This is a genomic window from Geodermatophilus siccatus (assembly GCF_900103785.1).
Taxonomy (GTDB): domain Bacteria; phylum Actinomycetota; class Actinomycetes; order Mycobacteriales; family Geodermatophilaceae; genus Geodermatophilus; species Geodermatophilus siccatus.
The window spans coordinates 1-230,686 of record NZ_FNHE01000007.1 but is presented as its reverse complement, the minus strand read 5'-3'; the positions used below and the strand labels follow the sequence as shown (position 1 = coordinate 230,686).

At 75.4% G+C, this 230,686-nt stretch carries 205 protein-coding genes, 3 pseudogenes and 2 riboswitches (1 of these 210 cut by a window edge); of the genes and pseudogenes, 124 read left to right on the top strand and 84 right to left on the bottom strand.

Annotated features, from left to right (window positions below):
* Both BLS21_RS14825 and BLS21_RS14820 read right to left on the bottom strand, forming a co-directional pair.
* Window positions 1-323, bottom strand: the 5' portion of a protein-coding gene (locus BLS21_RS14825; RefSeq protein ID WP_139177128.1) for a hypothetical protein. Its footprint begins 280 nt before the window's first position; only the first 323 of its 603 coding nucleotides appear in the window; the start codon lies at window positions 321-323; its stop codon lies beyond the left edge, outside the window.
* Window positions 324-703: 380 nt separating this feature from the next.
* Window positions 704-1,609, bottom strand: a complete 906-nt coding sequence (locus BLS21_RS14820; RefSeq protein ID WP_091219952.1) for a LysR family transcriptional regulator ArgP — start codon at window positions 1,607-1,609, stop codon at window positions 704-706.
* A gap of 72 nt (window positions 1,610-1,681) precedes the next feature.
* On the opposite strand from BLS21_RS14820, the gene BLS21_RS14815 reads away from it, so the two are divergent.
* Window positions 1,682-2,314, top strand: a complete 633-nt coding sequence (locus BLS21_RS14815) for a LysE/ArgO family amino acid transporter (RefSeq protein WP_091219739.1) — start codon at window positions 1,682-1,684, stop codon at window positions 2,312-2,314.
* 25 nt (window positions 2,315-2,339) lie between these two features.
* Window positions 2,340-3,215, top strand: coding sequence for an MOSC domain-containing protein (locus BLS21_RS25585; RefSeq protein ID WP_217636136.1), 876 nt, complete (start codon window positions 2,340-2,342; stop codon window positions 3,213-3,215).
* Window positions 3,216-3,249: 34 nt separating this feature from the next.
* On the opposite strand, the gene BLS21_RS14805 is transcribed toward BLS21_RS25585, so the two are convergent.
* Both BLS21_RS14805 and BLS21_RS14800 read right to left on the bottom strand, forming a co-directional pair.
* Window positions 3,250-3,540: a hypothetical protein gene (locus tag BLS21_RS14805; protein WP_091219736.1), complete on the bottom strand. Its 291-nt coding sequence runs from the start codon at window positions 3,538-3,540 to the stop codon at window positions 3,250-3,252.
* A gap of 171 nt (window positions 3,541-3,711) precedes the next feature.
* Window positions 3,712-4,386, bottom strand: a complete 675-nt coding sequence (locus tag BLS21_RS14800) for a response regulator (protein ID WP_175479572.1) — start codon at window positions 4,384-4,386, stop codon at window positions 3,712-3,714.
* A 108-nt stretch (window positions 4,387-4,494) separates the two neighbouring features.
* Between BLS21_RS14800 and BLS21_RS25925 the strand changes: the two genes are divergently transcribed.
* On the top strand, window positions 4,495-4,935 hold the full coding sequence (locus tag BLS21_RS25925; protein WP_245700430.1) for a response regulator: 441 nt from the start codon (window positions 4,495-4,497) through the stop codon (window positions 4,933-4,935).
* 48 nt (window positions 4,936-4,983) lie between these two features.
* On the opposite strand, the pseudogene BLS21_RS26335 reads toward BLS21_RS25925, so the two are convergent.
* Window positions 4,984-5,670, bottom strand: a pseudogene (locus tag BLS21_RS26335) (sensor histidine kinase); the annotation flags it as partial.
* A gap of 1,096 nt (window positions 5,671-6,766) precedes the next feature.
* Entirely contained in the window at window positions 6,767-7,372 is a 606-nt protein-coding gene (locus BLS21_RS14785; protein ID WP_091219727.1) for an ERCC4 domain-containing protein, read from the bottom strand.
* Between the two features lie 406 nt (window positions 7,373-7,778).
* Between BLS21_RS14785 and BLS21_RS14780 the strand changes: the two genes are divergently transcribed.
* The 7 genes from BLS21_RS14780 to BLS21_RS14750 all read left to right on the top strand — a co-directional run bounded on the left by BLS21_RS14780 (window position 7,779) and on the right by BLS21_RS14750 (window position 23,694).
* Window positions 7,779-9,242, top strand: a complete 1,464-nt coding sequence (locus tag BLS21_RS14780) for a protein adenylyltransferase SelO (protein WP_091219724.1) — start codon at window positions 7,779-7,781, stop codon at window positions 9,240-9,242.
* 83 nt (window positions 9,243-9,325) lie between these two features.
* Entirely contained in the window at window positions 9,326-10,291 is a 966-nt protein-coding gene (locus tag BLS21_RS14775; RefSeq protein WP_091219944.1) for an NAD(P)/FAD-dependent oxidoreductase, read from the top strand.
* 103 nt (window positions 10,292-10,394) lie between these two features.
* Window positions 10,395-11,672 carry a multidrug effflux MFS transporter gene (locus BLS21_RS14770; RefSeq protein ID WP_217636135.1) on the top strand — a complete coding sequence of 426 codons (1,278 nt, stop codon included), beginning with the start codon at window positions 10,395-10,397 and terminating at the stop codon, window positions 11,670-11,672.
* Window positions 11,673-11,762: 90 nt separating this feature from the next.
* Complete coding sequence (locus tag BLS21_RS14765) at window positions 11,763-12,965, top strand: MFS transporter (RefSeq protein ID WP_091219722.1); 1,203 nt, start codon at window positions 11,763-11,765, stop codon at window positions 12,963-12,965.
* A 65-nt stretch (window positions 12,966-13,030) separates the two neighbouring features.
* The gene (locus BLS21_RS14760; RefSeq protein WP_091219719.1) at window positions 13,031-15,370 is read left to right on the top strand and encodes a lysylphosphatidylglycerol synthase transmembrane domain-containing protein; all 2,340 of its coding nucleotides are present in this window, start codon (window positions 13,031-13,033) and stop codon (window positions 15,368-15,370) included.
* Window positions 15,371-15,606: 236 nt separating this feature from the next.
* Window positions 15,607-19,893, top strand: coding sequence for a PKD domain-containing protein (locus tag BLS21_RS14755; protein WP_091219717.1), 4,287 nt, complete (start codon window positions 15,607-15,609; stop codon window positions 19,891-19,893).
* A gap of 300 nt (window positions 19,894-20,193) precedes the next feature.
* Window positions 20,194-23,694: a PKD domain-containing protein gene (locus BLS21_RS14750; RefSeq protein WP_245700428.1), complete on the top strand. Its 3,501-nt coding sequence runs from the start codon at window positions 20,194-20,196 to the stop codon at window positions 23,692-23,694.
* An 89-nt stretch (window positions 23,695-23,783) separates the two neighbouring features.
* Here the strand turns inward: BLS21_RS14750 and BLS21_RS14745 are convergent, their stop codons facing one another.
* Complete coding sequence (locus tag BLS21_RS14745) at window positions 23,784-24,077, bottom strand: hypothetical protein (protein ID WP_091219712.1); 294 nt, start codon at window positions 24,075-24,077, stop codon at window positions 23,784-23,786.
* Window positions 24,078-24,215: 138 nt separating this feature from the next.
* Here BLS21_RS14745 and BLS21_RS14740 point away from each other — a divergent pair, with 138 nt between their 5' ends.
* From BLS21_RS14740 to BLS21_RS14700, 9 genes are all read left to right on the top strand, one after another.
* A complete protein-coding gene (locus tag BLS21_RS14740; RefSeq protein WP_091219710.1) occupies window positions 24,216-24,887 on the top strand; it encodes a prepilin peptidase in 672 nt (223 codons plus the stop codon).
* A gap of 231 nt (window positions 24,888-25,118) precedes the next feature.
* Window positions 25,119-25,364: a Flp family type IVb pilin gene (locus BLS21_RS14735; RefSeq protein ID WP_091219708.1), complete on the top strand. Its 246-nt coding sequence runs from the start codon at window positions 25,119-25,121 to the stop codon at window positions 25,362-25,364.
* A gap of 98 nt (window positions 25,365-25,462) precedes the next feature.
* Window positions 25,463-25,858: a TadE/TadG family type IV pilus assembly protein gene (locus BLS21_RS14730; protein ID WP_091219706.1), complete on the top strand. Its 396-nt coding sequence runs from the start codon at window positions 25,463-25,465 to the stop codon at window positions 25,856-25,858.
* Window positions 25,846-26,838, top strand: coding sequence for a pilus assembly protein TadG-related protein (locus BLS21_RS14725; protein WP_245700427.1), 993 nt, complete (start codon window positions 25,846-25,848; stop codon window positions 26,836-26,838). The genes BLS21_RS14730 and BLS21_RS14725 overlap by 13 nt, the downstream gene beginning before the upstream one ends.
* Window positions 26,839-26,847: 9 nt before the next feature.
* Window positions 26,848-27,582, top strand: a complete 735-nt coding sequence (locus BLS21_RS14720; RefSeq protein ID WP_091219703.1) for an RcpC/CpaB family pilus assembly protein — start codon at window positions 26,848-26,850, stop codon at window positions 27,580-27,582.
* Complete coding sequence (locus BLS21_RS14715) at window positions 27,579-28,769, top strand: CpaE/TadZ family protein (protein ID WP_091219701.1); 1,191 nt, start codon at window positions 27,579-27,581, stop codon at window positions 28,767-28,769. Before BLS21_RS14720 ends, BLS21_RS14715 begins: the two co-directional genes overlap by 4 nt.
* A 28-nt stretch (window positions 28,770-28,797) precedes the next feature.
* On the top strand, window positions 28,798-30,204 hold the full coding sequence (locus BLS21_RS14710; protein ID WP_091219699.1) for a TadA family conjugal transfer-associated ATPase: 1,407 nt from the start codon (window positions 28,798-28,800) through the stop codon (window positions 30,202-30,204).
* Window positions 30,204-31,133: a type II secretion system F family protein gene (locus BLS21_RS14705; protein WP_245700426.1), complete on the top strand. Its 930-nt coding sequence runs from the start codon at window positions 30,204-30,206 to the stop codon at window positions 31,131-31,133. Before BLS21_RS14710 ends, BLS21_RS14705 begins: the two co-directional genes overlap by 1 nt.
* Window positions 31,133-32,023 (top strand): type II secretion system F family protein, encoded by an 891-nt coding sequence (locus BLS21_RS14700; protein WP_091219697.1) that lies wholly within the window; start codon window positions 31,133-31,135, stop codon window positions 32,021-32,023. Before BLS21_RS14705 ends, BLS21_RS14700 begins: the two co-directional genes overlap by 1 nt.
* Window positions 32,024-32,104: 81 nt before the next feature.
* Here BLS21_RS14700 and BLS21_RS14695 read toward each other — a convergent pair whose 3' ends face one another.
* Window positions 32,105-32,449 (bottom strand): DUF8129 domain-containing protein, encoded by a 345-nt coding sequence (locus tag BLS21_RS14695; protein WP_091219693.1) that lies wholly within the window; start codon window positions 32,447-32,449, stop codon window positions 32,105-32,107.
* Between the two features lie 151 nt (window positions 32,450-32,600).
* Between BLS21_RS14695 and BLS21_RS14690 the strand changes: the two genes are divergently transcribed.
* From BLS21_RS14690 to BLS21_RS14660, 7 genes are read left to right on the top strand one after another with little or no spacing between them, the layout of a single operon-like run.
* Window positions 32,601-33,734: a baeRF2 domain-containing protein gene (locus tag BLS21_RS14690; protein WP_091219692.1), complete on the top strand. Its 1,134-nt coding sequence runs from the start codon at window positions 32,601-32,603 to the stop codon at window positions 33,732-33,734.
* Between the two features lie 11 nt (window positions 33,735-33,745).
* On the top strand, window positions 33,746-34,003 hold the full coding sequence (locus BLS21_RS14685; RefSeq protein ID WP_091219690.1) for a DUF2795 domain-containing protein: 258 nt from the start codon (window positions 33,746-33,748) through the stop codon (window positions 34,001-34,003).
* 1 nt (window position 34,004) lies between these two features.
* A complete protein-coding gene (locus BLS21_RS14680) occupies window positions 34,005-34,235 on the top strand; it encodes a hypothetical protein (RefSeq protein ID WP_091219688.1) in 231 nt (76 codons plus the stop codon).
* On the top strand, window positions 34,232-34,624 hold the full coding sequence (locus BLS21_RS14675) for a hotdog domain-containing protein (protein ID WP_091219685.1): 393 nt from the start codon (window positions 34,232-34,234) through the stop codon (window positions 34,622-34,624). The genes BLS21_RS14680 and BLS21_RS14675 overlap by 4 nt, the downstream gene beginning before the upstream one ends.
* 1 nt (window position 34,625) lies before the next feature.
* Complete coding sequence (locus BLS21_RS14670) at window positions 34,626-35,510, top strand: alpha/beta fold hydrolase (protein WP_091219683.1); 885 nt, start codon at window positions 34,626-34,628, stop codon at window positions 35,508-35,510.
* A 48-nt stretch (window positions 35,511-35,558) separates the two neighbouring features.
* The gene (locus tag BLS21_RS14665; RefSeq protein WP_091219680.1) at window positions 35,559-36,008 is read left to right on the top strand and encodes a cupin domain-containing protein; all 450 of its coding nucleotides are present in this window, start codon (window positions 35,559-35,561) and stop codon (window positions 36,006-36,008) included.
* Between the two features lie 29 nt (window positions 36,009-36,037).
* Window positions 36,038-36,463 (top strand): ChaB family protein, encoded by a 426-nt coding sequence (locus BLS21_RS14660; protein ID WP_091219678.1) that lies wholly within the window; start codon window positions 36,038-36,040, stop codon window positions 36,461-36,463.
* A gap of 25 nt (window positions 36,464-36,488) precedes the next feature.
* Here BLS21_RS14660 and BLS21_RS14655 read toward each other — a convergent pair whose 3' ends face one another.
* On the bottom strand, window positions 36,489-36,911 hold the full coding sequence (locus tag BLS21_RS14655; protein WP_091219675.1) for a hypothetical protein: 423 nt from the start codon (window positions 36,909-36,911) through the stop codon (window positions 36,489-36,491).
* 298 nt (window positions 36,912-37,209) lie between these two features.
* Here BLS21_RS14655 and BLS21_RS14650 point away from each other — a divergent pair, with 298 nt between their 5' ends.
* Entirely contained in the window at window positions 37,210-38,196 is a 987-nt protein-coding gene (locus BLS21_RS14650) for an SDR family oxidoreductase (RefSeq protein ID WP_091219672.1), read from the top strand.
* Here BLS21_RS14650 and BLS21_RS14645 read toward each other — a convergent pair.
* Both BLS21_RS14645 and BLS21_RS14640 read right to left on the bottom strand, forming a co-directional pair.
* Window positions 38,126-39,487 (bottom strand): M24 family metallopeptidase, encoded by a 1,362-nt coding sequence (locus tag BLS21_RS14645; protein WP_091219669.1) that lies wholly within the window; start codon window positions 39,485-39,487, stop codon window positions 38,126-38,128. The two genes, BLS21_RS14650 and BLS21_RS14645, sit on opposite strands and share 71 nt — an antisense overlap.
* 150 nt (window positions 39,488-39,637) lie before the next feature.
* Entirely contained in the window at window positions 39,638-40,774 is a 1,137-nt protein-coding gene (locus BLS21_RS14640) for a GGDEF domain-containing protein (protein ID WP_091219667.1), read from the bottom strand.
* A 117-nt stretch (window positions 40,775-40,891) separates the two neighbouring features.
* On the opposite strand from BLS21_RS14640, the gene BLS21_RS14635 reads away from it, so the two are divergent.
* From BLS21_RS14635 to npdG, 3 genes are all read left to right on the top strand, one after another.
* Window positions 40,892-41,365 (top strand): cupin domain-containing protein, encoded by a 474-nt coding sequence (locus tag BLS21_RS14635; protein WP_091219664.1) that lies wholly within the window; start codon window positions 40,892-40,894, stop codon window positions 41,363-41,365.
* 421 nt (window positions 41,366-41,786) lie between these two features.
* On the top strand, window positions 41,787-41,972 hold the full coding sequence (locus tag BLS21_RS14630) for a hypothetical protein (RefSeq protein ID WP_091219661.1): 186 nt from the start codon (window positions 41,787-41,789) through the stop codon (window positions 41,970-41,972).
* A gap of 165 nt (window positions 41,973-42,137) precedes the next feature.
* On the top strand, window positions 42,138-42,833 hold the full coding sequence (gene npdG, locus BLS21_RS14625) for an NADPH-dependent F420 reductase (RefSeq protein WP_091219659.1): 696 nt from the start codon (window positions 42,138-42,140) through the stop codon (window positions 42,831-42,833).
* Between the two features lie 131 nt (window positions 42,834-42,964).
* On the opposite strand, the gene panB is transcribed toward npdG, so the two are convergent.
* The 3 genes from panB to BLS21_RS14610 all read right to left on the bottom strand — a co-directional run bounded on the left by panB (window position 42,965) and on the right by BLS21_RS14610 (window position 46,572).
* On the bottom strand, window positions 42,965-43,795 hold the full coding sequence (gene panB, locus BLS21_RS14620; RefSeq protein WP_091219656.1) for a 3-methyl-2-oxobutanoate hydroxymethyltransferase: 831 nt from the start codon (window positions 43,793-43,795) through the stop codon (window positions 42,965-42,967).
* Window positions 43,792-45,627, bottom strand: a complete 1,836-nt coding sequence (locus BLS21_RS14615) for an NAD+ synthase (protein ID WP_091219653.1) — start codon at window positions 45,625-45,627, stop codon at window positions 43,792-43,794. The genes panB and BLS21_RS14615 overlap by 4 nt, the downstream gene beginning before the upstream one ends.
* 111 nt (window positions 45,628-45,738) lie before the next feature.
* A complete protein-coding gene (locus tag BLS21_RS14610; protein WP_245700425.1) occupies window positions 45,739-46,572 on the bottom strand; it encodes a slipin family protein in 834 nt (277 codons plus the stop codon).
* A 276-nt stretch (window positions 46,573-46,848) separates the two neighbouring features.
* Here BLS21_RS14610 and BLS21_RS14605 point away from each other — a divergent pair, with 276 nt between their 5' ends.
* From BLS21_RS14605 to BLS21_RS14565, 9 genes are all read left to right on the top strand, one after another.
* A complete protein-coding gene (locus BLS21_RS14605) occupies window positions 46,849-47,544 on the top strand; it encodes a helix-turn-helix transcriptional regulator (protein WP_091219650.1) in 696 nt (231 codons plus the stop codon).
* Window positions 47,545-47,604: 60 nt separating this feature from the next.
* Window positions 47,605-48,033 carry a DoxX family membrane protein gene (locus tag BLS21_RS14600; protein WP_091219647.1) on the top strand — a complete coding sequence of 143 codons (429 nt, stop codon included), beginning with the start codon at window positions 47,605-47,607 and terminating at the stop codon, window positions 48,031-48,033.
* Window positions 48,030-48,659: a GTP cyclohydrolase I FolE gene (folE, locus tag BLS21_RS14595; RefSeq protein ID WP_245700424.1), complete on the top strand. Its 630-nt coding sequence runs from the start codon at window positions 48,030-48,032 to the stop codon at window positions 48,657-48,659. Before BLS21_RS14600 ends, folE begins: the two co-directional genes overlap by 4 nt.
* Window positions 48,660-48,682: 23 nt before the next feature.
* Window positions 48,683-49,912 (top strand): NAD(P)/FAD-dependent oxidoreductase, encoded by a 1,230-nt coding sequence (locus tag BLS21_RS14590; protein ID WP_091219645.1) that lies wholly within the window; start codon window positions 48,683-48,685, stop codon window positions 49,910-49,912.
* A 95-nt stretch (window positions 49,913-50,007) separates the two neighbouring features.
* Window positions 50,008-51,348 carry a type I glutamate--ammonia ligase gene (glnA, locus tag BLS21_RS14585; RefSeq protein ID WP_091219930.1) on the top strand — a complete coding sequence of 447 codons (1,341 nt, stop codon included), beginning with the start codon at window positions 50,008-50,010 and terminating at the stop codon, window positions 51,346-51,348.
* Between the two features lie 163 nt (window positions 51,349-51,511).
* Window positions 51,512-52,252 (top strand): type 1 glutamine amidotransferase, encoded by a 741-nt coding sequence (locus BLS21_RS14580; RefSeq protein WP_091219642.1) that lies wholly within the window; start codon window positions 51,512-51,514, stop codon window positions 52,250-52,252.
* The gene (locus tag BLS21_RS14575) at window positions 52,249-55,383 is read left to right on the top strand and encodes a bifunctional [glutamine synthetase] adenylyltransferase/[glutamine synthetase]-adenylyl-L-tyrosine phosphorylase (protein ID WP_091219639.1); all 3,135 of its coding nucleotides are present in this window, start codon (window positions 52,249-52,251) and stop codon (window positions 55,381-55,383) included. Before BLS21_RS14580 ends, BLS21_RS14575 begins: the two co-directional genes overlap by 4 nt.
* Before the next feature lie 104 nt (window positions 55,384-55,487).
* On the top strand, window positions 55,488-55,787 hold the full coding sequence (locus tag BLS21_RS14570) for a hypothetical protein (RefSeq protein ID WP_091219636.1): 300 nt from the start codon (window positions 55,488-55,490) through the stop codon (window positions 55,785-55,787).
* Between the two features lie 62 nt (window positions 55,788-55,849).
* Window positions 55,850-56,170: a CDGSH iron-sulfur domain-containing protein gene (locus BLS21_RS14565; RefSeq protein WP_091219633.1), complete on the top strand. Its 321-nt coding sequence runs from the start codon at window positions 55,850-55,852 to the stop codon at window positions 56,168-56,170.
* A 4-nt stretch (window positions 56,171-56,174) separates the two neighbouring features.
* Here the strand turns inward: BLS21_RS14565 and BLS21_RS14560 are convergent, their stop codons facing one another.
* Both BLS21_RS14560 and BLS21_RS14555 read right to left on the bottom strand, forming a co-directional pair.
* On the bottom strand, window positions 56,175-57,725 hold the full coding sequence (locus tag BLS21_RS14560; protein ID WP_091219630.1) for a methyl-accepting chemotaxis protein: 1,551 nt from the start codon (window positions 57,723-57,725) through the stop codon (window positions 56,175-56,177).
* Window positions 57,726-57,792: 67 nt separating this feature from the next.
* Window positions 57,793-58,803, bottom strand: a complete 1,011-nt coding sequence (locus BLS21_RS14555; RefSeq protein WP_091219627.1) for an iron-containing redox enzyme family protein — start codon at window positions 58,801-58,803, stop codon at window positions 57,793-57,795.
* Between the two features lie 76 nt (window positions 58,804-58,879).
* On the opposite strand from BLS21_RS14555, the gene BLS21_RS14550 reads away from it, so the two are divergent.
* The 3 genes from BLS21_RS14550 to BLS21_RS14540 all read left to right on the top strand — a co-directional run bounded on the left by BLS21_RS14550 (window position 58,880) and on the right by BLS21_RS14540 (window position 62,383).
* The gene (locus tag BLS21_RS14550; RefSeq protein WP_091219625.1) at window positions 58,880-59,728 is read left to right on the top strand and encodes an SDR family oxidoreductase; all 849 of its coding nucleotides are present in this window, start codon (window positions 58,880-58,882) and stop codon (window positions 59,726-59,728) included.
* Window positions 59,729-59,869: 141 nt separating this feature from the next.
* Window positions 59,870-61,594, top strand: a complete 1,725-nt coding sequence (locus BLS21_RS14545) for a bifunctional metallophosphatase/5'-nucleotidase (RefSeq protein WP_091219622.1) — start codon at window positions 59,870-59,872, stop codon at window positions 61,592-61,594.
* A 192-nt stretch (window positions 61,595-61,786) separates the two neighbouring features.
* Complete coding sequence (locus BLS21_RS14540; RefSeq protein ID WP_091219619.1) at window positions 61,787-62,383, top strand: hypothetical protein; 597 nt, start codon at window positions 61,787-61,789, stop codon at window positions 62,381-62,383.
* Window positions 62,384-62,435: 52 nt separating this feature from the next.
* Here the strand turns inward: BLS21_RS14540 and BLS21_RS14535 are convergent, their stop codons facing one another.
* On the bottom strand, window positions 62,436-62,879 hold the full coding sequence (locus BLS21_RS14535; protein WP_091219615.1) for an Hsp20/alpha crystallin family protein: 444 nt from the start codon (window positions 62,877-62,879) through the stop codon (window positions 62,436-62,438).
* 130 nt (window positions 62,880-63,009) lie between these two features.
* On the opposite strand from BLS21_RS14535, the gene BLS21_RS14530 reads away from it, so the two are divergent.
* Window positions 63,010-64,080, top strand: coding sequence for a s-methyl-5-thioribose-1-phosphate isomerase (locus BLS21_RS14530; protein WP_217636134.1), 1,071 nt, complete (start codon window positions 63,010-63,012; stop codon window positions 64,078-64,080).
* Complete coding sequence (locus BLS21_RS14525; protein ID WP_091219612.1) at window positions 64,077-64,718, top strand: class II aldolase/adducin family protein; 642 nt, start codon at window positions 64,077-64,079, stop codon at window positions 64,716-64,718. The genes BLS21_RS14530 and BLS21_RS14525 overlap by 4 nt, the downstream gene beginning before the upstream one ends.
* Window positions 64,719-64,754: 36 nt before the next feature.
* On the opposite strand, the gene BLS21_RS14520 is transcribed toward BLS21_RS14525, so the two are convergent.
* A complete protein-coding gene (locus tag BLS21_RS14520) occupies window positions 64,755-65,108 on the bottom strand; it encodes a DUF488 domain-containing protein (protein ID WP_091219608.1) in 354 nt (117 codons plus the stop codon).
* Between the two features lie 17 nt (window positions 65,109-65,125).
* Entirely contained in the window at window positions 65,126-65,392 is a 267-nt protein-coding gene (locus BLS21_RS14515; RefSeq protein WP_091219606.1) for a hypothetical protein, read from the bottom strand.
* A gap of 85 nt (window positions 65,393-65,477) precedes the next feature.
* Here BLS21_RS14515 and BLS21_RS14510 point away from each other — a divergent pair, with 85 nt between their 5' ends.
* The 4 genes from BLS21_RS14510 to BLS21_RS14495 all read left to right on the top strand — a co-directional run bounded on the left by BLS21_RS14510 (window position 65,478) and on the right by BLS21_RS14495 (window position 69,857).
* On the top strand, window positions 65,478-66,605 hold the full coding sequence (locus BLS21_RS14510) for a 5-methyltetrahydropteroyltriglutamate--homocysteine S-methyltransferase (protein ID WP_091219602.1): 1,128 nt from the start codon (window positions 65,478-65,480) through the stop codon (window positions 66,603-66,605).
* 336 nt (window positions 66,606-66,941) lie between these two features.
* On the top strand, window positions 66,942-69,107 hold the full coding sequence (locus BLS21_RS14505) for a carbon starvation CstA family protein (protein ID WP_245700423.1): 2,166 nt from the start codon (window positions 66,942-66,944) through the stop codon (window positions 69,105-69,107).
* The gene (locus BLS21_RS14500; protein WP_091219597.1) at window positions 69,104-69,316 is read left to right on the top strand and encodes a YbdD/YjiX family protein; all 213 of its coding nucleotides are present in this window, start codon (window positions 69,104-69,106) and stop codon (window positions 69,314-69,316) included. The genes BLS21_RS14505 and BLS21_RS14500 overlap by 4 nt, the downstream gene beginning before the upstream one ends.
* A gap of 199 nt (window positions 69,317-69,515) precedes the next feature.
* Window positions 69,516-69,857 carry a hypothetical protein gene (locus BLS21_RS14495; RefSeq protein ID WP_091219594.1) on the top strand — a complete coding sequence of 114 codons (342 nt, stop codon included), beginning with the start codon at window positions 69,516-69,518 and terminating at the stop codon, window positions 69,855-69,857.
* 31 nt (window positions 69,858-69,888) lie between these two features.
* Here the strand turns inward: BLS21_RS14495 and BLS21_RS14490 are convergent, their stop codons facing one another.
* From BLS21_RS14490 to glnA (BLS21_RS14480), 3 genes are all read right to left on the bottom strand, one after another.
* The gene (locus tag BLS21_RS14490) at window positions 69,889-71,412 is read right to left on the bottom strand and encodes a phospholipid carrier-dependent glycosyltransferase (RefSeq protein WP_091219591.1); all 1,524 of its coding nucleotides are present in this window, start codon (window positions 71,410-71,412) and stop codon (window positions 69,889-69,891) included.
* The gene (locus BLS21_RS14485) at window positions 71,409-72,947 is read right to left on the bottom strand and encodes an NAD(P)/FAD-dependent oxidoreductase (RefSeq protein WP_091219585.1); all 1,539 of its coding nucleotides are present in this window, start codon (window positions 72,945-72,947) and stop codon (window positions 71,409-71,411) included. Before BLS21_RS14485 ends, BLS21_RS14490 begins: the two co-directional genes overlap by 4 nt.
* 228 nt (window positions 72,948-73,175) lie before the next feature.
* Entirely contained in the window at window positions 73,176-74,609 is a 1,434-nt protein-coding gene (glnA, locus tag BLS21_RS14480; protein WP_091219582.1) for a type I glutamate--ammonia ligase, read from the bottom strand.
* A gap of 165 nt (window positions 74,610-74,774) precedes the next feature.
* Here glnA (BLS21_RS14480) and BLS21_RS14475 point away from each other — a divergent pair, with 165 nt between their 5' ends.
* Complete coding sequence (locus BLS21_RS14475; protein WP_091219579.1) at window positions 74,775-75,197, top strand: RDD family protein; 423 nt, start codon at window positions 74,775-74,777, stop codon at window positions 75,195-75,197.
* On the top strand, window positions 75,194-75,715 hold the full coding sequence (locus BLS21_RS14470) for a GNAT family N-acetyltransferase (RefSeq protein WP_091219576.1): 522 nt from the start codon (window positions 75,194-75,196) through the stop codon (window positions 75,713-75,715). The genes BLS21_RS14475 and BLS21_RS14470 overlap by 4 nt, the downstream gene beginning before the upstream one ends.
* Window positions 75,716-75,771: 56 nt before the next feature.
* Here the strand turns inward: BLS21_RS14470 and BLS21_RS14465 are convergent, their stop codons facing one another.
* The 4 genes from BLS21_RS14465 to BLS21_RS14450 all read right to left on the bottom strand — a co-directional run bounded on the left by BLS21_RS14465 (window position 75,772) and on the right by BLS21_RS14450 (window position 81,328).
* The gene (locus tag BLS21_RS14465) at window positions 75,772-76,581 is read right to left on the bottom strand and encodes a DUF4191 domain-containing protein (protein ID WP_091219572.1); all 810 of its coding nucleotides are present in this window, start codon (window positions 76,579-76,581) and stop codon (window positions 75,772-75,774) included.
* 109 nt (window positions 76,582-76,690) lie between these two features.
* Complete coding sequence (gene lipA, locus BLS21_RS14460) at window positions 76,691-77,665, bottom strand: lipoyl synthase (RefSeq protein ID WP_091219570.1); 975 nt, start codon at window positions 77,663-77,665, stop codon at window positions 76,691-76,693.
* A 78-nt stretch (window positions 77,666-77,743) separates the two neighbouring features.
* Complete coding sequence (locus BLS21_RS25180) at window positions 77,744-78,922, bottom strand: hypothetical protein (protein ID WP_091219567.1); 1,179 nt, start codon at window positions 78,920-78,922, stop codon at window positions 77,744-77,746.
* Between the two features lie 282 nt (window positions 78,923-79,204).
* Window positions 79,205-81,328 (bottom strand): putative bifunctional diguanylate cyclase/phosphodiesterase, encoded by a 2,124-nt coding sequence (locus BLS21_RS14450; RefSeq protein WP_091219564.1) that lies wholly within the window; start codon window positions 81,326-81,328, stop codon window positions 79,205-79,207.
* A gap of 237 nt (window positions 81,329-81,565) precedes the next feature.
* Here BLS21_RS14450 and leuS point away from each other — a divergent pair, with 237 nt between their 5' ends.
* Window positions 81,566-84,454 carry a leucine--tRNA ligase gene (gene leuS / locus BLS21_RS14445; protein WP_091219561.1) on the top strand — a complete coding sequence of 963 codons (2,889 nt, stop codon included), beginning with the start codon at window positions 81,566-81,568 and terminating at the stop codon, window positions 84,452-84,454.
* Between the two features lie 117 nt (window positions 84,455-84,571).
* Here leuS and lipB read toward each other — a convergent pair whose 3' ends face one another.
* From lipB to BLS21_RS14430, 3 genes are all read right to left on the bottom strand, one after another.
* Entirely contained in the window at window positions 84,572-85,219 is a 648-nt protein-coding gene (lipB, locus tag BLS21_RS14440; protein WP_091219558.1) for a lipoyl(octanoyl) transferase LipB, read from the bottom strand.
* A 71-nt stretch (window positions 85,220-85,290) separates the two neighbouring features.
* Window positions 85,291-86,025 carry a Type 1 glutamine amidotransferase-like domain-containing protein gene (locus BLS21_RS14435; protein WP_091219556.1) on the bottom strand — a complete coding sequence of 245 codons (735 nt, stop codon included), beginning with the start codon at window positions 86,023-86,025 and terminating at the stop codon, window positions 85,291-85,293.
* Between the two features lie 2 nt (window positions 86,026-86,027).
* The gene (locus BLS21_RS14430) at window positions 86,028-87,272 is read right to left on the bottom strand and encodes an FAD-dependent oxidoreductase (protein WP_091219553.1); all 1,245 of its coding nucleotides are present in this window, start codon (window positions 87,270-87,272) and stop codon (window positions 86,028-86,030) included.
* 117 nt (window positions 87,273-87,389) lie between these two features.
* On the opposite strand from BLS21_RS14430, the gene BLS21_RS14425 reads away from it, so the two are divergent.
* The gene (locus BLS21_RS14425) at window positions 87,390-89,084 is read left to right on the top strand and encodes a serine/threonine-protein kinase (protein WP_091219925.1); all 1,695 of its coding nucleotides are present in this window, start codon (window positions 87,390-87,392) and stop codon (window positions 89,082-89,084) included.
* A 6-nt stretch (window positions 89,085-89,090) separates the two neighbouring features.
* Here the strand turns inward: BLS21_RS14425 and BLS21_RS14420 are convergent, their stop codons facing one another.
* The 3 genes from BLS21_RS14420 to lpdA all read right to left on the bottom strand — a co-directional run bounded on the left by BLS21_RS14420 (window position 89,091) and on the right by lpdA (window position 93,510).
* Window positions 89,091-89,999 carry a TIGR01777 family oxidoreductase gene (locus tag BLS21_RS14420; protein ID WP_091219549.1) on the bottom strand — a complete coding sequence of 303 codons (909 nt, stop codon included), beginning with the start codon at window positions 89,997-89,999 and terminating at the stop codon, window positions 89,091-89,093.
* 165 nt (window positions 90,000-90,164) lie between these two features.
* Entirely contained in the window at window positions 90,165-92,081 is a 1,917-nt protein-coding gene (sucB, locus tag BLS21_RS14415; protein WP_091219546.1) for a 2-oxoglutarate dehydrogenase, E2 component, dihydrolipoamide succinyltransferase, read from the bottom strand.
* Between the two features lie 49 nt (window positions 92,082-92,130).
* Window positions 92,131-93,510, bottom strand: coding sequence for a dihydrolipoyl dehydrogenase (gene lpdA, locus BLS21_RS14410; RefSeq protein WP_091219543.1), 1,380 nt, complete (start codon window positions 93,508-93,510; stop codon window positions 92,131-92,133).
* A 153-nt stretch (window positions 93,511-93,663) separates the two neighbouring features.
* Here lpdA and BLS21_RS14405 point away from each other — a divergent pair, with 153 nt between their 5' ends.
* Window positions 93,664-93,996: an oxidoreductase gene (locus tag BLS21_RS14405; protein ID WP_091219540.1), complete on the top strand. Its 333-nt coding sequence runs from the start codon at window positions 93,664-93,666 to the stop codon at window positions 93,994-93,996.
* A 39-nt stretch (window positions 93,997-94,035) separates the two neighbouring features.
* Here the strand turns inward: BLS21_RS14405 and BLS21_RS14400 are convergent, their stop codons facing one another.
* A complete protein-coding gene (locus tag BLS21_RS14400; protein WP_091219537.1) occupies window positions 94,036-95,547 on the bottom strand; it encodes a leucyl aminopeptidase in 1,512 nt (503 codons plus the stop codon).
* Between the two features lie 130 nt (window positions 95,548-95,677).
* Here BLS21_RS14400 and gcvT point away from each other — a divergent pair, with 130 nt between their 5' ends.
* Window positions 95,678-96,796 carry a glycine cleavage system aminomethyltransferase GcvT gene (gene gcvT, locus BLS21_RS14395; protein ID WP_091219534.1) on the top strand — a complete coding sequence of 373 codons (1,119 nt, stop codon included), beginning with the start codon at window positions 95,678-95,680 and terminating at the stop codon, window positions 96,794-96,796.
* A gap of 60 nt (window positions 96,797-96,856) precedes the next feature.
* On the opposite strand, the gene BLS21_RS14390 is transcribed toward gcvT, so the two are convergent.
* Genes BLS21_RS14390 through BLS21_RS14375 form a run of 4 tightly spaced genes read right to left on the bottom strand, consistent with a single transcriptional unit; the run spans window position 96,857 to window position 99,141 of the window.
* Complete coding sequence (locus tag BLS21_RS14390) at window positions 96,857-97,981, bottom strand: YihY/virulence factor BrkB family protein (RefSeq protein WP_091219531.1); 1,125 nt, start codon at window positions 97,979-97,981, stop codon at window positions 96,857-96,859.
* 1 nt (window position 97,982) lies between these two features.
* Entirely contained in the window at window positions 97,983-98,261 is a 279-nt protein-coding gene (locus BLS21_RS14385) for a DUF4235 domain-containing protein (protein ID WP_091219527.1), read from the bottom strand.
* Window positions 98,258-98,707 (bottom strand): DUF3618 domain-containing protein, encoded by a 450-nt coding sequence (locus BLS21_RS14380; RefSeq protein WP_091219524.1) that lies wholly within the window; start codon window positions 98,705-98,707, stop codon window positions 98,258-98,260. The genes BLS21_RS14385 and BLS21_RS14380 overlap by 4 nt, the downstream gene beginning before the upstream one ends.
* Window positions 98,704-99,141, bottom strand: a complete 438-nt coding sequence (locus BLS21_RS14375) for a phage holin family protein (RefSeq protein ID WP_091219521.1) — start codon at window positions 99,139-99,141, stop codon at window positions 98,704-98,706. The genes BLS21_RS14380 and BLS21_RS14375 overlap by 4 nt, the downstream gene beginning before the upstream one ends.
* 117 nt (window positions 99,142-99,258) lie before the next feature.
* On the opposite strand from BLS21_RS14375, the gene BLS21_RS14370 reads away from it, so the two are divergent.
* A complete protein-coding gene (locus BLS21_RS14370) occupies window positions 99,259-99,471 on the top strand; it encodes a hypothetical protein (protein WP_091219518.1) in 213 nt (70 codons plus the stop codon).
* Window positions 99,472-99,576: 105 nt separating this feature from the next.
* Here BLS21_RS14370 and BLS21_RS14365 read toward each other — a convergent pair whose 3' ends face one another.
* Entirely contained in the window at window positions 99,577-100,560 is a 984-nt protein-coding gene (locus BLS21_RS14365; RefSeq protein ID WP_091219515.1) for an aldo/keto reductase family protein, read from the bottom strand.
* Window positions 100,561-100,645: 85 nt separating this feature from the next.
* Window positions 100,646-101,254 (bottom strand): DUF3043 domain-containing protein, encoded by a 609-nt coding sequence (locus BLS21_RS14360; RefSeq protein ID WP_091219512.1) that lies wholly within the window; start codon window positions 101,252-101,254, stop codon window positions 100,646-100,648.
* 146 nt (window positions 101,255-101,400) lie between these two features.
* Between BLS21_RS14360 and BLS21_RS14355 the strand changes: the two genes are divergently transcribed.
* Window positions 101,401-101,748, top strand: coding sequence for a HesB/IscA family protein (locus BLS21_RS14355; RefSeq protein WP_072915689.1), 348 nt, complete (start codon window positions 101,401-101,403; stop codon window positions 101,746-101,748).
* Window positions 101,749-101,841: 93 nt separating this feature from the next.
* Here the strand turns inward: BLS21_RS14355 and asnB are convergent, their stop codons facing one another.
* The 3 genes from asnB to BLS21_RS14340 are packed head-to-tail and all read right to left on the bottom strand — an operon-like array spanning window position 101,842 to window position 104,552.
* Entirely contained in the window at window positions 101,842-103,773 is a 1,932-nt protein-coding gene (asnB, locus tag BLS21_RS14350; protein WP_091219509.1) for an asparagine synthase (glutamine-hydrolyzing), read from the bottom strand.
* A gap of 52 nt (window positions 103,774-103,825) precedes the next feature.
* Entirely contained in the window at window positions 103,826-104,197 is a 372-nt protein-coding gene (locus BLS21_RS14345; protein WP_091219507.1) for a DUF3817 domain-containing protein, read from the bottom strand.
* The gene (locus BLS21_RS14340; protein WP_091219505.1) at window positions 104,187-104,552 is read right to left on the bottom strand and encodes a metalloprotease; all 366 of its coding nucleotides are present in this window, start codon (window positions 104,550-104,552) and stop codon (window positions 104,187-104,189) included. Before BLS21_RS14340 ends, BLS21_RS14345 begins: the two co-directional genes overlap by 11 nt.
* A 299-nt stretch (window positions 104,553-104,851) precedes the next feature.
* Here BLS21_RS14340 and ctaC point away from each other — a divergent pair, with 299 nt between their 5' ends.
* Both ctaC and BLS21_RS14330 read left to right on the top strand, forming a co-directional pair.
* Window positions 104,852-105,721: an aa3-type cytochrome oxidase subunit II gene (ctaC, locus tag BLS21_RS14335; RefSeq protein WP_091219502.1), complete on the top strand. Its 870-nt coding sequence runs from the start codon at window positions 104,852-104,854 to the stop codon at window positions 105,719-105,721.
* A 45-nt stretch (window positions 105,722-105,766) separates the two neighbouring features.
* Window positions 105,767-106,168 carry a cytochrome c oxidase subunit 4 gene (locus BLS21_RS14330; RefSeq protein ID WP_091219499.1) on the top strand — a complete coding sequence of 134 codons (402 nt, stop codon included), beginning with the start codon at window positions 105,767-105,769 and terminating at the stop codon, window positions 106,166-106,168.
* A gap of 775 nt (window positions 106,169-106,943) precedes the next feature.
* Here BLS21_RS14330 and qcrB read toward each other — a convergent pair.
* From qcrB to ctaE, 4 genes are all read right to left on the bottom strand, one after another.
* Window positions 106,944-108,608 carry a cytochrome bc1 complex cytochrome b subunit gene (gene qcrB, locus BLS21_RS14325; protein WP_091219497.1) on the bottom strand — a complete coding sequence of 555 codons (1,665 nt, stop codon included), beginning with the start codon at window positions 108,606-108,608 and terminating at the stop codon, window positions 106,944-106,946.
* Window positions 108,608-109,720, bottom strand: coding sequence for a cytochrome bc1 complex Rieske iron-sulfur subunit (gene qcrA / locus BLS21_RS14320; protein WP_091219494.1), 1,113 nt, complete (start codon window positions 109,718-109,720; stop codon window positions 108,608-108,610). The genes qcrB and qcrA overlap by 1 nt, the downstream gene beginning before the upstream one ends.
* Window positions 109,721-109,808: 88 nt before the next feature.
* Entirely contained in the window at window positions 109,809-110,696 is an 888-nt protein-coding gene (gene qcrC, locus BLS21_RS26235; protein ID WP_091219491.1) for a cytochrome bc1 complex diheme cytochrome c subunit, read from the bottom strand.
* 7 nt (window positions 110,697-110,703) lie between these two features.
* Window positions 110,704-111,324: an aa3-type cytochrome oxidase subunit III gene (gene ctaE / locus BLS21_RS14310; RefSeq protein ID WP_342705812.1), complete on the bottom strand. Its 621-nt coding sequence runs from the start codon at window positions 111,322-111,324 to the stop codon at window positions 110,704-110,706.
* A 123-nt stretch (window positions 111,325-111,447) separates the two neighbouring features.
* Between ctaE and BLS21_RS14305 the strand changes: the two genes are divergently transcribed.
* Entirely contained in the window at window positions 111,448-111,864 is a 417-nt protein-coding gene (locus tag BLS21_RS14305) for a hypothetical protein (protein ID WP_091219484.1), read from the top strand.
* Window positions 111,861-112,904 carry an anthranilate phosphoribosyltransferase gene (gene trpD / locus BLS21_RS14300; RefSeq protein WP_091219481.1) on the top strand — a complete coding sequence of 348 codons (1,044 nt, stop codon included), beginning with the start codon at window positions 111,861-111,863 and terminating at the stop codon, window positions 112,902-112,904. Before BLS21_RS14305 ends, trpD begins: the two co-directional genes overlap by 4 nt.
* 80 nt (window positions 112,905-112,984) lie before the next feature.
* Here the strand turns inward: trpD and BLS21_RS14295 are convergent, their stop codons facing one another.
* The 5 genes from BLS21_RS14295 to BLS21_RS14275 all read right to left on the bottom strand — a co-directional run bounded on the left by BLS21_RS14295 (window position 112,985) and on the right by BLS21_RS14275 (window position 121,006).
* A complete protein-coding gene (locus BLS21_RS14295) occupies window positions 112,985-113,272 on the bottom strand; it encodes an Lrp/AsnC family transcriptional regulator (protein ID WP_091219479.1) in 288 nt (95 codons plus the stop codon).
* A gap of 128 nt (window positions 113,273-113,400) precedes the next feature.
* Complete coding sequence (locus BLS21_RS14290) at window positions 113,401-115,254, bottom strand: DEDD exonuclease domain-containing protein (RefSeq protein WP_245700422.1); 1,854 nt, start codon at window positions 115,252-115,254, stop codon at window positions 113,401-113,403.
* Window positions 115,255-115,338: 84 nt separating this feature from the next.
* Window positions 115,339-117,705 (bottom strand): FHA domain-containing protein, encoded by a 2,367-nt coding sequence (locus BLS21_RS14285; RefSeq protein ID WP_091219475.1) that lies wholly within the window; start codon window positions 117,703-117,705, stop codon window positions 115,339-115,341.
* Window position 117,706: 1 nt separating this feature from the next.
* Window positions 117,707-119,416, bottom strand: coding sequence for an N-acetylmuramoyl-L-alanine amidase (locus BLS21_RS14280; protein WP_091219473.1), 1,710 nt, complete (start codon window positions 119,414-119,416; stop codon window positions 117,707-117,709).
* Between the two features lie 24 nt (window positions 119,417-119,440).
* Window positions 119,441-121,006, bottom strand: a complete 1,566-nt coding sequence (locus tag BLS21_RS14275) for a serine/threonine-protein kinase (protein ID WP_091219471.1) — start codon at window positions 121,004-121,006, stop codon at window positions 119,441-119,443.
* A 290-nt stretch (window positions 121,007-121,296) separates the two neighbouring features.
* Between BLS21_RS14275 and BLS21_RS14270 the strand changes: the two genes are divergently transcribed.
* The 4 genes from BLS21_RS14270 (at window position 121,297) to BLS21_RS14255 (ending at window position 125,684) form a co-directional block, all read left to right on the top strand.
* The gene (locus BLS21_RS14270; protein ID WP_091219467.1) at window positions 121,297-121,641 is read left to right on the top strand and encodes a hypothetical protein; all 345 of its coding nucleotides are present in this window, start codon (window positions 121,297-121,299) and stop codon (window positions 121,639-121,641) included.
* A gap of 191 nt (window positions 121,642-121,832) precedes the next feature.
* Window positions 121,833-121,987: riboswitch (cyclic di-AMP (ydaO/yuaA leader) on the top strand.
* A gap of 16 nt (window positions 121,988-122,003) precedes the next feature.
* The gene (locus tag BLS21_RS14265) at window positions 122,004-123,086 is read left to right on the top strand and encodes a C40 family peptidase (RefSeq protein ID WP_091219464.1); all 1,083 of its coding nucleotides are present in this window, start codon (window positions 122,004-122,006) and stop codon (window positions 123,084-123,086) included.
* 187 nt (window positions 123,087-123,273) lie between these two features.
* Complete coding sequence (locus tag BLS21_RS14260; protein WP_091219461.1) at window positions 123,274-124,560, top strand: M48 family metallopeptidase; 1,287 nt, start codon at window positions 123,274-123,276, stop codon at window positions 124,558-124,560.
* Window positions 124,557-125,684, top strand: a complete 1,128-nt coding sequence (locus BLS21_RS14255) for a glycosyltransferase family 4 protein (protein WP_091219459.1) — start codon at window positions 124,557-124,559, stop codon at window positions 125,682-125,684. The genes BLS21_RS14260 and BLS21_RS14255 overlap by 4 nt, the downstream gene beginning before the upstream one ends.
* Window positions 125,685-125,692: 8 nt before the next feature.
* On the opposite strand, the gene BLS21_RS14250 is transcribed toward BLS21_RS14255, so the two are convergent.
* Entirely contained in the window at window positions 125,693-127,513 is a 1,821-nt protein-coding gene (locus BLS21_RS14250; RefSeq protein ID WP_091219456.1) for an AMP-dependent synthetase/ligase, read from the bottom strand.
* A 156-nt stretch (window positions 127,514-127,669) separates the two neighbouring features.
* On the opposite strand from BLS21_RS14250, the gene BLS21_RS14245 reads away from it, so the two are divergent.
* Genes BLS21_RS14245 through BLS21_RS14230 form a run of 4 tightly spaced genes read left to right on the top strand, consistent with a single transcriptional unit; the run spans window position 127,670 to window position 130,588 of the window.
* A complete protein-coding gene (locus tag BLS21_RS14245; RefSeq protein WP_091219453.1) occupies window positions 127,670-128,104 on the top strand; it encodes an SRPBCC family protein in 435 nt (144 codons plus the stop codon).
* 7 nt (window positions 128,105-128,111) lie between these two features.
* Window positions 128,112-129,269, top strand: a complete 1,158-nt coding sequence (locus BLS21_RS14240; RefSeq protein ID WP_091219450.1) for an ArsA family ATPase — start codon at window positions 128,112-128,114, stop codon at window positions 129,267-129,269.
* Complete coding sequence (locus BLS21_RS14235) at window positions 129,266-129,583, top strand: hypothetical protein (protein ID WP_091219448.1); 318 nt, start codon at window positions 129,266-129,268, stop codon at window positions 129,581-129,583. The genes BLS21_RS14240 and BLS21_RS14235 overlap by 4 nt, the downstream gene beginning before the upstream one ends.
* The gene (locus BLS21_RS14230) at window positions 129,584-130,588 is read left to right on the top strand and encodes an ROK family glucokinase (protein WP_091219445.1); all 1,005 of its coding nucleotides are present in this window, start codon (window positions 129,584-129,586) and stop codon (window positions 130,586-130,588) included. It abuts the gene before it with no gap.
* On the opposite strand, the gene BLS21_RS14225 is transcribed toward BLS21_RS14230, so the two are convergent.
* A complete protein-coding gene (locus BLS21_RS14225) occupies window positions 130,585-131,265 on the bottom strand; it encodes a hypothetical protein (RefSeq protein ID WP_091219440.1) in 681 nt (226 codons plus the stop codon). The genes BLS21_RS14230 and BLS21_RS14225 overlap by 4 nt on opposite strands.
* 169 nt (window positions 131,266-131,434) lie before the next feature.
* Between BLS21_RS14225 and BLS21_RS14220 the strand changes: the two genes are divergently transcribed.
* Both BLS21_RS14220 and BLS21_RS14215 read left to right on the top strand, forming a co-directional pair.
* Window positions 131,435-132,199, top strand: coding sequence for a lysophospholipid acyltransferase family protein (locus BLS21_RS14220; RefSeq protein ID WP_245700421.1), 765 nt, complete (start codon window positions 131,435-131,437; stop codon window positions 132,197-132,199).
* A gap of 160 nt (window positions 132,200-132,359) precedes the next feature.
* Complete coding sequence (locus BLS21_RS14215) at window positions 132,360-132,845, top strand: polyadenylate-specific 3'-exoribonuclease AS (RefSeq protein WP_091219437.1); 486 nt, start codon at window positions 132,360-132,362, stop codon at window positions 132,843-132,845.
* A gap of 18 nt (window positions 132,846-132,863) precedes the next feature.
* Here BLS21_RS14215 and BLS21_RS14210 read toward each other — a convergent pair whose 3' ends face one another.
* The 3 genes from BLS21_RS14210 to BLS21_RS14200 all read right to left on the bottom strand — a co-directional run bounded on the left by BLS21_RS14210 (window position 132,864) and on the right by BLS21_RS14200 (window position 137,407).
* Complete coding sequence (locus tag BLS21_RS14210; protein ID WP_091219434.1) at window positions 132,864-134,081, bottom strand: cytochrome P450 family protein; 1,218 nt, start codon at window positions 134,079-134,081, stop codon at window positions 132,864-132,866.
* 191 nt (window positions 134,082-134,272) lie between these two features.
* Window positions 134,273-136,354, bottom strand: a complete 2,082-nt coding sequence (locus BLS21_RS14205) for a methyl-accepting chemotaxis protein (RefSeq protein ID WP_245700420.1) — start codon at window positions 136,352-136,354, stop codon at window positions 134,273-134,275.
* Between the two features lie 165 nt (window positions 136,355-136,519).
* Window positions 136,520-137,407: an NmrA family NAD(P)-binding protein gene (locus BLS21_RS14200; protein ID WP_091219426.1), complete on the bottom strand. Its 888-nt coding sequence runs from the start codon at window positions 137,405-137,407 to the stop codon at window positions 136,520-136,522.
* A gap of 76 nt (window positions 137,408-137,483) precedes the next feature.
* Here BLS21_RS14200 and BLS21_RS14195 point away from each other — a divergent pair, with 76 nt between their 5' ends.
* The 3 genes from BLS21_RS14195 to BLS21_RS14185 all read left to right on the top strand — a co-directional run bounded on the left by BLS21_RS14195 (window position 137,484) and on the right by BLS21_RS14185 (window position 140,970).
* Window positions 137,484-138,506, top strand: a complete 1,023-nt coding sequence (locus BLS21_RS14195) for a 6-phosphofructokinase (protein WP_091219423.1) — start codon at window positions 137,484-137,486, stop codon at window positions 138,504-138,506.
* Window positions 138,507-138,629: 123 nt separating this feature from the next.
* Window positions 138,630-139,967: a class II 3-deoxy-7-phosphoheptulonate synthase gene (locus tag BLS21_RS14190; protein ID WP_091219420.1), complete on the top strand. Its 1,338-nt coding sequence runs from the start codon at window positions 138,630-138,632 to the stop codon at window positions 139,965-139,967.
* On the top strand, window positions 139,960-140,970 hold the full coding sequence (locus BLS21_RS14185; RefSeq protein WP_217636133.1) for a threonine aldolase family protein: 1,011 nt from the start codon (window positions 139,960-139,962) through the stop codon (window positions 140,968-140,970). Before BLS21_RS14190 ends, BLS21_RS14185 begins: the two co-directional genes overlap by 8 nt.
* Window positions 140,971-141,075: 105 nt before the next feature.
* On the opposite strand, the gene BLS21_RS14180 is transcribed toward BLS21_RS14185, so the two are convergent.
* The 4 genes from BLS21_RS14180 to BLS21_RS14165 all read right to left on the bottom strand — a co-directional run bounded on the left by BLS21_RS14180 (window position 141,076) and on the right by BLS21_RS14165 (window position 147,189).
* Window positions 141,076-142,254, bottom strand: coding sequence for a S8 family peptidase (locus BLS21_RS14180; RefSeq protein WP_091219417.1), 1,179 nt, complete (start codon window positions 142,252-142,254; stop codon window positions 141,076-141,078).
* Between the two features lie 201 nt (window positions 142,255-142,455).
* Window positions 142,456-143,358 (bottom strand): deoxyribonuclease IV, encoded by a 903-nt coding sequence (locus tag BLS21_RS14175; protein ID WP_091219414.1) that lies wholly within the window; start codon window positions 143,356-143,358, stop codon window positions 142,456-142,458.
* A 23-nt stretch (window positions 143,359-143,381) separates the two neighbouring features.
* Window positions 143,382-145,376 carry a Stk1 family PASTA domain-containing Ser/Thr kinase gene (pknB, locus tag BLS21_RS14170; protein ID WP_175479571.1) on the bottom strand — a complete coding sequence of 665 codons (1,995 nt, stop codon included), beginning with the start codon at window positions 145,374-145,376 and terminating at the stop codon, window positions 143,382-143,384.
* A gap of 331 nt (window positions 145,377-145,707) precedes the next feature.
* Window positions 145,708-147,189, bottom strand: coding sequence for a glycine hydroxymethyltransferase (locus BLS21_RS14165; RefSeq protein ID WP_091219411.1), 1,482 nt, complete (start codon window positions 147,187-147,189; stop codon window positions 145,708-145,710).
* A gap of 27 nt (window positions 147,190-147,216) precedes the next feature.
* Window positions 147,217-147,301, bottom strand: a riboswitch (ZMP/ZTP riboswitch).
* A gap of 78 nt (window positions 147,302-147,379) precedes the next feature.
* Between BLS21_RS14165 and BLS21_RS14160 the strand changes: the two genes are divergently transcribed.
* From BLS21_RS14160 to BLS21_RS25905, 3 genes and pseudogenes are all read left to right on the top strand, one after another.
* Complete coding sequence (locus BLS21_RS14160) at window positions 147,380-147,703, top strand: Rv2175c family DNA-binding protein (protein ID WP_091219408.1); 324 nt, start codon at window positions 147,380-147,382, stop codon at window positions 147,701-147,703.
* 10 nt (window positions 147,704-147,713) lie between these two features.
* On the top strand, window positions 147,714-148,064 hold the full coding sequence (locus BLS21_RS14155) for a lycopene cyclase domain-containing protein (RefSeq protein ID WP_091219403.1): 351 nt from the start codon (window positions 147,714-147,716) through the stop codon (window positions 148,062-148,064).
* Window positions 148,061-148,270, top strand: a pseudogene (locus BLS21_RS25905) (lycopene cyclase domain-containing protein); the annotation flags it as partial. The gene BLS21_RS14155 and the pseudogene BLS21_RS25905, both read left to right, overlap by 4 nt.
* Here the strand turns inward: BLS21_RS25905 and BLS21_RS14145 are convergent.
* Genes BLS21_RS14145 through BLS21_RS14135 form a run of 3 tightly spaced genes read right to left on the bottom strand, consistent with a single transcriptional unit; the run spans window position 148,267 to window position 151,915 of the window.
* On the bottom strand, window positions 148,267-149,220 hold the full coding sequence (locus BLS21_RS14145) for a phytoene/squalene synthase family protein (RefSeq protein WP_217636132.1): 954 nt from the start codon (window positions 149,218-149,220) through the stop codon (window positions 148,267-148,269). The pseudogene BLS21_RS25905 and the gene BLS21_RS14145 overlap by 4 nt on opposite strands.
* Window positions 149,217-150,788, bottom strand: coding sequence for a phytoene desaturase family protein (gene crtI, locus BLS21_RS14140; protein WP_091219397.1), 1,572 nt, complete (start codon window positions 150,786-150,788; stop codon window positions 149,217-149,219). Before crtI ends, BLS21_RS14145 begins: the two co-directional genes overlap by 4 nt.
* The gene (locus tag BLS21_RS14135) at window positions 150,788-151,915 is read right to left on the bottom strand and encodes a polyprenyl synthetase family protein (protein WP_091219394.1); all 1,128 of its coding nucleotides are present in this window, start codon (window positions 151,913-151,915) and stop codon (window positions 150,788-150,790) included. The genes crtI and BLS21_RS14135 overlap by 1 nt, the downstream gene beginning before the upstream one ends.
* 179 nt (window positions 151,916-152,094) lie before the next feature.
* On the opposite strand from BLS21_RS14135, the gene metF reads away from it, so the two are divergent.
* On the top strand, window positions 152,095-152,997 hold the full coding sequence (gene metF, locus BLS21_RS14130) for a methylenetetrahydrofolate reductase [NAD(P)H] (protein WP_091219915.1): 903 nt from the start codon (window positions 152,095-152,097) through the stop codon (window positions 152,995-152,997).
* Here metF and BLS21_RS14125 read toward each other — a convergent pair.
* Window positions 152,991-153,638 (bottom strand): hypothetical protein, encoded by a 648-nt coding sequence (locus BLS21_RS14125; protein WP_091219392.1) that lies wholly within the window; start codon window positions 153,636-153,638, stop codon window positions 152,991-152,993. The two genes, metF and BLS21_RS14125, sit on opposite strands and share 7 nt — an antisense overlap.
* A 273-nt stretch (window positions 153,639-153,911) precedes the next feature.
* Window positions 153,912-154,652 carry a hypothetical protein gene (locus BLS21_RS14120; protein ID WP_139177120.1) on the bottom strand — a complete coding sequence of 247 codons (741 nt, stop codon included), beginning with the start codon at window positions 154,650-154,652 and terminating at the stop codon, window positions 153,912-153,914.
* A 213-nt stretch (window positions 154,653-154,865) separates the two neighbouring features.
* Here BLS21_RS14120 and BLS21_RS14115 point away from each other — a divergent pair, with 213 nt between their 5' ends.
* The 4 genes from BLS21_RS14115 (at window position 154,866) to BLS21_RS14100 (ending at window position 158,746) form a co-directional block, all read left to right on the top strand.
* Window positions 154,866-155,810, top strand: a complete 945-nt coding sequence (locus BLS21_RS14115; protein WP_091219390.1) for a DUF808 domain-containing protein — start codon at window positions 154,866-154,868, stop codon at window positions 155,808-155,810.
* A gap of 103 nt (window positions 155,811-155,913) precedes the next feature.
* Window positions 155,914-157,020: a LolA-like protein gene (locus tag BLS21_RS14110; protein ID WP_091219387.1), complete on the top strand. Its 1,107-nt coding sequence runs from the start codon at window positions 155,914-155,916 to the stop codon at window positions 157,018-157,020.
* Window positions 157,017-157,937: an ABC transporter ATP-binding protein gene (locus BLS21_RS14105; protein ID WP_091219385.1), complete on the top strand. Its 921-nt coding sequence runs from the start codon at window positions 157,017-157,019 to the stop codon at window positions 157,935-157,937. Before BLS21_RS14110 ends, BLS21_RS14105 begins: the two co-directional genes overlap by 4 nt.
* A complete protein-coding gene (locus BLS21_RS14100) occupies window positions 157,934-158,746 on the top strand; it encodes an ABC transporter permease (protein WP_091219382.1) in 813 nt (270 codons plus the stop codon). The genes BLS21_RS14105 and BLS21_RS14100 overlap by 4 nt, the downstream gene beginning before the upstream one ends.
* Window positions 158,747-158,762: 16 nt before the next feature.
* Here BLS21_RS14100 and BLS21_RS14095 read toward each other — a convergent pair whose 3' ends face one another.
* Window positions 158,763-159,572, bottom strand: coding sequence for a lipase family alpha/beta hydrolase (locus tag BLS21_RS14095; protein ID WP_091219379.1), 810 nt, complete (start codon window positions 159,570-159,572; stop codon window positions 158,763-158,765).
* Window positions 159,573-159,629: 57 nt separating this feature from the next.
* Here BLS21_RS14095 and BLS21_RS14090 point away from each other — a divergent pair, with 57 nt between their 5' ends.
* The 3 genes from BLS21_RS14090 (at window position 159,630) to BLS21_RS14080 (ending at window position 163,509) form a co-directional block, all read left to right on the top strand.
* Window positions 159,630-160,286, top strand: a complete 657-nt coding sequence (locus BLS21_RS14090) for a CDP-alcohol phosphatidyltransferase family protein (RefSeq protein ID WP_091219377.1) — start codon at window positions 159,630-159,632, stop codon at window positions 160,284-160,286.
* Window positions 160,287-160,420: 134 nt separating this feature from the next.
* A complete protein-coding gene (gene ftsH, locus BLS21_RS14085; RefSeq protein ID WP_091219375.1) occupies window positions 160,421-162,403 on the top strand; it encodes an ATP-dependent zinc metalloprotease FtsH in 1,983 nt (660 codons plus the stop codon).
* 131 nt (window positions 162,404-162,534) lie between these two features.
* Entirely contained in the window at window positions 162,535-163,509 is a 975-nt protein-coding gene (locus BLS21_RS14080; protein ID WP_091219373.1) for a carbohydrate kinase family protein, read from the top strand.
* A gap of 66 nt (window positions 163,510-163,575) precedes the next feature.
* On the opposite strand, the gene BLS21_RS14075 is transcribed toward BLS21_RS14080, so the two are convergent.
* The 6 genes from BLS21_RS14075 to BLS21_RS14050 form a co-directional block, all read right to left on the bottom strand.
* On the bottom strand, window positions 163,576-164,226 hold the full coding sequence (locus BLS21_RS14075) for a flavin reductase family protein (protein WP_217636131.1): 651 nt from the start codon (window positions 164,224-164,226) through the stop codon (window positions 163,576-163,578).
* 297 nt (window positions 164,227-164,523) lie between these two features.
* The gene (locus BLS21_RS14070) at window positions 164,524-165,627 is read right to left on the bottom strand and encodes a glycosyltransferase family 2 protein (protein WP_175479570.1); all 1,104 of its coding nucleotides are present in this window, start codon (window positions 165,625-165,627) and stop codon (window positions 164,524-164,526) included.
* Window positions 165,628-165,700: 73 nt separating this feature from the next.
* Window positions 165,701-166,513 carry a carotenoid biosynthesis protein gene (locus tag BLS21_RS14065; protein WP_091219371.1) on the bottom strand — a complete coding sequence of 271 codons (813 nt, stop codon included), beginning with the start codon at window positions 166,511-166,513 and terminating at the stop codon, window positions 165,701-165,703.
* Entirely contained in the window at window positions 166,510-168,144 is a 1,635-nt protein-coding gene (locus BLS21_RS14060; RefSeq protein WP_091219368.1) for a phytoene desaturase family protein, read from the bottom strand. Before BLS21_RS14060 ends, BLS21_RS14065 begins: the two co-directional genes overlap by 4 nt.
* Before the next feature lie 68 nt (window positions 168,145-168,212).
* Complete coding sequence (locus tag BLS21_RS14055; RefSeq protein ID WP_091219366.1) at window positions 168,213-168,800, bottom strand: GNAT family N-acetyltransferase; 588 nt, start codon at window positions 168,798-168,800, stop codon at window positions 168,213-168,215.
* Window positions 168,797-169,309, bottom strand: coding sequence for a YbaK/EbsC family protein (locus BLS21_RS14050; RefSeq protein WP_091219364.1), 513 nt, complete (start codon window positions 169,307-169,309; stop codon window positions 168,797-168,799). The genes BLS21_RS14055 and BLS21_RS14050 overlap by 4 nt, the downstream gene beginning before the upstream one ends.
* A 230-nt stretch (window positions 169,310-169,539) precedes the next feature.
* Here BLS21_RS14050 and BLS21_RS14045 point away from each other — a divergent pair, with 230 nt between their 5' ends.
* The 7 genes from BLS21_RS14045 to BLS21_RS14015 all read left to right on the top strand — a co-directional run bounded on the left by BLS21_RS14045 (window position 169,540) and on the right by BLS21_RS14015 (window position 178,219).
* A complete protein-coding gene (locus BLS21_RS14045; RefSeq protein ID WP_091219361.1) occupies window positions 169,540-169,866 on the top strand; it encodes a DUF6504 family protein in 327 nt (108 codons plus the stop codon).
* The gene (locus BLS21_RS14040) at window positions 169,866-170,351 is read left to right on the top strand and encodes an SAV_6107 family HEPN domain-containing protein (protein WP_091219359.1); all 486 of its coding nucleotides are present in this window, start codon (window positions 169,866-169,868) and stop codon (window positions 170,349-170,351) included. The genes BLS21_RS14045 and BLS21_RS14040 overlap by 1 nt, the downstream gene beginning before the upstream one ends.
* Window positions 170,348-174,154 (top strand): DNA polymerase III subunit alpha, encoded by a 3,807-nt coding sequence (locus BLS21_RS14035; protein WP_091219357.1) that lies wholly within the window; start codon window positions 170,348-170,350, stop codon window positions 174,152-174,154. Before BLS21_RS14040 ends, BLS21_RS14035 begins: the two co-directional genes overlap by 4 nt.
* A gap of 168 nt (window positions 174,155-174,322) precedes the next feature.
* A complete protein-coding gene (locus BLS21_RS14030; protein ID WP_091219353.1) occupies window positions 174,323-174,802 on the top strand; it encodes a VOC family protein in 480 nt (159 codons plus the stop codon).
* 148 nt (window positions 174,803-174,950) lie between these two features.
* Window positions 174,951-175,703, top strand: coding sequence for a class I SAM-dependent methyltransferase (locus BLS21_RS14025; protein WP_091219905.1), 753 nt, complete (start codon window positions 174,951-174,953; stop codon window positions 175,701-175,703).
* Window positions 175,700-176,884 carry an alkaline phosphatase family protein gene (locus tag BLS21_RS14020; protein WP_091219351.1) on the top strand — a complete coding sequence of 395 codons (1,185 nt, stop codon included), beginning with the start codon at window positions 175,700-175,702 and terminating at the stop codon, window positions 176,882-176,884. The genes BLS21_RS14025 and BLS21_RS14020 overlap by 4 nt, the downstream gene beginning before the upstream one ends.
* A gap of 102 nt (window positions 176,885-176,986) precedes the next feature.
* Window positions 176,987-178,219 (top strand): serine hydrolase domain-containing protein, encoded by a 1,233-nt coding sequence (locus BLS21_RS14015; protein ID WP_091219349.1) that lies wholly within the window; start codon window positions 176,987-176,989, stop codon window positions 178,217-178,219.
* A 9-nt stretch (window positions 178,220-178,228) separates the two neighbouring features.
* Here the strand turns inward: BLS21_RS14015 and BLS21_RS14010 are convergent, their stop codons facing one another.
* From BLS21_RS14010 to BLS21_RS25175, 3 genes are all read right to left on the bottom strand, one after another.
* Window positions 178,229-179,170, bottom strand: a complete 942-nt coding sequence (locus BLS21_RS14010; RefSeq protein ID WP_091219346.1) for a ferredoxin family protein — start codon at window positions 179,168-179,170, stop codon at window positions 178,229-178,231.
* A 96-nt stretch (window positions 179,171-179,266) separates the two neighbouring features.
* The gene (locus tag BLS21_RS14005) at window positions 179,267-180,265 is read right to left on the bottom strand and encodes a cupin domain-containing protein (RefSeq protein WP_342705778.1); all 999 of its coding nucleotides are present in this window, start codon (window positions 180,263-180,265) and stop codon (window positions 179,267-179,269) included.
* 308 nt (window positions 180,266-180,573) lie between these two features.
* The gene (locus BLS21_RS25175) at window positions 180,574-180,876 is read right to left on the bottom strand and encodes a BatC protein (protein ID WP_091219342.1); all 303 of its coding nucleotides are present in this window, start codon (window positions 180,874-180,876) and stop codon (window positions 180,574-180,576) included.
* A 256-nt stretch (window positions 180,877-181,132) separates the two neighbouring features.
* Between BLS21_RS25175 and dinB the strand changes: the two genes are divergently transcribed.
* The 3 genes from dinB (at window position 181,133) to BLS21_RS13985 (ending at window position 183,379) form a co-directional block, all read left to right on the top strand.
* Window positions 181,133-182,302 carry a DNA polymerase IV gene (dinB, locus tag BLS21_RS13995; protein ID WP_245700418.1) on the top strand — a complete coding sequence of 390 codons (1,170 nt, stop codon included), beginning with the start codon at window positions 181,133-181,135 and terminating at the stop codon, window positions 182,300-182,302.
* 230 nt (window positions 182,303-182,532) lie between these two features.
* Window positions 182,533-182,943: a DUF3040 domain-containing protein gene (locus BLS21_RS13990; RefSeq protein ID WP_091219902.1), complete on the top strand. Its 411-nt coding sequence runs from the start codon at window positions 182,533-182,535 to the stop codon at window positions 182,941-182,943.
* Between the two features lie 82 nt (window positions 182,944-183,025).
* A complete protein-coding gene (locus tag BLS21_RS13985; RefSeq protein WP_091219337.1) occupies window positions 183,026-183,379 on the top strand; it encodes a DUF2750 domain-containing protein in 354 nt (117 codons plus the stop codon).
* A 123-nt stretch (window positions 183,380-183,502) separates the two neighbouring features.
* Here the strand turns inward: BLS21_RS13985 and BLS21_RS13980 are convergent, their stop codons facing one another.
* Genes BLS21_RS13980 through BLS21_RS13970 form a run of 3 tightly spaced genes read right to left on the bottom strand, consistent with a single transcriptional unit; the run spans window position 183,503 to window position 188,233 of the window.
* On the bottom strand, window positions 183,503-185,896 hold the full coding sequence (locus tag BLS21_RS13980) for a transglutaminase TgpA family protein (protein WP_091219334.1): 2,394 nt from the start codon (window positions 185,894-185,896) through the stop codon (window positions 183,503-183,505).
* Complete coding sequence (locus BLS21_RS13975; protein ID WP_091219331.1) at window positions 185,893-187,251, bottom strand: DUF58 domain-containing protein; 1,359 nt, start codon at window positions 187,249-187,251, stop codon at window positions 185,893-185,895. Before BLS21_RS13975 ends, BLS21_RS13980 begins: the two co-directional genes overlap by 4 nt.
* Before the next feature lies 1 nt (window position 187,252).
* The gene (locus BLS21_RS13970) at window positions 187,253-188,233 is read right to left on the bottom strand and encodes an AAA family ATPase (protein ID WP_091219329.1); all 981 of its coding nucleotides are present in this window, start codon (window positions 188,231-188,233) and stop codon (window positions 187,253-187,255) included.
* A gap of 503 nt (window positions 188,234-188,736) precedes the next feature.
* On the opposite strand from BLS21_RS13970, the gene mraZ reads away from it, so the two are divergent.
* The 19 genes from mraZ (at window position 188,737) to BLS21_RS13875 (ending at window position 209,845) form a co-directional block, all read left to right on the top strand.
* On the top strand, window positions 188,737-189,171 hold the full coding sequence (gene mraZ / locus BLS21_RS13965; RefSeq protein WP_091219327.1) for a division/cell wall cluster transcriptional repressor MraZ: 435 nt from the start codon (window positions 188,737-188,739) through the stop codon (window positions 189,169-189,171).
* A gap of 448 nt (window positions 189,172-189,619) precedes the next feature.
* Window positions 189,620-190,612 (top strand): 16S rRNA (cytosine(1402)-N(4))-methyltransferase RsmH, encoded by a 993-nt coding sequence (gene rsmH / locus BLS21_RS13960; protein WP_091219324.1) that lies wholly within the window; start codon window positions 189,620-189,622, stop codon window positions 190,610-190,612.
* A 94-nt stretch (window positions 190,613-190,706) separates the two neighbouring features.
* Window positions 190,707-191,423, top strand: coding sequence for a cell division protein FtsL (gene ftsL, locus BLS21_RS13955; RefSeq protein ID WP_091219322.1), 717 nt, complete (start codon window positions 190,707-190,709; stop codon window positions 191,421-191,423).
* 2 nt (window positions 191,424-191,425) lie between these two features.
* Window positions 191,426-193,255: a peptidoglycan D,D-transpeptidase FtsI family protein gene (locus BLS21_RS13950; RefSeq protein ID WP_091219320.1), complete on the top strand. Its 1,830-nt coding sequence runs from the start codon at window positions 191,426-191,428 to the stop codon at window positions 193,253-193,255.
* A 207-nt stretch (window positions 193,256-193,462) separates the two neighbouring features.
* Window positions 193,463-195,031, top strand: coding sequence for a UDP-N-acetylmuramoyl-L-alanyl-D-glutamate--2,6-diaminopimelate ligase (locus tag BLS21_RS13945; protein ID WP_091219317.1), 1,569 nt, complete (start codon window positions 193,463-193,465; stop codon window positions 195,029-195,031).
* Between the two features lie 5 nt (window positions 195,032-195,036).
* On the top strand, window positions 195,037-196,446 hold the full coding sequence (locus BLS21_RS13940) for a UDP-N-acetylmuramoyl-tripeptide--D-alanyl-D-alanine ligase (RefSeq protein WP_245700416.1): 1,410 nt from the start codon (window positions 195,037-195,039) through the stop codon (window positions 196,444-196,446).
* Window positions 196,443-197,522, top strand: coding sequence for a phospho-N-acetylmuramoyl-pentapeptide-transferase (mraY, locus tag BLS21_RS13935; RefSeq protein ID WP_091219311.1), 1,080 nt, complete (start codon window positions 196,443-196,445; stop codon window positions 197,520-197,522). The genes BLS21_RS13940 and mraY overlap by 4 nt, the downstream gene beginning before the upstream one ends.
* A 176-nt stretch (window positions 197,523-197,698) precedes the next feature.
* Window positions 197,699-199,225 carry a putative lipid II flippase FtsW gene (ftsW, locus tag BLS21_RS13930; protein WP_245700414.1) on the top strand — a complete coding sequence of 509 codons (1,527 nt, stop codon included), beginning with the start codon at window positions 197,699-197,701 and terminating at the stop codon, window positions 199,223-199,225.
* Window positions 199,222-200,322, top strand: a complete 1,101-nt coding sequence (murG, locus tag BLS21_RS13925; RefSeq protein ID WP_091219309.1) for an undecaprenyldiphospho-muramoylpentapeptide beta-N-acetylglucosaminyltransferase — start codon at window positions 199,222-199,224, stop codon at window positions 200,320-200,322. Before ftsW ends, murG begins: the two co-directional genes overlap by 4 nt.
* Window positions 200,323-200,398: 76 nt before the next feature.
* The gene (gene murC / locus BLS21_RS13920; protein WP_091219306.1) at window positions 200,399-201,856 is read left to right on the top strand and encodes a UDP-N-acetylmuramate--L-alanine ligase; all 1,458 of its coding nucleotides are present in this window, start codon (window positions 200,399-200,401) and stop codon (window positions 201,854-201,856) included.
* On the top strand, window positions 201,853-202,665 hold the full coding sequence (locus tag BLS21_RS13915) for a cell division protein FtsQ/DivIB (protein ID WP_245700412.1): 813 nt from the start codon (window positions 201,853-201,855) through the stop codon (window positions 202,663-202,665). Before murC ends, BLS21_RS13915 begins: the two co-directional genes overlap by 4 nt.
* Window positions 202,666-202,833: 168 nt before the next feature.
* Complete coding sequence (locus tag BLS21_RS13910) at window positions 202,834-203,418, top strand: peroxidase-related enzyme (protein ID WP_091219304.1); 585 nt, start codon at window positions 202,834-202,836, stop codon at window positions 203,416-203,418.
* 358 nt (window positions 203,419-203,776) lie between these two features.
* Entirely contained in the window at window positions 203,777-205,060 is a 1,284-nt protein-coding gene (gene ftsZ / locus BLS21_RS13905; RefSeq protein WP_091219301.1) for a cell division protein FtsZ, read from the top strand.
* A 111-nt stretch (window positions 205,061-205,171) separates the two neighbouring features.
* Window positions 205,172-205,903, top strand: coding sequence for a peptidoglycan editing factor PgeF (gene pgeF / locus BLS21_RS13900; protein ID WP_175479569.1), 732 nt, complete (start codon window positions 205,172-205,174; stop codon window positions 205,901-205,903).
* A gap of 151 nt (window positions 205,904-206,054) precedes the next feature.
* Window positions 206,055-206,759: a YggS family pyridoxal phosphate-dependent enzyme gene (locus tag BLS21_RS13895; protein WP_091219298.1), complete on the top strand. Its 705-nt coding sequence runs from the start codon at window positions 206,055-206,057 to the stop codon at window positions 206,757-206,759.
* 67 nt (window positions 206,760-206,826) lie between these two features.
* On the top strand, window positions 206,827-207,636 hold the full coding sequence (sepF, locus tag BLS21_RS26230; protein ID WP_091219296.1) for a cell division protein SepF: 810 nt from the start codon (window positions 206,827-206,829) through the stop codon (window positions 207,634-207,636).
* 55 nt (window positions 207,637-207,691) lie between these two features.
* Entirely contained in the window at window positions 207,692-207,991 is a 300-nt protein-coding gene (locus BLS21_RS13885) for a YggT family protein (RefSeq protein ID WP_091219293.1), read from the top strand.
* Window positions 207,992-208,094: 103 nt separating this feature from the next.
* Window positions 208,095-208,823, top strand: coding sequence for a DivIVA-like cell division protein Wag31 (wag31, locus tag BLS21_RS13880; RefSeq protein ID WP_091219290.1), 729 nt, complete (start codon window positions 208,095-208,097; stop codon window positions 208,821-208,823).
* A gap of 218 nt (window positions 208,824-209,041) precedes the next feature.
* Window positions 209,042-209,845, top strand: a complete 804-nt coding sequence (locus BLS21_RS13875) for a hypothetical protein (protein WP_139177118.1) — start codon at window positions 209,042-209,044, stop codon at window positions 209,843-209,845.
* Window positions 209,846-209,964: 119 nt separating this feature from the next.
* Here BLS21_RS13875 and ileS read toward each other — a convergent pair whose 3' ends face one another.
* The gene (ileS, locus tag BLS21_RS13870) at window positions 209,965-213,141 is read right to left on the bottom strand and encodes an isoleucine--tRNA ligase (protein WP_091219285.1); all 3,177 of its coding nucleotides are present in this window, start codon (window positions 213,139-213,141) and stop codon (window positions 209,965-209,967) included.
* Between the two features lie 118 nt (window positions 213,142-213,259).
* On the opposite strand from ileS, the gene BLS21_RS13865 reads away from it, so the two are divergent.
* Window positions 213,260-214,771 (top strand): potassium/proton antiporter, encoded by a 1,512-nt coding sequence (locus BLS21_RS13865; protein ID WP_091219282.1) that lies wholly within the window; start codon window positions 213,260-213,262, stop codon window positions 214,769-214,771.
* Window positions 214,772-215,002: 231 nt separating this feature from the next.
* On the opposite strand, the gene mqo is transcribed toward BLS21_RS13865, so the two are convergent.
* Window positions 215,003-216,496: a malate dehydrogenase (quinone) gene (gene mqo, locus BLS21_RS13860; protein ID WP_091219279.1), complete on the bottom strand. Its 1,494-nt coding sequence runs from the start codon at window positions 216,494-216,496 to the stop codon at window positions 215,003-215,005.
* Between the two features lie 173 nt (window positions 216,497-216,669).
* Here mqo and lspA point away from each other — a divergent pair, with 173 nt between their 5' ends.
* The 5 genes from lspA to dnaE all read left to right on the top strand — a co-directional run bounded on the left by lspA (window position 216,670) and on the right by dnaE (window position 223,387).
* Window positions 216,670-217,326 (top strand): signal peptidase II, encoded by a 657-nt coding sequence (lspA, locus tag BLS21_RS13855; protein ID WP_175479568.1) that lies wholly within the window; start codon window positions 216,670-216,672, stop codon window positions 217,324-217,326.
* A 123-nt stretch (window positions 217,327-217,449) separates the two neighbouring features.
* Window positions 217,450-218,397, top strand: coding sequence for an RluA family pseudouridine synthase (locus BLS21_RS13850; protein WP_091219276.1), 948 nt, complete (start codon window positions 217,450-217,452; stop codon window positions 218,395-218,397).
* Window positions 218,398-218,428: 31 nt separating this feature from the next.
* Window positions 218,429-219,220 (top strand): CPBP family intramembrane glutamic endopeptidase, encoded by a 792-nt coding sequence (locus BLS21_RS13845; RefSeq protein ID WP_091219274.1) that lies wholly within the window; start codon window positions 218,429-218,431, stop codon window positions 219,218-219,220.
* Window positions 219,217-219,642 (top strand): GNAT family N-acetyltransferase, encoded by a 426-nt coding sequence (locus BLS21_RS13840; RefSeq protein ID WP_091219271.1) that lies wholly within the window; start codon window positions 219,217-219,219, stop codon window positions 219,640-219,642. Before BLS21_RS13845 ends, BLS21_RS13840 begins: the two co-directional genes overlap by 4 nt.
* A gap of 184 nt (window positions 219,643-219,826) precedes the next feature.
* Complete coding sequence (gene dnaE / locus BLS21_RS13835; RefSeq protein ID WP_217636130.1) at window positions 219,827-223,387, top strand: DNA polymerase III subunit alpha; 3,561 nt, start codon at window positions 219,827-219,829, stop codon at window positions 223,385-223,387.
* Window positions 223,388-223,488: 101 nt separating this feature from the next.
* Here dnaE and BLS21_RS13830 read toward each other — a convergent pair whose 3' ends face one another.
* Window positions 223,489-224,547, bottom strand: a complete 1,059-nt coding sequence (locus tag BLS21_RS13830) for a tellurite resistance/C4-dicarboxylate transporter family protein (RefSeq protein ID WP_245700411.1) — start codon at window positions 224,545-224,547, stop codon at window positions 223,489-223,491.
* 129 nt (window positions 224,548-224,676) lie between these two features.
* On the opposite strand from BLS21_RS13830, the gene BLS21_RS13825 reads away from it, so the two are divergent.
* Window positions 224,677-225,333 (top strand): DUF2567 domain-containing protein, encoded by a 657-nt coding sequence (locus BLS21_RS13825; RefSeq protein ID WP_175479567.1) that lies wholly within the window; start codon window positions 224,677-224,679, stop codon window positions 225,331-225,333.
* Between the two features lie 129 nt (window positions 225,334-225,462).
* Here the strand turns inward: BLS21_RS13825 and BLS21_RS13820 are convergent, their stop codons facing one another.
* Entirely contained in the window at window positions 225,463-226,260 is a 798-nt protein-coding gene (locus BLS21_RS13820) for an LON peptidase substrate-binding domain-containing protein (RefSeq protein ID WP_091219266.1), read from the bottom strand.
* Between the two features lie 109 nt (window positions 226,261-226,369).
* Here BLS21_RS13820 and hisD point away from each other — a divergent pair, with 109 nt between their 5' ends.
* The 4 genes from hisD (at window position 226,370) to BLS21_RS25170 (ending at window position 229,652) form a co-directional block, all read left to right on the top strand.
* Window positions 226,370-227,674: a histidinol dehydrogenase gene (gene hisD / locus BLS21_RS13815; RefSeq protein WP_091219263.1), complete on the top strand. Its 1,305-nt coding sequence runs from the start codon at window positions 226,370-226,372 to the stop codon at window positions 227,672-227,674.
* Complete coding sequence (locus BLS21_RS13810) at window positions 227,671-228,774, top strand: histidinol-phosphate transaminase (RefSeq protein ID WP_091219259.1); 1,104 nt, start codon at window positions 227,671-227,673, stop codon at window positions 228,772-228,774. The genes hisD and BLS21_RS13810 overlap by 4 nt, the downstream gene beginning before the upstream one ends.
* A gap of 76 nt (window positions 228,775-228,850) precedes the next feature.
* On the top strand, window positions 228,851-229,447 hold the full coding sequence (hisB, locus tag BLS21_RS13805; RefSeq protein WP_091219256.1) for an imidazoleglycerol-phosphate dehydratase HisB: 597 nt from the start codon (window positions 228,851-228,853) through the stop codon (window positions 229,445-229,447).
* A 28-nt stretch (window positions 229,448-229,475) separates the two neighbouring features.
* Complete coding sequence (locus tag BLS21_RS25170) at window positions 229,476-229,652, top strand: hypothetical protein (RefSeq protein WP_175479566.1); 177 nt, start codon at window positions 229,476-229,478, stop codon at window positions 229,650-229,652.
* Between the two features lie 154 nt (window positions 229,653-229,806).
* Here BLS21_RS25170 and BLS21_RS25895 read toward each other — a convergent pair whose 3' ends face one another.
* Window positions 229,807-230,163: an HNH endonuclease signature motif containing protein gene (locus BLS21_RS25895; protein WP_245700408.1), complete on the bottom strand. Its 357-nt coding sequence runs from the start codon at window positions 230,161-230,163 to the stop codon at window positions 229,807-229,809.
* 94 nt (window positions 230,164-230,257) lie between these two features.
* Window positions 230,258-230,587 (bottom strand): annotated as a pseudogene (locus BLS21_RS25890) (DUF222 domain-containing protein); the annotation flags it as partial.
* Window positions 230,588-230,686 lie beyond the last annotated feature (99 nt).

The following is a 230,686-nucleotide window of genomic DNA, read 5'->3' as shown; positions in this document are numbered from 1 at the left end:
CCGACGAAGTGGCCGTTGGCCGGCTCGTCGGCAAATCCGCTGTTGCACGGCTGATCGACGCGGATCGCGTCGACCGAGAAGGTGAACACGCGCTCGTCGGTGTCGAGCAGGGTGGCGTAGGCCTCGTCCCCGACCTGCTTGATGACGTTGCCGCGGTCGCTCTTCGCCGGGCCCGCGGGCTCGCTGGCCTCAGGCGCGGCGGAGGTCGTCGTCGGCAAGGCCGCGCCAGCAGCGTCCTGCGTTCCTGCACTCTCGCTGTTGCACGCGGCCAAGGGCAGAAGGGTGGCGGCCACCAGGACGGCGGGCAGAGCGCGGCGGAGCATGCGGGTCCTCTCCATCAGTCGGCACCACTTCGGGCCGCTGCCGTGTCGTATCGGCGGCTCCGAGGGCGACTTGACCCGTCTGGAACACGGATCAATCACCATTCGGCACTTCCGCGCTTCGTGTCGCGTCCGAACCGGCGCTCGGGCCTGTCGTACAGAGGCCGGGTAACCCACAGATGCCACACCGACGAGCCCGCACAGGGACGCAGCCGGCCAACCACCGTCATCGGGTTCCACCACCACAAAAGCGAGCCGAGAGGTGGATCCGCGATCGACCGACGCTGGCAGATCGCCCCCGATGACCCCTGGTGCAGAGGTCGACGCTCCGCTGAGCGCCGCGGACCTGCACGTGTGGGGACGGCGGAAGCCGCCGGGGTCGATCAGCGCCTGGGCTCGCCGGGCTGGTCCAGGTGGCGGCCGGCGGCTGCGAGCACGGCCTCGCGGACGCGGTCGAGCGTGGGGGAGCGCAGCCGCCACTGCTGCCAGTGCAGGACGACGTCCACGGCGTCGGTCGGGTCGAGGGTGACCAGCTCCGCCGTCACCCCCCGCGCCTGGAGGTCGGGCACCATGCCCCAGCCCAGGCCGAGGGTGATCGCGGCGACGTAGTCCGCCGCCGCGGGCACGTAGTGCACCGGTGGGGCGACGTCGGGCCCGGCCTGCGCGTGTAGGTAGCGGTGCTGCAGGTCGTCCTTGCGGTCGAAGACGACCACCGGGGCGCGGGCGAGCGCCTCGGGGGTGGGGCCGGCGGGGAACCAGCGCCGGGCGAAGCCGGGGGTGGCCATCGGCCGGTAGCGCATGCCGCCCAGGCGGGTGGAGGTGCAGCCGGGCACCGGCTCGGCGTCCGCGGTCACCGCCGCCATGACCGTGCCGGCGCGCAGCAGGGCGCTGGTGTGCTCCTGGTCCTCGCGGTGCAGGTCGAAGCAGACGTCGCCAGCCAGCGGGGTCAGCGCGGGCAGCACCCAGGTGGCCATCGAGTCGGCGTTGACGGCGATCGGGAGCGTGGGCACGGGCACGGGCGCGGGCGCGGGATCGCCGCCGAGCTCGCGGGCGACGTCGGCGGTGAGCAGGTCGACCTGCCGGGCCAGGCGCAGCACCGCCTGCCCGGACTCGGTGACCTGCACCGGCTTGGTCCGCACCAGCAGGATCCGGCCGGTCGCGACCTCCAGGGCGCGCAGCCGCTGGCTGATCGCCGACGGGGTCACGTGCAGCGCCCGGGCGGCGGCCTCCAGCGTGCCCCCGCGGACGGTGGCGTCCAGCGCCCGCAACTGGCTCAGGTCGAGGTCCATGAACAGCAAGGCTAATGATGTGTAAAAATCATTAGCTGGACCGCGTGCGCAGGGGTTCCTAACGTCGAGGGCGTGCTGACCACTCCGGCGCTGCTCGCCGTCGCGTCCGGGCTCGCGCTCGGCCTGGGCCTGATCGTCGCCATCGGTGCCCAGAACGCCTTCGTCCTGCGGCAGGGACTCCGCCTCGAGCACGTGGCCGCGGTGGTGGCGGTGTGCGCCCTCTCCGACCTCGCGTTGATCTTCGCCGGGGTGCTGGGCGCCGGCGCGGCCCTGTCGCAGGTGCCGTGGCTGATCCCCGTGGTCTGTTTCGCCGGAGCGGCGTTCCTGCTCTGCTACGGCGTGCTGGCCGCGCGGCGGGCGCTGCGTCCCGGCGCGCTGCTGCCGGACGCCACCGGTGCACGCACCGGGCTCGCGGTGACCGTCGGCACCTGCCTGGCGCTGACCTGGCTCAACCCGCACGTCTACCTGGACACGGTGGTCCTGCTCGGCTCGATGGCCTCGACCTACGGCGAGCACCGGTGGCAGTTCGCCGCCGGGGCGGGTCTCGGCAGCGTGCTCTGGTTCACCGGCCTCGGCTTCGGGGCCCGCCTGCTGCGGCCGGTGTTCGCCCGCCCGGCGGCCTGGCGAGTGCTCGACGGCGTCATCGCCGTCGTCATGCTGGCCCTGGCCGTCTCACTCGCCGTCCGCGGTGTCGGCGGAGCCTGATCCACCCAAGACCCGAGGAGAACCTGTGATCGACGTCGAGCTCCCGCCCGGACCCGCCGCAGGTGCGCTCGTCCGGGGGTTCGCCGCGTGCCTGGCGTCGGTCACCGAGGTGCCGGGGGCCGAGCTGCCGCTGCCCGGCGAGGACCTGGCGCACGCGCTGGGCGCCTGGCGCACCTGGCTGGCCGAGCGCGGGTCGGGGCTGGTGCCCATCGCCGACCCCGTCCGCTTCCAGTGGGCGGGGTGGTGGATCGCCGTCGTGGAGCACCCGGCCGGCACGGAGGTGGCCGTGCTGGCGTTCGGCACGCCGCCGGGCGTCGTCCTCAGCCCGCAGGTGCCCGCGCTGCTGGGCCGGGCCACCGCGGACCTGCGCATCCGCGAGGCGCACGCCGTCGCCTCCCTCGACCCGGTGCTGCACCGGCAGTCCGCCGGGGCGGACCTGCGCGGCACCGTCGAGGGCCTCGCCGTGGCACCCGCCGCGGAGGCGCCGATGCAGCTGCTCGAGGTCGCGCAGGCCCGCGCCGGCCGCGGGCTCGACGGGGACCGCTACGCCGCGGGAGCCGGCACGTTCACCCCTCGGGCCGGACGGCGCCCCGGCTACGACCTGACCCTCATCGCCGCCGAGGTCCTCGACGAGATGGCGGCGGCCGGGCGGGCCCTGGACTTCGCCGGCACCCGGCGCAACGTCCTCACCCGCGGCATCGACGTCAACGCGCTGGTCGGGCGGCGGTTCCGCATCGGGGAAGTGCTGTGCGAGGGACGCCGGCTGTGCGAGCCCTGCGTGCACCTCGACCGGCTCAGCGGACCAGGGGTCCTGCGGCCGCTCATCCACCGCGGGGGTCTGCGTGCCGACGTCCTCGCCGACGGGGAGATCCGTCTGGGCGCGCCGGTCAGCTCCGTCTGACCCGACCGGTCGCCTGCCGGGAGGCGTCCCGTCCTCAGGGGTACCCGGGCTGGACCGGCGCTCGGCTGTCCCCGGCAGCGGTGAAGGCCCGGACCTGCTCGGCGCCGAGGTGGCAGCCGCGCGGGCAGTCGAACTCGACGGGCTGCCCGTCCACCCAGCCCACCGCCGCCGCCCGTCGGCAGTTCGGGCACTCCTCCCACGTGACCTGCTCGCTCGGTTCCACCTCGTTGCCCCTCCGTCGTCCGTGGTCGATCCACGCGGTGCGGGGAGCCGCGGTCGCCGCGTCGGCCGGGACCGGCATGCGGTCCCGGCCGGCCCCGGCCACGGAGGTGCTCCTGCGCGGGCGACGACCCGGCGCGCGACTGCGCACCGACCGGACTCGATCGTGTACGCGGAGGTCGAGCGCGGACCAGGTGCACCCGTGCCAACCGCCTGGTGCGCGTGCACCAGACGCCCGGGTCCGCCCCTCGGGGCTGCGGGCAGGGCGCCGGTGGGGTCAGGTGCTGTCGACCAGGCCCTCGCGGACGGCGATCGAGAGGACCTCGAGCTTCGAGTGCGCACCGAGCTTGGCCGAGAGGTTCGCCACGTGGTTCCGGACGGTGTGCACGCTGATGGTCAGCTCCTGGGCGATGTCGGCGTTGGACAGACCCTTCGCCAGGAGGTCGAGGATCTCGCGCTCCCGCTCGGTCAGCTCGGCCCCGCTGCCGCCGCCCTGCCTGCGCAGGCGCAGCAGCAGCCGGGCGAGCAGCTTGGCGCTGACCACGGACTCGCCCTGCGCGGCAGCCCGCACGCCGCCGACCACGTCGTCCAGCCGCTGGGTCTTGGCGATGAACCCGGCAGCGCCGGCCTCCATGGCGGCGACGAGGAGACGGTCGGAGGTCGTGGCGGTCAGCACCACGACCTTCGCGGAGGGGCGGATGCGGTGCAGCTCGGCGATCGCGCCCACGCCGTCGCCGTCGGGCAGCCGGTGGTCCAGGAGGACGACGTCCGGGGTGGCCGACGCCACCAGACGCCGGGCCTCGCTGATCGAGGTGCCCTGCCCGACGACGAGCAGGTCGGACTCGGACTGCAGCGCCTGCGCCAGGCTGGTGGCGAACATCTGGTGGTCGTCCACGACCAGGACCCGCACATTGCCGGTGGTGGGGCGGCCCGGCGTCCCCGACCCCGTCACGTTCCGAGTCTGACACGCGCTGCGCGGGGTGGTACCTGGTACGCCCGCACCAGACGGGTGGTGCGCTCGCCTCACGACAACGACCGCGGCGTGGGCCAGCGTGTTCCTGTGGCACCCCCGGTCCGCGGCGAGATCACCGTCGTCGTCGCCGATGACGACGCCCGCTTCGGGTCCGCCGTGGCGGCGCTGCTGGGCCAGGAGCCGGACTTCCGCGTCGTCGGGGAGGCGGCCGACGGCGACGAGGCGGTGACGATGGCCCGGGACCTCCGGGCGGCGCTCGTGCTGGTCGACATGCGGATGCCGGGAGGCGGGCCCGAGCTGGTCCGGCGGCTGGTCGCGCTGCCGCACCGGCCGGTCGTCGCCGGGTTGTCAGCGCAGGCGGACCCTGCGACGTGGACGCGGGTGCTGGCTGCCGGCGGATCCGCCTACCTGCTCAAGGGCAGCGTTGCCGGCGACCTCCCCGTGCTGCTGCGCACGTGCATGCAGGGCCATCTCGTCGTGGGCGTGCGCGGCGCGCCCGACCTGCTCCGCCGTCTGCTCCCCGGCTGAGAGGGGAGCGGCCGCCGCGTCCGCGACTGCCGAGGCGGGCACGGGCAGGAAGAAGGACACGGCGGTGCCGGTCCCCCCCGGACCGGGCTGCGACCGCCACCAGCCGCCCGACGCCAGCGCCCGGTCGCGCATCGACACCACGCCGGAGTGACGGCGGCCCGACCGCGCCGAGGCCGTGTGGTCGACCCCCGTGCCGTCGTCCACGACCTGCACCTGCACACCGCGCCCGGTCGCGTCGACGACGACGGTGACGTGGCGGGCCCGGGCGTGCTTGCGGGCGTTGACCATCGCCTCGCGGGCGATCCGGTAGGCGGACACCCGCACCTGCTGCGGGAGGGGGGCCTGCCCCCGCTCCTCGACCGACCACGTGACGTCGCCGTCCTCGAACACCTGGGCTGCCGCGTCGCGCAGCCCCTCGGTCAGGGACGCGTCGAGGACCGGGGTCTCGAGCTCGAAGAGCAGGTGCCGCAGCCGCTCGCCGGCGCCGTGGACGGCGTCCAGCACGGTCTCGACCGCGGCGGCCTCCTCGGGGGCACGGTCGCGCAACCGGTTCCTGAGGGCACCCAGGCGCAGGTCGACGGCCGCCAGCGCCTGGATGGAGTCGTCGTGGACGTCGGCGGCGATGCGGGCCCGTTCGTCGTCCTGGGCCTCCACGAGGCGTTCGCTCAGCGCGCGCTGGCGGGCCTCGGTGAGCACCCGCAGCTCGCGGAACGTCAGCGCCGTCCGCCCGACCATGAGCACGCCGGCGGCCAGCCCGAGGACCGCGGCGACCGGGCTGATCCCGGAGAGGCTGCCGTGGAACAGCAGCCCGAGGACGGCGAGGCCGCAGACGCCGGGCAGGACCAGGACGGTGACCCCCTCCAGGTCGACCGGGCGCGACTCCGTCCGGCGGAGCGAGGCCAGTGCCGCCCCGGCCAGCAGCAGCCGGGCCACGAGCCAGCCCGCGTCGACCGGCTCCCCACCGACGTAGGCCCCCCTCTCGACCAGGGTCGCGTAGATCGCGTCGGTGACGAAGAACGTCACGAAGGAGGCGCACAGCAGCCACCAGGACCAGCCGGCGCCCCTCCCGAGCATGGCGAGCGCGGCGACCGCCAGGGCCAGGAGCAGCAGGTCGGCGAACGGGTAGGCGGCGGTCAGCGTCGTGACGCCGTCCTGCTCGAGGGGCACGTGCGCCCCGTCGACGTAGTTCTCCGCCAGCGCCGCGGCCGTCAGACCGGCGATCAGCCCGTCCAGCGAGAGGCTGACGGGCATGCTGCGGGCCCGGGTGCGCAACCTCAGGACCAGCCCGACGGCGAGCAGCGCGTAGAAGAGCAACCACCCCGTGTCGGCCCACGACGGGCTCGGGATCGGGTCGAGGTGCTGGTAGTACGCGAAGTAGGTGGTGCTGCCGGCGAAGGCCGCCCCGAGCCCCACGGCCATGGACAGCCAGGCCGCCCGGTCCCGGCGGTCGGCCGCGACACGCAGGGCCACCACGAGGATCACGAGGGCGTCGACGGTCATGTTGAGCCACCAGTCGAGCGCCGCCCGGTAGCCCGGCGCCGAGCGCACCCCCGGCACGAGGGTGACCCCGTAGACCGCGCCGAGCGCCAGCATCAGCCAGGTGGTGGTGCGCATCAGCGAGGTGGTGGAGTGCGGCACGTCGCCTCCCGCATCTGGCCCGCTGGCCGAGCCGGACGTCGGACGAGGGACCGCGGACGCCGCGCTGCTCGACGGGGCAGTCCCCGGCGTCGCCTCGTGGAGGCGGTGGGCAGGACTATAGGCGGCGCGGCTGGGAGGCCGGAGCCGTGAGCGGTCCGCCCGGTGCGCCACGCGCCGGCTGCAGCACCCAGGGTCACCGCTCCGCGCGGCCGCACTCGTCCCGGTCGCAGTGCCGACCCGCGAGGGACTCCGACAGCCTCTTCGCACGGACGGGGCCGATCCCCGGCACCGCGGCGAGTTCCCGCTCGGTGACGGTCCAGGCGATGGGCAGCCCCTGGAAGTGCTCGACGATCCTGCCGGCGAGCCGGGGCCCGATGCCGGCGAGGCCCTGCAGGACGTGCAGGGCGGCGGGGTCCGCACCGCGGCGTCCGGGCCGCCTGTCCAACGTGTCGTGGGTGGCCTTGCCGGCCCAGCGGTGCAGTGACAGGACGGTGGCCACGGTGCCGTCGACGTCCGGCACCGCCTCCACCCAGATGCCGCGTGCGCGGACCGACCAGAGCAGGCTCCGGTAGGCGTCCCGGTGCCACGAGGTGACCGGGCGACCGGTGGGTCCGGTCGGCTCGGCGAACCCCTCGGCGTTCCACCGCACCTCGCCCTCGATGACGAGGACGGCGACGTCGAGGGCGCTCATCGCGGACACCGAACGGGTCAGCCGGCCGTCGCGGATCGAGGCGAACAGGTCGGCGACCGTCTTGCGCTGGACCCCCACCCGTCCCACCGGCCGGACGTCGAAGAGCACGTCCGCCCCGTACCGCTCGGGCAGCGACGACGTCGCACCGAGGTCGCGGATCCGCGCCGGCTCGGTGGGGGAGACCAGGAGTCCCGGCAGGACCGGCCCGGGGATCAGCGTTCCTCCCGTCCTGCCTTCGGCAAGGCTCGGGTCCGGTCGTGCTCCGGCGCGTCGAGCGGTGCGGCGACCGGGCGGCCCCGCGCATCCCAGCGGGCCGGCCGGCGCACCTCGTCGCCCTGGTCTGGGCCCTGTCATCGTGACCGCGGGGGCAGCGCCCTGTCCACACCCCGCCGACCGGGCGCCCCGGCCCCGGCGGACCGAGCGGTTGCCGCAGACCACGGCAGGGTGCGGGGGACGTCGCGTCGCGATGTGTCGACGCGGGAACAGCAGCGGCCGGGAGCGCGCTCACCACGGTGTGAGCGTCGCCCCCGCACCGACCGTCTCCTTCGACGACCGCTTCGCCCGCGAGCTGCCGGAGCTGGCGGTCGCGTGGCAGGCCGACGAGGTCCCGGACCCGCAGCTGCTCGTGCTCAACGACGCGCTGGCCGCCGAGCTCGGCCTCGACCCCGACGCGCTGCGCAGCCCCGAGGGCGTGCGCCTGCTCGTCGGCAACGCCGTCCCCGACGGCGCGAAGCCGGTGGCGCAGGCCTACGCCGGGCACCAGTTCGGCGGGTTCGTCCCGCGCCTCGGCGACGGGCGGGCGCTGCTGCTCGGGGAGCTGACCGACGCCGAGGGCCGGCTGCGCGACCTGCACCTCAAGGGCTCGGGCCGCACGCCGTTCTCGCGCGGCGGGGACGGGCTGGCCGCCGTCGGCCCCATGCTGCGCGAGCACGTCGTCAGCGAGGCGATGCACGCGCTCGGCATCCCGACCACGCGCTCCCTCGCCGTGGTGGCGACCGGGCGCACGATCCGCCGCGAGACCCTGCTGCCGGGCGCCGTCCTGGCGCGGGTGGCGAGCAGCCACCTGCGGGTGGGCAGCTTCCAGTACGCCCGCGCCACCGGGGACGCCGAGCTGCTGCGCCGCCTGGCCGACCACGCGATCGCCCGGCACCACCCCGCCTCGGCGGACGCCGAGAACCCGTACCTCGCGCTGTTCGAGGCCGTGGTCGCCGCCCAGGCGTCGCTGATCGCGCGGTGGATGCTGGTCGGCTTCGTCCACGGCGTCATGAACACCGACAACACGACGATCTCCGGCGAGACCATCGACTACGGCCCCTGCGCCTTCCTCGACGCCTTCGACCCGGCCACGGTCTTCAGCTCGATCGACACCGGCGGGCGCTACGCCTACGGCAACCAGCCGATCGTGGCCGAGTGGAACCTCGCCCGGTTCGCCGAGGCGCTCCTGCCGCTGCTGTCCGACGACCAGGAGCAGGCGGTCGCCCTCGCGGTCGCGGCGCTCGAGCGGTTCCGCCCGCAGTACAACGCCGCCTGGTCGGCCGGCATGCGCGCCAAGCTCGGCCTCCCCGAGGGGCTGGACGACGCGGTCGCCACGTCGCTCGCCGAGGACCTCCTCGCGCTCGTGCAGGAGAGCCGCGTCGACCTGACGTCCTTCTTCCGCGCGCTCGGTACCGCGGCCCGCGGCGACGCCGAGCCCGCGCGCCTCGTCGTCCTGGACCTCGCGCGGTTCGACGCCTGGCTCGAGCGGTGGCGCGCCGTCGGTCCGGACGCCGAGGCGATGGACCGGGTCAACCCCGTCTACACCCCCCGCAACCACCTCGTCGAGGAGGCGCTGCAGGCGGCGACCGCCGGCGACCTGGCTCCGCTGCAGCAGCTGCTCGAGGTGCTGGCCGCCCCCTACGAGGAGCGGCCGGGCCTCGAGCGCTACGCGGCCCCGGCTCCGGGCGGCACCGGCCCCTACCGCACCTTCTGCGGCACCTGAGGCGCCTGGCCGTTTGCCGTAACAGCAAGGTCTCTTGCCGCATCGGCGCCGTCCGTCGCACGGTGGCCGCGGAGGTGGTCACGGTGACCGACGAGCTGGGGAACGAGTACGACGTCGTGGTGGTCGGGGGTGGCGCCGCGGGGCTGAACGGGGCCCTGATGCTGGCCCGCTCCCGGCGGTCCGTGGTGGTGGTCGACGCGGGCGCGCCCCGCAACGCGCCGGCGGCCGGCGTGCACGGCCTGCTGGCCCGCGAGGGCATGCCGCCCAGCGAGCTGCTCGCCCGCGGGCGGGCCGAGGTCCGCTCCTACGGCGGCTCCGTCGTCGACGGCGAGGTCGTCCGTGCGGACCGGGACGGGAACGGCTTCGTCGTCGGGCTGGCCGACGGGCGGACGGTGCGGGCGCGGCGGCTGCTGGTCACCACCGGCCTGGTCGACGAGCTGCCCGACGTCCCCGGGCTGCGCGAGCGGTGGGGCCGCGACGTGCTGCACTGCCCGTACTGCCACGGCTGGGAGGTCCGCGACCAGGCCGTCGGCGTGCTGGCCTGCGGCCCCATGGCCGTGCACCAGGTGCTGCTGTTCCGGCAGCTCAGCGCCGACGTCACCCTGTTCGCGCACACCCAGGCGGCGCCCTCCGGCGAGCAGGCCGAGCAGCTGGCCGCCCTCGGCGTCCGGGTGGTGACCGGCGAGGTGGCCGGGCTCGAGGTCACCGACGACCGGCTCGTCGGCGTGCGGCTGGCCGACGGCACGGTGGTCGAGCGGGCGGCGGTCGCCGTCCAGTCCCGGATGGTCGCCCGCGCGGGCTTCCTCGCCGGTCTCGGCCTGACCCCGGTGCCGCACCCGTCGGGGATGGGGGAGCACCTGGTCGCCGACGCCGCCGGGCGCAGCGCCGTCCCCGGCGTGTGGCTCGCCGGCAACGTCACCGACCTGTCCGCGCAGGTCGGCTCGGCTGCGGCCGCGGGGGCGCTCGCAGGCGCGCAGGTCAACGCCGACCTGGTGGCCGAGGACGCCCGCCGGGCGGTCGCCGCCGCCCGGGCGCCGCTGGGGGTCTGAGCGGCGTCCGCCACAGCCAGGAATGGACGGTGCCGGCGCTGCCTTGGCCCCTGGCATCCGGCCAGCGTGGGCCGAGTCAGACCGCCTGGACGAATGGACGACCGTGACCGACCTGCAGGACCGCGCCGCGACCGCGACGCTCGCACCGACCCCCGAGGCCGCGCCGCCCAACCGGGCGCTGCTCGCCCTCCTCCTCGGCGCGTTCGTCGCCATCGGGCCGCTGACGATCGACATGTACCTGCCGGCGCTGCCCACCATCACCGCCGAGCTGGGGACGACGTCGGCGATGGTCCAGCTGACCCTCACCGGCACGCTCATCGGCCTGGCGATCGGCCAGCTGGTGCTCGGCCCGCTCTCCGACGCGTTCGGCCGTCGCGGACCCCTGCTGGCCGGCACGGCGCTGTACGTGGTCGCGTCGCTGCTGGTGCTCGTCGCCCCGACCATCGAGGTGCTCGGCGTCCTCCGCCTGCTGCAGGGGGTGGGGACGGCGGCCGGCGCGGTGGTCGCGATGGCGGTGGTGCGCGACCTGTTCACCGGGCGGGCGGCGGCCACGATGCTGTCCCGGCTGTTCCTCGTGCTCGGCGCCGCGCCGGTGCTGGCCCCCACGCTGGGCGGGGAGCTGCTGCGGGTCACCAGCTGGCGCGGCATCTTCGCCGTCCTCGCGGTCTACGGGCTGCTGCTGCTCGCCGTCGGGTGGTTCGGCCTGCGCGAGACGCTGCCGCCGTCCCGCCGCAGCGGCCGTGGTCTCGCGGGCACGCTGCACACCTACCGGGGGCTGCTGCGCGACCGGACGCTCGTCGGCCTGGTGCTGGTCGCCGGGCTGACGATGGCCGGGCTGTTCAGCTACGTCTCGGGTTCGTCGTTCGTCTTCCAGCGGCAGTACGGCCTCGACGAGCAGCAGTTCGGGCTGCTCTTCGGCGCCGGCGCCGTCTGGCTGATCGCGGCCACCCAGCTCAACCCGGTGGTGCTGCGGCGGTGGGCTCCGGCCCAGGTGCTCGTGGCCGGTGTCGTGGCCGGTGCCGTCTCGGGCGCGGCGCTCCTCGTCCTGGCCGGCACCGGCACCGGCGGGCTGCCGGGCGTCGTCCTCCCGCTGTGGGCGATGCTCTTCGCCACCGGCCTGGCGCTGCCCAACGCCCCGGCGCTGGCGCTGTCCCGGCACGGGGAGTCGGCCGGTTCGGCGGCGGCGCTGCTGGGCGCGGTGCAGTTCGGTGTCGGCGCCGCGGTGTCGCCGGTCGTCGGCCTGCTGGGCAACGACGCCGCGGCGATGGGCACGGTCATCCTCGCCGCGCTGGTGCTCGCGATCGGAGTGCTCGTGACCGTCGTCCGGCCCTGGCAGCTGACCGACGCGCCGGAGGAGCCCGCACCCGCCGGTGCGCACTGACCTCGGCCGGTTGACGACCGGCGGCCGCGCGGCCACGGTCGCCTGGTGCGGAGCGATCGCCGGGGCGGCCGGCCGGCCTCGGACGGGCGCGTGGTCGACCGTCGCGGGCTGGCCCTGCTGACCTCCAGCCACGTCGTGGACGACCTGTACCAGGGAGCGGTGCCCGCGCTGCTGCCGTTCCTGGTGCTGGAGCGGGGGTACTCCTACGCCGCGGCCACCGGCATCACCCTCGCCGCCACGGTGCTCTCGTCGGTGGTGCAGCCGGCCTTCGGCGTCCTGGTCGACCGGCGGCCCCTGCCCTGGCTGACCCCCCTGGGTCTGCTGGTCGCCGGGGTCGGCATCGGGCTGGCCGGCCTCGGCGACTCCTACTGGTGGACCTGGGCGGCGGTGGCCCTCTCCGGCCTCGGCGTGGCCGCCTACCACCCGGCGGCGGCCCGGGCGGCCCGTGCGGCTGCCGGCGCCTCGGCGCAGGGGATGAGCTGGTTCGCCGTCGGTGGCAACGCCGGCCTCGCCCTCGGCCCGGTCGTGGTCACGCCGGTGCTGCTGGCGTACGGCGTGGCGGGGACGCCGCTGCTGGCGCTGCCGGCCCTGGGCGCGGCCGCCGTCCTCCTGGCTCTCGGCCGCCGGGCCCGCGCCCGCCCACGCCCCGCCGCCGCGACCGGCGGGGCGCCGCAGCGGGAGGACGACTGGCGGTCATTCGGCTGGCTGACCGGGCTGGTGGTGATCCGCTCGGTCCTCTACTTCGGGGTCTCGTCCCTGGTCGCGCTGTACGTCATCGACCGCTTCGGCGTCCCCGCCCCGGCCGGCTCCGCGGCGCTGGCGACGTTCCTCGCCGTCGGGGCGGTCGGCACCCTCGCCGGCGGCTGGCTCGCCGACCGGTGGGGCCGGGTGCCGGCCATCCGCCTGGGCTACGCGGTCGCCGTGCCCGGTCTCGTCCTGCTCGTCGCGGCGCCGTCCTGGCCCGCGGCCCTCGTCGCCGCCGTCCTGCTCGGCGTGGGGCTGTACCTGCCCTTCTCCGTGCAGACCACCCTCGGGCAGGAGCTGCTGCCCAACCGGGTCGGCACGGCCTCCGGCGTCACCCTCGGCCTGGCCGTGTCCGCCGGCGGTGCCGTCACGCCCCTCTTCGGGGTGCTGGCCGACGCGCACGGCCTCGGCTGGTCGGTGGCCGCCCTCCTCCCACTGCCGCTGCTCGCCCTGCTGGTCAGCCTGCGGCTGCCCGGACCGACCACGTCGGCGCGGGGGGCGTCCCGCGCGGAGGGGGCCCCGGCCGAGCGGGCCGCCCCGCACCGCTGACGCGTCGTCCACCAGGGGCGCGACCCGGCGCGGCGGCGCTGCCGGGACCTGCGAATACTGGCCGGGTGACGGAGGGGGGCGCGGACCGGCGGACGTCGTTCTGGCCGCGGACCCGGGTCCGCCGTCCCGCCGACGGCGTCGCGCTGGGGTTCGCGGCCGGCGCGCTGCTGCTCCTGGTCCTGCTCGCCGTGCAGGCGCCGCAGGTGCCGGCCGCGGACGCCGACCTCGCCGACACGGCCCTCGGCGGACTGCCCGGCACCGTGCTCTCCGTCGCCAACGGCGTCGCCTCGCTCGCCGTGCTCGCCGTCCTGGGTGCCGTCCTGCTCGACGCGCTGCGCCGGCGCCGGTTCGCGGTCACCTCCGCGGCCCTCGCCTGTGCCCTGGCGCTGGGCGCGGGCGAGGCCGCGGAGTGGCTGCTGGGCCGGCAGGACCTGCTGGGGACGGCCGAGGACGCGGCGGTCACGCCGATCGCCGCCGCCGTCGGCCTGCTCGTCGGGGCCGACCTGCAGCGGCGCCCGCGGTGGACGACGCCCGCCCGGGTGGTGCTCGGCGCGGCCCTGCTGTGCGCGCTCGCACTGGGCAGCCTCACCCTGCTCAGCGGAGCGGTCGCCCTCCTCGCCGGGACCGCGGCGGGCCTGCTCGTCCGGGTGCTGGTCGGCGTGGTGCCCGCCCGCCCGGACGAGGAACGGGTCCGCGCGGTCCTCGCCGCGGCCGGGCTCCCGGTGGACCAGCTGTGCCCGCTGTCGCACCCGGCGGAGAGCCTGCGCTACGCCGCCACCTCGCCCGGCGGTGTCCTCGAGGTGACCGTCGTCGACCCCGACCGCCGCGGCGTCTCGCTGGCCCGCCGAGGGGTGTCGCTGGTGCGGCTGCGGTCGTCGGTCGTCGGCCGGCCCGCCCTCACCCTGCGCGGCCGGCTCGAGCGGGAGGCGCTCTGCGCCGGCATCGCCCGAGCGGCCGACGTCCCCGCGCCCACGGTGGTGACGCTGCTGTCCGCGGGGCCGGCCCTGCTGTCGGTGGCGCGGCCGCTCGCCGGCACGCCGCTCGCGGACGCGGACGCGGACGGCGGGGCGCACGAGGTGCTCCGGGCCGCCTTCACCGCGCTCCGGCGGGTGCACCGGGTCGGGGTGGCCCACGGCGCGCTCAGCCCGCAGTCCGTCGTCCTGCTGCCCGACGGCCGGGTGGGCTTCACCCGGTGGCGGTCCGCGCAGCCGGCGGCCAGCGAGCTGCAGCGCGAGCTGGACGTCGTGGCGCTCCTGGTCACCGCGGCCGCGCACGCCGGTGTCGAGGCGGCGGTGGCCGCCTTCCGCGACGGGTACGGGTCCGGGGCGCCGGCCGAGGCACGGCTGGCGGCGCTGGCCCAGCCGCTGGTGCTGCCCCCGCCCCTGCGCGAGGCGGTGCGCCGGACAGCGGTCGTCGGCGACCTGCGCACCACCCTGGCCGGGCCCTCCGGAGCGGTCCCGGCCACGGCGCCGCGGCTGGAGCGCGTGCGGCCGCGGACGGTCGTCACGATGGTGGCGGCGACCGTCGCCGCGTACGTCCTGGCCTCCCAGCTCTCCGAGGTCAGCCTCGGCAGCACGCTGAGCGCGGCCCGCTGGCAGTGGCTCGCGGTCGCGGTGCTCGGCTCGGCGGTGACCTACGTCGGCGCGGCACTGGCCCTGCAGGCCTTCGTGCCCGTCGACCTGCCCCTGGCCCGCACCACGTTGGTGCAGGTCGCGACGGCCTTCGTCACGCTGGTGACCCCGCCGACCGTGGGGCACGTCGGGATCGGCATCCGCTACCTCCAGCGCGCCGGCGTCCCGCTGGCGACGGCCGCGGCCAGCGTCGCCGTCAGCCAGGTCGTCACCGTCGTCGTGACGGTGGTCGTGCTGCTGGTGTGCAGCTGGGTGAGCGGCGTGTCCGCCTCCCGCCCGACGCTCCTGCCCAGCGGCGAGGTGCTCGTCGTCCTGCTCGTGGCGACGGCGGTGCTCGTCGCGGTGGCCATGCTGCCGCCGACCCGGCGGCTGCTGCACCGCCGCGTGGAGCCGCTGCTGCGCCAGACGCTGCCCCAGCTGCTCACCGCGCTGACCCAGCCGCGCCGCCTCGGGACGGCGGTGCTCGGCATCCTGCTGCTCAACGGCGGCTACGTGCTGGCGCTCGACGCCTCGCTGCGCGCCTTCTCCGCGTCGCTGTCCTTGCCGACGCTCGTCGTCGTGTACCTGGCGGCGTCCACGATCGGGTCGGCGGCGCCCACCCCCGGCGGGCTCGGGGCGGTCGAGGCCGCCCTCGTCGGCGCCCTGACAGCGACGGGTGTGCCGGTGACCGCCGCGCTCACCGCCGTCCTCGCCTTCCGGGCGGCGACGTTCTGGCTGCCGGCGCCGTTCGGCTGGCTCGCCTTCCTGGTGCTGCAGCGCAGGCAGCAGATCTAGCCGGTCGACAGGCGGCGCAGGACACCTGACCCGGCCGCGGACGGCGACCGGCGGTGGGGGACAGCCCTCCGGTGCATCCGATCGGGTGGACCCGCGCCCGTGTGGGTGTGAGCGCCTTGACCGGCATAACGCTGCGTGGTCGGTTGTGTCTGCCAGTCACCGGTCGGGGGATCGAGAGCACGTGCGAGACGCCCGCGGAGACGGCGGTCCGCGCCCACGAGCTCCCGGAGATCCGCATGTCCTCAGTCCCCGCGCCGCACGACCGGCGCCCTCGCCGTCGGAGGGCAGGGTCCACGGCCGTCGCCGGCCTGCTGACCGCAGGCCTGGCCCTCCTCGGCCTCGCCGTCCCCGGCACCGCGGCGGCGGACACCCGCCCGGTGCCTGCCGGTGAACCCGCCACCGTCGCCGCCGACGCGCTGCCCACGGTGCAGGTGAACGGCGTCGTCTGGGCGCAGGTCGTCGTCGGCAACACCGTCTACGCGGCCGGGCGGTTCACCACCGCCCGCCCGGCGGGTGCCGCGGCCGGCACCCAGGAGACGGTGCGCAACAACCTGCTCGCCTACGACATCCGCACCGGTGCGCTCATCACCTCCTTCGCCCCCGACCTCAACGCCCAGGCGCTGACCCTCGCGGCGTCCCCGGACGGCCGGCGGCTCTACGTCGGCGGCGACTTCACCCGCGCCAACGGTCAGGTCCGCAACCGCGTGGCCGCGTACGACACCGCGACCGGGGCGCTCGTCTCGTCGTTCGCGCCGAGCGTCAGCTCGCAGGTGCGCGCGCTGGCCGCCACGAACGACACCGTCTACCTCGGCGGCAACTTCTCCGCCCTCGGCGGGGTCAGCCGCAGCCAGCTGGCCGCGGTCCGCGCCTCCGACGGCGGCCTGCTGCCCTGGGCGCCCGTCCCCGGCCCCGGCTCGACGGCCGGCAACCGCGACGGCAACACGGCCACCAGCAGCGAGGTGATGGCCCTGGTCGTCACCGGCGGGGGCAGCCAGGTGGTGGCCGCCGGCCGGTTCGACACCCTCAACGGCGCCAAGGCCACCGGTGTCGGTGCCCTCGACGCGGCGACCGGCGCGACCCGGCCCTTCGCGATCAACCAGCTGATCACCAACCAGGGCGTCAACTCCGCGGTCTACAGCCTCTCCACCGACGGCACCGCGGTGTACGGCACCGGCTACGACTACTTCGGGCCGGGCAACTTCGAGGGCTCCTTCGCCGCGCGGGCCGACGGCGGCGCGGTCATCGCGATCAACGGCTGCCACGGTGACTCCTACTCGAGCTACCCGGTGGGCGGCGTCCTCTACATCGCGACGCACGCCCACACGTGCGAGCCGATCGGCGGCTACCCGGAGCAGAACCCCCGGGTGAACAAGTTCGCCACCGCGGTCACGACCACCGCCACCGGCACCACCACGGACCCGTCGCTGCGCAACACCAACCTGCGCGGCCAGCCCGCCCCGACGCTGCTGCCGTGGTTCCCGACCATGTCGGCCGGCCAGGTCACCGGTCAGCTGCAGGCCGGCTGGTCGGTCAGCGGCAACAGCCAGTACGTCGTCTTCGGCGGCGAGTTCCCGCGGGTCAACGGCGTCGCCCAGGAGGGGCTGGTCCGCTACGCCGTCTCCTCGCTGGCCCCCAACGACCGGGGGCCGGAGACGACGGCGGCGGCGCTGCGGCCCAACGCCACCTCGACGACGGCCGGGCAGGTCACCGTCACCTGGCCCGCCGCGTGGGACATGGACAACGCCGAGCTGACCTACCAGATCCTCCGGGACGGCGGGACGACCCCCGTCCACACCGTCACGGCCACGTCCTCGTGGTGGGACCGGCCCGAACTGACGTTCACCGACCAGCGGCCGGCCGGCTCCACGGCGTCCTACCGGGTCGTCGTCACCGACCCGTTCGGCAACACGGTCACCAGCTCGCCGTCGAACACGGTCACGGTGGCGTCGGGGACGAGCGCCTACGCCAACCGGGTCCTGGCCGACGGGCCCGACCAGTACTGGCGGCTCGGTGAGCCCTCCGGCACCACGGCCTACGACCACGCCGGCACCACCAACCTGACCACGGGTGCCGGGATCGTGCGGGGCACCGCGGGCGCCGTCCCGGCCGACTCCGCGGTCACCGCGAACGGGACGGGTACCGGCATCGCCTCCACCCGCGCCGCCACCGTGCCCACCTCCGCCAACGCGTTCAGCGTCGAGGCCTGGGTGCGCACCACCTCCGGCGGCCTCGTCGCCCAGTACAGCGACTCGCCCACGGCGGCGGCCACGAACCCCGCGGGGGCGGCCACCACGGTCGACCGGTCGCTCTACGTCGACGCCGAGGGCCGGCTGACCTTCGGCACCAAGCAGAGGACCACCTACCGGACCGTCCGCAGCCCCGGGCGCGTGGACGACGGCGCGTGGCACCACGTGGTCGCCACGGTCTCCGCCACGGGTGCGGCGCTGCACGTCGACGGCGCCCAGGTGGCGACCGAGCCGACGTTCACCACCGCCAGCACGTTCCTGAGCGGGTACTGGCACCTCGCCAGCGGCTCGCTGACCGGCTGGCCCAACGCCCCGGTGAACGCGTCGCTGGCCGGCTCGCTCGACGAGGTCGCGATCTACTCGGCGACGCTCACCGGCGAGCAGGTGCGGGCCCACCACGCGACCGCCACCGGCGCGCCGACGCCCAACGCGGCGCCGACGGCCCGGTTCACCGCCACCACCGACGGCCTCAGGGTCGCCGTCGACGCCGCGGCGTCGACCGACCCCGACGGCACGGTCGCCTCGGTGGCGTGGGACTTCGGCGACGGGGGCACCGGCACGGGGACGACGGCGTCGCACACCTACGCCGCCGCCGGCACCTACCCGGTGACGGTCACGGTGACCGACGACGACGGCGCCACCGCGAGGACCTCGCAGCAGGTGACGGTCACCGCGCCGCCGCCGACCGCTCCCTCGTCGATCGCCTCGGACGCCTTCGGCCGCACGGTCACCGGCGGGCTGGGCACCGCCGACGTCGGCGGCCCGTGGACGGCCACGGCCGGGGCGACCCGGCTCTCGGTCGAGCCCGGGACGGCGACCCTGGCGCTGCCGGCGGCGGGCAACAACACCGGTGCGTACCTGGGCCAGGTCGCCCAGACCGGGGTCGACGTCCGCACGTCGTTCTCGCTGAGCTCGATGCCGACCGGTGGAGGCACGTACGCGTACGTCACCGGGCGGCGGGTCTCGGCCGGGAACGAGTACCGGGTGCTGGTCAAGGTCATGGCCGACGGGCGGGTGTCGCTGACGCTGTCCCGGCTGGCCGGGGGCACCGAGTCGTGGCCGGGCGGCGAGGTCGTCGTCCCCGGGCTGACCTACCGCGCCGGGACGACGCTGCACGCCCGCGTGCAGGTCACCGGCACCGGCACGACCGACGTCTCCGCGACGGTGTGGGCCGACGGTGCGGCCGAGCCGGCCACGCCGCAGCTGGTGCGCACCGACACCACCGCGGCGCTGCAGGCGCCCGGCTCGGTCGGGCTGGCCGCCTACCGGCCGACCAGCGCCACCGCGGCGACCGCCGTCCGGGTCACCGGCTTCACGGCCACCGCGCCCGGGGCCGGGGGCGGGCAGCCGCCGGCGCCGAACCAGGCGCCGACGGCCGCCGCCACCGCCACGACCAGCGGGCTGTCGGTGAGCGTGGACGGGTCGGGCTCCACCGACCCCGACGGCACGGTGCGCTCGTACGCCTGGACCTTCGGCGACGGGGGGACGGCGACCGGCGTCACCGCGACGCACACCTACGCGGCGGCCGGCACCTACCCGGTGACGCTCACCGTGACCGACGACGACGGCGCCACGGCGACGACGAACCGCGCGGTCACCGTCGCCGCCGACACCCCGCCGCCGGGCCCGGTGGACCCGGCGGTGATCGCCGCCGACGCCTTCGGGCGCACGGTCACCGGCGGGCTCGGCACCGCCGACGTCGGCGGCGCGTGGACGGCCAGCGCCGGGGCGACCCGCCAGTCGGTGACCCCCGGGACGGCGACGCTCACGGCGGGGCCGGGCAACAACACCGGCTCGTACCTCGGCTCGGTCGCGCAGACCTCGGCCGATGTCCGGACGACGTTCTCGCTGGGCTCGGTCCCGACCGGGGGCGGCACGTACGTGTACGTCACCGGCCGGCGGGTGTCGGCGGGCAACGAGTACCGGGTGGCGGTCAAGGTCGGCTCGACCGGCCAGGTGTCGCTGGTGCTCTCGCGGCTGGCCGGCGGCGCGGAGGCCTGGCCCGGCGGTGAGGTCGTCGTCCCCGGGCTGACGTACCGGGCCGGGACCCCGCTGCACGTGCGGGTCCGCGTCTCGGGCACCGGCACGACCGACGTGGCGGCGTCCGTGTGGGCCGACGGTGCCGCCGAGCCGGCCACGCCGCAGCTGGTGCGCACCGACACCACCGCGGCGCTGCAGGCGCCCGGCTCGGTCGGGCTGGCCGCCTACACCTCGGGCACCGCGACCGCGCCGGTCGCCGTCCGGGTGACCGCGCTGGAGGTGCGCCCAGCCGGCTGAGCCGACCCACCCCCGAGGGCCCCCGTCGGCCGCAGTCCGCTGCGGCCGGCGGGGGCCCTCGTGCGTCGGGGCCCCGCACCCGCCGCCACCCGGTCGGGTGTCCCGGCGAGCCGCGCAACCTCACAAAGAGTCACGAGAGGGGCCGGATCCATGCGGAGAACTGCCTGATCACCACCGGATCGAGGGTGGTGATGACCCCTGGGCGCCGCGTGATCGTCACGCTTAGTGTTCGCCGACCGGCCCGGGAGAGGCCGGCTCACGGGGAACGACGGGGGACCACCCATGCACGCGAGAAGGCTCTTGGCGGGGCTCGTCAGCACGCTCCTGCTCGGCACCGGACTGGCGGTCCTGCCGGCCACCGGGGCACTGGCGGACTCCGCACCGCTGGACCCCGCCGACCCGGCCACCCCGGTCACGGTCACCGCCGACCCCCTGCCCACCGTGCAGATCAACGGCGTCGCCTGGTCGCAGGTCGTCGTCGGCGACGTCGTCTACGTCGCGGGCCGGTTCACCACCGCACGCCCCGCCGGTGCGCCGGCCGGCGTCAACGAGGTGCCCCGCGACAACGTCCTCGCCTACGACGTCCGCACCGGCGCCCTGATCACCTCGTTCGCGCCGTCGCTCAACGGGCAGGCGCTGAGCATCGCGGCGTCCCCCGACGGCTCCCGCATCTACGTCGGCGGGGACTTCACCCAGGTCAACGGCCAGCCCCGCAGCCGCATCGCCGCCCTGACCCCGGCCGGCGCGCTGGTCGCCACCTGGCGGCCGGCCGTCCAGGGGCAGGTGCGCGCCATCGCCGCGACCAACGACTTCGTCTACTTCGGCGGCAACGTCACCGCCGTCGGTGCCGTGAGCCGCACCCGGCTGGCCGTCGTCACCGCCGTCGACGGCTCGCTGACCACCTGGGCGCCGGTGCCCGGCTACGGCAGCACCGCCGGCAACACCGACGGCAACCGGACGCTGACCAACGAGGTCCTCTCGATGGTCCTCACGAACGGCAACACCCAGCTCGTCGTCGCCGGCCGCTTCGACACCATGAACGGCGTCCGGGCGACCGGCGTCGCGGCGGTCGACGCGTTCACCAGCGTCACCCGGCCCTTCGCGATCAACCAGCAGCTCACCAACCAGGGCGTGAACTCGGCGATCTGGAGCCTGTCCACCGACGGGACGGCGGTCTACGGCACCGGCTACAACTTCTTCGGCCCGGGCAACCTCGAGGGCTCCTTCGCGGCCGAGGTCACCGGGGGCCGGGTGCGGTGGATCAACGACTGCTGGGGCGACTCCTACGCCACCCACCCGATGGGCGGCGTGCTCTACCAGGCCAACCACGCGCACGACTGCGACGACATCGGCAGCTTCCCGGAGCAGACCGAGCGGGTCTGGAAGCGGGCGACGGCGCTCAGCACGGCGGCCACCGGCATCGTCGGCAACCTGCACCACCCGACCTGGCAGCGGCAGCCGGCGCCGACCGTGCTGCCCTGGTTCCCGACCATGGCCGCCGGCACCGCCACCGGGCAGGCGCAGGCCGGCTGGAGCGTCAGCGGCAACGGCCGCTACGTCGTCTACGGCGGCGAGTTCCCCACGGTCAACGGCGTCGCGCAGCAGGGCCTGGTGCGCTACGCGCTGCCGTCGATCGCACCGAACCGGGTGGGTCCGGACGTCTCCGGGTCCACGCCGACCGCCGCCGTCCTCGGTGCCGGCACCGTGCGCGTGGCCTGGCGGGCCGCGAGCGACCCGGACAACGAGCACCTGACCTACCGCGTGTACCGGGACGGCGGCACCACGCCGGTCGCCACGCTCACCCGCCCCTCGCAGTGGTGGGACCGGCCGGTGCTCGGCTGGACCGACACCGGCCTGACCGCCGGGGCGCACTCCTACCGGGTCACCGTCGCCGACCCGGCCGGCACCACCGTCTCGCTGCCCCAGGTGGCGGTGCAGGTGCCGGCCGCCGGCACCTCCGCCCGGGCGTACTCGTCAGCGGTGCAGGCCGACGGGGCGACCTCCTACTGGCCGCTGGGTGAGGGCTCCGGCGCGACCGGCTTCGACCGGGCCGGTGGCAACGACCTGCAGGCCTTCGCCGGGGTGACCCGCGGGCCCGGCGCGGTCGCCGGTGACCCCGACGGCGCCGTGCGGCTCAACGGCACGACCGCCGGCTACCTGGCCACCACCACGCCGACCTCGGCGCCGCAGACCTTCAGCGCCGAGTTCTGGTTCAGCACCACGACCACGGCCGGTGGCCGGTTCCTCGGCTTCGGCAACCTGCGGACCGGCAGCAGCGTCCACCACGACCGGCTGGTGTACATGGACGCCGCCGGCCGGCTGAACTTCGGCGTGTGGCCGCTGGAGACCAAGCTGCTCACCACGCCCACGGCCTACAACGACGGCCGCTGGCACCACGTCGTGGCGTCCCTGGGCCGCACCGGCATGCAGCTGTTCGTGGACGGCAGGCTCGTCGCCTCCCGCGCCGACGGGACCCGGGGACAGCACAACCACGGCTACTGGCGGGTGGGTGGTGACCGCACCTGGGCCGGCGCCGAGTACGTCAACGCGCAGGTCGACGAGGTCGCCCTCTACCCGGCGGTGCTGTCCGCGGACAAGGTGGCCAACCACTTCACCCTGGGCACCACCGGCCGGCCCACCGACACCGCGCCGACCGCGTCGTTCACCACGACCTCGCGCGACCTGACCGTGGCCGTCGACGGCAGCGGCTCGACCGACACCGGCGGCCGGGTCACCGCGCACGCCTGGAACTGGGGCGACGGCACCCCCGCCGGCTCCGGCGCCACCGCCACGCACACCTACGCGGCGGCTGGCACGCACACCGTCACGTTGACCGTCACCGACGACGGCGGACGGACCGGCACGACCTCGCGCCAGGTCACCGTGACCGCGCCCCCGGCCAACCGGCCGCCCGCGGCCGCCTTCACCGTGGCCACCAGCGGGACCACCGTGGCGGTCGACGGCCGGGGCTCGGTGGACACCGACGGCTCCGTCACCTCGTACGCCTGGTCCTTCGGCGACGGCGGGACGGCGACCGGTGCCACGGCGCCGCACACCTACGCCGCGGCGGGCACGTACACGGTGACCCTGACGGTCACCGACGACGACGGTGCCACCGGCAGCAGCGCGCAGCAGGTGACGGTCACCGCGCCGCCGGTCGGCGCGCTCGCCCGCGACGCCTTCAACCGGACGACGACCGGCGGCTGGGGCACCGCGGACCTCGGCGGCGCGTGGACGGCGACGGCCGGCGCGGCCCGGCTGTCGGTGCGCCCCGGGACGGGGGAGCTCGCGCTGCCGGCCGCGGGCAACAACACCGGCGCGCTCCTCGGCGGGGTCTCCACGACCTCGGCCGACGTGCGCACCTCGTTCGCGCTCAGCTCGATGCCCACCGGGGCCGGCACGTACGTGTACGTCACCGGCCGGCGGGTCTCGGCGGGCACCGAGTACCGCGTGCTGGTCAGGGTCGCCGCCGACGGGCGGGTGTCGCTGACGCTGTCCCGGCTGGCCGGGGGCGTCGAGGGCTGGCCGGGCGGCGAGGTCGTCGTCCCGGGCCTGACCTACACACCGGGGATGCGCCTGGAGGTGCGGGTCCGGGTGTCCGGCGCCGGCAGCACCGACGTGGCCGCAGCGGTGTGGGCGGCCGGCACCGCCGAGCCCACGACGCCGCAGCTGGTGCGCGCCGACGCCACCGCCGCCCTGCAGGCGCCGGGTGCGGTCGGGATCGCGGCCTACCGGCCGGCCAGCGCCACCGCGGCGACGGCGGTCCGGGTCAGCGGGTTCGAGGTGACCGCCGGGCGCTGAGCGGCGACTCCACCCCCGCGGCGCCGGGACGGGGAGCAGCCCCCCGTCCCGGCGCCGCCGTCCGCTGCACGCCCGGCGGGCTGGCCCAGTCAGAGCGCCAGGAACCAGCCCAGCGCGCCCGCCACGACGCCGATCAGCAGCAGCGCGGTGGCGGCAGCACGGTCGAACCGGTTGCCCAGCAGGGAGTCCAGCAGGCCGGTGAGCTCACCGAGCCGGACGGGCGCCTCCCTATCGCGTCCTGCCGTGCCGCCGTCGCGCCAGCGACGCAGGGCGGAGCCGGTCCGACGGGCGTCTGCGGCCAGCAGCGCCAGGCCGGTGACCTGAGCGAGCAGCGCCACGGAGAAGCAGACGACGGCCAGGGCGACCTGCGCGGTCTCGCTCATGCCGCCGAGCGTGCCGGAAACACCGGTCGGGTGGGACGGGGAGCCCGTGCACCGATCAGGCCGATGACGCACCCTCGCCGGCGCCCCGGACCGGTGGCGTTCCCGCGTGCGCGGGCCCGGCCGTGTCATCGTCGCCCCGTGCTTCCCGCCCTCGCCGTCGTCGCCCTGCTCCTCGGGGCGGGCGCGGGCCTGCTGGCCAACCGCGCCGCCGGGCGCTTCCCCTGGCCGCCGGGTGCCGGCGCCCGGGAGCTGCTGGGGCCCGGGCCGGTCGCCGTCCGCCCGCCGGTGGTCGAGGTCGCGACCGCGCTGCTGACGGTGCTCACCGCGCTGAGCACCGGGCTCTCCTGGGAGCTGCCGGCGTTCCTGCTGCTCGCCGTCGCGGGCGTGCTGCTCGCCGTGGTCGACCTGCAGCACCGGCTGCTGCCCAACCGCGTGGTGCTGCCGGCGCTCGCCGCGGGGACGGCGCTGCTGCTCCTCCCGGCCCTCGTCGACGGCGCCTGGGACGCGCTGCTGCGCGCCGTGCTGGGCGCCGCGGCCCTGTTCACGGTGTACCTCGTGCTCGCGCTCGTCTCGCCCGGTGGCCTGGGCATGGGCGACGTGAAGCTGGCCGCGCTCCTCGGCCTGTACCTGGGCTGGCTCGGCTGGGCGGCGGTCGTGCTGGGCACACTCACCGGCTTCGTCGTCCAGGCCGTCGTGGCGCTGGGCCTGCTGGCGACCCGGCGGATCGGGCTGCGCGGCGAGCTGCCGTTCGGCCCGGCCATGCTCGCCGGCGCAGCCCTCGTCATCGGCGGGACCGCGCTGCTGCCCTGAGCGTCGCTGCTGCCCTGACCGTCACGGCCGTCCCCGCGGAGATGGCCGGGAGCTGGCCGTCACGGGCGGTGACCCCGGCGGCGGAGCGGTCGCCCGGGCAGGTGGACGGTGTCCGCCGACCGGGTGGCCGGGGCTCAAGCCGGGCATCCGACCGCTCGACACCTCCTGGCAAGTGCCGCGACGCCGGGTCGCCCGACCCGGACCGGCCGGCACCGTCCCCAGGGAGTCCCCGTGCTGAACCTCGTCCCCAACCCGCTGGCCACGCTCGCCACGCTCTACTCGTTCGCCGAGGAGCGCCTCAAGCGCGAGGAGAAGGGCGCGACCGCCGTCGAGTACGGCCTCATGGTCGGCCTGATCGCCGTCGCGATCATCGGCGCGGTCATCTTCCTCAGCGACCAGCTCGAGGCCCTCTTCAACAGCATCGGCGGCGACCTGCAGGACGCCGCCACCACCCCGGCCGCCCCCGCCGCCGGCTGACCCGGACCGCACGCCACGGCGCAGCGGCCCCGTCCCCCCGGGGCCGCTGCGCCGCGCCGCACCCGGACGACGACAGCGGGAGAGGAGGTGGGGGAGGAGTGCGCACCCGACTGCGCGACGAGCACGGCGCGAGCGCCGTGGAGTTCGCGTTCATCGTGCCGCTGCTGCTGCTCCTGGTGCTCGGCATCGCCGAGTTCGGGCACGCGTTCCAGGTGCAGGGCACCCTGTCCGCCGCCGCCCGCGAGGGCGCCCGGGTGATGGCCCTGCAGAACGACCCCGCCGCGGCGCGCGCCGCCGTCCGCAGCGCCACCCCGACGCTCGACCCGGTCGTCACCGACGCGCAGATCACCGTCGCGCCGACGGCCTGCCCGCCGACCAGCACGACCACCACGAACGTGCGGGTGACCGTCGACTACCCGATGCCCTTCCTCACCGACTTCTTCGGCGCGGACATCGACCTGACCGGGACGGGGGTCATGCGGTGCAACGGCTGAGGGAGGACCGTCGCGCCGGGAGACCGCAGGGCGCCCGCCCTGCCCTCCGGCGCCGGCTCGCCGGCGAGCGCGGCGGCTCCGCGGTGCTCCTGGCGCTGCTGATGGTGCCCGTCCTCGGGTTCACCGCGATCGCCGTCGACATCGGCGCCCTGTACGCGGAGAGGGCCCGGCTGCAGACGGCCGCCGACGCCGCGGCCCTCGCCGTCGCCCGCGACTGCGCCCGCGGCGCCTGCGGCGACATGCGGGCCACCGCGCAGGCGCTGGTCGACGCCAACCTCGGCGACGCCACCGCCGCCCCACCGGTGCTCGCCTCCGACCCGCTGCGGGTCACGGTGACCGGCAGCACCCCGCAGGAGCACTGGTTCGCGCCGGTCATCGGCCACGACTCGACCCAGGTGGCGGCCAGCGCGACCGTCGCCTGGGGCGCGCCCACCGGTGGGACGGCGATGCTGCCGCTGGTCTTCTCGTGGTGCGAGTTCCAGGCCCAGACCGGCGGCGGCCTGCCCTCGACCACCACCGCGCGCACCATCGAGCTGCCCAAGAAGTCCGGCACCGGGTGCACCGGGCCGTCGGACGTGTTCGTCCCCGGCGGCTTCGGCTGGCTCACCACGGACGGCGGGACCACCTGCCGGGCCACCAGCCGCGTGGGCGGCCGGTTCACCTCCGAGCCGGGCAACAACCCGTCGCAGGGCTGCGACACCGACGACGTGGCCGCGCTCCTGGGCCGGACCGTGCTCCTGCCGATCTTCGACGAGGCGGGCGGCACCGGCAGCAGCGCCTGGTACCACGTCTACGGGTACGCGGCGTTCACGATCACCGCCTACCACTTCGGCGGCCAGTACGACGCCGGCCAGCCGTGCAAGGGCGAGGACCGCTGCATCCGCGGCTACTTCACCCGCTTCGTCGACGCCGGCGACTCCTTCACCTACGGCCCCGGCGCGCCCTCCCTGGGTGCCTGGGTCCTCCGACTCGTCCGATAGGGGACCTCGTTGAGACGCCGACTGCTAGCCGCCCTGGCGGCGCTGCTCCTCGCCGCCACCGGCGCCGTGGTCCTCCTGGCCTACGTGCGCGGCGCCGACGCCCGCGCCCTCGCCGGGGTGCGGACCGTGGACGTGCTCGTGGTCGACCTGCCGGTCGCCGAGGGGACGCCGGGGGACCAGCTGGCCGAGCTGGTCCGCACCGAGCGGCTGCCGGCCAAGGCCGCGGTCCCCGGTGCCGTGACCGACCTCGGCGAGCTGGCCGGCCGGGTCGCCACCGTCGACCTGCAGCCGGGCGAGCAGCTGCTGGCCGCCCGCTTCGCCGTCCCGGAGGACCTCGGCGTGCCCGGCACGGTCCCCGCCCCCGAGGGAGCCGCCGAGGTCAGCCTGCTGCTCGAGCCGCAGCGCGCGGTCGGCGGCCGGCTGGCCGCGGGGGACACCGTGGGCGTGCACGTCTCCCTCGACGGACGGACCCACGCCGTCCTCAGCCGGGTCCTGGTCACCCAGGTGCAGGGTGCGCCGGTCGCCGTCGCGGACGGCGAGGGGACCGACACCGCCTCCTCCGGCGGCGCGGCGCCCTCGGCCAGCCTCATGGTCACCCTCGGGCTGCGCCCCGAGGCGGCCGAGGCGGTCGTCTTCGGCATGGAGCACGGCACCGTCTGGCTCTCCCTCGAGCCCGAGGGCGTCGACCCGACCGGCACAGAGGTCCTCTCCCCGGCCACCGTCTACGACAAGGACTACTCATGAGTCGCGTGGTGCTCGGCGCAGCCGACGAGGAACTCGTCCTGCGCGTCAAGCAGGCGACCGACGGCGACGTGCACGTGCTGCCCGCCGGCCGGCTGCCTGCCGACCCGGCCCGGCTGTTCGAGCAGCTCGTCGACGGCGAGCTGCCCGAGGTCCTGCTGGTCGGCCCGCTCGCGCCGCCGCAGGAGGTGTTCTCCCTGGCCGCCCGGCTCGACGTGCAGTGCCCCGGCATCAGCGTCGTCCTGCTCGCCGACCCGGCGCCGCAGACCTGGCAGGAGGCGATGCGGGCCGGCGTCCGCGACCTGCTCGCGCCCACCGCCGACGCCGGCGAGATCCGCGCCGCCGTCGAGCGCGCCGGCTCGGCCGCGGCCGGGCGCCGGCGGGTGCTGCGCCCGGTCGAGGAGACCGCCCGCTACACCGGGCGGGTCATCGCCGTGGCCTCCCCGAAGGGCGGCGTCGGCAAGACGACCGTCTCGGCCAACCTGGCGATCGGCCTCACCGCGGCCGCGCCCCAGTCGACCGTGCTCGTCGACCTCGACGTCCAGTTCGGCGACGTCGCCTCCGCGCTGGGCCTGACGCCCGAGTACGCGCTGCCCGACGTCGCGCACGGCCCGGCGGCCGAGGACACGATGGTGCTCAAGACCTTCCTCACCCAGCACCCCAGCGGCCTGTACGCCGTGTGCGGCGCGGAGTCCCCGGCCGCCGGCGACACGGTGAGCGCCGCCGACGTCAGCCGGCTGCTCGCCTCGCTGGCCCGCGAGTTCCGCTACGTCGTCGTCGACACCGCGCCGGGGCTGTCGGAGCAGACGCTCGCCGCCCTCGACCGGGCCACCGACGTCGTGATGCTCAGCAGCATGGACGTCCCCGGCGTCCGCGGCCTGCGCAAGGAGCTCGACGTGCTCCGCGAGCTGTGCATGATCCCGGCCGGCCGGCACGTGGTCATGAACCTCGCCGACCCCAAGGGCGGGCTGTCGGTGCGCGACGTCGAGACCGCCATCGGCACCGGGGTGGACGTCGTCCTGCCGCGCTCGGCCGCGGTGCCGGCGTCGACCAACCAGGGCGTGCCGATCCTCGCCTCCGGTCGCCGCGACCCGGTGGTCAAGGAGCTGCGGCGGCTGGTGTCCCGGTTCGCCGCGACCCCGATCGTCAAGCCCGGCCGCTACCGCGCCAAGCACCGGGCGGCGTCGTGACCTCCGCCTCCGTGCACCGGGCGGCGTCGTGAACCTCGCGTCCCGGCTGGCCGCGGCCCAGGGGCGGCACGCCGCGCCCGAGACCGATGCGCCCACTCCGCTCCCTGCACCGCGGGCCGCCGCCCCGGCGGCCGTGCCGCCGCCCACCGACGCGCTCGCCAAGCTCAAGGACCGCGTCGCCAAGGCCCTGTTCGAGCGCATGGGCAACCGGATGAACGACCCGTCGCTGTCCGAGGAGCAGCTGCGCGCCGTCGTCCTCGGCGAGCTCGACGAGGTGGTCGAGGAGGAGCGCGTCCCGCTGTCGGCCGAGGAGCGCGCCCGGCTGACCGCGGAGCTCGCCGACGACGTCCTCGGCTACGGCCCGCTGCAGCGGCTGCTCGACGACCCCTGCGTCACCGAGATCATGTGCAACGGCCCGGACGCGGTCTACGTCGAGCAGGAGGGCCGGCTGGTCCGCACGGCCGCCCGGTTCACCTCCGAGGAGCACCTGCGCCGGGTGATCGACCGGATCGTCTCCCGGGTGGGACGGCGGGTCGACGAGTCCTCGCCGCTGGTCGACGCGCGGCTGGCCGACGGCTCCCGGGTCAACGCGATCATCCCGCCGCTGGCCTTCAGCGGGTCGACGCTGACCATCCGCAAGTTCGCCAAGGACCCGTTCACCGTCGACGACCTGATCGGCTTCGGCACCCTCTCCCCGGAGATGGCCGAGCTGCTGCGCGCCTGCGTCGAGGCCCGGCTCAACGTGATCGTCTCCGGCGGCACCGGCACCGGGAAGACCACGCTGCTCAACGTGCTCTCCTCCTTCATCCCCGAGGGCGAGCGGATCGTCACCATCGAGGACGCCGTCGAGCTGCAGCTGCAGCAGGACCACGTCGTCCGGCTGGAGTCCCGGCCGCCCAACATCGAGGGCAGGGGCGCGATCACCATCCGCGACCTGGTGCGCAACTCGCTGCGGATGCGCCCCGACCGGATCGTGGTCGGGGAGTGCCGCGGCGGTGAGTCGCTGGACATGCTGCAGGCGATGAACACCGGCCACGACGGGTCGCTGTCGACGGTGCACGCCAACTCCCCGCGCGACGCCATCGCCCGGCTGGAGACCCTGGTGCTGATGGCGGGCATGGACCTGCCGCTGCGCGCCATCCGCGAGCAGATCGCCTCGGCCGTCGACGTCGTCGTCCAGCTGACCCGGCTGCGCGACGGCACCCGCCGGGTCACCCACGTGACCGAGGTGCAGGGCATGGAGGGGGAGACGGTCACGCTCCAGGACGCGTTCCTCTTCGACTACTCCGCAGGCGTCGACGCCGCCGGCCGCTTCCTCGGCAAGCCGGTGCCCACCGGGGTGCGGCCGCGGTTCACCGACCGCTTCGACGAGCTGGGCATCCGGGTCTCGCCGCGGGTCTTCGGCACCGTCGAGCCGCGGCGGGGGTGGGCCTGATGCTCGTCGCGGGCCTGCTCGCGGTCACCGGCGCGCTGCTGCTGCTCGCCCTCGTCGTCCTCCCGGCCGGGCCGCGGCGGGTGCCGCTGTCCCGGCTCGACCCCGCCGTTCCCCGGCCGGCGTCCCCGCTGGCCGGGGCGTCGGCCGCCGCCGGCGCCGCGGTGGAGCGGGTGCTCGCCCGGCGCGGGCTGGGAGCGCGCGGCACCGCCGCGCTGGAGCGGGCCGGGGTGGCGACGGCGCTGCCGGACGTCGTCCTGCTGGTGGGCCTGGGCACCGTCGTCCTCGGCGCGCTGGGCCTGCTGCTCGGGGGGGTGCTGCCCGCGCTGGTGTGCGCGGCGCTGGTCCCGCTGGGCACGAAGGTCCTGCTCGGGCTGCGGCGGGGACGGCGGCAGGCGGCCTTCGCCGACCAGCTCGACGACTCGCTGCAGCTGATGGCCTCCAGCCTGCGCGCCGGGCACAGCCTGCTGCGCGCGGTCGACTCGGTGTCGCAGGAGGCCGCGGCCCCGACCGCCGAGGAGTTCGCCCGCATCGTCAACGAGACCCGGGTGGGCCGTGACCTCGGCGACGCCCTCGACGAGGTCGCCGAGCGGACGGGCAGCGACGACTTCCGCTGGGTCGCCCAGGCGATCGGGATCCACCGCGAGGTCGGCGGCAACCTGGCCGAGGTGCTCGACACCGTCGGCCACACGATCCGCGAGCGCAACGCCATCCGCCGTCAGGTCACGGCGCTGTCGGCCGAGGGCAAGTTGTCCGCGGTCGTGCTGATGGCCCTGCCCTTCGGCATCGTCGCGTTCCTCCTGGTGACCAACCCCGCCTACCTGGCCGGCTTCACCGAGGGCCTCGCCGGCTACCTGATGATCGCGGCCGTCGTCGTGCTGCTCACCGCCGGCGGGCTGTGGCTCAAGAAGACCGTGGCGATCCGGTTCTGATGCCGCCGACCCCCGTGCTCGCGGCCGCGCTGGCCGTCGCCCTCGCCGTCCCGCTGCTGGGCTGGGCGCTGCTGACCCGCCCGCAGGACGCCGCCGCCCGCACCCGCGCCAACCTCACCCGCGGCCTGGACCTGCCGGGCGCGGCCGCCGCCCGTCCGCGCTCCCGGCTGCTGCCGCGCCTGGCCCGCGCGCTCACCCCGGCCGGCACGATCGCCCGCCTCAACCGGCTGGCGGGCGCGGCGGGGCGTCCGGCGGAGTGGCCGGTGCCCCGGCTGGTGGCGGCCAAGCTCGTGCTCGCCGGAATCGCCGCGGCGTTCGGGGTGCTGGTGGTGACGGCCAGGCCGGGGCCGCTGACCGTGCTGATGGCCGTCGTCGTGACCGGGGTGGCCTACGTCGTCCCGGAGCTGCTGCTCCACAGCCGCGGGCAGGAGCGGCAGCAGGCGATCGCGCTGGAGCTCGCCGACACCCTCGACCAGATGACCATCGCGGTGGAGGCCGGGCTCGGCTTCGAGGCGGCGATGGCGCGGGCCGGGCGCAACGGCCGCGGTCCGCTGGCCGAGGAGCTGGTGCGCACGCTGCAGGACATCGCCGTCGGCCAGCCCCGCCGCGAGGCCTACCTGGCGCTGGCCGAGCGGACGGCGGTGCCCGACCTGCGCCGGTTCATCCGCGCCGTGGTGCAGGCCGACGCGTACGGCGTCTCGATCGCCGACGTGCTGCGCACCCAGGCGGCCGAGATGCGGCTCAAGCGCCGGCAGCGGGCCGAGGAGAAGGCGATGCAGATCCCGGTGAAGGTGATCTTCCCGCTCATCCTCTGCATCCTGCCGACGCTGTTCATCGTGCTGCTGGGTCCCGCCGTCCTGGACATCGCGGAGGCCTTCGGCGGGCAGTGAGCGCCGCGGCGGCGAGATCTGCACACCGGTCGCCATCAGGGCTCCGATGGCGACCGGTGTGCAGATCTCGCGGAGAGGGGCTCAGCCGGTGCTGCGGGGCTGGGCCGGGTTGGTCGGGTCGCCCTGGGACGGCGGGTTCATCGCCGGGCCGGTCGTCGCCTCGGAGACCTTCGAGCCACCCGCGGCGTGCACCGGGTCGTCAGCGGCCGCGGCGGCCGGGTCGCCGCCGGAGGGCTGGGCCCCCTCGCGCAGCGCGCTGAGCCGGTTCTCCATCACGGTCACCACCTGCAGCCGGTTGGCGTGCGCCCGCTCGTACTCGAGCACCGTCTCCAGCCCAGCGGCGTCCAGGGTGCGGATCCGTGAGGTCAGCCCCTCCACCGGGAGGTGGTCGTAGTCGGGCAGCGGCAGCTGGTCGTGTTCGGTCATGGCCGACCGCCTACCCCTGCCCCGCGGATCCGACACCGGGTGTGAGGTCACGGCCGGTGGGTAGGCGGCGGAGGCGGGCAGCCCGGGTCGCAGCCCCCGCGACCCGAACCGCCGACCCGACCCACAGCGATCGAGGAGTGGTCCCACCCCCATGGACGTGTCCTTCCTGGAACCGGTCTTCACCGCCTCCGGGCCCTACGCCACCGTGTGCGCCGACGTCACGCACACCACCGAGAACGCCGACACCGAGGTGGAGCTGCGGGTCCGCGCCCTCGGCGAGCAGCTCACCGACCAGGGGGCGCCGGAGGCCGTGGTCGAGGCGGTCCGCAGCCGGCTCCTCGAGGCCAACGAGGGCGGCGAGATCGCCACGTTGCGGGGCCGGGCCCTCGTCGTCGCGGCCGACGGCTCCGTCGTCCTGGACCAGCCGCTGGTGGACTCGCCGCGGCAGGAGGTCGCCGAGTGGTCGCCGACCCCGAACCTGCTCCCGATCCTGCGGCAGCTGCCCGGACGGGTGCCGCACATCGTCGTCGTCACCGACCGGGTCGGCGCCGACATCTCGGTGGCCACCCTCGTGGGTCGCCCCGAGATCGAGGACGAGGTCGAGGGCGACAGCTTCCAGATCCGCAAGTTCCAGGGCGGCGGCTGGGCCCACCACCGGTACCAGCACAACGCCGAGAACAAGTGGATCCACAACGCCGACAACGTCGCCGAGCGCATCGCCTCCCTGGTGCGCCGGCTGCACCCGCGGTTCGTGCTCCTCGCCGGCGACATCCGGGCCCGGCAGATCCTCACCGACCGGGCCAGCGACCTGTGGTCGGAGCTCATCGTCTCCATGGACGAGGGCGGCCGGGCCGCCGGCGCCGACCGCGAGCCGGTCGACCAGCGGGCCGCCGAGCTCGTGGCCGAGCACGAGGCCCGCGAGGAGGCCGACGCGGTGGAGAAGCTGGCCTCCGCCGGCGCCCACGGCCTGGCCGTCACGGGCAAGGCCGCGGTGGTCGAGGCGCTGCGCAAGGGCCAGGTCGAGACCCTGGTCCTCGCCGACCAGCAGGACCCCGACGACACGCTGATCGTCGGCAACTCGCCGCTCGAGCTCGGCGTCGACCAGCACGACATGGACGCCCTGGGCACCCACGGCACCGTCGTCCCGGCCGAGGGAGCACTGCTCGCCGCCTCCGTCGCGAGCGCGGCCGGCGTCGTCGTCGTCCCCCGGGCGGCGATGCCCGGGGACATCCCGGTGGCCGCGATCCTCCGCTACACCGACGACTCCACCCCGAAGGCCCAGTGAGGAACCCCGACATGACCGATCCGCACCAGCCCGCCACCTCACCCGGTACCTCCACCGGCGACGTCGAGCGTCGCGCCGCGCTCGCCGAGGCCCTCGGCAAGGAGATCTGGCCGGCCGACAAGGACGCGCTCGTGGCCAGGGCCCAGGAGGGCAACGCCCCCGACCGCGTGCTCTCCGACCTGCGCCGGCTGCCGTCCGGCCAGCAGTTCGACAACGTGCAGGACGTCGCCCGCGCCCTGGGCATCGGCACCGAGCAGCAGCGGTTCTGAGGTGACCACCAACAAGGAGCCCAGCCCCGAGGCGCTGGCCAACGTTCCCGAGCACAACGTCTCCACCCGGGCGGACCTGCTGCCCGAGGAGCAGGAGCTCCACGGCAGCGGCATGGAGGAGGTCGCCGCCGAGGTGATCCTGGCCGAGTCCGAGGAGCGGACCGTCCACCCCGACCCGGACGACGCCCAGGGCGCCCACCGCCAGTCCGCAGAGACCGCGGACCTGCCCTGAGCGCCCCGCACGAGCACGCCGTCCAGCTGCGCTGGTCGGACCCGGACTCCCTCGGCCACGTCAACCACGCCCGCGCCCTCAGCCTGATCGAGGACGCGCGGCTGGCGATGGCCGAGGGGGCGCCGGGGGACCGCGGGCTCATCCTGGCGCGGCTCGAGGTCGACTACCTGCGCCAGCTGTACTACCGGGTGGGCGAGCGGCTGTGCGTGCGCAGCACGGTGACCCTGCTGGGCACCAAGTCGCTCACCCTGCGGCAGGAGCTGGTGCAGGACGACGAGGTCGCCATCCGCGCCTCCGTGGTGATGGTCCTGTTCGACTTCGCCACCGACACGAGCCGGGCGATGACCGACGACGAGCGCGCCCACTGGTCCCGGTTCATCGAGTCCTGAGGTGGCGTTCTTCCCCGGGTTCGCCGAGACCACGGCCGACGGGGCGGACGGCGTCCGGCTGCGGGTGCGGGCCGGCGGCGAGGGCCGGCCCGTCGTCCTGCTGCACGGGCACCCGCGGACGCACACCACCTGGCACCGGGTCGCCCCGCTGCTGGCCGCGGCCGGGCACACCGTCGTCTGCCCGGACCTGCGGGGCTACGGGCAGTCGTCCACGCCGCCGACCACCGAGGACCACGCGCCCTACGCCAAGCGGGCGATGGCCCGCGACGTGGTCGCGCTGATGCGGGGCCGGGGGCACGAGCGGTTCGCCGTCGTCGGGCACGACCGCGGCAGCTACGTCGCGCTGCGCACGGCCCTCGACCACCCCGCTGCCGTCACCCACCTCGCCGTCCTCGACTGCATCCCGATCGTCGAGCACCTCGACCGCGCCGACGCCCGCTTCGCCACCGCTTGGTGGCACTGGTTCTTCTTCGCCCAGCCCGACAAGCCCGAGCGGGCCATCGGCGCGGACCCCGACGCCTGGTACGGCGCGCTGGCCCCCGGGAGGGCCGCGCAGATGGGGGAGGAGAACCACGCGGACTTCCGCCGCGCGATCGCCGACCCCGCCACCGTGCACGCCATGCTCGAGGACTACCGCGCCGGCCTGACCGTGGACCGCGCCGCCGAGGAGGCCGACCGGGCCGCCGGACGGCGGGTCGCCTGCCCCACGCTGGTGCTCTGGTCGGCCCGCGACGACCTCGAGGACCTGCACGGCGACCCGCTGCGGATCTGGGCAGACTGGGCCGGCGACCTGCGCGGCGGCGGCCGCATCGACAGCGGGCACCACATGGCCGAGGAGGCCCCCGAGGAGCTGGTCGCGGCGCTGGTCCCCTTCCTGGCGAGCTGATCGCGACGGGTCGGTGACGGGGGAGGCAACCCGGCGTAGCGTCCCCGCATGGCCGCTCCCTTCGCCGTGGACCACGACAGCGGGGAGCGCCTGGAGCTCTGGGGGACGACGATCGTCGTCCGCGCGTCCGCGGACACCACCGGTGGGGCCTTCACCCTCTTCGAGGAGGCGACGCCGCTGCTGGACACCTCGCGCCACGTGCACCGGGAGACCGACGAGCTCTACTACGTCGTCGAGGGCGAGCACGTCTTCGTGTGCGGGGACCGGGAGCTGACGGTGGGTCCGGGCGGGACGGTGTTCCTGCCGCACGGCGTGCCGCACTCCCACCGGCGCGTGGTCCCGCGCACCGGCCGCCTGCTGTGCGCGACGTCCCCGGCCGGCTTCGAGGGCTTCTTCCGCGTCCTCGCCGAGGCCAGCCGCACCGGGGCGCCGCCCGGCGAGGCCTACGAGCGGGCGTCGGAGGAGCACGGCGTCACCTGGCTGGGGGACGGCGACTGACGCCCGCGGGCGGCGGGTAACGGCCCGGCATGCCGAAGACGACGAAGAGCGGGGACGCGAAGCAGGACGAGATCCCCAGCACCCTGCAGCGCTCGGACGAGAAGGCGCAGCGCACCTTCGCCAAGGCCCACGACTCGGCGATGGACTCCTACGACGACGAGCGGCGGGCCAACCAGGTCGCCTGGGCCGCGGTCAAGCACACCCACGAGAAGGTCGGCGACCACTGGGAGCCGAAGGACCACAAGGGCCCCAGCGACGCGCAGGCCGAGGGCGGCCGCGACACCGACCGCGAGACCAAGGGCGGCGTCGACGCCAACGCCACCAAGGACCACCTGATGGACGTCGCCAAGCGGCTCGACGTCAGCGGCCGCTCGTCGATGAGCAAGGACGAGCTGGTCGACGCCATCCAGGAGGCCAACGACGAGGCGACCGCCGAGGCGCGGAAGAAGAGTTAGCCCTCACCGCTCCGGGAGGTCGGCGCTACCTGATCGGTCGGCCCGCGTCGTCCCGTGCCTGCGGCATCGCGTCCTGCACCAGGCCGACCGTGCCGAGGAGGGCGACGACCGCCGCTGCCGCCCACAGGAACGGGGACACGTCCCGGTCGCTGTGCCACGCCGAGACGGCGAGGGCTGCGGCCCCGGCCAGGAGCGCCACGCCCAGCACGACCCCGACGACGTCACGGCGCCGCCTGTCCTCCTCCTCGATGATGCACGCGACCTCGTCGTCGAGGTGCCCCAGCATGCGCTTGTACGCGTCGCTGTCCGGGGGGAGCTTCGCGAGCAGGTCGGCGTCGCTGACCAGCCGACCGCGGCGGCCCGGGACGGCCCCCCGGAGCAGTTTCGCCACGGCGCCCACCACCGGGATCGCCGCGAGCACGACCTTGGACCAGTCGTCCGGGTCCACTACGCGTGCTCGACGGACGGGCGCCGGCTGCCGTGGCCGCCATCGGCGGATCGCGCCATGGGAGAGGTGCCCACGAACGGACTCTAGCGACCTCTTCCGGATGCCCACCCCCGGAAGAGGCGCTCGATGGGCGTCGCAGGGCGGGCTGCACGACCGCAGGGGAGCAACCGCCCGGGTCATGGCGCTCACGGTCGGCCCCACGAGCGCAGCTCGGCTGCCCAGGCACAGGACGCTCGGGCGTTGTCCGCCCGGGTGCGCCCTGCGTTCCGCAGCGGCGGGTCGCGGGTAGCCCGACGGCATGGCCGACACCCGACGTCCCGTCAGCGAGCAGGCGGTCGTCGTCCTCGGTGCCTCCAGCGGCATCGGCCGGGCGACGGCGCTGGAGTTCGTGCGGCAGGGCTGCACCCGGATCGTCGTCGCCTCCCGCGGGGAGGAGGCCCTCGGCACGCTGGTCGAGGAGCTCACGCGGGAGGGCGCGGAGGCGGTCGCCGTCCCCACCGACATCACCGACCAGGCCGCCGTCCGGGCGCTGGTCGACGCGGCCGAGGCCCGTTTCGGCCGGATCGACACCTTCGTGACCGTGCCCGGCGTCGGCATCTGGGGGTCGGTGCAGCAGATCGACCTCGACGAGTTCCGCCGGGTCACCGAGGTGAACTACCTCGGCCACGTGGCCGCCGCGCAGGCCGCCGTCCCGGCGCTGGAGCGGGCCGGCGGGGGCGTGCTGATCGGCATCGGCTCGGTGGAGGGCTACCGCGCCGTCCCGCTGCACGCGCCGTACTCGGCGAGCAAGTTCGCGCTGCGCGCCTTCTACGACTGCCTGCGGATGGAGCTGGCCGAGGCGGGGTCGCCGGTCGAGGTGAGCCAGATCCTGCCCGCCGGCATCGCCACGCCGTTCTTCGAGCACGCCCGCACCAAGCTCGGCTCGATGCCCAAGCCGCCCCCGCCCGTGTACGCGCCCGAGCTGGTCGCCGAGGCCGTCGTCCGCGCGTCGGTGCACCCGCGGCGGGAGGTCCCGGTGGGCGACGCCGCGCTGGGCTTCATCGCCGGGCAGCGGTTCAGCCCCGCGCTCACCGACGCGCTGCTGTCGGTGACCGGCCGGCAGCTGCAGACCACCGACCGGCCCGACGACGGCACCGACATCCTCGACACCCCGACCCCGGGCCCCGGCCGGGTGCGCGGCGCCTTCGCCGACCAGGTGCTCACCACGAGCCCGGTCACCCGGGTCGCCGGCGCCGTGGTGCGGCCGGGGGAGCTCCTCCTGCGGGCCATCCGGCGCCGGGGATGAGCAGCAGCTCGGTCTGCCGGTCGCCGAGGTAGGTCACGCCGTCGTCGGTCAGGGCCACGCCCTCCTCCAGGGCCATGCGCACCGGCTGGCCGCCCCACTCGGGCACCGGCACCCGCACGCACAGCTCCAGGGCGTAGACGGTGTCGGGGTGCAGCACCCGGTCACCGGCGCCCGGGACGCCGTCCTGGTCGTCCCAGCGGCCGATCGCCGGCCCCGCCCCGTGGCCGTGCACGCCGACCGGGTGTGAGTAGATGACGCCGTCGATGCCCTCGGCCGCGGCGGCGCACCGGGCCGCGGCCAGCACCTCGTTGCCGGTGCGGCCGGGCACCAGTTGCGCGGTGGTGAGGTCCTGCAGCCGGTTGCCCACGGCCAGCGCGCGGCGCAGCCCGGCCGGCGCCTCGGTCTCGCCCCGGCGCAGCACGTAGCCGTTGCGCTGGCTGTCGGTCTTCAGGCCCAGGCTCGACAGGCCGACGTCGCAGTGCACCAGGTCGCCGGGCTCCACCGGCACGTCGTAGGGGACGGCGGGCAGCAGGGCCTCCCCGCGCAGCGGCGCCACCCCCGCGCGCTGCACGTCGACCACCGGGTGGAACCACGGCTCGACGCCCAGGTCGGTCAGCCGCTGGCGGATCCACCAGGCGAGGTCGGTGGCGGTGGAGACGCCCGCGGTGAGGACGGCGGGGGAGAAGGCCTCCTCGACCACCTCGCGCGCCCGGTGGTTGAGCCGGTCGAGCGCGGCGATCTCCTCGGGCAGCCGCGTCTCCAGCCAGCCGACCGCCAGGTCCTCGGCCGGCACCAGCCGGTCGGCCCACGGTCCCAGCGCCTCGGTGAGCAGCCGGTGCTCGGTGTGGGACAGGCCGTCGGCGAGGGCGAAGTCGGCCGAGACGTCGATGCCGATCCGCTCCGGCGCGGCCTGCTCGACGATGCGGCGCACCTCGGCCCACTGGGTGTCCTCGGTCGGGAGGCGTCCGCCGTCCTCGGGCGACCAGGCCGGCAGGAACTGCCCCACCGGGTAGCGCGAGACCGCGGCCGCGGTGACGCCGTCGTCGCTGCGGTGCAGCGCGAGGATCGTGCGCCGGCGGGCCGAGAGCCAGGTGGCCGGCAGCAGCGTGGCCAGCACCGGGTCCTCGTTGTACTCGCGGCCCACCACCAGCCACAGGTCGATGCCGGCGCGGTCCATGAGCCCGGGCAGCAGGTCCAGCAGCCGCTGGGTCAGCCACCGGTCGCGGACGTCGGCCTGCTCGCGGAGCGGCAGGGGCACCGTCCGGGTCGGGTCCGGCGCGACGAGCGGCATGGGAAGAGTGGAGCAGAGAACCGGCGTCCCCACCGCTCGAGCGGGGCGCCCCCTGCAGGAGGAGGACTCCCTGCGCCCCACCGCTCGCAGGCTCGCGGCGGGCTCCTGCAGGCGGCCGGAGGGGCCGGGGGGGGGCGGAGGGGTCCTCCGTCAGCCCGCCGCGCGGCCGGCGGGCGGGACGCTGTTGGCCAGCCGCACGGAGCGCTGCCGCGGCACCACCGCGGCCACCCGGTCGCGGCCGGCCCGCTTGGCCTCGTACATGGCCCCGTCGGCGCGGTCCACCAGCCGCCACATGGCGTCGGCGGCGTCCTCGCCGTCCACCGGTCGGGTCAGCGCGATGCCGATCGAGGCGGTCACCGAGTGGCCGTCGTCGGTCCGGCTGGTCCGCACCGCCGCGCGCAGCCGCTCGGCCAGCCGGTGGGCCTCGGCCGGGTCGCTGACCAGGCCGAGCACGATCATCTCCTCGCCGCCGGTGCGCGCCAGCACGTCGGTGGGCCGCACGGTGGCCGCCAGCGACGACGCCACCGTGCGCAGCACCGCGTCGCCGGCGGCGTGCCCGTGGGCGTCGTTGAGCTGCTTGAAGTGGTCGAGGTCGAGGACCATCGCGGCCACCCGCGACCCCTCGCGGCGGGCCTGCCGCCACACGCGCGGGGCCTGCTCGACGAGGAATCGGCGGTTGGCCAACCCGGTGAGCGGGTCCTGGTGGGAGAGCGCCCGGGTGGCCTCCAGCAGCCGCTGCACCCGGCGGCGCAGCACGTAGACGCCGAAGGCGGCGGTGTTCAGCACGCCGGCACTGATGACCACCTGCACGGCGATCGACAGGGCGCCGTCGTACGTGTGGCCCAGGGCGACGGTGCAGGCCGCCACCGTCGCCAGCATGGTGGCGCCCAGCATCCAGGGGCCGAGGAACCAGGCCGCGACGAAGGAGGGGAACAGCAGCATCAGCGGGGTGGCCTGCGCCGGCTGCGACACGCTGAGGACGACGATCACGTAGACCACCTCGGTCAGCGCCACCAGCCCGAGGGTCTGCCACCGGCCGGCCCGCTGGCGGACCGCCAGAGCGGCGGCGGCCACCAGGCACGCGGCCATCGCGACCGTGTACGTGGTGCGGGTGGCGCCCTGGTGCAGCGTCCCGTCGACGCAGAGGTTCACCGTGCCGATGAGGCCGGCGACGCAGGTGAGCGCGGCGAGGGTGAGCGCCGCGATCCGGTGTTCCGGCCCCCGGCTGACGGAGGTGTCGTACCTCCCCCGCAGTGTGTCGGTGTCCTTGCGTCGCGGCCCGCTCACGGAGGCAGCATGCCGTACTCCGCAGTTCCGTTGGAACCCTCGTTGCACTTCCGTCACCAGCCGTCCCAGTGGCCGGGACGGGTCGACGCCGCCGCACGCCGGTGCCAGGGTGACGCCGTGTCCCACCCCGAGCCCGGCACGGTCGTCGTCCGCACCCTCGCCGAGCACCCGATGGTGGAGGCAGGGGGTCCCAGCGCACTGCGCATGGTCGCGCCCGGCTCGCACACCGCGGGCCGCTTCGGTCTGGTCGAGTACCGCCTCGCGCCGCACAGTCCCGGGGCCGCGCCGCACTACCACCAGACGTTCTCCGAGTCGTTCTACGTGCTCGCAGGCACGCTGACGGTCTACGCCGACGGCGCCTGGCGGCCGTGCTCGGCCGGTGACTTCGCGCTGGTGCACGAGCGAGGCGTGCACGGCTTCCGCAACGACGGGGACGAACCGGCCGACTTCCTCATCCTCTTCGCGCCGGGCATCGCCCGGGAGCACTTCTTCGCCGAGATGGCCGAGCTGCGCCGCAGCGGCCGGACCCTCTCGCCGGAGGAGATGACCGCCTTCTACGCCCGGCACGACCAGGTGATGGTCGACGTCTGACCCGCCGCCGGCGGACGCCCCGGGGTCCGACACGCCGGGTGCGCACACCCTCCCGCGGCCTGCCTCGTTGCCCCGGACCGGACCGCTCGCGGTCCCGGCAGCCCGACCGGGGCCGGACGGAGCGAGGAGCGGCGTGCCCGGCGAACGCATCACCTGGACCGCCTGCCCCACCTGCGGCGACCGCGCGGCGGTCGGCTGGCAGCTCGACCGGGGGCCGGACGGCGGCCTCCGGGGGCACCGACGACGTCCGACCGCAGCAGCGGCTGCACCATGACCGCCCTGCAGGTCGTCCACTGGTTCGGCGGGCGTAGCGCCGGCGGGGCCGGTGCCCGGCTCCAGTAGGGATCCGTACTGTGTCGTCCGGCCCCCCTGCGCCTACCGTCGAGCCTGACGTCGGAAGGCCACGCACCGGGAGGACGACATGGCGCAGGGGCCGTGGTTCTACTGCCTCAAGCACCACACCGTGGAGGACCGGGACGGGTGCGCCGAGCGGCACCGCCTGGGTCCGTACGCCACCCGCGAGGAGGCCGAGCACGCGCTGCAGTCGGTGGCCGAGCGCGAGGAGCGGCTGACCGCCGAGGACCGCGCCTGGCGGGAGGGCGGCTGAGGGAGGACCTCCTGCCCCCACCACTCGCAGGCTCGCGGCGGGGCCCTGCAGGGGGCCTTCAGTGCGCCACCGGGCCGGCGGCGGGACCCTGCCGGGGGGCCGCCCGTCGCCCGGGCATGATCCCTCCGGGACGCCGGGGGGTCCGGCGCGCGCAGGAGGTGGGACGTGTCGGACGGACGCTCGGTGGAGGAGCTGGTCGTCGGGGTGCTGGGCGGCACCGGTCCGCAGGGCCGGGGGCTCGCCGTCCGGCTGGCGGCGGCCGGGCAGCGGGTGCTGCTCGGCTCACGGGACGCCGAGCGGGCCGGTGAGGTGGCCGCGCAGGTCGCCGAGCGGGCCACCGCCGCGGCCGGGGGGTGCGAGGTCTCGGTGACCGGCGGCTCCAACGTCGACGTCGCCGGTGCGGCCGACCTCGTGGTCGTGGCCGTCCCGTACGCCGGGCACGCCGCCACCCTCGCCGAGCTCGCCACCCCGCTGGCCGGGAAGGTCGTCGTCGACTGCGTCGTCCCCATGGCCTTCGACGAGCTCGGGGCCTACGTGCTCGACGTCCCCGAGGGCTCGGTGGCCCAGCAGGCGGCCGCGCTGCTGCCCGACTCGCACGTCGTGGGCGCGTTCCACCACCTGTCGGCGCGGCTGCTGGAGGACCTCTCCAGGCCCACCCTGGACGGCGACGTGATGGTGGTCGGCGACGTCCGCGAGGCCACCGACACCGTCCAGGCGCTGGCCGGCCGGCTGCCGGGCATGCGTGGCATCTACGCCGGCCGGCTGCGCAACGCCCGCCAGGTCGAGGCGCTCACCATCAACCTGGTGTCGGTCAACCGCCGGTACAAGGCGCACGCCGGCATCCGCGTCACCGACGTCTGAAAGAGGACCCCCCTGCACCCCCCACTCGCATGCTCGCGGCGGGACCCTGCAGGGGGGGCCATCCCGGCGGCGACCGCAACTGCGCAGTCGGCGGAGCGCAGCAGTGGCCGGCGCGGGGACGAGCGGCCCGGTTACTCGAAGGAGTGCTCGGGACCGGGGAAGACGCCTCCGCGCACCTCGTCGGCGTACTCGCGCGCCCCGCGCAGCAGCTCACCGCGCAGGTCGGCGTACTTCTTGACGAAGCGCGGCACCCGCCCGGTGGTCAGCCCGGCCATGTCCGGCCAGACCAGCACCTGGGCGTCGCAGTCGACGCCGGCGCCGATGCCGATGGTCGGGATGGTCAGCTCCTTGGTCACCTGCGCCGCGATCTCCGCCGGCACCATCTCCAGGACGACGGCGAACGCGCCGGCCTCCTGCGCGGCGTGCGCGTCGGCCAGCAGCTGCTCGGCCCCGGCGCCCCGGCCCTGCACCCGGTACCCGCCCAGGGCGTGCTCGCTCTGCGGCGTGAACCCGACGTGTGCCATGACGGGGATGCCGTTCCCGGTCAGCATCCTGGTCTGCGGGGCGACCCGCACCCCGCCCTCGAGCTTGACGGCCTGCGCGCCGCCCTCCTTCATCATCCGGACGGCGGTCGCGAACGCCTGCTGCGGTGACGCCTCGTAGCTGCCGAACGGCAGGTCGGCCACGATCAGCGACCGCTTCGTCGAGCGGGTGACCGCCCTGGTCATCACCAGGATGTCCTCGACGGTGACCGGCACGGTCGAGGTGTGCCCGAGGACGACGTTGCCGGCGGAGTCACCGACCAGCAGCACCGGGATGCCGGCCTCCTCGAAGATGGCCGCGCTGAAGGTGTCGTAGGCGGTGAGCATCGCCCACTTCTCGCCGCGCTCCTTGGCCTGCTGCAGGTGGTGCACCCGCACCCGGGCGGTGGACTTCCCGCCGTACAGGACAGATTCGGTCATGAGTGTGATGCCGCTCCCTCGCGGACGGTGGGCAGCGTCTCCCGCCACCGGTTGGTGATGGGCAGCCGCCTGTCGCGTCCGAACGCCTTGAGGCTGATCTTCGTTCCGGGCGCGGACTGGCGGCGCTTGAACTCCGCGGCGTCCACCAGCCGCAGCACCCGCGCCACCACCTCGGGGTCGTGGCCGCGCTCGAGCAGGTCGGCCATCCCGAGGTCGCGGTCGACGTAGTCGGCGACGACCGCGTCGAGCTCCTCGTAGGTGGGCAGCGAGTCGGTGTCGACCTGGCCGGGCGCGAGCTCGGCCGACGGCGGCTTGTCGATCGAGTTCTGCGGGATCGGCTCGGTCTCCCCGCGGCCCCGCGCGTGCTCGTTGCGCCACCGGGCGAGGGCCCAGACCAGCGTCTTGGGCACGTCCTTGATGGGCGCGAACCCGCCGGCCGAGTCGCCGTAGAGGGTCGAGTAGCCGACGGCGACCTCGCTCTTGTTGCCGGTGGTCAGCAGCAGGTGCCCGTGCTGGTTGGACAGCCCCATCAGCAGCGTGCCCCGCACCCGGGCCTGCAGGTTCTCCGCCGCCACGCCGCTGAGCTCGACGGACGAGTGGTAGGCGTCGACCATCGGCGCGATGGGGACGACCGAGTAGTGCAGCCCGGTGCGCCGCGCGAGGTCCTCCGCGTCGGCCAGGGAGTGCTCGCTGGAGTACGCCGAGGGCAGGCCGACGCCGTACACCCGGTCGGGACCGAGCGCGTCGACGGCGAGGGCGGCGCAGACGGCGGAGTCGATGCCGCCGGAGAGGCCGAGCACCACCGAGGGCATGCCGTTCTTGTCGATGAAGTCCCGCAGGCCCAGCACCAGCGCCCGCCAGACCTCCTCCGGGTCCGACAGCGGCTCGGCGACCGACGCCGCCCGCGGCTCGAACGCCGGCACCGGCTCCTCGGAGAGCACGTGCCGGGTCACCGTCATCGGCCCGATCCGGCCCGCGCGCCGCTCCGGCACGGACGACGGGTCGATCCGCAGGTCCACGCACATCAGGTGCTCGACGAACTGCGGTGCCCGGCCGAGCAGCTCGCCGTCCGCCGAGACGGCCATGGAGTCGCCGTCGAAGACCAGCTCGTCCTGGCCGCCGACCTGGTTGCAGTAGACGACGGTGGCCCGCGCCTCGGCCGCCCGGCGGCGGACCAGCGGCAGCCGCAGGTCGTCCTTGGCCCGCTCGTAGGGCGAGGCGTTGGGGGAGAGCACCAGGTCGACCCCGGCCTGCCCGGCGACGCCGCACGGCCCGCCCTCGACCCACAGGTCCTCGCAGACGGTCAGCGCGACGTCCACGCCGTGCAGCCGCACCACCGGGAGCTCGGTGCCGGGCACGAAATACCGGGCCTCGTCGAAGACGCCGTAGTTGGGCAGGTGCCGCTTGTGGTAGCGGACGACGACCTCGCCGCCGTGCAGCAGCGCCGCCGCGTTGCGGGGGGCGCCGTGGCGCGGGTTGGCGTCGGCCGGGCGGTCGTCCTCGCCGGGCATCGACTCCGCCGGCGCCGGGCCGCTGCCCTCGGTGTGCGCCAGGTAGCCGACGACGACGGCGGTGTCGCCCAGGCCCCGGTCGGCGAGGTCGGCGGCGAGGTCCACCAGCGCGGTCTCGCTGGCGCGGGCGAAGGACTCGCGGAGCACGAGGTCCTCGGCCGGGTAGCCGGTCAGGGTCATCTCGGGGAAGACGACGACGTGGGCGCCGGCCTGCGCCGCGTCCGCCGTCCAGCGGGTCACCAGCTCGGCGTTGCCGCTGATGTCGCCGACCCGGGTGTCGACCTGGGCCAGGGCCACGCGGAGTTGCACGGGTTCGCTCACGTGCCCATCCTGGTCCGGGCGCCCGATCCGCGGCCAGGCGGGGCAGGGCGGCGGCGCCCCTGCAGGGGCCCACCGCGAGCCTGCGAGGGGTGGGGGGCAGGGGGTCCCTTCTCAGCCGGTGGTCACCGGCGGGACCGTCGTCCGGGGCACGGGCAGCCCGTCGGCCGGGGGCGCGGCGGCCGGCGGCGGGGGAGTGGCGTGCTCCAGGAAGCGCAGCAGCTCGACCGGGAACGGCAGGACGACCGTCGAGTTCTTCTCCGCGGCCACCTCGACCATCGTCTGCAGCAGGCGCAGCTGCAGCGCGGCGGGCTGGGCGGCCATCACCTGCGCGGCCTGCGCGAGCTTCTGCGAGGCCTGCAGCTCGCCCTCGGCGGTGATCACCCGTGACCGGCGCTCGCGCTCGGCCTCGGCCTGGCGGGACATCGACCGCTTCATCGACTCGGGCAGGGCGACGTCCTTGATGTCGACGCGGTCGATGTGGATGCCCCAGTCGACGGCGGGGCTGTCCATCATCAGCTCCAGCCCCTGGTTGAGCCGCTCGCGGTTGGACAACAGGTCGTCGAGCTCGCTCTTGCCGATGATCGAGCGCAGCGACGCCTGGGCCACCTGGCCGATGGCGGCCTGGTAGTTCTGCACGTCCACGACGACGCGGACCGGGTCGTACACCCGCCAGTACACGACGGCGTCGACCTTCACGGTGACGTTGTCGCGGGTGATCCCCTCCTGCGCCGGCACCGGCATGGTCACGATCTGCATGTTGACCTTGTGCATCCGGTCGATCCCCGGGGCGATCAGCGTCAGGCCGGGCGACCGCGCGTCGCCGAGCAGCCGGCCGAACCGGAGGACCACCCCGCGCTGGTACTGGGTCACCACCCGCACGCTCGCGCCCACGAGCACCAGCAGTCCGAGGACCACGACGACGACCAGTGCGAGAACGACGTCCATCTCGCCCTCCGCCAGCGGCGTCGCGGCCGGACGCGCCGGTCGTGCCCGTGGCCGCGCCGCCCTCGTGATGGCGCTCCCAGCGTAGATCGACTGCGGCCCCGCGGAGGTCCTCCGGCTCCTCCGGCGGCGCGGACCTCGGCACCGGTCGAGCAGCACCGGGGGAGGGACGTCCCTCCTCGAGGTGTGCGGTCCCGGTCCCACCCCTCGGGGCGGGACCGCCTGCACGCCCGGCTCGAGGAGTCTTCCACCGATGGCGGTCGGTCTTAGAATCCGGGCATGGAGGACCACGTCGCCGCGGTCGCGGCGCTGGCCGAGCCGACCCGTCGCCGGCTCTACGACCACGTCGTCCGGCAGCCGGGTCCGGTGAGCCGGGACGAGGCCGCGGCGGCGCTCGGCGTGCCGCGCGGCACGACGGCCTTCCACCTCGACCGACTGGTGGCCGACGGCCTGCTCGACGTGCACTACGAGCGGCGCACGGGTCGCACCGGGCCGGGCGCCGGCCGCCCGGCGAAGCTCTACCGGCGGGCGCAGCGCACGCTCGGGGTCTCCCTGCCGGAGCGCCGGTACGACCTGGCGGGGGAGCTCCTGGCCGGCGCGGTCGAGGAGGCGGACGCGTCGGGTGAGCCGCCGCGGGTGGTGCTGAGCCGGCGCGCCCGTGCGCGGGGCCGGGCGATGGCGGTGCCGGCGCCCGACGAGGCGACGCGCGCGCCCGCCCGGGACCGCGTGGTGGCGGCCCTGGAGGAGCACGGCTTCGAGCCCCGCCTCGACGGCGCCGCGGCCACCCTGGCCAACTGCCCGTTCCACGCGCTGGTGCAGGAGCACACCGACCTGGTCTGCGGCATGAACCTGCAGCTCCTCGAGGGCCTGCTGGAGGCGGTCCCCGGCACCGGCTGGGCCGCCCGCCTGGCACCGACCCCCGACCGCTGTTGCGTCCGGCTGGAGCCGGCGGTGTCCGGCGACGGCGGCCGTTGACACGGGAGTGACGCAGGTCTCTACTTCTAACCATCACTGGTTTTAGAAGAAGGGTCCGACATGACGATCCACCTCACCCGGCCCCGGGCCACCGCCGCCGACCCGGCCCACCAGGCGTTCCTGCTGCTGCGGACGGTGTTCACCGTCGCGCCGATCGCCTTCGGCCTGGACAAGTTCGCCAACCTGCTCACCGACTGGCCCGGCTACCTCGCGCCCTGGATCGACGACCTCCTGCCCGGCACCGCGCAGCAGGTGATGTACGCCGTGGGCGTCGTCGAGATCGCCGCCGGTGTCGTGGTCGCCGTCGCGCCCCGGTTCGGCGGCTGGCTGGTGGCCGCCTGGCTCGCCGGCATCATCGTCGACCTGCTGACCGTCCCCGGCTTCTACGACGTCGCGTTGCGCGACGTCGGGCTGCTCGTCGCCGCCGTCGCCCTGGCCCGGCTCGCGGTGCGCCACGCGCCGGGCCGCACCGCCGGGGACCGGTCGTGACCGCGGCCGGGCCGCTGGCGGCGGTGACGACCGAGGACCCTCTCCCCGCACTCCGCGTCGTGCGGGAGACCGGGACGGTGGACCTCCCCGCCGCCGAGGCGGCGGTGACCGCGCTGCTCCGGGCGCTGGGCCGGGACCCGGCGTCGCCGCACCTGGCCGAGACGCCGCGACGGGTGGCCCGCTCCTACGCCGAGCTGCTGACCGGCCGGCAGTTCGAGCTCACCACCTTCCCCAACGACGAGGGCTACGACGAGCTGGTCATCGCCCGGGACATCCCGCTGCAGTCCCTGTGCGAGCACCACCTGCTGCCCTTCTCGGGGGTCGCGCACATCGGCTACCTGCCCGGCGCGCGGATCCTCGGCCTGTCCAAGCTCGCCCGGGTGCTCGAGCTCTTCGCCCGCGATCTGCAGGTCCAGGAGCGGCTGACCCAGCAGGTGGCCGACTGGCTGCAGGAGCACCTGGCCCCGCGGGGGGTCGGGGTGGTCGTCGAGGCCGAACACCTGTGCATGTCGCTGCGGGGCGTCCGGGCTCCCGGGGCCCGCACCGTGACCTCCGCGCTGCACGGGGTGCTGCGCTCCGACGCGCGCTCCCGTGCCGAGTTCTTCGCACTCACCGGAACCACCTGACCCGCCCCGGGGAGGAGGACCCCGTGCCCATCCAGGACCCGTTCGTCGTCGTCGGCGCCGGGCTCGCCGGCGCCAAGGCCGCCGAGACGCTGCGGGAGGAGGGGTTCGACGGGCCGGTCGTGCTCGTCGGCGCCGAACCCGACCGGCCCTACGAGCGGCCGCCGCTGTCCAAGCAGTACCTGCTCGGCCGCGCTGACCGCGACAGCGCCTTCGTGCACGACGCGGGGTGGTACGCCGAGCACGACGTCGAGCTGCGCACCGGCGTCCGCGCCACCCGGCTGGACCCGGCCGCGCACCGGCTGACCCTGCACACGGGCGAGGAACTCGGCTACGCGCGGCTGCTGCTGGCCACCGGCGCCTCGCCCCGGCGGCTCCCGGTGCCCGGTGCCGACCTCGACGGCGTCCGGTACCTGCGCACGCTCGCCGACGCCGACCGGGTGCGGACCGACCTGGCCGGCGGGGGACGCCGGGTGGTGGTCGTCGGCGCCGGCTGGATCGGCCTCGAGGTGGCCGCCGCCGCGCGCTCCCACGGCAACACCGTCACGGTCGTCGAACCGCAGCCCACGCCGCTGCACGCGGTGCTGGGCGCGGAGATGGGCCGCGTGTTCGCGCGACTGCACCGGGACCACGGCGTCGAGCTGCTCACCGACACCGTCGTCCGGGAGATCCGCGGGTCCGGCGGGCGGGCGACCACGGTGGTCACCGACGGCCACGCCGGGCTGCCCGCCGACGTGGTGGTCGTCGGCGTGGGCGTGGTCCCCGACAGCCGGCTCGCGGCGGCCGCCGGGCTGGAGGTCGACAACGGAGTCGTCGTGGACGAGGCGCTGCGCTCCTCCGCGCCGGACGTCCACGCGGCCGGGGACGTCGCCGCGGCCTTCCACCCGCTCTACGGGCGCCACGTCCGGGTGGAGCACTGGGCCAACGCCCTGCACCAGGGCCCGGCGGCGGCACGGTCGATGCTGGGGCAGGAGGTGGTCTTCGACCGGGTGCCCTACTTCTTCACCGACCAGTACGAGCTGGGCATGGAGTACTCGGGGCTCGCCGGACCCGGTGACACGGTCGTCTGCCGCGGGAACCCGGACGACGGTGCGTTCATCGCCTTCTGGACTGCCGACGGCCGCGTGACCGCCGGCATGAACGTCGACGTCTGGGACGTCACCGCGCCCATCCAGCAGCTGATCCGGTCGCGGCGGCAGGTGCAGCCGGCCCGGCTCGCCGATCCCGACACACCGCTGGAGCTGCTGGCCGGGTAGGTCCCAGGCGCGCCATGGGTGTCGCCGGGCCGCCGAGGGGGCAGGCTGGGGACGACGTCACACCCTGGAAACGACTGGACGCGATCATGCCGAGCATGGACCGACAGCAGGAGTTCGTCCTGCGCACCCTGGAGGAACGCGACATCCGCTTCGTGCGGCTGTGGTTCACCGACGTCTCGGGCTACCTCAAGGCCGTGGCCGTGGCGCCGGCCGAGATCGAGGCCGCCTTCGCCGAGGGCATCGGCTTCGACGGCTCGGCGATCGAGGGCTTCGCCCGCGTCTACGAGTCCGACATGCTCGCCAAGCCCGACCCCGGCACCTTCCAGGTGATGCCGGCGGCCAAGGGGCAGGCCAGCGACACCGCCCGGATGTTCTGCGACCTCACGCTGCCCGACGGCTCGCCGTCCTGGGCCGACCCCCGGCACGTGCTGCGGCGGGCGCTGTCGAAGGCCGCGGACATGGGCTTCACCTTCTACACCCACCCCGAGGTCGAGTTCTTCCTGCTCAAGGACCTCCCGACCGACGGCAGCGCCCCCGAGCCGGCCGACACCGGCGGCTACTTCGACCTCTCCACGCACAACGTCGCCCACGACTTCCGCCGGGAGGCGGTCTTCGCGCTGGAGGCGATGGGCATCTCGGTGGAGTTCAGCCACCACGAGGTCGCGCCCGGCCAGCAGGAGATCGACCTGCGCTACGCCGACGCCCTGTCGATGGCCGACAACATCATGACGCTGCGGCACGTCGTCCGGGAGGTGGCGCTCGGCCAGGAGGTGCACGCCACGTTCATGCCCAAGCCGTTCACCGACCTGGCCGGCTCGGCGATGCACACCCACCTGTCGCTGTTCGAGGGCGACCGCAACGCCTTCCACGACCCGGCCGACCCGATGAAGCTGTCGACCACCGGAAAGCAGTTCATCGCCGGGCTGCTCACCCACGCCAAGGAGTACACCGCCGTCACCAACCAGACGGTGAACTCCTACCGGCGGCTGCTGGCCGGCACCGAGGCGCCGACCGCGGCCACCTGGGGCCGGGCCAACCGCTCGGCGCTGGTGCGGCTGCCCTCGTACAAGCCGAACAAGGGCCAGTCGGCGCGGGTGGAGGTCCGCTCGCCCGACTCCGCGTGCAACCCCTACCTGACCTTCGCGGTCCTGCTGGCCGCCGGGCTGCGCGGCATCGAGAAGGGCTACGAGCTGCCGCCGGAGGCCGAGGACGACGTCTGGTCGCTCACCGACACCGAGCGCCGCGCCGCCGGCTACGAGGACCTCCCGGTGTCCCTCGGTGAGGCCCTCACCGCGATGCAGGGCAGCGAGCTGGTCGCCGAGACCCTCGGTGAGCACGTGTTCGAGTTCTTCCTGCGCAACAAGTGGGCCGAGTTCAACGCCTACCGGCAGAACGTGACCCCGTGGGAGCTCAAGCGGTACCTGCCCGGCCTGTGAAGGAGGACCACCCTTCCCCCCTCGCCCCGTGGGAGGACCCCGTGCTGCCCACCCCTCGCACGCTCGGGGCGGGGCCCGGGACAGGGCCGGCGGGACCCTGGAGGGTGGCCACTCCGGCGGTTTCCGCGGAAGTGGCCGGAGGGACGCCAACTACGCTCGGCGCGTGGCCCGCCTGCTCGTCGTCGTCCCCTCCGAGACCGATCCGCCGGCCCGGCTCGGCGCCTGGCTGGCGCAGGCCGGGCTGGAGGTCGACGAGCGCCGGCTCGGCGCCGGCGACGACCTCCCGGAGACCCTCGACGGGTTCGACGGGCTGCTCGTCCTCGGCGGCCCGCAGTCGGCGATGGACGACGAGCGGACCAGCCCCGAGCTGGTCGGCGTCCGCCGCCTGCTGGCCGAGGCGCTGGCCGGTGACGTCCCGACCCTCGCCGTGTGCCTGGGCGCCCAGCTGCTCGCCGAGGTCGGCGGCGGCCGCGTGCGGAAGGGGGTCGACGGCCCGGAGGTCGGCGCCACCCTCGTCGCCAAGCGGGACGCCGCCGACGCCGACCCCCTGTTCCGGCCCCTGCCGCTCAGCCCGGACGTGATCCAGTTCCACCACGACGAGATCGCCGAGCTGCCGCGCGGGGCCACCCTGCTGGCCAGCAACCCGTTCTACGCCCACCAGGCCTTCCGGGTGGGCCGGCACGTCTACGGCCTGCAGTTCCACATCGAGACGACCCCCGAGATGGTCGCGCAGTGGGCCGAGCAGGACACCGTCGGCGTCGCCGCCAGCGGGCTGGACCGCGAGACGATCTGCGTCCGCGCCGCCGCGGTGCACCCGGACCTGGAGGAGGCGTGGGCGCCGTTCGCCGGCCGCTTCGCCGACCTCGTCCGCAGCCGCGCCACGGCCGGGGCGGGGACGGCGTGACCGCCAGCAGCGCACCGGAGATCCCGCGCCGGGCCGTCGTCCGGCTGGTGCGCTTCGGCTTCCTCGACGGCGAGCGGGCCGCCCGCCTGCTGTCCGAGCCGGAGATGGGGCTGTGGGACCTCGAGCGCAACGAGCCCGCCGACCCCGAGGCCGGCCCGGTCGTCTCCGCGCTGGCCCGCACCGGCGACCCCGACCTCGCCGTCCGCTCGCTGCGCCGGCTGATCGAGTCGCTGGACCGGGCCGACCCCACCGGCGGTTCGGCCGCCGCCCTGCTGGCCCGGCTGCGCGGCTCGGCGCTGCTGCGCGCCCGGTTGCTGAGCGTGCTGGGCGCCAGCTCGGGCCTGGCCGACCACCTGGCCGCCCACCCCGGTGACTGGACCGTCCTCGACGGGGACGGCGACGGCGCGTCCAGGGGACCGACCCGGCCCACGCCCCAGGCACTGGAGCGGCAGATGCTCGTCGCGGTCGGCGCCGACCCCGACGACCCGCCGTGGGGCGTGCGGCTGGGGAAGGCCGCGCCCGACGCGAGCCCGCAGCGGGTCGCCGACCTGCGGCTGGCCTACCGGCGGGCGGTGCTCTCCGTCGCCGGCCGCGACCTGGGCGAGGGCCTGGCCGCCGAGGACGTCGCCGCCGAGCTCGCCGACATCGCCGCCGCGGTGCTCACCGCCGGGCTGGCCGTCGCCGTCGCCGAGCAGCCCGCCGACGCCGCCGCCTGCCGGCTGGCGGTCATCGCGCTGGGCAAGACCGGTGGCCGGGAGCTCAACTACGTCAGCGACGTCGACGTGGTCTTCGTGGCCGAGCCGGTCGGCCCCTCGGGGCAGGCGGGCGAGGAGGTCGACGCCGGCCCGGCCGTGAAGAGCGCGACCCGCGTCGCCGCGGCGCTCATGCGGATCTGCCGCGAGGCGGCCTGGGAGGTCGACGCCGCGCTGCGGCCCGAGGGCAAGGCCGGCGCGCTGGTGCGCACGCTGGCCAACCACGCGGCCTACTACCGCAGCTGGGCCAGCACGTGGGAGTTCCAGGCGCTGCTGAAGATGCGCCCGGTCGCCGGCGACCCCGACCTCGGCCGGGCCTACGTCGAGGAGCTGTTCCCGCTGGTCTGGAAGGCGGGGGAGCGCCCCGGCTTCGTCGCCGAGGTGCAGGCGATGCGCCGCCGGGTGCTGGACAACATCCCGCCGGCGCAGGCCGAGCGCGAGCTCAAGCTGGGCCGCGGCGGGCTGCGCGACGTCGAGTTCGCTGTCCAGCTGCTGCAGCTGGTGCACGGGCGGGCCGACGTGCGGCTGCGGGTCGGCGGCACGCTGCCGGCACTGCACGCGCTGCGCGCCGGCGGCTACGTCGGCCGCGACGACGCCGACACCCTCATCGCCTCCTACCGGTTCCTGCGCACCGTCGAGCACCGGCTGCAGCTGCTCCGGCTGCGCCGCACCCACCTGCTGCCCACCGACGAGCAGCAGCTGCGCTGGCTGGCCCGGTCGCTGGGGTACAAGCCCGACCACCGCGGGGACGCCGTCGCCGTCCTGGACGCCGAGCTGTCGCTGCACACCCGCGAGGTGCGCCGGCTGCACGAGAAGCTCTTCTACCGGCCGCTGCTCTCGGCCGTGGCCAAGGTGCCGCCGGAGGCCGCGCAGCTGGGGTCGAAGGCGGCCGGCGACTGGCTGCGCGCACTGGGCTTCGCCGACCCCGACGGCGCGCTGCGGCACATGGCCGCCCTCACCGGCGGGGTGTCGCGGTCGGCGTCGATGCAGAAGTACCTGCTGCCCGTGGTGCTGCAGACCCTCGCCGACTGCGCCGACCCCGACGCCGGGCTGCTGGCCTACCGCAAGGTCAGCGAGGAGCTCGGCGGCAACCAGTGGTACCTGCGGCTGCTGCGCGACGAGGGCCAGGTCGCCGAGCGGCTGGCCGCGCTGCTGGGCTCGAGCCAGTACGTCGCCTCGCTGCTCACCCGCACCCCCGAGGCGCTGCGGATCCTCGCCGCCGACGACGAGCTGCGCCCGCGCACCGCCGCCGCGCTCGCCGCGGCCTGGCGGCAGGCGGCCGGGCGGGCCGCGGACCCGACCGACGGCATCCGGGTGGTGCGTGGACTGCGCCGTTCCGAGCTGCTGAGGGTCGCCGCCGCGGACCTGCTGGGCCTGCTCGACGTCGAGCAGGTCGGCCGGGCGCTGACCGACATCGCCGTCGCCACGCTGCAGGTCGGCCTGGACGTCGCGATCCGGGCGCACGCCGCCGGGACCGGCACCGCACCCGGCGACCTCCCGACCGACATCGCCGTCATCGGCATGGGCCGGCTCGGCGGCGGGGAGATGGGCTACGGCTCGGACGCCGACGTGCTGTTCGTCCACCGGCCGCGCGCAGGCGCGGAGGAGGGCCGGGCCACGGCGGCGGCCAACGCCGTCGCGCACACCCTGCGCCGGCTGCTGGGTGAGCCGGCCCCCGACCCGGCCTTCGAGGTCGACGCCGACCTGCGCCCGGAGGGCCGGCAGGGCGCGCTGGTGCGCAGCCTGGACTCCTACCGCGAGTACTACGACCGCTGGATGTCGGTGTGGGAGGTGCAGGCGCTGCTGAGGGCCGAGCCCCTCGCCGGTGACGAGGCCCTCGGTGCGGCCTTCGTCGAGCTCGTCGACCCGATCCGCTACCCGGCCGACGGGATGACGGCCGAGCAGGTCGCCGAGATCCGCCGGATCAAGGCCCGGGTCGAGCGGGAGCGGCTGCCGCGCGGCGCGGACCCGACCACGCACACCAAGCTGGGCCGCGGCGGGCTCGCCGACGTCGAGTGGGCCGTCCAGCTGCTGCAGCTGCAGCACGCCGGCGAGCACCCCGGGCTCCGGGTGACCTCGACGGTGGGGGCGCTGACCGCGCTGCGCGAAGCAGGTCTGCTCGGCAGCGAGCACGCCGAGGCGCTGCAGCGGGCGTGGGAGCTGGCCACCCGGGCGCGCAACGCGGTCTTCCTCGTGCGCGGCCGGCCCAGCGACCAGCTGCCCCGGCCGGGTGTGGAGCTGGCCGGCGTCGCCCGGGCGAGCGGGTACGGCCCGGACGCCGACCCGGGCCAGTTCCTCGACGACTACCGGCGGGCCACCCGGCAGGCCCGCAGCGTCGTCGAGCAGGTCTTCTACGGGCAGCCCGCCTCCGGGGCCTGAGGTCCACCGCGGCGCGGGCGTCCCCGCGGTGGGCGGGGGGCTGGAAGCACGGCCCGGACAGGGGGACCATCGGGGCAGGGCCCACCGTCCGGGAGGAGAGCGCGATGTCGGACCCCGTCCACCGCTCACCGGAGCGCTCGTCGGCTGCGGACACCATGTCGGTGGCCGAGAAGCTGGCCGCCGAGTGGGAGGCGCGCCACGACGTGGCCGCCCGCGGTCGGCGGGTCGACCCCGCCGCGGCGCTCCAGCACTACCTGAGCCACTGCCGGTGCGAGGAGGAGCTGCACCACCGCGACCACCCGCACCCGCGGCGCACGGCCCGGGAGCGCAGCGCGGCGGAGCAGTTCGCAGCGGAGCACCCGCTGCTGGCGTCGTGGGTGCGCTGGGGCGAGGACCGGCCCTGACCGGGTAGCCCCCGGAGGGTGACGCGCGTGTGCGCGGGGTCCGGCCGGGGCAGGGGAGGGGCGTGTCGCAGCCCCGCCCCGTCAGCCCCGACGACCCCGCCCCGACGTCGGAGCGCGGCGCCACCATCACGCCCTACCGGGACGGCCCGCTGATCGTCCGCGGGGACTTCCGCCTGCTCGACCAGGACGGCAACGAGATCGACCCGGGCCGCGAGACGATCGCGCTGTGCCGGTGCGGGAAGTCCGGCATCAAGCCGTTCTGCGACGGCTCGCACAAGCGCGCCGGGTTCTCCGCCCCGAGCGCGCCCAGCCGCCCGCGGCCGGCCGCCCGCATCCTGCGCGAGGCCCGGGGGGACGACGACCCGGGCACCGACACGGCCTAGCGGCTCAGCGTCCCTCGAACGTCCGGGCCATCCGCTCCTGCGCCTCGAGCGCAGCGCCGATCCGGGCCTGGACGGCGTCGAGCTGACCGATCACCTCGCTGGTCGCGTGGATGCCCGCCGACACCGACCCGGTGCTGGTCTGGATGCCGGTGATCTGGGAGGAGACCCGCTGCGTGGCCGCGGCCGTCTCCCGCGCGAGGTCCTTGACCTCCCCGGCGACGACGGCGAAGCCGCGGCCCAGCTCCCCGGCACGGGCGGCCTCGATCGTGGCGTTGAGCGCCAGCAGGTTGGTCTGGTCGGCGATCGAGGAGATGATCCGGATGACGTCGCTGACGGAGGCCGACGCCCGGCTCAGCGCCTCCACCTCGGTGGTCATGGCCGAGGCCCGGGCGACGGCGTCCTCGGCCACCCGGCCGGCGTCCGCGGCCGCCTCCCGGAGCTGGGCCACGGTGTCGAGCAGGGCCCGCGCGTTCTCGGCGTCCAGCTCGGTGCGCCGCAGCACCTCGATGCGCTGGGAGACCAGCTGCTGGACGTTGCGCAGCGCCGAGGCGCGGGACTCGGACAGGTCCACGGTGTCGGTGACGAAGAAGTCCATCGTCCCCGTGACGCGCCCGTCGACCTCGATGGGGAAGCACACGCCGGAGCGGACGCCGGCCCGCTGGGCGGCCGGTGCGCGGACGCAGTCGGGGACGTCGGCGAGGTCGCGGACGAAGACCAGGTCGCGGGCCCGCCAGGCGCGCCCGGAGAGCCCGACGCCCTCGGCGAAGCTCGCGGCGACGGTGACCCGCCGGAACTCCTCGCCGGCCGAGCCGGACTCGACGCCGAAGCGCAGCACGCGCTCCTCCTCGTCGAGCTCCCAGTAGGAGCCGTAGGCCCAGCCGAACGCGGCGCGGACCGTGTCGAGGGCCGTCCGCACCGCCGCGCGCGCGTCCTGCGCCTGCCCGAGGCCCTTGGCCACCTCGGCGACGGCCATGCGGTCGTCGACGGCCTCGCGCAGGGCGACCGTGGCGACGGCACCCTGCCGGGCGTGCGCGGCGACCCGGCTCAGCGACGTCCACTTCTGGCCCCGGGCGCCCAGGAACGGCAGGGGGAAGTCGGCGTAGAACTCCTGCAGCGCGACCAGCCGGTCGCCGGAGAGCACCGGCAGCCACGCTCCCTGAGGGGTGCCGAGGGCCGCGGCGGCGTCCCGGCGCCGCGCGGCGTCGGGCCCGCCGTCGGCGCTGGCGACGGCCACCCGTGTCACGGTCGCCCGCTGCACCAGGGCCGACGTCGCGGGCAGCACCGCGCCGCTGCGCGGGTCGCGTGCCAGCTTCCCGGCCAGCCGGCCGAACTCGCCGTCGAGGCGGAACCCGCCGGAGGGCTCGGGCAGCCAGACCGCGGCGTAGGGCAGCTCCAGCGCCTCGCCGAGGGCCCGCACGACGCGCCGGTGGGCGTCGGCCTCGCCGGTCACGCCGGCGTCGAGGGCCTCGAGCACGTGCTCGAGGGCCTCGCTGTCCCGGGGCGGCGGCCCCGTCGGTGCGGCGACCTCCGGTGTGCGGGTGCTGCGGATCCTCATCGGCGTCCTCTCCTGGGCTCCGGCTCTGTCATCGGCAGCCGGACCGCAGAGTCCACCCGGAGCGGCTTCAGGCGGCGAGGGGCCGCTCCCGGCGCAGGGCCGACCGGCCGGCCTCCCAGGCGCCGAGCAGGTGACGGGCCGCCAGGCCGTCCATCGCCAGCGAGCACGCCGCCCCGAACAGGACGTCGGCGGTGAGCGCGGGCTCCTCGGCCACCAGGGAGCCGCACATGTCGACCGAGGCGATCTGCTCGTGCACGGCGTCGGCCTCGACGTGCTCGTCGTAGAAGACCGTCGTCGTCCCGTCGTAGCCCAGCCGGCGCAGTCCTGCCGCGTAACGGCGCGAGGGCTCGGAGGAGGTCATCTCCACGCAGGCCAGGTGCCCGAGTGCCGCGCCCCGCCAGCGCCGGTGCAGGCCGAACAGCGACATCGTGTTGACCGAGGCGAACGCGGCAGCCGGGGCGTCGTCCCACAGCGCGCCGTAGCCGGCGTCCAGACCGAGGTCGCGCATCATGCCGGCGAACAGCCGGCTGTGCATGCGCTCGGCCGACCCGCCGCCGTACTCGTCGGCCTGGATCTCCACCATCGCCGCCTTCGCCCGCCCCGAGAGCCGGGGGACGGCGAAGGTGTGCGGGTCGGCCTCCTTGAGGTGGTACACCGAGCGCAGGGTGAGGTACTCGCGCCACTGCTCCAGCGAGCCGCTGCGCGACATGTACGACGACAGCGAGGGGCCGTCGTCGGCCGCGATGAGGGCGGTGAGCTGCCGGTCGACCGGCTCGTCGGTGACCTCGAGCTCGCCGACCAGCGCGCGCAGCGCCGCGGTGTGCGCCCGCTCCAGGTGGGCGCGCAGCCGCAGCAGCTCCGGGTCCCACTCCCAGGTCTCGGCGACGCCGTCGAAGCCGCGGTAGTGCAGCTCGTAGCAGATCGCGAGGGCGAGCTGGAGGTCCTCGTCGAGGAGGGGGTCGGCCGCGGTGGCCGCGGACCGCTCGGCGAGCTCGACGGTCGCGGCGGCGAGCTCGCCGCTGGTCAGGTCGGTGCAGAGGGCGGAGGTCAGGGGGCCCCCTGGCTCGGGCAGGCGCATGGGGCGACCATGCCCACGGTCGGGGCATCCGAAGCACGGCAGGGGTGTGGTGTCCGTCCACGGGTAGGGGGGCTCCATGGAGTCCACTGCCAGGGGCCGCGTCGTCCTCGTCACCGGCGGCAGCGCCGGCATCGGCCGCAGCACCGTCACCCGACTGGCCCGCGAGGGCGCGCACGTGGTGACCTGCGCGCGCGGCGGCGAGCGGCTGGAGCAGGCCGTCGGCGGGCTGCCCGGGGTGAGCACGGTCGTGGCCGACGTCGCCGACGCCGGGGGCCGCGACCGGCTGCTCGACCGCGTCCTCGACGAGCACGGGCGGCTCGACGCCGTCGTCCTCAACGCCGGGCTCGGCTGGGCGGGGCTGGTCGAGGACATGCCCGGGGACGCCGTCGAGCGGCTGATCGGGCTGAACCTGACCGGCGTCGTGGAGCTCACCCGGATCGCCCTGCCGCACCTGCTGAGCGCCGCGGCGCAGCGCGGCCGGGCCGACGTCGTCACCGTCGCCTCGGTGGCGGCGTGGTCGCAGGTGCCACCGCTGACCGTCTACTCGGCGACCAAGGCCGGGGTGCAGGGCTTCGTCAAGGGGCTGCGGCGGGAGGTGACCGCCCGGGGCGTGCGGGTGCACACGGTCAACCCCGGGCCGGTGCGGACCGAGTGGCTGGCCCGCGGGCACGGCTCCCCGCCGGTGTCGGACGACGACGCCCGGGGCCGGCTCTCCCGCGGGATCCGCCCCGACCGGGTCGCCGACCAGATCGCCGGCTGCCTGACCTCGCCGTGGTCGCGCACGGTCGCCGTCCCGCGGTGGATGGGGTTGGCCCGGCTCGGGGAGGTGCCGCCGGTGAACCGGGTGCTGGACCTGGTGCTCTCCCGCCAGGCCGACCGGATCCGCCGGGTGGCCGCCCGGACCGTGGAGCGGCGCACCGGCTGACCGGGCCGCGACCTCGACGAGGGCTGCGACCGGGGACGGCGGATCGCTCGTCCGGCCCGAGGCCGACACGTGGTGTCGATCTGCGACGACGCACAGTAGGGTCAGGCCGGAACGGTCCGGCCCGTCCGCCTGGGGGAACCGATGCGACCCACCGTCCGCCGCGCCACCGTCGCGGTCGCCGTGTCCACCACGATCGCCGGCCTGGCCGTGGCCGCCGCGACCTCCGCCGCCGCTGCGCCAGGCCGTTCCGGCGACGCCCCGCACGGAGGTGCGCCGGTCGACGTGCAGCTGCTCGCCCTCAACGACTTCCACGGCGCCCTCGAGCCGCCGAGCGGGTCCGGCGGCCAGATCCGCACCGGGACGAACCCGGACGGCACGCCGGTCAGCGTGCCCGCCGGTGGCTCCGCGCACCTGGCCACCCAGCTGGCCCAGCTCGCCGAGCAGCAGGAGGAGGACAACACGATCACCGTCGCCGCCGGCGACCTGATCGGTGCCTCGCCGCTGCTGTCGGCCGCGTTCCACGACGAGCCCACCATCGAGGCGCTCGGCCTGGCCGGGCTGGACTACGCCAGCGTCGGCAACCACGAGTTCGACGAGGGCACCGACGAGCTGCTGCGCATCCAGGACGGCGGCTGCCACCCGGTCGACGGCTGCGCCGACGGCACCCCCTACGCGGGCGCGGACTTCCGGTACCTGTCGGCCAACGCGTTCTGGACCGGGACCGGGGAGCCGCTGCTCGACCCGTACGCCGTCCACGAGGTGGACGGGGTCGAGATCGGCTTCATCGGCATGACCCTGGAGGGCACGGCCGACATCGTCGCCCAGCAGGGCATCGCGGGGCTCGACTTCGCCGACGAGGTCGAGACGGCCGACCGGTACGCCGCCGAGCTGCAGGCCCAGGGCGTCGAGGCCATCGTCGTCCTGCTGCACGAGGGCGGCGCCCAGACCGGCGAGAACGCCTGGGACGTCGACGGCTGCAACGGCCTGACCGGCCCGATCGTCGACATCGCCACCGGGATGTCCGACGCCATCGACGTCGTCGTCAGCGGGCACACCCACCAGGCCTACACCTGCCGCATCGACTCCAAGCTCGTCACCAGCGCGAGCTCCAACGGCCGCCTCGTCACCGACATCGACCTGCGGGTGAACCGGCAGACCGGGGACGTCGTCCAGGCGACCGCCGACAACACCGTCGTCACCCGGGACCTGGCCGCGGACCCGGCGCAGACCGAGCTGATCGCCCGCTACCGCACCGCGCTCGGCCCGATCGCCAACGAGGTCGTCGGCCAGGCCACGGCCGACATCACCCGCACCGCCGACGACACCGGGGAGACGCCGCTGGGCGACCTCATCGCCGACGCGCAGCTGGCCGACACCCGGGACGAGCGGGCCGTCGCGGCCTTCATGAACCCGGGCGGGGTCCGGGCCGACCTCGGCGCGGGGGACATCACCTACGAGGAGGCCTTCACCGTCCAGCCGTTCGCCAACACGCTGGTGACGCTGGACCTGACGGGAGCCCAGCTCGACTGCCTGCTCGAGCAGCAGTACGTCGTCGGCCGGGTGCTGCAGCCGTCGGCGACGGTCCGCTACACCGTGAGCCCGGGTGCCCCGGCGGGCACGGCCGCCGACCCCTGCTCGGGCCAGCGGGTCGGCGGCCTGGCCATCGAGGGCACCGCCGTGGACCCGGCCGCGGTCTACCGCGTCACGGTGAACGGCTTCCTCGCCGACGGCGGGGACGGCTTCACGGTGCTCCGGGAGGGCGCGAACCGGGTGGCCACCTCGATCGACCTGGACGCCTTCGTCGCCTACCTGGGCGCGAACTCGCCCGTCGCACCGCCGGCCACCGACCGGATCACGGCCGGCTGAGAGAGGACCTCCCTGCCCCCGCCACGCGCAGGCTCGCGGCGGGGTCCTGCAGGGAGGCCGACGACGGCGGCTCCCTCGCGGGGCCCCGTCGTCGTGCGTGCGGCTCGGATCCGGGACCGGCGTGTTCAGGACGGCGCCGTCCTGGGCAGGGCAGGAGAGCCCGCCGACCCCGACCGGGAGGACGCCGAGAACGTGCGCCACCTCCGTGCCACCGCGGCCGTTGCCCCTCTGCTCGCCGTTGCCCCTCTGCTCGCCCTCGCCGACTGCGCGTCCCCGGCCGCCGGCCCGACGCCCCGGGCGGTCGACGTCTCGCTCGCCGCGCAGGCCGTCGTCGCGACCCCACCGGAGGACGACGCGGCCTCCTGCACCAGCGCCTCCGGCTACCGGGTCCCGTTCCCGGCCGACTGGGCGACCAACGCCGACGGCGTGCTGCCGGCCTGCAGCTGGTTCGCCCCCGGCGAGGAGGTCGTCGTCCCCGAGGCCTCCGACGCGCGGACCGCGCCCGTGGCCCTGCAGGTCGTCGACGCGCCCCTCGCCCAGGTCGCCGTGCCGATGCCGGACGAGGTGGCGCGCACCGAGCTGGAGGTGGGCGGCCGGTCGGCGGTGCGCACCGAGCAGGTGACGACCGTGGGCCTGTACCCGGAGGGCACCCGCATCACGACGTGGGCGCTGGACCTCGACGGCCGCACCCTGGTCGCCGACGCCGTCGAGCTGCCCGGCGGGGACCACGCGCGCGCGGTCGCCGTCCTCGACGAGATGGTGCGGACCGTGGAGCCGACCGCCGGCTGACCCCCCGGTGGACGCGTCCGATCCGGACGCGTCCACCGGCGCGCGCGTCGGCTCAGCTGCTGATGGCGATCCGCCGCGGCTTGGCCTGCGCGGACTTCGGGACGTGCACCGTCAGCACGCCGTCGTGCAGCTGCGCGCTGACGGCGTCGGCGTCGACGTCGCCCGGCAGGGTCACCGAGAAGTGGAAGCGCCCGACCCTGCGGGTGCGCCGGTGCAGGATGCCCTTGCGCTCCTTCTCCTCGATGTCACCGGAGACCGTCAGCCGGCGGTCGTCGAGCTGGATGTCGACGTCCTCGCGCGCCACGCCGGGGAGGTCGATCTCGACGGTGTAGGCGTCGTCGGTCTCCTCGACGTCGGCCAGCGGGGACCACCGGTCCAGGGCGCCGCCCAGCCCGGACTGCCAGAGCGTGTTCACCCGCTCGTAGAGCTCGTCCAGCTCACGGAGGGGGTCCCACCGCGCGGCGGAGCGGGACGGGGAACGGACGGGGAGCGTCATGGTGCGTCCTCCTCTCGAGGTCTCGTCGTGTCGACACCCCTGTGAACCTCCAGTGGCCGCTGCAGATTCCCGGGCCCGAGGGCGTCACCGACATCTGGTCGGCGCGCGCTCCGGCCGCGATCATCGTCGGGTGACTGCCCCCGCCGGCGTGTCGGCCGGCTCCTCGGCGATGGTCCCGACGGACGTCCCGGTCCCGACCCTGGTCGGGGAGAGCGTCGTCGTCGAGCCCGACGCCGTCCGGATCCTGGACCGCCGCGTCTTCCCCTTCGAGCGGACCTGGGTGACCTGCCGCAGCCACGAGGACGTGGCCCGGGCCATCGAGGAGATGGTCACCCAGAGCCTCGGCCCGCTGTTCGCGGCCGCGGGCGGGATGACGCTCGCCGCCCGGGAGGCCGACCGGCTGCCGACGGCGCGGGCGCGACGGGAGTTCCTGACCGGGGCCGGCCACCGGCTGGTCGCCACCCGGCCGACCAACAACGGCATCCGGGACGTCGTCGCCGAGCTGTCGACCGTCGGGACGGCCGCCGTGGACGCCGGGGAGCTGCCGGGGCCCGCCGTCGAGCAGGCCGCCCGGGCGGTCGCGGAGCGGCACCGGGCCGGCCACCGGCGCCTGGGTGAGCACGCCGCCGCGCTGATCCCGGACGGCGCCACGGTCCTGACCCACTGCTGGGCGGAGTCCTACCTCACCGAGACCGTCGCGGCGGTGCTGCGCTCGGGCAAGCGCATCGACGCCGTGTGCACCGAGACGCGGCCCTACCTGCAGGGCGCCCGCCTGACGGCGGAGAGCCTGGCGGAGATGGGCGTCCCCACGCGGCTGGTCACCGACGGCATGCCCGCGCACCTCATGAGCCGGGGCGACGTCACCACCTTCGTCACCGGTGCCGACCGCGTCACCCTGGACGGCTCCGTCGTGAACAAGATCGGCACCCTGCAGATCGCGGTCGCGGCGCACACCTTCGGGGTGCCGTACCTGGCGCTCGTCCAGGCCCCCGACCGGCAGGCGCCGGACGCGTCCGCCGTGGAGCTCGAGGACCGGGACGGGCGCGAGGTGCTGCAGTGCCTCGGCCACCGCACGGCGTCCGGGTCCGTTCCCGGCGTCTACCCCGCCTTCGACGTGACCCCGCCGCGGTTCGTCAGCGTCGTGGTCACCGACCGCGGGCGGTTCGCCCCGTCCGACGTGGCCTCCTACTTCGCCGCATGAGGCCGGCCGCGACCCGTGCGGAGGCGGTCGACCAGCTCGTCGAGGTCGGCCGCCTGGCGGTGGAACGCGGGCTGGTGCTGGCCAGCGGCGGCAACCTCTCCGCCCGGCTGCCGGGGGAGTCCGAGTTCGTGGTGACCGCGGCCGGCACGTGGCTGGACCGGCTGACCCCCGCGGACTTCAGCGTGCTGACCCCGGACGGCGAGGTCACCGCCGGTGCCGCGCGGCCGTCGAGCGAGTGGAAGCTCCACCAGCGCACCTACCGTGCCCGCCCGGACGTGAACGCCGTCGTCCACCTGCACCCGCAGCACGCCGTCCTGGTCGACGCCCTCGGCCACCGGATCCGGCTGATCACCCTCGACCACGCCTGCTACGTGCGGTCGGTCGGCACGGTCCCGTACCACCCGAACGGCTCCGACGAGCTCGCCGACGGTGCTGCCGAGCAGGCCCGGCAGCACGACTGCATCGTGCTGTCGCACCACGGCTGCTCGGCGCTGGGGCCGGACGTCGGCATGGCCTTCCGGCGGGCGCTGAACCTGGAGGAGGCGGCCACGGCCACCTACCGCGCCCTGCTGCTCGGCGACACGAGCTGCACCTTCCCGCCGGAGGGCCTCGCCGGCCTGCGCCACGACCTCCCCTGACGCCGGCAGGCCCCCCGCCGGGTGCCGGGGCGGGGACTACCGGCCGAGCGCCTGCTCGAGGTGGTCGCGCAGGACGACGGCGTTGTTGTGCTCGCGGTCCCGGGCGGCGTAGAGCAGGACGACGTCGCCCTCGGCGGCGGCGTCCCGCAGCGGCGCCCAGGTCCCGGGGGAGGCGTCGAGCTCGGCGACGTACCGGCGGCGGAACTCCTCCCACCGGGCCGGGTCGTGGCCGAACCACCGGCGCAGCTCGTCGCTGGGGGCGGCGTCGCGGAGCCAGCCGTCGAGGGCCAGGGCGTCCCGGGCGACCCCGCGCGGCCACAACCGGTCGACGAGGAACCGGGCCCCCGGGACGCCGGGGTCGAGCTCGTGGACCCGCGCGATCCGGATCACGTGGTGCCCCGGAGCGGTCAGCCGCGGACGGCGTCGAGGTAGTCGGGGTAACCGGCGACGACGTCCTCGATCTCGACGATGTCGGGGAAGTCGGCCGGGTCCTGGTGGCCGAGGAGGAACCGGACGGTCCGCCGCACCAGCTCCTCGTCGTCCACCTTCAGGCCGAGCTCCTCGCGGAGCCCGGGGCTGACCCGGAACCAGGACTCGGTCTCCTCGCCGTCGCCGCGCAGCCGCACGACGTACTCGGACTCGCCCTGTGCCTCGATCTGGAAGGGGTCGGTCATGTGCGTCGCCTACCCCGTCGCGGGGTCGGATCACCGCAGGGGGGTGGGCGCTGCGACGCACCGCGCCAGGGGGCAAGCTCGGGACATGACCGACACCTCCGGACCGCCGTTCCGCGCCGACCACGTCGGCAGCCTCCTGCGCCCGCAGGGCCTGCTCGAGGCCAGGGCCCGCTTCGCCGCCGGGGAGATCGACGCGGCCGAGCTGCGGAGCGTCGAGGACGAGGCGATCGCCGACGTCGTCCGCCTCCAGGGGGACGTCGGCCTGCGCACCGCGACCGACGGCGAGTTCCGCCGCGCCTCGTGGCACATGGACTTCATCTACGCCATCGGCGGCATCAGCAAGGTGACCGGCGAGGACATCGTCGTCCACTTCAAGAACGCCGACGGCACCATCGACTTCACGCCGGCGGGCCTGCACGTCGACGGGCCGCTGTCGATCGACGAGCCGATCTTCGCCGCGGACTTCGCGTACCTGCAGGGGCAGGTCGGGCAGACGCAGACGGCGAAGCTCACGATCCCCTCGCCCTCGATGGTCCACTACCGCGGCGGCGCCGCGGCGATCGACCCGGCCGTCTACCCCGACGAGGACGCCTTCTGGGACGCGCTGTCGGCGGCCTACGCCCAGCAGGTGCAGGGCATCGCCGCGCAGGGCTGCACCTACCTGCAGCTGGACGACACCAGCCTGGCCTACCTCAACGACCCCGCGCAGCGCGCCGAGCTGGCCGCGCAGGGGCGCGACGCCGAGCACCAGCACGAGCGCTACATCCGGCAGATCAACGCCGCGCTGGCCGGCCGCCCGGAGGGGCTGACGGTCACCACGCACATGTGCCGGGGCAACTTCCGCTCCTCGTGGGTGGCCGAGGGCGGGTACGACTTCGTCGCCGAGGCGCTGTTCGGCGGACTGGAGGTCGACGGCTTCTTCCTCGAGTACGACGACGCCCGCTCCGGCGGCTTCGAGCCGCTGCGCTTCGTGCCGCCGGGCAAGCGCGTCGTCCTGGGCCTGGTCACGACCAAGCGCCCGCAACTGGAGGACAAGGACGACCTCAAGCGGCGCATCGACGAGGCCGCGCGGTACGTGCCGCTGGAGCAGCTGGCGCTGTCCCCGCAGTGCGGCTTCTCCTCGACCGTCGAGGGCAACGCCCTGACCCGGGACGAGCAGATCGCCAAGCTGGCGCTCGTCGTCGAGACCGCCCAGGAGGTCTGGGGGTACTGAGAGGACCTCGACCCCGGCCCCGTTCCGAGGCTCGCCCCGAGCTTGCGAGGGGTGAGGGGGACGGGGCCCTCCTACCTGCAGGGGGGCGTTCCAGCACGTCGTCCGGCCGGCGGTGGGGGCGAGGGGGCCTCGATCACGGGCGGATCACGACCCGCGCCCGCCGCCCGCCCCTCCTGGTGGAGCGGGCCGGGGGCTTGACATGCTCCCTGCGTCCAGAGGACGGCGTCGTCCGGACGCTGTCTGCGCGCGCAGGGAGGGGCGACCGTGTCCACCACCGTCAGCAGGCCCGACACCGACGGAGGACCCCCGGGAGGGGGCGGCCGCCGTCGACCGTCAGTGAAGACCGTCCTCGTCTGGACGGCGGTGGCGATCGTCGGCGCCGTCGCCTGGACGGTGCTCGCGCTGGCGCGTGGCGAGACGGTCTCCGCCCTCTGGATCCTGTTCGCCGCGCTGTGCTCCTACGCGATCGCGTACCGCTTCTACGCGAAGTTCATCGCGCGGCGGGTGCTCGCGGTCGACGACCGGCGGGCCACCCCGGCCGAGCGGCTGCACAACGGCATCGACTTCGACGTCACCGACCGGCGGGTGCTCTTCGGGCACCACTTCGCCGCGATCGCCGGCGCCGGCCCGCTGGTCGGGCCGGTGCTCGCCGCGCAGATGGGCTACCTGCCCGGCACGATCTGGATCATCGTCGGCGTCATCTTCGCCGGTGCGGTGCAGGACATGACCGTCCTGTTCTTCTCGATGCGCCGCAACGGCAAGAGCCTCGGCCAGATGGTCCGCGAGGAGATCGGGATCGTCGGCGGCATCGCGGCGCTCATCGCCGTCTTCGCCATCATGATCATCATCTTGGCCGTGCTGGCGCTGATCGTGGTCAACGCGCTCGCCGAGTCGCCGTGGGGCGTGTTCTCCATCGCGCTGACCATCCCGATCGCCCTGTTCATGGGCGTCTACCTGAGGACCATCCGACCAGGGCGGGTCCTCGAGGCCACCGCGATCGGCGTGGTCCTGCTGCTGGCCGCGGTCATCGGTGGCGGCCTGATCGACGACACCGGGCTGGGCGAGGCGCTGACGCTGTCGAAGGAGTGGCTGGTCCTCGCGCTCGTGGTCTACGGGTTCGTGGCCTCGGTGCTGCCGGTGTGGCTGCTGCTCACCCCGCGCGACTACCTGTCGACCTTCATGAAGGTCGGCGTCATCGTCCTGCTCGCCATCGGCCTGCTGCTGGCCCGGCCGGTGCTGCAGGCCGACGCGGTCACCGACTTCGCCCGGGAGGGCACCGGCCCGGTCTTCGCCGGGTCGCTGTTCCCGTTCGTCTTCATCACCATCGCCTGCGGCGCGCTGTCGGGCTTCCACGCCCTGATCTCCTCGGGGACGACGCCGAAGATGGTGGCCAAGGAGAGCCAGGTCCGCCTGATCGGCTACGGCGGCATGCTGATGGAGTCCTTCGTCGCGATCAGCGCGCTCATCGCCGCCGTCGTGATCGACCAGGGGCTCTACTTCGCGATGAACAGCCCGGCCGGGGCCACCGGCGGCACCGTGGAGAGCGCGGCCGCCTACGTGAACGGCCTGGGCTTCGACACCACGGCGCAGGACCTGGCCGCGGCCTCCGCTGCGGTGCAGGAGCCCAGCCTGGTCTCCCGCACCGGTGGCGCGCCCACCCTCGCCGTCGGCATCGCGAACATCCTGTCCGACGCGTTCGGCGCGGGCATGGCCGCGTTCTGGTACCACTTCGCGATCATGTTCGAGGCGCTGTTCATCCTCACCGCCGTCGACGCCGGCACCCGGGTGGGCCGGTTCATGCTGCAGGACACGATCGGCAACGTCTGGAAGCGCTTCGGCGACCTGTCGTGGCGGCCCGGCAACATCATGGCCAGTGCCGCGGTGGTCGCGCTGTGGGGCTACATCCTCTACGTCGGGGTCACCGACCCGCTGGGCGGCGTCAACCAGCTCTTCCCGCTGTTCGGCATCGCCAACCAGCTGCTGGCCGCCATCGCCCTGACCCTGGTCACGGTGCTGCTGATCAAGCACGGCAAGGCGAGGTACGCCTGGGTGACCGGCGTCCCGCTGGCGTGGGACCTCGTGGTCACCATGACGGCGAGCTTCCAGAAGGTGTTCTCGTCCGACCCGGCGGTGGGCTACTTCGCGCAGCGGGCCCGCTACGCCACGGCCCGGGACGCCGGGGAACTCCTGGCGCCGGCGCAGAACGCCGACCAGATGGACCGGATCGTCTACAACTCGACCCTGAACGGTGTGCTGCAGGCGGTCTTCGCCCTGCTCGTCCTCGTCGTGGTCGTCAACGCGGTGGTCGTGATCGCCCGCGCCCTGCGGACCGGCGGGCCGGTGCCGACCACCGAGGAGCCGGCCGTGCCGTCGTCCATCGTCGAGCCCTCCGGACTGTTCGCGACCGCGGACGAGAAGCGGGCCATGGCCGAGCACGAGCGGCTGGTCGGCGCGGGCGCGCGGGGCCACGGCACCTTCACGGAGGAGGGTCCGCCGCGGTGAGCGGGGGGAACGCCACCGCCGTCCGGTCAGCCCTCACCCGGGCCCTGAGGGGAGTGCACTGGTACCTCAAGGAGCTCACCGGGGAGGCGCGGTGGGACGACTACCTGCGGCACTGCGCCGAGCACGGGCACGAGCCGATGAGCCGGCGGGAGTTCGAGCGGCGCCGCGCCGACGAGGCGGAGCGCAACCCGGTCAGCCGCTGCTGCTGAGGTGACGGGTGCGACGCGGCCCCGGTCCCCTGCACGGGGGACCGGGGCCGTGGTCCGTGTACGACGGACCCGGCTCGCCCGTCACGGGAGACCCGCGGCGTCCCACGAGTGTGCCGAGCCCGTGCACCCGGAGGCCCGGGCTGCCGAGATCGGAGGCACGTTGCCGTGGCCCCGCGGGCCCGTCCGAGAGGTGGCACCCGTGTCCGTGCCGTCGTCGTCCCACCGTCGTGATCGCCGCACCGAGCTGCGCGCCGGCATGTCCCTGCTCGCCAGTGCGGCCGCCGACCTCGGGGTCGGTGCCGAACCCGGGGTCCGCGTGCTGCGGGACGGCCGGCTCTGGCTCGCCGAGCTCGGGACGGCGGTGACCGCGGCCGACGTCTACCAGGCCGCCCGCGGCCTGGTCGCCGCCCAGCTCGACGCCATCGCCGACGTCTCGGGCCGGCCGGTGGAGGACCACGCACTCGCCTGGCTGGTGACCCTGCAGACCAACGAGGTCCTGGTCGGTCTCGAGGACCTCGACCTGGAGGGCGACGCAGCCTGAGGGAGGACCCGGCTCGGGCCGGCGGGACGGCTCAGCCGGCCGCCGGCGCGGGCTCGGGCCGGGGCGCCTCGGCGGGACCCCGCTCGTCCCGCCGGCGCCGCAGCGAGACCCCGCGCAGCGCCAGCACCGCGGCCGGCGGCAGGACGGCGAGCGTCGGGAGCACGTAGCGGAAGTCGAACGAGGCGGTCGCGGCCGGACCGGCCATGAGGGTGAGCCCGATGAGCGCCAGCAGCGCCGGGTCCAGCCGGTCGCGCCAGTCGCGCCGGCGCAGGAACAGCGCACCCAGGCCCACCAGCATGCACACGCCGAGCACCGGGCCGGGGGTGTAGAAGTACCGCTGGTACGAGCGCAGGTCGCCGACCATCCCCTCGTCGTAGCCGTACGGCCCGGGGGCGAGCACCGGCGTGCAGTCGTACTGCTCCACCGGTTCCGCGTACGGGAACGCCCACCAGGTCGGGCAGGTGTCCTGCGGACCGGAGACCCGGCCCGGCCGGACGTAGTGCACGGTCTCCGAGAGCAGCTGGCGCAGGTAGTCCCACGGCTGCCCCGTGATGGCGATGGTGGCGAACTCCGCGAGGTCCTCCTCCGACCACACCCGCTCGCCGTCCACCACGGCGTTGGCCGGGCTGTCGGCGAACCAGACGAACTGGTCACCGGGGCGGCGCTCCTCCGGCGGCTGCGTCGGGCACAGGGGCTGCAGCCGCTCGGGCACGTCCAGCTCCTCGCACTGGACGAAGGTGGCGACCCGTCCGTAGAGGAAGTGGCCGGTGTAGTCGGTCAGCCCGAACGAGCCGTGCACGCTGCCGAACCAGGCCGCGTAGGGCACCAGCACCGCCGCGACGCCGCCGAGGAAGGCGACGACCGCCGGCCAGCGCAGCGTCCGGACGAGCAACCGCACCACCAGGTAGACGAACACGACGCCCACGAGGAAGAGCCCCACCGTGCGGGTGAGCGTCAGCAGGCCCAGGACGACGCCCACCGCCGCGATCAGCAGCGGGCCCGGCCGCTCGCGGACCAGCAGGAGCACCAGCGCGACGGCCATGAGGCAGACGAAGAGCGTCTCGGCCAGGATGAAGTGTTCGATGTTGAGCAGGTAGGCGTCGAAGGCCAGCGGCAGGACGGCGAGCACGCTCAGCCAGCGGGCGACGCCGCGACGCTGCAGCAGCGCGTAGACCAGCACCACGACCGCCAGGCCGAGCACGTGCTGGACGATCGCCACCTCGCGGAACGTGGTGACCGGGTTCAGCAGGGCCAGGAAGGCCGAGTAGCCCCACGGCCGGTCGACGGCGGGCTCGACCCACTCGGCCCGGTCGACGTAGGTGCCCGAGTCGGGGAACCACAGCGCCGTCAAGTACGCCGCGGTCACGTAGCCGCGCGCGATCGCGGCGAGGACCAGCACGACGAGGAAGACGGCGTGCCGGCGGGCCAGCCGGAACGCGCGCGCCGCCGGTCCCGGGCGGGCGGCGTCGGCTGCCCCGGACGCGAGCGCGCCCGCCGCCGGCGCGGGGTCCTCGGGGGACTCCGGCCGGCGACGGGCGCCTGGTGCCTGCGTCACGCCGCCGTGGGGCGGGGACTCCCGTGGTCGTCCGCCGTGGCGTCCGTGCGCTGCGACGAGACCTCCTCGTGGTAGTCCTCTTCCACGTTGACGTCCCAGATGTCGTGGTGCGTGCCGTCGGCGATGTTCTGCACGGTCAGCATGGCCGTGAGCATCGAGTGGTCCTGGTTGTTGTAGCGGAACATGCCGTTGCGCCCGACCGGGTGCAGGTTCGGCGTGTTCTCCTCGATCCAGCGCCGGATGACCTCGACGTTCTCCTTGTACCCGGCGTCGTAGAACGGGTAGGCCTTCGGCATCCGGACGACGAAGCCGCGCTCGACGTCGGAGGCCTTGGCCAGCCCGAGCTGCTCGAGCTCACGGGCACCCTGGGCGATGAGGTCCTCGTCGGACCGGTTCCAGGTGTCGTCGCCGACGTTGACGAAGAACTCCAGGCCCAGGCAGGTGCGCCCGTCCTTGACCAGGTACGGCGACCAGGAGCCGAAGTTCTGGATCCGGCCGACCTGGACGTCGGGGGAGTGGATGTAGATCCAGTTGTCGGGGAAGCCGGCCTCGACCGGGAGCACGAGCGCCACGGTGAGGAAGTCGCGGTACTTCAGGGCGTCGGCCGCCGCCAGCACCTCCGCCGGGGGCTTCGGGTCGAGGGCGTTCACCAGCGAGGAGAACGGCATCGAGCTGATGACGTGGTCGGCCTCGTAGCGCTTCTCGGCGCCGATGTCGCTGCGGCTGGCCTCGGGCGCGCCCGCGCCGGCGCCGTAGCCGCCGGTGACCACCGTGGTCAGAGCGGTGACACCGCGACCGGGCTCCCAGTGCACGGTGCGGACCTTCTCCTCCATGACCACCGTGCCGCCGCGCTCCTGCACCTTGCGCGCGGCGGTCTCCCACATCATCCCGGGCCCGTACTTGGGGTACTGGAACTCCTCGATGAGGGAGGTGATCTCCTTCTGGTTGCGCTTGGGGGTCAGCGCGTTGACCACCGCACCGACCAGCGACAGGTTCTTGATCCGCTGGGCGGCGAAGTCGGCCGGCAGCTGGTCGACCGGGACGCCCCAGAGCTTCTCGTTGTAGGTCTTGAAGAAGTGCTGGTAGAGGCGCTTGCCGAAGCGGGCGACGATCCAGCCCTCCAGGGTGTCCTGGTTCTTCGGCGGGCGGATCCGCGCCCACAGGTAGGACGCCACGCACCGCACGGCCTCGACCGGGCCGAGGTTGCCCAGGGCGTTGCCGGCCTTGAGCGGGTAGTCGTAGAGCTTGCCGTCGTAGAAGATCCGGCTCATCCGCGGCCGGAGCAGGAAGTCCTCGTCAGGGAGGATCTCGTGCCAGAGGGCCTCGACCTCGGGGACCTTGGTGAAGAAGCGGTGGCCGCCGATGTCGAAGCGCCAGCCCTCCCGCTCGGCGGTGCGGCTGATGCCGCCCACCATCGAGTCACCCTCCAGCACGGTGACCGGTACCTGGCGACGGACCAACTCGTAGGCGGCGGTCAGCCCCGCGGGTCCGGCGCCGATCACCGCCACACTGGTGCGGTTGCCGTCGGTGGTCATGAACTCTCGCCTTCTCACTGGTGGACCCACGACGACGCGGCTCGGACGACCCCGACCGTTCCGGACGACCCCGTCCCATGGGATGACAGATTCGCCTTGCACGGTACGTGGGCCGCTGCCCGGGGGCCACGTCGCCTCCGTGCCACCGACACGACACCGACGCGACACCGACACGATGCGGCCCCCGACCTCGGGTCGAGGGCGGGGGCCGCGGAACGTCCGTCGAGGTCAGATGTCGTAGTACATCGCGAACTCGTGCGGGTGCGGGCGCAGGCGGATCGGGTCGATCTCGTTCTCCCGCTTGTACTCGATCCACGTCTCGATCAGGTCGGGGGTGAACACCCCGCCGTCGACGAGGTACTCGTGGTCGACCTCGAGCCGGTCGAGGACGGCGTCCAGCGAGGCCGGCACCTTCTCGATGCCCAGGGCCTCCTCGGGCGGCAGCTCGTAGAGGTCCTTGTCCACGGGCGCCGGCGGCTCGATCTTGTTCTTGATGCCGTCGAGGCCGGCCATCAGCATCGCCGAGAAGGCGAGGTAGGGGTTGGCCGACGGGTCGGGCACGCGGAACTCGATGCGCTTGGCCTTGGGGCTGTCGCCGGAGATCGGGATGCGGCAGCAGGCCGAGCGGTTGCGGGCCGAGTAGACCAGGTTGATCGGGGCCTCGTAGCCGGGCACCAGGCGGTGGTAGCTGTTCACCGTCGGGTTGGTGAAGGCCAGCAGCGACGGGGCGTGGGCCAGCAGGCCGCCGATGTAGTGGCGGGCGGTGTCGGACAGGCCCGCGTAGCCGGTCTCGGCGTGGAAGAGCGGCTCGCCGTCCTTCCAGAGCGACTGGTGGCAGTGCATGCCGGAACCGTTGTCACCGAACAGCGGCTTGGGCATGAAGGTGGCGGTCTTGCCGGCGGCCCAGGCGGTGTTCTTGACGATGTACTTGAACAGCATCAGGCTGTCGGCCGACCGCAGCAGGGTGTCGAACTTGTAGTTGATCTCGGCCTGGCCGCCGGTGCCCACCTCGTGGTGACCGCGCTCGAGCTCCAGGCCCGCGCGGGTCAGGTTGAGCATCATGTCCGCGCGCAGGTCGCTCTGGTGGTCGTAGGGCTCGACCGGGAAGTAGCCGCCCTTGGGCCGGGTCTTGTAGCCCAGGTTCGGGCCGCCGTTCTCGCCGGTCAGCGAGCCGGAGTTCCAGGAGCCCTCGACCGCGTCGATGTGGTAGTAGCCCTCGTTGATGCCGGTCGAGTGCCGGATCGAGTCGAAGACGTAGAACTCCGCCTCGGGGCCGAAGTAGGCGGTGTCGGCGATGCCGCTGCTGGCGAGGTACGCCTCGGCCTTCTTCGCCACGTTCCGCGGGTCGCGGCTGTAGGCCTCGCGGGTGATCGGGTCGTGGATGAAGAAGTTGATGTTCAGCGTCTTGTGCTTGCGGAACGGGTCCACGAAGGCGCTGTTGGCGTCGGGCAGCAGCAGCATGTCCGACTCGTTGATCGCCTGGAAGCCGCGGATCGAGGAGCCGTCGAACCCGAGACCGTCGGAGAACGTGTCCTCGCCGAAGGTCGACGCGGGGATCGTGAAGTGCTGCATGACGCCGGGCAGGTCGCAGAAGCGGACGTCGACGAACTGGACGTCGTTGTCGCGGATGTAGGCGGCGACCTCGTCGGGACTGGTGAACATCGATCCTCCGGGTTGGGGCGGACAGCCGGTGGCGAACGTACGATCGGGCGGTTGCCCTGCGGTGTCTCGGGTGTTTCGGGCCGGTAACAACGCTCCTGGCGTGTCGCCGACCCCGTTGCCGCCGGTCGGGCGGACGGTCTGCGCGCGCGTCCTACGCTGAGGTCCATGGTCAGGGACGCGCAGCCACCCTCTCAAGAGCGCCCGCGGGGCGCCGCCCTGGGGCTGCCCGGCGAGGGGCCCGGCTCCCTGGCCTCCTTCGGCAGCCGGATCGGCGCCTTCCTCGTCGACGCCGTGGCCGCGGCGCTGATCGCGGGCCTGTTCACCGCGCCCTCGCTGCCCGGCAACTGGAGCCTGCTGCCGTTCGGGCTGATCACCGTGGTCACGCTCGTCGCCTTCGGGCAGACGCCGGGGATGCGGCTGCTCGGCCTGCGGCTGGCGCACTCGCGGGCGGGGGAGCGGCTGGCGCTGTGGCGGGCCGTCGTCCGGACGGCGCTGCTCATGCTGCTGGTGCCCGCGCTCGTGGTGGACGCCGACGGCCGCGGGCTGCACGACCGGCTGACCGACACCGCCGTGGTCCGGGACGCGTGATCGTCCGTCGGGAACGGCCGGCCGACCACGCCGCCGTCCACGCGCTGCACGCCGCCGCCTTCCGGCCGCCCGGCGCGCGGCCCGACGCCGACGTCGTCGAGGCCCGGCTGACCGACGAGCTGCGTGAGGACGCCGGCTTCCTGCCGCACCTGTCCCTCGTCGCCACGGACGGCGACGCGGTGGTCGGGCACGTGATCGCCACCCGTGGCTGGCTGGAGCCCCTCGGCGTCCCGGCGCTCGGGCTGGGTCCGCTCGGTGTCCTCCCCGCGGCGCAGGGGAGAGGCGTGGGCACCGTGCTGGTGCACGCGCTGGTCGCCGTGGCCGAGGCGGCCGACGAGCGGCTGGTCGCGCTGCTCGGGGCGCCGGGCTACTACCGGCGGTTCGGGTTCGTCGCGGCCGACACCGTGGGGGTGGCCGCGCCCGACCCGGCGTGGGGCGCGCACTTCCAGGCCCGCTGGCTCGGTGACCGGCGCGCCGAGGGCACGTTCCGGTACGCGGAGCCCTTCGCCCGGCTGTGAGCCCGGGACGCGCCGAGCCCCGTGCCGGTGGGCACGGGGCTTCTGCGTCGTCCGTCCTACCTGCGGCGGACCTGGCGCTGGCTGACGGTCATCTGGCGACCCCCGGGCAGCGGGCCGCCGGGCACCGGCATCCGCGAGCCGCCGAGCGCGGCGACCCGCTTGCGCAGGGCGTTGAGCTCACCGCCGTCGAGGTTGCGCGGCAGCTTCATCACGTGGGCGCTGAGCTTGCGCAGCGGCACCTGCCCCTCCTCGTCGCCGACGAGGACGTCGTAGATCGGGGCGTCCCCGGCGATCCGGGCGAGACGCTTCTTCTCCTGGGCCAGCAGCGGGCGGACCCGCGACGGGGCGCCCTCGCCGACCAGGATCACGCCGGGACGGCCCAGCACCCGGTGGACGGCGTCGAGCTGGGTGGTGCCGGCGACGCCCGAGGAGACCTGCCAGTCACCGCGCATGCCCTCGAGGACCCACGCGGCCGCGCCGGGCTGGCCCTCCACCTGGCGATAGGCCGAGCCCTGCGCGCGGCGACCGAAGACGATCAGCGCGGCCAGCGCGCCGAAGAGGACGGCGATGGGCAGGAAGAGGAACGGCGAGCCGAGCAGGACGCCGATCAGCTCGAACACCGCGGCCACCGCCACGAAGGCGATGAGCATGAACCAGGGCAGCTTGGGGTCGTTCTTGCGGGTCAGCGAGTAGGCCTGCTTCATCATGCGGGCCTGGTCGCCGACCTTCTTCAGGCGGCCGACCTTGGGCCGGCCGTCCTTGCCGACCTTCGTCGCCCCCCTGCCGCGGCCTCGGGAGCCGGGCCCGGTGGCGGCCTTGCCGGTGCCGGACGGCGCGGAGGAGTCGGTGGGCCTGCTGCGTGCCATGTCCCCAGGATAGAGAAAGGACCCTCCTGGCCCCCCACCGCTCGCAAGCTCGCGTCGGGAGCCTGCAGGAGGGCCGGCGACCGGCCCCGGTGGACCGGCCGCGACGTCCTCAGATCGAGCGGGTGAGCCCGCGGGCCTCGACGGCCTGCTGGTACAGCCGGCCCGCCCGGTAGGAGCTGCGCACCAGCGGCCCGGCGAGCACGCCGGGGAAGCCGATCTCCTCCGCCGTCTGCTGGAAGCCGACGAACTCGTCGGGCTTGACCCAGCGGACGACGGGGTGGTGACGCGGCGAGGGCCGCAGGTACTGGGTGATGGTCAGCAGGTCGCAGCCGGCCTCGTGCAGGGCCCGCATCGTCTCGACGACCTCGTCGGGCTCCTCGCCCATGCCCAGGATGAGGTTGGACTTGGTGACCAGCCCGGCCTCACGGGCGGCGGTGAGAACCGCCAGCGAGCGCTCGAACCGGAAGCCGGGGCGGATGCGCTTGAAGATCCGCGGCACGGTCTCGACGTTGTGCGCCAGGACCTCGGGGCGGGAGGAGAAGACCTCGGCGAGCTGGTCGGGGTCGGCGTTGAAGTCGGGGATGAGCAGCTCGACACCGCACCCCGGGACGGCGGCGTGGATCTGCCGCACCGTCTCGGCGTAGAGCCAGGCGCCGCCGTCGGGCAGGTCGTCACGGGCGACGCCGGTGACCGTGGCGTAGCGCAGCTGCATCGTGGCGACGCTCTCGGCGACCCGGCGCGGCTCGTCGGCGTCGAACTCGGCGGGCTTGCCCGTGTCGATCTGGCAGAAGTCGCACCGCCGGGTGCACTGGTCCCCGCCGATGAGGAAGGTGGCCTCCCGGTCCTCCCAGCACTCGTAGATGTTGGGGCACCCGGCCTCTTCGCAGACGGTGTGCAGACCCTCCCGGCGCACCAGCGACTTCAGCTCGGTGTACTCCGGGCCGGTCTTCAGCCGGGTCTTGATCCACTCCGGCTTGCGCTCGATCGGGACCTGGCTGTTGCGGACCTCGAGGCGCAGCAGTTTGCGGCCGGAGGGCGCCAGGGGGGTGTCGGTGGAGGGGGTCGGGGCCACCGTCTCGCTCATGATCGACCACGTTACCCCCGGAGACGGCAACGCCCGCCTCGACGGAGGCGGGCGTTGCTGCTCAGGGGCGGGACGGGGTCAGGTCGCCGGGTTGCGCGGGTCCTCGGAGTCGGAGCCGATCCCGCCGGAGGCGGTCTGCGGCTGGTCGTTCGGCGAGGCGGTGGCGGTGTCCAGCGCCGGGTCGTCCGCACTGGTCGTGGCGGTGCCCGGGGTGGCGGAGCCAGGGGTCTCCGTGGGCTTGGACTGCTGCGCCCACGAGCCCGCGTCGGTGTCGGGCGGGGTGGCGTCCCCGGCGGTGGTCTGGGCGGTCGAGACGGTCTTGCCGGAGTTGCTCGGGGAGCTGGGCACGGGGTCCTCTCGGTAGCTCGGCACGGGCCCGTCGCCGGTGGGGGCGGGGGTCCACAGGTCGTCGGAGCCGCTGCGGCGGCGCAGCACCACCGCCACGGCGGCGGCGATGCCGAGGACGGCGAGCAGCCACGGCCAGCGCCGCGGCCGGGGCTCGATCCCGACCTTCCGCCTTCCTGCCTTACCCGCCTTCGCGGCCTTCCTCCCCAGTTCCCGGCGCTTCTTCGCCGCCGCCCTCTCCAGCTCACCGCGCTTCTTCGCGGCCTTGGCCGTGGCGGCGGCGAGCTCCAGGCGGCGCAGCTCGAGCTCGTCGCGGGCGCTGCCCAGCCCGGAGCTGAGCGACTCCCGGGTGTTCTCCAGCACCGGCGTGACCGCCTCACGGGCGGCCAGCACCCTGGGTGCGGCGTAGGCCAGCGTGGCGGCCTGGGCGGCGGTCAGCCGGGGGACGACGTCCTCCGCCAGCGTCTTCTGGGCCGCGCCACGGGCGGCCTCGACGCGGGGGGTGAGGTCGGCGGCGGCCTTGGCGGCCGCGGCCTGCGCGGCGGTCACCGCGGCGGTCAGGTGGGGGACGGCGGCGTCGCGGGCGGCCTCCACGTGCGGGGTGAGCGCGTCACGGGCGGCCTCCACGCGGGGGCCGACCGCGTCACGGGCCGCCTCCACGCGCGGGGTGAGCGCGTCACGGGCGGCCTCGACGGCGGGCGCGGCGACGGCCACCGCGGCGGCGACCTTGGGCACGACCGCGCCCTTGGCGGCGTCCAGCGCCGGACCGCTCGCCTCGCGGGCAGCCTCGACGTGCGGTGCCAGCTGTTCCGTCGCTGCCCGCCGGGCCTCCGCCACCGCCGTGCCGATGTGGGCGAGGCCCTCCTGCAGTTCCTCGCCGATGATCTGGCCGTGCGTCTTCTTGCGGAACACGGGATGCACCTCCGGTTGATCGTGTCGGCGGTCATCCTGCCCGGTCGCCGGGGACGGCACACCCCGGGTGCGATCTCCGGGACGGCGGGCGCGACGAGGCCCCGGCAGCGTCGCCGGGTGCAGCCGCGCGTCCCCACCGGACCGCGGCAGGACGCCGTCCACGAGAGGCCGGGACGGCCCGGCCGGACCGGCCAGGGGCACCGGCAGGTCCTCGGCCCCGCCGACCTCCACCACCTGACCGGGTGGCGTGAGGTGGCGTCCCAGCTGGGCCGACGCACCTCGTTACAGCGACTGCAGCGGGCTCTCCCGGCGCGCCAGCCACGTCAGCAGGTCCTCGACCGGCATGGGACGGGCGATCGCGTACCCCTGGGCGACGTCGCACCCCAGCGCGGCCAGCGCGACGCCCGTCTCGTCGTCCTCCACGCCCTCGGCCACCAGCGAGAGCCCGAGGTCGTGGGCCAGGGCCACGGTGTGCCGGACGATCGCCGCGGCCCGCGGGTCGCTGCCGACGTCGCGGGTGAGGCTCCGGTCGAGCTTGAGCTCGTCGGCCGGCAGGTGGCGCAGGTAGGCCAGTGAGCTGTACCCCGTGCCGTAGTCGTCGATCGACGTCCGGACGCCGAGCCGGCGCAGGTCGGCCAGGACGGTCCGGCCACGTTCGGGGTCGGCCATGAGGGTGTCCTCGACCAGCTCGAGGGTGAGCGCCGCGGGCGGCAGCCCGTGGCGGAGCAGGGCCATCGCCACCTTGCTCGGCAGGTCGAGGTCGCTGACGTTCGCCGCCGACAGGTTCACCGACACCGGCACCCGCCGGGTCGGCCACCACCGGGCGACGGCCTCGAGCGACAGCTCGAGCACCCGGTCGGCGAGAGGCCGCATGAGGCCGGCCTGCTCGGCCGCGGGCAGCAGGTCGCCGGTGCCGCTGCCCGGGTCGGGCACGTAGGCCCGCACGCCGTCCCGGCTGGCCTTGGCGGCGTACATCGCCACGTCGGCGCAGCGCAGCAGCTCGGCCACCGTGGCGGCGGGGACCGGTGCCGTCGCGACCCCGATGCTGACGCCCACGTGCAGGCGGATCCCCTCGACGGTGAACGGCTGCAGCAGCAGCTCACGGAGCCGCTCGGCCCGCTCCTGCGCCTCGTCCAGAGCGGCGTGCGGCAGCAGGACGGCGAACTCGTCGCCACCCAGCCGCGCCAGGGTGTCCGAGGTCCGCAGGGCGCCGCGCATCCGCGGGCCCACCTGGCGCAGCAGGCCGTCGCCGGCGTGGTGCCCCAGGCTGTCGTTGACCTCCTTGAAGCCGTCGAGGTCGAGCAGCAGCAGGGCAGCGGGGTGGCGGGCGGTGGCGCTGTCCAGCTCCCGCTGGGCCGCGTCGAGGAAGGCCCGCCGGTTGGGCAGGCCGGTCAGCTCGTCGGTCCGGGCCTGCTCGCGGACCTCGTTGAAGGCGCGGACCTCCCGGAACGTGATCGCGGTGCGGACCAGCGCGGCGACGACGCAGCCCACGGCGAGCCAGGCAGCCGCCGTGGGCAGCCGGTCGCCGTAGCCGGTCGCGAGGACCATCAGGCTGGCCAGGTTGCACGCCAGCGGCACGGCCAGGACTCGCCAGCCCACCCGGGTGGCCGCCCGCGCGCTCGCCTCGGCCGACGCCCGCACGGCCTCGGGCTCGCTGTGGTGCGCGGCGAGGGCGACCAGCGCCATCGCGACCAGCCAGGTGAGGTCCAGCGGCCCGCCCTCGACGTACACCCCCGCGGTGGCCAGGTCGAGGAAGACGATGTCGCCGAGGAGGTTGGCCCCGATGCCGGCGCCGAGCAGCAGCAGCGTCCGGTCGCGCCGGACGCCCAGGATGGCGCCCACGCCGACGAGCAGCGCGAGCAGCACGACGTCGGCCACCGGGTAGGCCAGGCTGGTCAGCACCGCGGGCACGCTGCCCTCGGTCAGCTCGAGGGCCGGGGCGAGCAGGGCCGCGACGGCGACGGCGCCCGCGCCGAGGGCCCCGACGACCCCGTCCAGCCACATGCTGGCGTGGAAGCGCGCCACCCGGGCGCGGATCAGCCCGACGAGCGCGACGTAGAGCGGCAGGTAGTAGGCGAGGTAGAAGACGTCGGCGACGGAGGGGAACGGCTCCTCGGCCATCGGGGCGATCGCCAGCGAGTACACCAGGTTGCCGACGACGCCCAGGACCAGCGCGACCGTCATGCTCCACCAGGCCAGCCGGTCGTCGGCGGCCCGGCGGGCTGCGGCGGCGCACCCGAACGCCGCCCCGACGTAGACGGCGTTGTAGAGGACGAGGTCGTAGGCGATCGCCCACGTCCCGCCGTCCGGCCGACCCCACACCCCGGTGGCGAACAGGGCCAGGGCCGTCAGCGTCAGGCCGAGGGCGCTGCGGGACGGGGCGGTGGCGTGCCAGGTGGATCGCACACGACGGACATCGGCCGGTGCCGTGCCGGGCTCCACCCGACACCCGTCCGGCCTCCCCACCGCGGGTGAGGCGGGGTCGGGCGCCGGTGCGCGGTAGCATCGGAGGCGTGACCAGGCGGCTCCTCCTCGCGCGGCCGTGCTGACCTGAGATCCCCGTCAGCACGGCGACCCCTCCTGCGTGAGGGGTCTTTTGCTGTCCGCCGCCGGTACGAGCACTCGAGGACCAGGAGCACGACGATGAGCCAGACGGCCGACCAGCCGAGCGTCGAGCAGGCGGGGGACGTCCCGCCGCACCGCTACACGCCCGCCCTGGCGCAGCGGATCGAGCTCGCCTGGCAGGACCGCTGGGCGGCCGAGGGGACGTTCCACACCCCGAACCCGACGGGCCGGCTGTCCGAGGGCTTCGAGCGGGTCGCCGACCGGCCCAAGTACTTCGTGATGGACATGTTCCCGTACCCCTCGGGCGCCGGTCTGCACGTCGGCCACCCGCTGGGGTACCTGGGCACCGACGCCACCAGCCGGTTCCGCCGCATGGACGGCGCCAACGTGCTGCACCCGATGGGCTACGACGCCTTCGGCCTGCCGGCCGAGCAGTACGCCGTCCAGACCGGGCAGCACCCGCGGATCACCACCGAGGCCAACATCGCGGCCATCAAGGCGCAGCTGCGCCGGCTGGGCGTCGACCACGACGAGCGCCGCACCTTCGCCACGATCGACCCGGGCTACTACCGCTGGACCCAGTGGATCTTCCTGCAGGTCTTCGGGTCCTGGTTCGACGAGCAGGCCGGGAGGGCGCGGCGGATCGTCGAGCTGGTCGACGAGCTGGACGCCGGCACGCGGGAGCCCGCCCCCGGGACGAACGACACCGGCCGGCCGTGGGCCGAGCTGGACGACGTCGAGCGGCGCCGGGTCGTCGACGCGCACCGGCTGGCCTACCTGCACCAGGCACCGGTCAACTGGTGCCCGGGCCTGGGCACGGTGCTGTCCAACGAGGAGGTCACGCCCGACGGGCGCTCCGAGCGCGGCAACTTCCCGGTGTTCCGGCGTCCGCTGACCCAGTGGATGATGCGGATCACCGCCTACGCCGAGCGGCTGCTGGCCGACCTGGACCGGCTGGACTGGTCGGACTCGGTGAAGCAGATGCAGCGCAACTGGATCGGCCGCTCCACCGGCGCGCGGATCGGCTTCAGCTGCGGCGACGAGACCATCGAGGTCTTCACCACCCGGCCCGACACCCTGTTCGGCGCCACCTACATGGTGCTGGCCCCCGAGCACCCCCTGGTCGAGACGCTGACCGCCGCCGAGTGGCCCGATGGCACCGACCCGCGGTGGACCGGCGGAGCGGCGACCCCGGCCGAGGCGGTGCGCGAGTACCAGCGGCAGGCCTCCCGCCGCTCCGAGCTGGACCGGCAGAACGAGGCGCGGGAGAAGACCGGCGTCTGGCTGGGCGTCACCGCGGTGAACCCGGTCAACGGCCGCGAGCTGCCGGTCTTCATCGCCGACTACGTGCTGACCGGGTACGGCACGGGCGCCATCATGGCCGTCCCCGGGGAGGACGCCCGCGACTTCGAGTTCGCGCAGGTGTTCGGGCTGCCCGTCGTCCGCACGGTGCAGCCGCCGGACGACTTCGAGGGCGGCGCCTACACCGGCGCCGGCCCGATGATCAACTCGTCCAACGAGGACATCTCGCTGGACGGCCTGGACAAGGCGACCGCGATCACGACCATCACCGACTGGCTGGTCGAGCACGGCCACGGCCAGGCGACCACCACCTACAAGCTGCGCGACTGGCTGTTCAGCCGGCAGCGCTACTGGGGCGAGCCGTTCCCGATCGTCTACGACGAGGACGACCTGCCGATCGCCGTCCCGGACTCGATGCTGCCGGTGTTGCTGCCCGAGGTCGACGACTACTCGCCCAAGACCTTCGACGACGACGACGCCGACTCCCTGCCGGAGCCGCCGCTGTCGCGCGTCGCGGACTGGACGACGGTCGAGCTGGACCTCGGCGACGGGCCGCGGAAGTACCGGCGCGAGACCAACACGATGCCCAACTGGGCCGGCTCGTGCTGGTACTACCTGCGCTACCTGGACCCCTCCGACGACACCCGGATGGTCGACCCGGAGCTGGAGCGCTACTGGCTCGGCCCGCGCGAGCCCGGCGACGTCGGCGGCGTCGACCTGTACGTCGGCGGCATGGAGCACGCCGTGCTGCACCTGCTGTACGCCCGGTTCTGGCACAAGGTGCTGCACGACCTGGGCTACGTCTCCAGCGAGGAGCCGTTCCGCCGGCTGGTCAACCAGGGCTACATCTCCGCCTACGCCTACACCGACGAGCGCGGCTTCTACGTGCCCGCCGCCGAGGTCGTCGAGGAGGACGGCCGGTTCACCCACGAGGGCAGGCCCGTCAACCGCGAGTACGGGAAGATGGGCAAGAGCCTGAAGAACATGGTGACGCCGGACGAGATGATCGCCGCGTACGGCGCCGACACGCTCCGGGTCTACGAGATGTCGACCGGCCCGCTGGAGCAGTCCCGGCCGTGGGAGACCAAGGCCGTCGTCGGCTCGCAGCGGCTGCTGCAGCGGATCTGGCGGGTCGTCGTCGACGAGGAGACCGGGGCGGTCCGGACGGCGGACGACGCCGAGCCGGCCGAGGAGACCCTGCGGGCGCTGCACCGGGCGATCGCCGGGGTCCGCGACGGCATGGCGACGCTGCGCTTCAACATCGCTATCGCCCGGATCACCGAGCTGACCAACCACCTGACGCAGGCGTACGGCGCCGATTCCGCTGTGCCGCGCTCGGTCGCCGAGCCGCTGGTGCTGCTGGTGGCGCCGCTGGCCCCGCACATCGCCGAGGAGCTGTGGGCGCGGCTGGGCCACGAGCAGTCGCTGGCCTGGCACCCGTTCCCGGAGGCCGACGAGCGCTGGCTGGTCGAGGACACCGTGCAGGTCGCCGTCCAGGTCAACGGCAAGGTGCGGGCCCAGGTGACCGTGCCGGCGGACGCCGACGCCGCCGCGCTGGAGGCCGCCGCCCGGGCCGACGAGAAGGTGGCCGCGCACCTGGACGGGAAGACGGTGCGCCGCGTCGTCGCCGTCCCCGGGCGGCTGGTCAACTTCGTCCTCGGCTGAGCCGGTGACATCGTCGTCCTATCGGACGACACCGCGGCCAGCTGCCGTCCCCTGTGGGCGGAGCCTCGTCGTCGTTCCTCGTGGGAGCCTCCGGCTCCACTCGTCACGACACGTTGCTCAGACGGTCAGGATGGCGCGCATCGCCTTCTCGACCGGCTCGAGGGCCTCGTCGACCGTCACGTCACGGCCGAGCTCGGCCGACAGCGAGGTGACGCCGGCGTCGGCGATGCCGCAGGGCACGATCGCACCGAAGGCGCCGAGGTCGGGGTCGCAGTTGAGCGCGAAGCCGTGCATCGTCACGCCGCGGGCCACCCGGATGCCGATCGCGGCGATCTTGCGCTCGGGACGCCACCGGCTGCCCGGGCCGGGTTCGTCGGCCGGCAGCCAGACGCCGCTGCGCCCCTCGACCCGCCCGGCCTCGACGCCGAAGCCGGCGCAGACCTCGATGAGCGCGCCCTCCAGCCGGCGGACGTAGGCGACCACGTCGACCGGGTCGGGCAGCGCGACGATCGGGTAGCCGACCAGCTGACCCGGGCCGTGCCAGGTGATCTTCCCGCCGCGGTCGACGTCGACCACGGGGGTGCCGTCCTGGGGCCGCTCGTGCGGCTCGGTGCGCTTGCCGGCGGTGTAGACCGACGGGTGCTCGAGGAGGAGCAGCGTGTCGGACCCCTCGCCGGCCACCCGGGCGGCGTGCAGCGCGCGCTGGCGCTCCCAGGCCTCCTCGTAGGGGACCGTGCCCGCCCGGATCACCTGCAGCTCACTCACGCGACCAAGCCTAGGCCCCCTCTCGGGCACCGCCCCGAGCTTGCGAGGGGTGGGGAGGAGGGGGTCCTTCTTCAGCGCAGCCGCCGGGGCTCGATGCGGGTCTCCACCGCGGTGCCGTCGGGACCCGGCTCCACCCGGTAGGCCGCCCTGTCCGGCCGGTCGGCGACCGCCTCCACCAGCTCGGTGCCGCGGTAGACCAGCCCCACGCCGTCGTCGGTGGCGTGCCCGCCGGGCAGCGTGCCGTCGGCCACGAGCCGGTGGTACAGCGGACGGCGCTGCTCCTCGGAGTCGTAGTGCACCCCGTTGGACGTCGGGATGAGCCCCAGCCCGTCGGTCACCGGGCGCAGGTCGGGGCCGTAGGAGTCGGTGGTGCCGCCGACGTGCCAGCACAGCGACCCGGCGGACACCCCGCCCAGCACGACACCGGCCTGCCACACCTCGCGGAAGACCTCGTCCAGTCCGTGCACCCGCCACACCGCGAGCAGGTTGGCCACGCTGCCGCCGCCGACCCAGACCACGTCCTGGGCCAGCAGGTGTGCGCGGACGTCGGGCACGGTGGGCATCGGGAAGAGGCTCAGGTGGCTGACCTGCACCCCGCTGCCGGCGAAGGCGCCGTACACGCCGGCCACCCGCACCGGGTCGTCGCCGGTGGCGGTGCCGAGGTAGCACAGGCGCGGGCGCTCGGGCGCACCCGCCAGCTGGAGGGCGAGGTCGAAGACGGGCCCCGGCGCCCAGTCGTAGGGGCCGCGACCCCGGGAGTCGAAGCCGATGCTCGTGGCGAGGATGGTCGGGGCGGTGGCGGGCACGGTCAGGCAGCTCCTCGCTGATCGGTGCCCAGGGTGCGCAGGACGGCGCGGGCGGCCCGCGCCCCGCTGGCCATGGCGCCCTGGATGGACGGGGTGTCGCGGTGGTCGCCGGCGACGAACAGCCCGCCGCCGAGGTCGACCGGCTGCCGCAGGCGCAGCGGCGGGACGGCGGCCGGTTGGGCCTGCGGCACGGTGACCGAGGTGAGGTGCTCGAGGTCGCCCGGGCCGATGCCGTGCAGCGCGGCGACCTCGGCCCGCACGTCGGCCTCGCGGGTGGGGGCGAGGCTGGAGCTGGCCACCAGCGCCCGGCCGTCGGGGCCGTAGGCGGGCTGGGCGTCGGTGAGCACCGCGCTGTTCACCAGCCGCCCGCCCGGCGTGCCGAGGACCAGCAGCGGCTCCCCGGTCGGGGAGGCGGGCAGCACGTGCAGGTGGGTGGTGACCTGGCGGGGCGCGGACGCCGTCAGCCCGGGGACCAGCGCCGCGGCGGTGCCGGGGTCGGTGGCGACGACGACCGCGTCGGCGCGGGTGCGCCCGCTGTCGGTGACGACCGCGTCGCCGCGCACGGCCGTCGCCGGGACGCCGAGGTGCACGCGGTCGGCCCCGACCCGGGCGGCCAGTTGCTCGCCGACCGACTGCATGCCGCGGGCCGGCAGCCCGATGGCGCCGCGGGCGAAGCTGCGCCACAGCAGGTCCAGGTAGTGGCTCGAGGTCTCCAGCCGGTCCTCCAGGAGCACGCCGGCGAGGAAGGGCCGGAAGAAGCGCTCCAGCGCCGTGTCGCCCACCCCCGCCTGCCTCAGCCGCTCCTCGGCGGTCGTCTCCCGGTCCCGGAGCAGGCGTTCGACCGGCGTGTAGCCGGCCCGGGCCGAGTAGACGGCGATCGCGGCCTTGCGCACCGGGGAGCCGAGCGGCGCGCGCAGCGTGTCCAGCGCGGCCGTGGGCCGTCGCCGCGGGTCGACCAGCCGGGACCGCCGGCCGTCCACCCGGACGACCGCGCCCGGCCAGAACCAGCCGAGGTCGAGCGCCGCCAGGTCGAGGTCGGATGCGCGCGGGTAGCCGGTGTTGAGCACCTGGAAGCCGCGGTCGACGACGAACCCGTCGACCCGCTCGGTGGCCAGCCGACCGCCGGCGTGCGCGGCCGCCTCGGCGACGTGCACGTCCACGCCCGCAGCGCGCAGCCGGACGGCCACCGACAGGCCGGCCAGCCCGGCCCCCACGACGACGACCTGGGCGCGGGCGGGCAGCGGCATGGCCCGAACCTAGGACGCCCGGCGCCGTCCCACCCGTCCGGGGCGGGTCTGTGGACCCAGCCGGTGCCTGTGGACGGCGTCGGCGAGGTGCAGGCCCATGCGCCTACGGTGCCCGCCATGCCCGCGTCCCCTCCCGCGCCCGTCGTCCCCGGCTACCGGCTCGAGGAGCTGCTCGGGCGGGGCGGCTCCGGCGAGGTGTGGCGCGCGGTGCCCCGCTCCGGCGGTCCGGCGGTCGCCGTCAAGCTGCTGGTGGCCGGGGACGCCGAGCGGCAGGCCCGCGAGGCGGCGCTGCTCGGGGAGCTCGACCACCCGCACCTGGTCCGGCTGCACGAGGTGGTGCACGGGCCACGTCGCGGTGGGCAGCCGCGGGTGGCCCTGGTCCTCGACCTGCTCGCCGGCGGCAGCCTCGCCGCCCTGCTGGCCCGTCGCGGCCGGCTGCGGCCCGGGGAGGTGGTCACCGCCCTCGCTCCCGTGGCCGCGGCCCTGGCACACGCGCACGATCGTGGTGTCGTGCACGGCGACCTCTCGCCCGGCAACGTCGTGTTCACCGCCGAGGGTCGTCCGGTGCTCACCGACCTCGGGGTGGCGCGGGTGCTGGGGGAGGAGGCGGCCCGTGAGGTCACGCCGGCCTACGTCGACCCCACCGTGGCCCGCGGTGGGGCGCCCGGCCCGGCCTCGGACGTCTTCGGCGTCGCGGCCGCGGCCTTCCACGCGCTGACCGGGGTCGCCCCGTGGAACGCCGCCACGCCCGCCGACACGCTCCGGGTGGCCGCCGAGGGCGAGCTGCCCGACCTCGCGGAGCTCGCGCCCGGTGCCCCGCCGGACCTGCTCGTCGTCATCGCCCGCGGGCTCTCGGCCGACCCGCACGACCGCGGATCGGCCGCCGCCTTCGCCCTGGACCTGCGGCACGCCTGCCGTCCCGAGCCGGTGCGGCTGCCGCAGGCCGGGGTGCCCGACGAGGAGCTCGCCCGCACCGGCCGTGGTCCGCGCACCGAGCTCACCCACCAGGTCCCCGGGCGGCACCGGCGGGCCGGTGACGAGGTGCTGCCCGACCGCACCGGCCTGCGCGGCCGGCTCGCGGCGTCCGGCCCGCTGCTGCGCCGAGGGGCGCTGCCGGCCGTCGCGGCCGTGGTCGTGGTGGTCCTCGGGGTGCAGCTCGGCGGCTGGTGGGGCAGAGCTCCGGCGCCGGCCCCCGTGGCCGATCGCGCCGCCGGTGCCCCTCGCACGCCGGAGCCGGCGGCCGACCCCTCTGCAGCCGCGCCCACGTCGGCTGCCCCGGAGACCTCGGCCCCGCCACCGCCGGTCCGGCCGCCCGGGGGTTCCCTCGAGACGACGCCGGCCCCGACCCCGGAGGCCGCTGCACCGGAAGTCGCTGCACCGGAAGCCGCTGCACCGGAGGCCGCTGCCACGCCCGAGGACGACTGGCAGGGCCGGCTCAGCAGGCTGTACCTGCGCCGGGCGGAGGCGCTGGCCACCGGGGCCGCGCCGCTGCTCGACGACGTGTACGTCGACGGCAGCACCCTCCTCACGGCCGACCGGGACAGCGTGGCCGCCCTGACCGCCGCCGGCGAGGCGCTGCGCGGCTTCGCACCGGAGGTGGTCAGCGCGACCCTGGTCGGCGGCACGCCCGGCGCGGGCCCCGTGATCCTGCGGGTGGTGGACCGCTGGCCGGACTACGAGGTGGTGCGAGCAGCCGATCCCGGGGGCCCGGCGTTGCGCACGGTCGGCGGGCGCGGGGAGGCGGAGGTGCGCATGACGATCGAGGCCACCGCCGAGGGGTGGCGGATCTCGTCGGCCGAGCGGGTCGGGTGATGCGGGTCAGCCGCGCTGCAGCGCCGCGCGCAACGCGTCGTCGAGGTCGGGGTGGGTCCACCGGTAACCGGCCCGCTCCAGCACCGCGGGGACGGCACGCTGACCGGCCAGCACGCTGGAGCGGCCGAACTCACCCAGGGCCAGCGCCAGCACGGGGCCGGGGACGGGGAGGACCGCCGGCCGGTGCACCGCGGCGGCCAGACGGCGGACGAACTCGGCGTTGGGAACCGGGCGAGGGCCGGTGAGGTTCACCGGGCCGGAGACGTCGGCGGTCAGCAGGAACCGGATCGCGTCGACCTCGTCGTCCAGGCTGATCCACGGCCAGTACTGCCGTCCCGAACCCATGCGCCCGCCGAGGCCGGCCCGGAAGACCAGGCCCAGGATGCGCACCAGCATGGCGTCGCGGCCGACGACCAGGCCGGTGCGCAGGTGCACCACGCGCACGCCGGCGTCCTCGGCGGGGCGGGTGGCGGCCTCCCAGTCGACGCACAGGCGGGCCAGGAAGTCGTTGCCGGGCGGCGCGTCCTCCTGCACCTCCCGGTCCCCGGTGTCGCCGTAGTAACCCACGGCCGAGGCCGAGAGCAGCACCCGACGGCGTCCCGGGTCGGCCGCGGCCGCCGCAGCCAGCGCCTCGCTGACCGTGGCCGTGCTGTCGAGCCGGCTGGAGCGCAGCTGCTCCTTGTAGCCGGCCGTGAAGGGGCGCGGCCGGATGGGCGTGCCGGCCAGGTTCACCACGGCGTCGACGTCGGAGAGCAGGGTCGGGTCGATCCGCCGGTGCTGGGGGTCCCAGCGGTGCTCGTCGGCCGTCCGCGGCGTCCGGCGCACCAGCCGCAGCACCTCGTGCCCGTCGGCGCGCAGCGCGGCCACCAGGTGCGTGCCGATCAGCCCGGAGGAGCCGGTGACCGCGATCTTCATCTGTCTCCTCCAGGCAGGGCCGGACGCGATCGGGGCCCCGGCAGCTGCCGGGGCCCCGATGGACCCCTGCAGGGCCCCGTCGCTGGCCCCGGCGAGAGGCTCATCCCGAGCTCGCGGGGGATGAGGACGACGGGGCCCTCCGGCGATGGGGCAGGGGGTCCTTGTTCAGGAGAGGCCGAGCTCGCCCTGGAACTGACCGGCCTCCAGCCGCTCCTTCACCGTGACGAGGAAGCGGGCGGCGTCGGCGCCGTCGACGATCCGGTGGTCGTAGGTCAGTGCCAGGTAGACCATCGACCGGACCGCGATCACCTCGCCGAGGCCGGGGTCCTGGACGACGACCGGGCGCTTGACGACGCTGCCCACGCCGAGGATCGCCACCTGCGGCTGGTTGATGATCGGCGTGTCGAACAGCGCCCCGCGGCTGCCGGTGTTGGTCAGCGTGAAGGTGCCGCCGCCGAGCTCGTCCGGGGTGACCTTGTTGGTGCGGGTCCGCTCGGCCAGGTCGGCGATCTTGCGGGCCAGCCCGCCGATGCTCAGGTCACCGGCGTCCCTGATGACCGGGACCAGCAGACCGCGCTCGGTGTCGACCGCGACGCCCAAGTTCTCGGCGTCGTGGTAGGTCACCGTGCCCGCCTCGAGGTCGATCGAGGAGTTCACGGCCGGGTGGGCCTTGAGCGCCTCGACCGCCGCCTTGGCGAAGAACGGCAGGAACGACAGCTTGACGCCCTCGCGGGCCTCGAAGTCGCGCTTGGCCCGGTCCCGCAGCCGCGCGATGGTCGTGACGTCGGCCTCCACGACCGTCGTCAGCTGGGCGCTGACCTGCAGCGACTCGACCATCCGGCGGGCGATGACGGTGCGCAGCCGGGAGAGCTTCTCGGTGCGCCCGCGCAGCGAGGTGTCGGGCTGGGCGGCCGGCGACGGGCTCGGGGTCGGTCGACCGGTGGCGGCGGCCGGGGCCGGGGTCGGGGCCTCTGCCGGGGCAGCCGCCTTCTCCGCGGCGGCGAGCACGTCCTGCTTGCGGATCCGCCCACCGACGCCGGTGCCGGTCACCGAGGACAGGTCGACGCCGCGCTCGGCGGCCAGCCGGCGGACCAGCGGGGTGACGTACTGCCCGCCACCGTCCCCGCCGCTGTCACCGGCCGGAGCCGGGGCGGGGGTCTTCGGCGCCGCGGGCGCCTGGGGGGCGACCGCCTGGGCCGGCGAGGGCGCGTCGGTGGGGGAGGTGCTGGGCAGCACGCCGCCGGAGCCGTAGTCGGCACCGGGCTGCTCCGAGGTCGGCTGGGCCCGCTGCGGCGTCGGGTCGGCCTGCGGTGTCGGCTGCGTCGCCTGCGCGGGAGGCGCCGGCTGTCGCGGCTCCTGCTGCGACTGCGGCTCCTGCTGGGCCGGCGCAGAGGGAGCCGGGGCCTGCGCCTGGGCGCCCCCGCCGGCGGACCCGGAGCCGATGACGGCCAGCTCCGAGCCGACCTCGACCGTCTCGTCCTCGTTCACCGAGATCGACAGCAGCGTGCCCGACACCGGCGCGGGGATCTCGGTGTCGACCTTGTCGGTCGAGACCTCGAGCAGCGGCTCGTCGGCGGTCACCTCGTCGCCGACGGACTTCAGCCAGCGGGTGACGGTGCCCTCGGTGACGCTCTCGCCGAGCGCCGGCATGGTCACCGGCGTCCCCTCGCCGCCGCCCTGACCGCCGCCGCCCTGGCCGCCGTCGCCGGAGGCCGGTGCGGCCGCGGCCGGCTGCGGCTCGTCCGCCGGACCGGGACCGGCGTCCTCGACCTGCTCGACGGGGGTCTGCGGGGTGGTGTCGGCGTCCTCGGCCGAGGCCGGGCCGGCCGGCGCGCCCCCGCCCCCGTCCCCGCCGATGACCGCGAGCTCGGCACCGACCTCGACCGTCTCGTCCTCGGCGACGAGGATCTTGCTCAGCACGCCGGCGGCCGGTGAGGGGATCTCGGTGTCGACCTTGTCGGTCGAGACCTCGAGCAGCGGCTCGTCGACCTCGACCTGCTCACCCTCCTGCTTGAGCCATCGGGTGACCGTGCCCTCGGTGACGCTCTCGCCCAGGGCGGGCATGGTGACGGAGGTCGGCATCGGGGCGGGGCTCCTTCTGGCGCGGGTGGGTGGGGGAGTGGTGCGGAGGTCAGCCGTGTACGTGCAGCGGCTTGCCGGCGAGCGCGAGGTGGGCCTCGCCCAGGGCCTCGCTCTGCGTCGGGTGCGGGTGGATGAGGGCGGCGACGTCGTCGGCCTCGGCCTCCCAGTTGTAGATCAGCTGGGCCTCGGCGATCAGCTCGCCGACCCGGCTGCCGACCATGTGCACGCCGACCACGGGGCCGTCGACGGCCTGCACCAGCTTGACCGCGCCGGCGGTCTTGAGGATCTGGCTTCGGCCGTTGCCGCCGAGGTCGTAGGTGAGGGTCTTGACCTCGCCGAAGCGCTCCTTGGCCTGCGCCTCGGTGAGACCGACCGAGGCGACCTCGGGGTCGGAGTAGGTGATCCGCGGGACACCGGCGTAGTCGATCGGGGCGGGCTCGAGGCCGGCCAGCCGCTCGGCCACGAAGATGCCCTCGGCGAAGCCGACGTGGGCCAGCTGCAGGGTGGGGATCAGGTCGCCGACGGCGGAGATGGTGGGCACGTTGGTGCGCAGGTACTCGTCGACGAGCACGTAGCCGCGCTCCATCGCGACACCGGCCTCCTCGTAGCCCAGGCCCTGGCTGACCGGCCCGCGGCCCACGGCCACGAGCAGCAGCTCGGCCTCGAACTCCTTGCCGTTCTCGAGCGACACCTTGACGCCGTTCTCGGTGTTCTGCACGCCCGTGAAACGGCTCCCGAGCTCGAAACCGATCTTGCGGCGGCGGAAGGCCCGCTCCAGGAGCTTGGAAGAGGCCTCGTCCTCGAGCGGGACGAGGTGCGGCAGGGCCTCGATGATGGTGACGTCGACGCCGAAGGACTTCCAGGCGCTGGCGAACTCGCAGCCGATGACGCCGCCACCGAGGATGATCGCCGAGGCCGGCACGCGGTCCATGTTCAGCGCGTGGTCGCTGGTGATGACCCGGGTGCCGTCGATCTCGAGGCCGGGCAGCGAGCGGGCGTAGGAGCCGGTCGCCAGCAGGACGTGGCGGCCCTCGTAGCGCTGGCCGCCCACCTCGACCGCGGTGGGGGAGACCAGCCGGCCCTCGCCCTCCACGTACTGGATCTTGCGGCTCTTGATCAGGCCCTGCAGGCCCTTGTAGAGCCGGGAGATGACGCCGTCCTTGTAGCTGTTGACGCCGTCCATGTCGATGCCGGCCAGTGACGTCTTGACGCCGAACTGCTCACCCTCACGGGCCAGGTCGGCGACCTCGCCGGCGTGCAGCAGGGCCTTGGTGGGGATGCAGCCGCGGTGCAGGCAGGTGCCGCCGACCTTGTCCCGCTCGACGAGGACGACGGACATGCCCAGTTCGGCGGCGCGCAGCGCGGCGGCGTAGCCACCCGAGCCACCACCGAGGATGACCAGGTCGGCGGGGGAGGTGGGTGCGCTCACGAGTTCTCCTCGGGTGCCGGGGTCCCGCCCGCGTCCAGGCGGCCGGGTGAAGGTCCGCGCCCATCCTGCCACTCCGGGAACGCGGCCGTGGGCAGCACCGTTGCCACCGCGACGTCGCGGTGCGGACGCGACCCGGTCGAGACGGGAGCGGGCATGGGTTTCTGGGGCCGACTGCGGCGGCGGGCACCCGGCCGCGGCACCCTCGACCGGGGCTCCGGCCGGGCCGACGTCGCCCACCTCGAGCAGTTCGTCGCCAGCCGGCGCGGCGTGGAGGGGTACGTCGAGCCCCGGACGGCGGTCACCGAGACCACGATCGTCCTGGTCGCCGCGGACGGCGAGTGGACCCGGCGCCGGATCGAGGGCCCGGACACCGCCCGGCGGCTCTCCCGCGAGCTCGGCATCCCGGTCTACGACGCGCAGGTGACCGGCTACCCGCAGCGGATGCGGGACTGGTCGAAGGACCACAGGCCCCCCACCACTCGCTGACGCTCGCGGCGGGCCCCTGCCTGTGGCCGTTCCACCACGTCACCGGTCGGCGATGAGGTCCTCGATGGTGGCCAGCAGCGTGCGCACCGGCACGCCGGTCCCGCCCTTGGGGGTGTACCCCCAGGGCGTGCCGGTGTTGTAGCTCGGGCCCGCGATGTCGATGTGCGCCCACGGCAGCCCGTCCGGCACGAACTCGGCGAGGAAGTGCGCCCCGACCAGCATGCCGCCCATCCGGTCGGCGTTGGCGTTGACGAAGTCGGCGATCGGCGAGTCCAGCCCGCGGCGCAGCTCGGCCGGCATCGGCATCGCCCACATCGCCTCGCCGCTGCGGGTCGAGGCGGCCACGACGGCGTCCCGCATGTCGTCGCTGCCCATGACGCCGGCGGTGCGCGAGCCGAGGGCGACCAGCTGCGCGCCGGTGAGCGTGGAGGTCTCCAGGATCGCGTCGGGGGAGTCCTCGGCGGCCCGGGCCAGGGCGTCGGCGAGGATCACGCGGCCCTCGGCGTCGGTGTTGGTGATCTCGGCCTTCTTGCCGTTGCGGAAGGTCACCACGTCGGCGGGGCGGTAGGCCGAGCCGCTGGGCAGGTTCTCGGCCATCGGCACGGTCGCGGTGACCTCGACGGGCAGGCCGAGCTCGGCGACCAGGCAGACCGTGGCGATCACGGCGGCCGCGCCGGCCATGTCGCTGGTCATGTGGTGCATGTTCGCGGCCGGCTTGATCGACAGGCCGCCGCTGTCGAAGGTGATGCCCTTGCCGACCAGTGCGACCTTCCTGCGCGCCTTCTTCCCGCGGTAGGTCAGCCGGAGCAGGCGGGGCCCACGGGTCGAGCCGCCGCCGACGGCCAGGACGCCGCCGTAGCCGCCGGCGGCCAGGGCCGCCTCGTCGAGCACCTCGACGTCCAGCCCGGCGCGCTTGCCCGCCGCGGCGCCGCGCGCCGCGAGCTCGGCGGGGAACAGGTCGTTGGGCGGGGTGTTGACCAGGTCGCGCACCAGCGCGACGGCGTCGGCGACGGCGCGGGCGCGCTCCAGCGGTCCCTTCGCGGCCCCGGTGTCGGGGACGACGACGGCGAACTCCCGCGGTGGGAGCGGCCGGCCGGCGGAGTCGGACTTGTAGGCGGTGAACTCGTAGGCGCCGAGCAGGCTGCCCTCGCCGACGGCGTGCAGGCGCAGCTCGTCGGGCGTCCCGCCGACCGCGGCCAGCAGGGTGACCACCGACGCGCGACCCGACAGCGCCCGGCTGGCGGCACCGGCGGCCCGGCGGACCGCCTCGGCGGCGTACCCGCCCCCGGCCTGGGGCGCGCCGAGGCCGACGGCGGCGACGACCGGGAACGGGCCCTGGCCGAGCGCGGCGACCCGGGTGACCTCGTCCTCCGCACCGCGGGCGCCCAGGTCGGCGAGGGCGGGCAGCAGGCGGCCGCCCAGCAGCCGGTCGACGGCCTCCGCGCCGGGGGTGGGGAGCGGGCCGTCGGGCCCCTTCCCGACGCCGACGACGACGGCGTCGGCGGAGAGCTTCTCGAGCGGGCGGTCGGTGGCGGAGATCGTCGGCGGCACCGCTCGATCCTAGAAGTCGGGGGACCCCGTCCTCCTCACCCCTCGCGAGCTCGGGGCGAGCCTCTGGACGGGGTCGGCGCGGGCCCCTGCACGTGGGCCGTTCCAGCACGTCGCCGGATAGCGTGCCGGTGTGACCGCGCGGACCTCCCCCCTGCACGACCGGCACGTCGCGGCCGGCGCCAAGCTGGCCGACTTCGGCGGCTGGTCGATGCCGATCGAGTACGCCGGCGGCGGGGTGCTGGCCGAGCACGAGGCCGTCCGCACCCGCGTGGGCCTGTTCGACGTCTCGCACCTGGGCACCGCCACGGTGCGCGGCCCGGGGGCGGCGGCCTTCGTCGACAGCTGCCTGACCAACGACCTGTCGCGCATCGGGCCGGGCCAGGCGCAGTACACGATGTGCTGCCTGCCCGACGGCGACCCGCGGGCCGGGGGAGTGGTCGACGACCTGATCGTCTACCTGCACGGCCCGGACGACGTCCTGCTCGTGCCCAACGCCGCCAACGCCGCCGAGGTGGTGGCCCGGTTGACCGACGCCGCACCGGCCGGCGTGACGGTCACCGACCGGCACACCGAGGTCGCCGTCCTGGCTGTGCAGGGGCCCCGGTCATCGCAGCTGCTGGCGTTCCTCGGGCTGCCCGGCGAGCTGCCGTACATGTCCTTCGTGACCGGCGTGGGCGGCGGCTCGGCCGAGGTCACCGTCTGCCGCACCGGCTACACCGGCGAGCACGGCTACGAGCTGCTGGTGGGTGCCGACCGCGCCGGCGAGCTGTGGGACGTGCTGGTGGAGACCGGTCAGGACGAGGGCCTGCGGCTGTGCGGGCTGGGCGCCCGCGACACGCTGCGCACCGAGATGGGCTACCCGCTGCACGGCCACGAGCTCTCGACCGAGATCACGCCGGTGCAGGCCCGCGCCGGCTGGGCGGTGGGCTGGCGCAAACCGGCGTTCTGGGGTCGCCAGGCGCTGCTGGCGGAGAAGGAGGCCGGTCCGGCGCGCCTGCTGTGGGGGCTGCGGGCGACCGGGCGGGGCATCCCGCGGCCGGGCATGGCGGTGCTCGACGCCGACGGCACCCGGGTCGGCGAGGTCACCAGCGGCACCTTCTCGCCGTCCCTGCGCACCGGCATCGCCCTCGCCCTGCTGGACACCGCCTCGGGCGTCGAGGAGGGCAGCGAGCTGGCCGTGGACGTGCGCGGGCGGCCGCAGACAGTGCAGGTCGTGCGGCCGCCCTTCGTCCCCTCGCACGTGCGCTAGGCCCCCGTGCAGAGTCCCGCCGCGAGCCTGCGAGCGGTGGGGGGCAGGGGGGGGCCTGCTTCAGGCGCTGCGGTGTGACTCCTTGGTGGGTACCGGCGGGTCGGGCAGCGAGTCGGCCATGGTGGCGTCGCGCTGGCCCATCGGCTGCGGCGGACCCTGGGTGGTGTCCTCCGCCGTCTGGTGCTCGGCCTCGGAGTTGATCTCCGCACCGAGCAGGATCAGGTAGCAGGTCAGGTACAGCCACAGCATCAGCACGATCACGCCGGCGATGGCCCCGTAGGTCTTGTCGTAGGACCCGAAGTTGTCGACGTAGATGCTGAAGCCGAGGCTCACGATCGCCCAGATCACGGTGACGACGACGGCGCCGAGACTCACCCAGCGCAGCCTCGGGGCGTCCCGGTCCGGGGCGACGCGGTACAGCACGGCCAGCGACCCCGCGAAGACGGCGAGGAGCAGGACCCACCGGACCACCTGCGCGAGGACGGTGGCGAACGGGCCGAGCGGCAGCACGTCCAGGAGGTTCGGGACCACCGCGACGAGCGCGAAGGTGATCAGCACGAAGACGATCGCGCCCAGGGTCAGGCCCAGCGAGACGGCCTTGCGCTTGACGAAGCCGCGCGTCTCCACCTCGTCGTAGGCGAGGTTCACCGCCGTCACGAGGTTGCCGACGCCACCGGAGGCGCTCCACAGCGCACCGAGCACGGAGACCGCCAGGCCGAAGCTGAGCGCTCCACCGCTGTTGGTGACGATGCTGTTGAGCTGGTCCCCGATCAGCCGGGCGGCACTCTCCGGGAGCTGTGCCGAGAGGTCCTCGACCTGCCGGGCGACGGTCTCCGGGGAGGCCACCAGCCCGTAGATGTTCAGCATCGCGATCAGCGCGGGGAAGATCGCCAGGAACCCGAAGAACGCCACGCCGCCGCCGATGATCGGCATGTTGTCGGCGTTGTTCTCCGCCCACGCCCGCCGGACGATCTGCTTCCACCCCCGCCAGGGGATGTCGGTGGGCTTGTCCGCGGTGATGCCGGGCAGCTGCTGCTCGCTGGGCGCCCCCGGCGGTGGCTCGCTCGCCCGTGGGTCCGGCCCGCTGGCCTCCGCAGCCCGCGCGGCCGCCCGCCGGGCCGCCTTCTCCTCGACCCGCTCGCGGATGCGGTCGACGGCGCTGTCGCGGTGTCGGGTGCCGGCCACGTCAGTCGCCCGGCCAGTTGCCGGTCAGCTTGGTGAACCCGCGGGCGCCGGCACGGTCGATGGCCGCCTTGGTGGCGGCGAAGATGGCGCCCTGCAGCGCCGCGGCGAGGACGACCTCCTTCATCGAGTACTCGCTCTGCAGCGCGTCCGGGGCGTCGTCCTCGTTGGACACGCGCTTCCAGACCTGTTTGAAGACCGCACCGGACACCACACCGGCCAGGACGCCGCCGAGCAGGCCGATCGGCCGGTAGGCGAGCTTGGCTCCCTTGCTGCTGCTCACTTGGTCCTCCTCCTGGCCCGGCGGGCCTTCGCCGTCCTCTTCGCCCTCTGCTTCGCCGCCTTGCGTGCCGCCTTCTCGGCTGCGGCGCGACGGGCGGCGGCCACCTTCGCGGCGCGCTTCGCCGCACGCTTGGCCTCCCGCTCGGCGACCCGGCGGTCCTTCGTCCGGCGGCGCCAGACCAGCAGGCCGAGCAGCGCGGCCACGCCGGCACCGGCGCCGATGACCGCCGGCGGGCTCTCGCGATAGGTCTCCACCGCGGTGTCGCGGGCGCGGTAGGCGCTCTCCCTCGCCCGCTCGGGGACGTCGAGGCGGTGGGAGAGCTCGTCGACGGTGCGGCCGAGCTGTGCCCGGGTGGCTTCGATCTCGGCCTTGATGGCGTCGGGGTCGCTCGCCGGCGGCTGGCCGTTCGTCGTCCCGTCGGGGCCTCGGCTGGCTGGGGTGCTCACCGGCGCGCACTCTCCTTCACGGTCTGGATGTCGGTCCTGGTGCTGGCGATGGCCTCGGTGGGCACCGGCGGGGTGCCCTTCTCCACGTCCTTCTTGCCGACCAGTGCCAGCACGCCGGCGACGGCGAAGAGCACGACGGCGACGATCAGCGCGGCCAGCCAGCCGGGGAGCACCAGGGCGAGGGCGAGGACGGCGGCGGCGATGAGCACGGCCAGGCCGAGGAAGGCGAACAGGCCGGCGCCGCCGAACAGCCCGGCGCCGATGCCCATGCGCTTGGCCTTCTGGGTCACCTCCGCCTGGGCGAGCCGGGCCTCGTCGCGCACGAGCCGGCTGATCTGCTCGGTCAGCTGGCTGATGAGCTGGCCGGTCGAGGCGTCCTCGGGGGCGGGGGGCGGGGCGGTTGCGCGAGTGGCGCCCGCCGTCGGATCGGTCATCGGTCCTCCGAGCCGGGGGAGACTGTCGATGTCCTCACATGCCCCCGATGATCGCCGGGATAACCAGGCGCGGGTCACACTCCGGGGACGGTGACGCGCTCGCTAACCTCAGCGCGCATGAGCTGGTACTGGCGGCTGGAGGACCCCTCGGGGGCGGTGCTGGACCCCGCCGCGGTGGGGGTGGAGGTGCCGAGTTCGGACAACCAGGGCGACGCGGAGTCCTGGCTGGGGGAGAACTGGCGCGACCTGCTCGAGCGGGGGGTGGCGACCGTGACGCTCTTCGACGGCGAGCAGGAGGTCTACGGCCCGATGAGCCTCGCCGCCACCTGAGGCCGCCCGACCGGAGTCGGGCGGGCCCAGTGACGCTCCGGAACGGCCACCCCCCAGGCTCCCGACGGGGTCCTCCGACGAGGCGTGGGGGAGGGTGGTCCTCCGTCAGCCGCGGGCGGTCCTGGCGGGGTCGCGTTCGACGACGTCCCCCAGGACCTCGTCGATGCGCGCCAGGACGTCGGCGTCGAGGGTCACCCCGGCCGCCGCCACGTTGTCGTGCACCTGCTCGGGCCGGGTCGCGCCGATGATCGCCGCCGCGACGTTGGGGTTCTGCAGCACCCAGGCGATGGCCAGCTGCGCCATGGACAGGCCGAGGTCCTCGGCGACCGGCCGCAGTCCCTGCACCGCGGTGAGGACGTCGTCCCGCAGGAACCGCCGCATCGACCCGCCGACCTCCGCGTGCCCGCCCCGGCTGTCGGCCGGCGGCTGCCGGCCGGGCAGGTACTTGCCGGTGAGCACGCCCTGCGCCAGCGGGGACCACACGATCTGCGAGATCCCCTCCTTCTCGGAGGTGGGCACGACCTCGTCCTCGATGACCCGCCACAGCATCGAGTACTGCGGCTGGTTGCTGATCAGCTGGACGCCGAGGTCGCGGGCGAGCGCGGCGCCGGCGGCGATCTCCTCGGCGTTCCACTCCGAGACGCCGATGTAGAGCACCTTGCCGGCCCGGACGAGGTCGGCGAAGGCCGTCATCGTCTCCTCGAGCGGCACCGTCGGGTCGTAGCGGTGCGCCTGGTAGAGGTCGACGTAGTCGGTCTGCAGCCGCCGCAGCGAGGCGTGGCAGCTCTCGAGGACGTGCTTGCGGGACAGGCCGCGGTCGTTGTGGCCCGGGCCGGTCGGCCAGTAGACCTTGGTGAAGACCTCGAGCCCCTCGCGGCGCTGCCCGGCGAGGGCGCGACCGAGCACCGACTCGGCCCGGGTGCCGGCGTAGACGTCGGCGGTGTCGAAGGTGGTGATGCCGGCGTCGAGGGCGGCGCGGACGCAGGCGTGCGCCGCGTCCTCCTCGACCTGGCCGCCGTGGGTCAGCCAGTTGCCGTAGGCGATCGCGGAGGTGTTGAGGCCGGAGCGGCCCAGTCGTCGGGATTCCACGGGCGCCGACGCTAGCCCGGCGGGCCCGCCCGGGCGTCCCGAGCGTGGTGACGTGCTGGAACGGACCCTGACGCGTAGTCCTTCCTCAGACCTGGGCGCCCAGCCGGACCTCGGGCTTCGGGAAGCGCCAGCGGCGGACCATGGTGGCGCGGCTGATCCCGTACCAGACCAGGCCCTTCATCCTGTGGTCCTGGTTCGGGAAGCGCTCGAGCACCTTCTTCTTGATCCGCCGGCCCAGGACGATCGAGTCGGCGATGATCAGCAGGAAGAAGACCAGCCAGATCGAGACGGTGTAGCTGCGCACCTGCTCGTTGGGCACGAAGTTGCCGATGAGCACGAGCGCGGCGACGAAGAGGAAGAAGCTGCCGGCGTTGCGGCGGGCGTCGACGACGTCGCGGACCAGCTTGCGGACCGGGCCGCGGTCGCGGGCCGGCAGGTAGCCCTCGTCGCCCCGCGCCGCGCCGGCGCGGGTGGCCCCGCGGTTGGCCGCCCGCTGCTCGCGCATCCGCTTGTAGGCCTCCTTGCGGGTCTGCGGAGGCGGCGGGGGAGGGCCGGGACGACGTCCCTGGGCCTCGTGGCGCTTGGGCGTGGGCCGACCCTTGCCGCCCGTCTTCACCAGCTGCGTGGTCGGGTCGGCGGCGGGGTCGGGGGCGGCCTCGGTGCGGTCGCGGCGCCCGGGCAGGCGGAGCTTCACGACGGCGAGTCTACGTGTGACCTCGGCCGATCCCGGTCCGCACGGCACTCCACGCCGTACAGTGGGAAGAGGCTCCGCTCCGGCGGTGTTGGCCTGCTGCAGGACGTGCCGCAGCAGGCACCCTCGAACGTGGGAGGACTTCCAACATGACGGTGCAGGACACCACGGCCACCGGCGTCATCCTCAGCGACCCCGCTGCCGCCAAGGTCAAGGCGCTGCTGGACCAGGAGGGTCGCGACGACCTCCGCCTGCGCATCGCCGTCCAGCCCGGCGGCTGCTCGGGCCTGCGTTACCAGCTCTTCTTCGACGAGCGGTTCCTCGACGGCGACCAGACCTACGACTTCGGCGGGGTCGAGGTCATCGTCGACCGGATGAGCGGCCCCTACCTCGGCGGCGCCGTCATCGACTTCGTGGACACGATCGAGAAGCAGGGCTTCACGATCGACAACCCGAACGCCACCGGCTCCTGTGCCTGCGGCGACTCCTTCAGCTGAGCCGGTGACACCGCGGTCCCCCGGACCGCACCGCTGACACGACGAAGGCCCGGTCCCTCCCGCGGGAGGGACCGGGCCTCCGTCGTCCCCGGACTACAGCCGGACGGGGTAGACCGTCTCGGGGACGTCGACCTTGATGCGCTGCTCGACGAAGACGCCGTGCCAGACCATGAAGACCAGCAGCGTCCACAGCTTGCGGGAGAGGTCGACCGGCGAGCCGGCCCGGTGGTTGTCGCGGTGTGCGTCGAGCATCCAGAGGATCTGCCGCCGGTCGAGCCACTCGTCGGTCTGGCTCTCCTCGACGACCTGCCGCGCCCAGTCGTGCAGGTCCTCGGCCAGCCAGTGCCGGGTCGGGACGGGGAAGCCGAGCTTCCGGCGGTTGAGCACGTGCGGCGGCACGATCTGCTCCAGCGCCCTGCGCAGCGCGTACTTCGTCGTCTCCTTCGTGACCCGCTGGTCGACCGGCAGCGTGCCGGCGACCGCGAAGACCTCCGGGTCGAGGAAGGGCACCCGCAACTCGAGCGAGTTGGCCATGGTCATCTTGTCGGCCTTGACCAGGATGTCGCCGCGCAGCCAGGTGAACAGGTCCACGTACTGCATCGCGGTCACGTCGTCGTAGCCCGCCGCCCGGGTCCGCTCGTAGAGCTCCCGGGTGACGGCGACGTGCGACAGGTCGGGGTCGCGGCGCTCGAGGAAGCCGAGCTCGTCGTCCCGGAAGATGCGCGCGTTGCCGTAGTACCGCTGCTCGAGCGGGATGGAGCCGCGGCGCAGCAGGTCCTTGCCGCGCATGCCGTCGGGCAGCCTCGCCGACAGCGCGCCCAGCGCCCGGCGGATGCCCCCCGGCAGCCTGTCGAACGCCGCCAGCGACAGCGGCTCGCGGTAGATGTTGTAGCCGCCGAACAGCTCGTCGGCGCCCTCGCCGGAGAGCACCACCTTCACGTGCTTGCGGGCCTCGCGGGCCACGAAGTACAGCGGCACGAGGGCGGGGTCGGCGACCGGGTCGTCGAGGTACCAGACGACCAGCGGGATCGACTCGGCGAACTCCTCGGGCGTGACCACCTTGGTCACGTGCTCGACGCCGATCGCGGCCGCCGACTCGGCGGCGACGTCGATCTCCGAGTAGCCCTCCCGCTCGAAGCCGACCGTGAAGGTCATGAGGTCGGGGTTGTACCGCTTGGCCAGCGCGGCGATCGCGGTGGAGTCGATGCCGCCGGAGAGGAACGACCCGACGGTGACGTCGGCGCGCATGTGCACCCGCACCGAGTCGTCGAGCACCGCGGCGATGCGGTCGTAGAGGCCCTGCTGTTCGTCCGCGGCGACCGGCCGGACGGGGAAGGTCGGGTGGGAGTAGCGGCTGGTGTGCAGCTCGCCGTCCTCCACGGTGAAGCTCGTGCCGCTCTCGATCCGCCGGATGCCGCGGTGCAGCGTCGCCGGCTCGGGGACGTACTGCAGCGTCAGGTAGTGCTGCAGCGAGGCGGAGTCCACGCCGCCCGCGGCGTCGCTGCCGCCGAGCATCTCCAGCAGCGCCTTCTTCTCGGAGCTGAAGACCAGCGCGCCGTCGGCGAGACGGGCGGTGAACAGCGGCTTGATGCCGAAGGGGTCGCGGGCGCCGAACGCCGTCCCGGTCCGGGTGTCCCAGATGACGAAGGCGAACATGCCGCGCAGCCGCCGGACGACGTCCTGACCCCAGTAGTGGTAGCCGGCGACGATCGCCTCGGTGTCGCCCTCGGTGGCGAAGCGCGCGCCCAGTGCCGCGAGCTCCTGGCGCAGCTCGACGTAGTTGTAGATCTCGCCGTTGAAGACGATCCGGTAGCGGCCGTCGGCGTAGGGCATCGGCTGGTGGCTGTGCTCGATGTCGATGAACGCCAGCCGGTTGAAGCCGAAGGCGACGCGCGCGTCGTTCCAGACCTGGATCTCGTCGGGGCCGCGGTGGCGCAGGCAGTGCAGCGCCTCGTGCACCTCCTTCACGCGGGTGTCGTCGACGCGGTCGGCGTCGGTGGACAGGTAGGCGAGCAGGCCGCACATGGGCGTGGTTCTCCGGGGGTCGTGGTGTGCCGGCGGAGTGGCCGCGGCAGGGTCAGACGCGAACGCCGGCGCGGGTCTTGCGCGTGGCGTTGCGCTCGGCCACGAAGGACAGGATCGGAACGGTGCCTGCCACCAGGGTGAGAAGCGTGCCGCGCAACGTCCAGGAGGCGCGCAGGGCGAGGTCGCAGGCGGTCAGGAAGAAGACGAAGTAGAGCCAGCCGTGCAGGGTGCCGAGGACGGTCACCGGCTCCGCGATCCCGCCGAAGTGCTTGAGCGGGACGGCGACCAGGACGAGCGCGATGAGCAGGACACCCACGATCCAGGCCATCACGCGGTAGCGGGTCAGCGCGGCCGGGACGTCGCGGCCCACCCGGCGGGCCAGCGCGCGGGGCAGCCGCGACGCCGTCGTCGGGTCAGCGGCCATGCTCGGCCCGCTGCTGCAGCGCCCGCTCGTTGAGCTCGGCGAGGTAGGCGTTGTAGGCGGCCAGCTCCGGGTCGCCCGAGGTGTCGATGCGCGGCCGCTGGTAGAGGACCAGGTCGGCGCCCGGCTCGTCCTCGTCGGGGTCTCGGCGGACCTCGTCGAGGCACATCTTCACGTAGAAGCCGAGACCCATGAACCCGTACAGCGGCCACTGCAGCGCGTAGCTCCAGTTCACCGCACCGCCGCCCGCCTCGGCCTTGGACAGCTGCCAGTACCCCAGGAAGAAGGTGGCCACGAACAGGGCGGCCACCACCAGGTGCAGGAGCACCCACCTGGGGGTCAGCAGCCGGGAGAACACGACCTCGACTGTAACCGGCGGTGCCCCCCGGCAGGGGACGCCGGTGAGAGGGCTCACCGTGCCGTGGTCGGGCCCCGTCCTCTCCCGGCGCGGGGCCCGACCACGGCACGGTGAGCCCTCGGCCGCCGACCCGGGGCCCGACCCGCCGGGGCGGTGTCTCCGGTGGTCGGCCGCCGTGCGGGGTCGGCTAGTCTCGCCGCAGACTGTGGTCGGCACAGGCGCCGTTCGCCGGGGACCGGTGGACGGCCCGCCGGGAAGACCGTCCGGCGCACCGGACGAGGACGAGGAGGCAGCGAGCAGTGGCTCGAGGCAGCAGGCTCGCGCGGGTCGCCGCGCTCGGTCTCCTGGGGGTGCCCGCCCTGACCGGGTGCACCCCGAACAACGAGTTCTGGCGCTGGGGCTGGCCCGACGGCGTCACCGACGAGTCGGCGGCCACGCGGGACCTGTGGATCTGGTCGGTCATCGCCGCCCTGATCGTCGGGTTGGCGGTGTGGGCGCTCATCGGCTGGTCGGTCGTCATGCACCGCAAGCGCGGCGACGAGCTGCCGAAGCAGACGGCCTACAACCTGCCGCTGGAGATCGTGTACACGATCATCCCGTTCCTCATCATCGCCGGGCTGTTCTTCTTCACGGTGGTCGTGCAGAACCGGGTCCAGGAGCGCAGCGCCGACCCCGACGTCACCGTGGCGGTCAACGCCTTCAAGTGGAACTGGCAGTTCGTCTACCCCGAGACCACCGGGGCCGACGGCGAGCCGATCAACACGGTCGGCAACAGCGACGAGATCCCGATCCTCGTCCTGCCCACCGACCAGGACATCCGCTTCGAGGTGGCCTCGGCCGACGTCATCCACTCGTTCTGGGTGCCGGAGTTCCTCTTCAAGCTCGACGTCATCCCGGGCAACGAGAACGGCCGGGACAACGTCTTCGAGGTGACCATCCGCGAGGAGGGCGCCTTCGTGGGGCGCTGCGCCGAGCTCTGCGGCACCTACCACGCCTACATGAACTTCGAGGTGCGGGCGGTGTCGGCGGCGGACTACGACGCCTACCTGGCCGCGCGCGAGTCGGGCCTGAGCACCTACGACGCGCTGGAGAGCATCGGTCAGCCGGGCAACGCGACGAGCACCTCGCCGTTCGACCTGGTCGACGACGCGCAGCGAGCCGACGGCTGACGTGTCCGCCGACCGCGCACCGCACACCACGCAGGAGGGACGGCCGTGAAGGTCGAAGCGCTCATCTTCAACATCATCGGCGTCTTCTGCCTGGTCATGGCCGCCGTCTACGGGATCTGGTCCCGTGAGCCGATCGGGACGACGGCCCTGGTCCTCTCCGGTGGGCTGACGTTCCTCGTCGGTGGCTTCTTCTGGTTCATCTCGCGGCGCATCGACGCCCGCCCGGAGGACCGCAAGGACGCCGACATCGCCGACGGCGCCGGCGAGCTGGGCTTCTTCAGCCCGGGCAGCTACTGGCCGTTCGGCATCGCCCTGTCGGCCGGTCTCATGGGCCTGGCGCTGGCCTTCTTCTACCCGTGGATGATCATCCTGGCCGGCGCGGCCCTGCTGATCACCATCGGCGGCCTGCTGTTCGAGTACTACGTGGGGCAGAACGCCCAGGGCTGATCTCGCCCGACGACGAGGGCCCCTCCCCGCGCTGCGGGGAGGGGCCCTCGTCGTCGTGGGTCTTCGGCCGTGCGCGGTCGGGTACGGCGCTGCCGACCTGGTGTACGGCGCTGCGGGCCCGTGGGCGTCGGCTCGAGGGGGGAGGGCGAGGCCGGCCTCTCTCAGAGCCCGTGGCAGGGCGCTGGAGGCCGCGGCGGGCGCCGTGCGGGCGGCCGGAGCAGCGGGCGTGTGCCCGCTCGGTGGTGGTGGCCGCCTCGCCGGCCCCTGGGACCGGAGGACGCCGCGGACCGCGTCCCTGGACGCCTGCCGGTCGTCGTCTCCACGGCCGTCGTCCGCGGGTGCGCGCGGGGAACCGCTGAACCCGGCCCGCGGGAGACACCGGCGGGCCGGGCACCGTGTCCCTGGCCTCCGCGGGGGACGCGTCTGCCGTGGTCGGTGTCCGTCCGACGTCGGACGGACGGACACCGACCGGCCGCACCGGGCGCGCGGCCGACGGCGGCCGGTGCCAGGGGTGGCGCGGTGCCCCTCGGGTCGTCGTCGCCGTGACGGGACCCTCGGCGGGCCGAGCGGCCCTCAGGCCCCTCCGGCCCTGCCCGCCGGCCCCACCTCGCAGGGCTCCCCGGGGACGCGAGCCGTCGTGGGGCGCTGAGCCAGTGTCCTGGGTGGCCTCGGCTCGGGGGAGCAGCTCGGCGGGGACGTGGCCAGCGCGTCACCCGGAACGCAGCAGGGCCCCGACGGTCTCCCGTCGGGGCCCTGCTGCGTGGTGCGGGTGTGCTCAGTCGCGCGGCTCCTGCGGCCGACCACCGTCGGAGGGACGGCCGGAGGTGGTCAGCTCGCGGTCGGCCTCAGCGGCCGCCAGGCCGTGCTCGTCCTGACGCTGCTCGAGTTCGACCTGAGCCGGCTCCTCGATCGGCTTGAAGAACCCGCGGATCGCGCGGCGGGCGCCGCCCACCTGGTTCATCCGCTTGGGCACCGGAGCGCCGCCGTAGGCCAGCTGGCCGTGACCGTGCTCGTCGACCGGGCCGAGGGGCTGGTGCACCTCGATGAACTCACCGTGCGGCAGTCGCCGGATGACACCGGTCTCCAGGCCGTGCTCGAGGACCTCCCGGTCGTGCTTCTGCAGGCCGAGGCAGATGCGGTACGTGAACACGTAGGCGAGGGGAGGCAGGATGACCAGCCCGATGCGGCCGGCCCAGGTCATCGCGTTGAGGCTGATGTCGAACTTCTCGGCGATGACGTCGTTCCCACCCGAGATCAGCAGGACCACGTAGAAGGTGATGGCCATCATCCCCAGCGACGTCCGCACGGGGACGTCACGCGGACGCTGCAGCAGGTGGTGCGAGGCGGTGTCCCGGGTCAGCTTCCGCTCGATCATGGGGTACAGCGCCAGGAGCGTGAAGAGGATGCCCGGGAGCACCACGGTCGGCCAGAACAACGCCGGGATCTGGTAGTTGCCGGGCAGGTTGAGATCCCACGCCGGGAACAGACGCGTGGAGCCGTCGAGGAACATGACGTACCAGTCGGGCTGCGACGCCGCCGAGACCTGCGCCGGGTTGTACGGGCCCCACAGCCACACCGGGTTGATCTGCACCAGGCCACCGAGCGCGGCGCAGACGCCGAACACGATGAAGAACAGACCGCCGGCCTTGCCGGCGAAGGCGGGGAACAGCCGGTTGCCGACCACGTTGTGCTCGGTCCGCCCCGGGCCGGGGAACTGGGTGTGCTTCTGCTTGACCAGGATCAGCAGGTGCAGGGCGATCAGGGCGAGGATGATCGCCGGGACGATCAGCACGTGCACGATGTACATCCGGCCGACGATGAACTCACCGACGTAGTCGCCGTTGAAGACCGCCCAGTGCACCCAGGTGCCGACCACCGGGATCGCCAGGATGATCGCCGAGACGATCCGCAGCCCGGTGCCGGAGAGCAGGTCGTCCGGCATCGAGTAGCCGGTGAAGCCCATGGCGAACGACAGGACGAGCAGGGCGACGCCGATCAGCCAGTTCGTCTCACGCGGACGCCGGAAGGCGCCGGTGAAGAAGATGCGCAGCAGGTGGATGACGATCGACGCCACGAACAGCAGCGCCGCCCAGTGGTGCAGCTGACGCATGAACAGGCCGCCGCGGACGTCGAACGAGATGTAGAGCGTCGACTCGTAGGCGGCCGACATCTCGGCGCCCCGCAGCGGCGCGTACGTGCCCTCGTAGACGACCTCACGCATGGAGGCGTCGAAGAAGAAGGTCAGGTAGGTGCCGGACAGCAGCAGGACGATGAACGAGTAGAGCGCGATCTCACCGAGCAGGAACGACCAGTGGTCGGGGAAGACCTTGTTCAGCGTTCGGCGCAACGGGCCGGCGACGATCAGACGGTCGTCGACCTCCAGCGCTGCCTTGCCCAGTCGCGTGGTCGGGACACCCGGCGCTGTGGCGGTGCGAGCCATCAGATGCGCTCCCGGTTCCAGTAGGTGGGGCCAACAGCTTCAATGTAGTCACTACGCGCTACGAAGTAGCCCTCGTCGTCGACAGTGATCGGCAGCTGCGGCAGGGGGCGGGTGGCCGGGCCGAAGACCGGCTTGGCGCCCTGCGTCACGTCGAACTGCGACTGGTGGCACGGGCACAGGATGCGGCTGGTCTCCTGCTCGTAGAGCGAGACCGGGCAACCGGCGTGGGTGCAGATCTTCGAGTAGGCCACGTAGTCGCCGTAGCCGAAGTCCTCCTGGCCGGTGCGGGGCCGGTCGACCGTCACCTGCTCCGGACGCAGCCGGATGAGCATCGTGGCGGCGTCGGACTCCCGGTTGCCGCCGGCGACGGCCGGGAAGACCGTCTCCAGGGAGCCCGGCTGCTGGTCGCCGGGACGGATGGGGCTGCCGTCGTCGCGGACGAGGCGGACGCCCTCCGCCCAGCTCGTCGTGCCGAGCGGGTCGCCGGTGTTCGGGTTGCGGATCAGGCCGCCCAGCGGCATGAGCAGCATGAGCCCGATCCCGCTGCCCATGAACACCAGCGAGCGGGTGATGAGCTTGCGGCGGGCCAGGCCGCTGTTGTGCAGACCGCCGACGAGGGTCGCGCCGGTGGTGACCCGGTCGAAGTGCGACCCGTCGTGCTTGTCCTGGACGGCGGTCTCGTGCGGGAGAAGCTTCTTCGTGTAGAGCACCATCCCGACGCCGACCAGGATCAGGGCCAGCCCGCCGAGCGCCCCGATCATCGGGGTGAAGACGGCGCTCCAGCCGCCCTCGGTGATGGTCCACTGCCAGTCGGGCAGGAACCAGCCGGAGCCGGCGTAGATGACGAACGCCGCGAACGCGGCCAGCCCGGCGAGGCCGAAGGTCAGCGCGACCTGACGGACGGCCTGCCTCTCCACCGCGGACCCCGGCTCGGGGCCCGGGTCGACGTGCAGCACCTGCACGTCGTCGTACCGGGCACCCAGCAGGTCGAGCTCCTCGCGCGGCATGGTCGCGAGCTGCTCGGGGGTGTAGTCGTCGTCCGGACCGCCGTGCAGGGGGCCGGGGACGTCCGCGCCGCCGGTCGAACCAGGGGCGCTCTCGCGCGTGGTCACGCTGCCTCCTCGCTGTCCCCCGCAAGCGGGTGGTGCCCCCGGCAGGGGGTCAGCTGTCGTGGTGCCGTGGGGGAGATGGTGTGCGCGGTCACGCCTTGCTGCCCATCCAGAAGATGCCGAACAGCAGCGCGGCCACGCCCACGACCCAGATGACGACGCCCTCGGCGACCGGGCCGATGCGGCCGACGCCGAAGCCGCCCGGGTCGGCCTGCTCCTTGACGGTCTGGACGTAGTTGACGATGGAGCGCTTCTCCTCGGGGGTGAGCTGGTTGTCCCCGAAGACCGGCATGTTCTCGGGGCCGGTCAGCATCGCGGTGTAGATCTCGAGGTCGTTGGCGTCCTCGAGGCTCGGCGCCCGCTTGCCGGAGGAGAGGGCGCCGCCCTCGCCGACGAAGTTGTGGCAGGACGCGCAGTTGAGCCGGAACAGCTCGCCGCCCTCGGTGAGGTCGCCCTCGCGCAGGTCCCCGGAGGGCAGCGTGGGCCCGCCGCCGTTGGCCTGGACGTAGGCCATGAGCTGGTCGATCTCCTCGTCGGAGAAGACCGCCGGCTTGTCCGGGCCCTGGGCCTCCTGGCGGACCAGCGGCATGCGACCGGTGTGCACCTGGAAGTAGACGGCGGCCTCGCCGACGCCGATCAGCGAGGGACCGCGGGTGGGCACGCCCTCGAGGTTCTCGCCGTGGCAGGTGATGCAGCTGCGCTCGTAGAGCTCGCGACCGGCGGCCTCGGCGGAGGACTCGCTGGTGTTGCTCTCGTCGGTCGCGTACGCGGGGGAGAGCGCCGAGTAGAGGGTGCCGGTGAGCACCAGGGCGGCCATCAGGCCGGCCACGTTGGCGACGCGGCGGCGCTGCTTGGACCGACGACGGGCGCGGGCCGCGGCGGCGGGCGAGCCGTCGGCGACACGGCGGGACCAGCGGCGGGGGCCGCGGGGGGCGCCCTCGCCGGACGGGGCGTCGGACTGCGGGTTCGTGGTGGACACCGGTTCCCTAGCGGATCAGGTAGATCGTGGCGAAGAGCCCGATCCACACGACGTCGACGAAGTGCCAGTAGTAGGAGACCACGATGGCCGAGGTCGCCTGTGCCGGCGTGAAGCGGCCCATGGTGGACCGGATGAGCAGGTAGATGAAGGCGACGAGGCCCCCGATGACGTGGAGGCCGTGGAAGCCGGTCGTCAGGTAGAAGACGGATCCGTAGGTGGACGACGAGATCGACGTCCCCTCCTCGACCAGCTGGATGTACTCGAAGCCCTGCCCGAGGACGAAGGTCAGGCCCATCAGGAAGGTGATCGTGAACCAGCGGCGGAGGCCGTACACGTTGCCCTGTTCCGCCGCGAACACGCCCAGCTGGCAGGTGACGGAGGAGGCCACCAGGATGATCGTGAACGTCAGCGCGTACGGCAGGTTGAGGTGCGTCGGCTCCGGTGGCCACCCCTCGAGGGCCCGGGCGCGCGCCGTGAAGTACATGGCGAACAGACCGGCGAAGAACATCAGCTCGCTGGAGAGCCAGATGATCGTGCCGACGCTCACCAGGTTCGGTCGGGTCAGGGAGTGCACCCGGGAGGTGTCGAAGGTGCTGCTCGCCAGGGGAGCCGTTGTCACGGGGCCCATCATGGCATCGCTCCCGGCAAGGTCACGACCGCGGGTGGGATGGCGCGGCGACGCCGTGACCTCCTCGATACCGAGATCCCGTGCTGCCTGGTCAGCGGGTCCGTTGCCACTACGCTCTGCGCCGTGAGCAACGCCGCCCCGGCCACCGTCCTGGTCTACAGCTCCCGGCCCGACGTGCGGGCCGCCGTGCGCACCGCGGTGGGCCGCCGCCCGGCCGCCGACGTGGGGCCGCTGACCTGGATCGAGTGCGCCACGGGCGAGGACGTCGTCGACACCGTGGACGCCGGTGGCGTGGACCTCTGCATCCTCGACGGCGAGTCCCAGCCCACCGGCGGTCTGGCGCTGGCCCGCCAGCTGACCGTGGAGGTCGCCGACCGCCCGGCGCTGTGCGTGCTCGTCGCCCGGCAGCCCGACCGGTGGCTGGCGCACTGGTCGCAGGCAGACGCCACCCTGCCCCTCCCGGTCGACCCGCTGACCGCCCCCGCCGTCGTCGCCGGCCTGCTGCGCGACCGGGTGGGACGGCGCCCGGTCGCCCGGTGAGCGCCCGACCGACCTGGGCGGCCCTGCTCAACCGCCTGCTGGCGCGCGAGGACCTCTCCGCCGACGACACGAGCTGGGCCATGCGCGAGGTGATGACCGGCGAGGCCACCCCCGCGCAGATCGCCGCCTTCGCCGTCGCTCTGCGCGCGAAGGGCGTGGCGCCGCAGGAGCTCGGCGGCCTGGCCGCGGAGATGCTGGCGCAGGCGACGCCGGTCGAGCTGCCGCTGGCCTCGGTCGACATCGTCGGCACCGGGGGCGACGGCGCGCACACGGTCAACATCTCCACGATGGCCGCGGTCGTCACGGCCGCGGCCGGGGTGCCGGTCGCCAAGCACGGCGGGCGAGCGGCGTCGTCGTCCTCCGGCGCCGCCGACGTGCTGGAGGCGCTGGGTGTGGTCATCGACCTGCCGGCGCCGGCGGTGGCGCGCTGCGTCGAGGAGGCCGGCATCGGCTTCTTCTTCGCGCCGGTGTTCCACCCCGGCATGCGGCACGCCGCCGTCCCGCGGCGGGAGATGGGCATCGCGACGGTCTTCAACTTCCTCGGGCCGCTGACCAACCCCGCCCGGCCGGCCGCGGCCGCGATCGGGGTCGCCGACGCGCGCATGGCGCCCGTGGTGGCCGACGTCCTCGCCGCCCGCGGCATGCGGGCGCTGGTCTTCCGGGGGGACGACGGCCTCGACGAGCTGACGACGGCGACGACGTCCTCGGTGTGGGTGGTGCGGGGCGGCGAGGTGGAGCCCGACCGGGTCGACCCCTCGGCGCTGGGCATCGCGCAGCCGCCGGCCGGCGCGCTGCGGGGCGGCGACCCGGCGTTCAACGCCGACGTGTTCCGGCGGGTGGTGGCCGGCGAGCCGGGTCCGGTGCGCGACGCGGTGCTGCTCAACGCCGCCGCCGCCCTGGCCGCCTTCGCCGAACGACCCGCGCGGCTGCACGACGCGCTGGCCGCCGGCCTGGAGCGGGCGGCGGCCGCCGTGGACGACGGGCGGGCCGAGGCCCGGCTGGCGCGCTGGGTGGAGACCAGCCGGGCGCTGCGCGGCTGAAGGAGGACCCCCTGCCCCCACCGCTCGCAGGCTCGCGGCGGGACCCTGCAGGGGCCGGCGGGACCGGAACGGGGATCCTCCTAGTCGGCGGACTCCAGGCCGATCGAGAAGGCCGCCTCGAGGTCGTGCCGGGAGTAGGCGCGGAACGCGATGTGGGTCTCGGTCTCCAGCACGCCGGGCACCTTGTTGATGCGCCCGGCGATCACCTCGGCCACCTGGTCGAACTCGCGGACCCGGACGACCGCGATGAGGTCGACCTCTCCGGCGGTCGAGTAGACCTCGCTGACCCCCTCGAGGTCGGCGACGGCCTCGGCCACCTCGGGGATCGCGTCGGTGGCCGCGTCGATCATGACGATGGCGGTGATCACGCCGGGGATGCTAGAAGGACCCCGCTGCCCCCCACCACTCGCTCCGCTCGCGGCGGGTCCCTGCAGCGGGGCCGTTCCAGCACGTCACCGGCTCGGCGCGGGCCCTGCAGGAGGGCCGCTCCAGCAGGTCACCGGCTCATGGCGGCCCCGTGGGAGACCCGCTCGGGCCGGGCGCGGGTGCCCAGCGAGCGGCCGTCGGCGAACGGGTCGCGCCCGGCACGGCCGGCGTCCACCCGGTCGAGGAAGCCGGTGTAGCTCCCCGTGCCCGGGACCGGGCAGGCCAGCGTGCCGTCGACCTGCACCAGCCGGGTGCCGGGCTTCTCCATCCAGCGCAGCACCAGCTCCGTCTCGTCGACCGAGGCGGCCAGCTCGCCGTCGGGACCCAGGGGCGTCTCCGCCGTCGCCAGCAGTCCCTCGAGGGCCGCCCGCACCGAGCTGCCGCGGGCGGCGCACCCGGCGGCCACCAACCGGCCCCGGCGGACGACGGACAGCTGCCAGCCGCCCTCGCCGTCCGGGCGGGCCAGCACCAGCTCGGGCACCGCGGCCAGGGACTCCAGCCGCTGCCGCCGCCGCACCGCGCGCACGAGGGTGGCGACGCGGTCGCGCAGGACGGCGGCGTCCTCGTAGCGCTCCTCGGCGGACAGCCGTTCGACCCGCGCCAGCAGCGGCTGGAGCAGGGCGTGCGGGTCGGCGGCCACCGCGGTGCGGAGGACCGCGGCGACCTCCCCGTACTCCTCGACCGACTGGGCGCCGGTGCACGGTGCGCCGCAGCGACCCATGCCGGCCAGCGCGCAGGCGGTGCCGAGCACCCGCACCGACAGCCGGCCGGTGCACTGGCGCAGCGGCAGGGACTCGTGGACGGCGGCCACCGCGGCGTCGGCCGCGCGCCGGTCGGGGAAGGGGCCGAGGAAGACCCCGGCGCCCGGGCGCACGCGGCGGACCACCGACAGCCGCGGGAAGGGCTCCTCGGTCAACCGCACCCACAGCGCCCGCTCGGGGAACCGCGAGCGCCGGTTGTAGCGCGGTTTGTGCTCGGCGATCAGCCGCAGCTCGCGGACGGCGGCCTCGAGGTCGTGCGCGCACGGGATCGCGTCGACCCGCGTGGCCAGCGCCACCATCTCGGTCATCCGGCTGCGCTGCTCGCCGGCGGTGAAGTAGCTGCGCACCCGGCTGCGCAGGTCGGTCGACGTCCCGACGTAGAGCGGCTCGTCGCGGGGACCGCGGAACAGGTAGACGCCCGGGCCGTGCGGCACGTCGTCGGCCAGGTGCCGCTTGCGCAGCCGCTCCGGGTCGACCTGCCGGGTGAGGCCGGTCAGCTCCTCCAGGCTGGTGATGCCGAGCGGGCCCAGCCGCTCGAACAGCCCGTGCAGGACGTCGACGGTGGCGCGGGCGTCGGCCAGCGCCCGGTGGCAGGGCTCGGTGCTGGTGCGGAAGTAGGGCGCGAGGGTGGCCAGCTTGCAGTTGGGGACCTCGTCGCGGGTGAGCAGCCGGCGGGCGAGGACGGCGGTGTCGACCGAGGCCGCGGCCGGCCAGGGGACGCCGTTCTCGGCGCACGCCGCCCGGAGGAAACCGAGGTCGAAGGGCGCGTTGTGCGCGACCAGCACCGCGCCGCGGGCGAACTCCAGGAAGTGCGGCAGGACGGCGCCGATGCGCGGGGCCGCGGCGACCATCGTCGAGGTGATCCCGGTGAGCACGCTGATGTAGGGCGGGATCTCGCAGCCGGGGTCGACGAGCGTCTGGAACTCGCCGAGCACCTCCCCGCCGCGCACCTTGACCGCGCCGATCTCGGTGATCGCGCAGTCCTTCGGCGAGCCGCCGGTGGTCTCCAGGTCGACCACGACGAAGGTGACCTCCGCCAGCGGGGTGCCGAGCTCGTCGATCGTGGCCTGCTCGTAGCGGGGCAGCCCGGCGGCGGCGCGGGACGCCGTCCCGGCGAGGCGGGCGGGGGAGAGCGGCACCGGCCGGGCGGGGGAAGGGCGCACGGGGCGCACGGTAGGTCGGGGCGCTGACAGTCCCGGGAACGCGCGCCGGGGAACGGCCGGATCGTCGACCGGCCCCGGGGCCGGTCAGCGACGGCGGGCGCGCTGCCGGGGGTCCAGGCGGGCGAGCAGCAGTGCCGTCAGGACCACGAGCGCCACCGCGATCGCCAGCAGCAGGACCGCGTCGGACAGCCAGGTCGTCGCGGAGTGCCCCCACGTCGGGTCGCCGGGCCCCGGGTCCAGCGCACCGAGGTCCGCGGTGGCGGCGGCCATCGAGAAGCCCCATCGGGAGGGCACCAGCCAGGCCATCTGCTCGAGCGGGACGCGGCCCTCGACGGGGAACAGCCCGCCGCAGAGGACCAGCTGCACCATGACCAGCAGGACCAGCAGCGGCATGCCCCGGTCGGCGTTGTCGATCGCGGCCGAGATCGCCAGTCCGGTCAGCATGCTGGCCCAGGTGACGCCGACCACCGCGAGGAGCACCTCGACGCGGCCGGCGTCCAGCAGCAGCGGGTCGTCGGGACCCTCCCGGCCGAGCAGGCCGGCCCAGGTGAACAGGACCGCCTGCAGCCCGGTCACCACGGCCAGGACCACCACCTTGGAGGCGAGGTAGGCGCCGAGGGAGAGGCCGATGGCGCGTTCCCGCCGGTACACCGGTCGCTCCTTGACCAGCTCCCGGACCGAGGCCGCCGCTCCCATCAGTGCGGCACCGATGACGAGCACGAGGAGCAGCTGGCGGGGTTGGACCTCCCCGGTCCGCAGCGCCGCGCTGACCGACAGGCCCGAGGACCCGGGCACGGCGTGGGCGAGGGCGCTGAGGACCAGGGGCAGGGCCGCCAGCGACAGCGCGTACTGCCGGTCGGACGCGACCACGGCCAGGTACCGGCGGACGAGCACCGCGAACTGGGTGGACGGGCTCTGCTGCCGGGGACCCGCGGCGGGCGGTGGGTGGTGCACCGGCCGGTCGGCGGCCTGCCGGTGCGCGGCGGAGCCGGCGGCCCGCCGTCCGTCGGGGGACTCCCGGAACCGGCGCGCCCACTCCTCACCCGGCGCGGTGTCCAGCAGCAGGAAGACCTCGGCGAAGTCCGGCTGGCCGAAGTAGCGCAGGGCGTCGGCGGGCGGCCCCGCGTAGGCCACCCAGCCACCCGGGGCGAGCACCAGCAGCTGGTCGCAGACCTCGAGGTTGGCGACGTTGTGCGTGACGACGACGACGGTGCGGCCGTCGTCGGCGATGGAGCGCAGGGTGCGCATGACCGACCGGTCCATGCCCGGGTCGAGCCCGGAGGTGGGCTCGTCGAGGAACAGCAGGGAAGGCTTGGTCAGCAGCTCGAGGGCGACGCTGGTGCGCTTGCGCTGGCCTCCGGAGAGGCTGGTGATCCGCTTCCCGGCGTGCGCGGTGAGGCCGAGGTCCTCGAGCACCTCGTCCACGCGCTGCCGCCGGTCCGCGGCCGAGGTGTCGGCCGGGAAGCGCAGCCGCGCCGCGTAGGTGAGGGCCTGCCGCACGGTCAGCTGGGTGTGCAGCACGTCGTCCTGCGGCACCAGGCCGATGCGGTGGCGCAGCTCGTCGTAGTCCTCGTAGAGGTCGCGGCCGGCGTAGCGGACGTGGCCGCTGTCGGCCGGGCGGGCGCCGGTGAGGGCGTGCAGCAGGGTGGACTTGCCCGCTCCGCTGGGGCCGATGACGGCGAGCAGGGCGTTCCGGGGCAGGGCGAAGCCCACCGACTGCAGCAGCGTCGTGCCCTGCGGGGTGACGACGGTGAGCCCGTCGGCCTCGAAGGCGTTGCCGCCGCGATCGACGGAGGCCACCAGGTGGTCGCCCTCGAGCTGCAGGAGGCCGCGCCCGATGCCGATCACGTCGTCGGGGCCCACGGCGGTCTCGGTCACCCGGCGGCCGTTGACGAACGTGCCGTTGCCGCTGCCCAGGTCGGTGAGGACCCACCCGTGGGGACCGCGCCGCAGCTCCGCGTGTCGCCGGGACACCAGCAGGTCGTCGAGGACGACGTCGTTGTCCGGCAGCCGACCGACGGTGATCCGCGAGCCCCCGACGGCGTGTACCGCCGAGAGCCTGCCCTGCTGGGTGAGGCGGGGCGGTACCGGCGGCGGGACGGCGGTACCGGCGGGCTGCAGGTCGACCGTCGCGCCGTCGGAGACCCCGCCCAGCCGCAGGCGGACCGGACCGGTGACCGCCAGCCGGGTGATGCGGTCCTCACCGAGGAAGGTCCCGTTGCGGCTGCAGTCGGTCACCGCCCAGCCGGCCGGGTCCGGTTCGAGGACCAGGTGCCGGCGCGACACGCTGGGGTGGGACAGGTCCAGGTCGGTGCCCTCACCGCGGCCGATCACGAACGGGCGGTCGGGTCCGAGCACCAGCCGGCGGCCCTCGGCGCGGACCTGCAGGGCACCCGGGGGCGCGCTCGAGGTGGCGGGCGCGGCCCCGGTCTGCCTCTCGGGGGTGCTCACGTCACCGCCCGGAGGTGGGCGTCGGGAGGACGGCGTCGTGCACCAGGGCGAGCACCGCGGCCGGCGTCCCCGTCGCGCCGTAGTGGTCGTGCTGGAAGCCGGCCACCGCGCGGGCCGCGTCCGACGTGGTGGACAGCCGACGGCACAGGTCCGGCAGCCGCTCCGCGGCCGCCGCGTCCCGGGCTGATGGCGGCGTGGGGGAGGCGATCACCGCCGTGGCCGCATCGGACTCCGGGGAGGAGGCGGAGCGGAGGGACGGGGCACCCCCGGGTGCGGCGGGACGGACGAGGACCGGTCGCAGCACGGTGCCACCGACCTTGAGCACCGCCCCCATCGACTCGTCGGTGGTCACGAGGCTGACGGTGCCCCCGAGCACGACGACGACGGCGACCTGCAGGGCCGGGGTCTGCCCGCGGGCGGCGGTGTGGCCGGCGCGCACCGACCTCGCCAGCACCAGCGCCGCCGCGCGCTCGGGGTCGTGCTCCCAGCGCTGCGCCTGCTGGTCCACCTCACGGGCGGCGAGGCGGCCGCCGTTGAGCGCGGCGCGCACGGCCGGCGAGGGGCGGTCCGCGCTGGCCACGACGGCGACCAGCGCGGAGGTGCCCCGCTCGTGGACGGTGCCCGCCGACCGCACGGGCGGTTCGCCTCCCGTGTCCGCCGCGCCGGCCGACTCCTGGACCCGCCACGCCCGGTGACCCGCGGCCGGTGCCCGACGGCTGGCCGCGGACGCGCGCCGGTGGTGGCGGACGGCGAGCCCGGTCGCGGCGGCGGCTGCGAGAGCGCCCCCGGAGGCGAACAGCGCCGGGGTGGTCCACGAGGTCCGCGCGACGGCGGTGCCGCCTGCCCCGGCCGTCGTCGTCCCGGCCGTCGTCGTCCCCTCGGCCGTCGTCGTCCCCTCGGCGGCGCCCGTCGCGGCGGGGGCGGGCGGGGGCGGAGCCGGCGCCGGCGCCGGGGCGGAGCGGGCCGTGCGCAGGGCGGTGACCTCCGCCGGGAAGACGTCGCGCACCAGCGGGTAGGCGGCGTCGCCCGGGCACGCGGTGAGCGACATGTCGCGGTGCCCGGAGATGGTCGCCGCCGTCACGGGGGTGCCGGCCGGCCACCGGTTGGAGCCCCGCGACACGAAGTCGGTTGCCGCGCCGGGGGTGGTGTCGATGCCGTACACGTCGGCGAGCGCCGCCAGCAGGGCCACCATCGACCGGCGGGCCTCCTCGGTGGGCGCTTCCGTCGAGTGGTCGCCGATGAAGCAGCACAGCTGCGCGAAGCCCTGGCTGCCGCCGGTCGCGTCGGGCTGCACCGGGCCGGACAGGCTGCCGGCGCGGCCCTCCCACACCGTGCCGTACCGGTCGACGAAGAAGTTGTAGGCGACGTCGGGCCAGTTCTTCGACGGGCCGGTGTGCGTCGCGTAGAAGCCCCGGATCTGAGCGGGGACGGCGTCGGGGGCGTAGGTGTTCGGCGACGCGGTGTGGTGCACCAGCAGGAACCGGACGTCGCCGGGCCGCTCGCTCGTCAGCGGGCCGGTGGGGGCCAGTCCGCGCGCCCAGTCCTCGCGGGGACGGACGGTCACCCCGGCGAGGGGGAGCGGGGCCGCGGCGGCGCGGCCGGGGAGGAGCGGCAGGAGCGGCAACGCCAGCGCGACCGCCGAGGTGCGGCGGAGGAAGACGCGCCGGGTGAGGAGGGGCAGCCCGGGTGCCTCTCCGCCGTGGTCACACACCGGCGGCTCCGTGCGCCGGGCCGGTCAGCAGGTCCACAGCTGCTCGGGCGGGGTCGTGTCGTCCAGGCGCTTGACGTACGCGTCGCCGCCCACGCGGGCCCGCGCGGCGCAGGCGGTCGCCCGGTCGGGGTAGGGGCCCTCGTACACGCTGTAGATGCGGTTGCCGTCCAGCTCCTGCCGGAGCGACGCGCAGCTGTCCTCGGTCAGCAGGTACTCGGCGCCGGGGTGTTCGGCGAGGAGCACGGCGACGTCCTCCGGATAGGTGTCGGGGTCGACCGCCGAGCCCAGGAAGACCACCCAGCTGCTGTCGCACTCGGGGCTGGAGATCGTCGTGGCGAGGCCCAGGTCGCCCTCTGCCTGCTGCGGGTCGGGGGCGGGTGTGGACCCGGGCCCCGTCGTCGGCGCCGACGCGCGTCCCGGACCCGGCCCGGGGGTGGACTCCTGTGCGGGCGACGGCGCGACGGCCTCGGCCGCCGGCGGAGTGGCACCCGCGGCCGCGTCGTCCCCGGTGGGGGCGTCGTCGCCGGACGCGCTCTGCCCGAGCAGCACCCCCGTGAGGACGGCCACCACGACGAGGGCCACGGCCGCGACCAGCCACCCGGCCACCCCGCGCGAGCGCCGCGGGGGCGGCTGCGTGGCGGCCGGCGGCCAGCCGGACGCGGGGACGGCGGGCGGCACGTGGGTCGGCGGCGCGACGGCCGGCCCGGGGACGTGGGTCGGGGGAGCGGGTGGGACGACCGTGACCGGTGCGTGTCCCGGGACGACGCCCTGCAGGACGCCGATCGCGTCCCCGACCAGCGCGCCGCAGGTCGGGTAGCGCTCGCCGGGGTCCTTGGCCATCCCGCGGGCGACCACGACGTCCCAGCCGGGGGAGAGGTCCGGGCGCAGGGCGGTGACCCGCGGCGGCGGCGAGCTCGTGTGGGCGTGCATGAGAGCGGGCACGCCGTCGACGGGGAACGGGCGCTGCCCGGTCAGCGCTTCGTAGAGGACACAGGCGAGGGAGTAGACGTCGGCGCGGCCGTCCACCTCCCTGCCCCGCAGCCGTTCGGGGGCCATGTAGTCGAAGGTGCCGACCGTCGACCCGTCCGCGGTCAGCGGCGGGGCCGCCCCCGTGCCGCCGACCTGGGCGATCCCGAAGTCCACGAGGTAGACGAAGTCCTGTGCCGCGACCAGGAGGTTGGACGGCTTGACATCGCGGTGGACCAGCGCCCGGGCGTGCGCGGCGTCGAGGGCCCGGGCGGCCTGCTCGACGATCCGCACGACCCGTGCCGGGGGCAGCGGCCCCTCCTGGGCGATCAGCCCGGCGAGGTCGATGCCCTCGACCAGGCGCATGTCGATGTAGAGCCGGCCCTCGATCTCGCCGTACCGGTGGATCGGGATGACGTGCGGGTCGTTGAGCTGCGCGGCGGCGTAGGACTCCCGCTTGAAGCGTTCGACGTACCCCTGGTCGGCGGCCACGCCGGCCGGCAGCAGCTTGAGCGCGACCCAGCGGGCCTGCTCGCGGTCGTAGGCGCGGTACACCTCGCCCATGCCGCCGCGGCCGAGCAGGTCGTGCAGGACGTAGGGGCCGAAGCCGGTCACGTGCAGCACCCGGCCACCCGCCGGACGGCCGTTCCGGGCCGAGACGCTGTCATCGGTGTCCCCCCTCGCGACCGAGCCCGCGCAGCGGGACGGACCCTAGGTCGCGGAGGCTCCGCTGCCCAGGGTCCTGCGTCTCCCGGGGGACGATCCGACACGATCGGGTGGTGCAACGCCTCGCGGTCCGCCCGCCGGGGCGCGGTCGCACGGAACTGTCGGTGTCCGCTCCTAGCGTCCTGCCCGGATCGACCGGGGCCACGGACGGCTCCCGCGACGAGGGTCGGCGAGCAGAGGAGTGGACCGTGTACATCGACTGCGACACCTGCACCGCCCGCGGTACCGGCTGCGGCGACTGCGTCGTCACCGTGCTGCTGGGGGCGCCACCGGGCTGGCAGGGCGCCGACCCGACGGTCGTGCCGATGACCGGGCGGCGCGAGGACCGGCTGTCCGCCGAGGACGTCGTCGTGCTGCCACCGGGGGTGGTCGTGGAGTTCGACGAGGTCGAGCGGCGCGCCGTCCAGGTGCTGGCCGACGCCGGTCTGGTGCCGCCGCTGCGCCACCAGCACTCGGCCCGCCCGGCCCCGGCACGACGGGCCGCGCCGCAGCGGCGGGGCGGCGGTCAGGGGTCGCAGCGGCGCACCGGGTGAGCGGGGTGCTCCGGCGTCCGCGCGAGCGGGGCGCGACGGACGGCGTGTCGCCGGCCAGGAGGAACACCGATCTCACAGTCCCGGGCACCCCCCTTCGTCACTTCTTCGCCAACCCCCGTACGGTGAGCCGGTCCGGCCGGGTGGTCGTCACCTGCACGAGGGTGACCCCGGCCGCTCACCGCCGAATCGCCCGACGTGCCGCACCGGCGCCGAGGGGGAACCGGGGACCCACCGCAGCACCGGGGTGAGTTCTCCCGCGCGCCGTCCCGCCGGGGCGCAGAGATAGGGCGCCTTCTTCCCAGCCCGAACCCGTCAGCTAACTCGGTAGGCGGTCGCTGAGGAAGAACGGAGAGCCGCCGCCCGTGGCGACCCCCCGCCCTGCCCTGGGGCATGCCGTCGATCAGTTCCACCCCGACCTCCCGGTCGCGTTCCGCCGCCCCACCCCGTCGCGCGGCATCGCCCGTGGACTGGTCCTGGGAGCCACCGCCGCCCTCGCCCTGACACTGCTGCCGGGCACCGCCGTCGCGGACCCGGAGGACGCCACGAGCGCCGCGCAGGCCGCCCAGCTGGTCGCCCGGGCCGCGCACGAGCTCGAGGTCGTCACCGAGCAGGTCAACGAGGCCCGCGAGACGCTGGCGCAGCAGCAGGCCGCCGTCCGGAGCGCCGACCAGGCGGTCGCCGAGGCCCGGTCGCAGCTCGACGCGCTCGACGGTCGGATCCGCCAGGTCGCCCGCACCGCCTTCACCTCCGGCGACGGCATGCGCGAGCTGGACCTGCTGATGACCAGCCGGTCGGCCGAGGAGTTCGTGTCGCAGCTGGCCACCCTCGACGCCATCGCCGGCCACACCGACGACGTGCTCGGCGAGGTCGCCGCGTCCGCGGCTGAGGCCGAGCGGGCCCACGCCGACGCCGACGCCGCGCAGACCGCCGCTCGACGCACGCTCGACGACGTCACCGCCCGCCAGGCCCGGCTCGAGGCGGACATCGCCGACTACCAGGCGCAGTACGACGCGCTGTCGGCACCGCAGCAGCAGGAGGTCGTGGCCGCGCACGCCGGCCGGCCGGTCCCCGCCGCGCCGGCCGCCGCGGCCACCGGCGCCGCGCAGGCCGCCGTCGACACCGCTCTGGCGCAGGTCGGGGACCCGTACGTGTGGGGCGCCGGCGGGCCGGACGCCTTCGACTGCTCGGGGCTGACCCAGTACGCGTACGCCGCGGCCGGCACCAGCCTGCCGCACTCCTCGCGGATGCAGGCGACGATGGGCTCCGCGGTGTCCCGGTCCGAGCTGCGGCCCGGCGACCTGATCTTCTACTACAGCCCGGTCAGCCACGTGGCCATGTACATCGGCAACGGCCAGATGGTGCACGCCTCGATCTCGGGCCAGCCGGTGAAGGTCGTGAGCGTCGACTCCATGGGCGGGATCAGCGCGATGCGCCGCATCGCCTGAAGGACCCCGTCCTCCCCTGGGAGGACCCCCTTGCCCCCCGCCACTCGCAGGCTCGCGGCGGGACCCTGCAAGGAGGCCGCCAGGGCTCGGGGGCGGACCCAGGACGAGGCCGGCCGGACCTCACGACCGGTGCACCCCGGCCGGGTGCCGTCCCGGCCGCCGCCCGGCCCGACCTAGGATCGGCCGGGTGGGCGAGGCGGGCGGGAGGAGCTCCCGCCGGGCCGCGCTCCTGGTCGCGGGCGTGCTCGGTGCCGCGCTCGTCGTCGTCCTCGTGACGGTCCCGCCGTGGACGCTGCTGCCCGAGCCGCCGGGTGGGCGGACGCCCGTCGACCCGGCGGCGGTCCTGCCCCCGGACCTGTCGACCCGGACCGAGGCCTTCGCCGGGGCGCTGCGGCCGGCCTCGCTGACCTCGTTGCTGCTCGGCCTGGCCGTCTCCGCCGTCCTGGGGCTGACCCCGCTGGGGGCGCGGCTGGTGCGGGCCGTGGCGCGACCGGTCGGCGGAGGGCGGGTCGCCCAGGTGCTGCTGGGCACGACGGCCGTGGTGGTCCTCGGCCGGCTGGTCGTGCTCCCGGTGTCGGCGTACGCCGAGGTGGTCCGCCACCGGTACGGCATCTCGATCCGCAGCTGGGGGCTGTGGCTGCGCGACCTCGCGGTCTCGACCGCCATCAGCGCCGTCCTCACCGCCCTCGCGCTGGCGGCCTTCCTCTGGCTGGTCCGGCGGGCGCCGCGCACCTGGTGGGCGTGGGCCGCGGCGGTGGCGGCCGGCTTCGTCGTCGTCGGGTCGTTCCTCTACCCGCTGGTCATCGAGCCGGCGTTCAACCGCTTCGAGCCGCTTCCCCCCGGGGAGCTGCGCACCGAGCTGCTGAACCTGGCGGAGCAGAACGGCACCCCGGTGCAGGACGTGCTCGTCTCCGACGCCTCCCGGCGGACCACGGCGCTCAACGCCTACGTCTCCGGCTTCGGGTCGACCCGCCGCATCGTCCTCTACGACACGACGCTCGAGCACCTGTCCGACGAGGAGGTCGAGTCGATCGCGGCGCACGAGCTGGGCCACGTCGTCCACGGCGACGTGCTCACCGGCACCCTGGTCGGGGCGCTGGGGACAGCGGCCGCGGTGGCGCTGTCGGGGTGGCTGCTGTCCTGGACGCCGTTGCTGCGCCGCGCGGGCGCGCAGTCGCCGGCAGACCCGGCCGTCGTCCCCCTTGTGCTGCTCCTGCTGGCCGTGGGTGGGCTGCTGAGCACGCCGGTGCAGAACCTGGTGTCGCGGCAGGTGGAGGCGCGCGCCGACCTGCGCGCGCTCGACCTCACCGGGGACGCCGGGGCGTTCACCGCGATGCAGCGCGAGCTGGCCGCCACCAACCTCAGCGACCCGGACCCGCCCGCGGCCTGGCAGTGGTTCTTCGGTTCGCACCCGACCGGCGCGCAGCGGATCGCCTTCGCGGAGGACTGGCAGCGGCTGGAGGACGCCGGGTGAGGACGCTGGTCGTCACCAACGACTTCCCGCCGCGCCAGGGGGGCATCCAGACCTTCGTCGCCGCCCTGCTGGCCCGCCGCCCGCCGGGGTCACTGGTCGTGCTCGCCTCCCGGTCGCCCGGCTGGCAGGCCCACGACGCCGCGCTGCCCTACGAGGTGGTCCGCCACCCGACCGGCATGCTGCTGCCCACGCCCGGGGTGGCCCGCGGGGCGGCCGGGCTGGCCCGCAGGCACGGCTGCGACACCGCCTTCTTCGGCGCCGCGGCCCCGCTGGGGCTGCTCGCCCCGGCGCTGCGGGACGCCGGGGTGCGCCACCTGGTGGGCGCCACGCACGGCCACGAGACCGGCTGGGTGGCGCTGCCCGGCGCGCGGCAGCTGATGCGGCGGATCGCCACCGGGCTCGACGTGCTGACCTACATCAGCGACTACACGCGCGACCGGCTGGCACCGGCGCTGGGCGGGGTCACCCGGATGGCGCAGCTCTCGCCCGGGGTGGACGTCGACCGCTTCACCCCGGACGCCGACGGGGCGGCGGTGCGGGCGCGCCACGGGCTGGGCGGCGCACCCGTCGTCGCCTGCGTCTCCCGGCTGGTGCCGCGCAAGGGCCAGGACGTGCTGGTCGCGGCGTGGCCGCGGGTGCTCGCGCGGCACCCCGACGCGCGGCTGCTGCTCGTCGGCGGCGGCCCGCTGGAGGACCGCCTACGCCGGGAGGTCGCCGCGCGCGGGCTGGAGCGCTCCGTCGTCCTCACCGGGCCGGTGCCACCGGAGCAGTTGCCCGAGCACTACGCGGCGGGCGACGTCTTCGCCATGCCCTGCCGCACCCGCCGCGGCGGGCTGGACGTCGAGGGCCTGGGCATGGTCTACCTCGAGGCCGCTGCCTGCGGCCGGCCCGTGGTGGCCGGCACCTCCGGCGGCGCGCCGGAGACGGTGCGGGAGGGCGTCACCGGGCACGTGGTGGGCGACCCGCGCTCGCCGGAGGCCGTGGCCGCCGTCCTCACCGGCCTGCTCGACGACCCGCAGCGCGCCCGCCGGATGGGCACGGCCGGCCGGGCGTGGGTGGAGCAGCGGTGGTCGTGGACGACGATCGCCGGCACCTTCGCCGCCCTGCTCCACCCCGACGGCTGACGGCTCTCCTAAGCGTGCGAGGGACGGGGCGAGGAGTCCTCCTGGTAGAGGCCCTCCACCTCGTCGTCGAACTCCTTGAGCACCACGGAGCGCTTGAGCTTCAGGCTCGGCGTGAGCATCCCGTTGTCCTCGGTGAAGTCGGTGCCGAGCACGCGGAACCTCTTGATGGCCTCGGCGTGGGACACCGCCTTGTTGGCGTCCTCGACCGCCGCGGCGAGCTCGGCGAGCACGTCGGGGTCCTCGGTGAGCTGGGCGGCGGTGAGACCGGCGTCCTTGCCCTTGGCCGCCAGCCACTGCGGCAACGCCTCCTCGTCGAGGGTGACGAGCGCGCCGATGAAGGGCCGCTGGTCGCCGACGACGATGCACTGGCTGACCAGGCGGTGGGCGCGCAGCCGGTCCTCGAGGACGGCGGGGGCGACGTTCTTGCCGCCCGCGGTCACCAGGATCTCCTTCTTGCGCCCGGTGATCCGCACGAAGCCGTCGGCGTCGATCTCGCCGAGGTCACCGGTGTGGAACCAGCCGTCGGCGTCGATGGCCTCCTCGGTGGCCCGGGCGTTCTCCCAGTAGCCGCGCATCACGATGCCGCCGCGGATGAGGATCTCGCCGTCGTCGGCGGTGGCGAACGCGACGCCGGGCAGCGGCCGGCCGACGGTGCCGATGCGCAGCGCGTCGTCGTGGTTGACCGAGGCGGCGGCGGTGGTCTCGGTGAGGCCGTAGCCCTCGAAGACGGGGACGCCGATGCCGCGGAAGAAGTGGCCCAGCCGCTCGCCCAGCGGGGCGCCGCCGGAGATGGCGCCCAGGCAGCGGCCGCCGAGCGCCGCGCGCAGCTTGCCGTAGACCAGCCGGTCGAACAGCGCGTGCTGGGCGCGCAGGGCGAGGCCCGGACCGCCGGTGTCCTGCGCGCGGGACCAGTCGATGGCCACCCGCGCGGCCCGGTCGAAGACCTTGCCCTTGCCGTCGCCCTCCGCCTTGGCCTTGGCGGAGTTGTAGACCTTCTCGAACACCCGGGGGACGGCGAGCACGAAGGTCGGCTTGAACTCGCCGAGGTCCTCGACCAGGTTCTTCACGTCCGCGGTGTGGCCGATGACCGTGCGGTTCCTGATCGCGCCGATCTGCAGGACCCTGGCGAGCACGTGCGCCAGCGGGATGAACAGCAGCAGCGAGCTCTGCGCGTTGATGTACCGGTCGAGCAGCGTGATGCCGTTGCCGATCTCGAAGAGGAAGTTGCGGTGCGTCAGCTCGCAGCCCTTGGGGCGGCCGGTGGTGCCGCTGGTGTAGATCAGCGTGGCCAGGCTGTCGGCGCTCAGCGTCGCCCGGCGGGCGTCGAGCTCGCTGTCGGGCACGTCCTGGCCGGCGACGGTGAGGGTGCCGATCGCGTCGTCGTCGATGACGTACACGGCCTTGAGGTCGGGTGCCTGGTCGCGGACCGACTCGACGGCCGCCGCGTGCTCGTCGCGCTCCACGACGGCCGCGGTGGCGCCGGAGTCGGACAGGATCCAGGCGACCTGGTCGGCGCTGGAGGTCTCGTAGACCGGGACGACGACGCCGCCGGCGGTCCAGATCGCGTAGTCGAGGACCGTCCACTCGTAGCGCGTCCTGGCCTGGAGGGCGACCCGGTCCCCGGCAGCGACACCCGCGGCGACCAGGCCCTTGGCGACGCCGCGGACCTCCTCCCCGAACTGCCGCCACGTCACGTCGACCCACCGGCCGTCGACCCGGCGCCGCAGGCCGACCTCGTCGCCGTGCCGGGTGACGTTCTCGACCAGCATGTCGGTCAGGGCCTCGTCCGGGCCGACCTCGGTGGTCGCGGGGACGCTGAACTCGCGCACGCCTCGTCCTCTCCTGCCCCGCCCGGCCGGGCGCCGTCGCCCGGACCCGGGGCGCGGGCCGTCGCGGGCGAATCTAGTCGGTGCTCCTTACCCGGGAGTAGGGAGAGTTGCCGGGGCACCCCGCCCGGGTGGGGCCGAGCGGTTAGCCTGCTCCGCATGGCCGACCAGTCCACCCAGTCGATCACGGTCGCGGCCCCGCCGGCCGACGTCATGGCCGTCATCGCCGACTTCCCGTCGTACCCGGAGTGGGTCGCCGCGGCCAAGCAGGTCGACGTCCTGGAGACCGGGCCGGACGGCCGGGCCCGCCGCGTGCACTTCGTCCTCGACGCCGGCGCGGTGAAGGACGACTACGTCCTCGAGTACAGCTGGGACGACGACCGGCAGGTGTCCTGGCACCTCGTGCAGGGCCAGATGCAGAAGCGGCAGGAGGGCTCCTACACCCTCAGCGAGAGCGCGCCGGGCACCACCGACGTCACCTACGCCATCGCGATCGACCTCTCCATCCCGATGCTGGGGATGATCAAGCGCAAGGCCGAGAAGGTCATCCTCGACACGGCCCTCAAGGAGCTGAAGAAGCGCGTGGAGGGTTAGGCGGCCGGTGCGCACGCTCCTCCTCACCGGCCCCGGTGGGGCCGGTACCTCGACCCTCGCGGCGGCCACCGCCGTCCGCGCCGCCGCCGACGGCACCCGCACCCTGCTGCTCGCCCGGCCCGGCCCGCGCCCGGCCGGGCTCGACGACGTCCCCGGGCTGACCGTCGCCCCGGTCTCGCCGCTGGCGGCGGCCGAGTCGCTGTGGACGTCGGCGGGGGACGCGCTGGACGCCGTCCCGGGCCTGACGCCGCCCCCGCCCACCTCGGTGGTGCCCCTGCCGGGGTCCGCGGAGCTGGCCCTGCTCGCCCGGCTGGCCCGCGCCTGCGCCGGCGACGAGGCCGACACGGTGGTCGTCGACGCGGGCCCGGTGGAGTCGGGCACCGCGCTGGTCGGCCTGCCCGGTGCGCTGCGCTGGTGGCTGGACCAGGCGCTGCCGACCCGGCTGCGCGTGCTCGGCGCGGTCCGGACGGCGGCGGTGCGCTCCGGTGCGGCGCCCCGCGGGCCGGTCGACGCCGTCCTCGACGCGGTGCCGCCCCTGGAGGCGGCGCTGGGCCGGCTGTCCCTGGACGACCCGGCGTGCACCGAGGTGCGGCTGGTCGCCGTGCCCCGGGCCAGAGCCGTCCCGGCGCTGCGCCGGGCGGCGACCGCGCTGGCGCTGCACGGCCAGCAGCCGGCCGCCGTCCTCGCCCGGGTGCTGCCCGACGGTGGGCCGGGGGAGTGGTGGGCGCGGCGCGCCGCCGAGCAGGACGCCGCGCTCACCGCCCTCGCCGAGCTCGCCCCGCTGCGGCGGGTGGCGGAGTCGGCGCAGGAGCCGGGGGACGTCGCGGCCCTGACCGCCCTCCTGCCCCCGGGGGACGGCGCCGCGCCGGCCGCCGCCCTGACCCCGTCGGTCGCCCGGGCCGACGGCGTCCGCCGCCTGGTGCTGCCGCTGCCCTGGGCCGAGCGCGCCGGCCTGGACCTGACCCGCTGGCAGGACGACCTGGTCGTGACCGCGGCCGGCGCCCGCCGCTCGGTCCGGCTGGACTCGTTGCTGCGCCGCTGCGTCGTCACCGGCGGCACCCTCGCCGACGCCGGCACCGCCCGGGCGCGACTCGAGGTCACCTTCACACCCGATCCGCAGCTGTGGCCGGCCGACCTGCTGGCCGCCGAGGGGAGCACGCCGTGAACGACGCACCCGACTGGGTCGAGCAGGCCCGCCGGCTGGTGACCGGGCTGGGCCAGACCCTGGGGGCCGCCCTCCGCGAGGGGGACGGCGGCGACGCCCACCCCTCCGACTGCCGCTGGTGCCCGGTGTGCCAGGTCGCCGCCGTGGTGCGCGGCGAGCGCCCCGAGGTGACCGACGCGCTGGCCGACGTCCTGACCGCCGCCGCGGCGGCCCTGCGCACCGCCTCCGAGCGGGCGTCCGCCCCCGCGCCGGAGGCCGAGGCGGAGGAGCCCGCGCCGCCCGCCCCGCCGGTCCAGCACATCGAGATCGGCTGAGTGACCGTGCACCCCCCCACCGCGACCGACGCCGCCGACCTGCCCGCCCTGGGCATCGACATCGGCGGCACCAAGGTGGCCGGTGGCGTCGTCGCCCCCGACGGCACGGTGCTGGCGACCGCGCGGCGGGCGACCCCGGGTGCGTCGGTGCAGGAGACCGAGGACGCCATCGCCGCCGTCGTCGACGTGCTCGCCCGCGGGCACGACGGCCCGCTGGTCGGCGTCGGGGTGGGGGCCGCGGGCTGGTTCGACCGCACGGGCGACACCGTGCTGTTCAGCCCGCACCTGGCCTGGCGGCACTCGACGCTGCGCAAGGACCTCGCCGCCCGGCTGCAGCGGCCGATGTGGGTGGGCAACGACGCCGACGCCGCGGCCTGGGCCGAGTACCGCTACGGCGCCGCCCGGGGAGCGGACCTCGCGCTGATGATCACCCTGGGCACGGGCATCGGCGGCGGCATCGTCATGGGCGGCCGGCTGCAGCGCGGCTCGCACGGCGTCGCGGGGGAGTGGGGCCACATGCGCGTCGTCCCCGACGGGCGGCTGTGCGCATGCGGCAACCGCGGCTGCTGGGAGCAGTACGCCAGCGGCACGGCGCTGGGCCAGACCGCGCGCGAGGTGGCCCGCAGCTCACCGGCCGCGGCGGCGCTGCTGCTCGAGCGGGTGGACGGCGACCCCGACAGGCTGACCGGGGAGCACGTCGCGACCGCCGCCGCCGACGGCGACCCGCTGGCCCGGGAACTGCTGGCCGAGGTCGGGTCCTGGCTGGGGCAGGGGATCGCCGACCTCTCCGCCGTCCTCGACCCCGAGGTCGTCGTCATCGGCGGCGGGGTCAGCGTGCTCGGCGAGATGGTGCTCGGCCCGGCGCGCGAGCGGCTGGAGCGGGCGCTGCCCGGCCGCGGGTTCCGCCCCGGCCCGCGGGTGGTCGCCGCCCGGCTCGGCGCGGAGGCGGGGATGGTGGGCGCGGCGGACCTCGTCCGCCGCGCCGTCACCGACGGGCAGGCCTAGACGACCGCGCCGTCGTCGCCGTCGTCGGTGCTCCGCTCCCGCATCCGCGACAGCAGCACCCCGACCCCGCCGGCGACGGCGGCCACGCCGAGCACCAGGCCGAGGTCGGCGGACAGGCCGATCACCCGCGGGGCCACCACGAGGACGGCGCCGGCGGCGATCAGCAGCACCGCGTACAGCGAGGCCGGGGCGGGGGCGGGCACCGGTGGGGGCGGCGGCGGCTCGTAATGCTCCTCCGGCCGGTCGAGCACCGACGGCTCGGCCGGGGCCGGCGGCGGGGCGTCGCAGGGGTCCTCGTCGACGACGGTGCGGCCGTGCTCGGCCTCGAAGGCGGCGACGATGCGCGCCCACTCGGCGTCCTCGTCGACGTCGCGCCGCGCGGACTGCCGGGCCCGGGTGCGCTCGGCCACGTGGTCGTCGGCGTGCTCGTCGACCAGGGCGCGGGCCTCGCGGCTGCGGGACCGGTCGACGAAGAGCCGGTCGCTGGGCGGGCTGGGCAGCGAGACGGTGCGGGTGTAGGGCTCGACGTCGGCCGAGGGCTCCAGGTAGGCGGCCACCCCGGCCTCGCGGAGCACGTCGAGCAGGTGCTCGCCGACCCGTGGGTCGACGTCACGCAGCGGGGTCCACAGGGCGGCGTCCAGGCCGTTGTCCCGGCGGCCGCGCCCCCGGGCGCTCACGCGCGTCCCCGGCCGGGGGAGGCGGACGCGGGGGCGGCGGTCATCGGGGCGGGCTGGGGCACGGGTCCTCCTCGTCAGCCGGCGAGCGAGCCGGTGGGAACGGGGGCTGTGGGGCTGGCATTGTCCTTCCGCCTCCGGGATCAATAGTCTGGCAGCCCCAGAGGGAGGCGTGTTGTTCTACTGGTTCCTCAAGTACGTGGCCATCGGCCCGGTCGTGAAGCTGGCGTTCCGGCCACAGGTGGAGGGCGTCGACAACGTGCCCCGCAGCGGGGCGGCTGTCCTCGCGAGCAACCACCTGTCGGCGGCCGACTGGATCTTCATGCCGCTGTCACTGCGCCGCCGGGTCACCTTCCTCGCCAAGAACGAGTACTTCACCGGCAGCGGCGTGAAGGGGTTCCTGCAGCGGGCCTTCTTCACCGGCGCCGGCCAGGTGCCGATCGACCGGACGAGCGCCTCGGCGGCGGAGGACGCGATCCAGACCGGGCTGCGGATCCTGCGGCAGGGCAAGCTGCTGGGCATCTACCCCGAGGGCACCCGCTCGCCCGACGGCCGGCTCTTCCGCGGCAAGACCGGCGTGGCCCGGATGACGCTGGAGACCGGGGTGCCGGTGGTGCCGGTGGCCATGGTCTACGGCGAGCGCCGGTTGCCGCTGGTCGGCTGGAACCTCCCGAAGGTGCGCGTGCGCTTCGGGGTGCCGCTGGACTTCTCCCGCTACGAGGGCCTGGCCGGCGACCGCTTCGTCGAGCGCTCGGTCACCGACGAGATCATGTACGAGATCATGACGCTGTCGGAGCAGGAGTACGTCGACGTCTACGGCGCCCGGGTGAAGAAGTCGATGGACGCCACCGGGGCCAGCGCGTCCGAGGTCGTCAGCCGGCTGCAGCCGCCCGTCGACGAGGCCGCCGACCGGGCGCCGGAGTCCCTGGCCGGCTGAGGAAGGACCCGGCCCCGTGCAGGGCCCCGCCGCCAACTTGCGAGCGGTGGGGACACGGGGTCCTTGCTCCCCGCCTCGCAGGCGCGGGCGGAGGGCCCTGGGAGGTGGCCGTGCCAGCACGTCACCGGGGGCAGGAGGGCCCTCTCACTACCGTGGGGGCGTGCGGCGCTTCTTCTACGACACCGAGTTCATCGAGGACGGCACGACCATCGACCTCGTCTCCATCGGCGTCGTGGACGAGACGGGGCGGGAGTTCTACGCGGTCAGCACCGAGTTCGACGAGCGCCGGGCGATCCCCTGGGTGCGGCGCAACGTGCTCGACCAGCTGCCGCCGCCGTCGGACCGGGCGTGGCGCAGCCGCCGGCGCATCCGCGACGAGCTGCTGGCCTTCCTCACCGGCCCGGGTGAGGAGATCGAGCTGTGGGCCTGGTTCGCCGCCTACGACCACGTCGCGCTGTGCCAGCTGTGGGGGGCGATGCCGGCGCTGCCGCGGCCGATCCCGCGGTTCACCCGCGAGCTGCGCCAGCGCTGGGACGACCTCGGGCAGCCGCCGCTGCCGCCCCGGCCCAGCGGCACCCACGACGCCCTCGTCGACGCCCGCTACAACCTCGCCCGCTGGCAGGCGATGGAGGGCGCCCGCCGCTGAGCCCGGGCGCCGTCGGGCTCAGCCGGTCCGCGCCGGCGTGGGGGTGAAGGTGACCGGGAGCTCGCGCAGACCGCGCAGCACCCCGCCACCGGTCCACCGCAGCTGGTCCTCGGCCGTGGCCAGGGCCAGGTCCGGCAGCCGCTCCAGCAGCGCGGCGAAGGCCACCTGCCCCTCCAGGCGGGCCAGGGGTGCGCCCAGGCAGTAGTGGATCCCGTGCCCGAAGGCCAGGTGGCCGGGATCGGCGGATCCGACGTCCAGCCGGTCGGGGTCGGGGAAGCGGTCGGGGTCCCGATTGGCCGCCGCGATCGCGAGCAGCACCACGTCCCCCCGGCGGATCCGCGCCCCGCCGAGCTCCAGGTCCTCGAGGGCGAAGCGGCTGAGCCCGGGGTTGACCGGCCCGTCGAAGCGCAGCAGCTCCTCGACCGCCCGGGGCACCAGGGACGGGTCGGCGCGCAGCCGGTCGAGCTGGTCGGGGGCGCGCAGCAGCGCCAGCGTGCCGTTGCCGATGAGGCTGACCGTGGTCACGTACCCGGCGACGAGCAGCAGGAAGGTCATCGCGAGGAGTTCCTGCTCGTCGAGGCGCTCGCCCTCGTCGCTCGCCGCGACGAGGTCGGTCAGCAGGTCGTCGGCCGGGTCCCGCCGCTTGGCGTCCACCAGCTCGCTCAGGTAGCCGTGCATCCGCTCGCGGGCGGCGACGACGACGGCCAGGTCGGTGCGGGCGTCGAACGGCCGGTCGAGCATGTCGTCGGTCCAGGTCCGGAAGCGGTCCCGGTCGGCCTCGGGGACGCCGAGCAGCTCCCCGATCACCGTGATGGGCAGCGGGAGGGCGAACTCACCGACCAGCTCGGCGTGGCCGCGTGGGCTCACCCGGTCGAGCAGCGTGTCGGTGATCGCCTGCACCCGCGGCCGCAGCCCCTCGACCCGGCGGGCGGTGAACGCCTTGGACACCAGCCGGCGCAGGCGGGTGTGCTCCGGCGGGTCCGCGCCGATCATGCTGCGGCTGAGGAAGTCGCCGCGCAGGGCCTCCTCCAGGTCGACGGCCTGCTGCGGGTCGTTGCTCAGCCGCGGCTCCGACAGCGCCGCGAGGACGTCCGCGTAGCGGGTGACCACCCACACGGGCACGCCCAGTCGCCCGTCCAGCCGGTGGACCGGGCCGCTCTCCCGGAGGGCGGCGAGCACCGGGTACGGATCGGCGAGGACCGCAGGGTCGCTGAACGGCGTGGCCGGGACGGTCATGGGCGTCTCCCCTCCGGACGCGGCCCCGTGCGACGTCCCGAGCGTCGCACCGGACGGGCCCGCGCAGAAGCCCGCCGCCCGCCCCGCGCCGCGACGACGCCCCCTCGGCGTGGGCCGGAGGGGGCGTCGTCGATGGCCCCGTCCCGGGCCCCATCCCGAGCTCGCCAAGGGTGGGGGGACGGGGTCCTCCCTCAGACGGTGAAGACCCCCAGCAGCCGGGTCAGCTCCTGCGAGAGCCGGTCGAGCCCACGGGCCGCGGTGCGGGCGGAGTCCACGTCCTCGGCGCTGCGCTCGGCGTCCTCGCTGACGGCGGTGAGCGTGCCGGTGAACGCGGTCGCCCCGTCGGCGGCGGCGCCGACGTTGCGGGTCAGCTCGTCGGTGACCGCCGTCTGCTCCTCGACCGCGCTGGCGATCGTGGTCTGGTGGTCGTTCATGTCCCGCACGACCTCGGCGATCCGCCCGATGGACCCCACCGCCGCCGACGTGTCGGCCTGGATGCCCTGCACCCGCTGGGTGATCTCCTCGCTGGCCCGGGACGCCTCCTGCGCCAGCTCCTTGACCTCGTTCGCGACGACGGCGAAGCCCTTGCCCGCCTCGCCGGCCCGCGCGGCCTCGATGGTCGCGTTGAGGGCCAGCAGGTTGGTCTGCTCGGCCACCGCGGCGATCACCTTGACGACGTCCCCGATCTCGGCCGAGCTCGCACCCAGGGCGGCCACCGTGCTCTCGGTCTGCCGGGCGAGGTCGGCGGCGCTGCGGCCCACCCGCGCGGCCTCGCTGGCGCTGCGGGCGATCTCGGCGATCGAGGCGCCCATCTGCTCGGCCCCGGCTGCCGCGGAGGTCACCCCCGCGCTGATGTCGCCGGCGGCCTGCTGGGCGGTGCGGGCCTGGTCCCGGCTGCGGGCGGCCCGGTCGCCGAGGCCCTCGGCGACCGTGGCGACCGTGCCGGCCGAGGCGGCCAGCGTGCGCGCGCACGCGCCCACGTCGCGGATGGTCGCGGAGACCTTCTCGACGAAGCGGTTGAACGCCCGCGACAGGTCGCCGACCTCGTCCCGGCCGGACTCGTCCATCCGCTGGGTCAGGTCGCCCTCCCCGTCGGCGATCTCGGCCATCCGCGCCCGCAGCCGCTCCAGCGGGCCGGTCAGCCGGCGGCCGACCAGCCAGGCCAGCGCGCCCCCGGCAGCGGCGATCAGCAGGACGGCGCCGACGACGCCGGTGAGCATCGAGGAGCGGCCGGACTCCAGGTGCTCCACCGGGCCGGCGAAGTCGCTGTCGCGGGCGATCGTCGCGATCACCCAGTTCCACGGCTGGTAGTAGGAGACGCGCACGGTGTGCGGGCCGGTCTCGGCGTCGACGTAGCGGACGGTGGCCTGCTCGCCCGGCTGCAGGGCGACCGCGGCGTCGACGACCTGCTCCACCCACCGGGTGCCCTGGGCGTCCGTGGCGTCGAGCAGCGACTCGCCGTCGCGGACCCCGCCCCGGCTGACCAGCACCTGGCCGCGCAGGTCTCCGGTGCCGCCGAACACCTCGACCCGGCCGTTCTCGCCGACGGTGGTCTGCTCGAGGCTCTCCCGCAGCGCCGGCAGGTTCTGCTGCTCCTGGCCGACGTACACCATGCCGATCACCTGACCGGCGCCGTCGAACAGCGGCGCGTAGGCCGAGACGTACCAGGAGTCGACGACGAAGGCGTTGCCGCGGTATGTCTGCCCGGCGAGGACGGCGGCCAGCACCGGGTTGGGCGCGCCGTCGGGATTGGTCGCCGGGATGTAGGTGCCGATGGCCCGCGAGCCCGTCGTCCCGACGACGTTGGTGGCCACGCGCAGCATGTCGCCGGCCGGCCCGGTGCGCTGGAAGACCGTGGCGGTGCCACCGACGAGCGCCTGCACCTGGTCGACCACGGGCGTCGGCACGCCCGGGTCGGCGTTCTGGCCCAGCCACGTGCCGCCCACCGAGGCGCGGGGCAGCTCGACCGGCGTCACCTCGCCGCTGAACTGGTTCTTCGCCTGCCAGGTCACCGTGCCGCGGTCGAGCCGGAGACCGCCGGCCTGCGCCAGGACGTGCTGGGCGACGGCGAGGTCGGAGTCCACCTTGGCCGCGGTGGAGGCGCCCTGGGTGGCCACCACGTCGTGGACGCCGCTGGCGGTCTGGGTGAGGTCGTCGGCGACGAGCTGCTCGACGTCGGCGCGGGCCTCGTCGGCGAAGGCGCTGCTCTGCCAGGCGCTCACCCCGCCCACCGTGATCCCGGTGGTCGCGACGCACGCGGTCGCGAGTGCCACCACCTTGGTCCTGATGTCCCAGCGCAAGGGGCCGCTCCCGTTCGTCCTGGCGGCCCGATGACGGCCGCCGGGTCGCACATCGGCAGGAACCGGCCGGTTGTGAACCGGAATGGGGCAACCAGGGGTCACGGACCCCTCGGTTCCCCTTCCCTGCAGGTCAGGCGCTCAGGAGCGGAGGTGGGCCCAGTCCTCCGGGTGAGCGCGCAGGTGCTCGGCCACCGTCCGCGCCGGGTGCCCGGTCAGCGTGGGGACGACGTCGGTGACGCGGGACATCTCGCCCGCGGCGATCGCCCGGTAGCTGGTGACCCAGCCCTCGACCTCCCAGTCCGGGTGCCCGGACGGACGCCGGGTGGCCCACGCCTCCTCGACGGTCTGGCGGCGGTAGGCGGCGGGCCGGCCGGTCACCTCGGCCAGGACGGCCGCCGCGTCGTCCAGCGACAGCGCCTCCGGCCCGGTCACGTCGAGCACGGCGCCGTCCAGGGCGGGGGAGTCGTCGAGCAGGACGGCGGCCCCGACGTCGGCCAGGTCGTCGCGGGACACGAAGGACGCCCGCCCGTCGTCGGCCGGCGCCGCGATCACCGCCCGCCCGTCCTCGAGGACGGCGAAGAACGGCACGAAGTCGGCGTACATGGCGTGCCGCAGCACCGTGGTGCGCACGCCGGTCGCGGCGAGGGCCTCCTCGGTGGCGGCGTGCTGGCGGGCGAGGGTGAAGACGGCGTCCGGAGCGGCGCCGAGGAAGGAGGTGTAGACGACGCGCTGCACGCCGGCCGCGGCCGCCGCGGCGACGGCGGTGCGGTGCTGCTGCAGCCGGTCCTCGGCCTCGGCGGCCGACACCAGGTAGAGGGTGTGCACCCCGGCGAGGGCGGCGGTCAGGCCGGGCCCGTCGGCGTAGCCGCCCGGGACGACGGCCACCCCGGCGCCGGGCACGCGCGGGGCGCGGGCGGCATCGCGCACCACCAGCCGCAGGGCGACGTCCCCCCGGCCGGCGAGCCGTTCGACGACACGTCCCCCGAGCACGCCCGTTGCCCCTGTGACGGCGATCACCCTCGGCATACGATCATCCCCCTGACCAGCGGCACCACTCCGCCAACGACCGTGAGCGCCCCGAACCATCCCGGAGGACGGCCCCATGCGCATCGGCATCCTGACCGGCGGCGGCGACTGCCCGGGCCTCAACGCGGTGATCCGCGCCATCGTCCGCAAGGGCGTCCGGTGCGGCGACGAGGTGGTCGGCTTCCGCGACGGCTGGCGTGGGGTCCTCGAGGGCGACACCGTGCCGATGGACCTCGCCGCCGTCCGGGGCATCCTGCCCCGCGGCGGCACCGTCCTGGGCACCTCGCGCACCAACCCCTATGCGCTGGAGGGCGGCGCCGACCGGGTGCTCGCCACGCTCGAGCGGCTCGGTGTCGACGCGCTGATCCCGATCGGCGGCGAGGACACCCTCGGCGTGGCCACCAAGCTCGCCGAGGCCGGCGTGCGGGTGGTCGGCGTCCCCAAGACCATCGACAACGACCTCGACGCCACCGACTACACCTTCGGCTTCGACACCGCGCTCGGCGTGGCCACCGAGGCCATCGACCGGCTGCACACCACCGGGGACAGCCACCACCGCACGCTCGTGGTCGAGGTCATGGGCCGGCACGCAGGGTGGATCGCCCTGCACGCCGGGATGGCCGGCGGCGCCACCGTCGTCCTCATCCCCGAGCAGCCCTTCGACGTCGACGCCGTCGTGGAGCACTGCCAGCGCCGGTTCGACTCCGGCTACTCCCCGATCGTGGTGGTCTCCGAGGGCGCCAAGCCCAAGGACGGCGACCTGGTGACGGCCACGGGCGAGAAGGACGCGTTCGGCCACGTCCGGCTCGGCGGGATCGGCACCGCGCTGGCCTCGGTGATCGAGGAGCGCACCGGCCGGGAGTCCCGCGCCGTCGTCCTGGGGCACATCCAGCGCGGCGGCACCCCCTCGCCGTTCGACCGGGTGCTGGCCACCCGCTTCGGCCTGGCCGCGCTCGACGCGGTGCACGCCGGGGAGACCGGGGTGATGGTGGCGCTGCGGGGCACCGACATCGTGCGGGTGCCCCTGGCCGAGGCCACCGCGCAGCTGAAGCTGGTCCCGGTCGACCGGTACGCGGAGGTCGAGGTCTTCTTCGGCTGAAGGAGGACCTCCCTGCCCCCCGCCACTCGCAGGCTCGCGGCGGACCCTGCGGGGAGGCCGTTCCAGGACGTCACGAGGCTCGCGGCGAGGGCTGCGGCAGAGCCGCCGGTACCCTCTGAGGGCGTGACCCTCTCCGACCCGGCTGCCCTGCTGCCCGACCTGGACCGGTGGCGGGAGCTGCCCGCCGCCCAGCAGCCGGAGTGGCCCGACCGCGCCGCACTGGACACCGTCCTGGCCACCCTCTCCTCCGTGCCGCCCATCGTGGCGCCCAGCGAGGTCGACGAGCTGCGCACGCGGCTGGCCGAGGTGGCGCAGGGCCGGGCGTTCCTGCTCCAGGGCGGTGACTGCGCGGAGACCTTCGACCTCAACACCGACGCGCACCTGCAGAGCACCACGCGGACGCTGCTGCAGATGGCCGTCGTCCTGACCTACGGCGCGAGCGTGCCGGTGGTCAAGGTGGGCCGGGTGGCCGGGCAGTACGCCAAGCCCCGCTCGTCGAACACCGACGCCCTCGGCCTGCCCTCCTACCGCGGCGACATGGTCAACTCGCTGGAGCCGGTGCTGGAGAAGCGCATCCCGGACCCGAACCGGCTGGTGCGCGCCTACGCCAACTCCGCGGCCGCGATGAACATGATCCGCGCCTACGCCCGCGGTGGCATGGCCGACCTGCACGCCGTGCACGACTGGAACAAGGACTTCGTCGCCAGCTCTCCGGCGGGCGTGCGCTACGAGGTGATCGCCCGCGAGATCGACCGGGCGCTGGCGTTCATGAAGGCCTGCGGCGTCGACGACACCGCGCTGCGCGGCGTGGAGCTCTACAACAGCCACGAGGGGCTGATCCTCGACTACGAGCGGGCGCTGCTGCGGGTGCACGAGGGCCGGCCCTACGCCGCCTCGGCGCACTTCGTCTGGATCGGGGAGCGCACCCGCCAGCTCGACGGCGCGCACGTGGAGTTCATGTCGCGGATCGCCAACCCGATCGGCGTCAAGATCGGCCCGACGACGTCCCCCGAGCAGGCGACCGAGCTCGTCGAGCGGCTCGACCCCGAGGGCATCCCGGGCCGGCTGACCCTGATCAGCCGGATGGGCAACGGCAAGATCCGCGACGTCCTGCCCGCGATCGTGGAGAAGGTGACCGCCAGCGGCCACCAGGTCGTCTGGCAGTGCGACCCGATGCACGGCAACACGCACGAGTCCTCCACCGGCTACAAGACCCGGCACTTCGACCGGGTCGTCGACGAGGTGCTCGGCTTCTTCGACGTCCACCGGGCTCTGGGCACCTGGCCCGGCGGCATCCACGTCGAGCTCACCGGTGAGGACGTCACCGAGTGCCTCGGCGGGGCCATGGAGATCAGCGACGAGGACCTCAACAGCCGCTACGAGACCGCCTGCGACCCGCGGCTGAACACCGGGCAGTCGCTGGAGCTCGCCTTCCTGGTCGCGGAGATGCTGCGTGGCTGACGTGGTCGACCTGCGCTCCGACACGGTCACGAAGCCGACGCCCGGCATGCGCCGGGCGATGGCCGAGGCCGAGGTCGGGGACGACGTCTACGGCGAGGACCCGGCGATCAACGCGCTCGAGGAGCGGGTGGCCGGGATGTTCGGCCACGAGGCCGGGCTGTTCGTGCCGTCGGGGACGATGGGCAACCAGATCGGCCTGCGGCTGGTCTGCGAGCCGGGCCAGGAGGTGCTCTGCGACGCCGAGGCGCACATCGTCACCTACGAGATGGGTGCGGCGGCGGTGCTCTTCGGCATCTCCACCCGCACGGTCGTGTCGGACGGCGGCCGGCTCGACACCGCGCAGCTCGTCGAGCAGGTGCGCCCGCGGGACAACTGGCACCTCACCGCGACCGCGGCGATCGCCGTGGAGAACACGCACAACCGCGGCGGCGGGCTGGTGCAGCCGCTGGAGCAGCTGCAGGCGCTGTGGGACTGGTCGCGGCAGGCCGGCGTCGACGTGCACCTCGACGGGGCCCGAATCTGGAACGCCTCCGTGGCCTCCGGCGTCGACCTGGCCACCTACGGCGGGCTGGCCGACACCGCCTCGGTCTGCCTGTCCAAGGGGCTGGGCGCCCCGGTCGGGTCGGTGCTCGTCGCCTCGGCCGAGCGGATCGCCGCCGCCCGGCTGTGGCGCAAGCGGCTCGGTGGCGGGATGCGGCAGGCCGGGGTGCTCGCCGCGGCGGGGCTGTACGCGCTGGACGCCCACCTCGATCGGCTGGCCGAGGACCACGAGCACGCGCAGTTGCTGGCCAAGCGCCTCGGCGTCGACCCGGCCACGGTGCAGACCAACATCGTCCGGCTGGACGACGTCCCCGCGCCGGTCGTGGCCGAGGCCGCCAAGGCGCAGGGGGTGCTCGTGTCGCAGGTCAGCGACCGGCGGCTGCGGCTGGTGACCAACCTGGGCGTCGACCGCGCCGCCGTCGAGCGCGCTGGCGACGTGCTCGCCGGGATCCTCGACCGTTGAGGGCCGGCGGTCGCCGCTGGCGGCCGCTGCTGACCCGACGCTGTGCGCGGATGCGCGGCTCCGGACCGGAGAGCCGCGCATCCGCGCACACCGTCGCCGGGTGGATCAGTAGGAGCTGTACAGCAGCCGGTTCGGGGTCCCGGCCCGGGTGGCCGTCCGCGACAGGACGACGTGGCCGGGAGTCGCGGCGGCGGTGACCGTCGCGGCGACCGTGGCCGGCGGCGCGGACGGCGTGGTCGACAGCACGAGCGCGGCGACGCCCGCGACGTGCGGCGTGGCCATCGACGTCCCGCTGATCGTGTTGGTCGCGGTGCTGCCCGTGTACCAGGCGCTGGTGATGCCGACGCCGGGAGCGAACAGGTCGACGCAGGAGCCGTAGTTGCTGAACGACGCCGCCTGGTCGGTGCGGTCGGTCGCGCCGACGGTGAGCGCGTTCGGCACCCGCGCGGGGGAGGAGGCGCAGGCGTCCTGGGCCACGCCGGCGGAGCTGCCGTTGCCCGCCGCCACCGCGTAGCTCACCCCGTCGGCGATGGAGTTGCGCACCGCGGCGTCGATGGCGGTGCTGGTCCCGCCGCCGAGGCTCATGTTGGCGACCGCGGGTGCGCCGGCCTGGTGGTCGGCCGTGACCCAGTCGATGCCGGCGACCACACCGGCGGTGGTGCCGCTGCCGTCGCAGCCGAGCACGCGGACGCCGACCAGCCGCACGCCCTTCGCGACGCCGTACGTCGTCCCGCCGACGGTGCCCGCGACGTGCGTGCCGTGGCCGTTGCAGTCGTCGGGCGCGCCGCCGTCGACCGCGTCGAAGCCGGCGCCCACGCGGCCGGTGAACTCGGTGTGGCCGGCGGCGATGCCGGTGTCGATGACGTAGGCGGTGACCCCCGCGCCGGTCGTGGTCCAGCCGTAGGTGGTGTCGAGGGGCAGGTCGCGCTGGTCGGTGCGGTCCAGGCCCCACGTCGCGCCGGACTGGGACTCGTCGGTGGTGACGGCCTGGTCCCGCTCGACGGCGACGACCCCGGGGATGGCCGACAGCCGGCTCGCGGCGGCCTCCGGGAGCGTGACGGCGAAGCCGGCCAGTGCTGTGGTGTAGACGTGGTCGACCTGCCCGCCGAGGCCGCGGGCCCGCTCGGCTGCCTGCACGGGCAGCGTCGAGCGGTCGACGGTGACGACGTAGGTGGCGCGCGGACCGTCGGACGGGGCGGCGGCGGCCGGGGCGGCGGTGGCGCCGAGGCCGGCCGTCGCGAGGGCGGCGACGAGGCCGGCGGCCAGGGTGCGGCGAGTGGGCAAGTGACGGCTCCTCGGACGGCTTCGCCGCGGCCGGGCGACCGCGGTCCCTGCAGCCAACGGTGCGGCGAGGACTACCGCAAGTGAGCGCGCGGGCCCACAGCGTCATGTCCGCGTGTCACCCGGACGCGCCATGCCCGTCTCGGGGGACCTGTCGCGCCGAAGTGGGCCCCGGAGGGGTCCGCGCAGGCGGGACGCAGCAGCTCAGCTCGCCAGGGGGACGGCACCTGGCCGCGGTGCGGTCCGGAGGACCGCGAGCTCGTTGAGCAGCGCGATGTCGGCCGCGTGCCCGGCCGAGGCCACGCCGTCCCGCTCGCTGGGCGTCTCCACGACGACCGGGACGCCGGCCATCGAGGGGTGGGCCAGCAGCTCCGCGAACGGCGCCACCCCGATCGTGCCGGCGCCGATGGTGGTGTGCCTGTCCCGCTTGGAGCCGCACTCGTCGAGCGAGTCGTTGGCGTGCACCAGGCCCAGCCGGCCGGGGCCGACGGCGGCCTCGAGCGCGTCCAGGGTCGCGGCCGTGCCGCCGGGCGCGGTCAGCTCGTGGCCGGCCGCCCAGGCGTGGCAGGTGTCGAAGCAGACGCCGAGCAGTGGGTGGTGCTCGAGCGCGGCGAAGTACGGGCCGAGGTCCTCGACGGTGGCGGCCAGCGACCTGCCGCCACCGGCCGTCGGCTCGACCAGCAGCCGCGGGCCGTCGTCCGGCGCGGCCTCGAGCACCGGCAGCAGCCGCTCGTGCAGCTGGCGCAGCGCGTCCTCGTAGCGGTCCTCACCGACGGCGGACCCGGCGTGGACGACGACGCCCTGGCAGCCGAGCTGGACGCCGCGGGCGAGGTTGTGCGCGATGGTCGCGATCGACTGCTCGACGGTCGCCTCGGTGGGGGAGCCGACGTTGACCAGGAACGGCGTGTGGATGAAGGAGGGCACCCCGCGCTCGGCGCAGCCCGCGGTGAACAGCGCGTCCTGGCGCGGGTCCCCCGCGGTCAGCTTCCAGCCCCGCGGGTTGCCGACGAAGACCTGCACGGCCCGCGCGCCGACGGCGTCGGTGTAGGCCAGGCCGCCCTTGGCCAGCCCGCCCTTGATCTGGATGTGCGCCCCGATGGGGGGCACACCCGCAGCAGTACGCAGCGTCCTCAGTCCCGTTCGAACGTCACCAGGATCGTCACCTGGGTGCCGATGTCGACCGTCTGCCCGGCGGCCGGGCTCTGCCGGATCACCCGGTCGCCGAAGAACTGGCTGACCTGCACCTGCAGGCCGGCCTGCTGCAGGAGCGCGGCTGCCTCCTGCTGGCTGCGGCCGACCACGTCGGGCACCTGCACCTGGGGCAGCCCCGCGGACACCTGCAGGGTGACCGTGCTCCGGTAGGGCGCCTGCTGGCCGCTGGCCGGGGTGACCGCCATGACCTCGCCGGGGTCGACGTCGGCGCTGCGGCCCTCGGTGCGCTCCACGGCGAACCCGAGCGTCTCCAGGTTGGCCGTCGCCTCGTCGGGGGAGAGCCCGACGACGGCCGGCACGGTCACCGGCTCGTGCCCGCGGCTGACGTAGACCACCAGCTCCTGGTCGCGCTTGAGCTCGGTGCCGGCCTCCGGGTCGAAGCCGGTCACGTGGCCGACCGGCACCTCGTTGTCGTAGTCCTGCACCTCTTGGACGACCACCGGGACCTTCTCGAGCGCGGTGCGGACCGCGTCCAGCGGCTGGCCCACCAGGTCCGGGGACGCCTCGAACCGCTCCGGGCCCTTGGAGACCACCAGCCGGACGTCGGTGCCCCGGATGGCCTCGCCGCCCTCGGGCTCGGCGGAGATGACCACGCCGTCGGCGACGTCCTCGCTGAACCGCTCCTCGCAGCAGTCGGGGGTCAGCCCGGCCTCCTGCAGCAGGTCGATCGCCGCGGCCTGCTCCTTGCCGGCCAGCTGCGGCACCGTCGTCCACCGGCCGGACCCCAGCCACCAGCCGACCGCGCCGATGGTGATCGCGGTGAGCAGCACGAGGGCGACGGCGAGCCGGGCGCGGCGGCGGCGGATGTGCGGCGGCACGCCGGGGCGGGCGCGCTGGGGCGCGGGCCGCCGTGCACCCGGGTCGGTGCCCGTGCCGGCCCCGGGCAGCATCGAGGTCCGGCCGCTGGCGCGCCCGGGCCGGGTCCCACCGGGGCCGAGCACCTCGGTACGCGGAGCGGCCGGGTCGCCGGTGTGCCGGGTCGGGCGGCTGGGCCGGTTGGTCGGCCGCAGGGTGTCGGCGGTGGCGGGGACGCGCCCGGTGGGGACGGGGACGCGCTCTATGGCCAGGTCGGTGCGCACGTCCTCGAGGTCGGCGAGGAACGCGCCGGCGTCCAGCGGGCGGATGGCCGGCTCGCGGCGGGTGGTGCGCGCGACCAGCTCGTCGACCTCCCACGGCAGGCCCGGCACCTCCTCCGACGGCCGGGGCATGTCGTGGTGCACGTGCTGGTAGGCCACGGCCAGCGGGGTGTCGCCCCCGTAGGGCGGGTGGCCGGTGAGCATCTCGTAGAGCACGACACCGGCGGCGTAGACGTCGCTGCGGGCGTCGGCCTTGCCGCGCTCGAGCTGCTCGGGGGAGAGGTAGGCGACGGTGCCGATGAGCACGCCGCCGGTGTGGCTGGTCTGCCCGGTGCCGGTGAGCGCGCGGGCCAGGCCGAAGTCGGCGACCTTCACCACGCCGTCGGCGCCGATGAGCACGTTCTCGGGCTTGATGTCGCGGTGCACGATCCCGGCGCGGTGGGCGGCGGTGAGCCCGGAGAGCACCGGCTCCAGGACGGCGAAGGCCTCGGCGACGGTGAGCCGGCCGCGGGCCTGCAGCAGGTCGCGCAGCGTGCGGCCGCGGACCAGCTCCATCACCAGGAACACCAGGCCCTGGTCGCTGCCCTGGTCGCTGACCGACACGACGTTGGGGTGGCTGAGCATCGCCGCGGCCCGCGCCTCGCGGGTGAACCGGTCGACGAACGTCGGGTCGTGCGCCAGGTGCTCGGCCATGACCTTGACCGCGACGGTGCGGTGCAGCCGGAGGTCGGTGGCGGCGTAGACGGTGGACATGCCGCCTCGGGCGAGGCGCTCCTCGAGCAGGTACCTCCCCTCGAGGACGAGGCCGACCACGGGGTCGGTCACGGCGGTGTCCACCCGGCCGAGTGTAGGAGCGGGTCGGCGCTGCGCCGCCCGTACACGCGGAGCGCCGGCCGGTGTGACGGGTTCACCCGTCACACCTACACCGACGTCCTCCGGACGTCACCGCGGCCACGTGCCGCGTCGGCCCACGCGGAGCCCCACCCCGTCCCGCCTCGGGGGAGCCTCCGGCCCCCCGCTCGGCGCGACCCGCGGCCACGTGCCGCGTCGGCCCCCTGCAGGGGCCCACCGCGAGCTCGCGAGCGGTGGGGGCAGGGGGTCCTTCGACCGTCCCGCCTCGGGGAGCCTCCGGCCCCTCGAGGCGGGACCTGAGACCGCGTCCCTTCCCTCAGAGCTCCAGGCCGGGGTAGAGCGGGTGGCGGTCCAGCAGCTCGGCGGCCGCGTCGCGGGTCCGGTCGGCCAGGCCGTCGGCGGTCGCGTACCTGGCCTTGGACGGCGCCCCGTCCCGGGTGGCGGTCGGCGTCGTGTTCGACAGGACGTCGACGATCAGCTCGGCGGTGCGGTCGAACTCGTCCGCCCCGAAGCCGCGGGTGGTCAGCGCCGGGGTGCCCAGCCGGATGCCGGAGGTGTACCAGGCACCGTTCGGGTCGGCCGGGACGGCGTTGCGGTTGGTCACGATGCCCGCGTCCAGCAGCGCGGACTCCGCCTGGCGACCGGTGAGGCCGAAGCCGGAGACGTCGACGAGCACCAGGTGGTTGTCGGTGCCGCCGGTGACCAGCCGCGCGCCGCGGCGGGTCAGCCCCTCGGCGAGGGAGACGGCGTTGTCGACGATGCGCTGCGCGTACCCGGCGAAGGCGGGCTGCCGGGCCTCGGCGAAGGCGACCGCCTTGGCGGCCATGACGTGCGGCAGCGGACCGCCGAGCACCATCGGGCAGCCGCGGTCGACGGCGTCGGCGTACTCGGGCTGGGCCAGCACCATGCCGCCGCGCGGGCCGCGCAACGACTTGTGCGTCGTGGTGGTGACGACGTGGGCGTGCGGCACGGGGTCGAAGTCGCCGGTGAAGACCTTCCCGGCGACCAGGCCGGCGAAGTGGGCCATGTCGACGACCAGCGTGGCGCCCACCTCGTCGGCGATCTCGCGCATCCGGGCGAAGTCCACCCGGCGCGGGTAGGCGGAGTAGCCGGCCATGAGGATCAGCGGCCGGAACTCGCGGGCCCGCTCGCGGACGGCGTCGTAGTCCAGCAGCCCGGACTCGGGGTCGGTCCCGTAGGAGGACTGCTCGAACATCTTGCCGCTGATGTTCGGCCGGAAGCCGTGGGTGAGGTGGCCGCCGGCGTCCAGGGACATGCCGAGCATCCGCTGGTCGCCGAGCTGGTGGCGCAGCGCCGACCAGTCGGCGTCGGTCAGCTCGTTGACGTGCCGGACGCCGGCCTTCTCCAGGGCCGGGGACTCGACGCGGGAGGCCAGCACCGCCCAGAAGGCGACCAGGTTGGCGTCGATGCCCGAGTGCGGCTGCACGTAGGCGTGCGGGGCGCCGAACAGCTCGCGGGCGTGCTCGGCGGCCAGCGCCTCGACGGTGTCGACGTTCTGGCAGCCGGCGTAGAAGCGGTGCCCGACGGTGCCCTCGGCGTACTTGTCCGACAGCCAGTTCCCCATGGTGAGCAGCACGGCGGGGCTGGCGTAGTTCTCGCTGGCGATCAGCTTCAGCGAGGCCCGCTGGTCGGCGAGCTCCGCGCCGATCGCGTCGGCCACCCGGGGCTCCACGGCCCCGATGACCTGCAGCGCGCTGCGGTAGGCGGCGGAGGCGACGTCGGCGTGGGGCAGGGCGGCGTCGGAGGGTGCGGTGGCGTGGGTGCTGACGTCGGTCATGGAGGGCTCCAGCGCGAGGGGACGACGAGTGGGTGCCCAGGCGCCCGGCGGGGTGGTGCGGACCGCTCCCCGGTGGTGGTCCACCTCAGCAGCGCCAGTCACGGCCCCGCCCCATGGTATCGGGGCAGCTGGACGGCGGGTCGGCGTCCCCGGCACGGCGAACCGCGGGGGGGTCATAGGCTCGGACGTCATGGAGACGCTCACCCCCGCTGAGGTCGCCGCTGTACTGGGGGTCTCGCCGAACCGGGTCCGCCAGCTGTTGCGCGAGCACAAGCTCATGGCCGTCCCCGGCAGCGGCAACAGCCGGATCCCGGCCGACTTCCTCCAGGACGGCGCCGTCCTCAAGCACCTGCCCGGCCTGATCACCGTGCTCAAGGACGGCGGGTTCAGCGACGCGGAGGTCTTCGAGTGGCTGTTCCGCGCCGACGACACGCTGCCGGGCACGCCCGTGGAGGCGCTGCGCAGCGACCGGCACACCGAGGTCACCCGGCGCGCCCAGGCCCTGGCGTTCTGAGCGCCGACAGATGGGGCAGCTGACCTACCTCGCGCTGCTGGCCGGCTGCCTGGTCGTCACCGCGCCGCTCGAGCTCCTGCTGCGAGTGCGGGTGTACGCCCGCTGGCGGCGGCTGCTGGTCGCGGTCGCGCCGGAGTTCGCCGTCTTCGTCGTCTGGGTGCTGTACGCGATCGCGCAGGGCCACTGGGACTACTCCGACCGGCTGACCCTCGGCGTCCGGCTGCCCGGCGGCATCCCGGTCGAGGAGGTGCTGTTCTTCCTCGTCGTCCCGCTGTGCTCGGTGCTGGCGCTGGAGGCCGTGCGCAAGGTCACCGGCTGGGACGCCGGGTACCCGGCTGAGGAAGCCGGGACCGGCCGGTGAGCTACAGCGCCCTCGCGGTCACCGCGGTGCTCGCCGTCCTCGGGCTGGACCTGGCCGTCTACCGCACCCGCATGGTCACCCGGCCAGTGTTCTGGGTGGCCTACGCGATCATCGTCACGTTCCAGCTGCTCATGAACGGCGTGCTGACCGGGCTGGACGTCGTCACCTACGACCCGGACACCATCTGGGGCCCGCGGATCGCCTACGCGCCGGTCGAGGACCTGCTGTTCGGCTTCGCCATGGTGACCCTGACCCTGGCCAGCTGGGCGGCGGTCAACCGGCGGGCGAACACCGCCAGACGCCGTGGCCTGGACACCCGCACCCGGCGGTCGAGCACCCGGTAGTCGGCCCGCTCGATCTCGGTGAGGATGCCGCCGTAGAGGTCGGTGGCGGCGCGCACGCAGTCGCGGGACTCCGGCGCGAGCATCGGCGTCCCGGGGGCGGCGTCGTCGTAGCGGCGGCGCACGATGGCGACCATCTCCCGCATCAGCTCCCGGAAGTGGGTGTCGTACCGCTTCTCGGCGAGTTGCTCGCGGGTGACGCCGTGCGCGGCCATGAGGTCGGCGGGCAGGTAGACCCGGCCCCGGTCGACGTCCTCGGCGACGTCGCGCAGGAAGTTGGTCAGCTGGAAGGCCTCGCCCAGCGCGATGGCGTGCGGGGCGGCCTCCTCGCGGGCCACGCCCCGGGCGGTGCCGAGCACGGGCAGCACCTGCAGGCCGATGACCGACGCCGAGCCCCACATGTACCGGTCGAGGGCGTCCATGTCGGCGTACCCGGTGACGTCGAGGTCGCTGGTCATCGCGGCGAGGAAGTCGACCAGGTGCTCGACGGCGATGTCGTACCGGCGGTAGGTGTGCACCAGGGCGAGGCGCACCGGGTCGTCGGACCAGCCGGCCTCCAGCTCGGCCAGCACCGCGCGGGACCACTCGGCGAGGTCGCCGGCCGGGTCGGCGCCGGGGTGGTCGACGAGGTCGTCCGCGGTGCGGGCGGCGGCGTAGAGCGCGTGGACCGCCGGGCGCCGGTCCGGGGTGAGCAGCCGGGTGGCCAGGTGGTAGCTCTTGCCGTGCTCGGCGTTGATCGCCGCGCAGTGCCGGTAGGCGGCGTCGAGGTGGGCCTGCCGCTCGGCCTGCGTGCGCGGCGGGTCGGTGAGGGTCATCGGCTGCCCGTTCCCGGGTCCGGCCAGTTCCGCGGGGATGGCCGGACCCGTCCGGTGATCCTCTCTGCGGCCAACCGGCCGCTGATGACGACCATGGGCACGCCGACGCCGGGCTGCACCGACGAGCCGGCGAGGACCACGTTCTCCGGGCCGCGGCGGGGCAGCGTCGGTGTCCGGAACGGGCCGGTCTGGCCGAAGGTGTGCGCCAGCGCGAACGGCGTCCCCGCGGCCATGCCCTGCGCCGCCCAGGTCAGCGGGGTGTCGACGTGCTCGACCTCGATCGCGCCGGTCAGCCCGGTCCAGCCGCGCTCCTCCAGCACGCCCAGCACCTCGTCGCGGTAGCGGGGGCCCAGCGTCGTCCAGTCCAGGTCGGGGTTGCCGCCGCTGTGCGGGTCCAGGTTCGGGGTGGGCGCGACGATGCTCAGCACCTGGCCGCCCTCGGGGGCGAGGCTGCGGTCGGTGCGCGACGGCATGCTGACCAGCAGGCTCGGGTCGGTCATGATCTTCCCCCGCCGAGTCCCGGGACCCCCGCCGAGGAGCCGGCCGTCGCGGGTCAGCTCGGCGAAGACCTCGCGCCACGCGGCGCCGAAGCTGATCGTGTGGTGCGCCTGGCCGGGGAGCTCGCTGCGGACGCCGACGTGCACGGCCACGCAGGACGGCGAGTACACCGGCCGCCGCAGCCGCCGGAAGCCGGGCACCAGCGTCTCCGGCCGGTCGACGGTGACGACGACGGCGTCCGCGGGCAGCCGCTCGCCGTCGCCCAGCAGCACGCCGGTGACCCGCGACCCGCTGACCTCCAGCTCCCGCACCTCGGTGTCGTGGCGCAGGGTCACACCGGCGTCGGCGGCCGCGGCGGCCATCGCGCGGGGGACGGCGGCGATCCCGCCGACGGGGTGCCAGACGCCGGCGCCGATGTCGAGCTGGGCGATGACCGCGTAGGCGGCGATCGCGCGGTACGGCGAGACCCCGGCATAGAGGGCCTGGAAGCTGAACAGCCGGCGCAGCCGGTCGTCGGTGAAGTGCCGCTCGACGTGCCGGGACAGCCGGCCGAAGCCGCCGCGCCGGGCCAGCTGCACCAGCTCGGGGCCGAGCAGGTCCAGCGGGGTGTCGAGGTTGCGGTCGATGAAGGTGCTCAGCTGCAGCCGGTAGAGCTCGGCCAGGTCGGCCAGGTACCGGCGCAGCGCGGCCGCCTCGGCGGGCCCGCACAGCGCCTCGACCTCGGCGGCGAACGCGTCGACGTCGGCGTGCACGTCCAACTGCGAGCCGTCGGCGAACTGTGCCCGGTAGGTGGTCTGCAGGGGGACCACCTGCAGCCGGTCCTCGAGCTTCTCGCCGACCGCGGCGAGGGTGTCGGCGACCAGCTCCGGGGCGGTGAACACCGACGGGCCGGTGTCGAGGGCGTAGCCGCGCTCCTCGATCCGCCCGGCGCGCCCGCCGGGGCCGGAGGCGCGTTCGACGACGGTGACCTCCCGGCCGGCGCCGCGCAGCCGCAGGGCCGCCGACAGCCCGGCGAGGCCGGCGCCCACGACGACGACGCGGTCGGTGCGCCCGGGGACGGTGCGGACCATCAGGCGGTGCGGGTGGTCGCGGCGACGGCGAGCGCGTCGAGGGCGGCCCGGGCGTCGTCGGCCAGCGGGGCCTCGGCGATGGCGGTGCGGGCGAGGGCGGTGCGCTCGGCGATCCGCTGCTCGACCTGCGCGCGGGCGCCGGTGGACTCGAAGAGCGCCCGCAGCGCGTCGAACTCGGCCGGGCCGGCATCGGGGTTCCCCAGCGCCTCGGTGAGCAGCCGCCGTCCCTCGTCGTCCGCGGCCTCCTCGGCCAGCGCCACCAGGAGCGTCTGCTTGCCCTCGCGCAGGTCGTCGTCGGCGGACTTGCCGGTGACCGACGGGTCGCCGAACACCCCGAGGACGTCGTCGCGCAGCTGGAACGCCTCACCCAGCGGCAGGCCGATCGCGGTGTAGACGTCGGCGGTGCGCTCGCCGGCGCCGGCGATGGCGGCGCCCAGCTGCAGCGGCCGTTGCACGGTGTAGCCGGCGCTCTTGTAGCGGGCCACGGTCAGCGCGCCCTGCACACCGGGCAGGCCGCCGGCGGCGCGCAGCAGGTCCAGGTACTGCCCGGCGGTCACCTCGGTGCGCATGGTGTCCCAGACCTGGCGGGCCCGGGAGAGCGCGGTGGGGGAGATGCCCGAGCAGCGCAGCAGCTCGTCGGACCACACCAGCGCGAGGTCGCCGACGAGGATCGCCGCGCCCACGCCGAAGGCGTCGCCGTCCCCGGCCAGCGCGCCGTCGCCGTGCCGGGAGGCGAAGCCGACGTGGGTCGCCGGGCGGCCGCGGCGGGTCAGCGCGCCGTCCATGACGTCGTCGTGCACCAGCGCGCTGGCGTGCACGAACTCCAGCGCGGCCACCGCCCGCAGCACCGCCGCGTCGGACTCCCGGGGCCCCTCGCCGCTGACGCCGCGCCAGCCCCAGTAGGCGAACAGCGGGCGCAGCCGCTTGCCGCCGTCGGCCAGGGCGCAGACCTCGTCGATCACCGGGACGAGCGACGGGTCCATCGCCGCGAGGGTCTCCCGCTGCACCTCGAGGAAGTCCGAGAGGGCGTCCCAGACCGCCGCGCGCACGCGGTCGATCTCGGCGGCGGCCGGCGGGGGAGCCGGGGGGAGGACGGGTGTCTCGCGCTGCTGCGCCCCGGCGATCACGGACCGAGTATCGCGCGCCATTCGATCAGGCGCGGCCGGGATCCGGGCGGAGTCGGTCAGGGCCACGGGGTCTGCCTCCTGGGGCCGGTGGGGCGGCGGTGCCGGAGGACCTTCTCCGGGGGCGTGCCGGACGGATGCAGGGCGGGCCGGACTCCGGCGGGTCCGTATCCTCGCTGTCCATGACGCGGACCGTGCGCGAGCTGCTCGCCGAGAGCCGGCCGACGTGGTCCTTCGAGTTCTTCCCGCCCAAGAGCCCCGAGGGCGCCACCCAGCTGTGGACGGCGCTGCGCGAGCTCGAGCGGCTGCAGCCGTCGTTCGTGTCGGTCACCTACGGCGCCGGCGGGTCGACCCGCGAGGGCACCGTCTCGGTCACCGAGCGCATCGCCACCGAGACGACGATGACCCCGCTGGCCCACCTGACCGCCGTCGACCACAGCGTCGCCGAGCTCCGGCACGTGGTCAGCCGGCTGGCCGCGGCGGGCGTGCGGAACCTGCTGGCGCTGCGCGGGGACCCGCCGGGCGCCGACCCGCAGGCGGAGTGGGTGGCCCACCCGGAGGGGCTGACCTACGCCGCCGAGCTGGTCGAGCTGATCCGCTCCATGGGTGACTTCTCCGTCGGCGTGGCCGCCTTCCCGGAGCGGCACCCGCGCTCGCCGGACTTCGAGACCGACGTCGAGATGTTCGTGCGCAAGTGCCGGGCCGGCGCCGACTTCGCGATCACCCAGATGTTCTTCCGCCCGGAGGACTACCTGCGGATGCGCGACCGGGTGGCCGCCACCGGCTGCGAGGTGCCGATCATCGCCGGGGTCATGCCGGTGACCAACGCCCGGCAGATCACCCGCATCGTCCAGCTGTCCGGGCAGGCGTTCCCCGAGCACCTGGCCGCCCGCTTCGCCGAGCTGGACGGGGACACCCCCGAGGCCAGGGCCGCGGTGCGGGCCTACGGCGTCGAGGTCGCCACCGAGCTGTGCCGGACGCTGCTCGACGAGGGCGTCCCGGGCATCCACTTCATCACCATGAACCGGTCGACGGCGACCCGTGAGGTCCACGCCAACCTGGTGGCGGTCCCCGCTCCTCACTGAGCCGGGTCCGCCGCGGGGGCCCGGGTGGCGCGGCCGGCCAGCAGCGCCGCCGTCTCGGCCGCCGCCCGGCGCAGGCCCTCCCGCTCGGCCGCGTAACCGCCGAGCGTGCCGACCACCGGCAGGTTCGCCAGGGCCCGGTGCCGCAGCTTGCCCTTGGGCCGGGCGTCGAGGGTGTCGTCGATGCGGCCGAGCAGCCGGGCCACCCGCCACAGGGTGCGGACGGCGCTGCGGTCGTCCCTGTCCCCGAGGACGTCGTCGGCGTAGGCGCCGGGGGCCCGCTCCAGCAGCGGCCGCACCCGCTCGGCGGGCAGGTCGCGGTCGAGCAGCACGTGAGCCAGCAGCGACACCCGCTCGGCCTCGTCCTCGACGCCGTGCTCCGCGGCCACCCCGCCCACCACCAGCGCCTGGACCGCGGAGCCGATCGTGTTCTGCAGCGGCAGCAGGTCGGCCAGCTTGCCGGCGAGGCGGGGGACGGCGCTGACGCCGGCCGCGACGCGCGAGACCCGGTCGGCCCACCACTGCTCCCGCTCGGCCTGCGGCAGCTCCGGTGGGCGGCCGAGCCGGCGGACCAGCGGCGTCGTCAGCCGGTCGACCCGGCGGAGGACGTCGACGACGACCGCGTCGCTGAGGGGAGGCGCCATGGAGTCGCTCTACCCGCGCTCGCCGCCGGGCCATGCACGCGGACGGCCGGGTGTGTGCGGCTGCGGCACATCCCGGCCCGGGAAGGTGCCACGAGCGCACCTCGCCCGGCGTGGCGGCTGCGTCGCGGGGACGACTGCGCGCCCGTGGCCCGTTCCCGCAGGTCGAGGGGGCCACCAGCGCGCAGAGTCCGTGGTGGTGAGTCAGCACCCGGCCGGCCTCGTGGCTCTCGTCGATCAGCTCGTGGGCTCGGGCGGGAGCACCCACCTCGCCCCTCAGCCCGGCGGCTCGGCCAGCGGCGCGCGGGTGCGGGTCATCAGCCCGACCAGCTCGGTCACCGCGCTGCGCACCGCGGCGATCTCGTCGGCCACCGCACGCAGGTCGCCGTCCCCCCGACCGGGCAGCGCCGACGTCGCGGCGGTGATCCCGTCGACCTCCGCGGCGCTGCGCTCCAGCCGCTCCAGGTCGGCAAGCTGGCGCAGCTCGGCCGAGAGGAGCGCGGCCTGGTCGCGGTAGCGGATCAGCGCGTCGGCGCGGTGCCCGAGCCGGAGGGCGGCGGCCTCCAGCGCGGCGGACTGCCGGTCCCAGTACTCCGCCGCCGTCCCGGCCGGGCGCACCCCGAGGGAGACGCGGGCCGACCGGATGCGCAGCGCGAGGTCGACGATGCGGTCGACCTCGGCCTGGCCGTCGAAGCGGCTCGCCGCGAGCAGCGGGGAGGACCAGGACGGCTCGCGCACCGTCTCGGCCCACGCCCGCCCGGCGGCCGCGGCGACGCGCGCCTCGGTGGTGTCCCACGCCGCGAACGCCGCCTCGGGTGCCGGGGACGGCGGCTCAGGATCGGGGGACGGCAGTCCCAGCCGGGCGCGGGCGGCCCGGTCCAGCCGGACGGCGGCCGCGCGCAGCCGCGCCCAGCGCGACGACGGCTCCCGCCGGGGCGAGCGCACGACGACCAGCCGGCCCTCGGTGAGGTACCGGTCGGGCCACAGCGCCGCGCCCTCGTCGTCCGCCGTCCCCATGGTCCTGCCCTCCTGCTGCACCCGGTGAGCAGCCCGTCGCTCCAGCGTGCCGGTCCCGGCCGCCGGACGACGGACCCTGCGGACCGGGCGTTCGGCGTGTCCTCAGCCGGGTAGTCCTGCCCGGGATCCCGGACGGGGAGTCGCCCGGTGCGGCCGGACGGACCACGATCACCGAGACTGCACGCGAGTGCTGACCAAGCGAGAGGACGTTCCGTGGCCGGTGGACTCGTAGCACTGCTCGACGACGTGGCGACGCTGGCGCGCGCCGCCGCCGCCTCGGTCGACGACATCGGCGCCGCTGCCGGCCGGGCCAGCGCGAAGGCCGCCGGCGTCGTCGTCGACGACACCGCCGTCACGCCGCAGTACGTGCACGGCCTGGCCGCCGAGCGCGAGATCCCGATCATCAAGCGCATCGCCATGGGCTCGCTGCGCAACAAGCTGCTCATCCTGCTGCCCGCGGTGCTGCTGCTCAGCCAGTTCCTGCCGTGGCTGCTCACCCCGATCCTCATGATCGGCGGCGCCTACCTCTGCTACGAGGGCGCGGAGAAGGTGTGGCACAAGCTCCGCGGCGGGCACGGCGACCACGCCGCCGGCGAGGAGACGCTGCCGGACGAGGACACCATCGTGTCCGGGGCCGTGCGCACCGACTTCATCCTCTCGGCGGAGATCATGGTCATCTCGCTGAACGAGGTGGTCGACGAGGGCTTCTGGTCGCGGGCGGTCATCCTCGCGGTCGTCGCGGTCGGCATCACGGTCCTCGTCTACGGCGTCGTCGGCCTCATCGTGAAGATGGACGACGTCGGTCTGAGCCTGTCGCGTCGCCCCGGGAAGGCCGTGTCCCGCCTGGGCCACGGGATGGTGAAGGCGATGCCGCGGCTGCTCGCCGTCATCACCGTGGTCGGCACCGCCGCGATGCTGTGGGTCGGCGGTCACATCCTGCTGGTCGGCAGTGACGAGCTGGGCCTGCACGCCGTGTACGGGGCCGTGCACCACCTGGAGGAGGCGGCGCACGAGGCCACCGGGGCCCTCGGCGGGGTGGTGGGGTGGCTCGTCAACACCCTGGCCAGCGCGCTCGTCGGGCTCGTCGTGGGGGCGCTGATCGTGCTCGTCATGAACCTCACGGTGCACCGGCGCAGGACGCACACCGGCTCGCACTGAGGAAGGACCCCGTCCTCCTCACCACTCGCAGGCTCGCGGTGAGCCCCTGGACGGGGGCGGGACCCGAGACGGGGCCAGGCCGTCCGCTCGTACCGTGGGGTGCATGGCGGCACGGGGGCGAGGCGCGCTCGCCCGGTGGGCTGCCGTCGGCCTGCTCGTCGCGGCGCTGGTGGCGCTGCCGTCGGTCGTCGCGGCGCTCCCGGCGGACGACGTGGACGTGCCCGCGGCCGAGCTCCGGGCCGCGGTGCTGGCCAGTGCGGGCGTCGGCTTCTCCGGCTACGCGGTCTCCGCCGGCGGCCTGGCCCTGCCGGTGTCCGAGCGGCTCACCGACGTCGCCGACCTGTTCAGCGACCGGACGCTGGTGCGGGTGTGGTGGCGCGGCCCGGAGGACCACCGGGTCGACGTGGTCACCGCGGCGGGGGAGACCGGCGTGCACCGCGACCCCGGCGGCACCTGGACCTGGGACTTCGAGGCCGGCACCGCCACCCGTGGCGCCCCGGCGTCCCTCGCGCTGCCCACCCCGCCGGACCTGCTGCCCGCCGCGCTCGGCCGGCGGCTGCTGTCCGAGGCCACCGACGACGAGCTCTCCCGCATCGGCGCCCGCCGGGTGGCCGGCCGCGACGCCGTCGGCCTGCGGCTGGTGCCCGCCGAGCCGGCCGCGTCCGTGGGCCGGGTCGACGTGTGGGTCGACCCCGCCAGCGGGCTGCCGCTGCAGGTGCAGGTGTTCGCCGAGGGCGCGGACCTCGCGGCGCTGGACACCCGCTTCCTCGACCTGGACCTCGCCGTCCCCCCGGCGGACGTCGTCGCCTTCACCCCGCCGCCGGAGGCCACCCTGCTGACCGCGCCCGACACCGAGGGGCTGATCGCGCAGGCCGAGGAGCGGGCGCCGGACGTGCGGCTGCCCGGAGAGCTGGCCGGCCTGCCCCGGCGGACCTCCGCGGGGGTGCCCGACGCGGTGGGCGTGTACGGCCGCGGCGTGACCCTGCTGGCGGCCGCGCCCGTGCCGGGCCGGCTGGCCGGGGGGCTGCGCGAGGCGCTGACCGCCAGCCCGGACGCCGTCACCGACGCGCTCGGCACCCGGGTCGCCGCGGGTCCGCTGGGGCTGATGCTGGTGACCCCGCCCGACGGCCCGGCCTACGTGCTCACCGGCACGGTCACCCTCGACGCACTGGCCGACGCCGCCCGCCGGCTGCCCGGGGCGGCCTCGTGAGCGCGGTGATCCGCACCCGGGGGCTGGTCAAGCGCTACGGCCGGCTGCGCGCGGTCGACGGCATCGACCTCGACGTCCGCGCCGGCGACGTCTACGGCTTCCTCGGCGCCAACGGCTCGGGCAAGACGACGACGGTGCGGATGCTGCTGGGCCTGGTGCTGCCGACCGCGGGCGAGGTCGAGCTGCTGGGCGAGCGGATGCCGCGCGCCGGCCGCCGGGTGCTGCCCCGGGTGGGCGCCCTGGTCGAGGGGCCGGCGCACCACGGGCACCTGTCCGGCCGGGCCAACCTCGCGCTGATCGACGCGGCCGGGCCGGGCGGCTCCCGGCGCACCCGCCGTGCCCGCATCGAGGAGGTGCTCCAGCAGGTGGGTCTCGGCGGCATCGACCGCCGGCCGGTGCGCGCCTACTCCCTCGGCATGCGGCAGCGGCTCGGGCTGGCCGCCGCGCTGCTGCGCCGCCCGGAGCTGCTGGTGCTCGACGAGCCGACCAACGGCCTGGACCCGCAGGGCATCCACGAGATCCGGGACCTGCTGCTGGAGCTGCACCGCGGCGGGACGACGGTCTTCCTCTCCAGCCACCTGCTGGCCGAGGTCGAGCAGCTGTGCACCCGGGTCGGCGTGCTGGACCGCGGCCGGCTGGTCCTGCAGGACGAGCTGGCCCGGCTGACCGCGCCCACCGGCGCGACGGTGGTGGACACCCCGGCCGCCGACCGGGTGCGGGCCGTGCTCGACGGCCGGGTGCTCGGGGTCGAGGGCTCGCGGGTGGTGGTGCGCGGCGCCGACCCGGCCGAGGTCAACGCGCTGCTCGTGGCCGCGGGGGTGCCGGTGACCGGGCTGGCGCTGCAGCGGCCCACCCTGGAGGAGGTCGTGCTCGCCGCGGCCGGCACCAGCGCCGACCGGGTGGAGGCGGCCCGGTGATCGGCGTCGAGCTGCGCAAGCTGTTCCGCCGTCCGCGCACCTGGGTGACGATCGCCGTCCTCAACGCGCTGCCGGTGCTGGTCGCGGTCCTGGTGCAGCTGACCGACCTGGCCCCGCGGCCGGGGGAGGGCCCGCCGTTCCTGTCCGCGGTCCTCACCAACGGCGCGCTGTTCCCGCTGGCGGCGCTGGCCATCGTGCTGCCGCTGTTCCTGCCCATCGCGGTCGCCGTCGTGGCCGGGGACGCCGTCGCCGGCGAGGCGCAGGCCGGCACGCTGCGCTACCTGCTGGTCCGCCCGGCCGGGCGCACCCGGCTGCTCGTCGCCAAGCTGGTCGCGGTCATCGCGTTCGTGCTGGTCACCGTGCTGGTGGTGGCGGGCGTGGGCTACGTCGTCGGGACGACGCTGTTCGACGCCCAGCCCGTCGGCGGCGGGACGTCGGTGTCGGGCACCTCGCTGTCGCAGCAGGAGCTGGCCGGCCGCAGCCTCATGGCGATCGGGTACGTGACGGTCTCCATGCTCGGCGTCGCCGCCTTCGGGCTGTTCTTCTCCACGCTGACCGACTCGCCGCTGGCCGCCGCGCTCGGCGCGCTGGCGGTGCTGGTGACCTCCTCGCTGCTGTTCACCCTGGACGCGGCCTCGCCGATCGCGCCCTACCTGCCCACCCGGTACTGGCTGGCCTTCGTCGACCTGTTCCGCGATCCGATCCTGTGGCGGGACGTCGTCCGCGGGCTGGCGCTGCAGGGCGTGTACGTCGGCGTGCTGCTGGCCGCGGCCTGGGCGAACTTCACCACCAAGGACGTCACGAGCTAGGAGCAGGACCGCCTCGTCACCCGCCGAGGCGGGCGCAGTCGTCGGGGCCCAGCGCGGCCGGCGGCGCGGCGCCCAGCTCCTCGAGCACCATCGCCTGCACCAGCGGGTGGCGCGGCAGGTCGCCGTGGCCGACGCGGGCGCCGGGGCAGACCGACTGCACCGGCAGCTCCAGCGCGCCCTCCAGCCGGGCGGACTCCGGCGGGGTCACCGTCTCGTCCTGCGCGGTCCAGATCGAGATCCAGGCCGGCCCCTCCGGCGTCTCGTCGCCGGCGTTGAGGCCGGCGAGCAGCGGGCTCGCGGTGGTCAGCTGGCGGCAGGCCTCGGGGCACTCCTCCGGCGCCACCCGCCCGGCCAGGTCGGCCAGCGTGGTGCCGTGGTGCGGGGAGCCGAGCGTGACGATGCGGCGGGCGACGGCCGCGCCGCCGTCGGCCACCCACAGCCGGGCGGTGACGCCCCCGGCGGAGTAGCCGACCACGTCCACGCTCTCGGCGCCGGTGCGCTCCAGGGCCGCGTCGGCGGCCTCGCCGAGCGCGTCCGCCGCGGCGCCGAGGTCCCCGGTGCCGGCGCCGGGCACGTCGACCACGGTGGCGTCGCGTCCCTCGGCGGTCAGCCGGTCGGCCAGCGGCTGCAGCGCCGCGGTCGAGCCGCCGTAACCGGGCACGAGCAGCACCGGGCCGGGTGCGTCCTGCGACACCGGCTCGCGGCCCGCGGCGCCCGACGGCCGCCCCAGCAGCAGCGCCGCGCCGGTGACCAGGACGGCGACGACCGCGAGGGCCAGGACGGTGACGACCAGGCGGCGTCGGGCGGGGGAGAGACCGGCGAGCACCCCTCCACTGTCCCCGGTCCGCCGCGCCTGGTGGACTGCGCTGGTGGAGCGGGCGCCGTGCTGAGCCGCGAGGAGTACCTCGCCGCCTGGTCGACGTGGCACGGCGGGGCCGACCCGGCGGCCAGCCGGCTGGTGCACGGCTGGCTGTCCGGCGTGTACGCGCTGGCCCGGCGGGTCGCCGGGCTGCCGCCGGTCGCGGTCACCGCCGCGGGGCTGCTCGTCGCGGTGGCAGCCGTCGTCCCGGCCGCGGTCGGTGGCCCGTGGCCGGTGCTCGCCGGCGTGCTGGTGGGGTTCTCCGCCGTCCTGGACGGGCTCGACGGAGCGCTGGCCATCGCGACCGGGCGGGCCTCGCGCCGCGGCTTCGTCCTCGACTCGGCCGTCGACCGGCTCAGCGAGGGGGCGTTCGCCGCCGCGCTCTGGGTGGCCGGCGCCCCCGGCTGGCTGGCCGCGGCGTTCGGCGGGCTGTGCTGGCTGCCGGACTACCTGCGGGCCCGGGCCGGGCAGGCCGGCGTCACCGAGACCGGGGAGCTGTCGGTCTGGGAGCGCCCCACCCGGGTCGCCATGACCGGCTTCACCCTCGGCGGGGCCGGGGTGGTGGCCGGCCTCGGCTGGTCCGCGGCGGTGGTCACCTGCGGGACGGCGGCCGGCTGCCTGCTCGGCGTCGTCGGCGTCGCCCAGCTGGGGACGGCGCTGCGGCGGGCGCTGGCCGATTGAAGGACCCCCTGCCCCGCCGCTCGCGAGCTCGCGGCGGGACCCTGCAGGGGGCCGGACGCCGGCTGCGGGGACTGCTGAGCATCCTGGGCGGGGTAGGAGGGGAGTGATCCCGTCGAGCCCAGCGGAGACCGCAGATGGACGACCGACCGACCCGGCCCTCGGGTGCCACCCGTCGCGGCCGGCCCAGCCCGCAGCCGGAGACCCGGGCCCCCGAGCGCCCCTGGCGCACCGAGGGCGTGCCGCCGGGCCAGGACGACGGGGACCGGCCCTCGCGCTTGCGGCGGCTGCGCCCGCTCGCCGTCGCGCTGCTCGCCTACGTGCTGCTGTTCGGCCTGGTGACCTGGCAGGACCAGGGCGACGCGCCGGTCCCCGTCTCCTACACCGAGTTCTCCGACCAGGTGGACGCGCGCAACGTGGCGGAGGTCTTCGCCCGGGGGTCGACGATCCAGGGGGAGCTGCGGGCCGCCCGCCCCGTCCCCGGCAGCTCGGGTGAGAACTACAAGCAGTTCGCCACCGAGCGCCCGACCTTCGCCGAGGACGACCTGCTCACCCGGCTCGAGGACGCCGGCGCCACGGTCAGCGCCGAGCCGGTGGTCGAGCAGCGCGGCGCGCTGTGGAACCTGCTGATCTCCTTCGCCCCGATCCTGCTGCTCGTCGCCTTCTACTGGTGGCTGTTCCGGCGTCAGCGCCAGCTCGGCGCCGGCCTGTTCGGCGGCGGGAGCAGCAGGCGCAAGCCGGTCGACCCGGAGAGCGTCCGGGTCACGTTCGACGACGTGGCGGGCATCGACGAGGTCGAGGCCGAGATCAGCGAGGTAGTGGACTTCCTGCGCAACCCGGACAAGTACCGGCGGCTGGGCGCCCGGGCGCCCAAGGGCGTCCTGCTCGCCGGGCCGCCCGGCACCGGCAAGACGCTGCTGGCCCGCGCCACGGCGGGAGAGGCCGGCGTGCCGTTCTTCTCGGCCAGCGCGTCGGAGTTCATCGAGCTGATCGTCGGCGTCGGGGCGCAGCGGGTCCGCGAGCTGTTCGCCGAGGCGCGCAAGGTGGCACCGGCGATCGTCTTCATCGACGAGATCGACACCATCGGCCGGTCCCGCGGCAGCGCGGTCGCCACCGGCGGACACGACGAGCGGGAGCAGACGCTCAACCAGATCCTCACCGAGATGGACGGTTTCTCCGGCGCCGAGGGCGTGATCGTCATGGCGGCCACCAACCGGCCCGACGTCCTCGACCCCGCCCTGCTGCGTCCCGGCCGCTTCGACCGCACCATCACGGTCAACCCGCCGGACCTCGACGGTCGCTACGCGATCCTGCAGGTGCACGTCCGCGGCGTCCCGCTGGCCGACGACGTCGACCTGCACCAGGTCGCCGCCGTCACCCCTGGCATGACCGGCGCCGACCTGGCCAACCTGGTCAACCAGGCGGCCATCGGCGCCGCCCGCCGCGGTGCGGACACGGTCTCGGCCCGCGACTTCGGCGAGGCCCTGGAGCGGATCCAGCTGGGTGCCGAACGAGATGTCGTGATCCCGCCCGAGGAGCGCCGGCGCACCGCCTACCACGAGGCCGGCCACGCCCTGCTGGGCATGCTGCAGCCGGGTGCCGACCCGGTCCGCAAGGTCACGATCATCCCCCGCGGCCGGGCGCTCGGGGTCACCCTCTCCACCCCGGAGGCCGACCGCTACGGCTACGACGAGCGCTACCTGCGCGGGCGCATCACCGGCGCGCTGGGCGGCATGGCGGCCGAGGAGGAGGTCTTCGGCGTGGTCACCACCGGCGCGGAGAACGACCTGGAGAACAGCACCCGGATCGCCCGGGCGATGGCCGGCCGGTGGGGGATGTCGCAGCGCGTCGGTCCGGTCTCCGTCCTGCCCCAGGACGCCGACCCGCGGCTGGCGGGCGTCTCCGACGCCCTGCTCGACACCGTCGACGAGGAGGTGCGCCGGATCAGCGAGGAGTGCTACGCCGAGGCCCGCAGGCTGCTGCGGGAGAACCGGGACCGGCTCGAGGCCATCGTCGAGAGGCTCCTCGAGCACGAGACGCTCGAGGAGCCGGAGATCTACGCCGCTGCCGGCATCCCCCGGCCGAGCGGCCGCCACCTGGGCGCGACCGTGCCGGCGTGAGGACCCGGCGGGCACCGGGCCCACCGGCCGACGCCGTCCGGCGGGCGCGGAACGCGGCTCCTAAGGTGTTGGGGTCGTCGTCCGACGTCCACCGGGCGTCTCGCTGCACGCCACCCCGAGGGAGCGTCCCCGTGCCCGTCGCCGTCACCGGCTCCATCGCCACCGACCACCTGATGACCTTCCCGGGGAAGTTCACCGAGCAGTTCGTCGAGGGCCAGATGGAGAACGTGTCGCTGTCGTTCCTGGTCGACGACCTGGTGCAGCACCGCGGCGGGGCCGGCGCCAACATGGCCTACGGGCTGGGGCTGCTCGGCCTCGCCCCGGTGCTGGTGGGCGCCGTGGGCAGCGACTTCGCCGACTACGACGCCTGGCTCACCCGGCACGGCGTGGACACCGCGAGCGTGCACTGGTCGGAGTTCAAGCACACCGCTCGCTTCGTCTGCACCACCGACGCGGTGAACAACCAGATCGCGTCGTTCTACTCGGGCGCGATGTCGGAGGCCTCCTCCATCGAGCTGGCCCCGGTCGCCGACCGCGTGGGCGCGCTGGACCTGGTCGTCGTCGGCCCCAACGACCCGACGGCGATGGTGCGGCACACCCGGGAGTGCCGGGACCGCGGCTACGCGTTCGCCGCCGACCCCAGCCAGCAGCTGGCCTGGGCCGACGGCGAGATGATCCGCGACCTCGTCGACGGCGCGGACCTGCTGTTCACCAACGAGTACGAGGCCGCGCTGCTGCTGCAGAAGACCGGGTGGAGCGACGCCGAGGTGCTCGACCGGGTGGGCACCTGGATCACCACCCGGGCGGCCGACGGCGTGCTCGTGCGGCAGGCCGGCGCCGAGCCGATCGAGGTGATCGCCGTCCCGGAGACCAAGCCGGTCGAGCCCACCGGCGGCGGCGACGCGCTGCGCGCCGGGTTCATCGCCGGCCGGGCGTGGGGGCTGGGACTCGAGCGGGCCACCCAGCTGGGGTCGGCGGTCGCCACCGAGGCCGTCGAGGTCATCGGCACCCAGGAGTACGAGCTGCGGCGCGAGCCGTTCCTCGAGCGCTTCGCCGACGCCTTCGGCGCCGACGCCGCCGAGGAGATCGCCGCGCACCTGCCGTGACGTGGTCGGCCTACCGGCCGACACCGCGGCCAGGTGCCGTCCCCGGCCAGGTGCCGTCCCCGGCCGCTACTGGCCGCGGAGCTCCTCGCCGATGGTGGGGTCCTCGGTCCAGCGGCGGTAGGGGATCCGCTTGATCTCGCGCACCTCGCCGAGCGCTGTCCACTGGTTGCCGCCCAGACGGGCCAGCGGCCGGAGCCGCTCGATGCGCGGCCGTCCGCCCTCGACCGCGTCCTCCCACACGCTGATCAGCTCGACCCGACCGAAGACCACCGTGCTGTCGCCCAGCCGCACCGTCGAGTGCAGCGTGCACTCCACCGCGACCGGCGACTCCGCGACCCGGGGGACGCCGACCCGCTCGCTCGCCTCCAGCGCGACACCGACCTCCTCGGCCTCGCTGACGCCGTGCGGGAAGTCGGTGCCCGTGGCGTTCACCTGCTCGAACAGCCACTCCGGCGTGAGGCTGACGGTGAACTCGCCGGTCGCCTCGACGTTGTCCAGCGTGTCCTTGCGGCCCACGGAGGTGAACTGCACGACCGGCGGGACGACGCACGCCACGGTGTAGAAGGAGTGCGGCGCCAGGTTCACCACGCCCTCGGCCGAGCGGCTGGCCACCCAGGCGATCGGGCGGGGCACCACGACGGAGTTGAGCACCCGGTAGAAGGCGCCGCCGTCCATGGCTGCCGGGTCGAAGTGCACGCGCGCGTTCGGGCTGGTCACCCGGTCATCCTCGGCCACCCCCGGTCGGGCAGCGAGGCCAGGGCGGTCGGGCGGGTCGGCCACCAGACGGCCGTCGCGTGGCCGACCGCGACCGCGAGCTGCCACGGCCAGGGCGCCGCCCCTGGCGAGTTCACCTGCACCCCGTCGTCGGGGACCACGACGGCGTCAGCGGCGGCAGGCCGTGCGCGGCGGCCACGAGGACGACGCGCCAGGCGAGGGCACCGCGCCGGTCCCGGCGAGGGCGCGGCCGACGGTGCTCGGGCCGCCGGGAGGCCCTGACGACGGCACCGGGCGTTCCTACAGGGCGCGCCCCCGCCACGACAGCGTGCCCCGCCGCCGCCCGCTCACCGACCCGGCCAGCAGCACGTCGAACAGCAGCATCGACAGCGGGTGCGCCAGTGAGTCCGGCCAGACCCGGCTGCCGGTCGCCGCGGCCGACACCGCCCGCCCGGCGACCCCCGCCGCGTAGCCCACCAGGCCGGCCCGCGACCCGCGCACCGCGGCCAGCGCGGGCAGCACCCACACCGCGGTCAGCCCGGCCGCCACGGCCACGCCGGCCCCCGGCGACCCGCCGACCGAGGCCCACAGCGACTTGGCGTAGCCGGCCCGCAGCGCCGGCCAGCCGTCGTACATCCGGCAGGCGGCCAGCCGTGACCCGTCGACCGGCACCGCCCGGCCGCCGGCCCGCTTCACCGCCCGGGCCAGGGCGACGTCCTCGATCACCTCGCCGCGCACCGCGCCGTGCCCGCCGGCCCGCGCGTACGCCGCCCGCCGGACGACGAGGAACTGCCCGTTGGCCGCGGTCAGCGACGGCCGCCGCGAGCGCTCGGCCAGCCGCACCGGCAGCGTCGTCACCCACAGCCACGGGCCCAGCGGCTGCACCAGGCGCTCGGCCACGCTCGCGGTCACCGGCCGCGGCCAGGGGGAGACCAGGTCCAGGCCGTGCGCGTCGAGGACGGCGACCGCGCCGGCCACCGCGTCGGGGAACAACCGGACGTCGGCGTCGAGGAAGACCAGCACGCCGTCGTCCGCGTCCGCCGCGAGGTCGGCCCCGGTGGCGCAGGCGTGCGGCTTGCCCAGCCAGCCCGGCGGCGGGTCGGCCGCGGCCACCAGGCGCACCCGCGGGTCGGCGACCGCGCGCACGACGTCGGCGGTGCCGTCGGTCGAGCCGTCGTCCACCACGACCACCCGCAGGTCCGGCACGCCCTGCTGGGCCAGCACCGCGGCCAGGCAGCCGCCGACCTGCTCCTCCTCGTCACGCACCGGCAGGACGACGGTGACCGGCCGGCGCACCGGCGGCGGCCCCGTCGGGGGACGGCGCAGCAGCGCCACGTTGACCGCCGCGTGCAGCGCCCCGGCGACCGCCGCGCCGGAGAGGACCCGCAGCAGCCGGCCGCTCACGAGTCCTCCTCGCGGTACTCGTCGGCCGCGTTCGCGGACGCTGCTGTGCCCATGGTCGCGCTCGCGAGCTCGCTCACCGTGTCCCGCGGGCCTGGAGCGTCAGCGCCAGCAGCACCGGGACGGCGAGCAGCACGCCCCACACCGCGGACCCGGGCAGCCCGAGCCAGCCGGCGTGCGCCAGCGCGCCGCCGAGGGTCATCCAGCCCAGCACCAGCAGCGGGGCGCCGTCGCCGGTGCGCGGCGGCGCCAGGGCGGTGCCGGTGACCAGCAGGTCGAGCAGCGCCATGAGGACCAGCCCGGCCAGCAGCCAGCCGGCCAGGTTGGTCAGCGGCACCGTGTCGATGCCCGGCAGCCCCGGCCGCGGGTGCGCCCAGGTCCAGTAGCCGGCCTGCACCATCTGCGGGTCGAGGACGACGTCCCACCCCGCGAACACCGCCGCGGCCACTGCCACGCGGGCCGGGCGCCGGCGTCCGGCCCGCACGTCACGGGTCAGCCGGCGGGCCAGCAGCCAGCTCGGCCAGGCCATCATCAGCCAGGCGAGCGGCACGAGGAACGGGACGCCGAGCAGCGTGGGCCCGAGGTCGTCGCTGTAGGTGTACTCGCCGTACGGGAACCCGGTGGCCAGGCCGACCGCCTCGAACACCACGGCGGTGGCCGCGGTGACCAGCAGGACCCCGGCCCCGGTGCGGGCTCCCCGGCTGACCGTCGCGTGCACCACGGACACCGTCGAACCGAGCAGCACGATCAGCCAGGTGACCGCGTCGCGGACTGCCCCGCCGTCGTCGGTCAGCGGATACGCGATCGCGGTGAGCACCAGCAGCACCGCCGGCGCCCACGGGAGCGCGGCCGGCCGGTTGCCCGGCCGCGCGGCGAGCAGACCGCTCACCGGCGCACCCGGGCCAGCCCGCGCCGGAGGGCCTCCCGCGCGCGGACGGGCACGCTCCGGTCGCCGAGCACGACGCGGGCCGCCGTCCGCCCGGAGTTGCCCGACACCCCGCCGCCGGGGTGGGTGGAGGCGCCCGCGAGGTAGAGGCCGGCCAGGCCGGGCACCCGGTAACCGGACAGGGCCGGCGTCGGCCGGAAGGCGAACATGCTGGCCAGCCCCATCTCCACGTGCATGACGTTGCCACGCAGCAGCGACAGTTCCCGCTCGAGCAGCAGCGGGGTCTGCACGTACGTCCGCTGCACCGAGGCGGCGAAGCCGGGCGCGAAGCGGTCGACGGCGGCGACCAGCCGCATCGCCTCGGCCTCGGCGAGGGCGTCCCAGTCCCCGCCGTCGGCCAGCGCGTAGGGGTACCACTGGCCCCACACGGTGACCACGTGCTGCCCGGGCGGGGCGAGGGTGTCGTCGGTCGCCGAGAAGCACATCGCCAGCGGCACCGGCTCGCGGGGCAGCCGGCCGGCCAGCCAGTCGCCGTGGGCGGCGGCCAGCTGCGCGCGGTCGGTGCACAGCAGCTGCAGCCCGCCCAGCGCCGCCGCGGGGGCGGCCCCCGGGTAGGACGGCGGGGCGTCGGTCAGCGCCCGCACCACCAGGCCGAAGCCGTTGCCCACCGGCGGGGCGGCGTCGGCCAGCGCCGGCGGGGCGTGCTTCCCGGCCAGGTCGCGGGTGGTCAGCACGTGGCAGGCGGCGACGACGACCGGGGCCGCGACCCGCCGTCCCGACGCCGTCTCGACGCCGGTCACCCGGCCGTCCTCGACCAGCAGCCGGGTCGCGGCGTCCCCCAGGGCGACGTGCCCGCCGTCGGCCTCGAGCCGGCGGCGCAGCGCCTGGGTGAGCCCGCCGGAGCCGCCCACCGGGTGGCCGGGCGGGACGTCGTGCAGCAGCGTCGCCCAGGCGACCATCGCCGCGGTGCCCGGTTCCGACACCGGCGGGCCGGACTGCGCGCCGAACCAGGCCAGGGCCGCCTTGAGCCGCTCGCTGGTGAACCACCGGTCGAGCAGCGCGTCGCCGGAGCCGAGGAAGTCGACGGCGAGGTCGCCGCCGGGGGTGCGCGGCCGGCCGTCGGCCGGGGCGCCGAGCGGCCAGAAGGAGCGGGCCAGCCCGCCCACCGTCGGCCGCCGCGCGAAGGAGCCGACGACGGCGCGGCTGCGCGGGGCCCACACCTCGACGAAGCGGCGGTAGGCGGCGGCGTCCTCGGGGCCGCAGGCGTCGGCGATCGAGGCGCAGGTGGCGTCCAGGTCGACGGAGAACACCAGCGGCCGGCCGTCGGGGCCGGGGTCGCCGGGGAAGGGGGCGGGCGCGAAGCCCCACGGGTCGCAGTCGACGTAGCGCAGGCCGTGCGCCGCGAGGTCGAGCTCCTCGACGATGCCGCTCTGCCGGACGATCACGTGCGCGCTGGAGCCGCGGTCGACCCGCACGCCCGGCCAGCGCTCCACGGTCGAGACCGCGCCGCCGAGCACCTCGTCGCGCTCGAGGACCTCCACCCGCAGCCCGGCGCGGGCCAGGTAGCAGGCGGCGACCAGCCCGTTGTGCCCGGCGCCGACGACGACGGCGTCGACGGGGGTGTCGACGTCCACGGCCTGCTCGCCGGCGCTCGTCGGCCGTGGCGGCCCTGCTGCGCCCCTGGGTGAGCTCGCGAGCTCGCTCACGTGCGGTCGGACCGCGGTGCCGGGGGCGGCAGCGGCAGGCGGGCGCCGAGGATGGCGAAGGGGCGCGAGTCGCCGGGGAAGCGGTGGTTGCGGGCCAGGTCGACGAAGCCGTCGGCGTGGTACAGCCGGAAGGCCTTGGTGTCGTTGTCCGGGGTCGACAGCAGCGCCGCCGGGTAGGGCAGGCCGGCCACCAGGGCGTGCAGCAGCTGGCGGCCCAGGCCGCGGCTCTGGTGGGCGGGGTGCACGTGCAGCTCGCAGACCTCGAAGGCGCCGGGCAGCCAGCGCTTCGCCGTCCGCCGGTCGAGCGCGGCGCGCACCTGGTCGTGCCACCACTGGCCGGGCGCGACCAGGTAGCCGTAGCCGAACCCGACGAGGACCTCCCCGTCGGGGGTCTCCACGAAGGCGCCGACCGCGCGGAACCCGGGGCGCTCGGTGTGCTGGATGGCGTAGCCGTACCGCCCGGCGACCACCGAGGGGCTGTAGCCCATCGCCTCGCCGTAGATGGCCAGGGCCTCGTGCATGTGGTCGCGCAGCCAGCCGGTGGGCAGCTCGGTGACCCGCGCCGCGGGCGTCGTCCCGGTCACGAGGACACCTCCTCGGGCAGCGCCACCGGGTCGTCCCCGACCTCGGCGGCGGTCCCGCCGGTGAGCCGCAGCAGCTCCTCGTAGCTGGTCGGGAAGACCGCGTGCGGGTGTCCGGCGGCGGCCCAGACCCGGTCGTGCCGGGCCAGCTCGACGTCGACCAGCGTGCCGATCGGCTCGGGGTGGCCGATCGGGGCGACGCCGCCGATCGGCTGGCCGGTGTGCCGGCGCACGAAGTCGGGCGACGCCGGTCGCACGTCGCGGACGCCGAGCAGCCCGGCGACCCTCGTGACGTCGACCCGGTGGGCACCGCTGGTGAGGACCAGCAGCGGCGCGCCGTCGACGTCGAACAGCAGGCTGTTGGCGATGGCCCCGACCGGGACGCCGAGCTCTCCGGCCGCCTCGGCGGCGGTGCGGGCGCTGCCGGTCAGCTCGAGCACCTGCCCGGTCGCGCCGGCCTCGGCCAGGAGGGCGGAGATGGCGGCCACCCGCGGGTGCTCGGGTCGGCTCATGCGTCGATCCTGCCATCGGCCGGGGCGGTCCGCTGCGGGCCCGGGCTCCCCGTGCGGCGGGCGCACCCGGCCGCACGCCCCGCTTGACGTCGTCGGTGCCGGCAGGGTGTACTCGTCGTGGTTCGAACAGGCGTTCGAACCACGACGGCCCCCCGCCGCACCCGGGTCCTTCCCCGCCCGGTGCGGCGGGCCGGGGTCGGTGGGGCGGCGGAGCGGGTGGGGAGTCTGTCATGAGCCGGGTGCTGAGCGGGGTCGGCGAGCGGGTCGGCGAGGAGGTGCAGGTCGAGCGCGGGCCGCTCGGGCCGGCGCAGTTCTGGCGCGGGCAGTCGCGCTACGTCGTCGGCGAGCTGCTCGACTCGTGGGTGGAGACCGCCCCGTGGTGGCAGCGCGGTGCCGCGGGAGCCGGTGGCGCCTCCGCCGAGCTGGTCGCCGGCCGCCAGGTGTGGCGGGTCGAAGCGGTCCGGGCCGGCCGGTCGCGGATGAGCTTCGCCGGTGTCTTCGACCTCAGCTGGGAGTCGGCGGACAACCGCTGGTCGCTCGTGCGGGTGCACGACTGATGGGGGCCGTCCGCGTCATGGCCGACCAGCTGCCCCTGCCCCCGCCGCTGCCGCCGGCCGCCCGCCAGCTGCTCGACCAGGCCTCCCGGGCGCTGGCCGAGGCGGCGGCGAGCGCCGACGCCCGGCAGCGCTACGCCACCGCCCACCTGGGCGCGCTGCGCGCCGCGGCCGCGGTGCTGGCCGCCCGTACCCGGCCGGAGTCCGGGCGGCGCCGCCCCCGCAGCGCCTGGGTGCTGCTCGGCCAGGTGGCGCCCGAGCTGGGGGAGTGGGCCACCTTCTTCGCCGCCGGCGCGGCCAAACGGGCTGCCGCCGAGGCCGGGCTGTCCCACGCCGTCACCGACCGCGAGGCCGACGACCTGGTCCGCGACGTGCGCGCCTTCCTCGCCGTCGTGGAGAACGCCCTCGGCAGCACGCCGTCGCCGGAGTCGCCCCGGCGCGCGCGTCCCCGGGTGGTCGGCGGGTCCGAGCACCGGAACGGGAGGTGAGGCCCGACCCCTTCGTCCACCTCCACGTCGCCTCGGGCTACTCCATGCAGTACGGGGCCAACCACCCGGTCGACCTGGTCGAGCGGGCGGCCGAGCACGGCATGCGGGCCCTGGCGCTCACCGACCGCGACGGGCTCTACGGCGCGGTGAAGTTCGCGCTGGCCTGCCGGGCGGCCGACGTGCGGCCGCTGTTCGGGGTGGACCTGGCCGTGACGCCCTCGGTGGACTCGACCGTCCCGCCGGCCCTGGCCCCCGTGGTCGGCGGGGTGCACTCGGCGCAGCGGGCGCGGGCTCGCCGGCCCGGGGCGCCGGACGACGCACCCGGCCGCGTCGGACGCCGCTCGCCGGCCCGCGGCGGGTCGAGCGTCGACCCGCGGCTGCCGCGGGTCACCTTCCTGGCCCGGGACGGCGCGGGGTGGCGGTCGCTGTGCCGGCTGACCAGCGCCACCCACCTGCGGGGCACGCGCGGGGAGCCGGTGAGTTCGCTGGCGCTGGCCGCCGAGCACGCGCCCGGGCTGGTGGCCCTGCTGGGCCCGGACTCCCCGGTGGGCCGCGCGCTGGCTGCCGGGCGGGCCGACCTGGCATCCGCCCGGCTGGCCGCCTGGCGCGCGGTGTTCGGCCCCGGCTCGCTGGTGCTGGAGGTCGTGCACCACCGCGGCCGGGGTGACCGGTCCCGGGCGCAGGCGCTGTTGCGCTTCGCCGCCGCGGAGGGGGTGCCGGCGGTGCTGACCAACGCGGTCCGCTACGTCGACGCCCTCGACGCGCCCACCGCCGACGTCCTGGACGCGGCGCGCCGGCTGGTCCCGCTGGACACCCGGCACGTCGACCGGCGCACCGCCGAGGGCTACCTGAAGTCGGGCAAGGAGATGGCCGAGGTCGCCGAGGACCTCGTCGGCCCCGACCGTGACGCGGCGCTGCGGCTGCTGGAGCGCACCGCCCGGCTGGCCGAGCAGTGCACGGTCGACGTCCGGGCCGATCTCGGCGTCGGCACCGTGCGCTACCCCGAGCTCGACGTGGTCACCACCCCGGCCGAGCAGGGGATGGGCCCCTCGGCGGTGCTGCGCGCCCGCTGCGAGGCCGGGCTGGGCCGGCGGGGGATGCTCCGAACGGTGGAGGTGGCCCGGCGGCTGGACGACGAGCTGGCGGTCATCGACACCCTCGGCTACCCGTCCTACTTCCTCACCGTCGCCGACGTGGTCGACCTCATCAGGAGCCTGAGGGTCCGGGCGGCGGCGCGGGGGTCGGGCGCCGGCAGCCTGGTCACCTACCTGCTGGGCATCTCCGACGTCGACCCGATCCGGTACGGCCTGCTGATGGAGCGCTTCCTCTCCCCGCTGCGCCACCAGCTGCCCGACGTCGACATCGACGTGGAGTCCGCCCGCCGGATGGAGGTGTACGACGCGGTCATCGACCGCTTCGGCGCCCACCGGGTCAGCTGCATCTCGATGATGGACACCTACCGGGTGCGGCACGCCATCCGCGACGTCGGCGCCGCCCTCGGCCTGCCGCCGGCCGAGGTCGACGCGGTCGCCAAGGCCTTCCCGCACATCCGGGCCAACCAGGTGCACGCCGCGCTCAAGGACCTCCCGGAGCTGCGGGCCAGCCGGCTGGGCTCGCGGCGCGGCGGCGGAACCGGCGACCTCGACCTGCTCTTCGACCTGGTCGCCCGGCTCGACGGGCTGCCGCGGCACATCGCCCTGCACCCCTGCGGCGTGCTGCTGTCCGACGCCACGCTGCTCGACCGCACCCCGGTGGAGAACAGCTACCTGGGCTACCCGATGAGCCAGTTCGACAAGGACGACGTCGAGGAGCTCGGGCTGCTCAAGCTCGACCTGCTCGGCATCCGGATGCAGTCGGCGATCGCGCACGCCCTCGACGAGGTGGCCCGGGTCGACGGCGAGACCGTCGACATCGACGCCATCCCGCGCGACGACCCGACGACGTTCGAGCTGATCCGCAGCACCCGGACCCTCGGCATGTTCCAGATCGAGTCGCCGGGGCAGCGGGAGCTGGTCGGCAAGTTCGGGCCGGAGACGTTCGAGGACATCGTCATCGACATCTCGCTGTTCCGGCCCGGCCCGGTCAAGAGCGACATGGTCACGCCGTTCCTGCTGGCCCGGAACGGCTGGCAGGACCCGGTCTACCCGCACCGCGACCTCGCGCCGTTCCTCGAGCAGACCGCCGGCGTCGTCGTCTTCCACGAGCAGGTGCTGCAGATCGTGGCGCAGATGACCGGCTGCGACCTCGCCCAGGCCGACGAGGCCCGCCGCGCGCTCGGCGACCGGGAGCTGCACCCGGAGGTGCGGGCCTGGTTCGTGCCCGAGGCGCTCAAGCGCTATCCGGTGGAGGTGGTCGAGCAGGTGTGGGAGGTGCTGGTCGCCTTCGGCTCCTTCGGCTTCTGCAAGGCCCACGCCGCGGCGTTCGCGCTGCCCACCTACCAGTCGGCGTGGCTGAAGACGCACCACCCGGCGGCCTTCCTCGCCGGGGTGCTCACCCACGACCCGGGCATGTACCCGAAGCGGCTGATCCTCGACGACGCCCGCAACTTCGGCGTCCGGGTGCTGGGCCTGGACGTCAACGCCTCGGCCGGCACCTACCGGGTCGAGCGGCTCGGGTCCGCCCCCGACCCTGAGGGTGGACCTGAGGTCGAGGGTGGGGGCTGGACGCGGCCGGAGTGGGTGCCCGCGGCGATGCCCGACCCGTCCCGCTACGGCATCCGGCTGTCCCTGGCCGACGTGAAGGGCATCTCCGCCGACGAGGTGGAGCGGGTCGTCGCCGGGCAGCCCTACCGCTCGCTCACCGACTTCTGGCACCGGGCGTCGGTGTCCCGGCCGGTGGTGGAGCGGCTGGTGCTGGCCGGCGGCTTCGACTCCCTCTACGGCTTCGGGGTCCGCGACCGCGAGGCCGGCCGGCCCACCCGCAGCCGCCGGCAGGTCACCCGCCGCGACCTGCTGCTGCAGATCGGCGAGCTGGACCGGTGGAGCCGCAGCGGCGTGAGGACCGCCACGACCGGACAGCTCAGCCTCGACCTCATGGGCCTCGACACGGGCACCGAGCTGCCCGGCGAGGAGGCGGACGAGCCCGGGCTCGGCTGGGCCGAGGGCAGCGGGCTGCCGGAGTTCACCGACGCCGAGCTGGTGCGCGCCGAGCTGGAGGTGCTCGGCCTGGACGCCAGCCGGCACGTCGTCGACTTCTACCGGCCGTTCCTCGCCGCGATCGGCGCGGTGCCGGCCGGGGAGCTGCTCTCCAGCCGCAGTGGTGCCGAGGTGCTGGTCGCCGGCGTCAAGGTGGCCACCCAGACACCGCCGATCCGCTCCGGCCGCCGGGTGGTCTTCGTGACCCTCGACGACGGCACCGGCTGCACCGATTCGACCTTCTTCGAGGACGCCCAGGGTCCCTACGCCTCGACGGTCTTCCACTCGTGGCTGCTGGTGGTCCGCGGGGTGCTGCGCCGTACCGGCCCGCGAGGGGTCTCGCTGCGGGCCACCGGCGCGTGGGAGCTGCCGGCGCTGCACGAGGCCTGGGAGACCGGTGGGCTGGAGGCGGTGGCCGAGCAGATGGCCGCCGCGGGGGAGTACACCGAGCAGTCGATCGCCGGCGCCGCGGCCTCGCGCGGGTCGCGGCCGGTGGTGGTCAAACCGGTGCTGGTGCACCCCACCGGCTTCCGGATGTCGCCCTACGCCGACATCAAGCCGGCGGGGGAGGACGCCATGACCGTGGCCCGCCGCGACGCCACCCGCCGGGGGACGTCGTCGCCGCCGCGCAAGCTGTGGCACTCCAGCCCGGGCAGCTCCGGCCACTGAGGAAGGACCCCGTCGCTCGCAGGCTCGGGGCGGGGCGCAGCGGTCGGCTCCGCGGTCGGGGTTCGCGCACCGAACTCGCGCGCCGGCGACCGATGACCCGGGGGTGGGACGGCGGTCTACTCCTCGACGCCGGAGTCGACCGTCCCGCCCACCCCGAGAGGACCCCCGATGCCCAAGCAGATCCCGTGCCTGTGGTTCGACGGCGCGGCCGAGCAGGCCGCCGCCCACTACACCTCGATCTTCCCGAACTCCTCGATCGGCGAGGTCACCCGCTACGGCCCCGGCATGCCGATGCCCGAGGGCACCGCGATGACCGTCTCCTTCACGCTCGACGGCCAGGAGTACGTCGGCCTCAACGGCGGTCCCCAGTTCCCGTTCACCGAGGCCATCTCCTTCCAGATCATGTGCGCCGACCAGGAGGAGGTCGACCACTACTGGGACCGCCTGACCGACGGTGGCGAGGAGAGCATGTGCGGCTGGCTCAAGGACCGCTTCGGCGTCTCCTGGCAGGTCGTGCCGACCGAGCTCACCACCCTGCTCAACGACCCCGATCCCGGACGAGCCCGGCGGGCCACCGAGGCGATGCTGCAGATGCGCCGCATCGACGTCGAGGAGATCCGGCGGGCGGCCGACGGGGTCTCCGCGTAGGGGAGGACGCGGTCGCGCGGTGGTGGGGTGCGCGGACGGCGCGTTCCCGGCCCGGGATGCGCCGTGGGCGCACACCGCCGTCACCGCCGCCGGACGCACCCCGCGCGCGGACCGGTGGCCGGGACCGACCGCCGCTAGGCTCCGACGGGTGCCGCCGTCTGCCTCCGCCTCGTCCGCCGCGGACCAGCTGCCCGCACGCGCGGCCGCCGTCTGGGCCGCCCTCGACCCGCTCGTCGGGGCAGGCCACCCGCTGCGGGTCCTCGACGTCGGCGGCGGCAGCGGCAACTCCGCCGTCCGGCTGGCCCGGATGGGCCACGACGTCACCGTGGTCGACCCCAGCGCCGACGCCCTCGCCACGCTGAACCGGCGGGCCGAGACCGCCGGCGTCGGGTCGCGGGTGCACGGCGTCCAGGGCGACGGCGACCGGCTGCACGAGGTCGTGCCCACCGGACCCGACGGCGGCTACGACCTGGCGCTGTGCCACTCGGTGCTCGAGGTGGTCGACGACCCCGCCACCACGCTGCGCGAGCTCGCCCGCGCCCTGCGCCCCGGCGGCACCGCCAGCGTCGCCTCGGCCAACCGGGCCGGCGCCGTGCTGGCCCGGGCGGTCGCCGGCCACCCGGTCGAGGCGCTGGCCCTGCTCGAGGACCGCGACCCCGCTCCGCGGCGCGCCCGCCGTCCGGCCCGCCGCCGGTTCGCCCCCGACGACCTGCTCGCCCTGGTGGAGGCCGCCGGGCTGCAGCCGGGCAGCTGGCGCGGCGTCTCGGTCGTCGCCGACCTGCTCGACGTCGCCTCCGGCGCCGACCCCGAGGCGGTCCGCCGGCTGGAGCTGGCGCTGGCCGGCAGCTCGCCCTACCGCGACGTCGCCGCCGGGCTGCACCTGCTCGCGACCCGCCCGTGAGCTCTCCCGTCGACGGACTCCCGCCCGACCTGGCCCGGCCCGACTACGGCACGGCCACCCTCGCCGACGTCCTCCCCAGCGCCGCCACCGCGCTCGGCGTCCCCGTGGAGCGCGGCGACCTGCCGCCCGACCCGCTCGGCCTCACCGCCGGTCTGGCCGGCGCCCGCCGCATCGCCGTCCTGCTGGTCGACGGGCTCGGTGCCGACCTGGTCCGCGCGCACGCGGACGTCGCGCCCACCCTGGCCGGGCTCGCCACCCCCGCCGGCGACCTCTCCGCGCCCTGCCCGAGCACCACACCCGTCAGCCTCACCACCCTGGGCACCGGCCTGCCACCGGGCAGCCACGGCGTCCTCGGCTTCGTCACGGCGGTGCCGGGTGAGGAGCGCACGCTCAACCACGTCCAGTGGACCGACGACCCCGACCCCGCGGCCTGGATGACCCGGCGCAGCGTCTTCGAGCAGGCCGCCAAGGCGGGGGTCGAGGTCAGCGCCGTGGCGCCCTACGCGTTCCGCGGGTCGGGGTTGTCGAACGTCGCCTACCGCGGCGCGCGCTACACCGGCACCGTGGGCGCCGGCGACCTGGCCGCCGTCCTGCTGGAGTCGCTGGCCGCCGCGTCGCGCACCCTCGTCTACGGCTACACCGCCGAGCTGGACCTCACCGGTCACGTCCGCGGCGTCGACTCGGCCAGCTGGCGCGCCCAGCTGGCCCTCGTCGACCGGCTCGTCGAGCAGGTCGTCGACGGCCTGCCGGATGACGCCGCGCTGCTGGTCACCGCCGACCACGGCATGCTCGACGTCCCGCCGGGCACCCGGCTCGACCTCGACGCCACCCCCGAGCTCACCGAGGGCGTCCGGCTGCTCGCCGGTGAACCGCGGGCCCGCTACCTGCACGCCGTCCCCGGCGCCGAGGCCGATCTGCTGGCGCGGTGGCGTGAGGTCCTCGGGGCCCGCGCCTGGGTCGCGGGCCGCGACGAGGCCATCGCCAGCGGCGTCTTCGGCCCGGTGGACGACGACCTGGCGGGGCGGATCGGCGACGTCGTGGCGCTCGCCCGCGGCACCTGGGCACTGACCGCCACGGAGCGGGAACCCGGCCCGAGCCGGCTGGTCGGCTACCACGGCTCACTCACCGCGACGGAGCTGGCCATCCCGCTGCTCGCCGCGCGAGGCCGCGCCCTGGCCTGAGCACGGCGCACCGGCGGCCGTTGACGGCACCGGCGTGTCGGACGACAGTGCCCGGCGTCCCGCGACCGCCGCTGGACGTGCCCCCGCACGGCGGAGCCCCCGATGACCGCTCGACGCGCACACCCCCGCCCCACCCGAGCCGGACTCGTCCTCGCGGTGCTGGCCGTGACGGCCGGCTTCGCGGCCCCCGCCGCCGCAGCGGGTCCGGCGGCCCCCACCCCCGCCCTGGCAGCGGACCTGCGGGCGGACCTCGAGCAGTACCTGCAGGGGCGGGGTGCGGCGGAGCACGTCTCGGCCGCCGCGGTGAGCGTCAGCTTCCGGGACCGGCCGGAGACGGTGGACGTCAGCGCCGGGACGACGGCGTTCGGCGGGTCCGTGCCGGTGTCGCCGGACGCCCTCTGGCAGATCGGCGGCAACACCCAGGCGATGACCTCGGTGCTGCTGCTGCAGCTGGAGGCGGAGGGTCGCCTCTCGATCGACGACCCCGTCGGTCGGTGGCTGCCGGAGTACCCGCAGTGGGCCGACGTCTCCCTCCGGCACCTGCTGAGCATGACCAGCGGCATCCCCACCTACGACGACGCCCCGGACTTCCTGGCCGACTACGCCGCCCACCCGCTCCGGGAGTTCTCCCGGGAGGAGCTGCTCGGCTACGCGGCCGCCCTGCCGGCGACCTCCGGGTACAGCTACTCGAACACCGACTACGTCCTCGCCGAGCTGGTCGTCGAGCGGGTGACCGGGACCGGGTACGCCGCCCAGCTCTCCGCCCGGCTCCTCGGCCCGCTGGGCCTCAGGGACACGTACTACCGCTCGCACCGCTACCCCCCGGGGATCGCCGACCGCCAGCCGGCCGGCTACTACAGCCGGACCACCCAGCCCGAGCTGGCCGCACTGGTCGGGCAGGACGTCAGCCGGTACAGCCTGTCCTGGGCCCGCGGCGCCGGTGGCGTCGTGAGCACGACGGCGGACATGACCCTGTGGGCGCGCCTGCTGTACGACGGGTGGCTGCTGCCGCCGCAGCAGATGGCCGAGCTGCTGAGCCTGGTGTCGACGGCGACGGGCGAGCCCATCGAGGCGACGAGCCCCGACGACCCCAGGGGTTTCGGCCTGGGGGTCGCCCAGCTGACCGACGCCCTGGGCACCTCCTGGTCCTACGAGGGGCAGACCCTCGGCTTCCGCTTCCTGCACGCGTACTTCCCGGAGTCCGGGCTGATCGTCGCCATGGGCCTGAACAGCTCACCCGACGAGGACCGGATCGGCGACCTGGCGACGGCGGTGTACGACACGTTGCACACGCACGGGCTCGTCGGGCCGGCCCCGGTCGGTGCCGCGGCCTGAGTCCCGGGCTCAGACGCCGGAGAGCAGCCGCACGTGCCAGGTGTGGCCGTGCGCGGCGTGCAGCGCCCGGCAGGTGAGCGGCGCGGACTCCTCCGACGGCCGGCTCTCCACCTCGGTCACGACGTCGCCGTCCGGGCCGGCGAGGGTGACCACCCACCGCTCGACCTCGACCCCGGCCGGGGTCAGCCGGCGCACGTCGCGCGGCGGCAGGTCGTCGACCCCGAGCAGCGACAGCTCTGCCCGGACGGTCTGCTGAGCCGCCTGCACCGGCGCGGGCAGTCCGGAGCGGCCGCGCAGCCAGGGCAGCGCGACCCGGCCACCGGTGTGCGCCTCGACCAGCTCGGCGCCGTCCCCGGGCACCTGGCCGTAGTAGAAGCCGTGCGGCAGCACGAGCACGTTGCTGGCGAACCGGCAGCCGCCGAGGTGGCTGCACTCCCAGACGTCGTCGGCGGGCATCGTCCGGGCCAGCGGCCGCCCGCGCAGCGCGCAGCAGGCGTCGTGCCCGCCGTGCGCGCACACCAGGTAGAGCGGCCGGTCGGCCCGCTCGCCGACCGACCCGTCCCACGGCGCGTCGACCAGCTCGGCGTCGCTGGCGCGCACCGACCACCACACGCCCTCGACGCCGGGCCGGCCGTCGACGTAGGCCCAGCGGCGCTGCGAGTCGGTGAGCCGGTCGCCGGGACGGCGGACCAGCAGCACGCGCACGCCCTCGACCCGCGCCCGGTGCGCCAGCCGCGGCGCGACGGCGGGGTCGAACCGGGACTGGGTGAGCGCGTCGACGCCCCACGGCCCCGGCTGCTCGATCAACAGCCAGCGCTGCGCCGGCGAGGCGGTGGCGACGCCGGAGTCGCCGCGGACCAGCGCCTGCACCGAGCAGCGGTCGGGGTCGAGTCGTCCCGGGGGCAGTCCGGGCGCTGCCGCGACCTGGCAGAAGTCGGCCGGAGCGGTCATGGCGTCACCTCGCCGGCGCTCGGACGGGCCGCAACCGGCGGTGCTGTGCACCTGCGTGACCTCGCGAGCTCGGTCACGTGCCGGGGGTCGCCCGGCTCACGAGCCGTTCCCGGGCGCGTGCTCACGCTCCCCATGGTGCTCCGCGGTCGCACCGGGCACGGTGGCGATGGACTCGGTCACCAACCGGCGGGCCAGGGTGAGCTGGTCGGCGGCGTCGAGCCCCGGCAGGTCGGCGACCTTCAGCTCGCCCGCGGCCAGCAGCTCGGCCACGGCCGGCCGGGTCTCGGCGGGCAGCTCGAGGGAGCGCCGTCCGGCGACCAGCGTCACCCGGCCGTCGGCGGCCTCGCGCAACTGGCAGCGCAACCGGCGGCGCAGCCGCAGCACGGTGTCGGGGGAGAGGGCGGCGGCCGCGGTCGCCTGGGCCAGCGGGGCCACCGGCTCCGGGCGGACCTGCGACCAGGTGCGGGCCCGCAGCCGGTCGGCGACCTCGGCGGGGTCGACGCGGTCGAGCCAGCCCTTCAGCGCGGTCACGACCGTCGCGACGTCGTCGGCCACCGCGGCCGGGTCGGCGAGGTCCACGCCCAGCGGCAGCGAGCGGCGCAGCTCGGGGTCCTCGGCAGCGAGCACGCGGACCAGGTCGAGCGCGCTCTCCGCGGCCGCCCAGCGGGTCACCGAGTGGATCCCGACGGTCAGGTGCGCGCTGATCGCGCCCAGCGCGGTCGCCGAGTGCAGGTAGCCGCGGGGCAGGTAGAGGGCATCACCGGGGCGCAGCACCGCGTCGATCACCGGCTCGCGCTCGGCGGCGGCGGCCACCGCGGCGGCCCGGTCGTTCCACGGCTGGGTGCGCAGCGGGTCGGTCAGCACCGGCTCGTGGATGCGCCAGTGCTTCTCGCCGGCCACCTGCAGGACGAACACGTCGTGGACGTCGTAGTGCGGGGAGAACCCGCGCGAGGACGGCGGGGTGACGTAGGCGTTGACCTGGGTCGGGTGGCCGAGGTCGGCGGCCAGCTGGTCGGCGAACTCGATCAGCGGCGGCCAGAGCCGGTGCAGCCCCTGCAGGACGACGGTGCTGCCGTCGGCGAACAGCCGCAGCACCGCGTCGGAGGAGACCTGGTCGGCGACCTCCGCGCCGGCGCCCCCGGAGGTCGTGAAGCGCTTAGTGTCGACGACCGCGCCGTCCTTGGCGATCCGCAGGAACGGGGTGCGCAGCCCGCGGCGCGACAGCAGCTCGTCGACCGCGGCGAGATCGAGCAGGTCGTCGAAGGAGCCGCCGGTCTCCTCGGCGCGGGTCAGCAGCGGCCGGCGGGCCCAGTGCTCCTCGGCGAAGACCCGCGGGTCGAGGGCGGTGCACCGACGCAGGGCCGGCCGGTCGACCGACCGGCCCTGCGCGGTGGGGTCCTCGGTCAGGCGGAACCGTCCGCGCCGCCGTCGGCACCGCCGTCCGCGCCACCGTCGGCACCGCCGTCCGCGCCGCCGTCGGCACCGCCGTCGGCACCGCCGTCCGCGCCACCGTCGGCACCGCCGTCCGCGCCACCGTCGGCACCGCCGTCCGAACCGCCACCGACGGCGCCGCCGTCGGCCGGGCCGTGGCCCGCGCCGCTGTCGGCGCCGCCGTCCGCCCCGCCGTCGGAACCGCCACCCGCCGCGCCGCCGTCGGCCGGGCCGTGGCCCTCGGTGCTGGTCATGTCGTCGTCGTCGAGAGCCATGGGTCTCCCATCACGTCGGGTCCGGGCCGCCGGCCGGCGGCCCTCCGGAGATGCTGTACCTCCCGCATCCTGCTCTCACACACCCGCCTCGACCAGCGGGGACGGGCTGTCGGCAACGTCTGGGTCACGACGCCGCGTCGAGGTGCCCCCGGGGTGGCGCGGGCGTTAGCGTCCTCCCGTCGGTCGAACACGCGTTCGAGCAACGGGGAGGGGTCGGGTGTCGTCGGGGTCGTCGTCCCGTGCTGCGGGCTGCACCGTGCTGCACGTCGACATGGACGCGTTCTTCGCCAGCGTCGAGGTGCGCCGCCGGCCGGAGCTGGCCGGGACGCCGGTGATCGTCGGCGGGGCGGGCAACCGCGGGGTGGTCACCTCGGCGACCTACGAGGCGCGCCGCTACGGGGTGCACGCGGCGATGCCGACGTCCCGCGCGCTGCGGCTGTGCCCGACGGCGACGGTGCTGCCGGGGGACATGGCGCTCTACGCCGAGGTGTCCCGCTCGGTCATGGCGCTGTTCCGCTCGATCACCCCGCTGGTGGAGCCGCTGAGCCTGGACGAGGCCTTCCTCGACGTGTCCGGCGCCGGGCGGCGGCTGGGCGACGCCGCCGAGATCGGCGAGTACCTGCGCGCCCGCGTCTTCGACGAGCAGGGCATCACCTGCTCGGTCGGCGTGGCCGGCACCAAGTTCGTCGCCAAGCTCGCCTCCACCGCCGCCAAGCCCGACGGGCTGCTGGTCGTCCGGCCGGCCGAGGTCATGGGGTTCCTGCACCCGCTGCCGGTCGGCGCCCTGTGGGGGGTGGGCGCCAGGACCGAGGAGGTGCTGCTGCGGCTGGGGCTGCGCACCGTCGGCGACCTCGCGCACGTGCCGGTGCGCACGCTGCAGCGGGCGGTGGGCCCGGCGGCCGGCGCACACCTGCACGAGCTGTCCTGGGGGCGCGATCCGCGCCGGGTGGTACCCGACGAGCCGGAGCGGTCGACCGGGCACGAGGAGACCTTCGGCACGGACGTCGACGACCCCGCCGTCATCCACCGGGAGCTGCTGCGTCTCGCCGAGCGGACGGCGGGCCGGCTGCGCTCGGCCGGTTGGCTGGCCCGCACGGTGACGGTCAAGGTCCGCTTCGCCGACTTCGCCACGATCACCCGCAGCCGCACCCTCGACGTCCCCACCGACGTCGGGCAGGAGCTCTACGACACCGCCCGTGCCCTCTTCGACGCCCTCGGCCTGGACCGGGCCCGCATCCGGCTGGTCGGCGTGCGCGCCGAGCGCCTGGTGCCGGCCGGGGAGACGCCGCGCCAGCTCGAGCTGGGCGCCCGGGAGCACGGCCGCCGGGAGGCCGAGCTGGCCGCCGACCGCGCCGCCCGCCGGTTCGGCGCCGGCGCGGTCCGCCCGGCGACGCTGCTGCACCGCGACGGACAGCGCACCCGGTGAGCCGGACGCGGCGCCGGGACACGCCCGACGAGGTCGCACCCGACCGGGTGGCGGGAACTCCGGCGTCGCCCCGTTCGTCTCCCCGCAGACACCGCGGGCCACCCGCCGGGGTGATCGCGGCGAGCCCGGCGCGGCCCGCCTTTCGCACCCCGCGGAGGGCTCGTATCCTCGGTGTCACCGACGGCGGGCACCGCCGTCGGGTCTTGGCTTTGGCCCACGTGGAGGTCGACGTGCCGCTCTCCGAGCACGAGCAGCGACTGCTGGAGCAGATCGAGCGCGCCCTCGTCGATGACGATCCCAAGTTCGCCTCGTCGGTCCGCTCCGGTGACCGCCGCGGCAAGGCCCGTCGCAAGCTGCAGCTGGGCGTCCTGCTGTTCGTGGTGGGCATGGCCGCGCTCATCGGCGGTGCGGTGATCCCGTCGGTGCCGCTGGGTGCCCTCGGCTTCTTGGTCGCCTTCGGCGGGCTCGCCCTCGCCGTCCTGAACTACCGCTCGGTCACCGGCGGCGTCGAGGTCGGCCCCGGCGCACCGGCCGGCGGCGCGGCCTCCGGCCGGGGTGGTCGCGGTCGCGCCGGCAAGGTCCGCCGGCAGCCGCTGAAGAACCGGCTCGAGGAGCGCTTCCGCCGCCGCTACGACCAGTAGCCCGCCGCCCCGTACGACAGCCGCTGTCCCTCCCGGACGGCGGCTGTCGTCTTTCCCGGCCCCGATCCCCGCAGGAGGCACCGTGACCGACCCCGACACGACCGCCGTCTGGGACGACCTCGCTGCCGGCGGTGGCCTGTGGGCCTGGGGCGACGAGGACGGCGTGGCCCCCTGGACCGACGGTGACGGGCACGACGTCGTCCCGCTGTGGACCGCGGCGGACCGGGCCGAGGAGGAGTCGATGTCCGACGCCGAGCCCGGGGAGGGGCCGGTGTTCCTCGGCGTCGAGGCGCTGCTCGAGGCGATTCCCGAGTGGGTGGCTGCCGGCGTCCGCGAGGCGGGGCTGCAGTCCGAGGGCGGCCGGTTCACCCTCACCGTGCCGTTGACCGAGCTGACCGAGCGGCTGCTGCGCCTCCAAGTCGACCGGCCGGCCTGAAACTGGTCCCCCCTTGCAGCGGAAGGACCCCGTCCTCCCCACCCCTCGCAGGCTCGGGGCGGTGCCCTGGACGGGGCCGCCCTGCAAGGCCAGAAGTGGCGGGGGCCAGGGGGTCCTCCCTCTTCAGCCGCGCAGCGCCGTCCGGCCGCCCCACCGGAGCCGGGGCAGGGCCGCGCGCAGCCCCGCCAGCAGCGACGGCGGCCAGAGCAGCGCGCGCAGCCGGGCACCCCGCGGCGCCGCGGCCAGCAGCCCGCGGCGGGCCGTGGCCAGGTCGGCGCGCAGCTCCGGTCCGACGGCGGGGACGCTGCCGGGGCGGGCGTAGCTGGCCGCCTCCTCGGCCCGGGCCAGCCGGGCGACCGCCGCGGCGACCCCGGACCCCGCGACCGCGCGCCGGCCCGGCCGGTGCGCGCCGCCGCCGGGCTCGGCCGCCTCGGCCAGGGCCTGGGCCACCTGCCGCGGCGTCCGGGCCGGGTCGGCGGTCCGGCCGAGGTCCAGCGCGGTGGCGGTGAGCTCGTCCCACAGCGCCGCCGGGCTGCCGGTGGCCAGCCGGCGGCGGCGCTGCAGCACCCGCACCCCGGCCGGCACCGCCGCCAGCGCCAGGACGGCGAGGACGGCACCCGCGGTGCGCAGCGCGGCCGGCACCCACGAGTCGGCCTGCTGCGGCGTGGCCTGCGGCACCGGCACGCCCTGGGGGGTCGGCTGGGCCTGCGGCGTCGGCACCGTGGGGGCGGGCAGGGGCGCGGGGGTCGGGTCGGTGCGCGGGTCGACCTCCAGGTCCTGCGGCCGCGGTGCCCACGGCAGCTCGACGGCGCGGTCGGTGTCGATCGGGGTCGGGTCGTAGGGCACCCAGCCCAGGTCGTCGAAGTAGACCTCGACCCAGGCGTGCGCGTCGTTGCTGGTGATCAGCCGGCTGCCGTCGGATTGCACCGTCCCGGGGGTGTAGCCGAGCACCACCCGCGCCGGGACGCCGGCCGCCCGGACCAGCGCCGCCATCGCCCCGGCGTACTGCTCGCAGTAGCCCTGCCGCAGCCGCAGGAAGTCGGCCAGGTCGTCGCCGCTGGTGCCCGGCGCGGTGGACAGCGAGTACTCGTAGCCGTTGGCCGGGTCGGTGAAGTGCTCGTAGACGGCCCGCACCCGCTCCTGGGGGGTCTGCGCCCCGGCGGTCAGCGTGGCGACCAGCTCGTCGACGCCCGGGTCGAGGTCGGGCAGGGCGGTGTAGCGCTGCACCAGCGGCAGCTCCGGCGGCAGCGGGGCGGCCTCGGCGAGCTCCTCGGCGGTGGGGCGCGGCTCGATCGCCGCGACCGACCAGGTCTGCCCGGCGGTCGACACGTCGCGGCCGAACACCGTGCCGGTGCCCGGGTCGAAGCGCCAGCGGTCGGGTTCGGCCACGTCGACCGACACCGGCGCGTACAGCACCGGGAGGAAGCGGTCCTCGTGGCCCAGGGCGGTGACCAGCGCGTCGACCGGCCGGCCCCCGCGCCGCCCGGGGAGGGCGGCGAGCTCGGCCTCGTCGGCGACGTCGGTCTCGCCGTCGAGGTTGCCGACCGTCCAGCCCTCCCCGGCGTCGTAGACCTCCAGCGCGACGACCCGCAGGTACCCGGGGTCGGGCACCGAGGCGTTGAGTCGCAGCAGGTCGACCGGCTCGTCGCGGGTCAGCTGGCCCTGCAGGGCCGCGGCCGGGTCGAGGGCGGTCCCCGTCGAGCCGCCGCCTCCACCGGGGCCGAAGCCGCCCGCGAAGCTGCCCTCGGTCAGCGTGGGGACGACGGCCCCGACCACCAGGCCCAGCACCACGGCCGCCGCCCCGGTCCGGACGGCGGTCAGCGTCCCGGCCCCCAGCAGCGGACGCCGTCCCTCCGGCGAGCGCCGGCCCAGCCGCCGGTGCTGGTCGGCGAAGAGCAGCAGCGCCAGCCCCGCGGCCGGCGCGGTCACCGGCAGCACACCGATCGACCCGGTCACCGTGCTCACCGGCACGCAGAACAGGACCAGCAGCCCCAGCCCCGCCAGCGCCGGCTGCCGCGTGCCGACGGCGACCAGGTCCACGGCGACGGCGACCAGGCCGGCCAGCAGCGTGGTGAGCGCGACCAGCCCGGTCAGCGGCAGGGCGGGGGTGGCCTGCTCGGCCATCTCCACCGTGCCCTCGGCCATGACCGCGCCGAGGTCGGCGAGGCTGCCGCCGGTGGGCAGCCAGCCGCCCCAGGCCTGGTCCGGGGCGAACAGCGCGGTGAGGACGCAGGCCAGCACGACCAGCTGGCCGAACGGGACGGCGAGGGCGACCAGCGCGGTGCACCAGCCGGGGGCCGCGCCGTCGGGGCTCAGCCGGTCGGCCAGCGCGGCGCCGGCCACCCGCAGCAGCAGGCCGCCCGCGGCGACCGCGACGACCGCCGCGAGCGCGGGCGGCCGAAAGTCGGCGTCGGTGAAGACCGGCACCAGCGCGAGGGTGCCCAGTGCGGTCGCGACCGCGGCGGCCAGCGTCGTCCCGGCGTCGCGCAGCAGGTCGCGCGCGGTGTCGCCGCTCATCGGACGCCGACCTGCAGGACGCCGGGCCGGGCCACCTGGGCCCACACGTCGGCCACCGTGTCGCCGGCACCCGCGACGGCCACCTGCCAGCCGCCGGCGCGCAGCAGGTCCGCCGCCGCCTCCTGCTGGCGGGTCAGCTCCGCGCGCGCCCCCGCGCCGACCGGCCGCCGGCGGCGGGCGGCCTCGACCTCGGCCCAGCTGCCGATGTCGGTGAGGACGGCGAGGTCGGTGGCCGGGCCCGAGCGCACCCGCACCAGCTCGGCGGCCTCGTCCGGGCCGATCGCGCCGAGCAGCGCGACGACCGGGCCCTCGCCGGCCGCACGGGTCAGCAGCGCCAGGCCGGGGCCCAGGCCGGCCAGCCGGGACGGCGCCACCCCGGCGAGCCGGTCCAGCAGCTCCTCGCCGCTCAGCCCCGCGCCGGAGTCGGCGCCGGTCAGCTCGGCGCCCTCGGTGACCACCCGCAGCGTGGCGCCGCGCGCGAGCAGCTCGGTGCCGATGCTGGCCGCCGCCTCGACGAGCCACTCGAAGCTGTCCGCCGGAGGCGTGTCCGGGCCGGGAGGGGCAGCTCGGCGGTCGGCGGGCAGGGGCCGGGCGACCAGGTGGGCGCGGGCCCGGGTGTCGAGCAGCAGGGTCGCCTGCGCGCGCCACGGCCGTTCCTCCAGCCGCACCATGAGCTCCCCGGTGCGTGCGGTGGCCCGCCAGTGCACCTTCCGCAGGTCGTCGCCGTGCCGGTAGGGCCGGGTGCTCACGTCGTCCTCGCCGTGGACGGCGAGCGAGCGGCGCGCCCCCGAGCCGCCGACGCCGTGCCCGCCCCCCGGGCCGCCGGGGCCCAGCGGCACCACTCGCGGCACCACGACGAGCGCGGCGCTGTCGGCGCCCACGACGCTGCGCAGCACCAGGCCGAAGGGGTCCACGAGCCGCAGCTTCAGCGGTCCGAGCCGGTAGCGGCCGCGTCGTCCGCCGTGCACGCGGTAGTGCAGCGTCGTGGAGCGGCCGCCGGGCAGCCGGTCGACGACGAACTGGGGAGTCGGCCCCAGTTCCCGCGGCAGGGTCTCGGCGAGCAACCACAGCCCGCCGGTGCCGCGGCCGGCGTTGCTGAGCTCCAGCTGCACCTCGGCGTCCCGCCCGCGGGGCAGCCGGGCGGGGGTGACGGTGCGGCGGGAGGCCACCCGGAAGCGGTGCCGGGCGACGGCCACGGCCGACAGCAGCGGCAGCGCCAGCACGAAGACCGCCACCTGCACCAGCGGCTGCTCACCCAGCAGCACGCCGAGCAGCAGCAGGGTCAGCCCGGCGGCGACCAGGCAGCGGCCGCGCAGCGTGAGGCTCGCCAGCGCGGTGGCGACCGGGCCGGCCACCTCAGCGTCCGCGGGGGACGGGCACGGTCCTCAGCAGGTCGGCCACCACCTGCTCGGCGGTGCGACGCGAGGCGGCGGCGTCGGGGGTGAGCAGCAGGCGGTGCGCCAGCACCGGCACGGCCATGCCCTGCACGTCGTCGGGCAGCACGTGGTCGCGGCCGGCCAGCGCCGCGGTGGCGCGGGCGGTGCGCAGCAGCTGCAGGCCCGCGCGCGGCGAGGCGCCCAGCCGCAGGTCGGGGGAGCGGCGGGTGGCCTCGACCAGCGCCACGACGTAGCGGCGCACCGCCTCGGAGACGTGCAGCCGGCCGACGGCGGCGACCAGGGCACGGACCCCCGCCGCGTCGGTGGCCGGGGTCAGCGTGGTCAGCGGGTCGGTGGTCACCAGGTCGTCGAGCATCGCCAGCTCGGCCTCGCGGTCGGGGTAGCCCATGGAGACCCGGGCGGTGAACCGGTCGCGCTGGGCCTCCGGGAGGGGATAGGTGCCCTCCATCTCGATCGGGTTCTGCGTGGCCATGACGAGGAAGGGCCGGGCCAGCTCGTAGCTGACGCCGTCGACCGTGACCTGCCGCTCGGCCATGCACTCCAGCAGCGCCGACTGGGTCTTCGGGGAGGCCCGGTTGATCTCGTCGGCCACCACGATGTTGGTGAACACCGCTCCCGGCTTGAACTCGAACTCGCGCGTCTCCTGGTCGTAGACCGACACCCCGGTGACGTCGCTGGGCAGCAGGTCGGGCGTGAACTGGATGCGCCGCACGCTCGCGTCCACCGAGGCGGCCAGCGCCTTGGCCAGCGTGGTCTTCCCGACGCCGGGCACGTCCTCGACCAGCAGGTGCCCCTCGGCCAGCAGCACGACCAGTGCCAGGTGGACGACGTCGGGCTTGCCGTGGACGACCCGCGCCATGTTCGCCGCGATGCGGGCGCCCTCCGCCGCGACGTCGACCGGGACCGCTGGGCTCGCGGTCGTCGGGGTCACCTCGGTCACGCAACCTCCTCGCTGGCGCTCGTCGGCTGCGTGTCCGACGGTGCTGTGTCCGTGCGTGACCGCGCGAGCTCGGTCACCGGGCCTCCTCGCCGGCGCTCGTCGGCCGCGTGGCCGACGGTGCTCAGCCCGTGCGTGACCTCGCGAGCTCGGTCACGTCATCAACGTTACGTGCCCGGACGCCTCCCGGGCGTGGCGTCGCACACGCCCACCCGGCCCCGCTCCGGCTCCCCACCGGCCCGCCTCCGGACCCCGCGACGGGCTCTCCCGGGGGGCTCCGCGGGTGGGGCGGAGGGGGACGGCACCCCACCCCGCCCCACCTCGCGGCCGGGGCCCGCGTCCGGGCCGCTGACCTGCGAGAGCGGCGGTGGGGAGGGCCGATCACGACATGGTGTCGAGTGGTGTCCGGTGGGGCGTAGTGGGTTACTGTGTGGCTCGGTGGGGAGGTACGGCCCGTCCCGGGGGCGCCCCGGAGTGCGAGGAGGACCGATGGGGGAGGTGATCCGGTGTTCGTCGGCAGCTACCCGTTGCGCCTCGACGAGAAGGGCCGGCTCGCACTCCCCGTCCGCTTCCGCGAGCAGGTGGCCGACGGCATGGTGATCAAGAAGGGCCAGGAGCGCTGCATCTACGGCCTCACCATGGCCCGGGTCGCCGAGCAGAGCGCCGCGGCCGCCGCGATGGCGCCGTCCGACACCGCCGCCGCCCGCATGCGCGCGCGCATGAGCTTCGGGTCGATGGTCGAGGTCGAGCCGGACAAGACCGGCCGCATCACCATCCCTGCCAACCTGCGCGAGTACGCCGGCCTCGACCGCGACGTGGTCGTCGTGGGCGTCGACACCCGCTTCGAGATCTGGGACGCCGCCACCTGGGAGGCCTACGTGGCCGAGCAGGAGGCCATCTACGCCGACATGGAGAGCGAGGGGATGCCCACCCTCTCCTGAGCCGACGTCCCGCCCCTCCGACCCCTCCGGACCCCACCCCCCGACCGAGCCGACTTCCCCGCGGCTCGACCGGGTCGGCCCGAGCCACCTTCCCCGCGGCTCGGACCCGCACGGCGCCGGAGGAGACGCACCGCCCACCGGGCGCGCCGCCGGTCCCCACCGGCGCGGGCCCGCCCGTCCCCGCGGGGCTCCACCTGACGTACTTCCCCGGCGCCAGGCGGACCCCGCGGGGGGCGGGCCGGGCGCGTCCCCCGGGCCGGGACCCCACGGCTCCCCACGGGACGGCCGGGCGGTCACACGGTCCCCACCGCGCCCCACCCGCCCCGGGAGCGCTCCCCGACCTCGCCGAAACGCCGCCGCGCTCCGCCCGCCGACCGCCGCCCAGCCCCACCATGGACGGGCCCCCGCGCCCCGAGGGCGCCCCGACCCCGTTCAGGAGCCGCCGACGATGAGCAGAACGGAGCCGGCACCGGGAGGGCAGGGCACGTCCCCGGTGCACGTGCCCGTGCTGCTCGACCGGGTCACCGAACTGCTGGCCCCGGCCTGCGCCGCCGACGGCGCCGTCCTCGTCGACGCCACCCTCGGCCTGGCCGGGCACTCGCTGGCCCTGCTGCGCGCCCACCCCGGGCTGCGGCTGGTGGGCCTCGACCGCGACCCCGACGCCCGCGCCGAGGCCACCCGCCGGCTCACCCACGCCGGCGTCGCCGACCGGGCCACCGTCGTCCCGGCCGTCTTCGACGAGCTGCCCGAGGTCCTCGACCGGCTCGGCCTGACCGAGGTCCAGGCGGTCCTGTTCGACCTCGGGGTCTCCTCGCTGCAGCTCGACCGCCCCGACCGCGGCTTCAGCTACGCCGCCGACGCGCCGCTGGACATGCGGATGGACCCGTCGGCGCCGCGCACCGCGGCCGACGTCGTCAACACCTACCCCGCCGCCGACCTGGCGCGGGTGCTGCGCGTCTACGGCGAGGAGCGCTTCGCCACCCGCATCGCCCATGCCATCGCCCGCGAGCGCGAGCGCGCGCCGTTCACGCACACCGAGCGGCTGGCGCACCTGGTGCGCGACTCGATCCCCGCCGCCACCCGCCGCACCGGCGGCCACCCGGCCAAGCGGACCTTCCAGGCGCTGCGCATCGAGGTGAACGACGAGCTCGGCGTGCTCGAGCGGGCGCTGCCGGCCGCACTCGAGGCGCTCGCCGTCGGCGGCCGCATCGCCGTGATCACCTTCCACTCCCTCGAGGACCGCATCGTCAAGCAGACCCTCGCCGCCGGTGCGGTGGATCGCACGCCGCCCGGCCTCCCGGTGCCGCTCCCCGAGCTGGGCCCGACGCTGCGGCTGCTGACCCGCGGCGGCGAGGCGCCCTCCGAGGCGGAGGTCGCGGCCAACCCGCGGGCCGCGTCGGCCCGCGTGCGGGCCGCCGAGCGCATCCGGCGGGCCGCGTGAGCGCGGCGGCGGCACGCCCGCCGTGCCCGACGAGGAGGACGACGCACGGGCCGCGGACGCGGACGCGGATGACCAGCGACGGTGAGGAGGCCGCATGAGCGCCACCGCCCGCGCGGCGGGCGACCCGTCCGGGGACCGCCCCGGCCGCCGGACCCCGCCCCCTCTCCAGAAGGGCCCCCGGACGGGGCCGCCCGTGCACGTGACGGGGAGTACCCCCCGACGGCCGGCGGCGGAGCGGCCGGCGACCGGCGAGCGGCCGGTTGCCGAGCCGCGCACCGCGCGGACCGCCACCCCGGCGCCCGCGCGCCCCGCCGGCACCCACACCGCCCCCGTGCGCAGCGGCTCGCTGCGCAGCCGCACCGCGGCCCGCCCGACCCAGGCTCCCGGCCCGGCGCCCCGGAGCACGACCGGCTCGTCGGCATCCCGGCTGCGCAGCGCGGTCGGCGCCCACCGTGCGCCCTTCGTGCTGCTCGTCGTCACCCTGCTGGTGGCCACCACGCTGGGGCTGCTGTTCCTCAACACCGCCATCGCGGTCAACTCGCTCAAGGCCACCCAGCTCGCGGCCGCCAACGAGGACCGCGCCCAGGAGGTGCAGCGCCTGGAGCAGCAGGTGATCGCCGGCGGCACGCCCGCCGAGCTGGCGCGCGAGGCGCGCGAGGCCGGCATGGTGCCCGCCGGCCCGGCCGCCTACCTGGTCGTCGGGGAGGACGGCAGCGTCACCCTGCGCGGCGAGGCGGTGCCGGCCGAGGACCCGGAGCCCAGCGAGGTCCCGAGGCTGCCCGCACCGCCGGTGGCCGGGGGTGGGGACTGACCGTGCCGACCCCACCGCGCCCGCCCGCCCCCCGCCGGCGTCCCGCCGACCGTGCCCCGCTGCGCGGCGGCGCGACCGGCGCGTTCACCTCCCGCCGTGCTCCCGGCAGCCGTCGGGTGCCCGGCGTGCTGCGGACCAGCCGCCGCCGCTACAGCGTCGGGTTCGTCCTCGTCGTCGTCCCGCTGCTGGTGATCACCGGCAAGCTGTGGCTGCTGCAGGGCGTCGACAGCGGCCAGTACGCCCTCGCGGCCACCCAGGACCGCATCCGCGTCCAGGACATCGCCCCCCTGCGCGGCTCGGTCGTCGACCGCGACGGCAACCCGCTGGCCTACACCGCCGAGGCGTTCCGCGTCACCGCCGACCCGACCCTGGTCGCCGACCCCGAGCGCACGGCCCTGGCGCTGACCACGCTGCTCGACGTCCCGGTCTCCGAGCTCACCGACCTGCTCTCCGAGGACGGCCGATACGTCGTCCTGGCCTCGCAGGTACCCCCGGAGACCGTCGACGCCGTCGACGAGCTCGGGCTGGCCGGGATCTTCTCCGAGGACGACCCGGTGCGCCGCTACCCCGCCGGGTCGGTCGCCGGGCAGGTCGTCGGGTTCACCGGCCGCGACGGCCAGGGGCTGGCCGGCGTCGAGCAGACCCTCGACGAGCAGCTCGCCGGCACGCCGGGGGAGCGGCGGGTCGAGGTCGGCAGCGGCGGGCACCCGATCCCCTCGGGCATCGACGAGTCCACGCCCGCCGTCGACGGCCGGACCGTCGAGCTGACCATCGACTCCGACCTGCAGTTCGTCACCGAGCAGCGGCTGCAGGAGGCCTGCCAGGACGGCGCCACCACCCGCGCCTCGGCCGTCGTCCTCGACGTGCACACCGGTCAGGTCGCCGCGATGGGCTCCTGCCCGGGCTACGACCCCGGCAACTACTCGCGGACCGATCCGGAGCTGCTGGGCAACCCGATCGTCTCCAGCGTCTTCGAGCCCGGCTCGGTGCTCAAGGCGGTCACGCTCGCGGCGGCCCTGGAGGAGGGGAAGGCCACGCCGGACACGGTGCTCAGCGTCGACGGCCACATCCAGGCCGGGGACAGGGTCGTGCGCGACGCCCACGACCACCAGCCGATCGACTGGACGGTCACCGGCATCCTGGCCAAGTCCAGCAACGTCGGCACGATCATGCTGGCCCGCGAGGTGGGCGACGAGAAGCTCGAGGAGTACCTGAGGGCCTTCGGCCTGGGCAGCACCACCGGCATCGAGCTGCCCGGGGAGAGCGCCGGCATCCTCCAGGACTCCGCGGACTGGACCGAGAGCCGCTCGGCCAACGTGCCGATCGGGCAGGGCGTCTCGGTGACCACGCTGCAGATGGCCTCGGTCTACCAGGCGATCGCCAACGGCGGGGTGCGCATCCCGCCGCGCATCGTCTCCGCCGTGGGTGGCGAGCCGGCAGCGGCGCCGCAGAGCACGCGGGTGCTCAGCGAGGCCACCGCGGACGGCGTCGCGCACATGCTCGAGGCCGTCGTCGGGCCCGGCGGCACCGCTCCGCTGGCGCAGGTCGAGGGCTTCCGGGTGGCCGGCAAGACCGGCACCGCGCAGCGGGCCAACCCCGTGTGCAACTGCTACGCCGGCGGCGGCTACGTGACGACGTTCGTCGGCTTCGCCCCGGCCGACGACCCGCAGTACGTCGTCGCCGTCGACCTCGAGCGGCCCACCAGCAACGAGGAGGGCGGCCAGGTGGCCGCGCCGGTCTTCGCCGACGTCATGCGCCAGGCCCTGACCGCCGACGGCATCGTCCCGTCGGGGACGCCCCGCCCCGACTTCGTGCTGACCGGACCGGAGTAGAAGAACCCACTGCCCCCCACCGCTCGCAGGAGCAGGACCCCGTCCTCCTCACCGCTCGCAGAGCTCGCGGCGGGCCCCTGGACGGAGCCCGCGCGGGCCCCTGGAGGGTGGCCGTTCCGGGACCTCACCGGGCCGACGTCGGACGGCGGCGCGCCCTCCGCGTGTGGGCGGCGGGCCGCGACCGGCCCGCCGGTAGATTGGAGTCCCGTGAGCGAGAGCGGGAGGGAGACGACGCCCCGGCCGACGGGGGCCGACCCGCTGACCCTCGCCGACCTCGCCGACCTGCTCGGCCCGCCCGTCCAGGGCGACCCCGGCACCTCGGTCAGCGGCGTGACGCTGGCGTCGGCGGAGGTCGGACCCGGGGACCTCTACGCCGCCCTGCCCGGCGCCCGCACCCACGGGGCGCGGTACGCCGCCGACGCCGCGGCGCGCGGCGCGGTCGCCGTCCTCACCGACCCCACCGGCCGCGACGAGGCCGCCGCCACCGGGCTGCCGGTGTGCGTCGTCGAGGACCCCCGCGGGCTGCTCGGCGCGGTCGCGGCGCGCGTCTACGGGGAGCCGGCCCGGCGCCTGCAGGTCATCGGGATCACCGGCACCAACGGCAAGACCACGACCAGCTACCTGGTCGAGGCGGGCCTCGTCGCCGCCGGCCGCGGCACCGGCCTGGTGGGCACCGTGGAGACCCGCACCCGCGGCTCGGCCCCGGACGGGACGCCGACGGTCACCACCCTGCCCAGCGTGCGGACGACGCCGGAGGCCCCCGCCCTGCACGCGCTGCTGGCCCGGATGGTCGACTCCGGCGTGCAGACGGTGGTCATGGAGGTCTCCAGCCACGCCCTGGTCCTCGGCCGGGTCGGCGGCATCCCGTTCGCCGCGGCCGGGTTCACCAACCTCGGCCGCGACCACCTGGACTTCCACACCGACCTCGAGGACTACTTCCAGGCCAAGGCCCGCCTCTTCGACGGCCGCGCCGCCGTCGAGGTGGTGGACGTCGACGACGCGCACGGGCGGCGGCTGGCCGGCATGCTCGGCGGCCGCGCGGTCACCGTCTCCATCGAGCGCGGCGACGCCGACTGGACGGCGACCGACCTCGTCCCCGACCCCACCGGCGGGACGGCGTTCACGCTGACCGGGCCGGACGGGCGCTCCTGGCCGGCCCGGGTGCGGCTGCCCGGCCGGTTCAACGTCGCCAACGCCGTGCTCGCCGTGGCGCTGCTCGACGCGGTCGGCGTCCCGGTCGAGACGGCGCTGACCGGGCTGGCCGGGACGGTGGTGCCCGGCCGGATGGAGCCGGTGGACGCCGGCCAACCGTTCGTCGCCGTCGTCGACTACGCGCACACCCCGGACGCCGTCGCCACGGCGCTGGCCGCGCTGCGCGCCTCGACCCCGGGCCGGGTGATCACCGTGCTGGGCTGCGGCGGCGACCGCGACCCCGGCAAGCGGCCGGCGATGGGGGAGGCCGCGGCCCGCGGCAGCGACCTGCTGGTCGTCACCGACGACAACCCCCGCTCCGAGGACCCCGCCGCGATCCGCGCGGCGATGCTGGCCGGCGTCCCCGCCGACCGGCGCGGCGACGTGCTGGAGATCGGCGACCGCCGCGCCGCCATCGCCGCCGCCGTCGCCCGCGCCCGGCCCGGCGACGCCGTCCTCGTGGCCGGCAAGGGCCACGAGACCGGCCAGGAGGTGGCCGGCACCCTGCACCCGTTCGACGACCGCGCCGTGCTGCGCGAGGCCCTGGCGCGGTGCGCGCCGGCCGGAGTGGAGCCTCCAGCGTGATCCAGATGACCCTGTCCGAGGTGGCCGGGGCGGTCGGTGGCCGCCTGACCCGCGGCGACGGAGCCGTCACCGGCGTCACCGTCGACTCCCGCGCCGTGGCGCCCGGCGACCTGTTCGTCGCCGTGCCGGGGGAGCGGGTCGACGGGCACGACTTCCTCGGTGCCGCCGCGGCCGCCGGCGCGGTCGCCGCGCTGACCACCCGCCCCGACGACGTGCTGCCCTGCGTGGTCGTCGACGAGCCGGTGGCTGCGCTCGGCCGGCTGGCCGCCGCGGTGCACACCCGGCTGGCGGGCGCGGGTGGGGCGCGAGGGCACCGCCTGACCACCGTGGGGATCACCGGCTCCTCGGGCAAGACCAGCACCAAGGACCTGCTCGGCCAGGTGCTGGCCACCGCGGGCCCCACGGTCAGCCCGCCGGGCTCGTACAACAACGACATCGGCCTGCCGCTCACCGTGCTCGACGCCGACGAGCACACCCGCTTCCTCGTGCTCGAGATGGGCTCGCGCGGGCGCGGTCACATCGCCCGCCTGTGCCGGGTGGCCCGCCCCGACGTCGGCGTCGTCCTCAACGTCGGCTCGGCGCACCTGGGCGAGTTCGGCTCGGCCGACGGGATCGCCGTCGCCAAGGGCGAGCTGGTCGAGGCGCTGCCGCCCGAGGGCACCGCCGTCCTCAACGCCGACGACCCGCGGGTGGTCGGCATGGCGCCGCGCACCCGGGCCCGCGTGGTGACCACCGGCAGGTCCCCGGACGCCGACGTCCGCGCGGAGGACGTCGTCCTCGACGAGGCCGGCCGGGCCGGCTTCACGCTGGTCACCGGCGGCGTCCGCGCGGCGGTGCGGCTGCAGGTCGTCGGCGCCCACCAGGTCGCCAACGCCCTGTCGGCCGCCGGCGCCGCGCTGGCCGCCGGGATGACGCCGGAGGACGTCGCCGCCGCGCTGTCGGCCGCCGTGCCGCGCAGCCGCTGGCGGATGGAGGTCACCCGCCGGGACGACGGCGTGACCGTGGTCAACGACGCCTACAACGCCAACCCCGAGTCGATGCGCGCCGCGCTGGCCGCGCTGGCCGGGCTGCCGGCGCGGCGGCGGGTCGCCGTGCTCGGGGCGATGGCCGAACTCGGCCCCGGCGCCGCCGAGGAGCACGAGCGGCTGGGCCGGGACGCCGTGGCCGCCGGGGTGGACCTCGTCGTGGCCGTCGGCCCCGATGCGGTAGGGATAGCCGACGGGGCGCTCGCCGTGGGGGCGCGCGAGGACCGCGACGCGGAGCAGGGCGCCGTGCGCGTGCCCGACCGGGCCGCTGCCCGGGAACTGCTGACGGAGGTGCTGGTGCCCGGTGACGTCGTGCTGGTGAAGGCCAGCCGGTCCTACGGGCTCGAGGTGCTCGCGGCCGACCTGCTCGACACCGGGGCAGGCGCGTGAGGTCGATCCTGATCGCGGCCGCGTTCGGGCTGATCATCTCGATCCTGGCCACGCCGGTCGCCGTCCACCTGTTCCGCCGCAAGGGCTTCGGCCAGGAGATCCGCGACGACGGGCCCGAGAGCCACCTGGCGAAGAAGGGCACGCCCACCATGGGCGGCACCGTCATCGTCGGGGCCACCGTCGGGGGCTACTTCATCGCCCACCTGTTCCTGATCGACCAGCCCGGCCGCGGGCCGTCGGCCAGCGGGCTGCTCGTGCTCCTCCTGATGGTGGGCCTGGGCACCGTCGGGTTCCTCGACGACTACCTGAAGATCCGCTTCCGGCGCAGCCTCGGGCTGAACAAGACCGCCAAGCTGGTCGGTCAGCTGGTGGTCGGCGTGGCCTTCGCCGTCCTGGCGCTGAACTTCCCGGACGAGGCCGGCATCACCCCGGCCTCGGAGTTCGTCTCCTACGTCCGCGACATCGGCCCGCTGTTCCTCGGGTCGATCGGTTTCGTGGTCCTGGCCTACCTGTTCATCGCCGGGTTCTCCAACGCGGTGAACCTGACCGACGGTCTCGACGGGCTCGCCGCCGGCTGCTCGGCGATGGTCTGCGGCGCCTACACGATCATCTCGTTCTGGCAGTTCACGCACGACTGCACCAGCGAGTTCCTCGACGGCTGCTACACCGTCCGGGACCCGCTCGACGTCACCCTGGTCGCCGCCGCCGGGCTCGGCGCCTGCCTGGGCTTCCTGTGGTGGAACACCAGCCCGGCCCGGATCTTCATGGGCGACACCGGCTCGCTCGCGCTCGGCGGGCTGCTGGCCGGCCTGGCCGTGGTGACCCGCACCGAGCTGCTGCTCGTCGTGCTCGGCGGGCTGTTCGTCGCGGTCACGCTCTCGGTGGTCATCCAGGTGGCCTTCTTCCGCGCCACCCGCCGCCGGGTGTTCCGGATGGCCCCGCTGCACCACCACTTCGAGCTGGCCGGCTGGACCGAGAACACGGTGATCGTCCGCTTCTGGCTGGTGACCGGGATGTCGGTGGCCTTCGGGCTGGGCCTGTTCTACGCCGACTGGCTGGCCATCGCGGGCCTGTGAGGAAGGACCACCCTCCCCCCACGCCGCGTCGGCCCCCTGCAGGGTCCCGGCGCGAGCTCGCGAGTGCCGGGGGGCAGGGGGTCCCTCTGCTGGAGGACGGCCGTGCCAGCACCTCACCGCTGCGACACGCCCGCACGGTGCGCCGGGGAACCGGCCCCAGCGGCGACGATGGCCGGATGGAGTCCTCCGGCGTCCCGACCGTTCCCGGACGGCGCCGGACCGGGGCGACCGGGCGCAGGACGCCGGTCCGCCGGTTCGCGCCGCCGCCCTGGCTCGACGGCCCCATGACCAGCTTCCAGCTGGTCGTCGGCGCGGCCGGCATGCTCCTGGCCATCGGGCTGGTCATGGTCTTCTCCGCCTCGGCGATCGAGGCCGCGCTCAACGACCAGCCCGCCTGGCGGCCCGGCGTCGACCAGGTCGTCTTCGCCCTCATCGGGCTGGGCGCGCTGCTGGTGGCGGTGCGGCTGCCGGTCGGGCTGGTGCGCCGCTGGGCGCCGATCGCGCTGCTCGTCGCGGCGGTGCTGCTGGTCGCGGTGCTCGTCCCCGGCATCGGCATGCAGCTCAACGGCTCCCGGGCCTGGATCGACCTGGGCTTCACCAACTTCCAGCCCTCGGAGCTGGCCAAGCTGGTGTTCGCGCTGTGGGGCGCGCACATCCTGGCGATGCGCGACCGCTTCCTCACCGTCCGGACGCTGCTGGTCCCGCTGCTGCCGGTGTTCGCCGTCCTGTCGCTGCTGCTCATCCTCGAGCCGGACTTCGGCGGGGTGGTCAGCCTCGGCCTGGTGCTGGTCGGCCTGCTCTGGGCCGGCGGCCTGCCGCGCCTCTGGTTCGCCGGGTTCATCGCCGCCGGGGTCGCGGCCGTGGCCCTCATGGTCGCCGTCGCCCCGTACCGCATGGAGCGGGTCACCTCGTTCCTCGACCCGTTCGCCGACCCGTCCGACACCGGTTTCCAGGCCATCCGCGGCTTCTACGCGCTCGCGACCGGCGGGCTGTGGGGCGTGGGGCTGGGCAACAGCGCGATGAAGTGGAACCTGCTGCCCGAGGCCGAGTCCGACTACATCTTCGCGATCATCGGCGAGGAGCTCGGCTTCCTCGGCTGCCTGGTCGTGGTCGCCCTCTACGGCGTGCTGGCCTGGGCCGGCTTCCGGATCGCCCGGCGCACGGCCGACCGCTTCGTGCAGCTGGCCTGCGTGGCGATCACCGTGTGGTTGGTCGGCCAGGCGGCGCTCAACATGGGCTACGTGGTGGGTCTGCTGCCGGTCACCGGCCTGACGCTGCCGCTGGTCTCCGCCGGCGGCACCTCGCTGGTGCTGACCCTGTTCATCGTGGGCCTGCTCATCCGCTTCGCCCGCTCCGAGCCCGAGGCGGTCGAGCACCTGCGCCGGGCCGAGCGCGGCCGGCTGTCCCGCTGGCTGCTGCCGGTGCCCGAGCAGGCCGTCGACGCGGTGCGCCCGCGCCGCGCCCGCCGTCCCGAGCGGCCGGCCGAGGACCGCGCGTCCGGGCGTCCCGCCCGCCGCACCGCCGTCCCCGGGGCACGCACCGTCGCCCGCGTCGTCCCCGTCCCGCCGGGCGAGCGCGCCCCGCGCGAGCGGGTGCCCGCCCGCGAGCGGCGGACGACGGAGGCCCGCGGCCGGGTGCCCGAGGCGCGCCGGCAGCCGCCGCCCCGGGCCCGCGCCACCGAGTCCTCGCGGCGGCCGCGGTGAGCGTCAGCGTCGTCCTCGCGGGCGGCGGTACCGGCGGCCACATCGAGCCGATGCTCGCCCTCGCCGACGCGCTGCTGCGCCGTGGCGCGGTGGAGGGCGGGCTGCGGATCACCTGCCTGGGCACCCCGCGGGGGATGGAGTCCCGGCTGGTCCCCGCCCGCGGCTACGACCTGCGGCTCATCCCGCCGGTGCCGCTGCCGCGCAAGCCGACCGTCGACCTGCTGCGGGTGCCCGGCCGGGTGGTCCGCTCGGTGTCCGAGACGCGGGCCCTGCTGCGCGAGCTGTCCGCGGACGTCGTCGTCGGCTTCGGCGGCTACGTGGCGCTGCCGGCCTACCTGGCCGCCCGCCGGGAGCGGGTGCCGGTCGTCGTGCACGAGCAGAACGCGCTGCCGGGCCTGGCCAACCGGGTCGGCGCGCGGGTCGCCGCGCGGGTCGCGGTCACCGCGCCCGGGACGCCACTGCGCGGGGCCGAGCACGTCGGCATGCCGCTGCGGACGGCGATCAGCACCCTGGACCGCCCGGCCCGCAGGGCCGAGGCCCGCGCCGCCTTCGGCCTGGACCCCGACCGGCCCACGCTGCTGGTCTTCGGCGGGTCGCAGGGCGCGGCCTCGCTCAACCGGGCCGCCGTGGGCGCCGCCGACGCGCTCACCGCGGCCGGGGTGCAGGTGCTGCACGCCCGCGGGCCCAAGAACACCGACGTGACCGTGCCGCCGCGCGCGCCCGGGCACGCCCCCTACGTCGTCGTCGACTACCTCGAGCGCATGGACCTCGCCTACGCCGCCGCCGACCTGGCCCTGTGCCGGTCCGGCGCGGTGACGGTGGCCGAGCTGTCCGCGGTCGGGCTGCCCGCGGTGTTCGTGCCGCTGCCGATCGGCAACGGAGAGCAGCGGCTCAACGCGCTGCCCGTCGTCGAGGCGGGAGGGGGACTGCTGGTGGACGACGTCGACCTGTCACCGTCCTGGATCGAGGAGCACGTCATCCCGATGGTCACCGACCCGGCCTCGCTGGCCCGGTACGCCGCGCACGCCGCGGCCGCCGGCGCCCGGGACGCCGACGAGCGCCTGGCCGACATCGTGCTGGAGGTGGCGACGAAGTGAGCGAGCCCGCGAGCTCACCCGGGGACACGGCAGCGCAGGCGCGAACGCGACCGACGAGCGCCGGCGAGGAGGACCAGTGAGCGCCGCTGCGGTGGCCGCGTGGGCCGACCCGGTGCCGGGCCTCGAGGAGCTCGGCGCGGTGCACTTCATCGGCATCGGTGGGGCCGGGATGAGCGGCATCGCCCGCATCCTGCTGGCCCGCGGCGTCCCGGTCTCCGGCAGCGACCGCCGCGACACCCCGACCTTGCTGGCGCTGCGGGCCCTGGGCGCCCGGGTGGAGCTCGGCCACGACCCGGCGAACCTCGGGGACGCCGACACCGTCGTCGTCTCCACCGCGATCCGCGACGACAACCCCGAGCTCGCCGCGGCCCGCGAGCGGGGCCTGCGGGTGCTGCCCCGCGCGGTGGCGCTGGCCGCGGTGATGGCCGGCAAGCGCAGCGTCGCCGTGGCCGGCACGCACGGGAAGACCTCGACGACCTCGATGCTCACCGTCGCGGTGCAGGCCTGCGGCGTGGACCCCTCCTTCGCCATCGGCGGGGACCTCAACGAGTCGGGCAGCAACGCGCACGCCGGCGAGGGCGACGTCTTCGTCGCCGAGGCCGACGAGAGCGACCGCTCCTTCCTGCTGCTGGCCCCGCACGGCGCGATCGTCACCAACGTCGAGGCCGACCACCTGGACAACTACGGCGACCTGGCCGCGGTGGAGGCGGCCTTCGACCGGTTCCTGCAGACGATCGACCCGGCCGGCTTCCTCGTGCTGTGCGCCGACGACCCCGGCGCGGCCCGGCTGCGCACCGTGCCCACCCCGGCGCGGGTGCGCACCTACGGCACGGACGAGGACAGCGACCTGCGGCTGGTCGACGTCGAGGTCGGGCCGGAGACCACCGACTGGACCGCCGTCCTCGACGGCGAGGTGCTCGGCCGGGTGTCGATCCGGGTGCCCGGCGAGCACATGGCCCGCAACAGCGCCGCCGCCCTGCTGGCCGGGCTCGAGCTGGGCCTGCCCGCCGAGGGCCTGATCGCCGGGCTCGGCCGCTTCGGCGGCGTGCACCGGCGCTTCGAGCTCAAGGGCAGCGTCGGCGGGGTGCGGGTCTACGACGACTACGCCCACCACCCGACCGAGGTGGAGGCCCAGCTGCGCGCCGCGCGGGCGGTCGCCGGCGCCGGCCGGGTGGTCGTGGCCTTCCAGCCGCACCTGTACAGCCGCACCCGGGAGTTCGCCGCCGCGTTCGGCGCGGCGCTCGGCCTGGCCGACGAGGTCGTGGTCATGGACGTCTACGGCGCCCGCGAGGACCCGGTCCCCGGCGTCACCGGCGCGATGGTGGCCGACGCCGTGGCCCTGCCGGCCGGGCGGGTGCACTTCGAGCCGTCCTGGTCGGCGGCCGCCCCGGCACTGGCCGAACGGGCGCGGCCCGGCGACCTGGTGATCACCATGGGCGCGGGCAACGTCTCGATGGTCGGCCCGGAGGTGCTCGAGGCGCTGCGAGCCCGGTTCGCGCCGGAGGGTGGCGGCCCGGGGGGTCCTGCGCGGTGAGCCGCTCGGGGACGACCACCAGCGACCGCGCGCGCGGCGGGGGGTCCTCCCGGGCCGGCACCGAGGCGCGTCCCCGCCGCCGTCCGGTCGCCCGCCGCCCGTCGAGTCGCCACCCGGCGGCCCGCCGGCGACGGCTGCTCGTCCGCGGCGGCGTGCTCGTCGCGGTGCTCGGCCTGCTGGCGTGGCTGCTGTGGGGGAGTCCCGTGCTGGCCGTCTCCACCGTGCGGGTGGACGGCGCCGGCACGCTGACCGCCGCCGAGGTCGTCGACGTCGCCGGCATCGACGAGGGGACGCCGCTGCTGCGCGTCGACGTCGACGCCGCCGAGGCCCGGGTCGCCCGCCTGCCGCAGGTGGCCGACGTCGAGGTGACCCGCGGCTGGCCGCGCAGCGTCGTCGTCACCGTGGTCGAGCGGGTGCCGGTCGCGGTGGTGGAGGAGGCCGGCACGCGCACGCTGGTCGACCCCGACGGGGTCCTCTTCGACACGGTCACCGGCTATCCGCCGGTCGGCGTGGTGCCCCTCGACGTCGCCGACCCCGGCCCCGAGGACCGCGCCACCCGAGCGGCGCTGTCGGCCCTGGTCGCGCTGCCGCGTGACGTCCGCGTCGACCTGGCCGAGGCCCGGGCGACCAGCGCGGAGGACGTCACGTTCACCCTCGAGGACGGCACCACCGTGCTCTGGGGCAGCGAGGAACGGGCCCACGACAAGGCCGACGCGCTGGTCGCGCTGCTGGGGCAGCTGGAGGCCGGGAGGCTCGAGCCGGCCGGGACCATCGACGTCAGCACGCCGGCGGCGGTCGTCCTCCGGTGACGGAAGGACCCCGTCCCGAGTCTCGGCTCCCTCCTGGCGTGCCCTGGGCTCACGAGGGGCTCGGGGAGGGGGTCCTTCGTCGCGGGGTGAGGAGGGCGGGGTCCCTCCGGGGCCGGCGGGGTCGCCCGGAGGGTGGCCGGGGCAGGTCCGGTGGGAGAGGGTGGCCCGGTGAGCACCGGGCCGATCAGCCGCTTCCCCGTCCCCCCGCGCGAGGAGCTGCCCGAGCAGCTGCGCGAGCGCTACGCCGACGTCGAGGAGCGCGCGGGCTTCCTGCCCAACGTCTTCGCCGCCCTGGCCTGGCGCCCGGCCGAGGCGGCCGCCTTCTTCGCGCTGCACGACGCGGTCATGGACAAGGACACGCCGGGGCTGTCCACGGCCGACCGGGAGCTCGTCGTGGTCGCCACCAGCGCGGCCAACGGCTGCCTGTACTGCGTGGTCGCCCACGGGGCGATCGCCCGGATCCGCGCCCGCGACCCGTACCTGGCCGACCAGGTCGCCGTCGACTGGCGCAAGGCGCCGGTGTCGGAGCGCCTGCACGCGGTGCTCGAGGTCGCCGTGCGCCTGGCGGTGGACCCGGCGGCGGTCACCGCCGCCGACCTCGACCGGCTGCGCGGCCACGGCCTGACCGAGGACGACGTGTGGGACGTCGGGGCGATCGTGTCGTTGTTCGCCCTGTCCAACCGGCTGGCGCACTGGGCGGCGATCCCGCCGAACGAGGAGTTCTTCCTGATGGGGCGCGTCCCGCGGCAGTAGCGGGGACTGCGCTGGGTCGCCGTCCGGTGTCTCGGCGTGTCCGTCAGCAACGGACTCCGACACGCGCGGCGACGCGACACGCCCGACACGGCAGATCACTTCCGGAGTTCCCGGTGCCGGGCATGTCACGGCCCTCGACCCGGACGTGAGACGTGCAGCGGGCGGGTCGTCACGGACGGTGGTGCAGGTGTGACCAGCGAGTCGCCCGAGATCGGTGGGGACACGCGTGTTCGACACGCCGGGCCCGGGAGGGTGCTTGTAGGGCCCGTGAACGCCCACCTAACTTCGTGCGCGTCGACCCAGTTGACATAACTATAAGGCTTTACTTGAGGATGAGGGTCGAGGTCGGGAGCCCCACATGACACCTCCGCACAACTACCTCGCGGTCATCAAGGTCGTCGGCATCGGCGGCGGCGGGGTGAACGCGGTCAACCGCATGATCGAGGTCGGCCTCAAGGGGGTCGAGTTCATCGCGATCAACACCGACGCGCAGGCGCTGTTGATGAGCGACGCCGACGTCAAGCTCGACGTCGGCCGCGAGCTCACCCGCGGTCTCGGCGCGGGCGCGCAGCCCGACGTCGGCCGCCAGGCCGCCGAGGACCACCGCGAGGAGATCGAGGAGGTGCTCAAGGGCGCCGACATGGTCTTCGTGACCGCCGGCGAGGGCGGCGGCACCGGCACCGGTGGCGCGCCGGTCGTCGCCTCGATCGCCCGCAAGCTCGGCGCGCTGACCATCGGCGTGGTCACCCGCCCGTTCTCCTTCGAGGGCAAGCGGCGGGCCGTGCAGGCCGAGTCGGGCATCGAGGAGCTGCGCAACGAGTGCGACACGCTCATCGTCATCCCCAACGACCGGCTGCTGCAGCTCGGTGACCGGAACGTCAGCGTCATGGACGCCTTCCGGACCGCCGACCAGGTGCTGCTCTCCGGTGTCCAGGGCATCACCGACCTGATCACCACGCCCGGTCTGATCAACCTGGACTTCGCCGACGTCAAGTCGGTCATGTCCGGCGCCGGGTCGGCGCTCATGGGCATCGGCAGCGCGCGCGGGGACAACCGGGCGCTGCTGGCTGCCGAGCAGGCGATCGCCAGCCCGCTGCTGGAGGCCTCGATGGAGGGCGCCCACGGCGTGCTGCTGTCCATCTCCGGTGGCTCGGACCTCGGCCTGTTCGAGATCAACGAGGCCGCCTCGCTGGTCTCCGACGCCGCGCACGCCGACGCCAACATCATCTTCGGTGCGGTGATCGACGACGCCCTCGGCGACGAGGTGCGGGTCACCGTCATCGCCGCCGGCTTCGACGGCGGCAAGCCGCAGGGCCGCAAGGAGGCCGGCATCGCCTCGGTGCACGGCGCTGCCCCGGTGGCCCCGCCGACCACCCCCCGGATGCCGGTGGTGCAGCCGCCGCCGGTCGCCGGCGTCCCGACCGGGGAGCGGCTGGTCGGCTCGGCGCAGCCGCAGCAGGCCCAGGCCACCCCGCCGTCGACGTCCCAGCTGCCCGGCCGGCCGGCCACCGGCGGCGGGATCACCGTGCCGCCGCTGCCGCCCGTCCCGGGCGCGAACACGAATGCCGCCGCGGGCCGGCGTCCGCTGTCCAACGAGGACTTCGAGGAGGAGCTCGACATCCCGGAGTTCCTCCGCCAGTGACAGTCGAAGGACCCCGTCCTCCTCATCCCTCGCACGCTCGGGACGAGCCTCGGACGGGGCCGTGCGGGCCCCTGGAAGGAAGCCGTCCCCGTCCCTCGCCATGATGGGCGCATGACCTCCACCCCGGCCGCCTCGTCGGCGGTGCGACCCCGACGGGTCGTCACCGACCGGCGGGGCGGCCGGTCCGTCTCCCCCTACGACTCCTTCAACCTCGGCTCGCACGTCGGCGACGACCCCGTCGCCGTCGCCGCCAACCGCGAGCGGCTGGCCCGCGAGCTGGGCGTCGCCGCCGACCGGCTGGTGTGGATGGACCAGGTGCACGGCGCGCGGGTCGCCGTCGTCGACGGTCCGGTCGAGGGCCCGCTGGAGGGCACCGACGCCGTCGTCACCCGGACCCCGGGACTGGTGCTGTGCGCCCTGGTCGCCGACTGCGTCCCGGTCCTGCTCGCCGACGCCACCGCCGGCGTCGTGGCCGCGGTGCACGCCGGCCGCGAGGGGGTGCGTGGCGGCGTCGTCCCCGCCGCGCTGGCCGCCATGGTGGAGCTGGGCAGCCGCTCCGCCGACGTCACCGCGCTGCTCGGCCCCGCCGTCTGCGGCGCCTGCTACGAGGTGCCGCGGGCGATGCAGGTCGAGGTGGCCCGGGTGGCGCCCGCCGCGGCGGTGCGCACCCGCAGGGGGACGCCGGGGCTGGACCTGCGGGCCGGGCTGGCCGAGGTGCTGCGCGGCGCCGGCGTCGGGCAGGTCGTGCACGACCCGCGGTGCACCGTCGAGGACCGCTTCCTCTTCTCCCACCGCCGCGACGGCGTCACCGGCCGCCAGGCCGGGGTCGTCTGGATCGGCTGAGCCCTGTCGGACCGAGTGCGACGAACTCGTGGTCGTGGGCGCCCGATGGCCACGCGTTCGATGGCCACGCGTTCGTCGCACTCGACGCGGTCACCCGACGTCGCGGCCGACCGAGCACGCGGACCTGCACGGCGCGGGGGAGGATCCGGCCGTGACCTCTCCGGCCGACCGCCTGCAGGCCGTCCGCGACCGCATCGCCGCCGCGGCGCGCGCCGCGGGCCGGGACCCCGCCGAGGTGGCGCTGGTGGCGGTGAGCAAGACCTGGCCCGCGGCCGCCGTCCGCGAGCTGGCCGCCCTCGGCCAGGCCGATTTCGGGGAGAACCGCGCCCAGGAGCTCACCGGCAAGGCCGCCGAGCTCGCCGACCTGCCGCTGCGCTGGCACTTCGTCGGCCAGCTGCAGCGCAACAAGGCCGCGGCGGTCGCCCGCCTGGGCGCCGTCGTGCACTCGGTCGACCGGGTCTCGCTGGCCCGCACGCTGGCCCGGGTCGGCGGAGAGACCGGTCGACCGGTCGAGGTGTTCGTCCAGGTCGACCTCGGCGGGCCCGAGGGGGAGCTGGCCGCCCGCGGCGGGGCCGACCCCGCCGACGTCCCCGCGCTGGCCGACGCCGTCGCCGCCGAGGAGGGCGTCGTCCTGCGCGGCCTCATGGCGGTCGCCCCCCGGAGTGCCGAGCCGGGCCCGGCCTTCGCGCGGCTGGCCGCGCTCGCCGAGCGGGTCCGGGCCGACCACCCGGAGGCGCGCCACCTCTCCGCCGGGATGAGCGCGGACCTCGAGGAGGCGGTCGCGGCCGGCAGCACCCTCGTGCGTGTCGGAACCGCGCTGTTCGGGACGCGGCCCCTACCCTCCCCGGAGGACTAGTCACACCAGTCACACGGGTCCCAGCAGCCCGGGTGGCCACGCGCGCGTACGGAGAAGGGCAGGGCTGATGGCCGGAGCCATGCGGAAGATGGGCATCTACCTCGGACTCGTGGAGGACGACGACGCCCGGGCCTACGGCCGGTACGACACCCGCCAGGCGGACGCCGACCACTACGACCGCCTCGAGGACCGCCGGTACTCCCGGTACGCCTCCGAGGGCGGCTACGCCGCCGACAACGGTTACGACGACCGCTACGACGTCGGGGACCGCTACGAGCCCGACTACCGCGACGGCGACTTCCGGGCCGACGACCGCCACTACGCCGACCTCGACGCCGACCTGCCGCCGGCGCCGGACCCCGAGCCGCTCGCGCTGCCGCGGCGTCCCGCGGCCAACCGCAACCTGGGTCTCGCGCCCGGCCCGGGCGGCGCCACCGCCTCCCGCGTCGGCGGGCCGGCCGGCGCCGGTCCCGCGTCGATCCCCGGCCCGGCGACCCCGGTGTCCGGCTCGGTGGCTGCCGCGGGCCTCGCCGTCCGCGAGCAGGTCGCCGCCGCGCCCGAGCCGGCCCCGGCGCCCGCGCCCGCTCCGGCGCCGCAGCCCTACCGGATCACCACGCTGCACCCGCGCACGTACAACGAGGCCCGCCAGATCGGCGAGAGCTTCCGCGACGGCAAGCCGGTGATCATGAACCTCACCGAGATGGACGACGCCGACGCCAAGCGGCTCGTCGACTTCGCTGCGGGTCTGTCGTTCGGGCTGCGCGGTAGCATCGAGCGCGTCACGAACAAGGTGTTCCTGCTCAGCCCGCGGGACGTCGACGTGACGGCCGAGGACAAGGCGCGGATCCGCGAGGGTGGTTTCGCCGCCGAGTCCTGAGACTGGTGGCAGGACCGGACCGGCACCCCCGGGTGCCCTTGGACGAGCGAGGACCGTGGCTCTCTTCTGGAACATCCTCTCGTCGGTCCTGCTCGTCTTCCTCGTGCTGCTCTTCGCACGGTTCGTCGTCGACTGGGTGATGGTGCTGGCGCGCAGCTGGCGTCCGTCCGGGCTGGTGGCGGCGGGTCTCGAGGTCGTCTACGCGACCACCGACCCACCGCTCAAGGCGATCCGGAAGGTGATCCCGCCCCTCAACCTGGGGTCGATCCGCCTGGACCTCGCGTTTATGGTTCTCCTGATCGCCGTGTACATCCTGCGTGGCATCGTGGACAGCCTCGCGCTCGGCGCCGCGTGACCGTTGCCCCTGACCGGGGCGGTGGCCCCGGAGGCCGGTCGGAGCCGTCCGCCGCTCGTCCGACGTCGTCCCTGTCCCCGTTGTCCGACCCGAGGTGAAGTCGATGCCACTCACGCCTGCCGACGTGCACAACGTCGTCTTCAAGAAGCCCCCCATCGGCAAGCGGGGCTACGACGAGGACGAGGTGGATGCCTTCCTCGACGTCGTGGAGGCCGAGCTGGCGCGGCTGATCGAGGAGAACAACGAACTGCGCGCGGGCTCCGCGACCGGGCGCACCCCGCGCGCCGTCGAGGCACCCGAGCCGCCGGCCCCGGCGCCCGCCGCCGCACCGCCGCCCCCGCCGGCGCCGGTCCGCGAGGACGACAGCGCCCGCGCGTCGCGCATGCTGGCCCTGGCCACGGAGACCGCCGACAAGTACGTCAACGAGGCCAAGGCCCAGGCCGACCAGATGGTGGTCGCGGCCAGGACCAACAGCGAGCGCATGGTCAACGACGCGCGGGCCAAGAGCGAGCAGATGGTCAGCGAGGCCAAGATGCGCGCCGACTCCATGGTCAACGACGCCCGCACCCGGGCCGACACGATGGAGCGCGAGGCCCGCGCCAAGGCCGCCGCGCTCGACGCGGACGCCGAGCGCCGGCACAACGAGGTGATGGGTTCGCTGGAGGAGAAGCGCAGCAGCCTGGAGCGCAAGATCGAGGAGCTGCGCACCTTCGAGCGCGAGTACCGCACCCGGCTGCGCTCCTACCTCGAGTCGCACCTGCGCGACCTCGACAGCCGCGGTTCGGCGGAGCCGGCCTCCAGCAGCCGGCAGAACCAGCACGCCAGCGCCTGACGCAGGCCCCCTGCCCCCCCCCCGCCACTCGCAGGCTCGCGGGCGGGACCCTGCAGGGGGACCGCCCCTCCTCCCCGCGCCTCGCAGGCTCAGGCGAGGGCCCCGGGAGGGCGGCCGTCCCCACACCGCACGACAGGGCCCCCGGACACCGTCCGGGGGCCCTGTCGCGTCCCGGGTCCGTGGCGGCCCGCGGCTGTGTTCCCGGCTACAGTCGGCGCGTGGTCTTGGCTGCGGGTCTGCTGGTCCTGCTGGGCCTGGGCCTGTTCGTCGGCGGCGTCGTCACCGGCACGACGGCGCTCTACTGGGCCTGCGTGGCGGCGTGCGGGCTCGCCGCCGTCCTGCTGGTCGTGGCGCGGGTGCGCACGGCGCGGGAGGCCGGTGACTTCGACCGCCGCGCGGCGCAGGCCCCCGCACGGGCGGACGCGGCCGGTTCCCGCCCACCCGAGGTGCGCCGCACGGCGCGGCAACCGGCGGTGCCGCCCGAGGAGCGCGCCCCGGCCGCCGAGCCGGTGGAGCGGACGCCGGAGGCCCCGCTCCGCCCGGCCGGCGCGACGGCGGTCCGGGTGACGGAGCCCGACCGTGCGCCAGAGCCGGCGGCCGACCGCGAGCCCGAGCCGCTCAGCGCCCGGGCACCCGCCGAGGAGTCACCGGTCGAGCCGGTGCCCGCGTTCCCGGCGGCCCCCCTCGGCAACGGCCACCTCGCCGACGGCGCGCCGGCGCGTCGCGGCGCCCACGAGCCGCGTGAGACACCCGCGGACCCGGTCACGGGGGAGCCCGGCGAGGAGGACGTCGAGGTCACCGACCTGCTGCTCGTGGTGGACCTCGACGACGAGGTCCTGGTCGTCGACGAGCACCCGCGCTACCACCTGCCCGGCTGCCCGTCCCTCGAGGGCCGCGAGGGGATCGGCCTGCCCATGGTCGAGGCGCGCACCGACGGCTTCACCCCCTGCGCCACCTGCCGCCCGGTGCGGCACCTGGCCGACACCGAGCGCTCCCGCCGGCAGGCAGCCCGCGACAACTGAGGAAGGACCCCCCGCCCCCACGGCCCCCCTCCAGGTCCCGCCGCGAGCTCGCGAGGGGTGGGGGGAGAGGGTCCTCCTCCCCCTGCAGGGGGCCGATCCCGAGGGGTCCGTCGTTCCGCTCAGGCGCCTGCGCGGGCCACCCAGAACCGCGAGCCGGCCGGGCCCTCGACGCCCTCGCCGTCGCCGGGCTGCTGCGCGTGCACGCGGACGGCGAGCACCTCGTCGGCCACCTGGTCGCCGTGCTCGGTGAGCGCCTGGGCCATCGAGTCGTCCGCCGTCCACCACAGCTCGATGCGGTCGCTGACGGCCAGCCCGCCGTTCTTGCGGGCCTCCTGCACCAGCCGCACGGCCTCGCGGACCAGTCCGGCCCGCTCCAGCTCCGGCGTCAGCTCCAGGTCCAGCGCGACGGTCAGCCCGCCGCCGCTGGCCACGGTCCAGCCCTCGCGCGGCGTCTCGGTGACGACCAGGTCGCCGTCCTGCAGCGGCACGGCCGCCCCGTCGACCTCGACCGACGCCGTCCCGGCGCGGTAGGCGGCCACCAGGGCCGGCGCGTCGGCGGCGGCGACCGCCCTGGCCACCGCCTGCACCTGCTTGCCCAGCCGGCGGCCGACCGCTCGGAAGTCGACCTTGACGCTCACGTCGACCAGGTCGCCGCCGACCGCGGAGAGGTCCATCAGCTCGGACACGTTCAGCTCGTCGGCGACCTCGGCCACCAGGTCCCGCGGCAGCTCGGCCCAGACCGGCGCCGCGACGACGGCGCGGGCCAGCGGCTGGCGGGTGCGCACCTTGGCCGAGGTGCGCGCCGAGCGGCCCAGCTCGACCAGCCGGCGCACCAGCGCCACCTGCTCGACGAGCGCGGCGTCCCGGGCGTCCTCGTCCACCTGCGGCCAGGAGGCCAGGTGCACGCTGTCGACCGCGTCCGTCAGTCCCGGAGCCACCGCCCGGGACCACACCTCCTCGGTGACGAACGGCGTGAACGGCGCCATCAGCCGGGTCAGCACGTCGAGCACCTCGTGCAGCGTGGCCAGCGCCGCGGGGTCGCCGTCCCAGAACCGCCGCCGCGAGCGGCGCACGTACCAGTTGGACAGGTCGTCGACGAACTGCGCGATCAGCCGCCCGGCGCCCTGGGTGTCGAAGTCCTCGAGCGCGGCGGTGACGCCCTCGGTGACCTCCGCCAGGGTGGCCAGCGCCCAGCGGTCCAGCAGCGGCCGCTCGGCCCGCGCCGGGACGGGGCCGGAGGCCGTGCCGTCCCCTCGCCCGCCCGCCGGGTCCCACCCGTTGGTCTCGGCGTACAGGGTGAAGAAGCTGGCGGTGTTCCAGTAGGTGAGCAGCACCTTGCGGACCACCTCGGACAGCGTCTCGTGCCCGACCCGGCGGGCCGACCACGGCGAGCCGCCGGCCAGCATGAACCAGCGGACGGCGTCGGCGCCGTGCCGGTCCATCAGCGGGATGGGCTCGAGGATGTTGCCCAGGTGCTTGCTCATCTTCCGGCCGTCCTCGGCCAGGATGTGGCCCAGGCACAGCACGTTCTCGTACGAGCTCTTGTCGAAGACGAGCGTGCCGACGGCCATCAGCGAGTAGAACCAGCCGCGGGTCTGGTCGATGGCCTCGCAGATGAACTGCGCCGGGTAGGCGGCCTCGAACTCCGCCTGGTTGCGGTACGGCGCGCCCCACTGGGCGAAGGGCATGGAGCCGGAGTCGTACCAGGCGTCGATGACCTGCGGCACCCGCCGGTAGGTGCCCTCCTCGCCGGGCAGCGTGAAGGTCACCTCGTCGATGAACGGCCGGTGCGGGTCGAGGTCGGACAGGTCGCGGCCGGTCAGCTCGGAGAGCTCGGCCAGCGACCCGACGACGACCATGCGCTGCGGGTCGGCGTCGTTGCGCCAGACCGGCAGCGGGGTGCCCCAGTACCGGTCGCGCGACAGCGCCCAGTCGACGTTGTTGCGCAGCCAGTCGCCGTAGCGGCCCCACTGGATGTGCTCGGGGTGCCAGTGCGTCTTCTCGTTCTCGGCGAGCAGCCGGTCCTTGACCGCGCTGGTGCGGATGTACCAGGACGGCTGCGCGTAGTACATGAGCGGCGTGTGGCAGCGCCAGCAGTGCGGGTAGGTGTGCTCGTAGCGCTGCTCGCGCCACAGCACGCCGCGGGCCTGCAGGTCCTCGACCAGCGCGGGGTCGGCGGCCTTGAAGAAGTGCCCGCCCACCAGGGGGACGTCGGCCAGGAAGTGCCCGGTCGCGTCGATCGGGTTGACCACCGGCAGGCCGTAGGACCGGCAGACGGCGAGGTCGTCGGCGCCGAACGCGGGGGACTGGTGCACCAGCCCGGTGCCGTCGTCGGTGGTGACGTAGTCGGCCAGGACGACGAAGTGCGCGTCCTCCCCCTCGGGGAAGTCGACCAGCTCGAAGGGCCGCTGGTAGTGCACCCGCTCCCAGTCGCGACCGGTCGTGCGGGCCAGCACCTCGACGTCGTCGGTCCCGCCGAACACCGACGCGAGCAGCGGCTCGGCGACGACGAGGGTGTCGTTGCCGCGCCGGGCGACGACGTAGGGGACGTCGGGGTTGACCGCCACCGCGGTGTTGCTGGGCAGCGTCCACGGCGTCGTCGTCCAGACCAGCAGGTCGGCCCGGCCGGCCCACTCGCCGTCGGTGACCGGCAGCCGCACGTAGACCGAGGGGTCGGTGATCGACTCGTAGCCCTGGGCCACCTCGTGGTCGGACAGCCCGGTGCCGCAGCGCGGGCAGTACGGCGCGACCCGGTGGTCCTCGACCAGCAGGCCCTTCTGGAACACCTGCTTGAGCGACCACCACACGCTCTCGATGTAGTGGGGGTCCATCGTCCAGTAGGCCGTGGAGAAGTCGACCCAGAAACCCATCCGCCGGGTGAGGTCGGAGAAGTCCGCGACGTGCCGCTCGACGGACTCCCGGCAGCGGGCGTTGAACTCGGCGATGCCGTAGCGCTCGATGTCGGGCTTGCCGGCGAAGCCGAGCTCCTGCTCGACGGCGATCTCGACCGGCAGGCCGTGGCAGTCCCAGCCGGCGCGGCGGGGCACGTGCCAGCCCTGCATGGTCTTGAAGCGCGGGAAGACGTCCTTGAACGCGCGCGCCTCGATGTGGTGCGTGCCGGGGCGGCCGTTGGCGGTCGGCGGTCCCTCGTAGACGTTCCACTGCGGCCGGTCGGCGGTGGCCTCCAGCGTGCGGGCGAAGACCTTGTCGGCCTCCCAGCGACCCAGGATCTCCTGCTCCAGGGCGGGCAGGTCGACCTGAGGGGGCAGCGCGCGGAAGGGGCCGGGTGAGCTCACGCCGCGATTCTCCCACCCCGCGCGACCCGGTTCCCGCGGCCGCCGTCCGGGCCGCCGGGTCGCCGGACGGCACTGGCCTCGGGGTACGGGAGACTGCGGAGGTGGACAGGGGCACGCGGTGAACTCGACGGTCACCGTCGCGCTCGCCGCGGGCGCGGTCGTCGTCCTCGTGGCGGCCGTCGCGCTCCGCCTGGCGGATCGGCTGGGACTGCCCAGCCTGCTGCTCTACCTGGCCCTCGGGGTGGCCATCGGGGAGAGCGGCCTCGGCGTCCAGTTCGAGGACTACCGCCTCACCCACACGCTGGCGTACGCCGCTCTCGTCGTCATCCTGGCGGAGGGTGGTCTCACGACGCGGTGGGGCGACGTCCGTCGGGCGATCGGGCCCGGGGTCTCGCTGTCCACGGTCGGCGTCGCGGTCAGCGTGGTGGTGACCGCGGCCGTCGGCGTCCTGGTCCTCGGCTACGACTGGGGCTTCGCCCTCCTGCTGGCCGCGGTCATCAGCTCCACCGACGCCGCCGCCGTCTTCGCGACCCTGCGGCGGCTGCCCCTCCCGCGGCGGCTGGCCGCATCCCTGGAGGCCGAGAGCGGCCTCAACGACGCTCCGGTCATCCTGCTCGTGACCGTGCTGGCCGAGTCGCTCACCGGGGCGACGACGCTGCCGTGGTGGCTGGTCGGCCTGGAGGTGGCCGCTGAGCTCGCCGGGGGCGCCGTCATCGGGATCGGGATCGGCTTCGGGGGCGCCGCGCTGCTGCGCCGGGTGGCGCTCCCCGTGGCCGGCTTCTACCCGCTGGCGACGCTGGCGCTCTGCGTGCTCGCGTACTCGTCGGCGTCGCTGGCGCACACCTCCGGCTTCGTCGCGGTCTATCTCTGCGGACTGGTGCTGGGCAACGCCGCGCTCCCGCACCGGGCGGCGAGCATCGGCTTCGCCGAGGGCATGGCCTCGCTGGCGCAGATCGGCCTGTTCGTCCTGCTGGGTCTCCTCGTGTCGCCGGGCCGGCTGTCCGACGCCGTGGGTCCGGCGCTCGTGGTGGGCGGCGCGCTGCTGCTGCTCGCCCGGCCGCTGTCGGTGGTGGCCAGCCTGGTGTGGTTCCGGTTCCCGTGGGCGCAGCAGGTGTTCATCTCCTGGGCCGGCCTGCGCGGGGCGGTGCCGATCGTCGCGGCCATCATCCCCCTGACCATGCAGGTCCCCGGGGCGAGGACCGTCTTCGACACGGTCTTCGTGCTGGTCGTCGTCTTCACGATCGTCCAGGGCTGGTCGCTGCCGTGGCTCGCGCGGCGCCTGCGGATCGCCACCCCCGTCACGCCCCGCGACGTGCAGGTCGAGGCGGCACCGCTGGAGGAGCTGGACGCGGAGCTGATGCAGCTGACCGTGCCGGAGGGCTCGCGGCTGCACGGCGTCTACCTGCCGGAGCTGCGACTGCCGGAGGACGCGGCGGTGGTGCTCATCGTGCGGGACGGCCGGTCGTTCGTGCCCGGCCCGACGACCCGGCTCATGCGCGGCGACCAGGCGCTGCTGGTGTCCACGCGGGGCTCCCGGGCCGAGGCCGAGCGGCGGCTGCGCGCGGTCAGCCGGGCCGGCCGGCTGGCCACCTGGCGCGGCGAGACCGGCGCCGCGTCCGAGGCCGACTGAGAAAGGACCCCTGCCCCCCGCCACTCGCAGGCTCGCGGCGGGACCCTGCAGGGGGCCACTCCGGCATCCCGAGACGGGGCGGGGTGGCTCAACGGCGGCCGGGGACGGCACCTGGCCGGGGTGGACCGGGTGCGGGGCCCGGAGGGTCCCCGGCCGGGACACGGGCAGCGGCTCAACGGCGGCCGGGGACGGCACCTGGCCGCGGTGTCGGCCGGTAGGCCGACCGATCACTCAGCCGTTGAGCTCCAGGGTCTGCATCGTCTGGGCGCGGACCTCGGCCAGCAGGGCCGGGTCCTCGTTGAGCCGGCGGCCGTAGGAGGGGATGGCCTCCTGCAGCTTCGGGCGCCAGGCGGCGATCCGGTCGGGGAAGCAGCGCTCCAGCACGGTGAGCATCGCCGAGACGGCGGTCGAGGCGCCGGGGGAGGCACCGAGCAGACCGGCGATGGTCCCCTCGCCGCCGACGACGAGCTCGGTGCCGAACTGCAGGACGCCGCGGCCGGTCGCGGGGTCGCGCTTGATGACCTGCACCCGCTGGCCGGCGGTGATCATGTCCCAGTCCTCCTGCTGGGCCGACGGCACGAAGGCGGTGAGCGTCTCGTGCCGGGCGCTGCGGGTCTGGAGCAGCTCGCCGACCAGGTAACGGGTCAGCGCCAGCTCGGTGCGGGCGACGCCCAGCATCGAGCTCAGGTTGTTCGGCTTGACGCTCAGCGGCAGGTCGAACACCGAACCGGCCTTGAGGAACTTCGGGGAGAAGCCGGCGTAGGGCCCGAACAGCAGCGAGTGGTCGCCGTCGATGAGGCGCAGGTCCAGGTGCGGCACCGACATGGGTGGGGCACCGACGGCGGCCTGGCCGTAGGCCTTCGCCTGGTGCGCCGCGACCAGCTCGGGGGAGCGGGTCCGCAGGAACATGCCGCTGACCGGGAACCCGCCGAAGCCGCGGATCTCGGGGATGGCGGCCCTCTGCAGCAGCGGCAGCGCGCCACCGCCGGCCCCGACGAACAGGAACCGGGTGCGGACGGTGCGCTCCTCACCGCTGACGGTGTCGCGCACGGTCACGGTCCATCGGCCGTCGTCCCGCCGCTCGACGTCGGTGACCCGCTGGTTGACGTGCACGTGCACACCGCGCTCCTCGGCGGCGCCGAACAGCAGCCGGGTCAGCGACCCGAAGTCGACGTCGGTGCCCGCGGCCGAGCGGGTCGCGGCGACCACCTGGTCGGCGGGGCGCCCGGCCATCATCAGCGGCAGCCACTCGGCCATGACGCCGGGGTCGTCGGTGTACTCCAGGCCCTCGAACACCGGCTGCGCGGACATCGCCCCGTGGCGCGTGCGCATGTAGGCGCGGCCGGCCTCGCCGGTCACGAAGCTGACGTGCGGGACGGGGGTGATGAAGTCCTTGGGCGCGCCGGTCAGCCCCGAGCGGACCAGGTGCGACCAGAACTGCCGCGAGACCTGGAACTGCTCGTTGATCGTCACGGCCTTGGAGACGTCGACCGAGCCGTCCTTGCCCGCGGGCGTGTAGTTCAGCTCGCACAGCGCCGCGTGTCCGGTGCCCGCGTTGTTCCAGGGGCCGGAGCTCTCGCCGGCGACCGCCGGTCCGGACTCGAAGACGGTGACGCTCCAGTCCGGGGCGACGATGCCGAGCAGCGACGCGAGGGTCGCGCTCATGACGCCACCGCCCACGAGCACTACGTCGGGGTCGGTGGCCGGGGCGAGATCGGTGGACACGGGGGCCTTCCCTGCTCGGGGAGAAATGCAGCTCTCCCAACATCGGCCAGCTCGCTCCTCAACGTGTCACTCCACGTGGTGAGATGTGTCGCACACCGTCATGAGATGGACCACACCGCCTCCGAGTTGCGGCGCGGCGGGGTGCGCGGCAGGGCGGCTCGACCCCCGCGGCTATGGTCGGTCGGGACGGCGCCCACCGGCCGCGCCGGCCCCGCCAGGCCATCGACCGAGGAGCCCTCCTGTCCGATCCGAGCGACCCCCGGGACGGCGCCGTCGCGGCGACCGGCACCCCCGGACGGCGTCCCCGCACCCGGCTGCTGCTCGTGCTCGCACTGGCGGTGCTCGCCCTGGACCTGGTCACCAAGCTGCTCGTCGTCGCCACGATCGAGCGCGGGGCCGACATCCGGCTGCTCGGCGGTGCGCTGTACCTCACGCACACCCGCAACACCGGCGCTGCGTTCTCCTTCGCCGAGGGCTTCACCGTCGTCTTCACGCTCATCGCGGTCGCCGTCGCGGTGGTGATCGTGCGCACGGCGCGCCGGCTGTTCTCCACCGGCTGGGCCGTCGCGCTCGGCCTGGTGCTGGGCGGGGCGGTCGGCAACCTCGTCGACCGCGTCTTCCGCGAGCCGGGCTTCCTGCGCGGCGGGGTCGTCGACTTCATCTCGGTGTTCGCGCCCGACGGCGAGGTCTACCCCGTGTTCAACGTCGCCGACTCCGCGATCGTCTGCGGGGGTGTGCTGGGCGTGGTCCTCGCGCTGCGCGGCATCGAGTTCGACGGCACCCGCAGCAGCGGTGGGGACACCGGGGACGACGCCGCGCCGCGCGACTGAAGGAGGACCACCCTCCTCCCCGCGCCTCGCAGGCTCCGTCGGAGGGCTCCTGACGCGGGGCCGTTCCAGCACCTCACCACGCCCGGGCGGTGCTGCACCGGCCCTCCGGCCGCGACGGTCAGAATGGACCCCGTGACGAACCCCGCGGGCCAGCACCGAGCGCTCCCGGTGCCCGACGGGCTCGAGGGCCAGCGCGTCGACCAGGCGCTGTCCCGGCTGTTCGGCCTCTCCCGCGGCGCGGCCGCCGACCTCGCCGACGCGGGTGCGGTCGTCCTCGACGGGCGGGTCCGCGACAAGGGCGACCGGGTCAGCGGCGGCAGCTGGCTGGAGGTCGAGCTGCCCCCGCCGCCGGGCGAGCCGGCCCCGCCCGAGCCGGTCGCCGGGCTGACCGTCGTCCACGACGACGACGACATCGTGGTGGTCGACAAGCCGGTCGGCGTCGCCGCGCACCCCAGTCCCGGCTGGGAGGGGCCCACCGTCGTCGGCGGACTGGCCGCCGCCGGGTACCGCATCTCCACCTCGGGTGCCGCGGAGCGGCAGGGCGTCGTCCACCGGCTCGACGCCGGGACGACGGGGCTGATGGTCGTGGCGAAGAGCGAGCGGGCCTACACCGCGCTCAAGGCCGCGTTCAAGCAGCGCACCGTCGAGAAGGGCTACGCCGCTCTCGTCCAGGGCCACCCGGACCCCTCGCGCGGCACCATCGACGCCCCGATCGACCGGCACCCCAGGCACGACTGGAAGTTCGCCGTCGTCCAGGGCGGGCGCCCGTCGGTGACCCACTACGAGGTGGTCGAGGCCTTCCCGGCCGCCAGTCTGGTCGACATCCGGCTGGAGACCGGCCGCACCCACCAGATCCGGGTGCACTTCTCGGCGCTGCGCCACCCCTGCGTCGGTGACGCGATGTACGGGGCCGACCCGACGCTGGCCGCCCGGCTGGGCGTGTCCCGGCAGTGGCTGCACGCCGCGCGGCTGGGCATCCCGCACCCGGCCGACGGTCGCTGGATGGAGTTCACCAGCCCCTTCCCGTCCGACCTGGCCGGCGCGCTCGACATCCTGCGCGCCGAGTCCTGACGCCGGTGCGAGCGAGCCTGCGAGCTCGACCGTGACCACGGTCGGGCTGCCGGGCTCGCTGGCCGACTGGGGCCCCGCCGCGCTGTCCGCGGTCGCCGTCGCGGGCTACCTGGTGGTCGGCGAGCCGCTCGTCGGCCACGTGCTGCACCGGCGGTTCGAGGGCCGGCTGCGCACCGAGGACGGCGCCCGGCGGGCCTTCTACGGCCGGCTGCTGGTGCTCGAGTGGGGGCTGGCGGCGCTCGCCCTCGTCGTGTGGCTGTCCGCGCCCGGGGTGGACGCCGCGGCCGTGGGACTGCGCTGGCCGCGGTCGTGGCCGGGCCCCGTCGCCCTCGCCGCCACCGTGCTGGTCCTCGGCTTCGTCGTCGTCTCGACGCGGGCGCTGCGCTCCGGCGGGCTCGCGCGGGCGGCAGAGGTACGCCGGCCGGGGGAGGGGCGGCACGCCGAGCCGGCCGTCCACGCCACCCTGGCGCTGCTGCCCCGGACGACGGCGGAGCGGCGGCTGTTCACGCTGGTCGGGGTCACCGCCGGCGTCTGCGAGGAGTGGCTCTACCGCGGGTTCCTGCTCGCCGTGGTCGCCGCGGTCGGCGGCGGTCTGCCGACGCCGGCGCTGGTCGCGATCGGCGCGCTGGCGTTCGGGCTGGCGCACGCCTACCAGGGGGTGGCGGGCATCGTGACCACCGGCGTCCTGGGCGGGGTCATGGCCGGCCTCTACCTGGGCACCGGGTCGCTGCTGCTGCCCGTCGTCCTGCACGCGCTGATCGACCTGCGCTTCCTGCTCGTGCCCACGTCCGCGCTGCCCGACGTCGTCCGGCGGCCGACGTGAGCGCCCGGCGGGCCACGGCCGCGGACTGGCCGCAGGTGGCCGCCCTGCGCACCCGCGTCTTCGTCGAGGAGCAGGGCGTGCCCGCCGAGATCGAGCAGGACGCGCACGACGCCACCGCGGTGCACGCCCTGGCCGAGGACGACGCGGGGCGCGTGGTGGCCACCGGGCGGCTGCTGGTCCGCGACGGGCGCGCGGTGATCGGCCGGATGGCGGTCGACGCCGCGGCCCGCGGGCGCGGGTACGGCGCCGCCGTCCTCGCCGAGCTGCACCGGCAGGCCGTCGCGCTGGGCCTGACGGAGGTGGAGCTGCACGCCCAGCTGCCGGCCCGGGGCTTCTACGAACGGGCCGGCTACACCGCCGTCGGGGGCGTGTACGAGGAGGCGGGCATCGCCCACGTCACGATGCGGCGTCCGCTGGTGTGACCGATCGGTCCGCCTGTGGCGAGACACCTTCCTGTCGGTCCCCCGGAGTAGACCTCCGTGGTGCGAGGATCGGGTCACCCCCCGGCCCGCACCCCGGACCACAGCACCGCCGGTCTTCCCCGCCGGTCGCCCGCCGGATCCCCGACGGCCGGGCACGCACGACCCGTGAGGAGCACCAACGCCCGTGAGCACCCCGTCGTCCGACTCGTTCGTGCACCTGCACGTACACACCGAGTACTCGATGCTCGACGGCGCAGCCAAGCTCCCGGAGGTCACCAAGGCCGCCGCCGAGCAGGGGATGCCCGCGCTGGCGATGACCGACCACGGCAACGTCTTCGGCGCCTACGACTTCTACAAGCAGGCCAAGGCCGCCGGCGTGAAGCCGATCATCGGCATGGAGGGCTACTACACGCCCGGCTCGCGCTTCGACCGCGCGCCGTTCGACTTCGGCGACAACCTCATCGACGAGGACGGCGAGGGCGGCTCCTCGCGCGGCAAGGCCGCCTACACGCACATGACGCTGCTGGCGCGCACCACCGAGGGCATGCACAACCTCTTCCGCATCTCCTCGATGGCCAGCCTCGAGGGGCAGTACCGCAAGCCGCGCTTCGACCGCGACCTGCTCGAGCAGTACGGCACGGGCCTCATCGCCACCACCGGCTGCCCGTCGGGCGAGGTGAACATGTGGCTGCGCGCCGGCAAGTACGACCGCGCCCGCCAGGCCGCCGCCGACTTCCAGGACATCTTCGGGCGGGAGAACTTCTACGCCGAGCTGATGGACCACGGGCTGGCCATCGAGAAGAAGACCCGCCCGCAGCTGATGCAGATCGCCGGCGAGCTGGGCATCCCGCTGCTGGCCACCAACGACCTGCACTACACGCACAAGGAGGACGCCGAGGCCCACGACGCCCTGCTGTGCATCCAGACCGGGTCGCGGCTCAACGAGACCAACCGCTTCAAGTTCAACGGTGACGGCTACTACCTGAAGAGCGCCGCGGAGATGCGCGCGCTGTTCCCCGACGAGCTCGCCTCGGCCTGCGACAACACGCTGCTGGTCGCCGAGCAGTGCGAGGTCGGCTTCACCGAGGGCGCGGACCTGATGCCCCGGTTCCCGCTGCCGCCGGGGGAGGACGAGACCTCCTGGTTCGTCAAGGAGGTCGAGCGCGGGCTGCACAAGCGCTGGCCGAACGGCATCCCCGACCACGTGCGCAAGCAGGCCGACTACGAGGTCGGGATCATCACCCAGATGGGCTTCCCGGGGTACTTCCTCGTGGTCGCCGACTTCATCAACTGGGCCAAGGACAACGGCATCCGCGTCGGCCCGGGCCGTGGCTCGGCGGCGGGCTCGCTGGCCGCCTACGCCATGGGCATCACCGACCTCGACCCGCTGGCGCACGGGCTGATCTTCGAGCGGTTCCTCAACCCCGAGCGCGTCTCCATGCCCGACGTCGACATCGACTTCGACGACCGCCGCCGCGGCGAGGTCATCCAGTACGTGTCGCAGAAGTACGGCGAGGAGCGGGTCAGCCAGATCGTCACCTACGGCACCATCAAGGCCAAGGCCGCGATCAAGGACGCCGCCCGCGTGCTCGACCGGCCGTTCTCGGTCGGCGACGAGCTGACCAAGCTGATGCCCCCGGCCGTCATGGGCAAGGACATCCCGCTGTCGGGGATCTTCGACCCGGCGCACCCCCGGTACAAGGAGGCCGCGGAGTTCCGCGCCCGCTACGAGTCCGACCCGGGCGCGGCCGAGGTGGTCGACCAGGCGCGCAAGCTCGAGGGGCTGAAGCGCCAGTGGGGCGTGCACGCCGCCGGGGTCATCATCGGCCGGTACCCGCTGATCGACTCGATCCCGATCATGCGGCGCGAGGCCGACGGCGCGATCATCACGCAGTTCGACTACCCGACCTGCGAGACGCTCGGCCTGCTGAAGATGGACTTCCTGGGCCTGCGCAACCTCACGGTCATCGACGACGCGCTGCGCAACATCGTCGCGAACGGCAAGGAGCCGATCGACCTCGACGAGATCAGCAAGGACCTCACCGACCCGGCCACCTACGCGCTGCTCTCGCGCGGTGACACCCTCGGTGTCTTCCAGTTCGACGGCGGGCCGATGCGCTCGCTGCTGCGCCTCATGCGGCCGGACAACTTCGAGGACATCTCCGCCGTCGGCGCGCTCTACCGGCCCGGCCCGATGGGTGCGAACTCGCACACCAACTACGCGCTGCGCAAGAACGGCCAGCAGGAGATCACGCCGATCCACCCGGAGCTGGCCGAGCCGCTGGAGGACATCCTCGGCACGACCTACGGCCTGATCGTCTACCAGGAGCAGGTCATGGCGATCGCGCAGAAGGTCGCCGGGTACTCCCTCGGCAAGGCCGACCTGCTGCGCCGCGCGATGGGCAAGAAGAAGAAGTCGGTCCTCGACGCGGAGTTCGTCGGCTTCGAGGCCGGCATGAAGGAGCGCGGCTACTCCGACGCCGCGATCAAGACGCTGTGGGACATCCTCGTCCCGTTCGCCGACTACGCGTTCAACAAGGCCCACTCGGCCGCCTACGGCCTGGTGTCCTACTGGACCGCCTACCTGAAGGCCAACTACCCGGCCGAGTACATGGCCGGGTTGCTCACCAGCGTCGGCGACGACAAGGACCGCCGGCCGATCTACCTGGCCGAGTGCCGGCGGATGGGCATCAAGGTGCTCCCGCCGGACGTCAACGAGTCGTCCTGGGACTTCACCGCCGTCGGCACCGACATCCGCTTCGGTCTGGCGTCGGTGCGCAACGTCGGGCACAACGTCGTCGACTCGATCCGCCGGGCCCGCGAGGAGAAGGGCGCCTTCAAGGACTTCGCGGACTTCATGCGCAAGATCGACACGGTCGCCTGCAACAAGAAGGTCATCGAGTCCCTGGCCAAGGCCGGGGCGTTCGACTCCCTGGGCCACTCCCGGCAGGGCATCGTCGCCGTCCACGCCCAGGCCGTCGACTCGGCGATGGCGCTCAAGCGCAAGGAGGCCGAGGGGCAGTTCGACCTCTTCGGCAGCTTCGGGGACGAGGGCGGCGACGACCCGTTCAGCGGCGCGCTGGACATCGCGGTCCCCACGGCGGACTGGTCGAAGTCCGAGCGGCTGGTCTTCGAGCGCGACATGCTCGGCCTCTACGTCTCCGACCACCCGCTGCACGGCGTGGAGCACGTGCTGGCGGCCAACGCGGACACGCCGATCGCCGAGATCAACGCCGGCGGCGTCGAGGACGGCGCCAACGTGACCATCGCGGGCATCCTCACCTCGGTCGCCCCGCGCACCAACAAGCAGGGCGCGCCGTGGGCCATCGCGACCCTGGAGGACCTCGAGTCCGGCATCGAGGTGCTGTTCTTCCCGAAGACGTGGGCGGAGGTCTCGGAGAAGGTCGTCCGCGACCAGATCGTCGTGGTCAAGGGCCGGATCAGCCGCCGCGACGACCAGCCCTCGCTGTTCGGCTCCGAGGTGACCATCCCCGAGCTCACCGAGGGCGCGCGCGGCCCGGTGCTGGTCTCGATGGCGGCGGCCCGCTGCACCCCGCCGGTCGTCGAGCGGCTGCGTGAGGTCCTGGGCAGCCACCCGGGCACGACCGAGGTCCACCTCAAGCTGCTCAACGGCGGCCGCGAGACCGTACTGCGGCTCGACCAGGGCCTGCGGGTGCGGCCCAGCACGGCGCTGATGGGTGACATCAAGGCGTTGCTGGGCCCGACCAGCGTCGCCCTGCTGTGAGGGAGGGCCCTGCTGCCCCCACGCCGCGCGGGCCCCGGCGTGGGGGAGCAGTAGGGCGGGGAGCAGCAGCGCGGTCGGTCCGCCGACCGCCGTCGGCCCGGTCAGCCGGAGTCGGCGCCGGGCCGGACGGCGGCGTGGCTCAGGTGCGCCAGCATCGCCAGCAGCGTCACGCCCCACGCAGCCAGCGCGATCCAGATGCCCACGGCACCCACGGCACCGGCCAGCGGCAGGTCGTCGACCCGGGCGAGGGACGTGCCGGCGACGGCGTACATGCCCAGGGGGAAGACGATCGCCCACAGCGAGGACTCGTAGACCAGCGGTACGCGGTGCACCCGGTGCCGCCACCACCCGGCCGCCACGAGGACGGGGATCAGCCAGGTCCCGAAGGCCCACAGGAGGACCACGACACCGGCGATCAGCCCCCGGGTCGCCTCGACCATCGGGGAGGGGCGCATGTCCACGATCCGCGCACCGGCGAGGACGCTGATGGCGGTGGCGCCCATCGCGATCCAGTACGGCGGGGTCAGGTCGGTCGCCCGCAGGTCGTACGCCAGCAGCCGGGCGGAGACCATGACGCCGACCGCTGCGTAGAGGAAGACGCCGACCGACCAGGAGAACACCGCAGTCGCGGCCAGGGCGTGGCGCAGGCCGGGTACCGCCGGCTCCAGGGTCGCCGCGGAGACGGCCATCGACTGCACGGCCACCACCCAGGTGAACCAGGTGCCGTCCGCGGCCCCGAGCGCCGGGCGCGTGTGCCGGACCATGACCGCGGTCCACGGGATGAGGTAGCCCAGCACGAGCCACGCCGCTCCGGCGACCGCCAGCAGCACCAGGGCCACGGCGTGGTGCCCGTCCATGGCCACGCGGACCCCCAGGACGTTGCTGCCCGCGATGAAGGTGAAGAAGCCGAAGCCCCGGTTGGGGTCCGCCAGGTCCGCGCGTACCGCATCGCGGTGCACCAGCACACGCCACCCGCTGAGGACGAGCAGCACCGCGTAGGAGACTCCGCACACGAGCAGCGGGAGTACCGACAGGAGGTGCCGCCCGTGCTGGTCCAGCCCGATGGAGACGATGCCGCTGGCCATCACCAGGGCGAAGTAGCCCGGCGCCAGCCGGCGCGCGGCCTCGTCCAGCCGGCGAGCCGCTCCCGCGCTGCTCACGGGCGGAAGGCTACTGACACCTGCCCCGGCGCTCCCGCCGTCGATCGGAGGACCGCCCGCAGGCGCACGGCCACCACCTCCGGGCAGGGGCGCCAGCGGCCGGGGCGCCCCACGCGGTTGACTGGGGTCGTGGACAGCACCTCCGCAGCCGTTCCCCCCGGGCCGCCGCCCGTCCCCCCTGCCCGCTGGGGAGCCGGTGCCCGGTGGCCCGGCCGGGCCGAGCTGCGCGCCGACCTGCGCGGCGCACTCGTGCTGGTCGGTGTGCTGCTCCTGGCGGGGGTGGCTGCCGGGCTGCTCTGGTGGGCGCTGGCGCCGCGGGCGACCTTCGAGGTCACCGCGGACGGTCCGGTCCCCGTCGGGCACCCGTCGGCCGAGCTGCTCTTCGCCGACGACGGCGTCCTCACCCTCGTGCTGGCCGGCCTCGGGCTGGTGGCCGGGCTGGCCGCCTGGCGCCTGCGACGCCGGCGCGGGGTCGCCACCGTGCTCGCCCTCGCCCTCGGCACGGTCCTGGCGTCGCTCGCCGCCTGGAGGCTCGGCGAGCTGCTCGGCGCCGGTCCCTCGCCGGCCGAGCTCGCCGCCGTGGGCACCCGCGTGATCACGCCGCTGCGGCTCGGCTCGCCCGCGGCGCTGGCGGTGGCGCCGTTCCTCGCCGTCCTGGGCTACGTGGTCTCCGCGCTGCTCACCGCCTCCGAGGACCTGGACCGGCCCGATCCGGTCCCGGCCGTCCCGCACGCCGGCCGCCCGGTGCCCGAGACCACGGCCGCCGAGGACGCCCTGCACTCCTAGGCGACGCCCCGACGGTCACCCCTCCGGCCCCGTCGGTCCCGTTCACGGGCTCGCCGCGGGCCCGTCCCGGGTCAGCCCCGTCCAGCGGCTCGGCGCGAGCCTGCGGGCGGTGGGGAGGACGGGGTCCGCTCAGTTGACGCTGCGCGGGCCGGTGAAGCGCTGCAGCGGCGCGGGCACCGCACCGATCGTCTCCAGCAGGGTCAGCTCGCGGCGCAGCAGCCGGGACTCGGTCTGCAGCCGCCGGCGGGTGGCGGACTCGGCCAGCAGCTCCTGCCGGTCCTCGGTGGTCAGCAGTGCCGCCGAGGCCACCAGGTAGGACAGCGCCCGCGGTTCGCCGGAGACCGCCTCGAGCAGCTCGGAGGTGTCGGCCTCCTCACCGTCGACGTCCCCGGTGAGGGTGGCCACGGCGGTGACGTAGCGGCCGAACAGGTCTCCCACCCCGCGCACCAGCACCTCCATCGAGCCGCGCGCCACGTCCGACACCAGGTCCTCGTGCTGCGGGTCGGCCGGCCACCCGCCGGGCGCGGCCAGGCCCTCCTGGTCGCCGGCGGCCTCCTCGGCGGCCTCCTCCTCGGCCAGCCACTCGACCTCGGCCTGCAGATAGGGCGGCTCCTCCCCGACGACGAGGTCGAGCAGCCGGAAGCGGTCGCCGCCGACCGTGATGATGCGGAACCCGCCGTCCGGCTGCGGCCGCACGGTCTGCAGCCTCGCGGTGCAGCCGACGTCGTAGAGGGCCTCGGCCGGGGCGACGTCCTCGACCTCCCAGCCCTGCCGGATGGCCACCACGCCGAAGCAGCGGGTGCTGTCCTCCGGACGCTCCAGCAGGTCGCGCACCAGCCGCCGGTAGCGCGGCTCGAAGACCTGCAGCGGCAGGACCACCCCGGGGAACAGCGGCGTCCCCAGCGGGAAGAGCGGGATGACGTCCACGGCTGGCGAGCCTACGGGTGGGCCCGGTCCCCGGACGGGACAGCACGCCGGGGCGCCCACCGCCGGCGGCTACCCTGGGGTGTTCCGTCCCCGCACCGGAGGTCCGCCCGTGCTCGCCCGCATCGACCTGCGTGGATCCGCCCTGCCCGGGCTGCGTGAGCTCGCCGGCCTGCTGCCCCGCGCCGCCACCGACATCGACTCGGTGCTGGCCACGGTCCGGCCGCTGTGCGAGGACGTGCGGGTGCGCGGCGCCCAGGCCGTCCGCGAGATCACCGCCCGGCTCGACGGCGTCGACCTCGAGGACTTCGCCGTCCCCCAGGAGGCGATCGACGCCGCGCTCGCCGGCATCGACCCGGCCGTCCGGGCCGCCCTCGAGGAGGCCATCGCCCGCGTCCGGACGGTGCACGCCGACCAGCGCCGCACCGACGTGACCACCGACGTCGTCCCCGGCGGCACGGTCACCGAGCGCTGGCTGCCGGTGCGCCGCGTCGGCCTCTACGTGCCCGGCGGGCTGGCGCCGCTGCTGTCCAGCGTCGTGATGAACGTCGTCCCCGCGCAGATCGCCGGGGTGGAGTCGATCGCGGTCGCCTCCCCGCCGCAGCGCGACCACGGTGGCCTCCCCGACCCCGGCGTGCTGGCCGCGTGCGCGCTGCTCGGCGTCACCGAGGTCTACGCCGTCGGCGGGGCGCAGGCGATCGCCGTCTTCGGCTACGGCGCCGGCTCCTGCGAGCCGGTCGACATGGTCACCGGGCCCGGCAACGTCTACGTGACGGCGGCCAAGCGGCTGCTGCGGGGGCTCATCGGCATCGACTCCGAGGCCGGCCCGACCGAGGTGGCGATCCTCGCCGACGAGACCGCCGACCCGGTGCACGTCGCGGCCGACCTGATCAGCCAGGCCGAGCACGACCCGCTGGCCGGCGCGGTGCTGGTCACCGACAGCGAGGCGCTCGCCGAGGCCGTCCTCGACCTGGTGCCCGGGCAGGTCGCCTCGACCAAGCACTCCGACCGGATCACCACCGCGCTGCAGGGCAGCCAGTCCGGCATCGTGCTGGTGGACGACGTCGACGCCGGTCTGCGCGTGGTCGACGCCTACGCCGCCGAGCACCTGGAGATCCAGACCCGGAACGCGCGCGAGGTGGCGATGCGGGTGCGCAACGCCGGGGCGGTGTTCGTCGGCGCCTGGTCGCCGGTCTCGCTGGGCGACTACATCGCCGGCTCCAACCACGTGCTGCCCACCGGCGGGTGCGCGCGCCACTCCAGCGGCCTGTCGGTGCAGTCGTTCCTGCGCGGCATCCACCTGGTCGAGTACGACGAGCGGGCCCTCGCCGACGTCGCCGACCACATCGACGCCCTGGCCGGCGCCGAGGACCTGCCCGCGCACGCCGCCGCCGTCCGCGCCCGGCAGAAGTCGTGAGCTCCCTCGACGAGCTCCCGCTGCGGCCGGAGCTGCGTGGCCGCACGCCCTACGGCGCCCCGCAGCTGCAGGTCAAGTACCGGCTCAACACGAACGAGAACCCGCACCCGCTGCCGCCGGAGCTGCTGGCCGACCTGGGCGAGGCGCTGGGGCACGCGGCGCTGCAGCTCAACCGCTACCCCGACCGCGACGCGCTCGAGCTGCGCCGCGACCTGGCCGCCTACCTGAGCCGGACCAGCGGGGAGGCGGTCGAGCCGGCCCAGGTCTGGGCGGCCAACGGCTCCAACGAGGTGCTGCAGCAGGTCCTGCAGGCCTTCGGTGGGGCAGGGCGGACGGCGCTGGGCTTCACGCCGTCCTACTCGATGCACCCGATCATCTCGGCCGGCACCGGCACCGCCTGGGTCGACGGGCACCGCCGGGAGGACTTCAGCATCGACGCCGCGCAGGCCGCCGCGCAGGTGCGCGAGGTCCGCCCCGACGTCGTCTTCGTGACCAGCCCGAACAACCCGACCGGCACCGCGGTCGCGCTCGAGACGATCGCGAGGATCTACGACGCCACCGACGGCGTGGTCGTCGTCGATGAGGCCTACACCGAGTTCGCCCGCACCGGTACCCGGTCGGCGCTCACCCTGCTGCCCGGCCGGCCGCGGCTGCTGGTGAGCCGGACGATGAGCAAGGCGTTCGGCATGGCGGGCCTGCGACTGGGTTACCTGGCCGCCGACCCCGCCGTCGTCGACGCGCTGCAGCTGGTCCGGCTGCCCTACCACCTGTCGTCGCTGACCCAGGCGGCCGCGCGGACGGCGCTGGCGCACACCGAGGCGCTGCTGGCGACCGTCGACGCGGTCCGGGCCGAGCGGGACCGGATCGTCGCCGCGCTGCCGGGCCTGGGGCTGACGAGCGTCCCGAGCGACGCCAACTTCGTCCTGTTCGGGCACTTCGCCGACGCCCCAGCCGTGTGGCGCGCGCTGCTCGAGCACGACGTCCTCGTCCGGGACGTCGGCCTGCCCGGCTGGCTGCGGGTGACGGCCGGCACCACGGAGGAGACCGATGCCTTCCTCACGGCGCTGGGTGAGGTCGTCCGGGAGCAGGGTGCCGCGTGATGGGCGCCGCCCGGCAGACGCCTCGCACCACCCTGGGTGAGGTGGTCGCCGAGCTCCACCTGGGAGACTCGTCGTCATGAGTCGTACCGCACGCGTCGAGCGCGAGACCAGCGAGACCAAGCTCGTCGTCGAGCTGGACCTCGACGGCACCGGCACCAGCTCGATCAGCACCGGGGTCGGGTTCTACGACCACATGCTGACCTCGCTGTCCAAGCACAGCGGCATCGACCTCACCGTGCGGGCCGACGGCGACCTGCACATCGACGCCCACCACACCGTGGAGGACGTCGCCATCGCCCTCGGCCAGGCGTTCGCGCAGGCCCTCGGGGACAAGAAGGGCATCACCCGCTACGGCGACGCGACGATCCCGATGGACGAGGTGCTCGCGCAGGCGGCCGTCGACCTCTCCGGCCGGCCGTACTTCGTGCACGCCGAGCCGGAGGGCATGACGCCGATGATCGGGCCGGACTACCCGACGTCGCTCACCAAGCACGTGCTCGAGTCCTTCGCGTTCAACGCGCGGATCAGCCTGCACGTGCGGGTGCTCTACGCCGGCCGCGACGCCCACCACATCGTCGAGGGCCAGTTCAAGGCGCTGGCGCGGGCGCTGCGGGCCGCCGTCGCCATCGACCCGCGGGTCACCGACGTCCCCTCCACCAAGGGCGCTCTGTGACGCCGATGATCGACCTCCGGTTCCTCGCGTGACCTTCGCGGTCCTGCTGCTCGTCCTCGGCGGCTTCCTGCTCGGCGGCGCGTGGAGCATCTGGAAGGCCGACCACGACACGAAGGGGCGCACCGGCCCGCAGGTCGCCTTCGCCGTCGTGCTGCTGATCGCCGCGGTGCTCGCCACGGCGTCGGGCGTCCTGCGGCTGGTGTGAGCGCCGAGGGCCGGTTCCTCGTCGTCCTGGCCGGCCTCACCGTGGCCGCGGTCCTCGAGCCCTTCCCGCTCCAGCGTCCGTGCCGACGCACGGGCAGCCGGCAGCCGGTCGGCGCCAGGGGTAGGCATCGGTCGGCTGCCGACGGTGGCGTGGATCAGGCGGCGGTGGCCAGGGGTGGGCCGGTGCGCTGGGGTCCGGTGCGGATCTCGGTGCCGTCGGGTCGCCAGGTGCGCCATCGCCCGTCGGGTCGTCGCTCGACCCGGAAGCCGTGGTGGACCTTGGTGTGGTGCCGCTCGCACAGCAGCGCGGCGTTGGCCAGGTCGGTCGCTCCGCCGTCGACCCAGGCCAGCACATGATGGACGTCGCACCACCAGGTGGGCGCCGCACAGCCGGCGAACACGCACCCGCCGTCGCGCACCTCGGCGGCGCGGCGCACGTGGGCGGGGAACAGCCGCACCGTGCGGCCGTGGTCCAGCGGCACCCCGTCCGGGCCCAGCACGATGCGGGTCACCTGCCCGTCGCAGGCCAGCCAGCGGGCGCGGGTGGGAGATCTGCGCGCCGAAGCCCATCTCCACCGCGCCGCGGCCGATCGCGGGGTCGACCAGGTCCTCGATGCCGAGCGTGACGAGGACCTGCGGCTTGTGCCCGCGCAGCGTCGGCAGGCTGCCGGCGGCCAGCTGGTTGGCGCACAGCTGCACCAGCGCGTCGGCCAGCCGCTGCGCGCGGGTCCGCTCGTCGGCGGCGGCCCGGCCGGCCTGCACCAGGGCCTCCAGCGCCGCCTGCAGCCTCTCCCCACCCACCGCGTCCAGGTCGAACCGGCCGGTGAGACTCCCATCCGCCTGCTTGGCCAGCACCAGCCGGCGGCCCTCGGTCGGATCGGGCTCGGGACCATCAGCATCGAGCCGGTCCAGGTAGTGGGCCACCGCCTTGGCCACGTCGGCGTGTGGCCGCTCGCGGGCCACCCCGGTGAGCAGTCGGTCGACCACGGCCAGGTCGACGTCCTGCCCAGCGGCGAGCGCGAGCGCCTCGGGCTC

Excerpts from the sequence above, each read along its gene's own strand:
- lipA (WP_091219570.1), bottom strand. The coding sequence starts at position 77,665 with ATGAGCGAGACGGTGGCCCCGACCCCCTCCACCGACACCCCCCTGGCG.
- BLS21_RS14560 (WP_091219630.1), bottom strand. The coding sequence starts at position 57,725 with ATGAGGATCCGCAGCACCCGCACACCGGAGGTCGCCGCACCGACGGGG.
- qcrB (WP_091219497.1), bottom strand. The coding sequence starts at position 108,608 with ATGGCTCGCACCGCCACAGCGCCGGGTGTCCCGACCACGCGACTGGGC.
- BLS21_RS14515 (WP_091219606.1), bottom strand. The coding sequence starts at position 65,392 with ATGACCGACCCCTTCCAGATCGAGGCACAGGGCGAGTCCGAGTACGTC.
- BLS21_RS14570 (WP_091219636.1), top strand. The coding sequence starts at position 55,488 with ATGTCGGACCCCGTCCACCGCTCACCGGAGCGCTCGTCGGCTGCGGAC.
- BLS21_RS14245 (WP_091219453.1), top strand. The coding sequence starts at position 127,670 with ATGGCCGACCAGTCCACCCAGTCGATCACGGTCGCGGCCCCGCCGGCC.
- BLS21_RS14485 (WP_091219585.1), bottom strand. The coding sequence starts at position 72,947 with ATGACCACCGACGGCAACCGCACCAGTGTGGCGGTGATCGGCGCCGGA.
- wag31 (WP_091219290.1), top strand. The coding sequence starts at position 208,095 with ATGCCACTCACGCCTGCCGACGTGCACAACGTCGTCTTCAAGAAGCCC.
- lspA (WP_175479568.1), top strand. The coding sequence starts at position 216,670 with ATGGTCGGTCGGGACGGCGCCCACCGGCCGCGCCGGCCCCGCCAGGCC.
- ftsZ (WP_091219301.1), top strand. The coding sequence starts at position 203,777 with ATGACACCTCCGCACAACTACCTCGCGGTCATCAAGGTCGTCGGCATC.
- BLS21_RS14510 (WP_091219602.1), top strand. The coding sequence starts at position 65,478 with ATGACCGACACCTCCGGACCGCCGTTCCGCGCCGACCACGTCGGCAGC.
- BLS21_RS14110 (WP_091219387.1), top strand. The coding sequence starts at position 155,914 with ATGGCGGCACGGGGGCGAGGCGCGCTCGCCCGGTGGGCTGCCGTCGGC.
- hisB (WP_091219256.1), top strand. The coding sequence starts at position 228,851 with ATGAGTCGTACCGCACGCGTCGAGCGCGAGACCAGCGAGACCAAGCTC.
- BLS21_RS14475 (WP_091219579.1), top strand. The coding sequence starts at position 74,775 with ATGGTCAGGGACGCGCAGCCACCCTCTCAAGAGCGCCCGCGGGGCGCC.
- ftsL (WP_091219322.1), top strand. The coding sequence starts at position 190,707 with ATGAGCGCCACCGCCCGCGCGGCGGGCGACCCGTCCGGGGACCGCCCC.
- rsmH (WP_091219324.1), top strand. The coding sequence starts at position 189,620 with ATGAGCAGAACGGAGCCGGCACCGGGAGGGCAGGGCACGTCCCCGGTG.
- BLS21_RS14210 (WP_091219434.1), bottom strand. The coding sequence starts at position 134,081 with ATGACCGTCCCGGCCACGCCGTTCAGCGACCCTGCGGTCCTCGCCGAT.
- ftsW (WP_245700414.1), top strand. The coding sequence starts at position 197,699 with ATGGAGTCCTCCGGCGTCCCGACCGTTCCCGGACGGCGCCGGACCGGG.
- BLS21_RS25175 (WP_091219342.1), bottom strand. The coding sequence starts at position 180,876 with ATGGCTCTCGACGACGACGACATGACCAGCACCGAGGGCCACGGCCCG.
- BLS21_RS14120 (WP_139177120.1), bottom strand. The coding sequence starts at position 154,652 with ATGGGGACGGCGGACGACGAGGGCGCGGCGCTGTGGCCCGACCGGTAC.
- BLS21_RS14145 (WP_217636132.1), bottom strand. The coding sequence starts at position 149,220 with ATGACCCTCACCGACCCGCCGCGCACGCAGGCCGAGCGGCAGGCCCAC.
- BLS21_RS14425 (WP_091219925.1), top strand. The coding sequence starts at position 87,390 with ATGCCCGCGTCCCCTCCCGCGCCCGTCGTCCCCGGCTACCGGCTCGAG.
- BLS21_RS14015 (WP_091219349.1), top strand. The coding sequence starts at position 176,987 with ATGACCGCTCGACGCGCACACCCCCGCCCCACCCGAGCCGGACTCGTC.
- BLS21_RS14160 (WP_091219408.1), top strand. The coding sequence starts at position 147,380 with ATGGAGACGCTCACCCCCGCTGAGGTCGCCGCTGTACTGGGGGTCTCG.
- crtI (WP_091219397.1), bottom strand. The coding sequence starts at position 150,788 with ATGGTCCGCACCGTCCCCGGGCGCACCGACCGCGTCGTCGTCGTGGGC.
- BLS21_RS14535 (WP_091219615.1), bottom strand. The coding sequence starts at position 62,879 with ATGACGCTCCCCGTCCGTTCCCCGTCCCGCTCCGCCGCGCGGTGGGAC.
- BLS21_RS14045 (WP_091219361.1), top strand. The coding sequence starts at position 169,540 with ATGAGCCGGGTGCTGAGCGGGGTCGGCGAGCGGGTCGGCGAGGAGGTG.
- BLS21_RS14550 (WP_091219625.1), top strand. The coding sequence starts at position 58,880 with ATGGAGTCCACTGCCAGGGGCCGCGTCGTCCTCGTCACCGGCGGCAGC.
- BLS21_RS14430 (WP_091219553.1), bottom strand. The coding sequence starts at position 87,272 with ATGCCGCTGCCCGCCCGCGCCCAGGTCGTCGTCGTGGGGGCCGGGCTG.
- BLS21_RS14525 (WP_091219612.1), top strand. The coding sequence starts at position 64,077 with ATGAGGCCGGCCGCGACCCGTGCGGAGGCGGTCGACCAGCTCGTCGAG.
- BLS21_RS14125 (WP_091219392.1), bottom strand. The coding sequence starts at position 153,638 with ATGGCGCCTCCCCTCAGCGACGCGGTCGTCGTCGACGTCCTCCGCCGG.
- metF (WP_091219915.1), top strand. The coding sequence starts at position 152,095 with ATGACGCGGACCGTGCGCGAGCTGCTCGCCGAGAGCCGGCCGACGTGG.
- BLS21_RS14155 (WP_091219403.1), top strand. The coding sequence starts at position 147,714 with ATGGGGCAGCTGACCTACCTCGCGCTGCTGGCCGGCTGCCTGGTCGTC.
- BLS21_RS14695 (WP_091219693.1), bottom strand. The coding sequence starts at position 32,449 with ATGACCGAACACGACCAGCTGCCGCTGCCCGACTACGACCACCTCCCG.
- BLS21_RS14605 (WP_091219650.1), top strand. The coding sequence starts at position 46,849 with ATGGAGGACCACGTCGCCGCGGTCGCGGCGCTGGCCGAGCCGACCCGT.
- BLS21_RS14030 (WP_091219353.1), top strand. The coding sequence starts at position 174,323 with ATGCCCAAGCAGATCCCGTGCCTGTGGTTCGACGGCGCGGCCGAGCAG.
- BLS21_RS14650 (WP_091219672.1), top strand. The coding sequence starts at position 37,210 with ATGGCCGACACCCGACGTCCCGTCAGCGAGCAGGCGGTCGTCGTCCTC.
- BLS21_RS14010 (WP_091219346.1), bottom strand. The coding sequence starts at position 179,170 with ATGACCGCTCCGGCCGACTTCTGCCAGGTCGCGGCAGCGCCCGGACTG.
- BLS21_RS14370 (WP_091219518.1), top strand. The coding sequence starts at position 99,259 with ATGAGCTGGTACTGGCGGCTGGAGGACCCCTCGGGGGCGGTGCTGGAC.
- BLS21_RS14465 (WP_091219572.1), bottom strand. The coding sequence starts at position 76,581 with ATGGCACGCAGCAGGCCCACCGACTCCTCCGCGCCGTCCGGCACCGGC.
- ftsH (WP_091219375.1), top strand. The coding sequence starts at position 160,421 with ATGGACGACCGACCGACCCGGCCCTCGGGTGCCACCCGTCGCGGCCGG.
- BLS21_RS14820 (WP_091219952.1), bottom strand. The coding sequence starts at position 1,609 with ATGGACCTCGACCTGAGCCAGTTGCGGGCGCTGGACGCCACCGTCCGC.
- BLS21_RS14745 (WP_091219712.1), bottom strand. The coding sequence starts at position 24,077 with ATGAGCGAGACCGCGCAGGTCGCCCTGGCCGTCGTCTGCTTCTCCGTG.
- glnA (WP_091219582.1), bottom strand. The coding sequence starts at position 74,609 with ATGTTCACCAGTCCCGACGAGGTCGCCGCCTACATCCGCGACAACGAC.
- BLS21_RS13850 (WP_091219276.1), top strand. The coding sequence starts at position 217,450 with ATGGACCCCGTGACGAACCCCGCGGGCCAGCACCGAGCGCTCCCGGTG.
- BLS21_RS14195 (WP_091219423.1), top strand. The coding sequence starts at position 137,484 with ATGCGCATCGGCATCCTGACCGGCGGCGGCGACTGCCCGGGCCTCAAC.
- BLS21_RS14600 (WP_091219647.1), top strand. The coding sequence starts at position 47,605 with ATGACGATCCACCTCACCCGGCCCCGGGCCACCGCCGCCGACCCGGCC.
- glnA (WP_091219930.1), top strand. The coding sequence starts at position 50,008 with ATGGACCGACAGCAGGAGTTCGTCCTGCGCACCCTGGAGGAACGCGAC.
- BLS21_RS14700 (WP_091219697.1), top strand. The coding sequence starts at position 31,133 with ATGCCGCCGACCCCCGTGCTCGCGGCCGCGCTGGCCGTCGCCCTCGCC.
- BLS21_RS14405 (WP_091219540.1), top strand. The coding sequence starts at position 93,664 with ATGGGTTTCTGGGGCCGACTGCGGCGGCGGGCACCCGGCCGCGGCACC.
- BLS21_RS14690 (WP_091219692.1), top strand. The coding sequence starts at position 32,601 with ATGGACGTGTCCTTCCTGGAACCGGTCTTCACCGCCTCCGGGCCCTAC.
- BLS21_RS14755 (WP_091219717.1), top strand. The coding sequence starts at position 15,607 with ATGTCCTCAGTCCCCGCGCCGCACGACCGGCGCCCTCGCCGTCGGAGG.
- BLS21_RS14545 (WP_091219622.1), top strand. The coding sequence starts at position 59,870 with ATGCGACCCACCGTCCGCCGCGCCACCGTCGCGGTCGCCGTGTCCACC.
- BLS21_RS14040 (WP_091219359.1), top strand. The coding sequence starts at position 169,866 with ATGGGGGCCGTCCGCGTCATGGCCGACCAGCTGCCCCTGCCCCCGCCG.
- BLS21_RS14645 (WP_091219669.1), bottom strand. The coding sequence starts at position 39,487 with ATGCCGCTCGTCGCGCCGGACCCGACCCGGACGGTGCCCCTGCCGCTC.
- BLS21_RS14345 (WP_091219507.1), bottom strand. The coding sequence starts at position 104,197 with ATGGCCGCTGACCCGACGACGGCGTCGCGGCTGCCCCGCGCGCTGGCC.
- BLS21_RS14355 (WP_072915689.1), top strand. The coding sequence starts at position 101,401 with ATGACGGTGCAGGACACCACGGCCACCGGCGTCATCCTCAGCGACCCC.
- BLS21_RS14660 (WP_091219678.1), top strand. The coding sequence starts at position 36,038 with ATGCCGAAGACGACGAAGAGCGGGGACGCGAAGCAGGACGAGATCCCC.
- BLS21_RS14685 (WP_091219690.1), top strand. The coding sequence starts at position 33,746 with ATGACCGATCCGCACCAGCCCGCCACCTCACCCGGTACCTCCACCGGC.
- BLS21_RS14375 (WP_091219521.1), bottom strand. The coding sequence starts at position 99,141 with ATGACCGATCCGACGGCGGGCGCCACTCGCGCAACCGCCCCGCCCCCC.
- BLS21_RS14630 (WP_091219661.1), top strand. The coding sequence starts at position 41,787 with ATGGCGCAGGGGCCGTGGTTCTACTGCCTCAAGCACCACACCGTGGAG.
- sepF (WP_091219296.1), top strand. The coding sequence starts at position 206,827 with ATGGCCGGAGCCATGCGGAAGATGGGCATCTACCTCGGACTCGTGGAG.
- asnB (WP_091219509.1), bottom strand. The coding sequence starts at position 103,773 with ATGTGCGGCCTGCTCGCCTACCTGTCCACCGACGCCGACCGCGTCGAC.
- BLS21_RS14555 (WP_091219627.1), bottom strand. The coding sequence starts at position 58,803 with ATGCGCCTGCCCGAGCCAGGGGGCCCCCTGACCTCCGCCCTCTGCACC.
- BLS21_RS13980 (WP_091219334.1), bottom strand. The coding sequence starts at position 185,896 with ATGAGCGGCGACACCGCGCGCGACCTGCTGCGCGACGCCGGGACGACG.
- BLS21_RS14610 (WP_245700425.1), bottom strand. The coding sequence starts at position 46,572 with ATGGACGTCGTTCTCGCACTGGTCGTCGTCGTGGTCCTCGGACTGCTG.
- ctaE (WP_342705812.1), bottom strand. The coding sequence starts at position 111,324 with ATGGGCCCCGTGACAACGGCTCCCCTGGCGAGCAGCACCTTCGACACC.
- BLS21_RS14715 (WP_091219701.1), top strand. The coding sequence starts at position 27,579 with ATGAGTCGCGTGGTGCTCGGCGCAGCCGACGAGGAACTCGTCCTGCGC.
- BLS21_RS14420 (WP_091219549.1), bottom strand. The coding sequence starts at position 89,999 with ATGAAGATCGCGGTCACCGGCTCCTCCGGGCTGATCGGCACGCACCTG.
- leuS (WP_091219561.1), top strand. The coding sequence starts at position 81,566 with ATGAGCCAGACGGCCGACCAGCCGAGCGTCGAGCAGGCGGGGGACGTC.
- BLS21_RS14705 (WP_245700426.1), top strand. The coding sequence starts at position 30,204 with ATGCTCGTCGCGGGCCTGCTCGCGGTCACCGGCGCGCTGCTGCTGCTC.
- BLS21_RS14165 (WP_091219411.1), bottom strand. The coding sequence starts at position 147,189 with ATGACCGACGTCAGCACCCACGCCACCGCACCCTCCGACGCCGCCCTG.
- sucB (WP_091219546.1), bottom strand. The coding sequence starts at position 92,081 with ATGCCGACCTCCGTCACCATGCCCGCCCTGGGCGAGAGCGTCACCGAG.
- panB (WP_091219656.1), bottom strand. The coding sequence starts at position 43,795 with ATGACCGAATCTGTCCTGTACGGCGGGAAGTCCACCGCCCGGGTGCGG.
- BLS21_RS14050 (WP_091219364.1), bottom strand. The coding sequence starts at position 169,309 with ATGAGCCGACCCGAGCACCCGCGGGTGGCCGCCATCTCCGCCCTCCTG.
- BLS21_RS13940 (WP_245700416.1), top strand. The coding sequence starts at position 195,037 with ATGACCCTGTCCGAGGTGGCCGGGGCGGTCGGTGGCCGCCTGACCCGC.
- BLS21_RS14665 (WP_091219680.1), top strand. The coding sequence starts at position 35,559 with ATGGCCGCTCCCTTCGCCGTGGACCACGACAGCGGGGAGCGCCTGGAG.
- pgeF (WP_175479569.1), top strand. The coding sequence starts at position 205,172 with ATGACCTCCACCCCGGCCGCCTCGTCGGCGGTGCGACCCCGACGGGTC.
- BLS21_RS14200 (WP_091219426.1), bottom strand. The coding sequence starts at position 137,407 with ATGCCGAGGGTGATCGCCGTCACAGGGGCAACGGGCGTGCTCGGGGGA.